This is a genomic window from Nocardioides sp. JQ2195, assembly GCF_012272695.1.
In the GTDB taxonomy this organism is placed as follows: Bacteria; Actinomycetota; Actinomycetes; order Propionibacteriales; family Nocardioidaceae; genus Nocardioides.
This window is the reverse complement of the sequence record NZ_CP050902.1, coordinates 1,080,866-1,308,271: the sequence shown is the minus strand read 5'-3', so window position 1 is coordinate 1,308,271 and position 227,406 is coordinate 1,080,866. Positions and strand designations below refer to the sequence as shown.

The window sequence follows — 227,406 nt, the reverse complement described above, 5'->3', positions numbered from 1 at the left end:
GCCCTTGACCAGGGCGGGGTGCTTGGCCATCTCGGCCTCGTCCATGGGCTCGACCTCGATCGGCTCGAGCTGTCCCTCCAGGCGCTTCTGGTCGACCTCACGGTCACCGGGGAGGCCGATGGCCAGGGGCTCCCGGGAGCCGTCGGGGTGCTTCAGCATGACCATGACGTTCTTGAGGGTGTCCCCGGCCCGCCAGGCTCGGTCGTCACGGGGGAACTTGTCGTTGAGCACGTCGACCAGGGTCTGGATCGTGGGCGTGTCAGGGGTCTGCTCAGCGTGGGCAGCGGGCACGTCGTCATACGACTGGGCGGCGGGAGGCCGCACTGCCACCGCCTCCACGTTGGCGGCGTAGTCGCAGGCGCTGCACCTGACGTAGGTGTCCTCGCCGACCTCGGCACTGGCCAGGAACTCCTCGGACCTGGACCCGCCCATGGCACCCGAGGTGGCCTTGACGATGACGTAGTCGAAGCCCAGGCGGTCGAAGGTCTTGATGTAGGCCGCACGGTGGGCGGCGTACGAGGCGTCGAGGCCCTCGTCGGTGGTGTCGAAGGAGTAGGAGTCCTTCATCACGAACTCACGCCCGCGCAGGATCCCCGCGCGGGGACGCGCCTCGTCGCGGTACTTGTTCTGGATCTGGTAGAGCCAGACCGGGAGGTCCTTGTAGGAGGAGTACATGTCCTTGACGGCGAGGGTGAACATCTCCTCGTGGGTGGGGCCGAGCAGGTAGTCACCGCCCTTGCGGTCCTTCAGCCGGAAGATGCCGTCGCCGTAGTCGGTCCAGCGGTTGGTGGCCTCGTAGGGCTCACGGGGCAGCAGTGCGGGGAACTGGAGCTCCTGGGCACCGATCGCGTCCATCTCCTCGCGGATGATCGCCTCCACGTTGCGCAGCACCCGAAGGCCCAGCGGCAACCAGGTGTAGATGCCCGGGGCGGCGCGCCGCACGTAGCCGGCCCGCACCAGCAGCCGGTGGCTGGGGACCTCCGCATCGGCGGGGTCGTCACGGAGGGTGCGAACGAAGAGCTTGGACATCCGAAGGATCATGCGGGCAAGGTTATCCGCGGCCCGGCAGGCACCGCACACCGGTTTCGTCGCCCCGAGACCGTTCCGCAGACAGGCGCCCGGGTGAGAGGATGGCCGGCATGTCCACCACCGTGGAGTCGGATGACCGGCCGGAGTTCCGGGTGCGACTCGCCGCCGACACCGCGAGCGTGCCCGGGGCACGTCGGTTCGTGCGCGACGGACTGACCACCTGGCGTCACACCGACCTGATCGACGACGCCGCCCTGTGCGTCACCGAGATGGCGGCCAACACGGCCCTCCACAGCGGCAGCGCGTTCATGAACGTCGTCCTACGCAACCTCGAGCAGGCGGTGAGGGTCTCGGTGGAGGACGCCGGCCGACTCGTGCCCGTGCAGGCAGTCGTGCCGCAGACAGGCGGGCACCCTCGGACCGAACATGACCGACCCGTCGAGGAGCTGCCGATCACGGGACGCGGGTTGTCGATCGTGTCCATGCTCTCGCGCGACTGGGGTATCGACGAGACCGACCTCGGTCGACGGATCTGGGCCGAGATCGACGCGACCGACACCGAGCACCCGATCCGGCCCCCGAGCCTGGGCTCCACCCCGGTTGCCGAGCTGGACATGGGCGCGCTCCCGGCAGGGTGGAAGTTGCTGCGGATGCCCGAGTGCCCGGTCGACCTCGGACTCCAGGTCGACCAGCACCTCGACGACCTGATCCGTGAGCTCCAGCTGATCGATGCCGGCAGCGACGACGCCGGCCACACCCGCGAGCTGGGTGAGCTGATCCAGCGTCTGGTGTCGCGCCCCGCCTTCGCCCGACACATGGGGCGTCGGACGGCCCAGGACGCAGCGGCAGCCGGTCTTGAGTTCGTCGACATCCTGATGCCCGCCCCCAGGGACCTCGGCGGCATGGTCCGGGAGCTCGACGAGACGGTGGCGCTGGCGGACCGCATGTGCGCCGAGCAGCACCTGCTCACCCTGCCGTCCACCCCTGAGATGAACGACCTGCGGGCTTGGTTCACCGAGAGCATGATCGGCCAGCTCGAGGACGACTCCGAGCCCGAGCCGTATGCCGACTGGCTGGCCCGTCAGGCTGGACGACAGGGCTGAGCGTCAGGGCAGAGCGACTCCGGACCGTCACCCGGGGCCGTCACCCGTGACGCCGTACGCTTCGCGACATGAGCGACGAAGCGATCGAGAACTTCTGGGCCAACGCCAAGGTGCGTGCCAACCTCAACCGGTTGCGTGCCTACACCGGATCCAACGCGCAGGAGTCGCTGCGTCCTCCGGCATGGGCCTTCGGTGCCAACGCCGACCAGGCCGACCGGCTGCTCGCGCTCGTACTGGACGGCACCAAGACCGCCACCTCGAGCGCGCTGCGCGACTACGACTCCGGCCAGGAACCCGTCCCGACGGTCGGCACCCTGTCGATCATCACTGACGGCGCCGGCACGCCGAGGGCCCTGATCACCACCACCGACGTACGCATCGTGCCGTTCGGCGACGTCGACGTCGAGCACGCCCGGCTCGAGGGTGAGGGCGACCTGTCACTCGAGTACTGGCGCGACGTGCACCGCGAGTTCTTCACCGAGACCGGTGGTGAGGTCACCGACGACACGGAGATCGTGATGGAGCGGTTCAAGATCCTCTGGAAGCCCTGAACGTCACGCCGTTCAGCCGCGGGCGGCCCTCAACGCGGTCCGGATCATCGGGATCTGCAACGGCAGCCGGGCGAGGGTGCCGACCTTGAGGCCGGTGTTCTTCCGCTTCTGGGCATCGGCAGCCATCTTGAAGTTCGCCGGATAGACCGCGACCAGCAGTCCGGCGCTGGCCCAGCCGGCCAGACTGCGGGTCCGCGGGTGGAGCAGCCCGGCCGCGCAGACCAGCTCGGCGACGCCCGATCCGAGCACGACCTCGCGGCGCGCCGGAATGACCTTCGGCATGATCGGTTCATAGACCTCGGGCTTGACGAGGTGGATGGTGCCGGAGACGGCGAAGATGCCGGCCAGGCCGAGGACGTCCTTGGGAATGTTCACGCTGGCAAGCGTAGGGCCAGTCCGGTCAGAACATGATGGTGGTGAACCGTGCAGTCTCCACGAATCCCGTGCGCTCATAGGCGATCCGGGCTCCGACGTTGTGCTCGTTGACATAGAGCGAGACCGCCGGCGCGATCTCTGCGCGCACCAGCTCGGCCACCGCCGCCATACCTCTGGTGGCCAGGCCCTCACCCCTGCGGTCCGGGACGACGTAGACGCCCTGGATCTGGGCGGCGTACGGCGAGCAGCACGCGACCTCGGCCTTGAACACGACGCGACCGTCCTCGATGCGGGAGAACTGCCAGCCCTTCGCGATCAGCTGGCGCACCCGCGTCCGGTAGAGGTCGCCACCGCCGCCCCACTCCGGGGACAGGCCGACCTCCTCGGTGTACATCGCCACGCAGGCCGGATAGACGAGGTCGATCTCGTGGGCTTGCGTACGACGCACCAGCGGGTCGGGCTCGACCAGTGGCGTGCCGGCGTACTCCAGGTGCGGCTGACGTGGACGGTGCTCGCGCATCCTTCCCCACCTCGACCCGATGGCAGCCCAGAGTCCGTCGACCGCCTGCTCCGGCCCCACGATGGTCGAGACAGTACGGCGACCGCGCAAGGCCGGATCGGCGAGGTCGTCGATGTCGTCGGGGCCGACCTGCACCGGCACCAGGTTCGCGCCGATGTGGATCGCTGCGACCAGCTGGTTGTCGACGAACCGGCCCACCACTTCCCCACCGAGCCAGCGACGGTCGAGCTTCGTCGTACGGGCTCGGTAGTCGGCGAACACGTTGACCACCGGATCCTGCGCGACCAGCCCGAGGAAATCCGGAACGTCGTCCGGTCCCAGGGCACGCACGCGGGAGTTGGCAGGAGGCACGTTCCGGAGCCTACTGAAGATGTGCTGGGTCAGCTGACGGTGACCGCAGCGGCGGAACCCTCGACGGGCTCCATGCCCTCGGCGATGCGCATGGCCTCTTCGATGAGGGTCTCCACGATCTGCGACTCGGGAACGGTCTTGATGACTTCTCCCTTGACGAAGATCTGGCCCTTGCCGTTGCCTGAGGCCACACCGAGGTCGGCCTCACGGGCCTCACCGGGACCGTTCACGACGCAGCCCATGACGGCCACCCGCAGCGGCACCTCCATGCCCTCGAGCCCGGCGGTGACCTCCTCCGCGAGCTTGTAGACGTCGACCTGGGCGCGGCCACAGCTCGGGCACGAGACGATCTCGAGCTTGCGGGGACGCAGGTTCAGCGACTGCAGGATCTGGATGCCGACCTTGACCTCTTCGACCGGCGGCGCGGAGAGGCTCACCCGGATGGTGTCGCCGATGCCCCGGCTGAGCAGCGCACCGAACGCGGTGGCCGACTTGATCGTGCCCTGGAAGGCGGGGCCGGCCTCGGTGACGCCGAGGTGCAGCGGCCAGTCGCCCTTCTCGGCGAGGAGCTCGTAGGCGCGCACCATCACGACCGGGTCGTTGTGCTTGACCGAGATCTTGAAGTCGTGGAAGCCGTGCTCCTCGAAGAGGCTGGCCTCCCAGACCGCGCTCTCGACCAGGGCCTCGGGAGTGGCCCTGCCATACTTCTCGAGCAGTCGCTTGTCGAGCGACCCCGCGTTGACGCCGATGCGGATCGAGGTGCCGTGGTCCTTGGCGGCGGCCGCGATCTCCTTCACCTGGTCGTCGAACTGGCGGATGTTGCCGGGGTTGACCCGCACCCCGGCACAACCGGCCTCGATCGCCGCGTAGACGTATTTCGGCTGGAAGTGGATGTCGGCGATCACCGGGATCTGCGAGTGCTGGGCGATCGCGGGGAGCGCGTCGGCGTCGTCCTGGCTGGGGCAGGCGATGCGCACGATGTCGCAGCCGGCCGCGGTCAGCTCGGCAATCTGCTGGAGGGTGCTGTTGACGTCGGAGGTGAGCGTGGTGGTCATCGACTGCACCGAGATCGGCGCGTCTCCCCCGACCTCGACCTTGCCGACCTTGATCTTGCGGGTCTTGCGGCGAGGACTGAGCACCGGAGGCGGCGCTTCGGGCATGCCCAAACTGATCGACGTCATGGCGCCAGTCTACGTACGACGCGAGGATGACCACACTCCACGGTGGTTGGGGAGGCGAGGAACGAGCGTCTCAAAACCACACCCCACCCCGACGGTGGTTGAGGAGCGAGGAACGAGCGTCTCGAAACCACACCCGACCTCAAGCCGGAGGCCTTCGCGGAACGGCACGACTCGCGAGCCGACGTACGACGCCCCAATCACCCGCGATCAACGCCTCCCGCTTGGCGCGGCTCCAGCCCTAGCCCGCTTCTCGAAGGCGAACGCCTCGGCGGTCGACTCGAACTCCGCCGACCAGACGAGTTCCACGGGGCGACGTCTTCGGGTGTACGCCGCTCCGTCAGGACCGTTGTTGTGCTGCCACAGCCGGATCGGAAGGTTCGTCGTGCTCCCGACGTAGTACGTGCCGTCGGCGCACCGCAGGATGTAGACGAAAGCCATGTGTCGATCGTTTCCCGGGCATCGGTCGCGGGCAAGCGCCTGACGTTGGCCTGTGGACAAGATGGTTTCGAGACGGCTCGTGCCTCGCCTCCTCAACCACCGTCGAACGCGGGCGACATCAGCTCAGGTCAGGTGGATCGGGACCACGAGGTCGCCGACGATCAGGACCAGGCTCATCACCAGGAAGGCACTGGCCACGACATAGGCGATCGGCAGCAGCTTGGCCACGTCGACGTATCCGGGATCGGGACGGCGTCGGAGCCTGGCCCACCCGCGACGCAGGCCTTCGTAGGTCGCTCCGGCGATGTGGCCGCCGTCGAGCGGCAGCAGGGGCACGAAGTTGAACATGCCGATGAAGAAGTTGAAGCCCGCGATCAGCATCAGCAGCATGACCAGCTTCTCCTTGACCGGGAACGCCTCGTGCGCCGCGGTCTCACCGGCGATCCGGCCTCCGCCGACCAAGCTCATCGGGCCCTCGGGGTCACGCTTCTCGAGGCCGACGATGGCCTTGCCCACGCCCCACACCTTGCTCGGCAGGTGGACCAGCGCCTCGACGGTCTGGACGGTCATCGTGCCCATCGTGTCGACGGTGTAGAGCAGCCCGCCCGTGGTCGGCTCCGCGGTCGGAACGAAGCCAAGGAAGCCCACGGCCTCCAAGGTCTCGTCGGTGGTCGAGGTGGGCCGGTCACTGACCACGGTGTGGGTGGTCAAGGTCTTGCTCTCGCCCCCGCGGTCGACCACGATGACGGCCTTGCCCTCACCGTTGTCACGAATCAGGTCCGACAGCTTGTCCCAGTCGTCACCGATCGTGGTGCCGTTGAAGCTCAGGATCCGATCGCCCGTGCGCAGGCCGGCCTTCTGTGCCGGGCTCTCCGGGTCGTCGGCGGTGCAGGCACGCCCCGCTTCCTCGTACTTGACGACGCACGGCTGGACGCCGGAGACCTCCGGCGTGGTCCGCGGCTCCCCGATGTTGCCGTAGGTGGCGAAGAGCGCACCGAAGATCACGAAGGCGATGGCGATGTTCACTGCCGGCCCGGCGCCCATCACGATGACCTTCTTCCACCAGGGCATCTTGTAGAACAACCGGTTGGAGTCCTCGGCCTTGACCGTCTCCCACTCCGCTGCGCGCGCGTCGGAGATCAGCTGCGTGAACATGCCGGTGTTGGACTGCCGCAGGCGCTCGACCTCGTTGCCGTCCTCGTCGACGTAGGTCTCGCGGGAGTCCTTCTCGGGAGGCAGCATGCCGACGATCTTCACGAAGCCACCGAGTGGGATCGCCTTGAAGCCGTACTCGGTCTCGCCGACCTTCTTCGACCAGATCGTGTTGCCGAAGCCGACGAAGTACTGGGTGACCTTGCCACCGAACTTCTTGGCCCAGAACATGTGGCCGAGCTCGTGGAGCGCGATCGAGACCAGGATGGCGACCACGAAGATCACCACGCCGAGCGTGTAGTAGAGCACGGTCATGCTGTTCAGGGTCCCTTCAGCGTCACCCGGTTACGCGTCAACGGTACGTCCTCAGGCCTGAGCACGGCGACTTTCGGCCGTGTTGCGCAGCACAGTGGATCGATCAGGCCTGCGCCAGCGTCGTCCGCGCCTGTTGCCGGGCCCAGGCGTCGGCAGCGAGCACGTCGTCCACGTCGAGCTCGGCCCCGATGGGCAACGGCGCGTGGTCAGCGAGAACAGCACCGACCGTGTCCACGATCGAGGTGAAGGCGATGTCCCCGGCGAGGAAGGCCTCGACGCAGACCTCGTTTGCGGCGTTGTAGACCGCCGGCGCCGTGCCGCCGCGCTGGCCGGCCTCGCGGGCCAGGCCGACCGCGGGGAACGCCGCATCGTCGAGGGGGAAGAACTCCCACGTCTCCTGCTTGGTCCAGTCCACCGGGGGCGCGGCGTCGGGCACCCGGTCGGGCCAGCTCAGGCCGAGCGCGATCGGGATCATCATCGTCGGGGGGCTGGCCTGCACCAGGGTCGAGCCGTCGTGGAACTCGACCATCGAGTGCACGACGGACGTCGGGTGCACGACGACCTCGATGTTGTCGAAGTCGATCCCGAACAGCAGGTGTGCCTCGATCACCTCGAGTCCCTTGTTGACCAGGGTCGCCGAGTTCACCGTGATCACCGGGCCCATCGACCAGGTGGGGTGGTTCAGCGCGTCCTCGGGGCGGACATCGGCCAGCTGCTCGCGGGTGCGGCCACGGAAGGGGCCTCCGCTCGCGGTCAGCACCAGGCGGCGTACCTCCTGCGGGCTGCCGCCGCGCAGGCACTGGGCGACCGCAGCGTGCTCACTGTCCACGGGCACGATCTGCCCCGGTCGGGCCCGCGTGGTCACCACGGGGCCGCCGATGATCAAGGACTCCTTGTTGGCCAGGGCCAAGGTGTTCCCGGCGTCGAGGGCAGCCAGCGTGGGCCGCAGGCCGACAGCGCCGGTGATGCCGTTGAGCACGACGTCGCACGCCATCCCTGCCGCCTCGGTGGAGGCGTCCTCCCCCAGCCCGGAGTACGCCGGGGCGAACTCGCGCACCTGGGCGTCGAAGAGCTCTTGGTTGGATCCACCGGCGGTCAGGCCGACCACCCGGAAGCGATCAGGGTTGGCCCGGACCAGATCGAGCGCCTGGGTGCCGATCGAGCCGGTGGAGCCGAGGACGACGACGTCGCGTGGAGAAGTCACGTGGGCAGTCTCTCAGGTCGACTCTCCGGCCAACCCTCAGGACAGGCCGTTCGCCACGGTCCTGGCCGGTCGCGTCGAGGAGAACAACCAGGCGTCGAAGAACCCCTCGAGGTCCTCGCCGCTGGTCTCCTCGGCGAGCGCGATGAAGTCCTCGACCGAGCCGTGCTCACGATCAGTGACCCACGCACGCAGCAGGGCCTTGAAGTCGGTGTCGCCGATGCGCTGCCGCAACGCCTGCACGGCCATGCCGCCACGTTGGTAGACCGGGTAGTCGAACATCCGGTTGCCCCCGGGGTCACCGATCTTCAGCTTCCAGAAGGTCCGGGGGTAGGACCCCCACTCACTGAGCAGCCACTTCTGCGGCGTCGACCATCCGTAGTTGTCGGCCCACAACGTCTCGAAGTAGGTCGCCAGTCCCTCGTTGAGCCAGATGTCGCGCCAGTTCTGCACGGCCACCTTGTCGCCGAACCACTGGTGGGCCAGCTCGTGGGCCACCAGCCAGCTCGATCCGGCGCCGCCCGTGTAGGGATAGGTCGGGCGGGTCTGGTTCTCCAGCGCGAAGTTGACGTCGAGCCCCGTCACCAGTCCACCTGTGGTGGAGAACGGGTAGTCGCCGAGCCACTCCTCGAGGAAGGCGAGCACCTTCGGCGTGGTCTGGAGGAACCGGAAGGCCTTGGTGCGCTGCTTCTTCCGCAGCTGCCGCGAGACGGCGTACGCGTAGGGCAGGCCGGTGGCCGTGCGACCGCGGTCGAGGGCGAAGCTGCCGGCACCGAAGAAGGCGAGGTACGGCGCCATCGGCTCCGCGGCACGCCAGTGCCAGGTGTTGCGCTCCTTGCCCTTCCTGACCTCCTGCAGCTCGCCGTTGGCGATGACCTTCTTCTTCTTGGCGACGTTGATGGAGATGTCGAAGGTCGCCTTGTCGCTCGGGTGGTCATTCGCCGCGAACCACCAGGCCGCGATCTGGGGCTCCCCCATCGCCACGACCTCGCGGCGGTTGCCGAGCCAGACGTCCTCGCCGTTCCACTCCCGGTTCTTGGGGGTGCCGGCGTACTTCACCCGGACCTCGAAGACCTCCCCCTCGGCGATCGGGTCGGCCGGGGTGACCTGGAGCTCGTGCCGGTTGGGCTTGCGGAAGGTCGCCTGCTCACCGTCCACGGTCACCGACCGGACCTTGAGCATCATGTCGAGGTTGAAGCGGCTCAGCGCCTGGGTGGCGGTGGCACGCACGGTCGTCCGCCCGGTGAGCCGACCGCGGTTGAAACCGATCCGGTCGTGCACGCGGTAGTGGATGACGTCGTAGCCGCCGTTGCCGTAGTCGGGGAAGTAGGGGTCGCCCGCCCCGGCCGATCCGGGAGACGCGGGGTCGACCTGGGCCGAAGCGGTTCCCACCCCGGCGACGAGGCAGGTGGTCGCGAGGAGCGAGGCGAGGACTCGCCGGGAACGGTTCATGAGGCTTCTCCGCGGGTGTCGAGGTGGACGGGACCGCCGGCCAGCAGCGTGGCCAGCACGACACCGAGCCGGCTGGGGTCGGCGGCGACATCGATGGTGCGGACCGACGCCCCGAGGACGTACGCCGTGGTGCCCGGCGCCACCGGCTCGCAGCCGGCCGGATCGGTCGCGCCGGCCTTGTGCGCGACCTCCCAGGCGACGTCACGGGTCGGGTCCCCGGGCTCGATGCCGGACACGACCACGACCGGTGGCACGTGGTCACCGAACGGCATCGCCGTGTCGGTGACCAACAGGCCGGGGGTGGTGTCCCCGAGATCGGCACTCGCGTCGATCTCGACGAACGTGGCACCGAGTCGGAGCGTGGCCAGCAGCGCCACCAGCTCACGAACCGGGTCGTCCAGGCGCACCCCCACCTGGCTCCCGGGGGTGACGCCGAGACTGCGGAAGGCACCGGCCACGGCCCCGACCTGTTCCAGCAGGCCGGCGAAGTCGAGGTCGACGGCCCCCGTGACGGCCGGATCGGTCGCCCTGCCACGGATCACCGGCAGGTCGAGGATGTTGTAGGCGAGGTTCAGGGTGCCCTCGTCATCGGCGCCGGGCTTGCGGAACCACGCCAACTCCACGTCGTACTCCTTGCGGAAATTCGGTTGCGCCCGGTGGATGCCGTGCGGGAACGTTGTCCCCGGAAGAGTACGGCGTCCGGCCGTGCCCGTTGTGAGAGGAGTCGTGACATGTCGATCACTGTCATTGGTCTGTCCTCAGACCGATCCCCTCACACCTGGAGCACGACTGATGATGCACGACCGTCCCCTCGAGGACATTGACCCGACCTTCGTCTTCGACTTCGAGGCCCTCGACGAGCCCGACGACGACAACCAACGCTGGTCCACCTGGCTCTCCGTGGAGCCCTTGTGCCGGGGACCGGAGCCTCGTCCCGACTGGGTGGTGACCTCCCAGGCAGCCATCGACACCGAGCTGGGCATCCTCAAGACCGGCAAGGAGGCCGAGGTCTTCCTGCTCGAGCGCGCAGTTCCCGGCTCGACCCTGCGCGGCGAGTCCGTGGTGATGGCCGCCAAGCGCTACAAGTCCCGTGAGCACACGGCCTTCCACCGCAGCGGCGCCTACACCGAGGGATGGTCCACCAAGCGCTCGCGCGACGCCCGCGCGGTCAAGGCCAAGTCGACCTTCGGTCGCGAGGTGGCGGCCGGGCAGTGGGCAAGCTCGGAGTGGACCGCCCTCACGAGATTCTGGGCAGCCGGTGTCCCGGTCCCCTACCCCGTCCAGATCGACGGCACGGAGATCCTGATGGAGTTCATCTCGGTCGACGGGGAGCCGGCCCCGCGCCTGGCTCAGACGCGACCGGACGGCGACCTGCTCGGCCACCTCTTCGAACAGCTGCGTTCCGCGATGGGTGCTTTGGCCCGGGACGGGGTCGCCCACGGCGACCTCTCGCCGTACAACATCCTGCTCGCGGACGAGCGCTTGGTGATCATCGACCTGCCCCAGGCCGTGGACCTGGCCGGCAACGCCCAGGGGATGGACTTCCTGCTGAGGGACTGCACCAACGTGTGCGCGTGGTTCCGGCGACGTGGACTCGAGGTCGACGAGCACGAGCTGTTCGGGGAGCTGATGGCACAGGCCTTCTGACCGTCCCCCCGGACACCCCGTGTGGGACCAACGGTTCGGTTGCCTTCTCGGCCGGAGGTGAACCAAGAGGTTGGTCCCACGCGGGTGGCTCGCCCCGGGGGCGCTAGCGTTCGCGCCGTGGACCTCTATGACGCGATCAACCGCCGCCGCGACACCCGGGCCGAGTTCACCGGCGCGCCGGTCGCTGAGGACGTGCTCACCCGCGTCCTCAGCGCAGCGCACAGCGCGCCGAGTGTCGGCATGAGCCAGCCGTGGGACTTCGTGCTGGTGCGCGACCCCGGCAAGCTGGAGGCCTTCCACGAGCACGTGGCCACCCAGCGCGCGGTCTTCGCGGACGCCCTCGACGGAGAGCGGGCGGAGACCTTCTCCCGCATCAAGATCGAGGGGATTCGCGAGTCAGGGTTGGGGATCGTCGTGGGCCACGACCCGACCCGCGGCGGCCAGCACGTGCTCGGTCGGCATGCGATCGCGGACGCCGGGCTCTACTCGACCTGCCTGGCGATCCAGAACCTCTGGCTGGCGGCGACCGCCGAGGGGCTGGGCGTGGGGTGGGTGAGCTTCTACCGGGAGGAGTTCCTGTCCGGGCTGGTCGGCTTCCCCGACCGGATCAGACCGGTCGCCTGGCTGTGCGTGGGCAACGTCGCCGACCTCCCCGACACGCCTGACCTCGAGAGGTTCGGCTGGCGGCACCGCTCCCCCCTCCACTCGGTGCTGCACAAGGAGACCTGGCGGGAGCGCTGAATGCCCTAGCCTCGACGCCATGCAGAAGAGACGCGGACGCGTGGTCGAGGTCGACACCCTGGCGGAGTTCGACGCCCGGTTGGCGCGCGGCAGCACCTCGCTGACCGGGTGGCACCTGCACTCGCTGGACCTGTCCGCTCGTGGCGACGACCTCGGTCGAGTGCGCGTGGCCGGCGCCCTGTTCCTCGGCTGCACCTTCGCGCCGGGCGGCGAGGACGACGTAGGCGCTCGAGGAGCACTCGTCTTCCCCTCGGTGCCGGACGTCCCGGTGGACAGCTATCGGGCGGAGCTCTACACGCCTGCGGAGCTCTTCGACACCACTCCCTACGAGGAGTGCCTGGACGCGCGCGTCTACGGCTGGTCGAAGCAGCCGTCCGACTCCGACACCGCGCTGGCCCAGGCCCTCCACGACCACGCAGTCGACGAGGCCCTCGCCGGCTTCCGCAGGGGGCGTCGGTTCGTCGGCGTGATGGGCGGGCACGCCCTCGAGCGCGGCGAGCAGGCGTACGCCGACGCGGCGCGCCTCGGCCACCTCCTGGCCGGCGGCGGCAAGCTGACCGTGGCCACCGGGGGCGGCCCGGGGGCGATGGAGGCCGCCAACCTGGGCGCGTGGATGGCCAACCACGGCGCCGCAGACCTCCGGTCAGCGTTGGCCGGGCTCGGCAAGGTGCCCAGCTTCAGGCCGGACATCGGCGCCTGGGCGAAGGTCGCCTTCGAGGTGCTCGCCGCGTTCCCTGACGGCACCGACTCGCTCGGCATCCCGACCTGGCACTACGGCCACGAACCGCCGAACGCGTTCGCCAGCAGCATCGCCAAGTACTTCCGGAACGCGACCCGCGAGGCGATCCTGCTCGAGGTCTGTGACCAGGGCATCGTGTTCCTGCCCGGCGCCGGCGGCACCGTGCAGGAGATCTTCCAGGACGCCTGCGAGAACTACTACGCCGACGAGTCGTCGGTCGCGCCGATGGTGCTGGTCGACGTCGAGCACTGGACCCGCACCGTGCCAGCGTGGCCACTGCTCAAGTCACTCGCGGCCGGTCGGGCGATGGAGCCACACGTGCACCTGGTCGACACCGTCGAGGAGGCCGTCACGCTGATCCGGTGACGTTCGTCCCCACGTGCCACCGCACAGTCGCCCCAGCGCACGTCACCCGGGCGCACAGTCACCCGGGCGACGACGCAGTCACCACTGGGGCCCGTTGTCCGAGCCTGAGTAGGGGTAGTCCTCGTACTGCTTGGACTCGGCTCGCTTCTCGCGTCCCTCGGCGTTGCGCTGCTCGATCTTCTGCTTCTTCTTCTCGAGCTTCTCCTGCTCCTGCTGCTGCTTCTCCCGGTCCTGCTCCTGGTCCTTCTCCTGCTTCTTCTCGGGAGCGTGCTGCTCCTCGAGCTTCTGGCGCAGCCGGGCATCCACCGCCGCCGCCTTCTCGGTCTGCTCGTCTCCGCCGGCGGCATCGGTCGGGCAGTCTGCCTCGGCCATCACCGCGATCCCGTCCTGCCAGGCCGCGACCGCATCCGGCTTCTGCTCCTCCTCGAGGGCCCGGTCTCCGATGGCCTCGTGGGCCAGCGCCATGTTGGTGCGGACCACGCACTCCCGGTCGTCGGGCACGTCGGCCAGGGCGGCGTCGTACCTGTCGAGGGCGTCATCGTACTTCTCGTCCTGGTGGTCGGCCGTGCCCTCGTTGAACGAGGCGATCCACGGCTCGATGACGTTGAGTCGCTGGTTGCGGGCGAACTCGTCGGCGGCCCTGCCGAAGCTGTCGGAGCCGTAGGCATCCTCACCCGATGCGTGGGCGTCGAGCATCAGCGCCACCTTGCCGAAGAACAGCAGGGACAGCAGCAACGGGAGCAGCCCGACCAGGAAGAGCCGGTTGCGCCACCGACGGCGGTCGGGATTGGTGGTCAGGGTCATCGCAGTCCCTTCATCTCGCGTCGGGCCTGGTGGAATCCCCGCCAGCCGATGGCCAGCTCGACCAGGGCAAGGCCGAAGAGTCCGAGGGCGAACATCCAGTAGACCTCGTGCTGAGCCACGACGTCGTCGTCATCCGGTGTGAAGTCGTGGTCGATGCCGTCGGCCCACGTGTCGAGCCCGCCCGGTTCCTCCCGGTGCTGGTAGTCCACGCCCATCTCGGAGGCGACCTTCTCGAGGTTCTCCTGATCGAGCCTCGAGAGGGCATCGTCGTAGTTCTCGTCGTGCACGTAGGAGTCGCTGGCGTAGTCAGGGTCCTCGTAGCGCAGCATCTTGCCGCCCGCCTCAGTGCCGTAGCCGAGCACGATGCCGGCGTCGACCACCTCGTCGAGGGGCTCGAACGAGTCCTGGGTCTCTCCCTCAGCGGTGTTCTCCCCGTCGCTGACGAAGACCACGATGCGCTTGCGGTCCGGGTTCCGCTCGGCGGCCTTCGTGAGCACCGTCTCCATGTCCTTGAGCGGGGCGTCGACCACCGAGCCGGTGCCGTCGTAGATGTCCTCGCGCTGGATGGTGTCGACAGCCGCGAGGAACGCCCCGGAGTCGCTGGAGAACGGCAGCTCGGTGCGCACGAACCGTCCGAAGGTCATCAGTGAGAACCGGGCTCCCGGAAACGCACGGGTCAGCTCCTTCATGTCCGTCCTGACCCCGTCGAGCCGGCGTTGGTCACCGTTCCAGTCGAGGGCCGACATGCTGGTGGTCCTGTCGACGACGACCAGGATCTCCAGGTCGGCGGTCTTCGCCGACGACTTCACCTCGCCGTAGCCGGGGCGGACCAGGATGCCGACCAGTGCCAGCAGCATCAGCGCACGCACGGTCCAGCCCCAGCGCTCCCCCGGACGCCTGACCAGGAAGAAGATCACCAGCACCAGGAGCACCGCCGCTCCGGCACCGACCAACCAGCCCGGTGCCATCGGCCGGAAGCTGATCTCCAGGACACTCATGAGCGCCTCCTGATCCCGGTCAGGACGACGAGGACGACTCCGGCAGTGACCAGCGCGGCCCCCGTGCCGGGCTCGTCGAGCACGCTCACCCGAGCGGGTTCCTTGCTCCGGGCGGCCTCGAGGTCGTTGATGCCTTGCGCGATCTCGGCGGCGGACCCGTCCTCGCCCATGATCTTCAGGCTTCCCCCGGTCTTGTCGACCACGTCCTGGAAGCCTGCCGTGGCACCGGGGTCGTACGTCATCCCCGGAGTTCCGAGCCCGTAGACGACGACGTCCTTCTCGGCGGCGTAGTCAGCCGCCTCGGGGAGCTTGAAGATCGGCTTGCCCTGCGGGTCGTTGTCGGAGGCGAGCACGATGGCACGGCCGCGCTCCTCGTCGGGCCGGTCGAAGCGGTCCACGCACGACACGAGGCCGTCGCTGATGAGGGACCCGCGGTCGTCACCGAGATACGTGCCCGCGGTGAAGTTGTAGTCGTAGGCAGCCAGCTTCTCCGCGGACTGGTCGAGCTGCTCGATCACGAACTCGTAGTCGTCGGTCAGCGGGAACACGGTCACCGCGACACCGCTCCAGATGGTCAGGCCGATCCGTTCCCCGTCGAGGCCCTCGGCGATCTCGCGGAACTCGCGGACCAGCTGCTCGTCGTACGACGTCATCGACCCGGAGACGTCGAGGCACAGCATGATGTCGCGGTTGCTCACCTCGGGCTGGTGGGTCTTCGTCGAGGTCAGTCGCGAGCTCAGGAAGATGCTGCCCCCGATCAGGAAGAGCACGGCAACCACGCGGAGCAACATCTCGAGCTCACGCCGTCGTGCCAGTGCCCGGAAGCGAGGGATGCGGCGCAGGCGTTGGGCGTGGGCGACCAGCACGGCGTCGCGTGGGGTGCTGCGGAACGGGGTCGGGAAGAACCAGATCACCAACCACACCAGGACGATCGCGCCCAGGACCAGTGGCAGCCAGGACCACTTCAGCTCCATGACGACACCACGTCCCTGGCCCGGTCCAGCGTCGACTGCAGGGACGCGTCGCCAGTGCCCGACGGGGAGAACTCGGGCGGATACATCAGGGCGATGGTCTCGGCCAGGTGGGGGATGCCGGCGGCACGCAGGTCGGCCAACGCCATCGTCAGTGCCGGCAGGCCACTGGCGTCCGAGACGAATCCGCGAACCACGACGCTCATCTGCTGATGGCCCAGGCGCTCGGGCATCTCACCGGCGTGCACCTGGTGCCCGATCCGGTCGAGCTCGGCGAGTGCCCGTGCGCGCGCGCTGGGAAGGTCGACCGGACGCCCGGGCCTCGAGCCACCGAGCAGCGACCAGACGAGGACCACGAGGTAGAAGACAACCACCAGCGCGAACGCACCCAGTGCCCACCACAGCCACTGCGAGGCGTAGTCGACCGGCCCGGAGAACTCATCGGCGCCCGGCATGACGGTGCCTCTCGAGGAGCTTGAGCACGGCACGGATCGCGCTCGCGTCGTCGTGCACGGTCTGGTGGATGATGCCCAGCCCGTCGAGCTCGCGGCGCATGCCGTCGGCCTGGCCGGCGAGCATGGAGGCATACTCCTGGCGCAGCCGCGTGTCGCGACGCGCCCACTCGGGGATCACCTGGCCGGAGTCGATGTCGACCAGCCGCTGGTTCACTTCCATGCTGGTCGGGTCGAGGTCTCCGATCGAGACGAAGAGCACCTCGTGCTGCACCGCGAGCCGCCGCAGCATCGCGGACAGCTCCCGGTCGATCGTGTACTCGTCGGAGATCACCACCAGGATCGTGCGTCGACGCACGGTGCGCGCGACGTGGTCGAGGAGGCCCAACAGGTCGGAGGGCGCGGAGGTGGGCAGCGTGTTGTCGTGGATCGAGGCCAGGCGGTTCTCCAGGTTCAGCTCACCACTCGCCGCCGGCAGCTGGTGCTGGACCGCCGCGTCACCCCACGCCAACCCCACCCGGTCGCCGTGGCGGACAGCGAGGTAGCCCACGACCCCGGCCACCATCACCGAGAGATCCCGCTTGGGGACGTCGAGGTCGTTCATCGCGGCCATGCTCCGGCCGGTCGAGGCGACCAGCAGGATGGTGTGCTTGCGTGCCGCGGCGTACCGCTTGACGAGCAGGGCCCGGCTGCGCGCCGAGGCCTTCCAGTCGATGTCCTTCACGTCGTCGCCGCGCACGTACTCGCGCAGGTCGTTGAAGTCCAGGCTGCGACCCGTGTGCATCGAGGCGTACTCGCCCTCGAGCAGCCCGCGCACCTTGCGGTGTGCGTGGATCGACATGCGGGCCTTGACCCGCGTCAGGTGGGTGGTCATCGGGGTGCCCGATCAGGGAGACGGGACAGCGGCGAAGACGGCGTCGATGACCATCTCCGGCCTGACCCGCTCGGCGAGCGCCTCGAAGTTGAGGTGGATGCGGTGGCGCAGGATCGCGTGGCGCAGGTGGCGCACGTCCTCGGGGATCACGTGGTTGCGCCCGGCGAGCAGGGCCAGGGCCCTCGACACCTGGTAGAACGCGATCGTGCCTCGCGGGCTCGCGCCGATCTCGACATAGCGCCCGTTCTCCGGGCCGAGCACCTTCTCGGTCTCACGGGTGGCCTGCACCAGGGCCACGATGTAGCGCTTGATCACCGGGTCGACGTAGACCCGCTCGACGAGGCGCTGCAGGTAGCCCACCTGTTCCGGCGTGACCACCGAGGCGACGGTGCTGCCGGTGCCGAGCGCACCACTGTCGTAGCGGTCGAGCACCTCCAGCTCCTCGTGGTCGGTCGGGTAGTCGACGACCTCCTTGAGGAGGAAGCGGTCCATCTGGGCCTGCGGGAGGACGTAGGTGCCCTCCTCCTCGATGGGGTTCTGGGTGGCCAGCACCATGAAGGGCGAGGGCAGCGGGTGGATCTCGCCCGCGATCGAGGTCTGCCGCTCCTGCATCGCCTCCAGCATCGCCGACTGGGTCTTCGCGCTGGCCCGGTTGATCTCGTCGAGCAGCACGAAGTTGGCGTGCACCGGCCCGAGCTGGGTCTCGAACACGTGGTTGCGCGGGTCGTAGACCTGGGTGCCGATGATGTCGCTGGGCAGCAGGTCAGGAGTGCACTGGATGCGGGCGAAGTCGGCGCGCACCGCCTTGGCCAGTGTCGAGGCAGCCAGGGTCTTGGCCAGTCCGGGCACGCTCTCGAGCAGGATGTGCCCCTCGGCCATCATCGCCACCATCAGCGAGGTGCGCAGCTGCTCCTGGCCGACGACCTTCTTGGAGAAGGCGGTGGAGACCTCGTCGAGGATCCCCTTGGCCTTGGTCAGCTCGACAGGCTCGATGGTGCGGGGGGTGATCGACATGTGCAGGTCCTCTTCGTGCGGTGGCGTGACCGGCAACTCATCGGCTGCCGCGAGCAGCATGCCACTGCAGGAAGAGGATCAAACCCGCCCACCCACCAAAGATGGCTGGGTTCCTGCCTTCGGCTCCTGCGTGACCAGCGTCCCCAGCGTGCGCACGTCCCATCCTGCGGCGAGCCACGACGAGGGGTCCAGGGAGTTGCGCCCGTCGATGAGGACCCGGCCCCGTGCGGCGTCGCGCAGCCGTCGTGGGTCGAGGTCGCGGAACTCTGCCCATTCCGTCAGGTGCAGCACGACGTCGGCCTTGCGACAGGCGGCGACCGCGTTGGCGGCGTACCGCAGCTCCGGGGCGGCCGAGCGGGCCGGCACCGCGGCCTGGGGGTCGTAGACCGTCACCCAGGCACCTGCGCGGCTGAGTCGGCGGGCCACGTCGAGTGCCGGAGAGTCGCGCACGTCGTCCGAGAGCGGCTTGAACGACGCCCCGAGGACGGCGACCCGTCCGAAGGCCCGGCCGTTGACGGTGCGCAGCACCGACAACGCCTCCTCGACCACCCGGTCGCGACGCCGGGCGTTGATCGCGTCGACTCCGTGGAGGAACTCCACGGACCGACCCGATCCCAGCTCCTCGGCGCGGGCGATCAACGCTCGCACGTCCTTGGGCAGGCAACCACCGCCGTACCCGAGTCCGGCTCCGAGGAACTTGCGACCGATGCGGTCGTCGTGGCCGAGCGCATCGGCCAGTGATGCGACGTCCGCACCGGTCAGCTCACACAGCTCCGCCATCGCGTTGATGAAGGAGATCTTCGTGGCGAGGAACGCGTTGGCCGAGACCTTGACCAGCTCGGCCGTCGGCAGGTTGCTCACCACCACGGGCGACCCCTCGGCGATCGGGGTCGCATAGACGTTGCGCAGCGCCCACTCGGCCCCGGGCGAGCTCACGCCGAGGACCAGCCGGTTGGGGTGCAGCGTGTCGTGCACGGCGTGTCCCTCGCGCAGGAACTCCGGATTCCAGGCCACCTCCACGTCCACCCCACTGGGGGCCAGTGCCGCGATGCGTGGCAACAGCGACTGCGCTGTTCCCACCGGCACTGTCGACTTGCCGACGACCAGCGTGTTGCGTCCCAGCGCTGGGACCAACCCGTCGATCACGGCGTGGAGATGACTCAGGTCTGCGGCGCCGCTCTCGCCCTGAGGAGTTCCGACGCACACGAAGTGGATGTCCGCGAAGTCGGCTGCCTCGGCCAGGGAGGTGGTGAACCGGAGCTTGCCCGGGGCCACGTGCTTGGCGATCAGCTCGGGAAGCCCGGGCTCGAAGAAGGGCAACTGCCCCGAGGCCAGCGCCCGGACCTTGGCCTCGTCGGTGTCGACGCCGATCACGTCGTGACCGAGCTCGGCCATCCCGGCCGCGTGGGTGGCACCCAGGTAGCCGGTGCCGATGACGGAGATGCGCACGCTCACGATGTCCTCCTCAAGTTGGCCCACCAGGGCGGGTCAGCTGGCGACGCCGAGTCGACGTACGCCCTGGGTGCTGTTCCGGTCGTGGCCTGCTCGGGTCTCGATGACGTCGCGGTAGTGCTGCACGAGTCGCTCGTTGACGGCCCGCCACGAGCGGTTCTCGACGCTGCGTCGCGCAGCCAGCTGCATGCGCCGGCGCAGGACCGGGTCATTGACCAGGCGGGCGACGTCGGCCCGCAGCTCCAGCCCGTTGCCGGGTTCGTAGAGGAAGCCCGCGGAATCGTGGACCACGTCGATCGGGCCACCCGAGCGCGGCGCCACGACGGGGACTCCGGAGGCCAACGCCTCCTGGGCCGATTGGCAGTAGGTCTCGTGACGACCGGTGTGCACGAAGACGTCGAGGGAGGCGTACGCCGCCCCGAGCTCCTCGCCGTGGAGGACGCCGAGGAACGCCGCACCGGGCAGCAGTCGCCGCAGGTTCTGCTCCTCCGGTCCCCCACCGACGATCACCACCCGGATGCCGTCGATGTGGTCGAGGTGGGTGAGCAGGTCGAGCTCCTTCTCGGCAGCCAGGCGTCCGACGTAGCCGACCAGCAGCTCACCATCGGGCGCGAGCTCCTCGCGCAGCTGCGGCGACCTGTGCCGCGGGTCGAACTGCTCGAGGTCGACGCCGCGCGGCCACAGGCCCAGCCCGGGCACTCGCAGCTCCTCGAGCTGGCGCAGGCTGGCGCTCGACGGCGCCAACGTGCGGTCCACGCCCAGGTGGATCCTGCGGGTCAGCGTCGCCATCGCCCGCGCACCACCGGGTACGTCGTACTGCGCGGCGAAGCCGACCAGGTCGGTCTGGTAGATCGCAACGGTCGGGATGCCGAGTTCCTTCGCGGCCTTGGCTGCCTGGTGGCCCAGGGTCGCGGGCGAGGCGATGTGCACGACATCAGGGCGGAACCTCTCCATCTCGAGACGCAGTCGGCGCCGCGATTCCAGGCCGATCCGGAACTCCTTGTAGAACGGCAACCGGGCCCCGCGGACGGTGACCACCGGGAAGCCGGCGTACGACGTCGGGCCGGTCGGCGCGATCAGTCGCGCGTCATGTCCCTGCGTGGCCAGGTGCTCGAGCACCCGGCGCACGGAGTTGGTGACGCCGTTGATCTGCGGCAGGAACGACTCCGCCACGACGAGAACCCGAAGGTGTCCGGTCGTGGCGGTGGGTGCTGGGTGGGCGCTGTCGGCTCGGTGACGCGCGGTGGTGGTCGCGGACGCACGAGGTGCGGCGTCGCGCCGGTCAGCGCGGGCCAGGGTGACCAGGTTGTCGTTGGAGCTGCGGCGAGTGCGCATCGTGTCCCCTTCGAATCGGGTGCTTCTGATTCGGAAGGTAGGGATCAGGACGCAACGGACTCGGATCTTCGGGTGGACGACACGTGAACCCCTCCCCAACGTCGGGGCCTGGTCATTCCGGTGGTCGAGCAGGGCGAGGAACGAGCCCGCCCGTCGAGACCACACACCGGTCCGCTCGACATGCAGGTGCACCGCCCGAACGCCCACTCCACGCTCAGCTCAGCGTCGTGGAGCGACAACTGCATGTCGAGCGGTCCACGGATGAGGCTCAGGAACCGGCTGGGACTACTCCGTGGCGGCGAGCTGCCCGCAGGCGGCGTCGATCTCGTTGCCCCGCGTGTCACGAACCGTGGTCGGAATGCCCTTCGCCTCGAGCCGCCGGACGAACTCGTCCATGTCCTCGTCACGCGACCGCGTGAACTGCGACCCGGGCACCTCGTTCAGCGGGATCAGGTTGACGTGCACCCAGGCCCAGTCGCCGTACGAGTTGAGCACGTCGCCGAGCAGGTCGGCACGCCACGCCTGGTCGTTGATGTCGCGCATCATCGCGTACTCGATCGAGACCCGGCGCTTCGTCGTGCGCGCGTAGTTCCACGCGGCGTCGACGGTCTCGGCGACCGAGAAGCGGGTGTTGATCGGGACCAGCTCGTTGCGCAGCTCGTCGTCAGGGGCGTGCAGCGACAGCGCCAGCGTGACCGGGATGCCCTCATCAGCCAGCTGCAGCATGCGCGGCACCAGGCCGACGGTGGAGACGGTGATGCCTCGCGCACTCATGCCCAGGCCCGCGGGCGCCGGGTCGGTCAGTCGGCGTACGGCGCCGATCATCGCCTTGTAGTTGGCCATCGGCTCACCCATGCCCATGAAGACCACGTTGTTGACACGACCTTCGCCGCCGGCGACCTCACCGCGGGCAAGGGAGCGCGAGGCTGCGACGACCTGCTCGACGATCTCGGCGGTGGACATGTTGCGCTGCAGCCCACCGGCGCCGGTGGCGCAGAACGGGCAGGCCATGCCGCAACCGGCCTGGGAGGAGACGCAGACGGTCGAGCGGCCCGGGTAGCGCATCAGCACGGACTCGACCAGCGCGCCGTCGAACAGCTTCCACAGCGTCTTCACGGTGGTGCCCTTGTCGGCCTCGAGCTTGCGCAGCGGCGTCATCAGGCTCGGCAGCAGCGTGGAGACCAGCTCGTCGCGCTGGGCGGCGGGCAGGTCGGTCATTGCGGCGGGGTCGTCGACCAGGCGCGCGAAGTAGTGCGTGGAGAGCTGCTTGGCGCGGAATCCGGGCAGGCCGGCGTCGGTGAGCAGCTTCTTGCGCCCGGTCTCGTCGTAGTCGGCGAGGTGTGGCGGCGGCTTCTTGCGCCCGCGCGGCTCGTCGAAGACAAGGGGAAGGGTCTTGATCGGTTCAGTCATGACCGCTCCAGTCTCCCATCCCGGTCAACGGGCCCACGAATCCCAGACCCGGGTCGCCCCTGGCTCACCCCGGCGTACGCCGGCTCGACCTGCTGCGAGCGCCCTGTCCGGGCCACTCCCGGGTTTTCCGACTCGGCGCCTCGGGTAAGGATGGAACGTCCCGGCGACTCGGCCGGTGCTCCCTCCCACCCAGGAGTTCGCCATGTCGGCCATCACCCTACGGCGGCTGCTCGCTGCTGTCGGCCTGCTCATCGGCCTGCTCGCGCTCACCGCCTGCGGCGAGGACGAGTCGGGCGACAGCAAGTCGAGCAAGGATCCGGCCACGCCGGCATCGCAGGCGCCGGGGACTGACTCGACCGACGGCCCGGCTGGAGCACCGTCCACCGACACGGTGGACTCGTCATTGCCCCTGAACGAGAACGCTCCTGCCGCGATGGCTCCCCCACTATGGGCCTTTCCGATCGCTCTCGACGGGTGGGAGTGGTCCACCAGGGACCAGAACGGGCTGAACCAGCTCGAGCGGAGCGGCGGTGAGGTCCTCTTCACGTCGTACCAGCTGACGGAGCGCGACACCGACGGCCACGCTGACGCGTCGGACTCGAAGGCCTGGCTCGAGAAGTACGTCAACGAGATGCGGGACAACCCCCGGGTGGTCGACGTCGGTGTCCCGGCCTACAGCACCGCGGAGGTCGACTCCGACCGGGGCACGGTCGAGTTCGTGCGCCAGGACGTGACCTACGAGACCTCCGAGGGGACGACGTACAAGTCCCGTTTCCTGGCCCGCTCGCTCGGTCCGAACCTGCTCGCCGTGCAGTACGCCGCCCCGGTCGCTGAGTGGAGCGAGGAGGAGTGGGAGGAGCTGACCGGCACCGGCCTGATGGTCACTCTCGGTGCGTGACCGTCACCCCGGGTTTCCTGTCGGGACCAACGCTGGCTGGTGCGCGTGGATCAGAAGACCAGGTAGTGGAGCAGCAGCCAGATCGGGGCGATGGTGGCGAGAAGCGAGTCCAGCCGGTCCATGAGTCCGCCGTGGCCCGGGATGATCTGGCTCATGTCCTTGATGCCGAGGTCGCGCTTCATCACGGACTCGCACAGGTCGCCGAGGGTGGCCATGACGACTGCGATTGCGCCCAGCGCAATGCCGACCCACCACTCCCCCTCGAGCAGGTGGACCACCAGGACGACGCCCGCAGCGACACAGGCGACGAACGATCCGGCGAAGCCCTCCCATGACTTCTTCGGGGAGATCACCGGCGCCATCGGATGCTTGCCGAACAGCACTCCTGCGACATAGCCGCCGATGTCGGAGGCGATGGTGACACCGATGAAGGTGATGATGCCCTTGACGCCCTCGTCCCACCGGTCGAAGTCGGTGGAGCCACCCTCGGCGAGCATCAGCGCCACGAACGATCCCAGGAACGGCACATAGATCAGCGTGAACACCGAGGCGGTGGCGTTCTTGACGAAGCCGTCCACCCCGCGCCGCAACAGCCAGAGCATGGTCACCAGTGCAGCGACGGCGGTCGCGGTGACCAGCGCGTCGGCGCCCCACAGGTAGGCCACGACCACCATGACCACGCCACCGGTCATCAACGGCTGCTCGGGAAGGTCGATGTCGCGTGCCAACAGGCCCTGGCGCAGCTCCCAGACCGCAACCACCACGGCGATCGCGACGATCACCATGAAGGCTGGCTTCCAGAACGCCAGCGACAGCGCTATGGCTGCGAGCAGCACGACGGCTGAGGCGATGGCGGCAGGAAGGTTCCGTCCGGCGCGACCGTGGTCCTTCTTGGGTGCGTCGGGTGTCGTGGCAGGCGTCATTGTGGGGTTGCTCAGACCTCGAGCAGCTCGGCTTCCTTGTTCTTCAGCATCTCGTCGATCGCGTCGGTGTGCTTCTTCGTCGTGGCATCGAGCTTCTTCTCGGCCCCGGTGACGTCGTCCTTGCCGACCTCGCCGTCCTTCTCGAGCTTCTCGAGGGACTGCTTGGCGGTGCGGCGAACGTTGCGGACCGAGACCCGGCCGTCCTCGCCCTTGCCCTTGGCGATCTTGATGTACTCCTTGCGGCGCTCCTCGGTCAGCTCCGGGAAGACGCAGCGCAGGACCTTGCCGTCGTTGGCCGGGTTGACGCCCAGGTCCGAGTCACGGATCGACCTCTCGATGGCGCCGATGGCGCTCATGTCGAACGGTGCGATCAGGATGGTGCGCGCGTCCTGGGACGTGAACGACGCGAGCTGCTGGATCGGCGTGGGGGTGCCGTAGTACTCCGCGGTGAGCTTGCTGAACATGCTCGGGTTCGCCCGACCCGCACGGATCGCCGCGAGCTCCTCGCGGGTCGCCTCCACCGACTTCGCCATCTTCTGGTCGGCTTCTGACAAGACCTGGTTGATCACGGTTTCTCCTTGTTGGCTACGGATGTCGCTGCTGGGTCGGCGTACGGCTCGCTGCAGGGTCAGGCGGTCGACGCGCTCACGAGCGTGCCAATCTTCTCACCCTGCACCGCGCGGGCGATGTTGCCCGGGGTGGAGAGGTTGAAGAAGACCATGCCCATGTTGTTGTCGCGGGCGAGGCTGATCGCGGTGGCGTCGGCGACCTTCAGGTCGCGAGAGAGGAATTCGTCGTAGGTCAGCTCGTCGAACTGGACGGCGTCGGGGTTGGTCTTGGGGTCCGAGTCGAAGACGCCGTCAACGCCCTGCTTGCCCATCAGGATCATCTCGCACCGCACCTCGAGGGCTCGCTGCGCAGCCACGGTGTCGGTCGAGAAGAACGGCATGCCGGCGCCGGCACCGAAGATCACGACGCGCCCCTTCTCCATGTGGCGGATCGCCTTGCGTGGGATGTAGGGCTCCGCGACCTGTCCCATCGTGATGGCGGTCTGCACCCGGGTCTCGACGCCCTGCTGCTCGACCATGTCCTGCAGCGCGAGGCAGTTCATCACGGTGCCGAGCATGCCCATGTAGTCGGCACGGGCGCGCTCCATGCCGCGCTGCTGCAGCTCGGCACCACGGAAGAAGTTGCCGCCACCGACCACGATTGCCACCTGCGTGCCGTCACGCGCCACGTCGGCGATCTCCTTGGCGATGCCACCGATCACGTCGAGGTCGAGACCGACCTGGCCTCCACCGAAGACCTCACCTGAGAGCTTGAGCAGGACACGCTTGTAAGGCACGGGCCAATTCCCTTCGTGGAGGTCGTTCGTCGTGGCAAACCTACTGGAGGGTTCCGCCCCCGGTCGAACTTGACGCCCGCACAGACACAGGGGCGGCACGACGTGTTCGTCGTACCGCCCCTGTGTGGAGCCTGCTCCAGGTCTCCTGGCCTGCCGGGGTGCGTGCGTGCCCGGTTGGGTCAGGCGCCGACCTCGAAGCGGGCGAAGCGCTTGATGGAGGTGTTCGAGGCGTCGAGGACGGCCTTCACCGTCTTCTTGCTCTCGGTGACCGACTCCTGCTCGAGCAGGACGATCTCCTTGAAGAAGCCACCGAGGCGGCCTTCGACGATCTTGGCGACGGCAGCCTCGGGCTTGCCCTCCTCGAGCGTCTTCTTCTCGAGCACGTCGCGCTCGGCGGCGACGACGTCGGCCGGGACGTCGTCGCGGGTGAGGTACTGCGCCTTGAGGGCAGCGACCTGCATCGCGGCGGCGCGGGCAGCGGTCTCGTCGCCGTCGTACTCGACCATGACACCGACGGCGGGCGGCAGGTCAGCGGCACGCTTGTGGAGGTAGACCGCGACGGGACCGTCGAAGTAGGCGACCTCGCCCAGCTCGATCTTCTCGCCGATGGTGATGGCGAGGTCCTCGACGACGGCACCGACGGTCTTGCCGTCGAGCTCGACGGCCTTCAGTGCCTCGGTGTCGGCGGCCTTGGCACCCTCGGCTGCCTCGGCGATGCGCTGCGCGGTCGCGACGAAGTCGTCGTTCTTGGCGACGAAGTCGGTCTCGCTCTTGATCTCGACCAGGGCGCCACCGGAGTTGACGACCAGGCCGGCCGAGGTCTCACGCTCGGCGCCGCGGGCGGCGGCCTTGGCCGCGCCCTTGACGCGGAGCAGCTCGACGGCCTTGTCGAAGTCGCCGTCGGCCTCGTCGAGCGCCTTCTTGCAGTCCATCATGCCGGCACTGGTGAGCTCACGGAGCTTCTTGACGTCGGCTGCGGAGAAGTTAGCCATGATCCTTCTTCCTCGAAGTTCAGATGTGTGGAATGTGAACGGCGGCCGCGCCCGCTCGGGACGCGGCCGCCGGTGAAGCGTCGTGCCTACGGCTCGGGCCGGATGGCCCGGGTCGTGGGTCAGGCCTTGTCGTCGGCCTTGGTCTCGGCGTTCACGAAACCGGCGGCCTCGGCGGCCTCGGCCGACTTGAACCAGACCTCGGCCTTGGTGCGGCCGTACCAGGGGCTGCTCGGAGCGTGGAACTTCTTCGAGTCCTTGTTGCCCTTGATCTCGAAGCCCTCGGGGCCCGAACCGTCCTCGTTGGCGGGAGCGGAGTCGGCACCGAACTCACCGGCGGGAACGTCGGCGAGCGGCTTGACCTCGGCTGGCGCCTCGGTGACGGCCTCGGCGGCAGCAGCAGCCTCGGGCGCCTCGACAGCGGCACCGGTGCCCTCGGAGGCCGGGGTCTCGGTCTTGGCGGCGTCGCCACCGGTCGCCTCGACGGCAGCCTTGTCGGCGTCACCGGCCAGGAGCTCGCGCTCCCACTCGGCCAGGGGCTCCTCGGCGGTCGCGCCCTCGGACTTGCCACCGGAGCGGGCGATGAGGCCCTCGGCGACGGCGTCGGCGACGACCCGGGTCAGCAGGCCGACCGCGCGGATCGCGTCATCGTTGCCCGGGATCGGGAAGTCGACCAGGTCGGGGTCGCAGTTGGAGTCGAGGATGCCGATGATCGGGATCCGGAGCTTGCGCGCCTCTTCGACGGCGAGGTGCTCCTTGTTGGTGTCGACGATCCACACGGCGGACGGCGTACGCGTCATCTCGCGGATGCCGCCGAGGGTCTTGTCGAGCTTGTCGCGCTCCCGCTTCATGTGAAGCAGTTCCTTCTTGGTGCGACCCGAGCCGGCGACGTTGTCGAAGTCGACCTCGTCGAGCTCCTTGAGGCGGTTGATGCGCTGGTGCACGGTCTGGAAGTTGGTGAGCATGCCGCCGAGCCAACGCTGGTTGACGTAGGGCATGCCGACGCGGGTCGCCTGCTCGGCGATCGCTTCCTGGGCCTGCTTCTTGGTGCCGACGAACATGATGACGCCGCCCTTGGCCACGGTCTCCTTGACGAAGGCGTAGCTGCGGTCGATGTAGGCCAGCGACTGCTGCAGGTCGATGATGTAGATGCCGTTGCGCTCGGTCATGATGAAGCGCTTCATCTTCGGGTTCCAGCGACGGGTCTGGTGTCCGAAGTGGACGCCGCTCTCGAGGAGCTGGCGCATGGTCACGACTGCCATGTTTCTTCTTTCCTGTTGGTGTGGCCGAGGCACCGCTGCGTGCTCGCCTTGTGCTCCGATCCGCATCGGAGAGGCAAGCCGGTGGATCGACCAGCATTGTTTTCAGTTCGTTGCTCCCGACGGGTGTCGGGTGCCCTGACGCCGCGTGGCCATCCGATCCGGCCCGCTGGAGCGGGGCCGGAACTGAGGATCGTCACCCACGGGTGGTCGCACTCCGCGAGGAGTACGTCGTGGTCTGCGAGCGTGCGAAGTCAATCCGCGGACGGATTGCGGAGTCCAGCCTAGTTGATCCGGGCGTGTGCGACCAATCGGGACCGAGGCCGTTTTGCGCGCACAGGCGACGGCCGGCCGCCCCCTCTCCACAGCCTGCCGCGCGCGCCTCCCACGCCCCCGCCATCCGGGACACGATCACTCCATGTGGAACCGACGCGACTCCCTCTCGATCCTGCTGGTCCTGGGCCTGTGGCTCCTGGTCAGCGGGAGTTGCGCCGGGTCCGCAGCCGCGAGTGACCGACCCGCCCCCGAGGGTGCCTGGCCACTCGTCCCGACCCCCACCGTCGTGACCGGATTCGACCCCCCGGCCACGCGGTGGGGTTCCGGGCATCGCGGGGTCGATCTCGTCGGATCCCCGGGCCAGGTGGTGCGCTCCGCCCTCCCGGGCACGGTCACGTTCGCCTCGGCGCTGGCGGGCCGTTCGGTCGTGGTGGTCGACCACGGCGCCACGCGTACGACGTACGAACCGGTGATCGCCTCGGTCGCGGTCGGTGACGTCGTCGGCGAGGGGCAGCCGATCGGCCGACTCGAGCTGCGCCAGTCGCACTGCCTCCCGGCAGCCTGTCTGCACTGGGGGTTGATCCGCAACGCGGACGACGTCTATCTCGATCCCCTGACCCTCGTCGGAGCCCAACCCGTGAGGTTGCTCCCCTTCGCGGGCCTCTCCATGTCCATGGCCCTGCCGTCCATGCCACCGAGCAACGCCACCACACCGCACCAGTCCGACGGGCGCGCGTGGCGAGCGTTGATCGAGAGTGGCCTCAACCGCGACTGAGGCGCCCGCGCAGTCCGGCCAGGCGCCCGCGCAGTCCGGCCAGGCGGCCGGGTCGCTTCCACTGCGGGTCGTTGACCGTCGCCTTGCCGGTTTTCTCAGCGTGCGGCTTGACCACGCTGCCCCGCTCGAACACGACGATGCTGTCGTAGAAGTGCATCGACTTGGTGGTGCGGGTGAAGTCGTCCACCTGGAGCCTGCGTGGCTGCTTGGAGTGCCAGGCGTTCAACTTGTCGGTCAAGCCCTTGGCGTACTGCATGAACGTGCCCGGCTTCCGGTAGCCGCCGCCCCACTTCGGCCAGTAGCTGGTGTGCAGGTCCTCGATCAGGAACACACCGTCCTCACTCATGGTCGGATAGATCTCCTCGTAGGTGGCGATCTGCTGGGGACCCAGATGGCCACCGTCCTCGATCAGCACGTCGACCGGCCCGATCTCCTCGACGATGGACCTCAGGAACTCGCGGTCCTCCTGGTCCCCGATGAAGATCTTCGTGTTGCGCTGCTCCAGCTCCTTGCACTTGGGGTTGATGTCGACGCCGTGGATCTTGGCACCCCGCCCGAAGTAGTCGCGCCACATCTGGAGCGAGCCGCCTTGGGAGACACCGAACTCCAGCACCACGGGCTTCTTGCCGCGGAAGCGCTCGAAGTGGCGGTGATAGATATCGAAGTAGTGGATCCACTTGTGGATGAGGCGGTCGTCGTTGTTGCGGAAATAGGCTTCCAACGGATTCTCGAGTGAGGACACCGAGTCAACCTAGTGGAGGCTTCCGAACCTCCCAAGGGTCACGCGCGTGGGTGCGCCTGCTGATAGGCCGCCCGGAGCCGTTCGCTGCTGACGTGCGTGTAGACCTGTGTGGTCGACATCGACGAGTGGCCGAGCAACTCCTGCACGGTACGCAGGTCTGCACCACCCTCGAGCAGGTGGGTGGCCGCGGTGTGCCGCAGGCCGTGGGGACCGATGTCGGGGGCGCCGGGGACGTCACGGATGCGCTTGTGGACCAAGGTGCGCACCGCGCGCTGGTCGATCCGCTTGCCGCGCGCACCCAGGAACAGTGCCGGGCCCGCACCTTCGCCCCGCAGCTTGGGGCGGGCATGGTCGAGCCACCGCTTCAGCGCCAGGGCTGCAGGCTGGCCGAACGGGACGGTGCGCTCCTTGCGCCCCTTGCCCAACACACGCGCCACCTGACGGTCGAAGTCGAGGTCGTCGACGTCGAGGCCACACAGCTCCCCCACACGCATGCCCGTGGCATAGAGCAGCTCGAGCATCGCCACGTCGCGGATTCCCACCGGGCTGCCGTCGTCCGCGAGCTCAGCAGCCTGCTCGACGAGCTCTCGGGCCTCGTCCGCCCGGAGCACGTCGGGCAGCGGCCGGTGCGCCTTCGGCGACGCCAGCAGGATTCCGGCATCGGTCTCGGATCGCCCCGTCCTGACCAACCATCCGGTGAAGACACGCGCTGCGGTCGCACGACGTGCGATCGTCGTCCGCGACCTGCCCTGGGTCTGCAGCCGGGCCAACCAGCTCCGGAGGGTGCGCAGGTCGAGGTCCTTCAGCTCGTCGATTCCCAGCCGATGAGCGTGGTCGAGCATGGACGAGACGTCGCCGAGATAGGCGCGCACCGTGTGCGGGGTGAGGTCGCGCTCGCTGACGAGGTGGCGCTCATAGTCGGCGAGGACCGCGGCCATCGCTTCGGGGAGCAGCTCTTCCTCGTCCATTGCGGCGAGTCTAGGCCCGCCTCGGACCGCTCGACCGCAACGACACTGCCTGTGCATGAAAACCGGGCCAAAAGGGCCTCTGACCTGCGGAAATACTTCTCCACAGATCGCCGAAACCTCTTGTCATCGAACATCCATTCGAAGCAAAATATGGACCATGTCCAGCACCTTCGCGCCCACCTCCTCGACCGTCGCCGAGGTGCTCGAAGATGCCCGGGCGATGCGACTCGCCTCCGACGATGCAGAGCGCCTCATCCTGCTGCGGGCCACCGAATGGGCGGCCGCGCACCCCGTCGACGGTCCCCACGACACCGGCGCCTTCGAGATCGTCGAGGCCGATGAGTTCCGGGTGCAGACCCTGCCTCAGATGGCCTACGACGCCGGCGCCGAGTTCGCGCTGGCGATCGGGATGTCCCACGAGGCCGGCGACCGGCTGATCCACGAGTCCATGGAGCTGCGTCACCGGCTTCCCCTCGTGTGGGAGCGCCTCGCCCGGGGCGAGCTCACCGCCTGGCGTGCTCGCCGCATCGCGCAGATGACCATCGGTCACCCCGACGACGTCGCCGCACACGTCGATGCGGCCGTGGTGCAGGTCGCCCACAAGGTCGGGTTGATCACCCTCGAACGCCTCATCGACGAGGCGATGCTGGTCCTCTACCCCGAGCAGCGCGAGCAGCAGCAGCTCGAAGAGCTCGACAAGCGACACGTCACCCTCGATTCCAACTTCTCCCACACGGGCCTCGCCCGGATGCAGATCAGCGGTGAGATGAAGGACGTCCTCGACTTCAACGACAAGATCAACCAGATCTCCCAGATCCTGCACAGCCTCGGTGTCCCCGAGAGCCATGAGGTGCGTCGTGCAATGGCCATCGGCATCCTCGCGGACCCGGCAGCCGCCCTCGACCTGATCAACGGCACCACGATCTCGCGCAAGCCGAGCAAGAAGATGACCCTCGTGGTCCACCTCTCCCGTGACGCCATCGAAGGAACCTACATCGTCGGACGGTTGGAGAAGGGCCGCGTTCCCCTGCTGGTCCCGCAGATCCGTGAGTGGGCGGGCCGTGGTGACACGCACCTGACCGTCACGCCGGTGATCGACCTCTCCGAGCACGAGAACGTCGAGCAGTACGAGCTTCCCGACCGGCTCAAGCTCCGCATCGACGCCCGCGACCACGTCTGCGTCTTTCCCTTCTGCAACCGCGTCGCCACGCGTTGCGATCACGACCACACCATCCCGTTCCACGAGGGAGGCGCTTCGTGCGAATGCAACGTCGCTGCCCTGTGTCGTCGCCACCACCGCATGAAGACCCACCGTGGTTGGAGCTACTCGGTTCTCGAACTGGGCACCTACCTGTGGTTGTCCCCGGCTGGCCGCAGCTACTTCCGCGACAACACCGGCAGCACGGACGTCACTGGCGATCATCCGCCAGACCCCGGCGACGGATGTTTCCGGCGGCCATCGTCTGGTTCACCACCAAGCGACGGATCCGTCAAGCATCGAAAGAACCCGGATTCCTGATCAGCTCCTGCCCCCGGGCAATCGTCACGAGCCACGACTCCACGACGCCTTCTCGAACTGTCGTCAGACCTGCGCTTCGTCACCCCGGGTGGTGAAGTGACGACCGGTCAGCGAGACGGTGGCCAGGATGACGAGCGCGGCGCCGAGCCATTGCCGCTCCAGCAGTCGTTCTCCCACGAAGGAGGCAGCGGCGAGACCGAACACCGGAGTCAACGGCAAGAACGCCCCCGCCGTCGATGCAGGAACCCCGCTCAGACCAGCCACGAAGAACCAGAACGCGAATCCGTAGTAGATCGAACCCGACAGAACGGCCAACGCCCACGAGCTGGCATCGGCGGGTGGTCGCAGGTCAGCGACGCCAGTCAATGCAGACAACCCAGCAACGACCACCGCGCACGTGAGCGCGGCTCCCTGTTGGACGAGTGCCACGAGCAGAGACCCATCGTCGAGCAACAACCTACGGGTGAGCACTGTGTAGCAGGCGCAGGCGGTGACAGCAGACACGGTCAGAGCAATGCCAGCCAGATCGCCGGCTGCTCCTGGTCGATGGACCACCAGGAGCACTCCGACCAGCGCCACGATGACTGCCACAAGTGTCGCTGCCGCGACCCGCTCTCGAAGCACGAGAATCGCAATCAACAAGATCAACACCGGTTCACTGCCCCAGAGCAACACCGACATGCTGGCGCTGATCGTGGTCAGCCCGAGCAGCCCCAAGGCGTAGGCCGCGCCGGGATTGAGCACCCCAAGCAGGGCCAGCTTGCCCAAGGCACGACTTCCGACCCACGCCACACGCAGGAGGAACATCAGGCCCACCAGGAGCAGGCAACTTGCGGCGAGCTCGATGACCAGCAGCGTCAACGGCGCAACGCCACGATCAAGGACTTGCTTGCTCAAGACTGTGCCCCCGCCCCAGCAGGCGGTGGCAGCCACCAAGAAGAAGAAATGACGACATGAGCTGGGTGCAGACATGACTGCGACTCCGGTCGCGCGGCAGGACGGACAGAACGGCTGATGCTGGCGGCGCAGAGATGCCGCCAGGAGTCAGCCGATGTGCTCCTCGTCATCACAGCGGTCATAGGCAGGGAGCCGCATCGTGCCCACGGACATGCGGTTCCTACCCACCTCACCACGGTAACGCGTCCGCCGCCATTGCGTCGCTGTCGCGCCAAGACTTTGTTCAGTAGCCGCCGAGCAGAACAGACCGCGCCTCGACGACCTCGAGGTTGGCCGCGGTCCCACTTGTGGTGACGGTTCCCGGCACCGGCAGCCACCGACCATCACCCACCCGATAGGTCGCAGACCAGGTCACGTCCACCCGCGGATGAAGAGCCTCGGACGGGTGTTCATAGCTGTGGGAGACATAGGCGGTCATCGGCAGGGCCGAGTCGTAGGCGACCCCGGGACTGCTGGTGGTGAACTGTTCACCATCGCCGGAGACCCATGTGTAGGACGTGGGTCGGATCCGCAGCTGCACCCGCTGCCCGAGCAACCGGAACGACCTCGTGAAGGCGTCCACCTCGGTGCGATACAGCGTTTCGAAGTTGATCAATGTCTTGCCGCCCGGTGGCTGGATCACGATGTCACCCGGCGGAATCACGGTGGCACGAAAGGCGCGCAAGACAACCACGCCCCAATTCACCTTGGCGGGCTTGGCTATGGAGCCGGGCCCGCCGCACACCTTCAGCTCAATTCGGCGCCCGTTCAATCCCTTCCGAATGGACATCGTGAGTTCATCGCACGTGTCGATAGGATTGGACGCTGAGGTGGGCAAGTACGTGTCCCGGTCGTCATCCGAGGACTCACGACAAACCAGTCTCGAACCGACAAACGCCTTCCCAGCTACGTTTCCGGAAGTGGAGGTCATCTTGCATCCATTGATCTGCGTCGCACTGGCCATCACAGGAGCACTCACACAGACGCACAGCACAAGCGTCACGAAAGTCAGAAAGCTCTTCATTGCACGAAGCCCACGTTCTTGACCTTCCATCGGCCGTGCACTGGCTTCAACTCGAAGAACCATTCAAAGTTCTCCGCCTTGAACGGTGCGGGCCGGCCTCCTGCTTCCGGGATTCGAGTGCCTTCCGAGGCAGACACGAACAGCTGGAGGCTGACGAGCGGTGCCGAAGTCGTGTCAACGTCGGTCAACTCGCCCGCGACGAATGATGAATGCTTGAAGCGAACCCTTCCACCCGCTTGGTGAAGGGACACAAGGTCGTCGATGAACTGCTGACAGAGATCACACGCTCCTGTGGAGATGTGCCGAAGCCGGCTCGCATCGCCCGTCCGTAGCGCTCGTGCATAGGTCTCCACCCAGATCCGGGCGACCTGCTCGGCGCTGATCTCGGTCGCGGGCTTGTCCTCGGGCCAGCCACCCTTGGGTGGCTTCGCGGGCTCCGGAGGCGTGTAGGTCGATGTCGGCTCCGAGGGACTCGAGGACTCCGACGGGGTGAACGTCTCCATCGGCTCATCGCTGGCGTCGGAGTCACCGTTGCAACCACCGAGCACCAGGAGGGTGGACAGACCAAGAGCGACGAGTGCCCGACGAGATGGTTGCATGTGTTCCGTCCTGTTCCCGAGGGCGCCGGAACGGTGGCGCCGGTCCCCACCGTATGACGAATCGGACATGTCGCGGAAGGTCCAGTGGCATGACTGTGGAGAACTCACGTTCGTGCCTCGCGCGTCAATCTCCAGCCGTGCTTGCTCTGCTCGACCAACCCTTCGGCGGAAAGCTTCTGCAGCGCTCGGCCCGCCTCGACCAACCCGACTCCGGCCGTGCGCGAGATGGAGTCGACGGCGACCGGGTTGGCCACCGGCACCGCCTCGAGGACCTGGGCGTCGCGGGAGGAGAGCCTGTCGCGTCGTCGCTCACGACCACGCGGCATCTCGAAGAGGTACTCCCCCGAGGGCTTGATGAGCTCGAGCACCTCAGCACTCCGGGTGACCAGAGTCGCCTCGCCGTTGCGGATGAGTTGGTGTGCACCCTCAGACGGTTCACTGGTCACCGGCCCGGGGACTGCCATCAACGGCCGGTTGAGCTGGGTCGTCCAATTGGCAGTGCTCAGCGCACCCGACCTCGCGGCCGCCTCCACCACCACGGTCCCGCGAGCCAGACCCGCGATGAGCCGGTTGCGGGCAAGGAAGCGAGAGCGCATCGGCGACCAACCCATGGGCACCTCCGACACCACGGCGCCGTGCTCGGCGAGGTAGTTGAGCAGGTTGGCGTGGGCCTCGGGATAGCACCGGTCCACCCCACAGGCGAGCACCGCGACAGTCTTCCCCGATGCCGACAACGCGCCCCGGTGTGCCGCCTGGTCGATGCCGAAGGCGGCACCGGAGATGACGCAGGTGCCGGTCTTGGCGACTTCGGCCGAGATCTGGCCCGCAACGTCGATGCCGTACGTCGTGCACGAGCGCGAGCCGACCACGGCCAGCGAGTCCTGCAGCTCGTTGAGCCGCAGCGGACCCTTGACCCACAAGCCCAGGGGAAGCCCACCCCGGTCCCTGACCCCACGGACGGGCTCGAGACCATCGATCTGGCTCGGCCACTCGTCATCACCGGGAATGATGAATCGGATCCCCAGCCGAGCGGCTCGATCGAGCTCACGCTCCGGGTCGTTGTCGGCCAGGCGGAGGGCCACGTCCGTGAGCACTCCGTGCGGATCGCGGTCCTGGAGGAGGAGCTCGTGCAGCGTCACCGCTCCCAGATCGGCGACCAGGTCGCGGATCCGAGCCTCGCCGGGCTCCGCGAGCTGGCAGAGCGCTGTGCGTGCCAGGCGTTCCTCATGAGTGGCACTCATCCGACGGCACTCATCGTCGACAGGACTCGAGCCGGCAAGGCCTCCCCCGTCCGCAACCGGAGCGCGACGTCGAGCTCCGCCGCCCCAGGCTGCTCGACTCCGGCCAGGTCGGCCACCGTCCAGGCGAGGCGGTGCACCCTGGTCGCACCGCGTCGGGTGAGCCGTCCGTCATAGATCGTGGTGTCCAGCTCGGCGGCGGCCTCGTCCGTCAGCGGCCAGAGGTCTCGCAGCATCGGGCCGGGGGCCTGTCCGTTCACCCTCCACGACAGTCCGTCGTATCGGTGGGACTGGATCCTGCGCGCTTCAACCACCCTCTCCCGGACGCTGGCCGAGCTCTCGGGGCGGCTGAGTGGATCACCGGCCTCGTGCGCACGGACGGGCATCACGTGGCGAGTGATGTCGATGCGGTCGATCACTGGTCCTTCGAGCTTGCGCCGATATTCGCGACGCTTCAGCTCACCGCAGGTGCACCTGTCATCGGCCGGGTTGGGCGCGTAGTCACCGCATCGGCACGGGTTGCAGGCCAGCACGAACATGCCCCTCGCCGGGTAGGTCGCGGTCTCCTCTCCACGCGCGATGGTGACCTCGCCGGACTCGAGTGGTTGACGCAGCGCCTCGATGATGTCGCTGTTGATGAGCGGGAACTCGTCCAGGAACAGGACCCCGTTGTGGGCGCGGCTGAGCTCCCCCGGCCTGACCCGTCCGGTGCCTCCGCCGAGCAGGCTGGCCCGCGACGCCGAGTGGTGGGGAGCGAAGAACGGGCGTCGCCTGATCAACCCTTGGTCGGGATCGAGCGCCCCGGAGAGCGACAGGATCGCGGTCAGCTCCAGTGCCTCGTCGACGGAGAGATCCGGGAGGATCCCGGGAATCCGCTCGGCGAGGGACGTCTTGCCGGCGCCCTTGGGCCCGGTGAGCAGGATGTGGTGCCCTCCGGCGGCGGCGACCTCCATCCCGTAGCGCGCGTCCCCCATCCCGAGCAGGTCCGCCATGTCGACCTCGTCGAGCCGGTTGTCCCCCTGCCACCTGAGCAGCGCACCGGACGTGTTCGAGTCGACAGGCGGGGCTTCCGGCACCTCGATCCCCTGCAGCTCGGCGATCACCTGGGCCAACGAGCGGAAGCCGAAGACCGACATCCCGGGGACCAGTGCGGCCTCTGCCGCCTGTGGCTCCGGCACGAAGACCCGTCGGAATCCTCGCGCCGAGGCAGCCATGGTCATCGCGAGCACTCCGGGAACGGTGCGCAACCGGCCGTCGAGCGTCAGCTCGCCCAGCATCACGGTGCCCTCGAGCGCCTCGCGCAACGTGTTCTTGTCATCGGCCGCAGCCAGGACGCCGACCGCGATCGCGAGGTCGAAGTGGGTTCCCCGCTTGGGCAGGTCAGCAGGCGAGAGCAGGATCGTCACTCGTCTGGTTGCCGGCCACGTGAACCGGCTGTTCGTGATCGCCGTGCGACAGCGGTCCTTGGCCTCGTTGATCGATGCATCGGGGCGGCCGACCAGACTGGTGGCCACCATCCCCTGGGAGACGTCGACCTGCACGTCGATGAGGTGGCCGACCGCACCCTCGAGAGCGACGCAGTGGGCCGTTGCGACCGCCATCAGCCGATCCCCCGGAGGTGCTCGATGGTCGGTGTGCCGCCCTTCGGGCAGACGATCGCCACGACATCGAGGCGTACGTCGGCTTCGCGGGCACCACTGGCCGCCATCCACTGGCTCGCCAACCGGCGCATCCGGGCGAACTTGGTCACGGTCACGGCCTCGTGGGGCGTGCCGTACGACGACGACCTGCGGGTCTTGACCTCGCAGAAGACCAGTGTCCTGCCGTCGCGCAGGACCAGGTCGATCTCGCCGTCATCACATCGCCAGTTGTGGTCGAGCAGGACCATGCCCCGCTCGATCAGGTGGCGAGCCGCGATCGCCTCGCCGTAGGCACCGAGTGCCTGTCTCTGCTGTGCCATCGAACCCATGTCCTGACCTCCTGGGCCAAGAGTGGTCGGGCACGGGGACGGGCGAGATCAGGAAATGGGCAGGCGGTGGAGAAGTCGGGGTGAGTGGGCTGCTGTGGAGAGTTGGCGGCTCGAACGCGTCACGGCGGGGTCGATCAGGGCTTGGGCGGCTCGAAGTCGGAGGCCGCGAGCTCCTCGACGTTGACGTCCTTGAAGGTGAGCACCTTGACGTTCTTCGCGAACCGCGCGGGGCGGTACATGTCCCAGACCCATGCGTCACTCATCGACACCTCGAAGAAGACGTCGCCGGACTCGGTGCGTGCCTTCACGTCGACCGCGTTGCACAGGTAGAAGCGGCGGTCCGTCTCGACGACGTACTTGAAGATCGACACCACGTCGCGGTACTCGCGATAGAGGTTGAGCTCCATCTCGGTCTCGTACTTCTCGAGATCCTCGGCACTCATGAGCACTCCTCCTGTCGCGGGTGGGGCGAGTCTATGGGGTCGGCGCGGACCACACCGGGCAGGTTCCACGAACGCCGGTGGTGCACGGTCGGGCCCAGCTCTGCGAGCGCGGCGAGGTGCTCCGGCGCCGAGTAGCCCTTGTTCTCCAGCCAGCCGTACGCCGGGTGGGCGCCCGCCAGCTCGACCATCATCGCGTCACGCGTGGTCTTGGCCAGGACGCTCGCAGCAGCGACCGCGGAGCACCGCATGTCCGCCTTGATCGCGGTCACCACCGGGGGTACGACGACGGGCGCCGCGGGCTCGTCACCGAACAGCCCCGGCTGCTCCCGCGGGGTGAGGTAGTCGTGGTTGCCGTCCAGCAGGACCAGGTCGGGAGTCACCGACAACCCGGCGAGTGCACGGTGGCCGGCCATCCGCAACGCCGCCATGATGCCGAACTCGTCGATCTCGGCCGGGGTGGCATGACCGACGGAGTGCGAGAGCGCCCAGCGTCGGATCCGTGGCGCAAGGCGCTCACGTGCAGCCGGTGTCAGCAGCTTGCTGTCGCGGACCCCTTGGGGCGCCGTACGCGTGGTCTCGGCGATCACCACCATGCCGATGGTGACGGGCCCGCAGAGCGCACCGCGGCCCACCTCGTCCGCGGCGGCCAGGTAGGTGTGACCGTCGCGCAGGAGGCTGCGTTCGAAGCGCAGGGTCGGCGCGTTCACTCGGAGTCCGGGACGTCCTCGAAGACAGCAGGACGCTTGATCCGATGGAAGCGGTCCTTGGGCCAGACCAGGGCGAACACCTTGCCCACCACGTCCTCGACCGGCACCAGGCCACGACTGGGCGGGCACTGCTCACGCTTCGGGTTGGCGCACATGTGGGCGGTCGAGTCTCGCGAGTTGCCCCGGTTGTCCCCCATCACCAAGAGGTAGCCGGAAGGAATCGTGACGTCGAGGTTGCAGTTGATCGGGCTCTGCGGCGCTGCACACTCGGCGTCGCCCTTGATGTAGTCGCCCTCGTCCATCACGTGGCCGTTGATCGAGAGGCGGCCCTGCTCGTCACAACAGGTGACGTGGTCGCCGGAGACGCCGATCACCCGTTTCACCAGGTGACCACCGGTCGGGTAGAGGCCGATCCTGGCCATGCCCTCGGCGAGCAGGTTGGACGGGCCCTCGTCCTCACCGGGCCCGAGCCAGCCGCCCGGGTCCTTGAACACCACCACGTCGCCACGCTCGGGCTCACCGGAACCCCAGTAGGACACCTTCTGCACCAGGATCCGGTCGTTCTTGATCAGGCCCGGCTCCATCGACTCCGACGGGATGTAGAACGCCTGGACGAAGAAGGCCTTGATCACGATCGCGAGGACCAGCGCGATGCCGATCAGCAGGATCGTCTCCTGCCAGATCGGCAGCTGCTTGCGCTTGCGCTTCACCTTGCCGCCGCCCGTCGTGCCCGCGTCGGCGTCGTCACCGGTGCTCCGGGAACGCGAAGACCGCGACGCCTCCTCGTCGTTCCCGGAACCTGTGGTGCCGGCCTCGTCGTGGAGGTCGTCGCGGTCTTCTGAAGTCACGCGGCAGAGCCTAGACCTTGTGGGGTCGAGTCTCGCGCTCAGGCCTCGCGGCGCTCCTTGATCTTGGCAGCCTTGCCGCGCAGGTTGCGCAGGTAGTAGAGCTTCGAGCGGCGGACGTCACCGCGGGTGACGACCTCGATCGACTCGAAGATCGGGGAGTGCAGCGGGAAGGTCCGCTCGACACCGACGCCGAAGGAGACCTTGCGAACCGTGAAGGTGCGGCCGACGCCGGAGCCCTGCACGCGGATGACGACGCCCTGGAACACCTGGACACGCGAGCGCGAGCCTTCGATGACCTTCACGTCGACCTTGACGGTGTCGCCGGCGCGGAACTCGGGCAGGTCGCTGCGAAGCTTCTCGCTGGCCAGCTGGTCGATGAGGTTTGCCATGTCAATCTCCTCGCGAGTGCCACAGGTCAGCCGCGGACAGTGTTGTGTGATCGGGTGTCGATCGGCGGTGGTCCAATGGTGCTGGCCGGCGGCGCCCGCTCCCCCTGTGGCAGGAGGCGAGACACAGATCCTCCACATCAAGGGACGTGGAGCGATCCTTCGGCCGAGTGGACCAAGGACGAAGTTTGCCACATCGGGCAGCGAGTCAGAAAATCCTGCGCTTGGTCAGCAGCACCGCACCCGGGACTCCGTCGACGGCGCCCGTGTTGCGGTAGCCGGCCTTCTTGTACATCCGCAGGTTCTCGGTGCTCCTGGCGCCGGTGAAGAGCGAGTACGACGTGGCCTGCCCGGGTGCCAGCGACTCGGCGTGCTGGAGGATCCATCGGCCCAAGCCGCGCCCCTGCAGGTCGGGAGCCACCATCAACCGGCCGATGTCCCAGGTGGTGCCATCGAGGCGTCCCCGGCACGACGCGAGCAGCCGCCCGTGATGGCGTACGACGTGGGTCGTCCAGGTCTCGAGCGACGCGACCACGTCGGCCAGCGACTCGTGCAACGGAGGGATCTCGATGCCCGGGTTGGCCTGCGCCTCCTGCATCCAGCAGGCGCGTTGCAACGTCAGGATCTCGCCGGCGTCAGCCCGGCTCGCGGGGCGCACCTCCAGGTCGCGCAGGTCACCGACGGTGAGCGCCTGCGAGGCGTGCAGCAGGTCGGGGCGGCGCTCGGCCGTGCGGTGCTTCGCCTGCTCGTGGCGCCACGTCGCGATCGCCGCGTGGTTGCCCGACAACAGCACCGGCGGGACGTCGAGCTCGCGCCAGGAAGCCGGCTTCGTGAACACCGGGTACTCCAGCAGACCGTCCTCGTGCGACTCCTCGGCCAGCGACTCCGGGTTGCCCATGAAGCCCGGAACGAGGCGAACGACCGCCTCGGTGATCGCCAGGGCGGCCACCTCTCCCCCGTTGAGCACGTAGTCGCCGATCGACACCTCGCGGACGTCAGCGCGCGTGCGTGCGTGGTCGATGACCCGCTGGTCGATGCCTTCATAGCGGCCGCACGCGAAGACGAGTCGCTCGTGGGTGGCCAGCTCACGGGCCATCTGTTGGCTGAACGGCGCACCGCTCGGCGTGGTGAAGATGATCGTCGCGCCCTCGACGTCGAGGTCGTCGAACGCGGCGCCCCACGGCTCCGGCTTCATCACCATGCCGGCTCCACCGCCGTAGGGGGTGTCGTCGGTCGTGTGGTGCTTGTCGGTGGTCCACTGCCGCAGGTCGTGGACGTGCAGGTCGAGCAGGCCTTTGGCCCGCGCCTTCCCCGGCAGCGAGAGCTCCAGGGGCGCGAAGTAGTCGGGGAAGATCGAGACCAGGTCGATGCGCATCGGTGGCCGCTCAGTCGTCCTCGAGAGGAGTGACCAGGCCCGGACGGTCCGCGACCACGACCCGGTTGCCGGGCAGGTCGACCTCGGGCACCAGTGCCTTCACGAACGGCACCAGGGTGTCCCGGCGATCCGGGGTGCGGATCTGGAGCAGGTCCTGGGCGCCACCGTGCACGACACGCGTCACCTCACCGAGGTGCGTGCCGTCGACGTCGTGGGCAGCGAGCCCGATCAGCTGGTGGTCGTAGTACTCGTCGGGGTCCTCGGGGGTGGCCGAGGCGTCGATCGACGCGTGCAGCACGAGACCGCGCACGGTCTCGGCGTCGTTGCGGGAGCCGACCTCCTCGAGGCCGAGCAGCAGCACCCCTTGGTGCCACCGGCTCGACTTCACCGTGACCGAGCGCAGCGTGCTCTGCGCCGCCTTGCCGGCGCTTCCCCCGGGCCGCTCCGCGCGCAACGTCGTACCGACGGCGAAGCGGCGCTCGGGCTCGTCGGTGCGGACGTCGACGGTCACCTCGCCGCGGATGCCATGGGGCTTGCCGATGCGGCCGACGACAAGTTCGATCTGTTCCACGGAGGAATCCTAGTGGTGTGGCTGGTGGCGCGACGGGGGCGCACCTGGTGTGCGCACGGGGTCAGGAAACGACAAGCGCGCGATCCGCTGTCACCGGGTGACAGTGGATCGCGCGCTGGTGTGGCGTGTCGCTCAGCGGCGACGGTCGACGTCGACGAAGTCCACGCGGGCACCGCCACGGCCGGCGAGGGCCGAGACGACGGTGCGGAACGCGGACGCCGTGCGACCGCCGCGGCCGATCACCTTGCCCAGGTCATCGGGGTGCACGCGCACCTCGAGGACCGAGCCGTGGCGCAGCTGCTTGTCGCGGACCGTGACGTCGTCGGGGTTGTCGACGACACCGCGGACCAGGTGCTCGAGCGCGTCGGCCAGCATCGGGCTCAGGCCTCGGTGGTCTCGGCCGACTCGGCCTCGTCGGCAGCAACCTCAGGGGTCTCCGACGCGGGGACCTCGGCGGGAGCTTCCTCAGCCTTGGGCTCCTCGACCTTCTCGGCCTTCTTGTCGGCCTTCTTGGTCACTGCGTCGCCCTTGGCGTCGCTGCCGGCCTCCTTGAGCGCCTCGTTGAAGATCTCGAGCTTGTCGCGCTTGGGCTCGGCGACCTTGAGGGTGCCCTCGGTGCCGGGGAGGCCCTTGAAGGTCTGCCAGTCACCGGTGATCTTGAGGATCGCGGCGACAGCCTCGGACGGCTGCGCGCCGACGCCGAGCCAGTACTGCGCCCGGTCGGAGGTCACCTCGATGAACGACGGCTCCTCCTTGGGACGGTAGAGACCGATCTCTTCGATGACCTTGCCGTCGCGCTTCTTGCGCGAGTCGACGACGACGATGCGGTATTGCGGCACACGGATCTTGCCCATGCGCTTCAGACGAATCTTGACGGACACGTTGTGGGTGTCTCCTCGGAAATTGTGGTGTGGGTGAATCGCCCTCAACCGGGTGGGGACCAGGTCGGACGAATTCGGCGGATCCTGCGCCTCCGGATGAGAGGGGCCATCAGTGCAGGACTCAGCGGTAGATTCTGCCAGACACCACCCGTGGGGGCGAAATCTGGTCACCCCATCCGGGCAACGCACCGCAGGAACAGGATCCCAGAGAAGTGGCGGCAACCAAATCGTCGAGCCCGACGTCACACCAGACGTGAACACCATGACGAAGATGACCCTGGCCGAGGCGGCCGAACGCGGTTTCGAGATCCCCGCCCAGGTGGTCGCACCTCCCCGGCTCACCCAGCGGGTTCCGGCGCTCCATCCCCTGGCCGTCCGGGTCCACCGGGCACGCAGGCGGGTCCGGTGGTGGCGATCCGGCACCGCGTGGGCGACCCAGCGTCGTCCGACGTCGCTGCCGGTGCGCGTGAAGAAGCACGCCTCACTGCTGATGCGCGAGCTGGCCGAGGACGAGATGGTGCTCCAGCGCAACAAGGTGGTGAACCTGCGACTCGCCTCCGCCCGCGTCGACGGCATCGTGCTCCGACCCGGTGAGTCGTTCTCGTTCAACAAGGCAGTCGGCAACTGCACCCGCCGCAAGGGGTACGTCGAGGGCATGCGCCTGTCCAACGGTGCAGCCCGACCCGGTGTCGGCGGCGGCATCTGTCAGCTCGCCAACCTCCTGCACTGGATGTGCCTGCACTCCCCGCTCACCATCGTGGAGCGCTCCGAGCACAGCTTCGACCCCTTCCCGGACAAGGGTCGGGTGCTGCCGTGGGGCGTGGGTTGCTCGATCGTCTACAACTACGTCGACCTGGTGGTGCGCAACGACACCGAGCACACCTTCCAGCTGCGGGCACATGTCGATGAGCGCCACCTGCGCGGCGAGCTCCTGGCCGACGAGCTGCCGGAGACGACCTACAAGGTGGAGGCGCGCGACGAGATGTTCCTGCGCCACGACGGCAAGGTCTTCCGCAAGAACGAGATCTGGCGGACCGTTGTCTCCCGGCGCACGGGCAACGTCCTCGGCGAGGAACTGGTCAAGAAGAACTGTGCGCTGGTGAAGTACGAACCAGCCGACGGCAACGTGATCAACATCGTGTGAGCGCACTCGGAGGTTGAGGAGGCGACGAAGGAGCCGTCTCGAAACCACCGCTCAGCCGGCGAGCGCCTTCTCGATGTCACCGGCGATCTTCTCCGGCTTGGTGGCGGGGGCATAGCGCTCGATCACCCGGCCGTCGCGACCGACCAGGAACTTCGTGAAGTTCCACTTGATCCGGCTGCCGAGCAGCCCGCCCTTCTCCTCGCGCAGCCACTTGTAGAGCGGGTGCGCGTCGGAGCCGTTGACGTCGACCTTCTCGAACATCGGGAACGAGACGCCGTAGTTGCGCTGGCAGAACTCCCCGATCTCCTCCGAGGTGCCCGGGTCCTGGCTGGCGAACTGGTTGCAGGGGAAGCCGAGCACGGCGAGCCCGTAGGCGGCGTACTGCTCGTGCAGCTTCTCGAGCCCCTCGAACTGCGGGGTGAGACCACACTTGGAGGCGGTGTTGACCACCAGCACCACCTGGCCCCGGTAGGCGTCGAGCGGTTGCGCGTCGCCGGTGAGCTTGGTGGCGGTGAAGTCGTGGAGTGTGGGCACGGTGCGAGTTTACGCAGTGCCGGAAGGCGTTCACGGAGGACCGGACCTCTCGCTGGGTCGAGCCGAGTGTCGGCGAGGTCCACTCGCCGGCCGGAGCACCCACTCGCCGGCCGGACCAACCGGTGGTCAGCCTGGGCAACCGGTGGCCAACTCAGGCAACGATCTTGCCACGCAGCACGACGGCGCTCGGGGTGCGCAGCACCGAGAGGTCGTCGAGCGGGTTGCTCGGGTAGACCACGAAGTCGGCGGGAGCGCCCTCGTCGAGTCCGCTGTTCCATCCGAGCCACTCCCGGGCCCGCCACGACGCCGCACCCAGGGCCGCCTCCTTGCTGAAGCCGAGCTCATGCATCGCCACGATCTCGCCGGGCAGGTTGCCGTGCCGGCTGACTCCCCCACCGTCGGTGCCCGCATACATCGCCACCCCGGCCTCGTGGGCGGTCATCAGCGTCTCGCGGCGCCTCGCATGCAGGTCGTCCATCGTGGCGGCGTACCGCGGGAACTTGGCCCGGCCCGCCTCGGCGTGCTCCGGGAACTTGTCCAGCTGCATGACCGTCGGCACGAGCGCGGTGCCGCGCGACACCATCTTCTCGACCAGGTCGACGGTGAGGCCGGTGCCGTGCTCGATGCAGTCGATGCCGGCTTCGATCAGGCCGGGCAGGACGTCGTGGCCGAAGCAGTGCGCGGTCACCTTGGCGCCGTTCTCGTGGGCGACCCGGATGGCCTCGGCGAACTCCTCGGGCGAGAAGCTCGGCATCAGGTCTCCGTCGTCGCGTGAGATCCAGTCACCGACCAGCTTCACCCAGCCGTCCCCGCGCCGAGCCTGGGTGGCCACCTCCGCGGCCAGCCCCTCAGGCTCGACCTCCTCGGCGTAGTTGCGGATGTAGCGCCGGGTGCGGGCCACGTGGCGGCCGGCGCGGATCAGGCGCGGGAGGTCGTCGCGGTCGTGGATCCACGCCGTGTCGACCGGTGAGCCGCAGTCACGGATCAGCAGCGCCCCCGTGTCACGGTCGTCGATGGCCTGTTGCTCGGTCTCCTCGTCGCTCACCCCGCCGGCGTCGTCGAGGCCGAGGTGGCAGTGCGCGTCGACCAGGCCCGGCACGATCCACCCGTGGGCGACCGTGTCGGCGCCGGCCTGCTTCTCGTGGGTGACGACACCGTCGACGACGTACAGCTCACGTGTCTCGCCGGCGGGCAGCACGGGGCCGGAGAACTTCAGGGCGGTCATGGATCCGACCGTAGCGGAACGTCATACGAACCGGTTGCCCCAGCGACCCCCGCGTATGACGTCAGGCCAGGCTCAGAGCTGGTCGAGCAACCACGACGGAGACATCGCCATCGCGCCGGCACCCTGCACGAGTGCCTGCAGCATCCGGTCGGCGGTGATCACGGTGACCCGGTGACCGGCCGCGACCGCATCACGGGTCTCACTGACGATGCGGTCGTCGCCGGCGCCCTTGGCGTGCACGGTGCGCACGTGGGCGTCGCGTCCCGCTCGGACGCCGCCCTTGGCCTTGCCCTCGAGCACCAGCACGATCTCGTCGTACGCCGTGTCGGCGACCATCAGCTGGTCGTGCAGCCGACGTGCAGCACCCGCCCTGTCGTTCCACCACCCGTCGGGACGGGTGCCGACGACATTGGCGGCGTCGACCACCAGCACGTTCACGGAGCGGTCGTCCTCACGCGGTCGTCCTCACTTGAGGAACTTGGAGAAGTCCCTCGGGAGGTCGAGGTTCTCGGCAGCTGTCTCGTAGTCGATGCCGCCGGGCGTGCCGAACGGGTTGCCGCCGGACTTCGCCTTCTCCTCCAGCTCCTTCTTCTGCTGGGCAGCCTTGGCCGGGTTGCCGGAGACGCGCTTCTTCTTGCCCTTCTGGGGCTTCTGCTTGCCCTTGCCATGGCCACCGCCCATGCCGGGGGCGCCCGGCATGCCGGGCATGCCGCCACCCTTGGCCATCTGCTGCATCATCTTGCGGGCCTCGAAGAAGCGGTCGACCAGCGTGTTCACGTCGGAGACCTGGGTGCCGGAACCCTTCGAGATGCGCAGACGACGCGAGCCGTCGATCATCTTCGGGTTGTCCCGCTCGGCCGGCGTCATCGAGTAGATGATCGCCTGGATCCGGTCGATCTCACGCTCGTCGAAGTTGTCGAGCTGCTCGCGGAACTGGCCCATCCCGGGGAGCATCCCCATGATCTTGGTCAGCGAGCCCATCTTGCGGATCTGCTGCATCTGGGCGAGGAAGTCGGTGAGCGTGAACTCGCCGCCCTTGCCCGTCAGCTTGTCGGCGGCCTTGAGCGCCTCTGCCTGGTCGAAGGTCTTCTCGGCCTGCTCGATCAGGGTGAGCATGTCGCCCATGTCGAGGATGCGCGAGGCCATCCGGTCGGGGTGGAAGAGGTCGAAGTCGGTCATCTTCTCGCCGGCGGAGGCGAACATGACCGGCTTGCCGGTGATCGAGGCGATCGAGAGGGCGGCACCACCGCGGGCGTCACCGTCGAGCTTGGTGAGGACGACGCCGTCGTAGCCGACGCCCTCCTGGAAGGCGAGCGCGGTGTTGACCGCGTCCTGACCGATCATGGCGTCGACGACGAACATGACCTCGTCGGGCTGGATCGCGTCACGGATGTCAGCGGCCTGCTGCATCAGCTCGGCGTCGACGCCGAGGCGACCGGCGGTGTCGACGATCACCACGTCGTGGAGCTTGCGCTTGGCCTCCTCGATCGACTGGCGGGCCACGTCGACCGGGTTGCCACCGTGCTCGATTCCTTGGGCATTGCCGGGCTCGGGTGCGAAGACGGGGACGCCGACCCGCTCGCCGTTGACCTGCAGCTGGTTGACGGCGTTGGGGCGCTGGAGGTCACAGGCGACCAGCATCGGCGTCCTGCCCTGCTCCTTGAGCCACAGCGCGAGCTTCGCGGCCAACGTGGTCTTCCCGGCACCCTGGAGGCCGGCGAGGAGGATCACGGTGGGGCCGGACTTGGCGTAACGCAGCCGACGAGTCTCGCCACCGAGGATGCTGACCAGCTCGTCGTTGACGATCTTGATGATCTGCTGGGCGGGGTTCAGGGCACCGCTGACCTCTTCGCCACGGGCCCGTTCCTTGACCGCGCCGACGAACTCCTTGACCACGGGCAGCGCGACGTCAGCCTCTAGCAGCGCGATGCGGATCTCGCGCGCGGTGGCGTCGATGTCGGCTTCGGAGAGCCGACCCTTGCCCCGGAGGTTCTTGAAGGTGTCGGCAAGCCGGTCGGAAAGTGTTGCGAACAAGTCGGGCATCCCCTGGGTAGCGGCAGGCATGGATCAGTGGTCAAGAGTAACCGGCTCGCACCCGTCCCCCCGAAAGGGCAGCGGCGCGCCCCCGGGCCACCACAAGGATCACTGCCCCAGTGCAGCGCGTACGGCGTGGGCGGCCGAAGCGGCGCGCTCGTCGCCCAGAGCCCCCGCGCCCACCTCCTGCAGGTAGAACACGTCGATCGCCTGGGGACCCAACGTGTCCACGTGGGCCGAGCGTACGGAGATGTCGAGCTCGGCCAGGGCTGCGCAGACCAGGTGGACGACGCCGGGCCGGTCGTCGGTGCGGACCTCCAGGACGGTGGCCCGGTGGCTGGCCTCGGGTCGCACCTGCACGCTCGGCGCGAGTCGCGCACCCTCCGACTCGGCCGAGCCCCCGGAGCGCCGCCCGGCCAGCCGGTCGGTCACGTCGATCCGTCCTGCGGCGATCGCGTTGATGCGCTGGCGCAGCACGGTGGCGTCCAGGTCCGGGTCCGCGACCTGCCACTCCGAGACGCCGTAGCGGCCGTGGGTCCAGGCCCGCGCCGCGAGCACCGACGTACGTTGCAGGGCCAGCATCGCCGAGGCGTCGGCCAGCAGCCCGATCCGGTCACCGGAGACGACCGTCACCCGGGAGCCGTAGGGCTTGGCCGCGACCGTCACCACGATGGCCGTCCCGTCGACACGGACCTCGGCGGGCACCGGCGCCATCCCTGCGCCGGTCGCCCCGACACTCGCGGCCGGGGCCGGTCGTCCCGGCACCCCCGTGGGTCCGGAGGCGGCGAGGGCAGCCCCGCAACGTTGCGCCAGCTGGCGGACCAGCCCGGCCCGCCACGACGACCACGCCTTGGCCGACGCGGCCCTCGCGTCGGCCTCGGTCAACGCCAGCAGCAGGTCGAGCGCTTCGGCTGACTGCACCCGCGACACCACCGCCTCGATGGTCGCGGGGTCGTCGGGGTCACGGGTGGTGGCGGTCCCGGAGAGCAGCAGGTGCCAGCGCACCAGGGTCGCGACCAGGTCGACCTCGTCGTCGGAGAACCCCATCCGGGCGGCCACCGCACGAGCAATCGGCTCCCCCACTGTCGAGTGGTCACCGAGCTGCCCCTTGCCGATGTCGTGCAGCAGCGCGGCCACGAGCAGGACGTCGGGGCGCGCGACACCGCGGATCAGCGCCGCGGCCTCGACACAGGTCTCCACGACGTGCCGGTCGACGGTGAACCGGTGGATGGCCGAGGCGTGGGGCAGCGAGCGGATCTGTTCCCACTCGGGCAGGATCCGCCGCAGCGCTCCGGTCTGGTCCAACGTCGCCCACACACCGAGCAACCCACGCCCGGACGCCAACATCCTGACCAGCAGCTGGCGAGCCTCGACCGGCCACGGATCGGGCAGGGCAGGGACCTCGCGGACCAGGCGGGCTGCCGTCGGTGGGGCCAGGACGAGGTCGCGCTCGGCCGCCTCGGCGGCGGCCCGCAGCAGGAGCAACGGATCGTCGGCGGGGCGCGCTCCCCGGTCCAGGACCACCTCGCCCTTCGAGATCGCGATCCCCGGGGCGATGCGTCGCAGGTCGGGCCTGCGTGCACCGACCGCGCGTGGGCGGGCGAGCACGTCGTCGACCCGGCGCCAGGCCAGTCCGGAGATGTGGGTGATCCGGCGACCGACGTCGCGCACCTTCGCCTGGGCCGCGAGGATGCCGTCTCCCCCCTCCTCCGCCACTCCCGACCATCCGGGCAGCTGACCCCAGACCTCCGGCGGCATCCGGTCGTTGCGGCGACCGACGATGTCGTGCACCACGTCGCGGACGTCGAGCAGCTCCTGTCGACAGCGTTCGAGCTCGACGTGGGGTGCATCGATCAGCCAGGTGGCGACGAGCGCCTTGACCACGGTTGCGTCCCGGAGTCCCCCCTGTGACTCCTTGAGGTCCGGGACCGAGGCGTGGGCCAGCTCGCCCATCAGTGCATGACGCTGCTCGACCAGGGCACGAAGCTCGGGGAGCCGGCCCTTGGCCTCCCGACGCCACTGGGCGAGCATCGTCGTGCGCAGCCGGAGGGCCAAGTTGCCGTCGCCGGCCAGGAAGCGGACGTCCTGCATCCCGAGGGCCACCCGCAGGTCGTCGCTGGCGGCCTGCACCGTCTCCGACAGGGATCGCACGGAGTGGTCGAGATCGACCCCCGAGTCCCACAGCGGGTACCAGACCTGCTGGGCGAGCGAGCCTGGCTCGACCCGGTCGTCGTGCACCAGCACCAGGTCGAGATCCGAGTACGGCGCCAGCTCGCGACGTCCGTAGCCACCGACCGCCACCAGCGCGATCCCGGTGTCGGGACCGGCGAGGTCGTCGTACGCCGTGTGACACAGCGCATCCGCGGCATCGCTCCTGGCCCGACGCTCTGCGGCCGTCATGGTGAGCCCTGCAAGACTGTCGGCATGGACGTACGCATCTGCACCAACGGCCACCAGGTGCCGCAAGAAGACCTCAAGGCCTGCCCTGCCTGCGGTGCCTCGCTCCTCGACGCGGAGGTCCGTGAGGTCGACACGGTCCCGGAGCCGACCCCCACGGCGTCGCCCCGGCCCGCCGATGACCCGCTCCCTGCCGTGCCGCCCGGCCTGGCCATGGTGCCCGCGGGGCTGATCATCCTGGTGCCGGGCATCGTGCTCGGGCTCCTCGGATGGCTGATCGTGGCCGGCGCCGACGGCCGGGGCATCGCCGCGGGCGGGGGCATCCTGGTCCTGTGGCTGGCCGGCATCCTGTCCTCCATCGGTGTGATCGCGATCGGCGTCCGCATCGGCATCAACGACACCCGCTCCTGAACGACCGGCCCCGGCTCCCACGTCCTGGGACGCAGGAGCCGGGGCCGTCACTCAGATGGCGGCCTCGTCGCGGTCCCCGGTCCGGACCCGGACCACGGTCTCGATGCCACTGACCCAGACCTTCCCGTCACCGATCCGCCCCGTCGCCGCGGTCTTCACGACGATCCCGACGACGTCGTCGGCGTCCGCGTCGTCCACGACGATCTCGATGCGGATCTTGGGCACCAGGGCGATGTCGTACTCAGCGCCCCGATAGACCTCGGTGTGTCCCTTCTGACGGCCGTAGCCGCTGACCTCGCTGACGGTCATCCCCGTCACGCCGAAGGTCTCGAGGGCCTCACGCACGTCCTCCCACTTGTGCGGCTTGATGACCGCGGTGACCAGCTTCATGCCTTCGCTCCTTCTGTGAGGGTGGCCCTGGTGGCCACGGTGGGTCCACCGACCGGGCTGCGACGACCGGAGGTCCCCGCGAAGTCGTAGCCGGACTCACCGTGCTCGGCGAAGTCGATGCCCTCGACCTCGTCGTCCTCGGTGATCCTCCAACCCGTCGTGTACTTGATGGGCAGCGCGATGACCAGGGTGGCCACGGCCGACCAGACCATCGCGTAGGCCGCGACCGCGACCTGGACGACGAGCTGCTCGAGGCCGTCGCCGTAGAACAGGCCACCGGTCGTCGCCAGGAAGCCGATGCCGATCGTGCCGACGATTCCACCGACCAGGTGCACGCCGACCACGTCGAGCGAGTCGTCGTACCCGAGACGGTGCTTGAGACCGACGGCCAGGGCACACAGACCACCGGCCACCGCACCCAGGACCAGCGAGCCCACGGGTGACAGGGCACCGCACGCGGGGGTGATCGCGACCAGTCCGGCCACGACGCCGGAGGCGGCCCCGAGCGACGTGCCCTTCCCGTCGCGGAACTTCTCCACGACGAGCCAGCCGACCATCGCGGCGGCGGTGGCAGCGGTGGTGTTCACCCAGACCAGGCCCGCCTCACCGACGAAGTTCGCGGCGAACGCTGCGGAGTTCGCGAAGTAGTCCCCCTCGTCGCCCGCCACACCGGCCGTCGCGCTCGGCACGAACGAGCCGACGTTGAAGCCGAACCAGCCGAACCAGAGCAGGCCGGCACCGAGCATCGTGAGCGGGAGGTTGTGCGGCTTCATCGGCTCCTTGCCGAAGCCCTTGCGATGTCCGATGACCAGGGCCAGCACCAGTCCGGCGACACCAGCGTTGATGTGCACGACGGTGCCCCCGGCGTAGTCGAGCGGGACGACCTCGGCGACCTGCGCCGCCCCGTCACCGACCGTGCCGAAGATCCTGGCCGCCAGGCCGTCCGGGTTGCCGGACAGGAAGCCACCGCCCCACACCTGGTGGGCCAGGGGGAAGTAGGCGAGCGTCACCCAGATCGGGATGAAGACCATCCACGCGGAGAACTTGACCCGGTCGGCGATGGCACCGCTGATCAGGGCCGCCGTGATCACCGCGAAGGTGAGCTGGAAGGCCACCGTCAGGTAGGCAGCGGGATCGATGCGGGTCAGGCCGAACAGCGCGAACGGGCTGGAGAACAGGTCGCCGACCGATCCCCCGGCCACCTCGCCGTCGACCGTCGAGGTGATGGAGCTGTAGGACATCGAGTAGCCCCACAGGATGTAGACGATGCTGATCATGCCCATCGCACCGAAGGACATCATCATCATGTTGAGAATGGACTTCGACCGCGTCATCCCGCCGTAGAACAACGCCAGTCCGGGCGTCATCAACAGGACCAGGGACGCGGAAGTGAGAACCCAGGCTGCGTGGCCGGTGTCCATGGAACCTCCAGGGGAGTGCGTCACGAGTGAGCCCCGGATCCGGTCCGCCGACGACGGTGTCGGTGCGGATCCTGCTCGATTGGGAAAACCTTCACCCGCGGAGATTTCGGCCTGCGTGCTCCTTTGTTGCGCCGAGGAAACGAGATCCTTCCTCCCGTTACGTCCGTGTGAACGACGTCTCACGACACCGTGCTGCTCGGCCTGCTGCGGGTGCAGGCGGGCTGGGCGGTAGCCTTCCCAGCACCGGGTCGACAGCTCGCTGGCCCCGTGACTCCCTGCGCCGACCGAAGACCACACCCCAGGAGGCCGCCCCATGTCGTCCAGTTCCCCTGCCGGCCCCGTCTTCGTCGGTGGGACAGGTCGCAGCGGCACCACCGTCGTGGCGCAGCTGCTCGGAGCCCACCCGGACGCTGCACTGGTCCCGATCGAGCTGCGCTTCCACGTCGACCCCGGCGGCCTGGGTGACCTCGCCGAGGGCAAGGTGAGCGTCGAGGAGTTCCAGCGCAGGATGCGTCGCACCTGGTTCGAGCGACCCCCCAACAGCTCGGGCCCCCGCGGGCTGCACGTCATCGCCGAGCGCCCGGTGATGCGGCGCGCGCTGCGCCGACTGCGCGAGACCTACGACGCGGATCCCCACGGCGCCAGCGCCACCTTCCTGTCGGACGTCGTGCGCCCCTTCCGGGAGGAGCAGGGCGGACGCACGTTCATCGAGATGACTCCCGCGAACACCTTTGCCGCAGACCAGCTCTGTCGGATGTTCCCCGAGGGCAGGATCGTGCACATGATCCGGGACGGCCGCGACGTCGCGGCCTCCGTGGCCGGGAAGAGATGGGGACCCTCGACCATCGAGGAGTGCCTGGTGTGGTGGGCCGACAAGCTGATCGACATGGCCGGGGCCGCCGACCGCGCCGACGCCGACCGGTTGTTGACCCTGCGCCTCGAGTCGCTGCTGGGTCCGAGGAGGGAGGAGCACCTCGCACGGCTCCTCGAGTTCACCGGGCTGGACGAGCATGCCGAGGTCCGCACGTTCTTCGACGCGGACTTCTCCCCGGACAACGCCCACGTCGGCAGGTGGCGCACCGGGCTGGCTCCGGAGGACCAGGACCGCATCGACCGGCTCCACACCGAGCAGCTCGACCGCTTGGCCGAGCACGGGGTGTCGATCCCCGGGCCGGAGTGACACGGGCAGCACGGCCTTGACCACCAGCGACGACGCCGGGGAGATCCAGCAGATGACATCGGGACATGAGCAGGACAGCACTCCAACCAATCCGGCCGATCCGTTGCCGCCCAATCCGGTGCGGGCATGGATCGGTCGACGCGCGAGGTCGATGCCTCCGATCGAGCGCAGGGACCGTGAGCTCGCCGACCTGCGCACGCAGGTGGATCGTCTCCGCGACGCCGCCGAGCGTCGCGGGGCCGGGCCCGAGCCCTACCAACCGCCCAAGCGTCCCCTGGCCCGACGCCTGGTGAAGGAGAGTGGCCTGTTCGACGCCGCTTGGTACGCCGCCCAGGTCGACGACCCGCCTGCCGACCACGACGAGCTGCTCGAGCACTTCCTCTCGACCGGCGCGGCGCAGGGCCGGTCCCCCCACCCGGCCTTCCAGCCGGACTGGTACGCCTCCCAGATCAACCGGGAGAACGGGTACGCCAACCGTCCCAAGGTGCTGAAGAACCCCCTCCTGCACTACCTCGTCCGTGGAGCGCGTCGTCACCTGTCCCCGCACCCGGCGTTCGATGCCGCGCGTTACGTCGAGGAGAACCCCGGGTCCGCCGACGAGCGGTTCGGCCCCCTCATCCACTTCCTGCGCGGGAGCGGGGAGAGCGCCGTCGACGCCCCGGTCGTCGTCCCGGCGGCCGTCGCGCAGTGGCTGGCAGCCCCCGTCCGCCGAGACCTCGACACGTTCATCGCCTCTGCGCGGGCAGCAGGCGAGCTGCTCCGGGCCACGCGTGGTCACCTCCACCTCGAGCGGGACCACGAGACGTTCGACCTCGAGGTCGAGGCGCAGACCAAGAAATCAGTCCTCGCAGCCGCGGATCCCTCGGTCCGGCCCCTCATGAGCGTGATCATCCCGACCAAGGACCGAGCCAGCGTCGTCGGCGCGGCCATCGCCTCCGTGGTGGCCCAGAGCTACGACAACTGGGAGCTGCTCATCGTCGACGACGGCAGCGACGACGAGTCCGACACGGTGTTCGCTGCCTTCACCGACGACCCCAGGGTCCGGGTCATCCGTCACGAGACTGCACGTGGTGTGGCTGCTGCCCGCAACACGGGGCTGGCCCACGCAACCGGCGACTACATCGCCTACCTCGACTCCGACAACACGTGGCGCCCGGACTTCCTCGAGCTGATGGCGGCGTTCATGACCACGGGTGGCCACCGGGTCGGCTATGCCATGTCCGCCCTCACCGAGGCCGGTGGGGAGGAACGCGCCAGCTACCGCGGGATGCCCTTCCACCGTGAGGCGTTGAAGGAGCGCAACTACATCGACTGCATCGTGCTGGTCCACGAGCGCTCGCTGCTCGACGAGGTCGGCACCTTCGACGAGACCCTGCGACGCAATGTCGACTGGGAGCTCTTCATCCGCCTGGCCGACGCCGCCGACTTCGCGTTCCTGCCCGTCATCGCGACGGAGTACGACGTGTGGGAGACGCGCACCGACCGGATCACCACCGATGAGCCCTCCGGGTTCCGGTTCCTGGTGCGTGAGCGCTCCCTGGTCGACTGGGCGCGGGTCGCCCGTGAGGTCCCGCCCCGGGAGCCGGGCTCGGTGTCCCTCGTGGTGGTGGCCACCGGATCGGCCGACCTCACCGCTTCCGCCGTACGCCGAGCGCTCGCGACCGCCGACTCCGACGTCGAGGTGGTGGTCGTCGACGCCCGGCTCGACGATGCGGAGGCGGTGCGCCTGTTCCTGCACCTGCAACCCCTGGCCCGCACCCGCCTCGTCCGGTTGACCCAGGAGCTGCCCCTGGAGGTGGCCCGCAACGTGGGCGCCGCACACGCGACCGGGGAGACCTTGGTCTTCCTCACCGAGTCCACGTGGTGCGAGCCGGGCTGGGACACACCCCTCGTCACGGCCCTCGACCACCACGCGGCCGTGCAACCGGTGATCCTGGGCAGCCGTGGTTCCGTCTGGTCGGCCGGCCTGCACTTCCTGCCCGGCGGCCACCCCGTGCTGATGGGCCGGGACCTTGCCGGTGACGCACCCGAGGTCCGTGGGCTGCGCCCGGTCGACGCGGCCACGCAGGCGTGCATCGCCGTACGCGCGACCCAGTTCGTGGCCCAGAAGGGCTTCGACGCGCGGCACGTGGACCACTACACAGGTGGTGAGCTCTCCCTGCGCCTGGCCGACGCGACCGGGTTGCCACCGGCCTGCACCGGGGCCAGTGTCGTGGCGTTGCGCACCGTGGACGACGACGTGCTCGGCACGCTGTCGCCCGATCGGTTCAAGTCCCAGGAGCGCGACAACGACCGTTTCCAGCGCGTGGCCTGGGGCGGACGCGAGTCGCTCCTCACCGCGCGACTGGCCGAGGACCACCTCGTCCTGGCCGGCATCCACGGCGACCAGTCCGCCGCCCCGACGACTCCGCTGCTGGTCCGCGACGGCTCACCCCGCCCCCTGAGGTGGGCGATCAAGATAGGGGCGCCCGACGTGCACCGCCGCGAGGGCTGGGGAGACTGGCACTTCGCCCATGCCCTGCGCGACTCACTGGAGCGGCTCGGCCACGAGGTGACCATCGACTGCCAGGCGGACTGGTACCGCCCGACCGTCCACCTCGACGACGTGACCCTGGTGCTGCGTGGGCTGGGCCGCTACCGGCCGAACCCGCTGCACACGAACGCGATCTGGGTGATCAGCCACCCGGAGCAGGTGTCCGTGCGCGAGGTCGGCGACTACGACCTCGTGTTCGGCGCATCGTCGCGGTGGTGCGATCGGATCGACCGACGCATCGACACGGACGTCCAGCTCCTCCTCCAGTGCACCGACCACCGCAGGTTCCACCCGGTCGACCCGGATCCGGTCCGCCAGCACGAGCTGCTCGCGGTCGCGAACGCCCGCGGTGGACGCCATCACGGGGTCAGGCCCGCTGTGGCGGCTGCCCTGGCAGCCGGCGTGGTCCCGGCTGTCTACGGCGAGCGCTGGGACGGCCTGCTGCCCGAAGGTGCCTGGAAGGGCGTCTACGTGGCCAACGAGGAGCTCCCCGCCGTCTACGCCGCAGCCGGCGCGGTGCTCAGCGACCACTGGGAGGACATGCGCGACGAGGGACTGGTGTCGAACCGGCTCTTCGACCTCGCGGCCTGTGATGCGCGGGTGATCAGCGACCACCTGCCCGAGATCGAGCAGGTCTTCGGCGACCCGGTGCTGACCTACACCACCCCGGAGGACATCCCGCGCCTGCTCGCGTTGCACCGCGACGAGAGCGACGAGCGCAGGGCGGCGCGGCAGGCGTTGGGCGAACGAGTCCGCCGTGAGCACACCTTCGACGCGCGGGCCCATCTGCTCAGCGAACAGGTGACGGCGCTGCGCGCCCGCCGCTGACGACCCCCTCGTCGCCATGGGCGAGGAGGGGCGAGGGAGGGGGCGACGAGGAGCCGGTGGACCTGCGCCGGTGTCATTCGGGCAGGCAGAGGAAGAACGTCCGGTCCCGGACCACCCAGGGCACGCCCGCGAACACCGCCGGGTAGCCGTGGTCGGCGAGCATCCGGTAGAGCTCGCGCCCGGTGGGCCAGAAGGACTCCTCGTTCTCCCACGAAGCGGTGGGCCTGCGCTCCCAGCCCTTCTCGTCGTAGAGCCGACCCTTGTAGCCGCCTGCCGTGACGATCTCGGAGAGCTCGTGGGTCGGATTCCTGGTGGCCACGTGGGTGTCGAGGATCAGGGGGCGGCCGGCAGCCCGGTCCAGCAGGGCGACCTGGTCATCGACCGTCAGGTGGTAGAAGAGCCCCAGGCACAGCACCAGGTCGAAGTCCGTGAGGTCGACCTCGCGGATGTCCTTCTCGAGCCAGGTGACCCGTGGATCGTCGGGGAACCTCGTCGACCGCGCGTCGACGGCCGTGACGTCCCACCCCGCGTCCGCGGCCCTGACCGAGAAGGCGCCGTGTCCGGCGCCGAGGTCCACCACCCGTCCGGTCGGCACCTGGCGGAGGAGGGCGTCGAAGAGCTGAAAGCGTCGCGTGGAGTTCCGGTTGGGAGGCACAGGCGACAGCGTAGCCGTTGCCCAGAGGCACGCCGGGCCGGCATCGCCGGTATGTCGCACGTGCCCGTGGGCCGGGTGCTCAGCCGAGCAGTGCGTCGACGAACGCCTCCGGCTCGAAGGGCGCCAGGTCGTCTGCACCCTCCCCCAGGCCGACGAGCTTGACGGGGACCCCGAGCTCGCGCTGCACGGCGACGACGATGCCGCCCTTGGCAGAGCCGTCGAGCTTGGTCAGCACGATGCCGGTGACGTCGACGATCTCGGAGAACACCCGGGCCTGGATCATGCCGTTCTGTCCCGTGGTGGCGTCGAGCACGAGCAACACCTCGGTGACCGGGGCCTGCTTCTCGATCACACGCTTGACCTTGCCGAGCTCGTCCATCAGTCCGGCCTTGTTCTGGAGGCGACCGGCCGTGTCGACCAGCACCACGTCGTACTGCTCGTCGACGCCCTGCTTGACGGCCTCGAAGGCGACACTCGCCGGGTCGGAGCCCTCCGGGCCCTTGACGACGGGTACGCCGACCCGCTCGGCCCAGGTGCCCAGCTGCTCGACGGCGGCAGCGCGGAACGTGTCGGCGGCGCCGAGCACCACCTTGCGCTCGTCGGCAACCAGGATGCGGGAGATCTTGCCGACCGTGGTGGTCTTGCCAGCGCCGTTGACGCCCACGACCAGGACGACGCCGGGCCTTCCGTCCTCGCCACGAATCGCCAGTCGACGGTCCATCGACGGGTCGACCAGGTTGATGAGCTCCTCGCGGAGCACCTCGCGCGGCGTTCCCGCGTCGTTGCCCTCGACCCGCAGGCGGGTGCGCAGCTTCTCGACCAGCTCCTGGGTGGGCGCGACACCGATGTCGGCAGTCAGGAGGGTGTCCTCGATGTCCTCCCAGGTGTCCTCGTCGAGGCGGTCCCGTGAGAGCAGGGCGAGCAGTCCCTTGCCCAGGCTGCTCTGCGACCGAGCCAGCCGCTGGCGCAGGCGGACCATCCGGCCCGCGGTGCCCTCCGGCTTCTCGAGGGGCGGTGCCTCCTCGACGGTCGGGCCCGCCGACGGCTCCTCGGTGGCGACCTCGGGCGGCGCCTCGACCGGTTCCTCGCGAGGCCGGGCGATGACGTCGGTGCCACCGGAGGGCGGGCCCTTCGGCTTGTTGCGCCCGCCGGCGATGAAACCAGCGACCGCAAGCACGCCGACGACGGCGATGCCGATGATCAGGAGGAGCCAGTCAGACAGGAAATCCATGGGGCAATCCAACCAGAACGGTGGTCGGGGTGAAGAAGTCGTCCCCCCGCGTCACCACCGTGTGGGCCCGGTCACGGGGCTCAGCGACGGCTGGGTTCGTCGTCCTTGATGGTCGGCATGGCGTCGACGCCCTTGCGCAGGGCGGCGCCCAGCCATGGGAAGCGTGGCACGTCCTCGCCGCGGTGCGGGTAGGCGACGTAGACCACGACCACTCCGGCGAGCAGCAGGATCACGAGCATCATCAACACGATGGGAAGCAAGCGGAGTCACCCCGGGAGCTGGAAAGTGGACGTTGCCAGCATCGTCACACGACGGTGCCCCGATCCGCGCTTCTGCGAGCGAGTGGAACGCGTCACACGTGCCGCTGCTCGCGGTGTGGGTCAACCTCCGGAGAGCGAGCGCAGCACCTGGGATGCCTTCTGCTTGGGGCCGGTGCTGGTCAGCTCGAGCGTGACGGTCGGGCCGGGAACCTGCTCCGCACGCGACGCCACCAGGCCCTCCCGCCACGTGAGCGGCACGAGCTCGCCCTCTGCCCGGATCGTCACCGGTCGATGGGCCGGTGGCCTGCCGACCTGCAGTCGCAGCTGCCAAGTGCCTTCCGAGAGCCCGGTCATCGACACCCGGCCCTCGAGGTGGGCGCCGTCCCGCACTGCCGGGACCCGACGCACCTCACCGCCCGGTCCGCGCAGCACGAACCGCACGGGAGCAGCGCTGCGCGGAGCGGACAGGGCTCCCCGGACGACCAGATCGGTGTCGTCCCACGCCAGCTGCCAGTCGGTGAACTGCTTGCCCGCGGCTCCACGGCGCCACTTCGCGTCGATCCTGAGCCAACCACCCTTCGTGAGGTAGGCCGCCGCCGTCCAACCCTCCCCCTGCTCCGTCGCCGCCCAGGCGAAGGAGTCCAGCAGCTGCTCGTCGTGCACCGTGGGGTCCCCGCCCAGTCGCCACGACTCGGAGATCCCGTCTCGCGACACCCGGACGTGCACTCCCCAGGTGCCCTCGGGAAGCGGGTCACCGTCGGCAACCGTGAGCAGGTCTGCGTCTGCTGAGAACGCGTTGCCCCGACCACGGGTCGCGGCGACGACGTGCTCCACCGTCGGCTCCTCGCGCGAACGGATCACCAGCGCCACCTCGGTGGGCTCGAGGACATCGGTGAACCCGGCGGTCCCGACCACCGTCAGGTGGCCCCCCTCGTGGCACTCGAAGGACTCCAGGCCGGACTCCTTCCTGAGCCGGTTGGTCACCTCGTAGAGCGCGTCGGGCACGCCCACGGATCGATCCCTGAAGAAGGGAAGCTGCGCGTGGGCGTGCCCGCCGTCGATGACCACCCGGGGGCGGTTGTCGCCGGCTTCCAGCAACACACCGAGGAGCTCGAGCACCTCGTCACGGCGACCCCGGTCTGCCAAGTGGTAGACCACGCGGAGATCAGGGGTCAGGCGCTCCCGGACGTCGGCAGTCAGGTGTCGTCGTACCAGCGCGACCACGCGCTCCAGCAGTGCGTCCTGCTCGGCACGGGGCACCCCCACGAGGCGGCGCATCACGAGCGCCACGTCGATCTGGAAGTGCCGGGTCAGCAACGGGGCCCGCTTGTCGACGTCGAGGACCTCCGACTCGACCAGCTCGCACATCGTCTCCGCCACGTCGAGCTCGTTCGAGACCGGCCCGGACATGGTGACGTGCTGCCCGTCGTCGCGCAGCACGACGTGGTAGAAGTCGTAGTCGCTCAGCACGCTGATCTTGCGCGCCCGCAGATAGGCCACGGCAGTGAACGGCTGGTCCGACGCGTTGGGGAAGTTCGTCGGGAAGCGCAGGTCGTTGTCCTCGATGAGGCTGCGCCGGAAGAGCTTCAGCGCGGCCAAGGTCCACCAGACCCGTGACGTGAACAGGTCGACGTCGAGGTCGTTGTGGCGATACATCGATGACGGCACGGCGCGCTCGCTGGTCGCCACCATCTTGCCGAGGACGATGTCGGAGCCCTCGTCGTCGGCCGTGGCGACGAGACGCTCCAGGGCCTCCTCGCCCAGGTAGTCGTCCGCGTCGAGGAAGTACACATGACGTCCGCGCGCCAGGTCGAGGCCCTTGTTGCGCGGGGCGGCCGGTCCTCCGGACGCCGCGGCGTGCACGATGCGGAACAGGTCGGGATAACGCTCGGCCCACTCGTCCAGTGCCTCGCCGGTGCCGTCGGTCGAGCCGTCATCGACGACGAGGACCTCCATCCGATCCGTGCCCAGGGTCTGGGCCACCAAGGACTCGAGGCCACGGTGCAGGTAGGGCAACGCGTTGTAGGCGGGAATGATCACGCTGACGTCCGGGACGTTGCGCTCTGCCATGGTCGGTTCCTTCGGTGACGGGCTTCAGAGAAGCTCGACAGTCGACCCCACGCAGCGGTTGCGGGTGTCGAAGACATAGGTGGAGTGCTCGGCCACCAGCTCGTAGTCGAACACGTCGTGGTCGGTGAGGACCACCACGGCATCGGCCCAGACCAGCGCGTCCTTGCCGAACTCGACGAGGTCGATCTCAGACGGCAGGAACTCCGGGTCGGTGTGCGGCTCGGCCGCGTGCACCTCGGCGCCGAGCTCATGCAGCTGGCGGGCCACCGACAGTGACGGCGACTCCCTGATGTCCCCGACGTTCTTCTTGTAGGCCATCCCCAGCAGGAGCACCTTGGCGCCGTTGACCGCGAGCCGCTGACGATTCAGCGCCGCCTGCACCCGGCTGACGACGTGATCGGGCATGTGATCGTTGATCTCGTTGGCCGCGGAGACCATCCGCAGGTCGCTGCGAGAGGTCTGGCGCACCTGCCAGAGCAGGTAGGACGGATCGATCGGCAGGCAGTGTCCACCGACCCCCGGCCCGGGCGTGAAGCGCATGAACCCGAACGGCTTGCTGTCGGCGGCATCGATGGCTTCCCAGATGTCGACGCCGAGCTCGGGGGCCACGGCAGCAATCTCGTTGACCAAGGCGATGTTGACGTGACGGAAGGTGTTCTCCAGCAGCTTGGTGAGCTCGGCGGTGCGGGTGCTGGAGACCGGCACGACCTCGTCGACGAACGATGCGTAGAAGGCTCGGATCTCCTCCAGCGACTCGTCGTCGATGCCCGAGACGACCTTCGGGGTGTTGCGCATGCCCCACGTCTTGTTGCTGGGGTCGATCCGTTCCGGGCTGTAGCCGAGGCGGAAGTCGATGCCGGCCTTCAGGCCGCTCCCCTGCTCCAGGATCGGAGCCAGCAGCTGGTCGGTGGTCCCGGGGTAGGTGGTGGACTCCAGGACCACGGTGGCACCCACGACGAGGCGCTCGGAGATCTCCCGGCCGGCGGACTCGACGTAGCTGAGGTCGGGGATGCCCTCTCGCAGCGGGGTGGGCACCGTGACCACGAAGATGTCGGAACCGGCCGTGGCCTCCCAGGTGGCCGTGGGGAGGTACCTGCCGGTCTCGATGGCCGACCGCAGCTGCTGCTCCGAGATGTCCTCGACGAACGAGTCACCAGCGGCCAGTCGAGCGACCCGTCGCTCGTCGACGTCGACACCGACCACGCGATGCCCGACCTCCACCGCCGCCATGGCGAGGGGCAGGCCCACGTAGCCCTGGCCGACCACCGTCACCGTCTTCGTCATCGGCTCGTCTCCTCCATGCCTCGGTGTCGCACTTCCGCGACGCGCGCGGGACACTCTTCCACACGGCGAAAGTGCCCGGAATCAGACACGCAGCAGCGGCGTCACCGCATCACGGATCACATCGGGCATGGGGACCACGGGGCGATTTCCGGCGCCGTGCTCGTTGTCGACGTAGACGTGCACGAAGCGTCCCTCCGCAGCCGCCTTGTCGGACTCGCCCTGGAAGAGCCCGATCCGGTAGACGATCGAGGAGCTGCCGACCTTGTCGACGACCAGGCCCGTCTCGATCGGTTCGGGGAAGCCGATCTCGCGGAAGTAGCGGCACGACGTCTCCGCGACCACACCGATCCGTGGCAGCAGGCGCACGTTGGTGCCGGTCGCCTCGAACAGGTGCGCGTTGACCGCGGTGTCGAAGAGCTCGTAGTAGGTCGCGTTGTTCAGGTGGCCGTAGGCATCGTCGTCGCGCCAACGGGTGGTCACGGTGCGCCAGGCGACGTAGTCGGCGCGGGTGGGCAGCGGGGCTCGATCACTCACGCGGGAGAGCCTAGCGGGGTGGGTGCCGCCCCTGACCGGCGTACTCCTTGGGCGGTGGGAGGCCGATCCCAGGACTCAGGCGGACTCGGACTCGCGCAACCGCTGGCTGATCACGGCCGAGACACCGTCACCGCGCATGGTCACGCCGTAGAGCGCATCACCGACCTCCATGGTGCGCTTCTGGTGGGTGATCACCAGCAGCTGGGAGTTCTCCCGCAGCTCCTCGTAGATCTCGAGGAGACGGCCCAGGTTGGTGTCGTCGAGGGCGGCCTCGACCTCGTCGAGGATGTAGAACGGCGAGGGGCGGGCCTTGAACAACGAGACCAGGAACGCCACCGCCACCAGCGACCGCTCTCCACCCGAGAGGAGCGAGAGCCGCTTGACCTTCTTGCCGGCCGGTCGTGCCTCGACCTCGATGCCGGTGTTGAGCATGTCGTTGGGCTCGGTGAGGACCAGCTTGCCCTCGCCGCCGGGGAAGAGTCTCCTGAAGACGTGGTCGAAGGCGACACGCACGTCTTCCCACGCCTCGGTGAAGACCTGCTCGACCCGCTGGTCGACCTCACGCACGATGTCGAGGAGGTCCTTGCGCGTCTTCTTGAGGTCCTCGAGCTGCTCGGTGAGGAACTTGTGCCGCTCCTCCATGGCCGAGAACTCCTCGAGGGCCAACGGGTTGACCTTGCCGAGCATGGAGAGGGCACGCTCTGCGGTGCGCAGCCGCTTCTTCTGCTCGTCGCGGTCGAACGGCACCGGCTCGGGCGCCTCCTCCCCCTCGGGCACCTCACCGGTGAAGGGGATCAGGTTCTCGGGGCCGTACTCGCGCGCCAGCGCCTCCGGGTCGAGGCCGAGCTCCTCGAGGGCGCGCTCTTCGAGCTGCTCGATGCGCATCCGCTGCTGGGTGCGCGCCATCTCGTCACGGTGCACCGTGTTGACCAGCTCGTCGTGCTCGCGGTCGAGGTCGCGCAGCCGGGACCGGGTGGCCATCAGCTCCTGCTCACGACCCGCGCGTGACTGCTCGACCCGCGTTCGTGCCTCGGCCGCTTCCGAGACCGAGGTCTCGAGCCGGTCGAGGACGATGCCCACGCCGACGCTGACGGCCCGGGCGGCCTTGCCCTCCCGGATCAGGCGTTCCCTGCGCTCGGCTGCGCGAGCACGTGCTTCGCGTTCTTGGCGAGCGGCCCGGAGCAGGCCGTCGGCCCTGCCGTGCAGGGCGCGTGCTCGCTCCTCGGAGGTGCGCAGGGCCAGCCGCGAGTCCATCTCGCCCTGTCGCGCGGCCCGGGCTGCTTCGGCGAGCTGTTCGCGTGAGGTGGTGTCGGGCTCCTCGTCGGGCGCGTCCTGCGCCGACGCGAGCCGCTGCTCGAGGTCGGCGAGCCCGGCCTGGTCCTTCTCCCGGGCTTCTTCGGCCTTGGTGATGGAGGCGGCCAGGCGTTCGGCCTCACCACGCGCAGATCGCGCCCGCGAACCGTGCTGGCCCAGCTCCTCGGCGACCGCCGCCAACGTGGCGTCGGACTCGTGCAGCTTGGCCAGTGCCACGTCGACCCGCTTCTGGGCCTCGAGCCGCTCGCTCTCCATCCTGGAGGTCTCGAAGAGCAGGCGTTCGGCCGAGGCCGCGGCCTCCTCGAGTGCTTGGGCGGCCTCGTCGACGGCCGCCTGGATCTCGATCAGCGACTCCTGCTGGGCCGAGCCACCCGCCGCGAAGTGTGCGCCGAACTGGTCGCCCTCACGGGTGACCGCGGTGACGTCGGGAAGCTCGGCCACGAGCGACCGAGCCGTGTCGAGGTCGTCGACCACGGCCACCTTGAAGAGCAGTCGGGCCAGCGCCCCGCTCAGGTCGTCGGGGCACTCCACCACGTCCACGGCGTACGTCGTCCCGGCCGGCAGCCCGGGCCAGTCGTCGTCGGCGGCCGGTCCGCCACCGAGCAGCATCCCGGCGCGACCGAGGTCGTCGCCCTTGAGGTGGGTGATCGCCCCGATGGCGGCGTCCGGTCCGGTGACTGCCACCGCGTCTGCGGCGGAGCCGAGCGCCGCGGCGATGGCGGTTTCGTAGCCGGAGCGCACGGAGAGCAGGGCGGCCACCGAGCCGAGCAGCCCGGAGACCGAGTCGGAGGCGGCCAGCAGGGCCCCGGCACCGTCCTTGCGGGTGAGACCCATCTCGAGGGCCTCCTTGCGAGCGATCAGGGCGGAGCGTTCACGGTCGGCCGTGGTGGCCTCCTCGCGCGCCTTGGCCAACCGCTCCTCGAGGTCGTCGAGGGTCGCCACTGCGGCCTCGTGCTCGGCGTCGAGCCCTTCCTCGCCGGCGTCGAGGCCGGCCACCTTGGTCTCGAGGGCGGTGAAGTCGCGCTGGGCCCGGTCGGCGCGGGCCATCGCCTCCTCACGGGCCTGGACGAGTCGGCCGATCTCGTCGTCAGCAGCCGCGGCCCGCGACTTGATCGCGTTGACCTGGCCGTGCAGGCGGGCCAGTCCTTCACGCCGGTCGGCGGCGGCCCGCTGCAGTCCCGCGATGCGACGCTCCTCCTCGGCGGCGGCGTCCTCGGCGGCCTTGCGTGCGGTCACCGCGTCGCTCATCGCCTGGCGCTGCCGCTCGAGCTCGGCATTGATCTCCTGCTCCTGCTCGGCCACCCGGGCAGCCTCGGCCTCGAGCTGCTCGGGGTCACGACCACCCTGCTGGGTGGGTTCTTCGGAGGTGCCAGCACTGTTGCGCACCCGCTCGGCGGCCAGGGACTGGGTGCCGCGCAACCGCTCCCGCAGGCCGGAGAGCGCGAACCAGGTCTCCTGGGCCTTGGCCAGGGCCGGCAGGTCCTCGCGCAGGGCTGCCTCGAGTGCGGCCTCCTGCTCGCGAATCGTCGCGATCTCGCCCTCCACCGCGGTCCGTCGCTGGACCAGCACGGTCTCGTCGGCCATCTCCTGCTCGAGCGTCGTGCGTGCGGTCACCATCTCGTCGGCGAGCAGCCGGGCCCGGGCATCGCGGACGTCGGCCTGCACGGTCGCGGCCTTGCGGGCCACCTCGGCCTGCCGGCCCAGCGGCTTCAGCTGGCGCCGGATCTCGGAGAGCAGGTCACCGAGGCGGTTCAGGTTGCCGTCGGTCGAGTCGAGCTTGCGCAGCGCCTTCTCCTTGCGCTTGCGGTGCTTGAGCACACCCGCGGCCTCCTCGATGAAGCCGCGCCGTTCCTCCGGCGTCGCGTGCAGGATCTGGTCGAGCTGGCCCTGGCCCACGATGACGTGCATCTCACGACCGATGCCGGAGTCACTGAGCAGCTCCTGGACGTCGAGCAAGCGGCAGGAGTTGCCGTTGATCGCGTAGTCGGAGCCGCCGTTGCGGAACATCGTGCGGCTGATGGTGACCTCGGCGTACTCGATCGGGAGGGCACCGTCGGAGTTGTCGATGGTCAGCTGCACCTCGGCGCGACCCAGGGGCGGGCGCCCGGACGTGCCGGCGAAGATGACGTCCTCCATCTTGCCGCCGCGCAGCGACTTCGCACCCTGCTCACCCATCACCCAGGCCAGTGCGTCGACGACGTTGGACTTGCCCGAGCCGTTGGGGCCGACGATGCAGGTGATGCCTGGTTCGAGCTGGAGCGTCGTGGAGGACGCGAAGGACTTGAAGCCCTTGAGCGTCAGGCTCTTCAGGTACAACGGGTGCTCCCTACGGGCGGCAGTCAATTCCAAGCTGAACGACGATCATTGCAGGGGCGCCGTGGGGAAGGTCAGCACGCCTGAGATTACACGGCGTACGCCGTCGTGCCGGGAATCCCGGCGAGGCCGCGTCGCCGGGCCGCTCAGTTCGCGTCGTCGCTGTCGGCGTGGGCGATGTGGGGCATCTGCTTCCAGATCAGGACCACCAGCAACCCCGACCCGACGAAGGCGAACCAGAAGGGCGCCACGATGCCCCAGGCACCCGCGATGAGTCCGCCGATCCCGGTGCCGATCACCATGCTGCCGAAGACACCGACGAGGTAGACGCTGCCGACGCGGCCCTGGAACTCGGTCGGCACGGCACGCATCCGCACCGTGCGCGACGTGGTTCCCCAGACGAAGGCGTGGGCGCCGAAGATGAACAGGATGACCATGGCGCCGATGCCGCTGCGGTTCAGCGCCAGCGCGAGATGGGTGAAGGTCTCGATCACCAGCCCGACCCGCATGATGTTGCCGAGGGAGAAGCGGGACTCGAGCCAGTCGTAGCAGGCAATGCCGACCAGACCCCCGACGGCGCCCGCCGTGGCGAGCAGCCCGTAGCCGACCTCACCCATGTCGAGCGTCTTGAGCGAGTAGAGCACCAGCACGGACCAGGCAGCGCCGAAGGTGATGTTGAAGGTGACGATGGTCAGCGTCAACGTGCGCACGGCAGCGTGCTGCCAGGTCCAGCGCAGGCCTTCGAGGATGTCCTGGCGGACCTGCTTGTGCTCCTTGGTTGCGGGCACGACCGGCAGGCGCATCTTCGCGACCAGGGCAGCACCCAGCAGCACGACGACACCTTGGGTGACGAAAGGCCACACCATGCCGGCGGCGAAGAGTGCGGCACCCAGCGGCGGCCCGAGCATCTGGTTGACCGTCACGAACCCGGCCATCAGACGGGCATTGGCGACCCCGAGGTCGGCCTTGTCGACCACCATCGGCAGCAAGGTCGACGAGGTGGTGTCGGCAAAGACCTCGGCGGTGCCGAGGAGGAACAGCGCGACCAGCACGACACCGATGCTCACCACGCCGGTGGCGATGGTGGCGACCAGCACCGCCAGCACGCCGGCCCGCATCAGGTCGACGAGCACCACCACCACCCTGCGGTCCAGCCGGTCGGCGAGCACCCCGGCGTACAGACCGAAGAGCAGCCATGGCAGCCGCTGGAGGAGGACTCCCATCGCGACCAGGAACGGGTCGTGCGTCTGGGAGGCGATCAGGAGCGGGCCGGCGGACAGCGCGATGCCGTCGCCGACCTGGCTCACCCAGGAGGAACCGAGCAGCCACCGGAAGTTGGTGCCGAGCCGCCGGGGGACGGCTGCTTCGAGAATTCGGCTCACAAGGACAGGACGCTAGCGGCACAGCGCCACAGCGTCACATCCATTTGTCGCTCAGACCGGCTGCATGTTTTCGATGGGTTCGACCAGATCACTGGGACGTGCGGACTCGAGGGCCTCGTTCTCCTCGCTCAACCGCACGATCAGTGCCTCCAGATCGGCGACGCGCTCACGCAGCGCCCGGTTCTCAGCGGCAAGGCGAGCCGCGATCTGCCGAGCGGGGTGGAGCTGGTCGCTGCTCATGTAGCCGAGAAGCGCCTTGGCCATGCAAAGCCTCCGAAAGAGTGGTCAGCGGGTCGAATGACCCGCCTTCAAGAATCCCACCGTGGGAGGCAATGGTCAAACCCGGGCCGAGCCCCCGCCGTGCCCGGGCTGGGCTTCGGGCTGGGCCTCGGGCTGGGCCTCGGGCTGGGCCTCCCGCTCGGGTACGCGCTCGGGGCGCACCAGGGCAGCCCTCACGCCGAGGATGTGCGCCGTCAGGAGCGCGAGGCGCGGGTCGGTGATCAGCACGAACCTCACCGACCACGACAGCCACCACTCCCCGTGGGAGAAGTCCGGATCCAGCACGTCACCGTCCCTGCTGCGACAGGAACCGATGCACGTGGAGTCGCTCCACCGGGCGTTACGGGCGCCGGAGGAGAGGAGCAGGACCGCACCGACGTGGACGGCCAACACCCAGCCCAGGTGCACGCCGCTGCGCCAGCTCAGCCTGTGCCACGCCGATTCGTCGAACCAAACGACGAGGATCGTGCGCCCGCATCTTCAGCCCCGGGGCCGGCGCTGGCACGTCGGACAGAAGTAGGACGACCGGTTCATGAAGGCGACCCGGCGAATCGGGGTGCCGCACACGTGGCAGGCCTCCCCCTCGCGCCCGTAGGCGTGGAGCGAGCGGTCGAAGTAGCCGCTCTCGCCGTTGACGTTGACGTAGAGTGCGTCGAAGGACGTGCCGCCCTCGTCGAGTGCCTGCACCATCACGTCGGTGGCGTGGCCGGCCAGCTCGCGGACCTTGGTCGCGGTCAGCCGGTCTCCGCGCCGCTCGCCGTGCAGCCGGGCCCGCCACAGCGCCTCGTCGGCATAGATGTTGCCGACGCCGCTGACCAGCGTCTGGTCGAGCAGCAACCGCTTGATCGCGGACGTACGCCGGCGCACGCGACGCACGAAGTCGTCGACGTCGAACGCGTCGTCGAGCAGGTCACGGGCGATGTGGGCGATCTCGGGCGGGAGCTCCGCGCCACCGGGTGAGGTGGCCAGGCCACCGAACATGCGCTGGTCGACGAAGCGGAGCTCCCGCCCGTCGGAGAGGGTGAGACGCACGCGGAGGTGCTTCTCGTCGGCGGCGTCGGGCGGCTGGACCAGCATCTGGCCGCTCATCCCGAGGTGGCCCAGGATCGCGTCGCCCGAGTCGAGGGGCAGCCAGAGGTACTTGCCGCGACGGCGAGCCGCGGTGATCTCGCGACCGGTCAGCGAGGCGACGAACCCGGTGGGGCCGCCCGGATCACGACGGATCGGGCGGGTGTGGAGCACCTCGACGGAGGTGATGGTGCGTCCGACCGCGTGGGTGTCGAGTCCGCGGCGGACCACCTCGACCTCGGGCAGCTCAGGCATGGCTCAGGAGGCGTCGGAGTCGGGAGCCGACTCCTCGACGACCGGCGTCGCCGAGATCTCGCCGTACGCCGTCTCGGCGGCCTGCTGCTCGGCCTCCTTCTTGGAGCGGCCGACGCCGTGGCCGTACAGCTGCTCACCGACGCGGACCTGGGCGGTGAAGGTCTTCAGGTGGTCGGGGCCGGAGTCCTCGATGACGTATTCGGGAACGCCCAGCGCACGATCGGCCGACAGCTCCTGCAGGGAGGTCTTCCAGTCCAGGCCGGCACCCAGGCCGGCGGCTGCTTCGAGCAGCGGGTCGAACAGGAGGTGCACGACGGCGACCGCGTTCTCGAACCCACCGGAGATGTAGATCGCACCGATCACCGCCTCGACGGTGTCGGAGAGGATCGAGGCCTTCTCGCGGCCACCGGTCGACTGCTCACCGCGGCCCAGCTTGATGTGCTCGCCGAGACCGACGGTGCGCGCCACCTCTGCCAAGGCACGCGCGTTGACCACCGCAGCCCGCAACTTGGCCAGCCTGCCCTCGGACAGGTCGGGGTGGGTGCGGTACAGCGTCTCGGTGACGACCACACCGAGCACCGAGTCACCCAGGAACTCCAGGCGCTCGTTGGTCGGCAGACCACCGTTCTCGTACGCGAAGGAACGGTGGGTGAGGGCAAGGTCGAGCAGCTCGGTGTCCAGGACTGGATCACCGAGTGCCGACCTCAGCTCCTCATAGTCGAGTTCCGGCTCCGTGGACGGGTCAGTCGGATCGGAGTGCTCGGAAACCTCGGTCAAGGGTTCAGAGAACCTGACGACGCTCGGCCTTGGCGCCGTACTGGCCGCACTCGCCGCACGCACGGTGCGGAAGGTGCTTGGCACCGCACGCCGGGTTGGCACACGTCACGAGGGACGGCGCAACGGCCTTCCACTGCGAGCGACGGTGACGCGTGTTGCTGCGCGACATCTTCCGCTTCGGGACTGCCACTGTGATCTCCTCTTGATTTGCTCGGGCTGGTCAGCCCGGGCTCAGTCTGTCGTCTTGCTGTCGTCTTGCTTGAGTGTTGCGAGGCCGGCCCACCGAGGGTCGATCGGCGCCTCATGGCTGTGACCAGGATCGTCGGCCAGGTGGGCACCACATTCGGTGCACAGCCCGGGACAGTCTTCATCACACAGAGGCTGGAACGGTAGTGCAAGCACCACCGCATCCCGCAGCACGGGCTCGAGATCAAGCAGGTCTTTCTCGAGCCTTCTGACTTCATTCTCCTCGTCCTCGTCGACGTCGTGGTGACCGTCGTCGTAGACGAAGAGCTCCTGGAACCGCGCTTCGAGCTCGTCGGAGATCGGGTCCAGGCAGCGCACGCACTCGCCGGTGAGCTCGGCATGTGCCGAGCCCGTGACGAGGACACCCTCCATGACCGCTTCCAGACGCAGGTCGAGCTCGACCGGCGTACCTTCGGCGACACCGAGGACTTCGATGCCCAGTTCTGCTGGTGCCGGGACAGTTCGAGTGAACTCACGTTGGGACCCCGGGCGGCGGCCGAGCTCGCGTGTATCGAGCACGAGCGGCGCTCTCGGGTCCAAATGCGCGGTGTTCACAACTCCCTGTCCAGACACAACAAACCGGGTCAAGGCTACCCGGCGTCGGGGCCAGTCAGCAAAACGTCATCGGATGGCGGCAGGGCCTTCTCCGTGGGGTCGGCGAAGGAGCTGCTGCCGGCCAGGTTCTCGATGCCACGGCGCACCTCGGCCAGGGTCCGTTCGAGGGCATGCTCGAAGTTGGCGAACCGCTGCTCGATGTAGGCGTCCGTGTCCTTCTTCATCTGGGCGGCGTCCGCGGCGGCCTCGGTCCGGATCTGGTCGGCCTCGCGGGTGGCGAGCCGGAAGACCTCCGTGTCGGAGACCAGCTCGTCACGCTTGAGCTCGGCCTGGCGGACCACCTCGATGGCGATCTGCTCGCCCTCGGCCACGACCGCGTCGCGATCGGCGAGCACGGCCCGTGACTCCGAGGAGGACTTCTCCAGGGCGGCTTCGAGCCGCGCAGCTGCGTCGAGGAACTCCTGTCGGTTGATCACCGCCGAGGCTGACATCGGCATCGAGCGGGCGCTCTGGATCAGGTCGCGGAGCGCAGCGATCTCGTGGTGGACGTCATTCACCGGAGAGCCTGCGGTTCTCGTCGATGCGGTGGGCAAGGCGTTCGCGCACGAACTCGGGCACCAGCCCGGAGACGTCACCCCCGAAGGTGGCCACCTCCTTGACCAGGCTCGAGGCGAGGAAGGAGTACTCGGGGCTGGTCGGCACGAAGACGGTCTCGATGTCGGCGAGGCTGGAGTTCATCTGCGCCATCTGCAGCTCGTAGTCGAAGTCGCTCACCGCACGCAGGCCCTTGACGATGGCCTGCACGTCGCGCTCCTGGCAGTAGGACGTGAGGAGACCGGAGAACCCGTCGACCTTGACGTTGTGGAACTCCCGGCACGCCTCGGTGAGCATGTCCATCCGCTCATCGGCACTGAAGAGCCGGTTCTTGGACTTGTTGACACCGACCGCCACCACGACCTCATCGAAGAGGAACGACGCCCTCGAGATGATGTCGAGGTGACCGTTCGTCACCGGATCGAATGATCCTGGACAGACCGCTCTGCGCACGGGACTCCTACTCCTCGGTCGCCACGCCGGTTGACGTGGACTCGTGTTGTTCGTGGTCGTGCTGCGCCGCGTGACCATATCTCAGCACGGTCTCTCCGTAACGCTTGTCGCGCCACGGATCCATTCCCTCGGGCCAGCGATGTGACGAAGCCCTCGTTCCGCGCTCCACCACGACCAGCGCGTCGGAGGCCAACCAGTTGTTGGCCACGAGCAGCTCGAGGGCGTGCTCGACGTCGCTGTCCGGCAGGGGGTAGGGCGGGTCGAGGAACACCACGTCGTAGGGCGACTGCGGTGACCTCTGCAGGGTCGTGTCGACCGATTGGGCCAGCACCTCGACACCGGCGAAACCCAGCGAGCGCGCGTTGGCGGAGATCAACGCGGCAGTACGCCGGTCGCGCTCGACGAGGGTGACGGACCCGGCGCCACGCGACCTGGCCTCGAGCCCGATGGCTCCGGAGCCGGCGTAGAGGTCGAGGAAGCGGAGGTCGGCCCAGGTGCCGGCCCAGGACTCGAGCGCGGAGAACAGTGCTTCCCGCACCCGGTCGCTGGTGGGCCGGGTCTGCTCGCCGTCGGGGGTCTCGATGCGCCGCCCACCGGCGGTGCCGCCGATGATGCGCGTCACGCGGACCTCCCCGGGCAGCTGGCGTGGGCGTCTCGTCGCGTCGAGCGTCGTGGGGTGCTCATGATCGCTCCATGAAAGCACTCTGGCTGGAGTGCTCGAGCTCGTCCACCCGCTCGGCGAGCAACGGCGCCGCACGGAGGTCGGGGTCGGCAACGAGCAGCGCCTCCGCCGCGGCACGTGCGGTGACGATGGTCTTCTCGTCACGCACCACCTTGAGGTGCGTGAGGCTGGACTTGAACCCGGACTGTCCGGCACCGAGGACGTCGCCCTCGTGGCGCTGCTCCAGGTCGATGCGGGACAGCTCGAAGCCGTCGGTCGAGGCAGCCACCGCGTCGAGTCGTTCGCGCGCCGGTGACTCCGCCTCACTGTGGGTGACCAACAGGCACAGGCCCGGCAGCCCACCGCGTCCGACGCGACCCCGCAGCTGGTGGAGCTGCGAGACGCCGAACCTGTCGGCGTCGAGGAGCACCATGGTGGTGGCGTTCGCCACGTCGACACCGACCTCGATCACCGTGGTGGAGACCAGCACGTCGATCTCACCTCCTGCGAAGGCCCGCATGACGCGATCCTTGTCGTCCGGCGGCATCTTGCCGTGCAGCTTCTCGACCCTCAGCCCCGACAGAGCACCCTCGGCCAGCTCGGGAGCGAGCTCCTCGACGGCCGCCAGGTTGCCCTCGCGGATGGAGGGGATGAGGGCACCTTCCTCGTCGGTGTCACGCTGGTCGACCTGGCCCTCCTCGGCCTCGTCACCACCGATGCGCGGGCACACGACATAGACCTGGTGTCCCTTCTCGACCTCCTCGCGGACCCGGGCCCAGACCCGCTCGATCCAAGTCGGCTGGTCCTTGAGGGGGACGACGTTCGACTGGATCGGGGCCCGGCCGGCCGGCAGCTCACGGAGCGTGGAGACCTCGAGGTCTCCGAAGACCGTCATCGCGACGGTGCGTGGGATCGGCGTCGCGGTCATCACCAGCAGGTGCGGTGGAGCTCCGGCCTTGTCGGTCAGCGCGGCACGCTGCTCGACGCCGAACCGGTGCTGCTCGTCGACCACGACGAGGCCGAGGTCGGCGAACTGGACGTTGTCCTCGAGCAGGGCGTGGGTGCCGATCACCAGGCCCGCTTCCCCACTGGCCATCCGCAGCATCGCCTCCTGGCGGGCCGCCTTGTTCATCGAACCGGTCAGCAGGGCCACCGTGGTGGCGTCGGCCGCGCCACCCAGCATGCCGCCGGCCGCGAGGTCGCCGAGCATGGCGGTGATCGACCGGTGGTGCTGCTGGGCGAGCACCTCGGTCGGCGCGAGGAGAGCCGCCTGTCCGCCCGAGTCGACTACGCGCAGCATGGCGCGCAGGGCCACCAGTGTCTTGCCGGAGCCGACCTCTCCCTGGAGCAGGCGGTTCATCGGGTGCGACTGGGCCAGGTCGGCCTCGACCTGTGCACCGATCTGCTGCTGCCCCTCGGTCAGGGTGAACGGCAGGCGGGCGTCGAACTCCGCGAGCAGTCCCCCGCCCCCCTCCCGTGGCTCGGCGCCGAGGGCTCGGACCGCGGCCCGGCGACGAGCGAGCACGATCTGGGTGACCAACGCCTCCTCGAAGCGGAAGCGTTTGCGGGCCGCACCGAGCTGGCCGTGGTCGTCGGGCGAGTGCATCCACCGGAGGGCGGTGTGGACGTCGACCAGGCCGTGGTCGTGGCGCACCGACTCGGGCAGGACCTCGGGCAGGTCGTCGACCACCGTGAGCGCGAAGCTGACCACCCGCTGGATGTCCCAGGTCTCGACGGAGCCCGTGGTCCGATAGATCGGGAAGAGTGCCTTCAGACCCTCCGCCATCGCCAGTGCCGACTCGGCCTGGGCGTCATCGGGGTCGTCGGTGAGCATCACCATCTGCGGGTGGGCCAGCTGCCACTGGCTGTTGAACTGGCTCACCTTGCCGGTGAAGACGCCCTTGGCTCCGGGACGGAGGCGGCGCTCGTGCCAGTCGGCAATGCCCTTGCTGCGCGCGAAGAGGGTCAGCTTCAACGCTGGCCCGTCGGTCTTGATGACCGCCTCGACCCGGAACGCCGTACGCCCGGTCCGGCGGTCGCGATAGGAGGCCTGTCGGCTGCTGAGCACGTCCGCCACCACGGTCAGGGGTTGGCCCTCGACCAGGTTGCCGACCTCGCTGGCCTCTCCAGTCCTGAGGTAGGTGCGGGGGAAGTGCCAGAGGAGGTCGCCGACGGTGCGCATGCCGAGGTTCTCCTGCAGCGCCTTCGCCTTGGTGGCGTCCTTCTTGCCGCCACCGAGGACGGTCGCGATCGGGGACTCGAGGGTGATTCCGGTCATGGGTGTCGAAGAACTCCGTCAGTCAGGTCGCCGCTCATTCGACGGCGAGGAGCAGCGGGTAGCGCTCCTGACCACCGTCGTACACCACGACATCCACAATCGGGTACGCCGACTCGACGTACTGCTCGCACCGGGCGGCCAGGTCCGTCCCGTCGACGCCGGCCACCAGCGTGATCAGCTCACCACCACCGCCGATCAGCTTGTCGATGATGCCGGCGGCCACCTCGAAGAGGTCTTGGCCGACCAGCGCGAAGTCGCCCTCGATCACGCCGAGGACGTCACCGGGCTCGCACGGACCCGCCATCGTGATCGCCTGCTTGGCCGCGACGGTGACGCCACCGTGGCGCGCGTGCCGCGCGGTCGCCGTCATGTGGAGGAGGTCCTGGTCGAACGACCGGCCGGGTTCGTGGACCGCGATCGCGGCGAGTCCTTGGACCTGGGCCTGGGTGGGGATCACCGCCACTCGGACGTCACCGGACTCCTCGGCGGTGCGTGCGGCAATCTCGGCGACGCGCACGGAGTCGGAGTCGTTGGGCAGGACGACGACCTCGGCGGCCGCGCAGTCCTCGATCGCCTCGAGCAGCATTCCGGTGCTGGGCCGTTGCCCGGGCCCTCCGGTGACCACCACGGCGCCCGCCTCCTCGAAGAGCTCGCGCAGTCCCGCTCCGGCAGCCACGGCGACGATGCGACGACCCGTGCGCGACGAGGCATTCTGCTGCGCCTCCTCGACCTGTTCGGCGAAGTGCGTGACCCGGACCCGGTGCGGGCGACCGGCGACGATGCCGGCCTCGATGGCGGCACCGACGTCGTCGACGTGGACGTGGACGTTCCACAGGCCCTCTCCCCCGACGACGACCAGCGAGTCACCGAGACCCGCGAGTGTCTCCTTGAGGCCGCTGATGCCTTCGTCGTCGGCGTCGAGGAGATACATCACTTCGTAGGACGGGCCTCCGGGCTGCAGGTCGTTGGTCGGCATCGGGACGGGGATCTGCCGGCTCGTGCGCGGCCGATCGATCGGACGCCGCCCCGTCAACGCGGTCTCCGCTGCGTCGAGGATCACGCAGAGGCCACGGCCACCGGCGTCGACGACGCCCGCATCGGCCAACGCCTTCAGCTGGGTGGGGGTCTTCTCCAGCGCCTCCCGGGCAGCCTGCGCAGCGGCACCGAGCACGGCTGTGGTGCGATTCCCGGACTGGGCCGCCGCCTCGATCGCAGCGTCGGCGGCAGCGCGGGACACGGTGAGCATGGTGCCCTCGACCGGTGTCCCGACGGCTGCGTAGCTCGCCACCGTCGCCTCGTGCAGTGCCTGCCCGAAGATCTGCGCATGACGGGCAGCGGGGTCGGGGTCGGCGATCCGCGACGCCACTGCTCCGAGCATCTGCGACAGGATCACGCCAGAGTTGCCGCGAGCGCCCAGGAGCGCGCCGCGGGAGAACGTGGCCATCGCGACGGCCAGGTCGGCCGTGGGGTCTCCTCCGGTCGCCTCCATCAGCGCTTCACGGGCCGCGGACACGGTGAGGAACATGTTGGTGCCGGTGTCGCCGTCCGGGACGGGGTAGACGTTGAGCGCGTCGATCTCCTCCCGCGCCTCGCCCAGCGCGGAGGTGGCGATGTCGACGAACTTGAGGATGGCGGCCAGGTCGAAGCGCTGGTCCCGCTTGTCGCCCATCCGTCCTCCCCTCGTCGTGGTGCGCGATCGCCGCGCGCACGCTCGTCGTACGTGCGTGGAGGTCAGGTTAGTGGAACCGCCGTCGGGCTCGCGGGCTCGTGCCCACGTTGCGGATCCGGAGTCCGCTCGCGATCGATTTCCGTGTTCGGCCACCGATCAGATACTCTTGTTCGGTTGCCCGCGAGCCGACCTGCTCCGGGCCCTCTCGTTCCAACCTCGATCTTTCCAGGAGTTCACGGTGGCTGCCGTCTGTGACATCTGCGCCAAGAAGCCAGGCTTCGGTAACAACCGTCCTTGGTCGCGCAAGATTACGAAGCGTCGCTTCAACCCGAACATTCAGCGTGTCCGCGCCACCGTCAACGGTGCCCCGAAGCGCATGAACGTCTGCACCGGCTGCCTCAAGGCCGGCAAGGTCTCCCGCTGACCTGAGCCGAGGAGCCCCCGGACCTGTGGGTCCGGGGGCTCTTTCGCGTCCCCGCGAGCGACCGCCGCGTCGCGTCCCCCGGACAGCACAAGACCCCCGCCATCGTGACGGGGGTCCTGACGTTGCTGGTCGTGGAGCTCTCAGTCGAGCACCTCGGGGCTGAGCTCGTCGTCGCCGAGCCACTCCTGGCCGTCGTCCCAGAGGAGGTCGACGGAGTCACCCTGGCGATCACGGTCCTTGCCGGTGCCTCGTCCCCCTGTGCCGGGGGCCATCGCGCCGCGGCCCGATCCGCGCGAGCCGCGCGAGCCGGCTGTTCCGCTGGTGCCCCTCGTGCCGGACTGGCCGGGCACCATGCCGCGCGACCCGGGGCGTCCGGCCGTCGCGCTCGAACGGCCTGCCGCCGACTGGCCGGGCATCATCGTGTTGCGCCCGAGCACTCCGCGTGCCGGCGTCGATGAGCTGGACCGGCCGAGCGCCGCACTGCGCGCCGGGGTCGACCCGGGGATCGCCGTGCCAGCAGTGCGACTGACCGCGGCGCTCGACAGGGTCGGCGCGACCACCGGGCTCGCGCTGGTGGGTGTGGGGCTCGTCGTCGGGCCGATCGACGTCGTCGGCGAGGGACCTGTCGACGGGGGTGCCGTGGGTGCCGACTGGAGCAACCCGTTGTGGTCGGGATTGTTGACGGGTGTGGTGTTCGGGGTGTGGTGGACGGTCGGCGGCTCGGTGGTCAGGTGCGGCGGTTCCTGGGTCGGTGTCTGCGTGCCCGTGTTGACCGTGTGCGTCGTCGGAGTGGCCGTCGAGGTGCTCTCGATCTGCGGCTGCCGGATCACACCCGGGTTGCTGCTGGTCGGCCGACCGGAGGAGGGGCTGATGTCGGCGTTGGTGGTGGAGTTGGTCACGCTGCCCGGCTGCTCCATGCCGGCCACCTTGCGCATCTTCGACGTGGCCTGCTCCATCTCGGAGTCGTAGGTGGCTAGGACCTGACGCGCCTTGGCCTCCGCAGCATTCACGGAGTTGGCGTGGGTGGTGTTGACCCTCTCGGCGTCGTTCAGCGCCTCCGTGCGCTTCCTGATGGCTTCCTTCGAGTGGCCGGTGATGCCCGCCGTCGGATTGTCGGCAGCCGGTTCGGTGACCACGGGAAGCGTGTTGTACTCGGTCCACGCGGTGGACGAGGCCTCCCGCGCCTTCTTGACGGCGTCGGCCACGTCGGTCATCTCGGTGTGGCGCTTGTTCACCATGTCGATGAGCTTCTGGTAGGTGTTCACCGCAGCACGCCCCGGGTCGTGCTCGCCCGAGGAGACGTACTCGTCCTCCATCCGGTCCCTCTGCTTGGTGAGTGTCACGACCAGGCTGGCCAGGTCTGCTGCACCGTCGGCCCAGGACTTCTCCGCGTCGCTGAGGTTGCCGAAGTTGGTCTTCAGGATCTGCTTGAGCTTCAGCTCATGGGGACCCGCGTAGGGGTTGTTGCGCGGAGTGAATCCACTCCCGTCCCCACCGCCCTTGGGAATCATGCGGTGTCACCTCCGTCCGCACCTTCCGCGAGGGCAGCCTCGCGTCGGTCCTCTGCCGCGTTGACGTCGATGTCGCCGATGTCGTTGAGAGAGTTCTCGTCGAGGGTGGTCGTCGGGTCCACCGACATCCCCGGCATGTAGCCACCGAAGAGCTCGAACGCGCGCACGGTGTCGTCCTCGGCCTCGAGCAGGGTGGCCACGGCCTTCCTCAGCCCGCCACCGAAGGTGACCAGGTCGTCGTGCACACCCTCGAGCGTGGTCTTCACGACGTTCTCCGCGGTGCCGTGGACCAGGACGAACTGTGCAGCCGTGTCGAAGTCACCGAAGGTGGCCTCGTTGACGGAGACGCTGGAGAGCGGCTCCGACTCCTTCAGGTACTTGTTCGCGAACTTGATCGTGTCCTGTCCCAGTGCATCGACCTCGTCCGGGTCTATCTTGACCACAGAACATCTCCTCCCGAGCTCCACGTTTCCTCTGACGATCCGCCTTCTGCCCAGTGGGACGAGAATACAAACCAACCATGACGTGGGAAGTTCATCTTCACCTTGGATGCACTGTGTGACTAGGGTGTTCGCATCGCCTGTTCCGACCTCGGGAGTCACATGCGCATCACCATCACCACAGTCAGCCTGCTGCTGGCCGTGAGCCTGCTCGCTGGTTGCGGCGACAACGACGACGCGAACGGCAACGGGCCTTCGCAGGAGTCCTCAGGAGCCACCAGTGCCTCCGCCTCGCCGTCGGCCTCGCCATCGGTCTCGCCATCGGTCTCTGCCGAGGCAGACCGAGGGGTCGAGGTCGCGCGTTCTGACTACACCTTCAACCTGCCGAAGGACTGGATCGACTCCACCGACGACCAGGCCCTGGCCGGCCCCGAGGACGCCTACGGCAGCGTCGCCGTCGGCGCCGATCACCGGGTGACCGTCGATGCCGAGCCCGATGTCTCCCAGGAGCTCTTCGACCACGGCCTCAAGGAGATGGTCGGGAACATGAAGCGCCTCTACGCCAGCAACGGGAAGCAGCTGGCCGACACGACCTGGGCCGGCGAGGCCGCCACCCATGTGCAAGGGAGCGGGCAGGCGAGCGGGACCCGCGCCCAGGTCTTCTACTTCCGCCATGAGAACACCGCCTACATCATCTGTGTGCAGACCCCCGGCAGCCAGGCGCAGAACGAGGCCGCCGTCGATGCGCTCCGCTCCAGCTGGACCTGGAAGTAGCGGGCCCGAGCCGGGTCAGAAGTGGGTCCAGCCGGTCTCGCCCTCGTAGGGTGCGCCGTCGACGGTGACCGTGGCCCCGTCGTGGTCGGGCTCGTTGACCGAGCCGATCACCTGCCAGCCCTCTGGGACGGCCTCGACGTCACTGAAGGTCGCCAGCAACGGGTGGTCGTCTCCCCCACCGAGGATGAACTGCATGGGATCGGCCCCGAGGGCGGCAGCGATGGCGTGCAACGGCTCCGCGATCTCGAAGCTCTCGGTGGTGATGTCGATCGCGACCTGGGAGTCCTCCGCGATGTGCGCGGCGTCGGCGAGGAGGCCGTCTGACACGTCGATCATCGACGTCGCGCCGGCATCCGCCGCGACCTGGCCCGCGTCGTACGGCGGTGCGGGTCGCCGGTAGGCCTCGACCAGCACCCGCGGCGAGCGGAACCCGCGCCCCAGGACGGCCAGGCCTCCCGCGGCCCAGCCCTGGCGACCGCACAGCGCGACCACGTCCCCGACAGTGGCACCGGAGCGGACGACGGGGGCGACGGTGCAGGCACCGATGACGGTGACCGAGATGACCAGGCTCTCGGAGCGCGTCACATCGCCACCGACCACGCTGGCGCCGACCTTCGCGCACTCGTCGGCGAACCCGCGGGCGAAGTCGAGCGCCCAGGCCACCGGGAGGTCTGCGGGTGCGGCCAGCCCGATGGTCAGTGACGAAGCGCGACCGCCCATCGCATTGATGTCGGAGAGGTTCTGGGCCGCGGCTCGGGCACCCACGTCGGCGGCCGAGGCCCAGTCCCGGCGGAAGTGACGGCCCTCGACCATCATGTCCGTGGACACCACGACGTGCCCGGACCTGACGCGCAGCACGGCGGCATCGTCGCCCGGGCCGATGAGGACGTGTTCCCCTTGGTCGAAGATCTCCCTGAGCGCTGAGATGAGTCCGAACTCGCCGGCATCGGCCAAGGTGCTGTCAGGTGGGAACGGGGCGGCAGGCATGGCCACATCCCATCAGGACTGCAATGGCCACCACCTTTCGACACGCGGGCCCGAGGCGGTAGGTTGGCGTGGCAATGTCCACACACGCAGACCGAGGAGCACCCATGGTCGTCCAGGCCTACATCCTGATCCAGACCGATGTCGGCAAGGCCGCTGAGGTTGCCGCTTCCATCGCCCAGATCTCCGGCGTCAACGTCGCCGAGGACGTCACCGGCCCCTACGACGTGATCGTTCGTGCCGAGGCACGCAACGTCGACGAGCTCGGCAAGCTGGTCGTCTCGAAGGTGCAGAACCTCGAGGGCATCACCCGCACGCTCACCTGCCCGGTCGTCCACATCTGAGCAGCGCGCCCTTGCACCCTGCTCCACGCCCTGGTCGTCGGCGCCCCGTGTCCCTCCGGACCCGGGGCGCCGTCGCGTGCACCCTCCTGTCGACCGTCCTCGCCGGATGCTCGGGGGCCGTGGAGATCGACTCCCCCGACGTCGACGACAGCACCGAGGCCACCTGCCGCTCCTTCCTCGACGCCCTGCCCTCGGAGCTCGCCGACCAGGAGTCCGTCGAGGTCTCTCCCGACGGAGCCCTCGGCCGGGCCTGGGGCGATCCGGCCATCGTGGTCACCTGCGGTGTGCCGATGCCCGAGGAGTTCGACAAGTTCTCGGCCTGCTGGGAGACGGACGGTGTGGGTTGGTTCGTTCCCGACGGCCAGGTCGAGGACCCCGCCGCCGACGTCACGCTGACCACGATCGGCTACGCCCCCAACGTGCAGATCCACCTCCCCGGCGAGCTCCGACCACCGGACGCTGTCACCGTCGAGGTGGGCGCCGTCGTGAAGGAGACTCTCCAGCGATCAGGCAGGGGCTGCGTCTGACCGCACCTCGCGGGGGGTCAGCGAAGTCCGAGGGGGCGGTCGAGGGCCAGTCGGATCAGGCGGTCCACGAGCTCGGGGTAGTCCACCCCACTGGCTGCCCACATCCGCGGGAACATCGACAGGTTCGTGAACCCGGGCATGGTCTCGACCTCGTTGAGCACGATCCGGCCGTCGTCGAAGACGAAGAAGTCGACCCGGGCCAGACCCTCCACACCGAGGGCCTCGAAGGCACGAACGGCATACGACTTGATGCGGTCGGCGAGCTCGGGCTCCATCTCGGCAGGCACGTCGAGGGCGGTGTTCTCCTCGGGGAGGTACTTGGCCTCGAGGTCGTAGAACTGGTGGTGGGCATCGATGCGGATCTCACCGAGCTCACTGGTCAGGTGCGGCTCGTTGCCCTCGCCCTGCAGGACCCCGCACTCGACCTCGCGGGCCCCGATCGCGGCAGCCTCGACGATCACCTTCGGGTCGAAGCGGCGCGCTTCCTCGAGCGCCGCGTCGAGGTCGTCGGCCGAGTTGACCCGGCTGATCCCGAAGCTGGATCCGGCTCGCGCCGGCTTCACGAAGACCGGGAAACCGAGCTCGGCGATCCGGTCACGCGCTCCGGTCTCGTCGCGCGCCCACTCCCGCGGCGTCACCACGACGTACGGCAGCACGGGAAGGTCCTGCGCCTCGAAGAGCAGCTTCATGAATGCCTTGTCGGTGCCCACCGCACTCGACAGCACCCCGGCGCCGACGTAGCGCACGCCCACCATCTCGAGCAGCCCCTGCAGGGTGCCGTCCTGCCCGAAGGGACCGTGCATCACCGGGAACACCACGTCGATGTCACCCAGTCCCTCGCCCGGGGCGGCCCCACCCCCGTCGCGGAGCTCGAGGCTGGTGCGCTCGCCGTGCGTGAGGGTGACCTCGCGGTCACCGACCACGTTCGGCATCTCGCCGGCGGGGCCGAGCGCGAGCTGGTTGGTCTCGGGGTTCTCCAGCACCCACTCACCGGTGGTGCTGATGCCGATCGGGACCACGTCGTACTTCTCGGGGTCGATCGCCTTCAGCACGCTGCCGGCAGAGATGCAGGAGATGGAGTGCTCGCTGGAGACGCCGCCGAACACGACGGCGACACGGGGCTTGCGGTTCGAGGAGGTCATTGGCGAGAACCCTAGGGCATGGGTCAGGCGTGGACGGCGTCCAACTCGGCCTTGGTGAGAACTGGGCGGACCTCGAGCTCGACGTCGGCCAGCGGGTTCTCTCCCTCAGGACTGCGGTCGATCGCGCAGACGACCACCTCCACGATCGCCCCGGCCGCACGCAACGCGTTCGTGGCATCACGGACCGCGCCACCCGTGGTGATCACGTCCTCGACCAAGGTGATGCGACGGCCTTCGATGCCGGGCCCCTCGGCCAGCTTGCAGGTGCCGTACTCCTTGGCCTTCTTGCGCACGAACAGCGCCGGCAGGTCCACCCGCATGCTCAGCGCGGTGACGATGGGGATGCCACCCAGCTCGAGCCCGCCCAGCAGCTCGGTTCCTTCGGGGACCAGGTCGACCATCTGGTCGGCGACCCGGGCCAGCAGCGCCGGGTCGGACTCGAAGAGGTACTTGTCGAAGTACTCGTTCGACACCTGACCGGAGCGGAGGGTGAACTCTCCGCTGAGGCGGCAGCAGGCGTCGATGTCGCGGGCCAAGGTGGTCTTCGTCTCGTCAGTCACGGGCTCCATCATGTCGTACCCGCGGAAGTCCTAGTGTGGGTGCCATGCCTGAGAAGTCGTTGCGCCCCGCCACCCTTGCCGTCACCGTCGGCCGCCCCGACGCCGAGCCGGACGCCCCGCTGAACGTGCCGATCACGATGGCCTCGACCTACGTCGCCGGAGGCGACACCGAGTACGGTCGCTACGGCAACCCCACGTGGCAGGCCTTCGAGGACGCACTCGGTTCGCTCGAGGGTGGTCGGTGCATCTCGTTCGCCTCCGGGCTTGCCGCGGTCGCCACCATCCTCGACCTCGTCGGGCAGGGCCAGAAGGTGGTCGCTCCGCGGCACTCCTACAACGGCACGGTCATGCAGCTGGCCGACCTGGAGTCGCGCGGTCGCATCGTCGCGCACCTGGTCGACATCACGAACACCGATGAGGTCGTCGCGGCCTGTGCCGACGCCTCCCTCGTGTGGCTCGAGTCCCCGACCAACCCGGCGCTGGAGATCGCCGACATCCCGGCCGTCCGGGCTGCCGCCCACGAGGCCGGCGCCTACGTGGTGGTCGACAACACCTTCGCCACTCCCCTTCGCCAGCAGCCGCTCGACATGGACGTCGACATCGTCGTGCACTCGGCCACCAAGTACATCGCCGGCCACAGCGACGCACTGATGGGTGCCGTCATCACGCGCGACGCCGAGCTGTTCGACGTGCTCAAGAAGCGTCGCGACCTGATCGGCGCCGTGCCCGGCACCCTCGAGGCCTACCTGGCGCTGCGCGGCATCCGCACCCTGCACCTGCGCGTGGAGCGTGCGGAGGAGAACGCCAAGGAGCTGGTCCGCCGGCTCGAGGAGCACCCGGCGGTCGACGAGGTCCGCTACCCGGGCTTCGGCGGCATCATCTCGGTCGTGCTCGGGCAGGGCGCGATGGCGGCGGACCTGTTGACCCGCAAGACGTCGCTGTGGATCCACGCCACCAGCCTGGGTGGCGTCGAGTCGACCTTCGAACGCCGCCGGCGGTGGAGCAGCGAACCGGCAACCATCCCTGACGCCCTCGTGCGGATGTCGGTCGGCGTCGAGGACGTCGATGACCTGTGGGACGACCTGCGCAGGGCGCTCGACGACCTGGTCTGAGCCTCAGTTGCCACTCGTCTCCCGGGTCACCCGGTCTCGACACGCTCCGTCGCGACCTCGCTCCACGGCCCACCCTGCCTGTCGCGTCAGTAGCGCTCGGGCTTGATGTCGCGGGCGATGAAGCCGTCCATCATCCCGCCGACGGTGAGGCGCCCGGCGACGACCTCGGTGACGGCCTCGGCCAAGGGCGCATCGACCCCGTTGCGCCGGGCCAGGTCGAGGATCGAGGCGCACGACTTCGCGCCCTCGGCGACCTGGTTGGTGCTGGCGTAGATCTCCTCGGTGGTCATGCCCTGCCCGAGCTTCTCACCGAACGTGCGGTTGCGCGACAGCGGGGAGGAGCAGGTGGCGACGAGGTCGCCCAGGCCGGCCAGGCCCATCATCGTGAGCGGGTTCGCCCCGAGCTTCTCTCCGAGGCGAGCCGTCTCCGCCAGGCCACGAGTGATCACGGAGGCGGTGGTGTTGTCACCGAAGCCGAGGCCGATCGCCATCCCGACACCGAGACCGACCACGTTCTTGTAGGCCCCACCGAGCTCGCAGCCGACGACGTCGACAGAGGTGTAGGGCCGGAACGCCTTGGAGTGGCACAGCGACTGCAACCGCTTGGCGACCTCCTCGTCCTCACAGGCCACCACGGAGGCGGCCGGTTCACGCCGGGCGATCTCACGCGCGAGGTTGGGGCCGCTGACCACCCCGATCCGCTCGGAACCGGCGCCGGTCACCTCGGCGATCACTTCGCTCATCCGCTTGACCGTGCCGAGCTCGACGCCCTTCATCAGGGAGACCATCACGGCCTCGCGCGGGATGAACGGCGCCCAGGTGGTCAGGTTCTCGCGGAGCGACTGCGACGGCACCGTGAGCACGACGATCTCGGCGCCGGCCAGCGCCCGCTCGGGATCCGTGGTGGCGGAGATGCTGTGCGGCAGCTCGATGCCGGGCATGTAGTCGGAGTTCTCGTGCTTGCCGTTGATCGACTCACACACCTCCTCTCGCCGAGCCCACACCGTGACGTCGTTGCCGGCGTCGGCCAGGATCATCGAGAACGCAGTCCCCCATGAGCCCGCGCTGAAGACTGCCACCTTGCTCATCGCTTGTCCTTGCCCTTCTTGCGGGGATTGCCAGTCATGCTGACTCCGGCCTTGCGTGGATCGAACCGCTCCGCCGGCGCCTTCTCCCCGCGGATGTCCTCCAGGAGGCCGGTGATCGCATCCATGATGCGAGCCATCGCCACCTTCGTGGTGGCGGCGGAGGCGCGTTCGTGATCGGGGAGAGCACGGAGGTCGTCGAGCCGCACCGGATCACCGACCTTGATCGTGACCGTCTTGCGAGGCAGCAGGCGTGGCTTCGTCGTGTAGGGCGCGAGGATGTCCTGCACACCCCAGTTGGCGACCGGGATCACCGGGGCACCGGTCTCGAGGGCAATCCGCGCCGCACCGGACTTGCCGGTCATCGGCCAGAGCCCGGGGTCACGCGTGATCGTGCCCTCCGGGTAGACGACCACGCACTCTCCCCTGCGCACCGCCTGGACGGCCGCATCGAAGGCGCCCGCGGCATCGGTGCTCTGCCGCTTGACGGGGATCTGGCCAGCCGCGGTCAGGAAGAAGCCGAGGAACTTGTTCCGGAACAGCCCGTCCTTGGCCAGGTAGCGCGCCAGTCGTCCGTGGTCGTGCAGGACGTGCGCGGCCATCAGCGGATCAAGGTGGGACACGTGGTTGAGCGCGATGACGCAGCCGCCGGTGGCCGGGATCTTCTCGCCGTCGATCCAGACCCGCTTCGACACGGCCAGGAGGATCGGCTTCAGGATGGCGACCGCCACGGTCCATGCCCAGCCACGGGGTTGGTCGAGTTCTCGAACGCTCAAGGTGCTCTTCTCATCCTTCCGGTGCGGTCCCTCTGCCCGGACCACGCTGCGACGTGTCAGCAGGCTACTCGGTGAGGGCGCTGGTGACCCTCGGGCACGCGGTCGGGTGCGCGGGTGGGAGGATCGTGGCGATGTCCTCTCCGTCTTCCTTCGTCGCCCTGGTCCCGGTGAAACCGCCGGCCGTGGGCAAGTCGCGGCTCGGCACGATGCCGGATCCGGATCGGATCCGACTCGCCACGGCCTTTGCCCTCGACACCATCGCGGCTGCCCTCGCCGCGGAGCGCGTGGCGGACGTGATGGTGGTGACGGACGACTTCCGCTTCGCCTCGATGGCACGGGAGGCCGGGTGCTCGGTGCTGCCCGACGGGGTGAACGGCGACCTGAACGCCACCCTCGAGCAGGCCGCCCATGAGTGCACGCGACGGTGGCCGGCCCATGGACTGGTCGCCCTCTGCGCCGACCTCCCGGCGTTGCACCCGACCGAGCTGAGCGCCGCCCTCGCCGACGTGCCGCTCGAGGGCGCGGCATTCGTCGCCGACGCCGCCGGCACCGGGACGACGATGTATGCCGCCCGGTCCCTGCGCGACTTCAAACCGGGCTTCGGACTCGCCTCCGCGCAACGACACCGGTCTGACGGAGCACGGCTGATCGGTGAGGACCTCGCCAGCCTCCGGCACGACGTCGACGAGGCAGGCGACCTCGGTCGGGCCATGGTGCTGGGTGTGGGAGTGCACACAGCAGCGGCGATCCATGTGTGGCGCCCAGAGGTCGGGTGACCCGAGACGTCGCCGCACGCACCGACGCCGCCTCCCGTGGTGACGGGAGACGGCGCCGGGTCTAGCCGTTGGGTCAGGCCTTCTTGGCGGGCGTCTTCTTGGCCGCCGACTTGGTGGCGGCGCTCTTGGTGGCCGTCTTCTTCGCCGGAGCAGCAGCCTTCGTCGTCGACTTCTTCGCCGCTGCCTTGGCAGGAGCCTTCTTCGCCGCCGCCTTCGCGGGCGCCTTCTTGGCGGCCGACTTGGTGGCGGTCTTCTTCGCCGGAGCAGCAGCCTTCGTCGTCGACTTCTTCGCCGCTGCCTTGGCAGGAGCCTTCTTCGCCGCCGCCTTCGCGGGCGCCTTCCTGGCGGCCGACTTGGTGGCGGCGGCGCTCTTGGTGGCCGTCTTCTTCGCCGGAGCAGCAGCCTTTGCCGTCGACTTCTTCGCCGCTGCCTTGGCAGGAGCCTTCCTCGCCGCCGCCTTCGCAGGCGCCTTCTTGGCCGCCGACTTCGTGGCGGTCTTCTTGGCGGCGCCGGCGGCCTTCGACGTGGCCGAGGCTGCCGCCTTCGCGGGAGCCGTGGCCTTGGCCAAGGTCAGCTTGGGCAGCTTCTTGGCGCCCGAGATGACGGCCTTCAGGTCGGCACCCGGGGTGAACTTGGGGATCGCCTTCTTCTTGGCGCGCATGGTCTCGCCGGTGCGCGGGTTGCGAACGGTGCGAGCCTCGCGGATCTTCTTCTCGAACGAGCCGAATCCCGTGATGGCGACCTTCTCCCCCTTCGCCACCTCTCGGGTGATCGTGTCCAGGACGGACTCGAGGGCGTGGGCGGCAGCCTTCTTGTTGCCTTCGTATCGCGTTGCCAGAGCTTCGATGAGCTGAGTCTTGTTCACTAGCTTCCCTTCCAATGAACCCAATGCGGCCGAGCCCATGCTCGACATCTCCCATGCACGCTAGGTATTCGTGGCCCTTGTCACAATGACCAAGCCGTCATTTCGAGCGACTATTTTTGAATTCCGCGCGTCGGCACAAGCGCCGTATTCCCTTGCACAACAACGGATTGGCCAATTGATGGTCAATCAAAAAACGCGAATCCCCAACCAGACAAGGGAATTCGCGCTTCTCGAAGGGCTGCGACCAGTTCAGAGAGTGGCCGGCTTCCAGCTCGGTCGTGCGGATTCGTAGGCAGCAATGTCAGCCTCGTTGGCCAGCGTGATGCCGATGTCGTCGAGGCCGTTGAGCAGGCGGTATCGCGTGTAGTCGTCGATGTCGAAGGAGTCCTCGATCGCGTCGGGACCTTCACCGGCCCGGACCGTGCGGCTCTCGAGGTCGACCGTGACCGTCGCTCCCGGGTGGTCGTCGAGGTGGTCCCAGATCTTCTGCACGACCTTCTCGTCGACCTGTGCTGCCAGCAGCCCGGCCTTGCCCGAGTTGCCGCGGAAGATGTCGGCGAAGCGCGACGAGATCACGACCTTGAACCCGTAGTTCTGCAGGGCCCACACCGCGTGCTCGCGCGACGATCCCGTGCCGAAGTCGGGGCCCGCGACCAGCACGGAGGCTTCGGCGTACTCGGGCTTGTTCAGCACGAAGCTCTCGTCATTGCGCCACGCTGCGAAGAGACCGTCCTCGAAGCCGGTGCGCGTGACCCTCTTGAGGTAGACGGCGGGAATGATCTGGTCGGTGTCGACATTGCTGCGCTTGAGCGGAGCTGCCACGCCGGTGTGGGTGGTGAACTTGTCCATGGGAAACCTTTCGGTGGGCGGGTGACGCCGAGGTGCGAGGCGGTGTGTCGAGGCTCAGGCGTCCGCGCCGGCGAGCTCGGACAGGTCAGCAGGCGAGGAGAGCGTGCCGCGCACGGCGGTTGCGGCCGCAACCGGGACCGAGACGAGGTGCGTGCGGCCGCCCTTGCCCTGTCGTCCCTCGAAGTTGCGGTTGGACGTCGACGCGCTGCGCTCACCCGGGGTCAGCTGGTCGGGGTTCATGCCCAGGCACATCGAGCAGCCGGCGCCACGCCATTCGGCGCCCGCCTCGATGAAGACCTGGTCGAGGCCCTCCTCCTGCGCCTGCAGACGGACCCGGACCGAACCGGGCACGACGAGCAGACGGGTGCCGTCGGCGACCTTGTGGCCCTTGATGATGTCGGCAGCCAGGCGCAGGTCCTCGATGCGTCCGTTGGTGCACGAACCGACGAAGACCGTGTCGACCTTGACGTCACGCATCGGCGTGCCGGCTTCGAGGCCCATGTACTTCAGGGCGTTCTCGGCGCCGATGCGGTCCTGCTCATCCTCGAACGAGGCCGGGTCGGGCACGTTGCCGCCGAGCGGCACGCCCTGGCCGGGGTTGGTGCCCCAGGTCACGAACGGCGTCATCTCGGAGGCGTCGAGGACGATCTCCTTGTCGAAGACGGCGTCGTCGTCGGTGACGAGGGTCCTCCAGTGCTCGACCGCGGCGTCCCAGTCGGCGCCCTTGGGCGCCTCGGGCTTGCCCTCGATGTAGTCGAAGGTGGTCTGGTCGGGGGCGATCAGACCGGCCTTGGCACCCCACTCGATCGACATGTTGCAGACCGTCATCCGCCCCTCCATGGAGAGCTCCTCGATGGCCTGGCCGCGGTACTCGACGATGTAGCCCTGGCCGCCACCGGTGCCGGTGTGGGTGATCAGGGTCAGCACCATGTCCTTGGCGGTGACGCCTTCGGGCAACGAGCCGTTGATGGTGACGGCCATCGTCTTCGGCTTGGCCTGCATCAGGGTCTGGGTGGCCAGCACGTGCTCGACCTCGGAGGTGCCGATGCCGAAGGCGATCGCACCGAAGGCACCGTGGGTGCTGGTGTGGGAGTCGCCGCAGACGATCGTCATGCCGGGCTGGGTGAGCCCGAGCTGCGGGCCGACCACGTGCACGATGCCCTGCTCGACGTCGCCGAGCGGGTGCAGGCGTACGCCGAACTCCTCGGCGTTCTTGCGCAGGGTGTCGACCTGGGTCTTCGAGACCGGGTCAGCGATCGGCTTGTCCCAGTCGAGGGTCGGGACGTTGTGGTCCTCGGTGGCCAGCGTCAGGTCAGGGCGGCGCACCTTGCGACCGGCCAGGCGCAGTCCGTCGAAGGCCTGCGGCGACGTGACTTCGTGGATGAGATGGAGATCGATGAAGAGGAGGTCGGGCTCTCCCTCAGCACTGCGCACGACGTGCTCGTCCCACACCTTCTCCGACAGGGTCTTGCCCATGACTTCCTCCACGACTTTCTCGAACGACGTTCTTCAGATCACAGAGCGTAGCGCTTGCATCCCACGATCCGAGACGGCAGTATTGCCATATGGACAACTCTAGCGGAGTCGGCGTTCTCGACAAAGCCGCCCTGGTGCTCGCCGCACTCGAGGCTGGACCGGCAACCCTCGCCGGGCTCGTGGCAGGCACCGGCCTGGCCCGACCCACGGCTCACCGACTGGCCGTGGCCCTCGAGCACCATCGCCTGGTGGCTCGCGACATGCAGGGACGCTTCGTCCTCGGCCCCCGCCTGTCAGAGCTCTCGGCAGCAGCCGGCGAGGACCGCCTGCTGGCCGCGGCCGGCCCGGTGCTGGCCCGGCTGCGCGACATCACCGGCGAGTCCGCCCAGCTGTGGCGCCGTCAGGGGGAGCACCGCGTCTGTGTCGCCGCCGCAGAGCGCCCGAGCGGCCTGCGGGACACCATCCCGGTCGGCTCCCAGCTGACCATGCGGGCCGGCTCCGCGGCCCAGGTCCTGCTGGCCTGGGAGGACCCCGAGCGGATGCACCGCGGCCTGCAGAACGCGGCGTACTCAGCCACCGCGCTCTCCGGCATCCGGCGTCGTGGCTGGGCCCAGTCGGTCGGCGAGCGCGAGCAGGGAGTCGCCTCGGTCTCTGCTCCGGTGCGCTCCCCCAGCGGAAAGATCATCGCCGCGGTCTCGGTCTCGGGGCCCCTCGAGCGACTCTCACGCCAGCCCGGGCGTATGCACGCACCGGCCGTCATCGCTGCGGCAGAGCGACTCTCGGAGTCACTGCGGCGCGCCGCCGCCGAGTAGCCCGAGGACGCACGTGCACGCGTGGCGCCGTCGCTGTTGCGGCGGCGCCACGCGCGTTCACCTCACTTGCAGAAGACCTCCACCCGGTAGGTGGTGTTGTCACCGGGACGTGAGTCAGCGACGTCGACCCTGATGTTGTACCTGCCGCTGCCGGAGCGGTAGTTCTCACCCCGCGGGCCGGTCACGTGGTCGATCGTGCAGCCCGGTTGGTCCTCCACCGTGATGCGGTGGGAGCCGGCCTCGGCTGCTTCGACGTGTGCCTCCCAGTAGGCCAGGAGGCTGGGGTCGTACTCGGAGAACTTCACGTTGGAGGCGCCGTTGGTGTCGGTCCAGCCAGCCTCCATGCCGAGGAGCGGTGTGCTCGAGCCGTCCTTCCAGAAACGCGTGTCGATCTCCACGATCGCGTTGGCCCGCACCTTGAAGTTGTCCGTCTTGCTGTAGCGCGGCACGAAGCAGTGGCGGTTGCCACCGGAGCTGCAGTTCAGGCTGGAGGTGGGCGTGAGCCACACCTTGTACTCCCCTCCGTTGTTGGGAGTGTCGGCGAAGGGGAAGAGCTGGACCGTGATGCCACCGTCCTCACCGTCCGCGCCGAGGGCGTGGGCACCTGTCGTGCACTCCGGTCCGGCCAGGACCGCCGTGAAGACACCCGAGGCGTCCACGACCACCTGCCGACAGGACACGTTGTCCTCGGAGAGCAGGGTCTTGCCATTGGGGTCGGTGACCTGGAAGGAGTAGGTGCCTGCCGGCAGCCCGGCCGCCGAGTCGGGCGCGTTGAGTCCGGGGCCGCCGTTGAGGTGGACGTCCGTCTTGGCCGCGTAGTGGTTGAGGTTGACGGGGACTCCGGTGCCGTCCGAGGTGAAGATGGCGCCGGAGAGGTTGCCACCCGGCGCGGCCGTCGACGGCGGAAGGCCGACGAGGAACGCCAGGGGCAGGAGCAAGGCAGGCAGGATGCGCAGCTTTCTGGTCATGGGAGTGCCCTTCGGGGGAGGTCAGGCGGGGCGTCGGGGGGCGCCCCGCCTGTCCACGCCAGGAATCGCTCCCCACGAACGCATCACCAGATTTGGGGCACCGGCACGCCAGCGACCAGAGCGTGGACGTCGCGGGCGATCGCGGCGTGGAGTGTCGCCGAGGGACGGAACCCGTCGTCCGCGAAGAGGTCGGCCGCCCCACCCGCCATGCCGGGGTCCAGGGCGAGATGGTCCACCTGCGGGTACGTCGCGACCAGGGCGCGACCGACACGGTCCAGGGACCGGGAGCGCAGCCCGAGGACGGAGCGCAGCGGCCGGGGAAGCCGCACGAACGCACCCATGTCCGGCACACCCAGCAGCACGACTCGGGCGCTCGGTGCAGATGTCGTCACCGAGGCCAGCAACACGTCGAGCTCGCGGCGCCAGCGTCGGAGGGAGTGCATTCCCTTGGCGTCGTTGACCCCCACCGACAGGACGACCACGTCGGCGTCCGCCAGGTCGGCGGCACGCGACTCCACCAGGTGGAGGACGCCAGCAGCGGTCAGGCCCGAGCGTGCGACCACCGTCCGGCGGACCGCACGGTCCCCCGAGAGCAGCACCGCGAGCCTGCCGGCGAGGGTCTCGTCGTGGTGGGCAATGCCCACCCCGGCAGCCACCGAGTCACCCAGGACCACGAGGTGGAGCGCCTCGCCGGACCCGGCGTGCTCACCGAGCAGCCCGTCGGCCTCCGGCAGGCGCTCGATCGTTCGCCGCGCCGTGATGCCCTGCCAGGCGAGGACGCCCACGGCACCGAGGGCCAGCACGGGAGCCCCGAGCAGGAGGCGCTCGGCGCGCATCAGAAGAGCGAGTCCTGCTCGAGGTCGAGCAGCGTCTGCTTGCGCTGCATCCCGCCGGCGTAGCCGGTGAGGGTCCCGTTGGCGCCGATCACCCGGTGGCACGGGATCACGATCGGGATCGGGTTCCGGCCGTTGGCGGTGCCGACGGCACGCGACGCGGCACTGGTGTGTCCGAGACGGTGGGCGATCTCGCCGTAGGATGCGGTCCAGCCGTGCGGGATCTCGAGGAGCTCCTTCCAGACCCGTTGCTGGAACTCGGTGCCGACCGGCGCCAGTGGCAGGTCGAACTCGGTCAGCTGCCCGTGGAAGTAGGCCGCCAGCTGGCGCACCGTCTCGACCAGCAGGGGATGGTCGTCCCGGCGCTCCCCCATCGGACGCCCGACCATCGGCGCCCGGAACGGGCTGAACTCGATCGCAGCGATCGAGCCCTCACGCTCGACGATCCGCAGCTCGTCCACCGGCGAATCCATCACGGTCCACATGTCAGCTCATCTCCTCGGGGTGGGCAAGTGATCGCCACAGGTACATCAGTGCATACGAGCGCCACGGGCGCCAGGCCTCGGAGATCTCCTCGGCCCCCTTGGGATCCGCGCCGAGCCCGGCCAGCGCGTGGCGCACGGCGACGTCGGTCGGGAGGAACACGTCGGGGTCACCCAGCGCACGCATCGCCAGGTAGTCAGCGGTCCACGGCCCGATGCCGGGCAGTGCCACCAGGGACTGTCGTACGTCGACCCGGTCGGCGCCCCGGTCGAGGTTGACGTCGCCGTCGGCCAACCTGGCACAGAGCCCCGTCAGGGCTCGCCCGCGAGCCCGCGGCATCGGCAGCTCCTCGGGGTCGAGTTCCGCGATGGCCGACACCGTGGGGAACAACGTGGTCAGGCCCTCGCCGACCAGCTCGTCAGGCAGCTCGACACCGTGGGCAGCCGCCAGGCGTCCAGCAACGGTGCGCGCCCCCGCGACACTCACCTGTTGGCCGAGGACGGCACGCACGGCGATCTCGTTGCCGTCGACGTGGCCCGGGACGCGGAGCCCCGGCAGGGCACGCGCCTGCGCACCGACCAGCGGATCGTCGGCCAGCTGGTCGGTGACCGCGACCGGGTCGCAGTCGGCGTCGAGGAGTCGGCGTACGCGCTCGACAGCGGCCGCCGTGTCGCGCAGGTCCGTGAGCCGGAATGTGGCCGCCGCCAGGGCGATGCCGCCGACCTCGAGCGCGTCGTCCAGCTCGATCCGGACTGTTCCGGGTCCGTGCGGCAGGGCCAGTGATCGGGCGTACCACCCGTCGCCGGCAGCCTCGACCCCCGGCACCGCGCGCAGGGCCAGGAAGTCCAGCAGCGCGCGGCCGGCGAACGGCGTGCGCACGGCCAACCGCATGGTCAGCGCTCCGGGTGTGGAGGGCGCGCTCCTCCTGCGTCCGCGCAGCTCGGTCGGCGACGACGCATAGACCTCGCGGATCGTGTCGTTGAACTGGCGGATGCTGGAGAACCCTGCGGCGAAGGCGACATCGGCGAAGGACATCGTGGTGGTCTCGATCAGGATCCGTGCGGTCTGTGCGCGACGGGCCCTGGCCAACGCCAGTGGGCCGGCGCCGAGCTCGGAACCGAGCAGCCGGGTCAGGTGCCGTGAGGTGTAGCCCAGCCGGGTGGCCAGGCCCTCGACCCCGTCGCGGTCGACGACACCGTCGGCGATCAGGCGCATCGCCCGGCCCGCCACGTCGGCGGCCACGTCCCAGTCGGGGCTGCCGGGAGTGGCGTCGGGAAGGCACCGCTTGCAGGCCCGGAAGCCGGCGGTCTGTGCGGCCGCAGCCGTCGGGAAGAAGCTGACGTTGCGGAAGGCGGGAGTGCGTGCCGGGCAGGACGGCCGGCAGTAGATCCCGGTGGTGCGCACCGCTGTGTAGAACACCCCGTCGAAGCGACGGTCCTTGCTCTTCACGGCCCGGTAGCAGGCCTCCGTGTCGGTGAACATGTCTCCATCCTGCCCCATGGGCGACTGCCCATCTGGCGGAAATCAGACCCCACCGTCACTGGTCGAGTGACCGGCTGAGCTCGTCGCGCGAGTGGACTCCCAGCTTCGTGTAGATGTGACGGAGGTGGTACTCCACCGTCTTCGGGCTGAGGAACAGCGCCGCCGCAGCCTCCCGAGTGGTCCGGCCACTGCCCAGCATCGCCGCGATGCGGACTTCTTGTGGTGTCAGCAGGTCGATGCTCCGATCGCCGCGTCGGTGCGGGTGCTCACCAGTGGCCTCCAGCTCGAGGGCGGCCTGCTGGACCCAGGGCTCGGCACCCAACCGGTCGAACGTGGCGAGTGCCTCCCGCAGGAGCGTCCGAGCCGCGACGCGTCGTCGTGACCGTCGCAACCAGGCCCCGTAGGCCAGCCGGCTCCGGGCGTCCTCGAAGGCGTCGGGGCTGTCGCGGTGCAGGACCAGGGCACGCTCGAAGTGGACGGCCGCTGCTTCCCCCGGTGTCACGGCGGCCAGGGCTCGCTCCGCGCGCGCGATCGCCCAGGGCTGACCCTTGGCGATGGCCCTCCGGTGGTAGTCGTCGGCGCGAGCCACGGCCTCGGGCCGACGTCCGCACCGGACCAGCGCCTCGACCATCTCCGGCCCGGGAGACAGGTCGACATCGAGCAGCCCGATGCGCTCCAGGTAGGAGTCGAGCCCGGCGTGGTGGGCCAGGGCCTGCTCGGGGAGGCCACGTCCCAGGTCGAGGTCACCCAGGGCGAACAGCGACCAGGCCCGCGCCAGGTGCACCCGGTTCTCCGCGGCGAGCGCGGAGGCTTCCGCTGCGTCAGCCCGGGCACCGTCCGAGTCGCCCGTGCGGGCCCGCAACCAGGCCCGCCCGGCGAGCAGCATCGCCCGGTCCGTGGAGAGCCCGCACTCGCGCGCGAGGTCGATGCCCTCGTCGTAGCCGGCCCTGGCCGCCGCCCACCGATCCGTGGTCGCGTCATCGCGCGCGGTGTGGAACAGCAGGTCCGGCAGCATCCCCAGCGCACATCGGTCGCGGATCTCCTGCACGACGGTCTCGAGGAACTCGTGTGCCGTGGACGACTCGCGCAGGAACAGCACCCCAGCCACGATCCAGGACGGATGCCGCAGGTCGTCGCGCCACCACGTCCCCGCGGCCAGCTCCTCCAGTGCCGAGCGGATCAGCTCGATCCCCGGCTGACCGGCCAGCACACGGGCCACACCGATCCAGACCCGTCCCCGCACGTCGGCGTACGGCGTCGTCGTGCCGGGCAGCAGCTCCTCCAGCAGCGTCGCGGCTTCCGACGCATCGGTCGTCGCACCGAGCAGGAAACAGGTCTGCACGAGGTCTGCGGCGAAGATGGCCGCGGTGTCGGGATCGGCCGACGCCAGCCCGGCCACCGCCCGCCGCAGCAGCACCCGGGCCTTCCTCAGGGACCCCGTTCGCATCTCGAGCTGGCCGCGCGTGCCCTCGACCTCGGCGCGCAGACGGAGGTCGGGCGCCGACGTGGCGGCGCGGTCGAGGAGGCCGAGCGCCCGCACGACCTGTCCGGCCAACGAAGCGGCCTCACCGGCGCCGCGCAGCAGGACGGCACGCCTCGCCTCCTGGGAGGACAACGACGCGGCGCGCTCGAATGCGGTCGCCGCGACCGAGTGCGCTCCCCGGTTCTCCGCCCGCTCCGCGACCTCGGTCATCGCGACGGCGAGGTCGTCGTCAGGACCGATCGTCGCCTCGCTCAGGTGCCACGCCCGCCGATCCGGTGCGGACGCCGGCTGGACCAGGGCCACGGCCCGGTGCGCCCGCCGACGTTCGTCCGCAGGTGCGCAGGCATAGGCACTGGCCCGGGCCAACGGGTGACGGAACTCGAGGTGGCCGGCACTGAGCCGGACCAGGCCGACGCGTTCCGCCTCGTCGAGGACGCCGACGTGGATGCCCATGCCGGCGAGTGCCCGATCGGCGACCGTCACGTCTCCCTCGGAGATCGAGGCCACGAGCAGCGCGGTCCGGGCGTCGGCTGCCAGGCCGGACACACGTCGGGCGAACTCCCCCAGGACCCGGTCGGACACCTGCACGGGACTGGGCGGGGCCAGGGACGCGACACTGTCGAGGCTTGCGGCCAGCTCGGCCACCGCCAGCGGGTTTCCTCCGGTGGCCCGCCGGATCCGGTCGGCGAGGTCACCGGGCACCGAGGCGCCCGTCCGGGCGCGCAGCAGCTGTGCGACGTGCTCGACGGTGAGTCCCCGGAGCGGCAGCTGCGGGAGTGGTGCGTCGTGAAGAGGGCTGCCGGGCGCCGGCCGTGTCGCCACCAGCACGGCAACCGGGTCGGCCATCAGGCGCCTGCACGCGAAGACGAGGGCCTCCGCGGACGGCCGGTCCAACCACTGGGCGTCGTCGACGACGAGCAGCAGGGGTTGGTCCTCGGCGCACCTGCTCAGCAGGCTGAGCGTCGCGGCCGACACGGCGAAGCGATCCGCGGCGGTGCCCTCACGCAGGGCCAGGGCGACTCCCAGGGCGTCGGCCTGGGGTGCGGGAATGGCCTCGACGAGGCCGAGGACCGGCCGCAGCAGGGCGTGCAGCCCGGAGAACGGCAGGTCCTGCTCGGACTCACTGCCCCGGGAACGCAGCACCCGCACGGACTCCGCCGTGCCGGCGACGTGGTCGAGCAGGGAGGTCTTGCCGATGCCGGCCTCACCCGTGACGACCAGGACACCGCTCCGGGCAATCCGGGCGCCGCCGACGAGCCGTTCCATCGCCAGGATCTCGGCATCGCGGCCGATGATCATGAGTCGATGGTAGGCGAAGGACCAGGTGGGGCACCTGATTCGGAGGACCGCACGGCGATGTCACGGTGGCACGACCCACCACCACCCGAGGAGCTGCCATGACCACCATCGACCATCCCGCACCAGCAACCACCGAGATCGACCACGACAAGCTGATGGCCTTCGTCTTCCGCGCCGTGGACGAGGTGGGCGCCAGCCTGAATGCGGCGCTCGTCGTCCTGGGCGACGAGCTGGGCTACTACCGCTCGCTCGTTGAGCAGGGTCCCAGCACGTCAGCGGAGCTGGCCCAGCACACCGGGACCGAGCCGCACTACGCACGCGAGTGGCTCAATGCCCAGGCGGCCGGCGGCTACGTCTCCTACGACCCCGAGACAGGTCGTTACACCCTTCCTCCCGAGCACGCACTGGCCCTCACCGAACCCGACTGCCCGGCCTACCTGCCCGGGCTGTTCCAGACCGCGGTGGGTTCGATCACCGACACCCACGAGATCATCGAGGCCGCCCGTCGCGGTGACGGATTCGGCTGGGGTGAGCACAACGCGGACGTCCACGTCGGCTGCGAACGCTTCTTCCGTCCGGGGTACGTGGCCAACCTGGTCGATGCGTGGTTGCCGGCGCTCGACGGTGTCGTGGCGAAGCTCGAGGCCGGCGGCACGATCGCCGACGTCGGCTGCGGGCACGGCGCCTCGGCCATCCTGATGGCCACCGCCTTCCCGCAGTCCCGGATCATCGGCTCGGACTACCACCAGGCCTCGATCGAGACCGCTCGGACACGGGCCGAGGAAGCCGGTGTGGCGGACCGCATCACCTTCGTCACCGACTATGCACAGAGCGTGGCCGGGACCGACTTCGACCTGGTCACCACCTTCGACTGCCTGCACGACATGGGAGACCCGGTCGGCGCCGCCCGCAACATCCGGGACTCGATCGCCGACGACGGCACGTGGATGATCGTCGAGCCGACCGCCGGCGACCGTCCCGAGGACAACTTCAATCCCGTGGGCAGGGCCTACTACGGCTTCTCCACCCTGCTGTGCACTCCTGCCTCGCTGTCCCAGGACGTCGGCCTCGGCCTCGGCGCGCAGGCCGGTCCCGCCCGGATCCGTGACGTCGTCACCGCCGCAGGGTTCAGCCGGTTCCGGGTTGCCGCGGAGACCCCGTTCAACAAGGTCTACGAGGTGCGGCCCTGACGCCGTGGGTGCACCATGGAGAAGTGACCACGCAGCAGCGGCGCGTCCGACGACCTGACCAGAGCGGGACGGCGGAGCGCGCCGGCGTGAGGATCGCCTACGACGTGTACGGCGAGGGCGGGACCACCGTGGTGCTGGTCCCACCCTGGGCCATCGTCGACTCCCGCTCGTGGAAGCTCCAGGTGCCGTTCCTGGCCCGACACTTCCGGGTGGTCACCTTCGACGGACGCGGCTCCGGACGGTCGAGCAGGCCGGTGGGGGCCTCGGCGTACTCCGACGCGGAGCACGCCGAGGACCTCATCGCCGTCCTGGACGCGAGCGGCACCCGCACGGCCGTCCTGGTCGGCCTTTCATGTGGTGCGACGTGGGCCGTGAGGGTCGCTGCCACCCACCCGGAACGCGTCCGCGGGGTCGTCGCGATAGCCCCCGCCTGTCGCCTGGACGTGGGGGCTGCCCCTCGCGACCAGTTCCGCTGGGACGACCACCTCACCACGACCGACGGATGGGCGAAGCACAACAAGCACTACTGGCTCGAGGGAGGCTACGACGACTTCCGGGGCTTCTTCTTCGACCAGATGTTCAACGACCCGCACTCCACCCGGCAGATCGAGGACGCCCTGGCCTGGTCGGCCGACGTCGAGCCGGGAACCCTGGCCGACACCGAGGCAGGGAGGTTGGGGCTCGAGGGGGCCCGGACGGACCCGATGGAGCCGTTCTGCACGCGGGTCCGCTGCCCGGTCCTGGTCATGCACGGCACGGAGGACCGGATCCGGACGCACCGCATCGGCGAACGCCTCGCCGAGCTGACCCACGGTTCGCTGGTCCTCCTCGAGGGTGCCGGCCACGGCCTGCCGACACGACACCCCGTGCGGGTGAACGCTGCGATCCGGGAGTTCACCGAGGGGACTGCCCGGAAGCCGAACCACCGGCCGCCCGGTCCTCGCACCCGGGCCAAGCGGGTGCTGTTCGCCTCGTCGCCGATCGGGCTCGGTCACGCCCTGCGCGACCTGGCCATCGCCGACCAGATGCGCCTGCTGCATCCCGGTCTGCAGGTCGACTGGCTGACCCAGTCCCCGGTTGCAGCGGTCCTCGACGAGGCCGGTGAGCGGGTCCACCCCGCGTCGCACTGGTTGGCCAACGAGTCCGCGCACATCGAGGCGGAGTCGGGCGAGCACGACCTGCACGTCTTCGACGCGATCCGGCGGATGGACGAGATCATGGTCAACAACTTCATGGTCTTCGACGAGCTGGTCGCCGAGGGCGACCACGACCTGGTGGTCGCCGACGAGGCGTGGGACATCGACCACTTCCTGCACGAGTGCCCGGAGCGCAAGCGTTGTGCCTTCGCCTGGCTGACCGACTTCGTCGGCTGGCTCCCGATGCCCGACGGCGGCGACAACGAGGCACGACTGACCGCCGACTACAACGCAGAGATGATCGAGCACCGGTCCCGACACCCCGGGCTTCGTGACAGATCGGTCTTCGTGGGCCACCCGGACGACGTGGTCGCGGACTCCTTCGGGCCGGGGCTCCCCTCCATCCGTGAGTGGACCGAGCAGAACTTCGAGTTCTCCGGCTACGTGACGGGTTCGGCCACACCCGGACCGCGGGCGACCCGACGGCTCCGTCACCAGCTGGGACTCCGACCGGAGGAGCTCCTGTGCGTGGTCAGCGTCGGCGGCTCCGGCGTCGGGTCCACGTTGCTGCGTGCGGTCCTCGACGCGGTTCCCGAGGTGCGGCGCCTGGTCCCGGAGCTGCGCTTCCTGGTCGTCTGCGGGCCACGGATAGACCCCGCGTCCCTCCCCCACCGCCGCGGTGCCGAGATCCGCGGCTACCTGCCCGGCCTGCACCGCTACCTCGCGGCTGCCGACGTCGCCGTGGTCCAGGGTGGCCTCACCACCTGCATGGAGCTGGCGGCCACCCGCACGCCGTTCCTCTACGTGCCCCTGGAGCATCACTTCGAGCAGAACTTCCACGTCCGGCACCGGCTCGAGAGATACGGAGTGGGCCGGCACCTGGCGTGGGCGGACGCGGCACAGCCCGAGGTCCTCGCCGAGAACGTCGTCGCCGAGCTGCACGTCGAGCCCGGCGGACTCCCCGTCGAGTCCGACGGCGCGGCCCACGCCGCCGCCCTGATCGCCGCGCTGCTCTAGGAGACGCCCGCGCGGCGACGGTAGCGACGCTCCGGGCGACCTGCGCCGCCGTACTTGAGTCTCACGTCGAGCACGCCGGTCTCCACGAAGTGCTCGAGGTACCGACGAGCCGACACCCGGGAGACGCCGACCGCTTCGGAGCACTCCCCGGCCGACATCTCGTCGTGCTCCTCGAGAGCGAGGCGGACGCTCTCGGCGGTCTCCGGGCTGAGTCCCTTGGGCAGGGCCACGGGGCGCCCACCCACCACCGGCGCGAAGACCGCGTCGATGTCTTCCTGCCCGGCCGCCCCCTCCGTGGCCAGCGCCCGGTGCGTCGCCCGGAACGCCTCCAGCCGGACCCGCAGGTCGTCGTACTCGAAGGGCTTCACCAGGTAGTGCGCGGCACCGTTCGCCGCCGCAGCACGGACGGTGTCCGACTCACGGGCGGCCGTCACCATCACCACCCCGACGTCGTTGCCACCCCCACGCAGCGTGCGGAGCACGTCGATGCCGGTGCGGTCGGGCAGGTGCACGTCGAGCAGCACGAGATCGGGGTGCAACCGGTCGATCTCGTCCAGCGCAGCGGCCGCGGTCGCGGCCACGCCGACCACACGGAAGCCCTCGGTCCGCTCCACGAAGCGGGTGTGGATGGAGGCCACCATGAAGTCGTCGTCGACGACCAGCACGCTCAGCTCCGTGTCGATGTCGTGCCTCCCTTCAGGGGCAACCGCGCGGTGAACACCGCGCCCGCGTCATTGTGCACCGAGACCACACCGCTGCGCCGCTCGCACACCACCTGCACCAGCGCCAGTCCCACGCCGCGGCCGCTCGCGTCGCTCGGCTTCGTCGAGTAGCCACGCCGGAAGATCTCCTCCGTGTCGGCCACCCCCGGGCCGGTGTCGACCACCTGGACCACCACCTCGGTGTCGTCACGCAGGAGACGTACGTCGATGCGGGGGCCGCCGGCCGCGACAGTGGCGTCGACCGCGTTGTCGACGAGGTTGCCGAGCACCGTGCCGACGTCGGCGGACAGGTCCGGGTCCAGGCGCGGCAGGTCGGAGTCGTCGGTCAGGACGATGGAGACCCCACGCTCAGCGGCCAGGCTGACCTTGGCGATCAGCAGGGCCGCGACGGCTGGGTCGTCGACGTGCACCAGCACGTGCTGACTGATCTCGGCTCGCTGGCGAGCCAGCGAACCGATCAGCATCGACACCTCGTCGTACTCCTCCAGCTGGAGCAGCCCGGAGATGGTGTGCAACTGGTTGTTGAACTCGTGGGTCTGGGCACGCAGCGTCTCGGTGATCGACTCGCGGGCACTGAGCTCGCTCTGCATGGCCAACAGCTCGGTGCGGTCGCGCAACGTGGTGACGGTGCCGACCTGGCGCCCTCGGTCGAGCACCCGGTTGCGGTTCAGCACCATCACCCGGCCCGCCACGACCAGCACCTGGTCGTGCACGTCCTCGGTGGCGAGCAGGGCCTCACGCACCGGCTCCTCGAGGTCGAGCTCACGGACGGACGCTCCCTCGCGCACCTGCGCGAGCTCGAGGAGCTCCAGTGCGCTGTCACTGATCACCGTGACGCGCCCGTCGTCGGACACGGCGACCACGCCCTCACGGATGGAGTGCAGGACGGCCTCGCGCTGGTCGGCCAGGGCCGCGATCTCGGCCGGCTCCAGCCCCCTCGTCCGGCGCTTGATCAGCCGGGAGAGCAACCACGAGCCGACCAGGCCGACGGCCAGGCCGATGCCCAGGAAGCGGGCGAGGTCGGGCAGCCAACGGTCGATCCGGTCACCAAGGGTCGGGTAGGGCTCGGAGACCATCACGATGCCGACCAGGCGTGGTGGCTGCGGATCCCCCTTCGACTGAGGGATCACCACGACCGGCACCTGGGCGGCGATGGAACGCTTCCCGTCGACGGTCACGTCGCCGGTCCACATCCGCATCTGCTGGACGTCGGAGCCACCGAGGTCCAGCCGTCCTCCGACGTCGTCGGGATCGAGCGAGAGCACGATGTCTCCCTCGGCATCCGCCAACGCGACGTACGTCGACGCGCTGCGCGACTGCGTCGTGGCGAGGTAGCCGTTGAGGGAGTCGAAGATGTCACCGCTGGCCAGACTGCTGCGGATCGGTTCCAGGTTGGCCAGCTGCTGGGCGGCTGCGCGCAGCGTCGTGCCGCGGTCGTCGCGGAACTCGGCGGAGCTCTGGCGCACCGAGATCACGGCAGCGAACGCCAGCACGACGAGCAGGACGATCAGCTGGAGGGCCAGGAACTGACCGGCCAGGCTCAGCCGGAACCGGCCACTTCGCACCGATGACCACAAGTTCCACAACCTCCTTTGGTTCCGCAAGGGTGACGCCCGCCACATCATTCCCCACGATCGGTGTGAACGTTCCATCCCCCGATTCGAAGGAGCCGTGATGCCCCGCACCACGAGACCCCGCGGCAGGGCCCGCTGGGCGCCCCTGCTCGTGCTGGCACTGGTCGCCCTGGCCGGCGCCGGGTGCGGCGTCACCCGAGGTGACCCGTCCAAGGACATGACCATGTTGATCCCCAACAGCCCGGGCGGTGGGTACGACCAGACCGGCCGCGCCGCCGTCGCCGCGATGGAGGCAGGCGACATCACCGGTGGCACGTTCGAGGTGCACAACATCACCGGCGCAGGTGGGACCATCGCCTTCTCCGAGCTGATGCGCTCCGACGACGAGCACACCATGCTCACCGTCGGTCTCGGCGTCGTCGGGTCGGCGTACTCCTTCGGGCTGGACGACAAGCTCCAGGACGCCACGCCCCTGGCCCAGCTGATCGAGGACCAGGAGGGGATCCTGGTGCCGGCCGACTCGCCGTACAAGACGGTCGACGACTTCCTCGAGGACTGGAAGAAGCGCCCGGACCAGATCGCCGTCGGTGGCGGCTCGTCCCCCGGCGGACCCGACCACCTCTTCCCGATGCAGCTGGCCAGGACCGTCGGCATCGCACCACGCGAGGTCCGCTACGTCCCCTACGACGGTGGCGGCCCGCTCACGAGCGCCCTGCTCGGCGAGAAGATCAAGGTCGGCTTCTCCGGGCTCGGCGAGTTCGAGGGCCAGATCAAGGAGGGTGAGCTGCGGGTGCTGGCCGTCTCCGGTGAGAAGCGCCTCGAGGGCGAGATGTTCAGCAAGTTCCCCACGCTGAAGGAGTCCGGCGTCGACCTGGTCTTCACGAACTGGCGTGGCGTGCTCGCCCCGCCCGGAATCTCCGAGGAGCGTCGCGACGCGATGATCGACTACCTCAAGGAGATGCACGCGTCGCCCGAGTGGCAGAAGGCGCTCAAGGACAACAAGTGGATCGACGAGTTCAAGACCGGTGACGACTTCAAGAGCTTCCTCGAGGAGCAGAACGCCCGGGTCGAGGACACCATGAAGGAGTTGGGACTGTGAGCTCACACGCAACCACCCCGGGCACGTCGCCGGGCACGTCGCCGGCCACGTCGCCGGACGCGTCACCGACCACGTCGCCGGCCAGGAGACAGGATCGGGCACAGCTCGGCGTCGCCGCGCTGCTCGCCGCGATCGGGGCCTACACGCTCTACGACGCCACCACGCTGACCGTCGGCTTCGCCGACCCGGTCGGGCCGAAGATGTTCCTCTACGTGATCGGCTCGGTGATGCTCGTGCTCGCCGCGCTGCTCGTGCTGGCCACGTTGCGTGGTGACACTCCCCAGGCCGAGGCGGGCGAGGACGTCGACCTCACCGTGCCGGCCGACTGGGTCACCGTGGCCAAGCTGGTCGCCGTCCTGCTGATCACCGTCGCCACCGTCAACTGGCTCGGCTGGGCGATCGTGGGCGCGTTCCTCTTCGCCGGAGCGGCCTGGTCGCTCGGCAGCCGCACCCTGATCCGCGACGTGATCGTCGGCGCGGTGATGTCGGTCGGCAGCTGGTACGGCTTCTACGTCGGCCTGGGCATCCCGCTCACGCCCGGCATCCTGGACGGGATCCTCTGATGGACAACCTCGGACTCCTCGCAGACGGCCTCGGCGCCGCGCTGACCCCTGAGAACCTCATGTACGCCGCGATCGGCGTCCTGCTGGGCACCTTCGTCGGTGTCCTACCCGGCATCGGCCCCGCGATGGCCGTGGCGCTGCTCCTGCCGGTCACGTTCGGCCTCGAGCCGACGCAGGCCTTCATCATGTTCGCCGGGATCTACTACGGCGGGATGTACGGCGGGTCGACGACCTCGATCCTGCTGAACACACCCGGCGAGTCGGCGTCGGTGATGACCGCGATCGAGGGCAACAAGATGGCCAAGAAGGGCCGGGCCGCGCAGGCCCTGGCCACTGCCGCGATCGGCTCCTTCATCGCCGGCACCATCGGCACCCTGCTGGTGGTCTTCTTCGCCCCGGTCCTGGCCGACTTCGCGGTCACCATCGGCGCTCCGTCGTTCTTCGCGATCATCGTGCTGGCCATGGTCCTGGTGACCAGCCTGCTCGGTGAATCCAAGCTGCGCGGGTGGATCTCCCTGTTCCTCGGCCTCACCTTCGGCCTGATCGGGATGGACCTCAACACCGGCCAGCCGCGACTCGACTTCGGTCGGCCCGAGCTCGGTGGACGTCTCGACATCGTGATCGTCGCGGTCGGCATCTTCGCCCTCGGCGAGGCACTCTGGGTGGCGGCGCACCTGCGCCGCAAGCCCTTGGAGATCATCCCCGTCGGGCAGCCGTGGATGGGCAAGGACGACTGGGGCCGCTCCTGGAAGCCGTGGCTTCGTGGGACCGCGCTCGGGTTCCCCTTCGGTGCCGTCCCCGCCGGTGGCGCGGAGACCCCGACGTTCCTCTCCTACCTGCTGGAGCGAAAGCTGGCGCGAAACAAGGACGAGTTCGGCAACGGCGCCATCGAGGGGGTCGCCGGCCCCGAGGCAGCCAACAACGCGTCGGCCGCCGGCACCTTCGTGCCCCTGCTGGCGATGGGCATCCCGGTCACCGCCACGTCAGCGGTGATGCTGGCCGCTCTCACCTCCTACGGCATCCAGCCCGGTCCCCAGCTGATGACGGACCACTCGGACCTGGTGTGGACCCTGCTGGCCAGCCTGCTGATCGGGAACGCCCTGCTGCTGGTGCTGAACCTGCCGTTGGCGCCGCTGTGGGCCAAGCTGCTCTCGATCCCTCGGCCCTACCTCTACTCGGGGATCCTGTTCTTCGCCTCACTCGGCGCCTATGCCGCGAGCCAGCGTGCGTTCGACATCTTCCTGCTGCTGGTCTTCGGACTCGTCGGCTTCATGATGCGACGCTTCGCACTGCCGGTGCTGCCGCTGATCATCGGGGTGATCCTCGGGCCGCTGATGGAGACCCGGTTCCGTGAGGCCCTGGCGATCTCCGGTGGCGACCTGTCGGCCCTGTGGAGCGAGAAGCTGGGGATCGCGCTCTACGTGATCGCTGCGCTGGTGATCGTCGTACCCCTGGTGCTCAAGGCGCGGGGGCGCAACAATCCGAGTGACCCCGACGACATCGACGGTCCCGCCGGACCCCGGGGCTCGGACGGGTTCGACAACGAGAAGGAGCTGGTGCACTGATGAAGCCAACGATCGTGGTCGGCTACAGCCCTGACGAGTACGGCGCCACAGGTGTCGAACGTGCCCTCGAGGAGGCCCGCCTGCGTGGGGCCCGGGTGCTGGTCGCCAACGCCAGCCGGGGCGATGCCTACGTGGACGAGCACTTCGCCTCGACTGCCCAGCTGGCCTCCCTGGAGGAGCAGCTGAGCTCTTCGGGGGTCGACTGTGAGGTGCGGCAGAGCTTCGGCCACGACGTCGCCGAGCAGCTGCTGCAGACGATCGAGGAGACCGAGGCGATCCTGGTCGTCCTCGGCATCCGGCGGCGTTCCCCGGTCGGAAAGCTGCTGATGGGCAGCGTCGCACAGAGGGTGTTGCTGGGCGCCGAGTGTGCGGTGCTGCTGGTGAAGCCCCCGCGCTGACGGCACCCGCCCCGGGCAACGTCATACGCTCCGCGCAACGTCATACGCCCCGCGCAACGTCATACGCTCCGGTTGTCATCGCGACCGGGGCGTATGACGTTGATGCAGAAGGTTGATGCAGGGACGCGCACAAAGCAGCAGGGCCCGGTCGTGATGACCGGGCCCTGCTGGGGTTTTGTACCCCCGACCGGATTTGAACCGGCGTTACCGCCGTGAGAGGGCGACGTCCTAGGCCGCTAGACGACGGGGGCAACTGCTTCTCTCGAAGCCGAGCGAAACCTTAGCCGAAGCCTTGTTCTCGCTCCAAATCGCAGCCGGGGCTGCGACTTCGCTGGGATACTAGGACTCGAACCTAGAATAACTGGACCAGAACCAGTCGTGTTGCCAATTACACCATATCCCAATGGTTTCGGCTCCCGAGGAACCGAAAGGAAACCTTACACGCGACCCCGCGACGCCGCCAAAACGGACCGCTGGGTCGACCTCGACAACCCCATCTGCTTGGCCGCCCACAGGGCCAGCGCGAGGTAGACCAGCGACTGGGTGAGCGTCACCGGCAGGCTCCACCAGGTGCCGCCCGACGGGCTCAACGTGTCGCTCATGTCGCCGAAGACGATCGCCAGCCCGAAGGCCAGCCAGTTGTTGAGCACGTGCATCGCGATCGACGCCTCGAGCCCACCGGTGCGCACCACCAGGATCCCGGCGACCAGTCCGAAGGCGAGCCGGTCGACGAAGATCGGCGGGTCCTGCACCCCGTGCGCCAACGCGAAGAGCACGGCCGGCCCGATGATCGCGACGTACGTCGGGAAGTGCCCGCCGAACATCTGGGTGAGGTAGCCGCGGAACGCGAACTCCTCCCCCGCCGCCTGCAAGGGCGTCAACAGGATCACGACGAGGAGGAACTGCATGGCCTTGCTGTCGAAGGGGTTCGGCGTCGCGGAGATGTCACCGCCCGAGGCGCTCGACGGCACCACCGACCCCACCAACAGGGTGGCCACCAGGGCGAGCACGGAGAGTCCGAGGCAGGCCACGAAGAACTTCCACCGCATCCTCCCGACGACCGAGGTCACCCACCCGGGGCGCAGTCGGTGCAGCCACCAGGTGACCAGCAGCACCGTGGGGATCAGCCCGGCCAGGGTGAGGTTCAGGTAGGCCAGGCCGTAGGGCGTGACGTCACCGAGGTCGAGCAGCCGGGTGTAGTCAGCGGTCATGTCGGAACTGCCGTTCGCCGCCAGCCACACCAGGGTGATCACCTGGAGGGTGCCGGGCACCACCAGCAGGGCGATCACCACGAGCAGCAGGACGCCCAGCACCGACCGCCACCAGCTGCTCGCCCCAGCACGGTGGAGCTGGTGGTACCCGAGCGCGCCGGCCGGCACCGTCCCGGGTTGGCTCGGCGGGGCGGGTTGGCCGGGCGGGCTCGGCTGACTGAACTGGCTCGGCGGGCCGGGTTGGCTCGGCGGGGTGGGTTGGCCGGGCCGGCTCGGCGGGCCGGGCTGCTGCGCAGGTACGTCGTCGGTCACGGGTGCGCGTCAGGCCAGGGCGCTCTGCAGCCGACCGAGACCGCGCTCACGACCGAGCAGCTCGAGCGACTCGAACAGCGGCGGCGAGATGCGACGGCCGGTGGCGGCGACTCGCACGGGGCCGAACGCGTTGCGCGGCTTGAGGCCGAGCTCGTCGATCAGCTTGGCACGCAGGGCCTCCTCGATCGCTGCCGTGCTCCACTCGGACAGCCCGGACAACGCGTCGTACGACGCCCGGACGACTGCCTTGCCGTCGTCGTTGAGCAGCTTGGCGACGTCGGCCTCGTCCCGGCTGAAGTCAGCCTCGTCGGCGAAGAGGAAGCCCAGCATGTCGGGGACCTCGGCCAGCTTGTTGATGCGCTCGGCCACCAGCGGCATGGCCAGCTCGAGCAGCTGCGCGTCGGCGTCGTTGACCGGGTCGCTGATGACGCCTTGCTCCTGCAGGAACGGGATCGAGCGGTGGGTGATGTCCTCCACGGTGAGCAGGCGCATGTGGGAGCCGTTGATCGCCTCGCACTTCTTCAGGTCGAAGCGTGCCGGGTTCGGGTTGACGTCGCCGATGTCGAACGCCTCGACCATCTCGTCGAGGGTGAAGATGTCGCGGTCTGCGGCGATCGCCCAACCGAGCAGGGCCAGGTAGTTGAGCAGGCCCTCGGGCAGGAAGCCCTGGTCGCGGTAGAGCTCCATGTGCGCCTCGGGATCACGCTTGGAGAGCTTCTTGTTGCCCTGGCCCATGACGTAGGGCAGGTGGCCGAAGCGCGGCGTCCTCTCGGCGACACCGATCTCCTTCAGCGCGTCGTAGAGCGCGATCTGGCGTGGCGTGCTCGAGAGCAGGTCCTCACCACGGAGCACGTGGGTGATCTGCATCAACGCGTCGTCCACCGGCGCCACCAGCGTGTAGAGCGGGTCGCCGTTGGCACGGGCCAGCGCGTAGTCGGAGACGAACTGGGTGTCGAAGGTGATCTCACCCCGGACCAGGTCGTCGAAGGTGATCTCGCCCTTGGGCATCCGGAACCGGACCACGGACCTGCGGTCCTCCTCACGGAAGACGGCGACCTCCTGGTCGGTCAGCTCGCGGCAGAACCCGTCGTACCCCATGACCTTGGAGCCGCTCGCCTTGCGCCGCGCCTCGACCTCGTCGTTGGTGCAGTAGCAGTCGTACGTCGACCCGTGCTCGCGCAGCTTGGCGAGGACGTCGGTGTAGATGTCGCTGCGCTCGGACTGGCGGTAGGGGCCGAAGTCGCCACCCTTGAGCGGGCCCTCGTCCCAGTCGAGGCCGAGCCACTGCATCAGGTCGAGCAGCGACTCGTAGGACTCGACGGTGTTGCGGGCCTTGTCGGTGTCCTCGATGCGGAAGACGAACGTGCCGCCGAAGTGGCGGGCAAAGGCCCAGTTGTAGAGCGCCGTTCGAGCCAGGCCGACGTGGGGGCTGCCGGTGGGCGACGGCGCCATCCGGACCCGGACCTGCTGGGGCTCGAGGTCACCCAGGACGTTCGCGTCGTTCAAGCCAGTCTTCGGGTTCAACGCTGTGCCACCTTGTTCGTGAGAGTGCCGATGCCGGCGACCGAGACCTCGACCTCGTCGCCGACGTTCATGGGACCGACACCTTCGGGGGTGCCGGTGAGGACGACGTCGCCGGGCAGCAGCGTCATGACGCTGGTGATGTGCGCGATCAGCGTCGGGATGTCGAAGATCATGTCCTTGGTCGAGCCGTCCTGCACCAGGTCGCCGTTGAGGTGGGTCTGGATGGTGACGCCGTCGATGAAGGTCTGCGGGTCGAGGTCGGTCTCGATCCACGGGCCGAGCGGGCAGAACGAGTCGAAGCCCTTGCCGCGGGTGAACTGCACGTCCTTCTTCTGCAGGTCACGGGCGGTGACGTCGTTGGCGATCGTGTAGCCGTGGATGACGTCGGTGGCCTTCTCGACCGGGACGTCGCGACAGATCCTGCCGATCACGACGGCGAGCTCGCCCTCGTAGTGGACGTTCTCGCTCTGGCGGGGGTAGAAGATCGGGTCGCCGGGCCCGGTGACACTGGTGTTCGGCTTGAGGAACATCAGCGGCTCGTCGGGGACCTGGCTGTCCATCTCGGCGGCGTGGGCGGCGTAGTTCCTGCCGATCGCGACCACCTTGCTGCGCGGGAGGACCGGCGCGAGCAGGCGGACGTCCTCGAGCTTGTACTCCTGTTGGAGCAGCTTGACTCCGACGTAGAGCGGGTCGCCGGCCAGGCCGACGATGACCGCGTCGTCCTCAGGCTGGCCGAACTCGTCGAGCTCTCCGGTCAGCACGCCGTAGAGCGGGTCTTCTCCGGTGGTGAATCTGCAGATGCGCACGGACCCGAGCCTATCTGGCGCCCGTCAAGGCAGCTGAATCAGGAACGCGGCGCCGGTGGTTGAGGAGCGAGGCACGAGCGTCGCGCCGGTGGTTGAGGAGCGAGGCACGAGCGTCTCGAAACCACTCAGGAACGCGGCGCCGGTGGTTGAGGAGCGAGGCACGAGCGTCTCGAAACCACTCAGGAACGCGGCGCCGGTGGTTGAGGAGCGAGGCACGAGCGTCTCGAAACCACTCAGGAACGCATGAGGCGACTCCGCAGCACCCGCGAACCGGCGCTGCTCTCGGCTCGCCTGCGCCGACGGGCGGCCTCGAGCTGCAGGGTCAGCCGGCGTGCAGCCTCTTCAGGGCTGATGCGTCGTGCGGGTGCCATGCGCTTCTCCGATCCTCGTCTCACCCCTACAGACTCCCCGGGAACCGATTTGGTTGCATCCACCCAGGGGATTGTTCGACTACGACTTTGGTCGGGGTCACTCCTAGGCTTCCTCCCATGACCGAGGTCCTGGACGAGGCGACGTGGCGCGCGCGGGCCGCCGCACACGCCGAACGCGTCGACCGGTTCATCGATCCGCACTTGGCCCGACGCGAGTCGAGCGTCAAGCACCCGGTCCACGACTTCCTGTTCACCTACTACTCCCAGCGCCCGGCCCAGCTCCGGCGCTGGCACCCCGGCTTCGGGCTGGCGCTCGGCGGCGAGGCCTCGGCGTACGACGGGTTGAAGGGATACGCCGACGGCACGGTGTCGGTTGAGCACGTGGTCTCGCAGCGGCCGCTGATCACCTCGATCCACCGGCTCCTCGAGGCCACCGCCTCGCGGCCGGCCCACGTCGGATGCTTCGGGCTGCACGAGTGGGCGATGGTCTACCAGCTCGACGACGACGAGACGCGGCACGCCGACTGGCCGCTGCGGCTCGGCGGGCCGGGCACGGACACCGTGGTGGAGTCTCACCGGATCGCCTGCTCCCACTTCGATGCGTTCCGCTTCTTCACTCCCGCGGCCAGGCCGCTCAACACACTGCAGCCCGGGCGCGACGACCGGTCGGCGTTCGAGCAGCCGGGATGCCTGCACGCCGGCATGGATCTCTACAAGCACGCGTTCCGGCTCACCCCGATGATCTGCTCCGACCTCGTTGCCGACTGCTTCGAGCTGGCGCGTGACATCCGGGTCCTCGACATGAAGGCCGCGCCCTACGACCTCGCCAACCTCGGCTTCGAGCCGGTGCGCATCGAGACCCCCGAGGGCAAGAAGGAGTACGCCGCAGCGCAGCGCGGGTTCGCCGAGCGCGGAGCACCCTTGCGGCAGCGCCTGATCGAGGAGTGTGCCCGCCTGCTGGAGGTGTCCGGGTGAGCGACGGTGGAGGATCTCGCGCAGATGGTGCGTGAGATCCTCCACTGTCGAGCCGTCGGCGCCCTTCGACGCTCCGGTCAGCGGTTCGCGCTCGTCTCCGACGCGGGCGCACTCCGCCCTGCCGCTCGTGGCCCTCGGCGCCACCGTTTCGCGGAATCGCTCGCGCGCGCTCGGACCGGTAGAATCGGCGCTGCACAGGGCTCTGGCGTACCTGTTGGGCGGGAAGGTACGCACCCGTTCCACGCACCCTGGAGTAGCCCTTGTCAGCCCTCACCGGTTATCGACATCTCTTCGGCCTGACCGGCCCCGTCTATGTCCTGGTCGGCTTCCTGGCCCGCATCCCGCTGGCGATGAGCCAGCTCGGCGTCCTGCTGCTGATCGCCGGCACCACCGGTTCGTACGGCGCCGGTGGCGCTTGTGCCGGAGCCCTCGCCATCGCCAACGCGGTCGGCGCGCCCCTGTGGGGCACCTGGGCCGACCGGATCGGGCAACGCCCGATCGTGCTGGTGCAGTCGTTGGCCGGCGCCACCGGCTTGGTCGCCCTCCTCGTCGTCTCCCACACCGACCTGCACTGGGGCTGGGCCGCTGTCGCCAGTGGCCTGACCGGGCTGCTGCTGCCCCAGGTGGGCCCGATGTCCCGGGTCCGTTGGCGACCCATCACCTCCGGCAGCGAGCACCAGGACGAGCTCGTCGACGTCGCGTTCTCCTACGAGGGCGCGGCCGACGAGGCCTCGTTCGTGCTCGGCCCGGCCCTGGTCGGCCTCGGTGTCTCGCTGGCCAGCCCGACCTTCGCCCTGGCCTCGGCTGCCGTCGTCCTCGCCGTCTTCGGCGCCCGGTTCGCCCTGCACCCCACCGCCGGGCAGGCCCACGTCGCGCACCAGAGCACCACCGAGGACGTGGTGCGCCTGCTCACCCCGGCGCTGCTCCTGCTGTGCGTCTCCCAGCTGCTGATCGGAACCGTCTTCGGCTCGGTCCAGACCGGCACGTCGGTGCTGGCGACCGACGTCGGCCAGCCGGGACTGACCGGCTACTTCCACGCCCTGCTGGGTGTCGGCAGCGTCATCGCCGGGCTCGCGATCGCTGCGCTGCCGGCCTCCTTCGGGTTGCCGGCGCGCCTGCGCTGGTTCGCGATCGGCCTGTTCCTGCTGGCCACTCCGCTGCTCCTGGTGGACTCGTTGCTCGCCCTGTCACCGGTGCTGCTGGTGCTGGGCCTGTGCATCGCGCCCTACATGATCACCACGTTCACGATCGGTGAGCGGATCACGCACCGCTCCCGGATCGGTGCCGCGATGACGTTGCTGGCCGCGGCGACCGGGCTCGGCTACGCGATCGGTGCTGCCATTGCCGGACAGCTCGCCGACTGGGGTGGCCAGACACCGGCGTTCGCGGTGACCGTGGCGGCCGGTGTCGTCGCCGTGCTCGTGTCCTGGGGTGGCGGACCGTTGCTCAGGGGCGCCGCAGACACTCGCGCATCGCAGCCGGCGTACGCCTCCGAGCCGGCCTGACCGGAGACCCGTGTGGTCCGCGCGGTGCCTGTGGCAGTGGGCAGGCGCGGTCAGCCGGCTTCGACGACCGCGCCGTGCAGCTCGGCGAGCAGGATCGCTCCGGCCAGGTCCAGCTTGGTACGCCGCAGCTGAGCGGCAGCGAGGTCGACCTGCTCGAGCACGGCGCCCCGCAGGTCGGCGCCGGACAGCTTCGTCTCGCGCAGGTTCGCGCCGTCGAGCCGGGTGCCGCGCAGCAACGACCCGGAGAGGTCACTCTGGGAGAGGTCTGCCTCGCGCAGGTCGAGGCCGGAGAGGTCGAGCTTGCTCAGGTTGATCCCCCGCATGGTCACGCCGCGCCACTGGCCACCGGTCACCTTGATCGGGCGCATCGTGCACTCCGCGAAGACGGAGCCGATCATCTTGCAGCCCTCGAGCTCGGCGTCGAAGAAGCTGGTGCGTTGGAAGTCGCAGGCGACGAACGCCGTGTGCCGATGAGTGCTGGCGTTGAATCGGGAGTTCACGAACGTGCACTGGTCGAAGGTCGCCCCCGAGGTCTTCACCTCGCTGAGGTCCATGTCGGTGAACGTGCACTGCACGAAGCGTGCGGCTTCGAGGTCCTCGGCATACCAGTCCTCGTCGCGGTAGTGGACGCTGGTGTTCTCGATGGTCTCGCTCACGGGGGCCACCGTAACGCCCGAGGGGCGCTCACCAGGACGACGGGCGACGACGACCACCACCACCGGGACCGGGACGAGCTCAGTCGCCGACGGCCGCCACGGCCTCGATCTCGACGAGCTGGTCGGCGTAGCCCAGCACGGTCACTCCCAGCAGCGTGCTCGGCACGTCGTGGTCACCGAAGGCCGCTGCGACGACCTCCCACGCGGCGACCAGGTCGTCCCGACTCGTCGTGGCGACCAGGACACGGGTGCTGATCACGTCGTCGAGCCCGGCACCGGCGACCGAGAGCGCAGTGACCAGGTTGTCCACGCAGCGCGTGGCCTGGGCGGCCACGTCACCGACGCCGACCGTGGCCCCCTCCTCGTCGATCGGGCAGCTGCCGGCCAGGAAGACCAACCGCGCACCGGCAGGAGCCGTGGCCGCGTAGGCATAGGGCGTGTCGGCCAGCCCCGGCGCCCGGATCAGGCGAACCGCGCTCATCGCACGGTCTCCCCTGCCTGCACCCGGATGCCGTCGAGGATCAACGCCAGCCCGAGCTCGAAGTCGGAGCCCTCCCTGGGCTGGTCCGCGATCGCTCCGACGCTGCTGGCCTGGAGGTGGGTCTGCTCCTGGATGGCGTCGCCGAACACGAAGTGCAGGACCGTGCTGACCGCGACCGGGACCAGCTCCGCGGGCAGCCCCGCGTCGTCGTACGCCGCAGCGAGGTCGACGGCCGGTGCCGCCGCGCCGAGGCCGAAGGCGTGCACCGTGGCGACCAGCTCGGCCCCGTCGCGATAGGCGAGCATGGCGTCGCGCAGCTCGCGTGCGATCGCGGCGACCTGATCGGCCCAAGGACCTTCGGGGCGCGGACGGGCCCCGCGCCGCAGGATCTCGTCGGCGACCAGGGCCAGCAGGGCCTGCTTGTTGGCGACGTGGTGGTAGAGCGCGCTGGGCTGCAGCCCGAGCTCACCGGCCAGGCGCCGCATCGAGAGGTCGGCCAGTCCGTAGGCGTCGAGCACGACGAGCGCGTGCTCGACGATGTCGTTGCGGCGATAGCGCATGTGATGCAGGTCCCTCCGCGTTGACGATGCTCAGGAGCGACCCTAACCTGAACACTGTTCACCCGGCCACACCATCGGAATTCCACCAGCAGGAAAGACCATAGCCTTGACCACGCAGTCCCTGCCCCGTGAGGGCCGCGCGCGCACCACCGCGCCCACCACCGACATCGCCCTGATCGCCGCATTCGCCGCGCTGATCTCCGCGTGCGCCTACATCGGCGCGATCCCCGTCGGCGCGGCCGGCGTGCCGATCACCCTCCAGACGTTCGCGGTGATGCTGACCGGCTGCCTGCTCGGACCGGTCCGAGGCTTCCTGTCGGTGGCGCTCTACCTCGGCCTCGGCGCCATCGGCCTGCCGGTCTTCGCCGAGCACTCCGGCGGCCTGGGCTCCTTCACCGGCGCCAGTGCGGGCTACCTGTGGTCCTTCCCGATCGCCGCCCTGGTCGGCGGCTTCCTGGTGAAGTACGTCGCCCGACAGCGACGCACCCGCGCCCTGCTGGTGTTCCTGTGCTCGGCCGCGGCCAGCGTCCTGGTGATCCACCCGATGGGCATCGCCGGCATGAAGCTCTACTTCGACATCACGTGGCACGAAGCGATGACCTACGACCTGCCGTTCTGGCTCGGCGACTTCGTGAAGACGACGCTGGTGGCACTGATCGCGGCCGAGGTGCACCGCGCCTTCCCGCGCCTGCTCGAACGCGGTTGAGGAAGTGCCACGGATCCAGCTCGACGAGGCCGGGGTGGTCGTCAGGCTGCCCGGTGACGGCGGTGACCGCACGGTCCTGGCGCCCACCACGCTGACCCTGACAGAGCACCGGATCGGGGTGATCGGCGCGAACGGCTCGGGCAAGTCGACGCTCGCCCGCATGCTGAACGGCTTGGTCCACGCCACCTCCGGAACCGTGCGCATCGACGATCTCGACGTACGCCGTGACGCCGCGGCAGTGCGGCGTACGGTCGGGTTCTGCTTCACCGACCCGGCAGCGCAGCTGGTCATGCCGACCTGCGTGGAAGACGTGGAGCTGTCGCTGCGCCGCCGGGAACGGTCGTCCTCACGTCGTCGCGAGCTGGCCATGGGCGTGCTGCGGGAGCACGGGCTCCTCGACCACGCCAACGACTCGGTGCACTCCCTCTCGGGCGGGCAGAAGCAGATGCTGGCTCTGGCCGGCGTGCTCGCGGTGCAGCCCACGATCGTCGTGGCCGACGAGCCCACGACTCTGCTCGACCTCGCCAACACCCGGCGCATCGGCGACCTCCTCCTGTCGATCCCCCAGCAGCTGGTGCTGGTCACCCACGACCTCGACCTGGCCGCGCGCTGCGACCGGGTCCTGGTGGTCGATGACGCTGCGGTTGTCTTCGACGGCGACCCTGCTGCTGCCGTGGACCACTACGTCGCCTCGGTGACGACGTGAGCCAGTTCCTCGTCGGGATCTACCAGCCCGGCACCACGTTCCTGCACCGGTTGCCGGTGGGTTCAAAGGTGCTCGCGCTGGGTGGGTTCAGCCTCGCCATCGTGCTGACTCGCAGCATGCCCGCGGCCTTCGCGTTCCTGGGCGTGGCGCTGGCACTCGTCCTGGTGGCGCGGGTTCGGGTGGGCACCCTGCTGCGCGCGTCACGGAGCATCCTGGTCCTGGCCGCCTTCGTGTCGCTCCTCCAGTGGTGGTGGTACGGCGGGGCCAAGGCGGTCGAGACGTTCGTCGACCTGGTCACGCTGGCGCTGGCGGCCGTCGTGGTCACCTCGACGACCTCGGTGAACGCGATGCTGGACGCGATCGTGCGCTGGCTCGGCCCGTTCCGCCGGATCGGCGTGAACCCGGATCGCGTGGCACTGGCGTTCGCCCTCGCGATCGGAGCGCTCCCCGGCACCGTCACCCTGGCGCTCGAGACCCGCGACGCAGCTCGAGCCCGGGGGCTCGGCCACCACCCGCGCGCCTACCTGTCGCCGTTCGTGATCCGGGTGGTCGCTCGGGCGATGGAGACCGGCGATGCCCTGGCCGCGCGCGGCATCGGTGACGACGACTGACCGCTCGCGCGTCAGGGACCCGCGGTTCGTGGGGTAACCTGAACACCGTTCAGGTTTGACCCTTCGACCAGCACCGTGAGCCGGGCACCACCCGCCCCCTCGCGACCACCCAGGAGATCCGCAGATGTCGTTCCCGTTCGACCAACTCGCCCAGCGCATCCTCGACGGGGACGACGCGACCGAGGCCGACGCCCTGGCCGTGCTGCGCACGACCGATGCGGAGCTGCTGCCTGCGGTCGCCGCGGCCGGCCGGCTGCGCCGCGAGCACTTCGCCAACACGGTCAAGGTCAACTACCTGGTGAACCTGAAGTCCGGCCTGTGTCCGGAGAACTGCAACTACTGCTCGCAGGCACTCGGGTCGCGGGCCCCCATCCTGAAGTACTCCTGGCTGACCACCGAGGAGACCCTCGAGCAGGCGTCGGCCGGACTGCGTGGCGGAGCCACCCGGGTCTGCATGGTGTCGTCGGGACGCGGACCCTCAGACCGTGACGTCGACCGGGTCGTGGAGATGACCGAGGCCATCAAGGGCGAGTACGACGGGGTCGAGGTGTGTGCCTGTCTCGGGCTGCTCAAGGACGGGCAGGCCGACCGGCTCAAGGCCGCTGGTGTCGATGCCTACAACCACAACATCAACACCGCGGAGAGCAACCACGACAACATCGTCTCGACCCACACCTACGACGACCGGATCGACACGATCGGCAAGGCGAAGTCGGCTGGTCTCTCCCCCTGCTCCGGGCTGATCGCCGGGCTCGGCGAGAGCGACGAGCAACTGGTCGAAGCACTCTTCGCGCTCAAGGCGCTCGATGCCGACTCCATCCCCGTGAACTTCCTGATGCCCTTCGACGGCACGCCCTACGAGAACACGTGGGAGCTCTCGCCGATGCGGTGCCTACGGATCCTGACCATGGCGCGTTTCGTGTGCCCCGACAAGGAGATCCGGATCGCAGCCGGCCGCGAGATGCACCTCCGCTCGCTGCAGGCGGTGGCGCTGCAGGTGGCCAACTCGATCTTCCTCGGCGACTACCTCACCTCCGAGGGCCAGAACGCCGAGGCCGACCTCGAGATGCTCCGCGACGGCGGCTTCGTGATCCTCGGCGCCGAGGCCACGACCGCAGGCGGTGGACAGAACCCGGAGATCCGCCGACGCGGAGCGGGCACCCGAGCACCGGCGAACGCGTGAGCCTCGCCACCGACGAGCTGCTCGCCCTCGACCGCGAGCACCTCTGGCATCCCTACACGTCGATGACGGAGCCCACCCGGGCCCGAGTGGTGACGGGCGCGAGCGGCGTTCGTCTCACGGTCGACGGCGCCGACGTCGTCGACGCGATGAGCTCCTGGTGGTCAGCGATCCACGGCTACCGCCACCCGGTCCTCGATGAGGCAATCGTCAACCAGACAAGGGAATTCGCACACGTCATGTTCGGTGGCCTGACCCACCGCCCGGCCGTGGAGCTGGCTCGCCGCCTCGTCGACGTCACTCCGGATGCCTTGCACCACGTGTTCCTGGCCGACTCCGGATCGGTCAGCGTGGAGGTGGCGCTGAAGATGGCGTTGCAGCACCAGCGTGGCATCGGTCGGCCCGAGCGCACGCGGTTCCTGACCGTGCGTGGCGGCTACCACGGCGACACCTCCGGCTGCATGGGCGTGTGCGACCCGGTCGGCGGCATGCACTCCATGTTCACCGGCCTCCTGCCCCAGCACGTCTTCGGCGACACGCCGCCCCCGCCGGGCGGCGACGTCGCGACCTGGGCCGCCGGCTTCTCCGCGCTGGCCGACGCCCACGCACCCGACCTGGCCGGGATCATCGTCGAGCCCGTGCTGCAGGGTGCCGGTGGGATGCATGCCTACGACACGGCCTGTCTGCAGGTGATGCGCGAGGTCGCCGACGAGCACGGACTGGTGCTCGTCTTCGACGAGATCGCCACCGGCTTCGGCCGCACCGGCCCGCTGTTCGTCAGCGAGCTGGTCACCCCCGACATCCTGTGCGTGGGCAAGGCACTCACCGGCGGCTACCTCACGCTGGCCGCCACACTGTGCACGTCGGAGATCGCCGCCGGCATCTCGACGAGCGAGTCCGGCGTGCTCATGCACGGTCCCACCTTCATGGGCAACCCGTTGGCCTGCGCGGTTGCGTCCGCCTCGATCGACCTGCTCCTCGCCGGCGACTGGTCGGCGAACACCGCCCGCATCAACACTGCGCTGGAACGCGGACTGTCACCCCTGCGGGACACCAGCGGCGTGCACGACGTACGCACGATCGGTGCGATCGGGGTGGTCCAGCTGGACCACGACGTCGACGTGGAGGCGGCCACGGCGACCGCTCTCGCGAACGGCGTGTGGGTGCGCCCGTTCCGCGACCTGATCTACACGATGCCGCCCTACGTCGCGACCGACGACGACCTGGCCAGCATCTGCAGGGCGATCGGTGCGGCGGTGCGTGCCGGATGAGCCGCTGGAGTGCGTGGTTGGGGACACAGGCCAGCGACCGCGACGCCCTGGGCCTCACCAGGACCCTCAACCCACGCAGGGTGGACGACGACACGCTCGACCTGGCCGGCAACGACTACCTCGGTCTCTCGCGGGACCCGGTCGTCACGCGAGCCGCGGCCCACGCGACGCTCACCTGGGGCGCCGGGTCGGGCGCCTCGCGGCTCGTCACCGGCACCCTGTCGCTGCACGACGAGCTCGAGCGCGAGCTGGCCGCCTTCACCGGACACGAGTCCGCCCTGGTGTTCTCCACCGGCTACCACGCGAACCTCTCGGTGGTCACCGCGTTGGCCGACCGTGAGGCCCTCGTGGTCTCGGATGCCCACGTCCACGCATCCCTCATCGACGCCACCCGCCTCTCGCGCGCGGCCTTCCGGGTGACGGCGCACAACGACGTGGCCACCGTGCAGCAAGCGTTGGCCGGGGCCGGCGACCGACGCTGCCTCGTGCTTGCCGAGTCGGTCTACTCCGTGCTCGGTGACGCGGCCCCTCTGGCCGAGCTCGCGGCCACGTGTGCCGACCACGATGCACTGCTCGTGGTCGACGAGGCCCACGGGCTGGGCGTCGTCGGCTCCGGCGGCCGCGGACTGGTGCACGAGCTCGGGCTTGCGGGGCATCCGAACGTCGTCGTCACTGCCACCTTGTCCAAGGCTCTCGCCGCCCAGGGTGGTGTGGTGCTCGGCCCCGCGGAGCTGCGCGACCACCTGGTCAACCGGGCTCGTCCGTTCATCTTCGACACCGCACTGGCCCCCGCTCCCGCTGCAGGCGCCCTGGCCGCCCTCGGGCTGCTGCGCTCGGGGCCCGGTCTGCCCGAGGTGATCCGACGAAGGGTCGCCGCACTCGGCAGCTCGCTGGGTGTGACGCTGCCCGTCGGCGCCGTGCTGTCCGTCCCGATGACCTCTCCCACGACCGGCCTCTCCCACCAGGCAGCGCTCCTGGCCGAGGGCATCCGCGTCGGCTGCTTCCGTCCGCCGTCGGTCCCCGACGGGGTCTCCCGGCTGCGCATCACCTGCAACGCAGGTCTGGCCGAGGCCGACTGGGAGCGCGCCGTCGAAGCCATCGTGAAGGTGGTGCGTGGATGAGTCGCGTCATCGTGGTGACCGGCACCGACACCGGTGTCGGCAAGACGATCGCCACTGCGGCCCTCGCGGTCCGGGCCACCGATCGGGGCACCGTGACCGTCGTGAAGCCGACGCAGACCGGCGTCGGTGACACCACCGCGTCGCGCGACACGGGCCCACCGCCCGAGGCGTGGTCTCCGGCGGAGCCGAGCGATGCCGACGAGATCCACCGGCTGTCCGGCTGTGCGGTGCGGGAGTTCACCCGGCTGCCCGATCCACTGGCGCCGGACAGCGCGGCCCGGTTGCGCGACGTACGCATCCCCACCGTGGGCGAGCACGCCGAGCGGGTGCGCACGATCACCGCTGACACCGTCCTCGTCGAGGGCGCCGGTGGGCTGCTGGTCCGGCTCGACACCGAGGGCGGCACGATCCTCGACCTGGCCGTCGAGCTGGGCGCCGAGGTGTACGTCGTGTGCCGGGCCGGGCTCGGCACGCTCAACCACACCGAGCTCACCGTCGGCGCACTGCGCGGGCGGGGCATCGAGCCGGCCGGGTTGATCATCGGCGCCTGGCCCGCGACCCCCGGGCTGGCAGAGACCTGCAACCGTGCCGACCTGCCCCGGGTGACCGGCGTACGCATGGACTCGGTGATCCCCAGCGGGGCCGGGATGCTCGACGGCAATGCGTTCCAGCGGGCCGCCAGGTCCTGGGCACTGCACGACGAACGGCAGGCGAACCGATCGGTTCTACCTGCCGTTCGTTAGGGGCTGCGGACGGATCAGGCGTCGACGAGGGCCTGCACGGCGTCGACCAGCGTCGCGACGATCGCCTCGTCGGCGAGGATGTCACCCTCCATCGCCGACTGGGAGACGACGATGTCCTCGACCACCCTCGCCCCGGCGATGGTCGCCGACTTGCGGGTGTGCTCGTGCGCCCACTGACCGCCGTACGGCGTGGGGGTGGCGCCGATGACCGCGAACGGCTTGCCGACCAGCGCACCCTGGCCGTAGGGCCGGGAGAGCCAGTCGATGGCGTTGTTGAGGACGGCCGGCATCGTGCCGTTGTACTCGGGGGTGACGACCAGGACCCGGTCGGCCTCGGCCACGGTCTTGCGCAGCAGCGACGCGGGCTCGGGAACGGTGTCGCCGTCGAGGTCCTCGTTGTAGAAGGGCAGCTCGCCCAGGCCCTCCGCGATCTCGATGTCGATGCCCTCGGGCGCGCGGTCGCGCAGGGTCTCGGCGATGCGACGGTTCAGGGAGTCGGCGCGAAGGCTGCCGACGAGGACGAGGACACGGGTGTCGGACATGGAGGAGCTCCTGGGTCATGGGGACTTCAGCTGTCTTCCCCAACCCGTGTTGCCTGAGCGGAATTCCGGTGCCAGCCGTGAGCCAGCCCACGTGCGTCGCCGACGGTCAGACGTGGTGACGCCGCAGGCCGAACGTCAGGCCGTCGACCAGCGCACCCCACGACGCCTCGATCACGTTGTGGCCGACGCCGACCGTCACCCACGAGGACTCACCGTCACTCGTCTCGATCAGCACACGCGTGGTCGCGTCGGTGCCGTGCCCCTGGTCGAAGATCCGCACCTTGTAGTCGATCAGCTCGAACTTCGCGACCTCCGGATACGCCTGGCCGATGGCCTGCCGCAACGCGTGGTCGAGCGCGTTCACCGGGCCGTTGCCCTCTCCGGTCACCACGAACCGCTCTCCCCCGGCCCGCAGCTTCACCGTCGCCTCGGAGGCTGCCTCGTCGTCGGGCGTCGTCTCGGTGATGACCCGCCACGACTCGACGTCGAAGTACGACGGCCGCGCGCCCTCGGCCTCCTCCACCAGCAACAGCTCGAAGGACGCATCGGCGGCCTCGAAGGTGAAGCCGCGCGACTCCAGGTCCTTGACCTTGTTGGTCAGGCGGGTGACGAGGTCCTTGTCACCGGACAGGTCGTAGCCGAGCTGCTTGCCCTTCAGCTCGATCGAGGCCCGCCCGGCCATGTCGGAGACCAGCAGCCGCATGTCGTTGCCGACCTCGACCGGGTCGAGGTGCTGGTAGAGGTTCGGGTCCACCTTGATCGCGGAGGCGTGCAGGCCGGCCTTGTGCGCGAACGCGGAGGTGCCGACGTACGGCTGGCGGGAGGCGGGCGGGAAGTTGGTGATGTCGGCGACCGCGTGGGCGATCCGGGTGGACTCGGCCAGCGCACCCTCCGGGAGCACCCGCCGGCCCAGCTTGAGCTCGAGGTTCGCGACCACGGTGACCAGGTCGGCGTTGCCGGTGCGCTCGCCGTACCCGTTCATGCAGCCCTGCACGTGGGTGGCCCCGGCCTGCACGGCCGCGACCGAGTTCGCGACCGCGCAACCCGTGTCGTTGTGGGCGTGGATGCCGACCCGTCCGCCGGTCTCGGCGATCACGTCGGCGACGATCTCACCGACCCAGTGGGGCAGCATCCCGCCGTTGGTGTCGCACAGCGCGACCACCTCGGCACCGGCGTCGTACGCCGTGCGCAGCACCTCCAGCGCGTAGGACCGGTCGAGGCGGAAGCCGTCGAAGAAGTGCTCGGCATCGAGGAACACCGTCTGACCCTCGGAGCGCAGGTGGGCCACCGTGTCGCGCACCATGGCCAGGTTCTCCGCGAGGGTGGTGCGCAGCGCCAGCTCGACGTGGCGCGTGTGCGACTTGGCGACCAGGGTGACGTAGGGCGCGCGGCTCTCCCGCAGTGCGGCGACCTGGGGGTCGTCAGCCGCAGCCGCCCCCGCCTTGCGCGTCGCGCCGAAGGCGACCAGCTCGGCGTTCTGCAGGCTGAGCTCATCGGCGGCACGGCGGAAGAACTCGGTGTCCTTCGGGTTCGCGCCCGGCCAGCCGCCCTCGATGAAGCCGACACCGAGCTCGTCGAGCAGGCCGGCAATGGTGAGCTTGTCGGCGACGGAGAGGTTCAGCCCCTCCTGCTGCGCGCCGTCGCGCATCGTGGTGTCGTAGACGTGGAACGGCCCCTGGAGGTCCATCTCAGCTCACTTCGTCGGTCGGCTCGGGCAACAAAAAAACCTCTCGAGGAACGAGAGGTTGCGCGTCAGGAAACCCTGACGCGCTAGGCAATGATGATCGTGCTGTGGCTCACCGCGCCAGTGTGACACGGACTCCTCGACCTGTGGCCGGTGTCTCGCGATGCGACCCTGCCCATTTGCCTGCGGAACCCGGGTTCTGCGACCTAGGCTTGATCAGTCGATCGACAGCAACATCGTGAAGGAAGTCCACCATGCGCATCAGCAAGCTCAGTGAGCGCGCCGGGTTGCCCGTCGGTACCGTGAAGTTCTATCTCCGCTCCGGCCTGCTGCACCCCGGGTTCGCCACCAGCGCCACCCAGGCGTTGTACGACGAGACCCACCTGGCCCGGCTCCGCCTGATTCGCGCGATGCTCGGTGCCGGGCGCCTGTCGCTGGCCGAGATCCAACGGATCCTGGACGCCATCGACCTGCCGGTCGGAGACCCTGACGTGAGGGTGTCGCTGGTCCAGGCCGCCATTGCCGGTCCGGCCGACACCCGGTTCGACGACCGGACCGCCGATGCCGACGTGCTGCGTGAGATGGGCTGGCACATCGCCCCCGACTCCCCGCACCTCCCCGCGCTCCGGAACGCCCTCGAGGCGGCCCGTTCCGTGGGCCTGGACGTCGACCAGGACCGGCTCCGGGTCTGCGCCGAGGCCGCCGCCCACGTCGCACGCAGCGACCAGGCCGAGCTCGACTCCCTGCCCGACGCCGAGCGTCCCCAGGCCCTGGCGGCCTCGCTGGTGCTGCTCGATCCGATCTTCTCGGCTCTGCGCCGACTGGCCGGCGAGCACATGGCCGCCGTCAACCGGGGCAGGGTTCCCGGCCCTCGGGTCTCCAACGCCTGATCGCTGCCCCCGGCCAGCCGCGGGCCACAGCTTCGCGACGCTCGGATCAGACGTGGCGTCCCAGCCACGTGCCCGCGCCCCAGGGGGAGGCGTCGAGGGGGAACCACGACGTGCCCCCTCCCTCGGCCACCCAGAGCATGGCTGCCGCCGACGCGAGCAGGAGGAGCGTGCTGAGCGCCCACGGCATAGTGGCCCGGGCCAGCGCCCTGCCGACCCCAGAGGTCGGCGAACGCAGCCGTGAGCTGCCGGGGCCGGTCCAGTGGAAGACCCCGAGGGCCAACCCGCTCACGCCGAGGACGACGAGGTCATCGAGCCGGAGCGCGACCAGGACCAGCCCCACGCACGCGACGATGAGCGCGGTCCACACCAGGAGCATGAGGGTTCCCGGCAGCGAGACGAGGAAGTGCCAGGGAGCCGAGCCGACGGCGAGCACTCCGTCGTACCACTTGGCACCTCGTGCCTCACGGCGTGCCCGCGCGGCGCTGCTCGAGAGGGACAGGCTGCGCAGGACAACGGTCGCGGCGGCGACGACCGCGCACGTCACGGCGGGCGCCAGCACGACCCCGGCGGCGACTGCTGCGAGGAGAGCCGCGCCCAGGACCCACCGGCGCAGGCGCTCGGTCCACCCGGTCCGCACGGGCGGGGCCAGGGGTGGGGGCTGCTGGTAGGGCTCACGCATCGGCACCGGGCGGTCCGTGTGCGGCGAACGACCCCGGGGCGTCTCGTCGTCGAACCGGAGGGTGCGCGGGGCGTCCCCGTCGAGTCGGCTCTGGGCATCAAGGCCGGCGAGCGGCAAGGTCGCCGGTTCCTGCACCGCGCCCCGCGGTCTCTCCCGGGTCGCCGATCCGTCGAGGGCGTCGAGGAGCTCCTCGAGCCGTGGGCGCTCGGACGGCTCGGGCGCGAGTGCTGCCGCGATCAGCCGCACCAGCTCCGGGTCGAGGCCACTGAGGTCGTGCTCGCCGCGCCTGACCCGGTCCATGACCGCGACCGAGGGGCCGCTGCCGAACGGCGGCCGCCCGGTGCCGGCGAAGGCCACGGTCGCGGCCCACGAGTGGAGGTCGGCGGCTTCTGTCGGTGTGTGGCCGTAGAGGATCTCGGGTGCCAGGTAGCCGGGCGTGCCCAGCAACCAGCCGGTGCGCGTGATGCTCGCGTCCTCGGCGGACCGGGCCAGGCCGAAGTCGATCAGGACGGGGTTGCGTCCTTCCATCAACACGTTGGACGGCTTGACGTCGCGATGGAGCACGCCGACCCGGTGCACCGCCCGCAGCGCCTCGAGGAGACCCTTCGCGAACCAGACCAGGTCGTCCCCACGCAACGCGCCCTCCTCGCGGACGTGGGCGTTGAGGGCGAGGCCGGGGACGTAGCGTGTGGCCACGAACGGGATCGGGCCCCAGGGGTCGGCGTCGACGATCTCCCCGACCCGGGCGCTGCGCACCCGGGACAGCGAGCTGACCTCGCGCGCCAGCCGGGCACGCGCCTCGTCGTCGCTGACCACGTGGGGGCGCAGGACCTTGAGCGCCACCCGCTCGCCACCAGGCTTCTGGGCGAGGTGGACCACGCCCATCCCACCTTCGCCGATGCGCGCCAGCAGGGTGTAGTCACCCACACGCATCCCGGGTGGAGCCTGCTGCCCGGGGGTGTCGCCAGCGGTCGTCGTCACATCGCGAGATTACCCGCAACTGGGCCGACCAACCCTGCCAACCCGCGCGCCGCACCGGTCCCGGCGTACGGCGACACCGTGCGCACGACGACCGGGCGCGACCGGCGGTCTGTCAGCCGATGCGGTGCATCCAGCCGTGAGTGTCCTCCGCGCGGCCGTACTGGATGTCGACCAGTGCCTGGCGGATCCTCATCGTCAGCTCTCCGCCCTCGTCGCCGGTCACGGAGTCCGCCTCGCCGCCGTCCCACTTGAGACTGCCGACCGGGGTGATCACCGCGGCGGTGCCACACGCGAAGATCTCGGTGATCGCACCGCTGGCCACGCCCTCGCGCCACTCGTCGATGGAGATCTTGCGCTCCTCGACCTTGTGGCCCAGTCCCTCGGCCAGCTCGATGACGCTGGAGCGGGTGATGCCCTCGAGGATGGTGCCGGTCTCGGGGGTGACGATGCGACCGTCCTCGTAGACGAAGTACATGTTCATGCCGCCGAGCTCTTCGATGTAGGTGCCCTCCTGGCCGTCGAGGAAGACCACCTGGTCGCAGCCGTGGGCGGTGGCCTCCTGCTGGGCCACGAGGGAGCTGGCGTAGTTGCCGCCGGTCTTGGCCGCACCCATGCCGCCGCGACCGGCGCGGGTGTACTCCTCGGTGAGCCAGAGGCTGACCGGCTTGATGCCGCCCTTGAAGTAGGCGCCGGCCGGCGAGGCGATGACCATGAAGGTGACGTGCTGGCTGGGGCGCACACCGAGGAACACCTCGGTGGCGATCATGAACGGGCGCAGGTAGAGGCTCTTCTCCCCCGCTGCTTCGGGCACCCAGCGCTGGTCGACCTCCACCAGGGCGTCGACCGCCTGCACGAAGTCCTCGACCGGCAGCTCCGGGAACGCGAGTCGCTGCGAGGAGAGCACCATCCGCTGGGCGTTCGCCTCGGGGCGGAACGTGGCCACGGAGCCGTCCGGCTGGCGGTAGGCTTTCATGCCCTCGAAGGTCTCCTGCGCGTAGTGCAGGACGGCGGTCGCCGGATCCATGCTCAACGGGCCGTACGGCGTGATGCGGGCGTCGTGCCATCCCTTCTCCGGGGTCCACTCGACGGTGAACATGTGGTCGGTGAAGTGCGTGCCGAAGCCGGGGTTGGCCAAGATCTCTGCCAGCCGGGCATCGTCGACGGGCTGCTCGCTCAGGGTGGTGCTGATCTCCATGGACATCAAACTATCTGACCTTCTGTGAAATGAGTGATGCCGGGCACGTCGAAGAACGTGCCCGGCACCAGTGCTGGTGGAGTCGAGCGGTCAGCCGGCTACTCGCGCGGCGATCGCGTCGCCGACTTCCGACGTACGACGCGAGGTGCCCGGGGCGCGCTCGGACAGGTCGGCGAGCACCGCGGTCTCGATCGCAGCGGCGGCGTCGGCGAGGCCGAGGTGGTCGAGCAGGAGGGACGCCGACAGGATCGCTGCGGTCGGGTCGGCCACCTGCTGGCCGGCGATGTCGGGCGCGGAGCCGTGGACGGGCTCGAACATGGAGGGCGCGGTGCGGTCCGGGTTGATGTTTCCGGACGCCGCGAGCCCGATGCCGCCGGTGATGGCAGCGGCCAGGTCGGTGATGATGTCGCCGAAGAGGTTGTCGGTGACGATCACGTCGAAGCGGGTGGGATCCGTGGTCATGTGGATCATCGCCGCGTCGATGTGCATGTAGTCGGTGGTGACGTCGGGGAACTCGGCGCCCACGGTCTCGAACAGGCGCCACCACACGGAGCCGGCGTTGACCAGCACGTTGGTCTTGTGGACCAGGGTCAGCTTCCGGCGCGGGCGGCGCTGGGCCCGGGCGAACGCGTCACGGATGACGCGCTCCACACCGAAGGCAGTGTTCACGCTGACCTCGGTGGCCACCTCTGCCGGCGTACCGACGCGCAGGGCGCCGCCGTTGCCGGTGTAGGGGCCTTCAGTGCCTTCGCGGACGACGACGAAGTCGACCTCACCGCCCCCGATGACCGCTTCCGACAACGGCGAGGTGACGCCGGGGAAGATCCGGGACGGGCGGAGGTTGACGTAGTGGTCGAGCTCGAAGCGGAGCTTGAGCAGGAGCCCACGCTCGAGGATGCCGGGCGGCAGGTTCGGGTCGTTCGGCTTGCCACCCACGGCCCCGAGCAGGATCGCGTCGTGGTCGCGGATCTCCTCCAGCACACCGTCGGGAAGGACCTCACCGGTGGTGAGGTAGCGCTCGGCGCCCAGGTCGTACCGGGTCTGCTCGAACTTCACGCTGGCGGGCGCCGCCACCTCGAGGACCTTGAGGGCTTCGGCGGTGACTTCGGGTCCGATGCCGTCGCCAGGGATGACGGCGAGCTTGCAACCGGAGAGGGAGGAGGTGTTGGTCATGAGTGAAATCTAGTTGTCGTCGGGGCGGGGTCCGCCGTTGTCTCGCAGGTCAAGAGCGGCTTGGACCGCTTCCGGGCTGCGCGGGTTCTCGGGGTTGTGGCTGGCCGGTCCCCACTCGGGGTACATGTCATACATCGGTTTCTCCGTTCGGTCTGGTGCGGGTGCGTTGGTGAATGGGCAGACAACGCCCCGCGACGGGGAGACGGAGACCGGGACACACGGATCACGGGGCCACGGGAAGGTCCGTCAGGACCAGAGATTGCGGATCGCGCTGAGCTGCAGTCGATTCCGCCGCGGGACGTCTTCAGATGGAAGAAGGCCCGTACAACCACCACTCGCCACGGCGAGGTGGCCTTCTGTCAGGCCTCGCCGCGGCAGTGAATGAGTACGAGCACGTTCCGCATGATGGAAGGAATGTACGCCGCCTCCGGGCGCCGCGCAGCCGCGTTTCACAAACTGTTCACGATGCGAGACACCTTTCCCATGATGAGAGACTCGGCCCATGAGTGCCCCGCCCGAGCTCCCCTCCATCGTCTCCCGCGCCTTCGACGTCTCACGCAAGTCCGGCTACGTGTCGTTCTGCCGCAACGAGACCGGCCGCCTGCTGGCCACCCTGGCCGCCACCCGCACGGGCACGCTGGCCGAGTTCGGCACCGGCTGCGGCGTCGGCACGGCGTGGCTGCGCTCCGGCGTACAGCCCGGGGCTCGGATCATCTCCGCCGAGCTCGACGCCAAGCTGGCTGGCGCGGCTGCGGAGATCTTCGAGGACGACGACTCGGTCGAGGTGCTGGCCGCGGACTGGTCGACGCTGCGCGACAAGGGCCCCTTCTCCCTGCTGTTCCTCGACTCCGGCACGCCCTCCGCGGTCGGCGTCGACTCCATCGTGGAGCTCGTCGAGCAGGGCGGGATCGTCGTGCTCGACGACTTCGTGCCGTGCGAGATGTGGCCGCCGATCACCGGCGGCCGGGTCGACACCCTGCGCGAGCAGTGGCTGACGGACGAGCGGTTCACCGCCGTCGAGGTGATGATCGCCCCCGACGCGTCCGCGATCATCGCCACCCGTCGCTGATCCCCTCCCCCCTCCTCATCCTCCCCTCGATAGTCCCCAACGTCTCGCAGGTCAGAAGCCACGGTTCACCTGCGTGACGTTGGGGACTATCGAGGGGGTTGCGTCAGTTCGAGTTCGACGGTGCACCAAGGCAGCATCAGCTGCGCCAGCGGACCGATGGCCAGCGCGTAGAGCACGGTCCCAGCGCCCAGCGCACCTCCGAGCAACAGGCCGAGCACGACGACCGCGACCTCCAGCCCGGTGCGCACGAGCCGCAACGAGAGCCCGGTCCGTCGAGCCAGCCCGGTCATCAGCCCGTCGCGCGGTCCCCGGCCGAACTGGGCACCGATGTAGAGCGCGGTCGCCAGCCCGTTGGCCACGACCCCGACCACCAGCAGTGCGATGCGCGCGGTCCAGCCGTCGGGCTGGTCGAGCAGCGCCAGCGTGGCGTCGGCGGAGATGCCGACCACGAGTGCGTTCGCGACCGTGCCGATCCCGGGCACCTCACGCAGCGGAATCCACAGCAGCAGCACGACGAAGCTGAACAGCACCACCGCCTGGCCCAGGGTGATCGGGACGTGGCGGATGAAGCCCGAGTGCAGCACGTCCCACGGCGCGAGCCCCAGCGCACCACGCACCATCATCGCCAGGGAGACGCCGTAGAGGACCAGCCCGACCGCGAGCTGCGGGAGCCGGCGGGCGAGGCGGCCGGCTCGCAGCTGGGCGACCGGCCCGAGGTCCGAGAGCTGACGGCGTGCGGAGGCGGAAGCAACGGACATGACTCCATGATCATCCCGATTGGCCCTTGAACAAATAGCCAATCATGACAGAGTGGACTGCATGACCCGGTTCATCTCCGCCACCGCAGTGGCCACCTTGGTCGGCGGCTTCGACCGCGCCCCTGCCTATGCCGGCCTCGCGGAGGCGCTGCGCGCCCTGATCGCCGACGGCCGGATCGGTCACGGGGCCCGCCTGCCGAGTGAGCGCGAGCTCACCGAGTCCCTGGGGGTCAGCCGCACCACCGTCACCCGGGCCTATGCCGCCCTACGCGATCGTGGGTACGCCGAGGCGCGTCGCGGCGCCGGCACCTTCACCCGGGTCCCCGGCGGTCCGGGCCGGGCCCCGGACCGAGTGCTGACCCCGCGCACCGACGCCACCGACCTGATCGACCTCAACTGTGCCGCGGCCCCGGCGCCACCCGGGGTCGGGGCGGCCTACGAGGCTGCGATGGCCGAGCTGCCGGGCTACCTCGTGGACCATGGCTACTACCCCGTCGGCCTTCCGGAGCTGCAACGCACGATCGCCGCGTCGTACGACGCCCGAGGGCTGCCGACCGATCCCGACCAGATCATGGTGACGCCCGGCGCGCTGGCCGCCACCGCCGTCGTGGCCAGCGCCCTGACCGGCCCCGGTGACCGCATCGTCGCCGAGGTGCCGGGGTACCCGAACGCCGCTGGCGCCCTGGGCGTCCGGCCGACGCGGCTGGTCGGCGCCAGTCTCGATGTCGAGGGATGGGACCTGGCCGGCATCGCGGCCACCATCCGCCAGACCGCCCCACGCCTGGTGCACACCATTCCGGACTTCCAGAACCCGACCGGCAACCTGATGCCGGACGCACAGCGTGAGGAGTACGCCGCGGTGCTGGCCTCGGCGCGGACCGTGGCGCTGGTCGACGAGGCGCATCAGGCCCTGGCCCTGGACGGCCAGCAGATGCCGCTGCCGATGGCCGCCTACGTCGAGGCGGCCGGTGGCGAGGCGATCACCGTGGGGAGCACCAGCAAGATGCTGTGGGGCGGCCTGCGCGTGGGGTGGGTCCGCACCCCTCGGGCACGGATGGATGCGCTCACCCAGGCCAGGCTGACCCTCGACCTCGGAGTGCCTGTCTTCGAGCAGCTCGTCGCCGCCCACCTGCTCCGCGCGCCGCAGGAGATCCTCGAGGCCCACCGCGAGCGCCTGCGGGAGCAGCGCGACGCACTCGTCGCCTCCGTCGCACGTGAGCTGCCCGACTGGCGGTTCCGGACGCCCACCGGCGGCCTGGCCCTGTGGTGCGAGCTGCCCCGCGCCGAGGCATCGTCCCTGGCGCTCGAGGCCGAGGGACGCGGCGTGGTCTTCGCACCCGGGCCGGTCTTCTCCGCCGAGGGCGGCTACGAGCGCTTCGTCCGCATCCCGTGGACCCGTCCCGTCGACGAGCTCGAGCAGGCGGTCACCAGGATTGCCGAGGCCTGGCGCGTCGACCAGGCGCCGAACACCCGGCGTACGCCCGAGCGGGTGATGGTCGCCTAGCCCGAGCGCGAGCAGCAGCCTGCGTCAGCGCCAGACCCGCACGTAGTCGACCTCCATGCACGCAGGTCGTGGCGTGTCCGCCGTGAACGGATCGTTCTCCCGTCCCATCGCCTGGGTCAGCGACACGATGTACCGCTCACGGAAGGCCGGGTCACCCGAGGTGTTGGTCAGGCACAGCCTGCCGTTCACTCGGATCTCGATGCGCGACGCGGTCCAGTCCAGCCGGTAGGTGTTGAACTCGCCCCGCGACGCGGTGCACCCGTACGCCGTGTTGGTGTGTTCGCCGGCGGTGATCGGTCCGTACTCCCGCTCCGTCGGGTAGTGCAGGTAGGGAATGCTCCAGTCGGGGTGGACCGAGTAGGTCTCGGAGATGTCGATCTCGCCGTACTCCATGGTGCTGGGATCGACGTGGCGGACGTCCGGCCACAGGTAGAACGCCTCGTGAAGGCCGCTGACGTCTGCCTCGGTGCTGCGGATGCGGGCCTTGAACCGACCGTACTGCTGGGAGAAGCGGTGGTACGTCGACACCATCCCGGCCGTGTAGGGCGTCGTGCTCTCCTCGTGCTCCGCCATGGCCGGGCAGTCGTGGGGCTCGCCCTCCGTCAGCAGCAACCGCAGGGAGCCATCACTGACCCTGACGTTGTCTGCGCTGTAGCAGGCGAAGGCCCCGGGCGTCCCCGTCGCGTAGGTGCTGGTCTGCGGCCGCCACAGGGTGGGGTCCAGCGTGGCGGCGTCGAAGTCGTCGTGGAAGGAGCACCGCAACGGCTCGCCGCTCGCCTTCAGCGGTCGCACGCCGCAGGCGTCACGGGTGACGCGCAGCCTCGGGACCCTCCTGACCTCGGACCTGCGACGACTCGACCGGTCGACGACCCGGTACGGCGTGCGCCGCCGCAGCTTCCGCACGACGATGCGGAACCTGTGCCTGTGCGACGTCAACCGCTTGACGCGGACCCACCGCCTCGTCGCGGTACGCCGCTGCAGCACCATGCGATCCTTGCGCTTGGCCGTGCGCCCGTGGAGGAGAACCGTGCCGAGGTTGCGGGCCTTCTTCTCCAGAGTCGGCCGCGTCCGCTCACCGGCGACGGCGGGCGTGGCGGGCACCGGGACTGCGGTGACCAGCAGGGCTGCCAGCGCGACCACCACCACCGGGATACTGGACCGGAAGCCGGCGGCGTGCAGCATGGACTTCCTTCGACGGCCCTGTCAGGCGCGACAGCCCGAGCTGGCCGTCAGGTCGAGGACAGGTCCCGGATGCCCCGGTCGACCACCCGACGACCGGCCCACGAACCGGGCCGCTCACCGCCAGACGCGGGCGTAGTCGACCTTCATCGTGGCCGGGATCGGCGGCGGCAGCAGGAGGTTGTAGGCGTTGGTGCCGGATCCGAGCGCCTGGGTGAACATCATGATGTAGCGCTTGCGGAAGGCCGGGCTGCCCGACGTGTTGCTGAGGCACAGGTCACCGTTGACCCAGATACGGATCCGACTGGCCGACCACTGCATGCGATAGGTGTTCCACTCGCCGCGGTGCGCCATGCAGTCGTAGGCCGTGTTCTGCTCGGGCCCACTCAGCACGGCACCGTCGTCGGCGCCGTAGTGCAGGTAGGGCACGGAGAGCGTCGGGTAGACCGAGTAGGTCTCGGAGATGTCGATCTCGTCACCGTTGACGGCGCCGTAGCGCTCGTCGGGCCACAACCAGTAGGCCTCGTGCAGGCCACGTCGAGTGGTCGCGGTGTTGTGGATCCGGGCCTCGAAGCGGCCATAGCGCTGGGACCAGGTGTCATGGGTGGAGACCATCCCCGAGGTGAAGATCTTCGTGATGCCGGCCAGTCCGGGGCACTCGAGCAAGCTGGCACGACGCGCGACCAACCTCAGGGAACCGTCGGCCACCGAGACGTTCTTCCCGCTGTAGCAGGCGGCAGCCCCGGGCGGGTCGCCGGTGATGAAGCCGTCCTTCTGGATCGTCCACCTGGACAGGTCGAGGGTCGTCCCCTCGAAGTCGTCGTGGAAGGAGCACCGCCACGGCTCACCGCTCGCCTTCAGCGGTCGCACGCCGCAGGCGTCACGGGTGACCCGGAGCCTCGGGACCCTCCTGACCTCGGACCTGCGACGACTCGACCGGTCGACGACCCGGTACGGCGTGCGCCGCCGCTTCTTCCACACGACGATGCGGAACCTGTGCCTGCGCGAGGTGAAGCGTTCGGCGCGGACCCACCGCTTCTTCGCCGTACGACGCTGCAGCACCATGCGATCCTTGCGCTTGGCCGTGCGCCCGGAGAGGAGAACCGTGCCGAGGTTGCGGGCCTTCTTCTCCAAGGTGGGTGCCGCGACAGCGCTGGACCGCGCCGTCGGGGCGTCGACCGTCGCGGCCACCGCCTGTGGAGCGGCCACCAGCAGGCCGGCCACGAGCAGCACCGACGTTCCCATGCGTGCCACCGAGAAACGCACGTGAGGACTCCTCGAAGTTGTGTCGACCGCTTGCCCGGAGGCAAGCCTCCGGTGCAGGACGTGTTGATGGTTCAACGATGCGACGGCGCTGCGGTTATGACCGTCCGGGTGTCAATCGTCGCAGCACGCAAGATCCTCGCAGCACGCAAGATCTTCGCAGCACGCAAGGTCCCGCAGCACGCATGGTCCCGCAGCCACCAACGCGAGCGGGGCCCGACCGGACAACCGGTCGGGCCCCGCAACGAGCGTCGGATCAGCCGAGGTCGACCGAGCGCACGGTCTGGGCGGCGATGGCCTGCTGGATCTCCGCGAGCGTGTCGGCAGCGATGTCGGAGTCCACCGACAGGGCCACCAGTGCCTGACCACCCTTGCCGGCGCGGGCAACCTGCATCCCGGCGATGTTGATCTGCGCGTCACCCAGGATCCCGCCGACCGTGCCGACCATGCCCGGGCGGTCCTCGTAGACGAAGAAGGCCAGGTGGTCGGTGGGCTCGATGTCGAGGTCGAACCCGTTGACCTCGACCAGGCGCTCCTTCTGCGCGAGGCCGACCAACGTGCCCGACACGGAGACCTGCGAGCCGTCGGACAGGGTGCCCCGGACGGTGATCAGGTTGCGGTGGTCGGGGCTCTCGGCCTCCGTCACCAAGCGCACGGCGGTGCCGCGCTCGGCGGCCAGCAGCGGCGCGTTCACGTAGGAGACCTGCTCCTCGACGATGTCGGCGAAGACACCCTTGAGGGCGGCCAGCTCGAGCACCTTGACGTCGTACTCAGTGATCTCGCCGCGGACCTCGACGTCGATCGACTGGGCAACCTCGCCGGCCAGCGCGGTGAAGACCCGGCCGAGCTTCTCGGTGAGCGGGATCCCGGGACGGACGTCCTCGGCGATCACGCCGCCCTGCACGTTGACCGCGTCGGGGACGAGCTCACCGGAGAGAGCGAGCCGCACGGACTTGGCCACGGCGATGCCGGCCTTCTCCTGGGCCTCGTCGGTGGAGGCTCCGAGGTGCGGGGTGGCCACGACGTTCTCGAGCTCGAAGAGCGGGCTGTCGGTGCACGGCTCCTTGGCGAACACGTCGAGGCCGGCGGCAGCGATGCGGCCGGTCTTCAGGGCGTCGTACAACGCGGTCTCGTCGACGATCCCACCCCGGGCAGCGTTGACCAGGACCAGGTTGGACTTGGCCTTGGCGAGCTCGTCGGCGCCGATCAGGCCGATCGTCTCGGGGGTCTTGGGGAGGTGGACGCTCATGAAGTCGGCCTCGGTGAGGAGCGTGTCGAGGTCGACCAGGCGCACGCCCATCTGGGCGGCACGGCCCGGCTGCACGTAGGGGTCGTAGGCGACGACGTTCATGCCGAAGGCACTCAGGCGCTGGGCGACCAGCACGCCGATCCGGCCCAGGCCGACGATGCCGACGGTCTTCTCGTAGAGCTCGATGCCGGTGTACTTCGACCGCTTCCACTCACCGTTGCGCAGGCCCTCGTGACCCGGGCTGATGTTGCGCGCGGCGGCGAGCATGAGGCCGACGGCCAGCTCCGCGGCGGACACGATGTTGGAGGTCGGCGCGTTGACGACCATGACGCCGGCCTGGGTCGCGGCCTTGACGTCGACGTTGTCGAGACCGACCCCGGCACGGGCGACGATCTTGAGCTTCGCGGCAGCCGCCAGCGCCTCGGCGTCGACCTTGGTCGCGGAACGGACCAGGATCGCGTCGACATCGGCGATGGCGGGCAGCAGCTCGGCACGGTCGGCACCGTTGCAGTGGCGGATCTCGAAGTCGGGACCGAGCGCGTCGACGGTTGCGGGGCTCAGTTCTTCGGCGATGAGTACGACGGGCTTGCTCACAGCGGATTCCTCGATGGTTGTCTCGTGGATTGGCGGACTCCTCCACGGCCAGTTCTCGGCCTGGTGGAGGGTCGTGCACGACGCTGTGCCCGGAACGGCCCATGCTACCCGACCCTCCGTGGTCGGCGAAGCGAGTCCACGAACGTCAGGGTCAGTCGATCGTCCCCCGGCCGCGGTGCTGGCGCGTGACACTCCCCGCCCGGAAAACCACTTGCACGGTGGCACCCTCGGTCGGCATCCTTGTCGGCGTGAAGTCCTGAGAGCGCCCGTGAAGCCCGTCGTCGACGGGTGGTTCCCCCTCGCATCCCAGAGGAACGCTCTTGTCTTCTCCCCTGCGCTTCACCCACCTCACCTTCGCCTGGCCGGACGGCTCGGTGGTCATCGACGACCTGGACCTGCTGGTTCCGCCCGGACGCTCCGGGCTGGTCGGTGACAACGGCACCGGGAAGTCCACCGTCCTACGGCTCGCCGCCGGCGACCTCTCCCCCACCTCAGGCAGCGTCCGGGCCGAGGGACGCGTGGGCTGGCTGCGCCAGGACCTGACCCTTCGGGCCGAGGAACGGGTCGACGACCACCTCGGCGTACGCCGGATCCGGGCTGCCATCCGGGCCATCGAGTCGGGATCGGTCGACGAGACCGACTATGCGACCGTCGGCGACGACTGGGACATCGAGGAACGCGTGGCCGCCGAGCTCGACCGGCTCGGGCTCCCGAACGACATCCTCGACAGGCGCCTCGGCGAGCTGTCCGGCGGCGAGGCCGTGCAGCTCGGCCTGGCCCGCGTTCTCCTGCAGCGTCCCGACGTGCTGCTCCTCGACGAGCCGACCAACAACCTCGACACCTCGGCGCGCGAGCACCTGTACGGCGTGGTCGAGACGTGGCGACGCACCCTGCTGGTGGTCACCCACGACCGCGACCTCCTCGAGAGAGTGGACCGGATCGGTGACCTCCGCGAGGGTTCCGTGCAGTGGTACGGCGGCGGCTACACGGCGTACGCCGCCCAGGTCGAGGCCGAGCAGGAGGCTGCCGTCCAGGCCGCCACCACCGCGCGACAGGACATGCGCAAGCAGAAGAACGACCTGATCGAGTCGCAGCGGATCCTGTCGGGACGCAAGCGCTATGCGGACAAGATGTATGCGACCAAGCGCGAGCCGCGCGCCGTCATGAAGCTCCGGAAGCGTGCTGCCCAGGTCTCGGCCGGGAAGTACCGCCAGCTCCACGAGGATCGACTGGAGTCGGCCAAGGAACGGCTGGACGAGGCCGAGGCCAAGGTGCGCGACGACCGCGAGATCCGGGTCGACCTGCCGGCGACGGAGGTGCCACGCGGGCGTGAGGTGCTCCGGGCTGACCTGGCCCTGCGTACTGGCGCCCGCGTCGAGCTGGACCTGCGCGGCCCCGAACGGATCGCCGTCGTCGGCGCGAACGGGAGCGGCAAGACCACGCTCCTGAACACGATCACCGGCGCCGTCGAAGCCGAGGGACTGCTCGAGGTGAAGGTCCCGATCGGCATGCTGGACCAGCGCCTCGACACGCTCGACGACTCGTTGACGGTCTTCGAGAACGTGAAGCAACGGGCTCCGCACGCCGACGACAACGAGGTCCGGGCCCGGTTGGCGCGCTTCCTGTTCCGCGGGGCGAAGGGCGACCAGCTCGTCGGCACCCTGTCAGGCGGGGAACGGTTCCGGGCCACCCTGGCTGCCGTGCTGCTCGCCGAACCAGCCCCGCAGCTGCTGCTGCTCGACGAGCCGACCAACAACCTCGACTTCAGCTCGTACGACGCCTTGGTGTCCGCGCTGGCCTCCTACCGGGGCGCGCTGATGGTGGTCTCCCACGACCAGGGCTTCCTCGAGGACATCGGCGCGACCGGCACCCGCCGCCCCCTCCGCCTCTGACACGAACAGTGGATTGTTGCTGCGCGAACGGGCAGTTCTTGCGCGGCGAACAGGCAATTCTTGAGGTCACACCTCGAGAATTGCCCGTTCGGACGTCAAGAATCCACCGTTCGCGCAGCAAGAGTTGCCCGTTCGCGCAGGAGGAGGTCAGTCGGTGCCGAACTCCATCGCGGCGCGGTCGAGGGCCTCGTCCTCGTCACTGACCGGCTCGCCCCGGTCAGTGATGCGGTCGGCGCCACCGGCGGGGAGCTCGCCGAAGAGCGTGCCGTTCTCGACCAGCACCTGGCCCTGGTCGAGCGGCTGGCCGGCGTACATCTCGAGCTTGGAGCGCGAGTCGGCGATGTCGAGGTTGCGCATGGTGAGCTGGCCGATGCGGTCCAGCGGACCGAACGCGGCGTTCTCGGTGCGCTCCATCGACAGCTTGTCGGGGTGGTAGCTGAAGTTCTGCCCAGAGGTGGCCAGGACGGTGTAGTCCTCACCGCGACGCAGCCGGACGGTCACCTCCCCGGTGACGAGCGAGGCGATCCAACGCTGGATCGACTCCCGGATCATCATCGCCTGCGGGTCGAGCCAGCGGCCCTCGTAGAGCAGGCGACCGAGCTTGCGGCCCTCGTTGTGGTACTGCGCGATGGTGTCCTCGTTGTGGACCGCGTTGACCAACCGCTCGTAGGCGATGAACAGCAGCGCCATGGCGGGCGCCTCGTAGATGCCGCGCGACTTGGCCTCGATGATGCGGTTCTCGATCTGGTCGGACATCCCCAGCCCGTGGCGACCGCCGAGGGCGTTGGCCTCGTGCACCAGGGCCACCGAGTCGTCGTAGCGCTTGCCGTTGATGCTGACCGGGCGGCCCTGCTCGAACCCGATCGTCACGTCCTCGGTCTCGATGACGACCGAAGGGTCCCAGAACTTCACGCCCATGATCGGCTCGACCGTCTCGAGCGAGACGTCGAGGTGCTCGAGGGTCTTGGCCTCGTGGGTGGCGCCCCAGATGTTGGCATCCGTCGAGTAGGCCTTCTCCTGCGAGTCGCGGTAGGGCAGGTTCCGCTCCGTCAGCCACGCGCTCATCTCGTGGCGCCCACCGAGCTCGTTCACGAAGTCGGGGTCGAGCCACGGCTTGTAGATGCGCAGGTCGGGGTTGGCCAGCAGGCCGTAGCGGTAGAACCGCTCGATGTCGTTGCCCTTGAAGGTCGAGCCGTCGCCCCAGATGTCGACGTTGTCCTCGTGCATCGCCCGCACCAGCATCGTGCCCGTGACGGCGCGCCCGATCGGCGTGGTGTTGAAGTAGACGCGACCACCCGAGCGGATGTGGAAGGCACCGCAGGCCAGGGCGGCGAGGCCCTCGTCGACGAGCTGCTGCTTGCAGTCGACGTGGCGGGCCAGCTCGGCGCCGTACTGCAGCGCACGACCGGGTACGCCGGCAATGTCGGGCTCGTCGTACTGGCCGATGTCGGCGGTGTACGTGCAGGGGATGGCGCCCTTGTCACGCATCCAGGCGACGGCCACGGACGTGTCGAGGCCACCGGAGAAGGCAATGCCGACGCGCTCGCCGACCGGAAGTGAAGTCAGTACCTTGGACATGACTCAAGTGTATACAGACCTCTGCATAATCATGCAATCGGCCCGCTGTTTGGTTTGAAGGTCGGCCCCGGTGGGAGACTGCGCTGCATGAGCCAAGCCTTCTGCCAGCAGTGCGGCACTCGCCGCGACGACGACTCCGCCGCGGTCTGCGCCAGCTGTGGCGCACCGTTCACCGGTGGTCGGTCGACGCCGATCGTCCCCAGCGACGAGGCGCCGACGCGCATCGGCTCCCGCCCGCCGAGCTCACCGCAGGCCGGGCCGCACTCGGGCCCCCAGGCGGCTCCCCCGTCGAACCCGGGCTCCGGCCAGAGCGCCTCCGGACAGCAACCATGGACTCCGGCCGCCGCCCAGCAGTCCTCGCCGCAGGGTGCAGACTCCCCGCAGCAGCCGTACGGCGGCGGCCAGCCAGGTGCCCGACAAGGGGCCCAACAGGGTGCCCAAGAAGGGGCACGGCCCGGCGCCGCACCCGGCCAGGGTTGGCAGCAGCCCCCGCCTGCCTACGGACAGCAGGGCCCCGGTGGTCCGCAGGGTCCTGGGCAGCAGTGGGGTCCCCCCGGCCAGCAGCCCACCAAGGGCGGCAACGCCAAGATGTGGATCATCCTCGGAGTTGCCGTTCTCCTCATCGGCGCCATCGTGGCCACCATCCTGTTCCTCACCCTCGGTGGCGACGACAGCGACGACAAGGACTCGATGAGCGACGAGGAACAGATCGAGAAGGCCATCACCGACTACAACGACAGCTACCAGCGCCTGCTCGACGGTGACAGCAGCGCGTGTGACGAGCTCGTCGAGCTCATCGCGGGCACCGAGGACGAGGACCTGGACAGCTGTCACACCGAGGCCGAGGCCAACGCCTCCTCCGACAACACGGCCACGGTCAAGTTCATCAGTGCCGAGGTGGACGGAGACACCGCCGAGGCCACTGTCGAGGTGAGCAGCTCCTACGGCGGCTCCGAGCCGACCACCCAGGAGACCGAGCTCCCGATGGTCAAGGAGGACGGCGACTGGAAGCTGGACTTCGAGGCCGAGTCCCCGTCCGCTGAGCCCAGCACCGAGTACGAGCCGTCGGAGTCGCCCTCCTACTGAGCGATCGTCGATCCCGCGCCGGTTCGCTCAGATCGCGCAGCCGTCGGGCCCGCAGGCCTCCGCGCTCCCCGATCCGTCGACCATGGTCACGGCCGGGTGGGACTCGGTCCAGGCCTGCTCGAGCGCGCGGGTGAAGACCTCGACCGGCTGGGCACCGGAGACGCCGTACTTCTCGGCCACCACGAAGAACGGGACGCCGGTCGCTCCGTAGGCGCCCGCCTGCGCCACGTCGACGTACACCTCGTCACGGAATTCATCACTGGCCAGCACCTCGGCCACCCGCGGGGCGTCGAGGCCGACACCGGTCGCGATCTCGGCAAGGGTCTCGTGGTCGGCCACGTTGCGCACCTCGACGAAGTACGCCGCGAGCAGGGCTTCCTTCAACTGGCCCTGCAGCAGGGGACCACCGTCGTGCCGTGCCAGATGGAGCAGCCGGTGGGCGTCGACCGTGTTGACCCGCTGGGTCTGCGAGAGCCGGTAGAGCAGGCCCTCCTCCGCGGCGACGGCCTCGACCTGGTCCATCATCTTCTGCGCGTTCTCCACGCCGCCGCCGTACTTGCGGGCCAGCACCTCGACAGTGCGCTCAGTGGGCACGTCGGGCGCGGCCGGATCCAGCTCGTAGGAGTGCCACACGACCTCGACGTCGTCGGCGTGCTCGAAGCCGGAGAGGGCCTTCTCCAGACGGCGCTTGCCGATGTAGCACCACGGGCAGACGACGTCGGACCACACATCAATTCGCATGTCCGCACAACGCTGTCGCACACCCGAAGAATTCCCGGACCCTGAGCGCTGCCGACCGAAGGCTCAGGGTCGGCTCAGGGTTGCTCGGGGGTCATCGGGGTTGGTCTCCCCGATGTGCGCACCGGCGCGCGGAGGCGAGGCTTCCACCATGATCACAGTCGACCACCTCACGAAGACCTACCGCGGCTTCACCGCCGTGGACGACGTCTCGTTCATCGCCCAGCCGGGCCGGGTCACCGGGTTCCTCGGACCCAACGGCGCCGGAAAGTCCACCACCATGCGGGTCATGGTCGGTCTCACCGAGTCCTCCTCGGGCTCCGCCACGATCCTCGGTCGTCCGTTCGCCGACCTGCCCAACCCGGGCCGCGAGGTCGGCGTGCTCCTCGACGCCTCGGCCCAGCACGCCGGCCGCACCGGACGCGAGATCCTCGCCATCGCGCAGCGCACCATGGGACTCCCCAAGGCCCGGGTGGACGAGATGCTGCAGCTGGTCAGCCTCACCGAGCGTGAGTCGGAGCGTCGGGTGAAGAACTACTCGCTCGGCATGCGCCAACGCCTGGGCATCGCCACCGCACTGATCGGTGACCCGGAGGTGCTGATCCTGGACGAGCCGGCCAACGGTCTCGACCCGGCCGGCATCCGCTGGATGCGCGACCTGCTCCGCGGCTACGCCAACCGTGGGGGCACGGTGCTGCTGTCCAGCCATCTCCTGCACGAGATCGAGGTGATCGCCGACGACCTGGTGATGATCGGCAACGGCCGGATCGTCGCCGAGGGCACCAAGGCCGAGCTCCTGCACGCCGCCGGAACCGTGGTCCGCTCCACCGCGACGGCCGACCTCTCGCAGGCACTGCGCAACGCAGGGCTGGTCGTCACCTCCGGTGACGACGGCGCGCTCCGCACGGAGGCGCCGGCCGAGCAGGTCGGCCGGATCGCCCTGAACTCCGGGATCGCACTCACCGAGCTGCGATCCTCCGACAACGCGGGCCTCGAGGAGATGTTCCTCGAGCTCACTGCCGAGACCCAACGAGAAGGTGCAGCAGCATGACCACGTTGACAGAGGTCGCCCCCGCCGCCGAGGCCACCGGGACGACGACCCACGCCCCGATCCCGATGAGTCGCATCGTCCGGGTCGAGCTGATCAAGATGTTCGACACCCGCTCCGGGTTCTGGCTGATCGCCAGCATCGGGATCGCAGCCGTCCTGGCCACCGGGGCCACCATCATGTTCGCCCCGGACTCGGAGCTGACCTACGAGGCGTTCGCGACCGCCATCGGCTTCCCGATCGCACTGATCCTGCCGATCGTGGGACTGCTCTCCATCTCCAGCGAGTGGAGTCAGCGGTCCGGGCTGACCACCTTCACCCTCATCCCGCACCGCAGCCGGGTGATCCACGCCAAGTTGATCTGCTCGGTCGGCGTCGGCGTGGCGTCGATGCTGGTGGCCATGGCCATCGGCGCCCTCGGCAACATCGTGGGTACGGCGATCGCGGGCGTCGACACGACGTGGAACGTGAGCGTCAAGGAGCTCTCGCTGATCGTGCTGGCCAACATCCTCGGGATGCTGATCGGCTCCATGCTCGGCCTGCTGATCCGCAACTCTGCCGGCGCCATCGTGGGCTACTTCGTCTTCAACGCCCTGTTGCCCACGCTGTTCATGACCTTGGGCAACCTCCAGGAGTGGTTCCGCGACATCTGGCCGTGGGTCGACTTCGCCTACGCCCAGGGAGCACTGTTCGAGGGTTCCCCCACGGGCGAGGACTGGGCGCACCTGGCCGTCACCGGAACCATCTGGCTGCTCATCCCGTTGCTCGTCGGCCTGGCCCTGGTCCGCCGCTCAGAGGTCAAGTGACCTCGACCGACAGGCGGCCACCCCGGTGCCGGGGTGGCCGCCGTCCGCATGATTGACGCAGGCAGAATGTGGGCATCGTGAACCCCATGGACGCCCCGCTGTGCCCCTCCTGTGGCCGACCACTGACTCCCGCCGACGCCTTCTGCACGTCGTGCGGGCGTCCGGTTCCCGGTCCGCCCCCGGCTCCGGCGCGGCAGCCGCTCCCCTATGGCGCAGTCCCGCAGGGCGACCCCTTCGCGTCGCTCGGAGGACCTCATCGGTCCCCCCGCGGCAGCGGCTCTCGTGGCGGCGCAGCTGCCCTCGGTGGGCGCGGTGCCGGCGACCAGCACGGACGTTCCGGGCCGGGTGGCGGGAGGAAGGCCGCGATGATCGCGGGCGTCGTGTGCGGTGTTCTCCTGGTCGCCGGGGTGGGGACCACGGCCATCGTGCTGGCCACTGCTGACGACCACGACGAAGTGGCCGGAGACGGTCCCAGCACCACCACCTCGCAGAGCGGCACCAGCGACCCGAGCCAGCTGAACCTCCCCGCGCCGTCGAGCTCCACCCCACCGTCCAGGACGTTCGTGCGGACCCCCGGCTCCGGTGACGCCAGGAACCAGGTCAAGCAGCTCGCCGACGACTACGCCGAGTGGACCAAGGCCATCTACGACGGCGACGTGGGCGCCTGCGACTACATGGACCTGTACGTCGACAAGGTCCCGAAGAAGTCCTTGGTCTCGTGCCGGAAGGCGGCCGCAACTCCGCTGCCCGCGGGCGACAAGATCGCCGTCAGGCCCGGCGCGATCGAGGTCCACGGCACGAAGGGGACGATCACCTTCCGCTACAACTACACCTTCGACGGCAAGTCAAACCACACCACCTCGGAGCAGCCGGTCGTCAAGACCGGCGGAACCTGGTTCCTGACCGAGCCGTGATCAGGCGAACAGCGACTGGCCGACGTACTCCCCCGGGCTGGTGCCGGGCGGCACGGCGAACAGCGCGGACCCGGTGAACTTCAGGTATTCCATCATCGCGTCGGACCTGGCCATCCGCGTCTGCATCGGGACGAACTGCTCCTGCGGGTCCCGGACGTAGGCGATGAAGAACAGCCCGGCGTCGAGGCCACCCAGGTCATCACTTCCGTCCACGAAGTTGTAGCCCCGGCGCAGGATCCGCGAGCCGCCGTTCGTGCTCGGATGGACCAGGCGCACATGGGCATCGACCGGGATGATCGGCCCGCCACGCCCCGGCATGGTGAAGTCGGGCTCACTGAACTCCTCACCACCCGAGAGGGGCGCCCCTGTCTGCTTGGTGCGACCGATGATGTCCTGCTGGTCCTGCAGGGACTGTCGGTCCCAGGTCTCGATGCGCATGTTGATGCGGCGCGCCGCCAAGTAGGAGCCTCCCGCCAACCAGTCAGCCCTCGGGTCGTCGCCGCGCGCCACCCACAGGTGCTCGGCCAGTGCATCGGACTCCTCGGCCTTCAGGTTGGCGGTGCCGTCCTTGAAGCCGAAGAGGTTGCGCGGTGTCTCCTGCGAGGTCGAGGTGCTCGACGTGCGCCCGAAACCGAGCTGCGACCAGCGCACGGCGACCGTGCCGAACCCGATGCGGGCCAGGTTGCGGATCGCGTGCACGGCTACCTGGGGGTCGTCGGCGCACGCCTGGATGCACAGGTCCCCTCCCGACCGCTCCGGGTCGAGCGCGTCCGCCGGGAAGTGTGGCAGCGGCTGGAGCACCGTCGGCTGCCGGTCGGCGATGCCGAACCGGTCCTCGCCCTCGGCCGTGCGGAAGAGTGTCGGTCCGAAGCCGAAGGTGAGCGTCAGGCGCGAGGCGGGCAGGCCGATCGCCTCACCCGTGTCGTCGGGCGGCAGGTCGGCGTCGCCCTCGGTGGGACCGATCGGTCCCGCCGAGCCGCCAGCGGTCATCCGCTCGGCGGCCTCGGTCCACTCCACCAGCAGCGCGATCAGTGCTTCGCGGGAGTCGGTGATCACGTCGAAGGCGGCGAAGTGCAGGCGGTCCTGGGCCGGGGTGACGATGCCGGCCTGGTGGTCACCGTGGAACGCGTACGCCGCGGGGCCGGACGCCACCGGCGTGTCAGCGGAGCCCGCAGCCTGGGCCGCAGCGAGTCCCCCGACCACGCCCACGGCTGCCGCGCTCCCGGTCAGGAGCGCGCGACGGGAGAGGGCCGGCTGCTTCATGCGCGGTCCAGCAGGGCACCCGTCAGCCTGGAGAGCGGCTCGGCCAGCGCGTTCACCGCGTTGGAGAGCTGCTTCACCTCCGCCGGGGTGAGCTCGTCGTAGTAGGTGAAGCCGTCATCGGTCTTCTGCGCGTCCAGCAGCTCCTGCAGGTCGGCGAAGCGGGCGGTCAGGGTCTCGGCGAGCTCGGGATCCTTGGTCTCGAGCAGCGCCTTGACGCCCTCGAAGGCAACGCGGGCGCCGTCGACGTTGGCCTGGAAGTCCCACAGGTCGGTGTGCGACCAGATCTCCTCCTCACCGGTGACCTTGCCGCTCGCCACTTCCTCGAGCAGTCCCGTGGCGCCGTTGGCGATGCCGTCGACGGTGAAGCTCAGGTCGCCGTCGACCTGCTGGTCGAGCTTCTTGGTGTTCTTCAGCAGGTCGTCGGCGAAGAACATGCGCTGCTTCGGGGTGAGCGCCTTGTAGCCCTTGGCCTCCTCGGGCCACAGGTCCTTCTCGATGCGGTGCCACCCTGTCCAGTCGTCGCCCTCGGCGACGTCGGCCTCACGCAGGTCCATCAGGGGGTCGAGGTTGCCGAACGACTCGGCGACCGGCTCGATGCGCTCCCAGTGGACCCGCGCGTCGGCGTACAGCGCCCTGGCCTCGTCGTCCTTGCCGGTCTTGTAGAGGTTGACGAACTCGGTGGTCTTGGTGAGCAGCTGGTCGCTCTGGTCCTGCACGTAGGCCAGGTAGTTGGCGTTGGCCCGGTCGATCATGGCCTGCTCGTCCTCGGAGACCTCGACCTCCTCGTCGGAGCTGGTGACGGAGAAGTCGGCGCGGATGCCGTCGCCCTTCATGCCGGGCTTGCAGGCAGTGACGTAGTCGCCCTCCGGGACGGCAACGGTCAGGCGACTGTTGAGGTTGGCGCCGATGTTCTCGACCTCACCGATGATGCGCAGCCCGTCCTCGGCCAGCAGGTAGAACTCGGTGACCTTCTGCCCGGAGTTGGTGACGTCGAAGGTCAGCGTGCCGGCCGGGGCCTCCACCTTGGAGACGTCGCATCCGTCATCACTCGAGACGACCGTGATGGAACGGGGGTCGGAGTCGTCGGACTTCGCGTTCTCGGTGCAGGAGGCGAGCAGCGGTGCTGCCACGAGGATCGGGACCAGCACGGCCAGCTTGCGGTTCGGCATTGTCGTCCTTCGGGAGGAGTGGTTCGAGCGGACTGGGTCGAGCGGTGAGGGGTCGAGCGGTAGCGGTCAGGCGGTGTGGATCGGGCGGGATCAGGCGACCGACGCGCGGTCGACGTCCTTGGTGGGAGCCGAGCGACGGCGGGCACCCCGCAGGAAGAGCGTCATCGTCGGCACGAGGTAGAGCAGCCACACCACGCCCTCGAGCTTGGTGGTGGCCATCGAGATGTTGAAGACGCCCTTGATCAGCGTGCCCAGCCACCCGGCGGGGTCGATGCTGTCGCTGATGTCGAAGAGCAGGTCGTGCAGCCCCGGCAGGAAGCGCGCCTCCTGGAGGTCGTGCACGCCGTAGGCCAGGACGCCGGCGGCGACCACGATCAGGAATCCACCCGTCCAGGTGAAGAACGTGCCCAGGTTGATCGAGATGGCGCCCCGATAGATCAGGTAGCCGAGGACGACAGCGGTGAGGATGCCCAGGGCCGCGCCCAGGAGGGGTTCCCAGGTCGGCGTGACGGTGCCGACCTCATCCCGCGTGCCTGCCTGGGTTGCTGCCCAGATGAACAGCGCCGTCTCCAGGCCCTCGCGGCCGACCGCGAACATGGCCACGACCACCAGGCCCCAACGACCGCCCTCGGCGGCCACGTCGATCTGTCCGCGCAGCTCGCCACCCAGGCCCCTGGCCGCACGCGCCATCCAGAACACCATCCAGGTCACGAAGCCGACCGCGACGATCGAGAGCGTGCCGCCGATGAACTCCTGGGCCTCGAAGGTCAGTCCGCGAGGGCCGTAGGTCAGTGCCGCGCCGAAGCCCAGCGAGACCAGAACGGCGATGCCGACACCGGCCCAGATGCGGGGCAGCAGCTCGGTGCGGCCTGACTTCACGAGGTAGGCAACCAGGATGCTCACGACCAGCGCGGCTTCGAGGCCCTCACGCAGGCCGATCAGGTAGTTGGACAGCACAACCGCAGGATACGCCCCTGGCTTAGGCGTGCCTAACCTTGTCGTCGGTCGAGATCCATGGGGGCTGCCACCCATCTTCGGGACCGCCCCGTCTGAGCAGGAGCAACCGGCACACGAACAAAGAGCCGTGGGCCCGGTCGTGACGACCGGGCCCACGGCTCTCGTGGTGAAGGCGGTCAATGAGGAGCCGCCCTCCCTGTGTTCCTCAGCGAGCAGCGGAACCCTCGGTGTAGTCGTCGTCCGCCTGCTTCCAGGCGAACTGCGAGCGCAGGGTCTTGCCGGTGGCCTCGATCGGGTGGCCGGCCTCCTTGTCGCGCAGCTCGTTGAACTCCTTGGCGCCGTTGTCCTGGTCGGCGATGAAGCGCTCCGCGAAGGCACCGCTCTGGATGTCGGCGAGGACACCCTGCATGCGCTCCTTGACGCCGGCGTCGATGACGCGCGGGCCCGAGACGTAGTCGCCGTACTCAGCGGTGTCGGAGATCGACCACCGCTGCTTGGCGATGCCGCCCTCCCACATGAGGTCGACGATGAGCTTGAGCTCGTGGAGCACCTCGAAGTAGGCGATCTCCGGCTGGTAGCCCGCCTCGGTCAGGGTCTCGAAGCCGGCCTGCACCAAGTGCGACATGCCGCCGCAGAGCACGGCCTGCTCACCGAACAGGTCGGTCTCGGTCTCCTCGGTGAAGGTGGTCTTGATGACTCCGGCGCGGGTGCCACCGATGCCCTTCGCGTAGGACTTGGCGAGCTCCCAGGCCTGGCCGGACGCGTCCTGCTCGACCGCGATGATGTCGGGGATGCCGCGACCGGCGACGTACTCGCGACGCACGGTGTGACCGGGCGCCTTCGGGGCCACCATGATCACGTCGACGCCCTCGGGCGCCTTGATGTAGCCGAAGCGGATGTTGAAGCCGTGGCCGAACACCAGGGTGTCGCCCTCGGCGAGGTGGGGCTCGATCTCCTCGGCGTACAGCTTGCGCTGGTGCTGGTCGGGCGCGAGGATCACGACCACGTCGGCCTCCTCGACGGCCTCCGCGGGGGTCAGGACGCGCAGGCCCTCCTCCTCGGCCTTCGCGCGGCTCTTCGAGCCGGGCTGCAGGCCGACGCGCACGTCGACACCCGAGTCACGCAGGTTGAGCGCGTGGGCGTGACCCTGGCTGCCGTAGCCGATGACCGCGACATTCTTGCCCTGGATCAGGGACAGGTCGGCGTCGTCGTCGTAGTACATCTCAGCCACTGGGGCTCTCCTTCAGTTGGTGTTGTTGCTGCTTGTCATGTTGGGTGTTCGTGATCGCTTGGTGGCTGGCTTCCCGGCCGAGTCATGCGCTTCCCGGCTGGACTTCGGCCGAGGAGTTCCCGCTTCCCCGGGCCCCGGTGAAGCGGGACAGGGGTCAGACCGCCGCAGGCGGAGCCGGTACGGCGACCGGGCGCTGGCCGCGCTCGGAGATCGAGCGGGCCCCCCGACCGATCGCCACCACGCCGGACTGGACCAGCTCACGGACCCCGAAGGGCTCGAGGACCCTGAGGAAGTCGGCGAGCTTGTCGGCATTGCCGGTGACCTGGATGGTCAACGCATCAGGTGCCACGTCGACCACCTTGGCCTTGAACAGCTGGACCGCGTCCAGCACGTGGCCCCGGGAGTCGGCATCGGCGCGGACCTTGACGAGCAGGAGCTCCCGGCTGACCGAGGACGCGTCGTCGAGCTCGACGATCTTGATCACCTCGACCAGCTTGTTGAGCTGCTTGGTCACCTGCTCCAGGGGGCTCTCGTCGACCGAGACCACGATCGTCATTCGCGAGACATCCGGGCTCTCGGTCGGACCCACGGCCAGGCTGTCGATGTTGTAGCCGCGACGGCTGAAGAGCCCGGCGATGCGGGCCAGGACGCCCGGCTTGTTCTCCACCAGGACGGACAGGGTGTGCTTGGTCATTCGTGCTCCTGGGTCTCGAGGGGCTCGCTGCGCTCGATGCTCGACCAACGACTGGTCACAGGTCGTCCTCGTCGAACTTGGGGGCGAGGTCGCGGGCGTACTTGATCTCGTCGTTGCTGGTGCCGGCGGCAACCATCGGCCACACCATGGCGTCACGGTGCACCCGGAAGTCGACGACGACGGGCTGGTCGTTGATCGACATCGCCTGCTCGATCGTCGCGTCGACGTCACCGGGCGAGTCGCACGCCAGGCCGACACAGCCGTAAGCATCGGCCAGCTTCACGAAGTCAGGGATGCGCTTGCTGTGCAGGTCGGTGTTGGAGTAGCGCTCGTTGTAGAACAACGTCTGCCACTGCCGCACCATCCCGAGCGACTCGTTGTTGATCACTGCCACCTTGATCGGGATGTTGTTGATCGCGCAGGTGGCAAGCTCCTGGTTGGTCATCTGGAAGCACCCGTCACCGTCGATCGACCACACCGTGCTGTCCGGCTTGCCCACCTTGGCGCCCATGGCTGCCGGCACCGAGAAGCCCATCGTGCCCAGGCCACCGGAGTTGATCCAGGTGTTGGGGTTCTCGTAGCCGACGAAGTGTGCCGACCACATCTGGTGCTGTCCGACCCCCGAGCAGTAGATCGCCTCGGGCCCGGCGATCTTGCCCAGGCGCTCGAGGACGTACTGCGGAGCCAGGCTGCCGTCGGCCGGGGCCTCGTAGGCCACCGGGTACTGCTTCTTGATGCCGGCCAGGAAGGCGACCCACGCCTCGTAGTCACCGCGGTTGCCCTGCTCGGCCTCGGCATTGAGCGCGATGACCAGGTCAGCGATCACCTCGCGGGCGTCGCCCACGATCGGGACGTCGGCATGGCGGTTCTTCCCGATCTCGGCCGGGTCGATGTCGGCGTGGATGACCTGGGCACCGGGTGCGAACGAGTCGAGGTTTCCGGTCACACGGTCGTCGAAGCGCGCACCGAGGCTGATGATCAGGTCGCTCTTCTGCAGGCCGGCCACTGCCGCCACGGTGCCGTGCATGCCGGGCATGCCGAGGTGCTGCGGGTGGCTGTCGGGGAAGGCACCGCGGGCCATCAGCGTGGTCACGACCGGCATCCCGGTGGCCTCGGCCAGCACGCGCAGCTCCTTGGCGGCACCGGAGCGGATCACACCGCCTCCGACGTAGAGCACGGGTCGCCGCGCCTCGAGGATCAGCTTGGAGGCCTCACGGATCTGCTTGCTGTGGGGTCGCGTCACCGGCCGGTAGCCGGGAAGGTGCAGCTCGGTCGGCCACTCGAAGGTGGTCATTGCCTGCAGCGCTGACTTGGCGACGTCGACCAGCACCGGGCCGGGCCGGCCGGTCGAGGCGATGTGGAACGCCTCGGCGATCCGCTGCGGGATCTCAGCGGGATCGGTGATCAGGAAGTTGTGCTTGGTGATCGGCATCGTGATGCCGCGGATGTCGGCCTCCTGGAACGCGTCCGTGCCGATCATCGAGGCGCCGACCTGGCCGGTGACCGCCACCATCGGCAGCGAGTCCATGTGCGCATCGGCGATCGGGGTCACCAGGTTGGTCGCCCCGGGGCCCGAGGTCGCCATGCACACGCCCACCTTGCCGGTGGCCGCGGCGTACCCCTGGGCGGCGTGGCCGGCCCCCTGCTCGTGACGCACGAGGATGTGGCGGATCTTGGAGTCGAAGAGCGGGTCGTACGCCGGGAGGATGGCGCCTCCGGGGATGCCGAAGATGTCCTCGACACCGGCGCTCTCCAGCGACTTGACCAGGCTCTGCGCACCCGTGACCTGGGTTCCGGAGCCCGATCCACTGTCCTGCTCAGCCATTGTCTTTCCTGTCTTCGTGTGACCAACAAAAAACCCCTCGGCCAGAAGTGGCAACGAGGGGACGACGCGTGTGCGGTGAGGCGGTGGGGCCTCAGCTCACGCGTCTGGTGCATACAAGAAGCTGCTTGTGCATGCGCCAACGTTCGCTGCCAACTCCCGACGGAGTCAACCCAGTGAATCAGGTATCCCACATCGTGAAACGTCGATCCCACTATATGGCGTCCGCTCGGACCTCCCCGGACGACCCCGTCGTCACCCGTCGTCACCCGTACTCGTCAGCCGTCCTCGTCACCCCGCCGCCGTCACCCGGACTCGTCACCCGGCCGTCGTCTTCACGCCGGCCCCGGCAGCGAGCTCGCTGATCCGCCGAGCCAGAGCCACGTCGCGTTCGCTGACTCCCCCGACGTCGTGACTCGAGAGCCGGATCGTCACCTCGCCGTAGCGCAGGTCGATGTCGGGGTGGTGGTTGGCGTCCTCGGCCGCAGCGCCGACCTCGTTGACCAGGGCCAGGCCGGTGGCGAAGTCGCCCGTCGCGCAGTGCAGGTGGAGTGCGTCGTCACGCAGCGCCCAGCCGGACAGTCCCGCGTCGTGCACCTGCTGGTCGCTCAGTGTCTCGCCCATGCCTCCAGCATGCCACCCGCGACAACCGAGGTCATCCGCCGGCGCGGATCTCCTCCAACGATCGGACCTGCCTGCCCTCGACCTGGTTGTCCGGCGCCAACCACGCGTCGTACGCCGCCGCGAGCGCCGGCCACTCCGAGTCGACGATGGAGAACCAGTCGGTGTCGCGGTTGCGGCCCTTGTGGACCACTGCCTGCCGGAACCGGCCCTCGTAGGTGAAACCCAGGCGCTGGGCCGCCCGACGCGACGGCTCGTTGAGCGCGTCGCACTTCCACTCGTAGCGGCGATAGCCGAGCGAGAAGACGTGGCGAGCCAGCAGGAACTGGGCCTCGGTCGCGGCCGTGGTGCGCTGCAGCCGTCGGCCCAGCGCGATCCAGCCGATCTCGACCGAGCCGTTGCCCTGGTCGATGCGCAGGTAGCTGGCCATCCCCGCCGCCACCCCGCCGGCGTCCCGGACGACCACGGTCACCGAGTCGGTGGCCAAGGAGCGCTCCTCGACGTGCTCGGCGAGCTCGGCACGATCGACCGGCATCTCGCGTGGCAGATAGGTCCACAGGTCGTCGTTGCCCGGCCCGCACAGCTCCTCGTAGAGCTCGTCCGCGTGCTCGGTGATGATCGGCTCGATCCGGCACCACTGCCCCGTCATCGGCGTCACGTCGGGGAACGGGCAGGGCACCCAGTCGTCGACCGCAGGGCCGATCGGCTGGCCGTGCTCGTTGGTCCGGGAGGTCACCTCCACGAGGCTAGGCGATCAACCGAGGTGCTGGGTGACCTCGCCGCGACCGTCCCGCAGAGTGATCCGGGCGCTGGCCCCGTTGACCAGCGGCAGGAACGGCGCCACGTGTCCGCAGTCGACGTCGAGCACCACCGGGACACCGAGGTCGCCCAGCGCATCGGCTGCGGCGTCCTGCTGGGTGAACCCGTCTGAGTCCGGGGCCAGCGGGCGGCCGACCAGGATCGCGTTGGCGTGCTCGAACCAGCCGGCCAGCCGGAAGCCGTGCAGGATGCGGGCCACGTCGAACGCACCGAAGTCGCACGCCTCCACGTAGACGATGATCCCTTCGTCGGCGTGCTCGCGGCCGAAGGCCGCCACGTCGGCGTACGGCGTCCCGGAGATCGCACCGAGCGTCTCGGTGCAGCCTCCGATCAGCCGACCGCTCACCTCGAGGTCTCCCCCGCCGAGCACGCTCCACCCACCCTCGGCGTCGAGGTCGAGCTCCCTCACTCCCGGGTCGTCGACGTAGTCGTCACGTCGACCGGGAGTCCGGAAGCGCCCGGGACTGTTCTGCACGACGTCAGCGGTCGCGGCCGCGACGTCGGTCCAGTGCAGCAGGCCCTCGGGCGGATCGTAGGGCGAGTCCATCAGGTTGGCCCCGTGCAAGGTGGCCCACCCGGAGCGCAGGGTCAGCGGCACCATGACCGTGCTCATGTCGGAGTAGCCCACCAACCAGGTCGGCTCGGCAGAAGCGAGCACTTCCCAGTCGAGGAGGTCGAGCAGGTCGACCGCGAGCTCCCCTCCCCACGGCGGCACCACCGCGCGGATCGCGGGGTCGAGCAACATCTCCATGAGCTCGTCGGCGCGTTCCTGCTTCGGCGCGGAGACATGCTGGTCGGCACTCATGCACTGACCCACGCGTACGTCGTAGCCGCGCCCGCGCAGCGAGTCGAGCGCTACCTGGAGACGGCCCTGCATCCGGTCCTCGACCCCGGCGGAGGGCGAGGTGATGCCGATCAGATCTCCGCGGGCGAGTGGACGTGGGAAGCGGATCGACATGTGATGCACTCTAGGAGTTGCCCGCGGGGCGTGCCACAGGATTTCTCCTGCCACGGCACCCGATCGGTTCATCCTGACGCCACCTGTGGAGAACCATCCCCGATTGTCGGTGGCCAGCCCTGGACTGGTCACATGCCTCGTCTCATCGATTCCATCAACCGCACCGACACCCTGACCCTCGCCATCAACCACGTCATCGCCACTGACGGTGTGCCCGGCCTGACGCTGCGGCGGATCAGCCAGGTCAGCGGGGTCAGAGCACCGACGGTCGTCAACCACTTCGGTTCGCGAGCCCGACTGCTCCACGTGGCGGCCGTGCGCAACGCCAAGGATCGACTGGACGAATTCGTCGTCGGTCAGCCCTACCGTGGTCTGCGCGCGCTGCTGCCAAAACCCAGCGACCGGTCGTGGTGCACCGACGCGACCGTGCACGCGCGAGTCTGGCTCGGCTGGCTCGAGCTTTGGCGCAGCGATCCCGACCTCGAACGGTGCCTGAACGATCACCACGCGGTGCTGCGGCAATATCTGCACGCGCTCACAGAAGGACGGATCCAGCCGCGGATGCTCACGGGCCTCCTGGCACTCAGTGAAGGCCTGCAGTCCCAGATGGCCGCCCCTGTCAGACCGCTGTCACCCGCTGACGCCGAGGAGTTGTTCCTCCGCACCCTGTCGGCGCTCGACATCTGCCCTGCACCCGTGAGGCAACCCGATCCAGTGCCGGCGCACCTCGACGCGGCGCTGAGCTGGATGCGGCACGCAGGTCGCGGTGGCGACTGGCGAGCCGACCCTGACCTCGCAGCGGCCTTCCGCACGGATGCGGTCCGGGGTGACGACGGTCCGGGGTCACGCTGATCCGGGGCGATGCCGGTCGGCATGGATCCGTGGGCCGGGTCCACCCGCCGCCGGGGGCCGGCCGTGACACGGATCCGCCCGGCGAGCCCGCATCGATCCGCGCCCCGGATGCCCTGCTCCGGTTGAACAAACGTTCATTCAAGACGGGTTTTGAATGAACGTTTGTTCAACCGGTCGAGGCCCTCCTGGCGGTGCGACAGCGGTGCGATGGCGCTGAAATTGCGGTGCGATGGCGGTGCGACGGCGGGTCCGGCGCATCCGTCACTGGAAGCTGACGAACTCGACCTCCGGTCGGATTCGCTTCACCTTGGCGGGGGACATGCGTCGGACGTCCTCGTCGTAGAAGAGCTTGAAGCCCATGTGGAACTTCCTGGGTGCCGCGACGTGACGGTAGGTGTCCAGCTTCTGGCCGGGGGTGCCGAAGCCGTCGACATGTTGGACCAGCGCCAAGTTCCTGCGCCGGTTCACCTTCGCCAGGTTGGGGATCATCTCGCGCCGGAACTGGTGCAGCATGAAGATCTTCTGCGGCAGGTGCTCGCGGCGAACGAGCCGCGAGAGCCACCGCGAGGTGCGGTTCACCTCGGCCGCGGAGACCGAGCCGATGCGCTGCCCCGGGACCCCGTGTCGTCCCATCCGCCACTCGGGGTCGAGGGCCAGCCCGACGTGCGGGTGCCTCAGGGCCCACGTCCAGCGCTTGGCGACATCGAGGAAGTCACTGCGGCCGGTCTGGAGGTCGAGCACCAGCATCACCTCGTGTCGGTGGGCGGCGCGGATGTAGCGGCGCACCTGCTCCCGTGCGATGTCATGGCTGAAGTCGCGGTCCTTGCCGGGGGTCCCGTCGGCCACGGTGACGATCAGCTCGAACACGGGGACCGCCGGTCGGCCCGGACGGCCGAACGGCTTCGCTGCCCGGCGAAGACGACGGACGGCCCGGTCCGGGGTGGTCTCGCCCAGCACACCGAGCGCGCCGGTGCCACCGGTGCCGTAGTAGGCGACCAGGATCCGACCGTCGAAGACCTCCGTGCCGCCGTGCGGAAGCTCAGCAACGGGCGCACGTCGAGCAAGGACCGGCGCCTCCTCGACGCCTGATCCCTCGACGCCTGATCTCTCGACGCCTGATCCCTCGACGCCTGACCCCTCGACGTCGTCGCCCGAGCTCAGCACCGCGGGTGACCCGGCCACGGCCCCGGACTCCCTGGTGGGTTCGACGTCGAGGCCGGCGACCGTGGCCACCAGGACCAGGACGACGAAGGCTGCCAGGGCACCGAGCAGGGCCTGGCGGGGCGCGATGATCTCCTTCACGGCAGGACGACCCGGCCGATCGCACCCGGGTTCCAGGCGACCTCCCAGCGGAAGCCGTCGGGGTCGGCGAAGTAGCCGGTGCAGCCGCCCCAGTCACGGTCCAGGGCGTCGCTGACCGGGTCGGCACCCGCTGCCCGAGCCGTTGCCAGCACGGCGTCGACCTCTTCGCGGGAGGCCACGTTGTGGGCCAGTGTCATCGGTACGATGCCGGGACCGCGCCGGATCGGGCCGACCTCGGCCTCGAACTCGGAGTCGACCCACAGTGAGAGCACCAGGTGCTCCCCCGCCTTGATCATCAGCACCTCGCCGGGCACGTCGAGCTCCGCCTGCCAGCCGAGGCCGTCGAGGTAGAACGCGCGAGTGGCGTCGAGGTCGCTGACCGCGAGCGTGACAAAACTGATCCGCTGGTCCATGTCCCTGAATTCCCTGGGGTCGAAAGGGCTGCCGCCACGCCGGTGCGGCGAATTTGCCGGGCAAGTGTGTCACGCCCCGGGCACGCCCCGGGTTGTCCCCCGCCGGCAACTCCACGACCGGCCCGACCGGCCCGGTCCAGGACCGGGAATCCTGGGTCAGACCAGGCCCAGGAACCGCTTCGCGTTGCCCTGCAGGATCGCTGCACGGTCGGGCTCGGCCAGGAAGTTCGCCCGTTCCACCACTGCGCCGACGGGCCGCTCGCCGAGAGGGTAGGGGTAGTCGCTGCCGAGCATGACCTGCGATGCCCCGAGGGTGTCCACGAGCAGCCGCAGTGCCGCCGGCTCGAAGACCACGGAGTCGACGCTGAACCGGCCGACGTACGCCGACGGTGGCAGCTGCGACTTGGCGACGAGGTCGCCGCGCCGGTGCCACGCGTTCTCGAACCGGCCGAGCCAGAACGCGAACGACCCGCCTCCGTGGGCGAAGCAGATCCGCAGGGTCTCGGGCAGGCGGTCGAAGGCACCGCCGAGCACCATCGCGATCACTGACAGGTGGGTCTCGGCTGGCATCCCGGTCAGCCAGCGCGCCATCCACCGGTCCAGGCGGGGCGAGGTCGCCATGTCCCACGGGTGCACGAAGACCGGCATCCCGAGGGCGGCAGCGTGCTGCAGGAAGGTGACGATGCCCTCGTCGTCGAGGTCGCGGTCGCCGACGTGGTTGCCGATCTCGACTCCGAGGTGCCCCGACTCCTGGCACCGTTCCAGCTCCCGACAGGCGGCGTCCGTGTCCTGGAGGGGAACCTGCGCGAAGGGCAGCAGCCTTCCTGCGGAGGGCGCACAGATCTCGAGGGCGAGGTCGTTGAAGATGCGGGCCACCTTCGCCGCCTCCGCGCCCGGCAGGTCGTAGCCGAAGAACAGCGGGGTCGGGGAGACCACCTGCTGGGCCACCCCGTCTGCGTCCATGTCGGACAAGCGGACCGAGCTGTCCCAGCAGTTCGAGCGCACCGGCCGGAACTCGGTGTCGCCGACCATGATCATCGCCTCCCGCTCGGAGGTGATCCGCAACCACGGGCGTCCCTCGCCCAGGTCGGGCCAACCCGCAGGCACGTAGTGGGTGTGGACGTCGATCGAGTCCAACTCAGCCCTTGTCGAGTCCAACTCAGCCCTTCCCGGGGTGCAGCGCACCGCACTCGCCGCAGGTGCGCGCCTCCTCGGAGGAGTAGAAGGCCTCGAAGACCGGGGGCAGGTCCTGCACGATGTCGCGGACCTGCAGCTCGGCCTCGTGCACCTTGGCGTTGCACTCCTGACAGAACCAGGCGAACTTCTCCAAGGTGCCCTCGGGACGGATCTTCTCGATGACAAGGCCGATGGAGCCGGCCTCGGGACGTTGCGGGGAGTGGTAGGTGTTGCCCGGCAGCTTCCACATCGAGCCCTCGGTGATGTCGACGCGCTGCGGCCCCTCCGCTGTCATCAGGTCGACGTGCATGTTGCCGCGGTACTGGTAGAACCACTCCTCGTAGGGCTCGAAGTGGAAGTCGGTCCGGCTGTTCGGCCCGCCGACCACCATCACGATGAAGTCGCCGGTGGGGTCCCACATCTGCTTGTTGTTGACCGGCGGCTTGAGCAGGTGCTCGTTCTCCGCGATCCAGGACTCGAAGTTGAAGACGGGTGGGATGTCGGTCATGAGCTCTCCTCCATGGTTCGGTCGGTGCGGCCACTGCCGGACAGGCTGGCGACCGCCTGGATCTCGATGAGCAGGTGGGGGTGCGGGAGCTGGTGCACGGCGACCGTCGTGCGCGTCGGACCGGTGCGGTCGAAGAACTCGGCCCACACCTCGTTGTAGCCACCGAAGTCGTTCATGCTGACGAGGTACGTCGTCACCTGGACGAGGTCGTCGAGCGCGGCGCCGACGGAGGCCAGCAGGTCGCGAACGTTCTCGATCACCGCTCGGGTCTGTTCCCGGATGTCGAGGTCGACCACGCCGAGCTCGTCGACCTGCACACCGGCGAACGTGTTGTCGCTGCGGCGGCTGCTGGTGCCGGAGACGAAGACCAGGTCGCCGGCGACCTTGACGTGGGGGAAGGCACCACGCGGTGTGGCCTTGCCCTCCACGACGACGCTCTCGGCGCGGCTCCTCTCAGCCATGGTCGTCACCGTCGGGCGTCGACGCGGGCGCGGTGCGCACGGACACCGACCCCAGTCCGGCGACCGTCGCCTCCACGAGCACGCCGGGCTCCAGAGCCACCGCGGCCGTGGCCGCACCGGCAAGGATGATCGAGCCGGCCGGCAGCGCGAGTCCGTGGCGACCGGCCATCCGTTGCGCCGCAGCCACCGCCCGCCGTGGGTCGCCCAGGATGTCGGCCGTGCTGCCCTGCTCCCGGACCTGGCCGTCGAAGGAGAGGCTCACCTCGGCGTCGTCCACCGAGGCCGAGCGATCGGCGAACGGCAGCCACTCACCGATCACGAACCCAGCCGCCGAGGTGTTGTCGGCGACGACGTCCTCGAGGCTGAACCTGAAGTCGCGGTAGCGGCTGTCGATGACCTCGAGCGCCGGTGCCACCTCGGCGACCGCCGACAGCGGGTCGTCGGAGTCGGGCGACAGCTCCTCACCGAGGCGGAAGGCGACCTCCGGCTCCACCCGCGGGTGCACCATCGTCGCGAGGTCGACCGTGCCGCCGTCGGGCACCTCGGTGCTGGCGGTGAGCTGGCCGATGATCACGTCGGAGACGCCCATCTGGCGCGCCTTGGCCTCACTGGTGAAGCCGAGCTTCACGCCGATCACGGGGTCACCTCGGCCGACGCGCAGCGCAATGCCGGCCCGCTGCACGGCGTACGCCTCATCGAGCGTGAGGGGGTGCTCGTCGGAGAGCTGGGTGATCGCGGTGGCGTTGCGCACCGCATCGTCTAACCGTCCGGCAAGTTCATCGAGATTCGTTTCGTTCACAGTTGCACGCACACATTCGTGGGTTCGGTGTAGAAGTGCAGGGAGTGCAGGCCGCCCTCGCGGCCGATACCGGAGAGCCCGACACCGCCGAACGGCGAGCGCAGGTCGCGCAGGTACCACGTGTTCACCCAGGACATGCCGACCCGCATCCGCTGGGCGACGCGGTGACCACGCGAGAGGTCGCTGGTCCAGGTGACGGCGGCCAGGCCGTAGTCGGTGTCGTTGGCCAACCGGATCGCCTCGTCCTCGGTGTCGAACGGGACCACCGCGGCCACCGGCCCGAACACCTCCTCGCGCACCACCCGGTGGCTGTTGTCGAGTCCGGTCCACACGGTCGGCTGGATCCAGGCACCGCCGGCGAGGTCGGCGCCGAGGTCGGGCACACCGCCACCGACCACCACGTCGGCCCCCTCGGTGACCGCGAGGTCGAGGTAGCCCTGCACCTTCTCGCGGTGTGCACGTGAGATCAGCGGGCCGGTCGTGGTCGCCGGGTCGTCGGGACGGCCCAACCGCAGGGCTGCGGCCTCCTTGGCGAGGCCGGAGACGACCTCGTCGAAGATCGGTCGCTCGACATAGATCCGTTCGGTGCACAGGCAGACCTGCCCGGTGTTGAGGAACGTGGAACGCGCCAGGCCGGGGATCGCCTTGTCGAGGTCGGCGTCGGCGAACACCACGGCGGGGTTCTTGCCGCCCAGCTCGAACGACACCGGGCGTACGGCGGGAGCCACCGACCGCATGATCGCCGAACCGGTGCTCGACTCCCCGGTGAACGTGACCCCGTCGATGCCCGGATGGCTGGTGAGGAACTCCCCCGCCGAGCCCGGGCCGAAGCCGTGCACCACGTTGTAGGCACCGTCGGGCACTCCGGCCTCGGCAATCACCTCGGCCAGCAGCGTCGCGGTGGCCGGAGTCTCCTCGGAGGGCTTGACCACCACCGCGTTGCCGCAGGCCAGCGCCGGCGCCACCTTCCAGGTCAGCAGGAGCAGTGGCAGGTTCCACGGGACGATCACGGCGACCACGCCCAGCGGCTTGTGCACCGCGTAGTTGAGCGCCTGGCGACCGTCCGGGAGCTCGGTCAGGAAGGAGTCCTGGCCGGCTGCGGCGACGGTGTCGGCGAACGAGCGGAAGTTCATCGCGGCTCGGGCCACGTCGAGCTCACGGACCAGTGCCAGCGGCTTGCCGGTGTCGCGCACCTCGGCTGCCACGAAGTCCTCGAACCGCTCGTCGATGCGGTCGGCGACCCGGCGCATCAGCGCCACCCGATCGGCCACCCGGGTGCGCCCCCAGGCGCCGTCGACCGCGGACCGGGCAGCGCGGACTGCCGCATCCACCGTCTCCATACCGGCTTCCTCGACCCGGCCGACCAAGGAGCCGTCCACCGGGTCCACCTTGTCGAACTGCGCCACCCCGTCGACGTACACACCACCGACGAAGTTGCGGAAGCTTCTGCTCATGCTTCGACCCTAGACCCGCGCGAATCCCGGTGGTTGAGGAGCGAGGAACGAGCATCTCGAAACCTCCGGACCAGGGCCAGGACCATTGCGCCCGCACCAGCCGCCGCACCGAACAATCCGAGGTGCTGGCGCCGCATCCGCTCGTCGATCTCGACGTAGGGAACCGTGGAGAAGGAGACCAGCTCGTAGCGGGTCGGAAAACGTCCGGGGAAGGTGCGCTCCAGCGCGTGCAGGGCCTTCGAGCGCACCCGGAAGACCGGTGAGCTCACCCGGTCCCGCATCTCGACGAAGTTGTCGAGCGCCATCTCCGCGATCGCGTCACAGTTCGCCTTGCGGGCCTCCTGGTAGGCCTCGAGAGCGGCCACCGGATCACCGGACCCGGCCAGCTGGCGGTCGAGCTCGATGCAGTCCTCGAAGGCGCAGTTGGCGCCCTGGCCGAAGAACGGCACGATCGCGTGCGCGGCATCACCGAGCAAAGCGAGTGAGGCTCCCTCACCGTGGTGCACCCAGGGGCTGCAACGGATGGTGACCAGGCTGCCCACCGGGTTGGCCCTGAAGTCAGTGACGAGATCGGGGATCAGACCCGCCACGTCCGGGTAGTGCCGGGCGAAGTGATCGCGGATCTCGTCGTCGGTGCGCAGCGCGGCGAACTCCTCGGCGGTCCAGAACAACGTGCAGGTGAAGGACTTGTCGAGGTTCGGCAGCGCGATCATCATCGACGATCCCTGGGGCCAGATGTGGAGGGCACCGGGGTCGATGGCGAAGTCGCCCCCGACGGCCGGGATGGTCAGCTCCTTGTAGCCGTGGCTCAGGTAGTCCTGGCTGAAGTCGAAGCCCGGACGGAAGGTGACCGCACGGCGCGACGCGGCGTACGACCCGTCGGCGCCCAGGACCAGCCCGGCCACCTTCTCGACCGGGCCGTCGTCGGTGCGGAAGGTGAGCCGACCTCGGTCGAGGTCGACGGAGTCCAGCTGGTGGCCGAACACGATGTCCACGCCGGGCACCGCCTCGGCGGTGTCGAGCAGGATCGCGTTGAGCCGGCTGCGGCTCACCGAGTGGATCGCGCGGTCCTGGTCCGCGCTGTAGGGCTGGAGCTGTGGCGGTCCGTCCGGCGCGTGCACCATGCGCCCGTGCATGGGCAGCCCCTGGGCCAGCACCTCCTGCTCCAGGCCCACCTCGGCGAGGGCACCGAAGCCACGGGCGGACAGGGCGAGGTTGATCGAGCGACCGCGCTCCGCGCCGGCAGCCCGGGGGTCGGCGCGGCGTTCGTAGAGCGTGACGGCGTGCCCGCGCCGGCCGAGCAGCGCGGCAGCCAGGCAGCCGGCCAGGCCCGCTCCGATGATCGCCACGTCGCGCTTCTCGCCGTGCGTACCGTCCGGTGCGTCGGCCAGCGGCCGGGGCTGCGGCCGTGACTGCGGCCGTGACTGCGCCAAGGACTGCTCAGCCACGGGCACGCACCACCTCGGCCAGGGCCCGGGCGGCGCGCCAGCAGTCGTGGTAGCCGCAGTACATCGGCACCGGTGCGAGGCGTATGACGTCGGGCTGCCGGGCATCGGCGATCACGCCCCGCTCGCGCAGGGCCCGGGCCACGTCTCCCGCGTCGTCGGCGAGCAGCCGGACCGACAGCTGGGAGCCACGTCGAGCGGGATCACGCGGCGTGATGATCTCCAGCGCGCGATCACCGCAGAGGTCGTCGAGTGCCTGCTCGAGGTACGCCGTGAGCCGCTCGCTGCGAGCCCGCAGCGTCTCGATCCCGACCTCGTCGAACATCTCGAGTGATGCGAGCACCGGGGCCATCGCCAGGATCGGGGGGTTCGAGAGCTGCCAGGCGTCGGCCGAGGCGACCGGCGTGACCTCGGGACCCATCGCGAATCGGGTGGCCGGGTCCGTGCTCCACCATCCCTCCAACCGGGGCAGGGACCGGTCCGCGAGGTGACGCTCGTGGACGAAGGCTCCAGCGATCGCGCCGGGACCGCTGTTGAGGTACTTGTAGGTGCACCAGGCCGCCCAGTCGACGTCCCAGTCGTGGAGCTGCAGGGGCACGTTGCCGGCGGCGTGGGCGAGGTCCCAGCCGACCACTGCGCCCGCGTCGTGGCCGGCACGGGTGATCGCGGGGATGTCGAGGAACTCGCCGCTGTAGTAGTTGACGCCCCCGAGCAGCACCAGCGCGACGGTGTCGCCCTTCTCGCGCAGGAACGTGACGACGTCCTCGCTGCGCAGTCCCGCCTCGCCCTCCCGGGCGCGGAGCCGGATCACCGCCTCGTCCGGGTCGAAGCCGTGGAGGGCTGCCTGGCTGCGGACGGCATAGCTGTCGGAGGGGAACGCGGTGTCCTCGATGACGATCGCGTGCCGCTCGGGTGTCGGCCGGTAGAAGCTCAGCATCATCAGGTGCAGGTTGACGGTGAGCGAGTTCATCGCGACGACTTCGACCGGCCGTGCGCCGACCAGTCGGGCGGCCGGCTCACGGAGCAGCTCGTGGTAGGGCAACCACGGCCGCTCGGCCTCCAGGTGACCCTCGACCCCGAGCCGGGCCCAGTCGTCCAGCTCGGCGGTGAGTCGCTGCGCGGTGACCCGTGGCTGCAACCCGAGCGAGTTGCCGGCGAGGTACGCAAGCTCCTCGCCCGGACGGTCGGGCACCGGTGGGACCAGGAACTGGTCACGTTGCGACGGATCGCCGGCATCGAGTGCCCGAGCGCCCTCTTCGTCGAATGTCACCCTGTCGTCCTCCCCACGCGCTGTGTCAGCGGTCACACCCATCCGCTCTCCGGACACTCTGTCGGGCCGGTGTCGTCCGCGTCCAGTCCGCGCCGCTCACGCCCCGTGCACCGGCCCATCGCCCTGCGCCTCCACCAGCTCCTCCGGGCGTACGACGACCGCCTGCGCCAGCCACGCGGCGAGGTCGTGATCGGGGATCGCGGGGACGAAGGTGCGCAGGTCCGTGCCGAGGGGAACCGGGAAGGGCGCGGTCAGGGCATGGATGACGGCCCGGTTCCGCAGCCCGGCGCGCTGCAGCAGCTCCACCTCACGTCGGTTCACACCGACGGGGAGGTCGCCGTTGCCGAGGTCGGTGCCGTAGAGCACCTCTCCCCCGGCCCGGTGGAAGCGGCGCAGGTTGTCCACCGCCACCTCCTGCGCCGACGTTCCGTCATGGATGGCCAAGGTGCTGATCCAGCGCTGGCTCGCGGCCGCACGGTCGATCAAATCGTCGTCGAGCCGCTCGGTCCACGGCGTGTGGGCGAGGACGCCGACTCCGGCAGCCAGGGCACGACCGGTCATGCCGGGGCCCTCGACGTGCGCGACGACCGGCACCTCGGCCGCTGCCACGATCGCCGTGAGCGTGGTCTTGTCGAGGACCGGCCCGGCGTCGCAGTGCAGGGTCACCTTGACCACCGAGGCGCCCCGCCCGACCTGCTCGGCGACCGCCACTGCCGCATCGGCAGGTCCGGAGACGGGACGCACGCAGTCCTCCGGCGCCCAGGAACGGTCACTGGGATAGCCCCCGGGAGCGGTCAGGAAGCACCCGGCGTACGCAACGTGGACGGGTGCCCCGGCCGCGAGGTCGGCGATGTCCGGCGACCAACCGAGGTCGACGACGCCGCCGAGCCCGCCGGCCGCCAGGTCGTCGTACGCGACGAGGCCGAGGTGCACGTGCGCGTCGCGGAACGCCGGGAAGGCCGTCCCGCACTCGCCCGTGCCCCGGTGGCGCACCAGCTTGCCCACGTCGTCAGCCATGCCACCAGTTCTACCCGACGAACGGTCGATTCTTGATGCGCGAACGGTCAATTCTTGACGGCCGAACCGTCGATTCTTGACGCCCGGGAGGGCACGCGAGCCCGGTCAGGAGGTGACGGCTCCGTGGGCTGCCGACTGGACGGTCTTGGCGTACTTGCCCAGGACACCGCGCGTGTACTTCGGCGGGTGCGGCGCCCAGCCCTCCTTGCGGGCCTCGAGCTCCTCCTCGGCGACCCCGAGCTCGAGCAGGCGGTTGGCCACGTCGAGCGTGATCGGGTCGCCGTCACGCACGAAGGCGATCGGTCCGGCGTCGACCGCCTCGGGGGCGATGTGGCCGACACACAGGCCGGTGGTGCCGCCGGAGAAGCGTCCGTCAGTGATGAGCAGGACGTCCTTGCCGAGGCCGGCGCCCTTGATGGCGCCGGTGATGGCGAGCATCTCACGCATGCCCGGACCGCCCTTGGGACCCTCGTAGCGGATCACCACGACGTCGTTGGCGACGATCTGCCCGGCGGCCAGTGCGTCCAGCGCAGCCCGCTCGCCGTCGAAGACCCGCGCGGTTCCGGAGAACACGTCGTTGTCGAAGCCGGCGCTCTTGACCACCGCACCCTCAGGGGCCAGCGAGCCCTTGAGGATGGTGAGTCCGCCCGACTTGTGGATCGCGTCGTCCATCGTGTGGATCACGTCGCCGTCGAGCTCCGGGGGCGCGATCTCGGCCAGGTTCTCGGCCATCGTCCGCCCGGTCACGGTCATCACGTCACCGTGCATCAGACCGGCCTCGAGCAGCGCCTTCATCACCATCGGGATGCCGCCGACACGGTCGACGTCGGTCATCACGTACTTGCCGAAGGGCTTCAGGTCGGCCAGGTGCGGGACCTTGTCGCCGATGCGGTTGAAGTCATCGATGGTCAGGGGCACCTCGGCCTCTCGGGCAATGGCCAGCAGGTGCAGCACGGCGTTGGTGGAGCCGCCGAGTGCCATCACCACGGCGATCGCGTTCTCGAACGCCTCCATGGTCATGATCTGACGAGCGGTCAGGCCCTTGCGCAGCATCTCGACGACGGCCTCCCCCGACTTGATCGCGAAGCTGTCACGGCGACGGTCGGGGGCCGGCGGCGCAGCCGAGCCCGGCAGCGACATGCCCAACGCCTCCCCGACGGAGGCCATCGTGTTGGCGGTGTACATGCCGCCGCAGGCACCTTCACCGGGGCAGATCGCCTTCTCGACGCGGGTCACCTCTTCGCGGGAGATCTTGCCGGCCAGGCAGGCACCGACGGCTTCGAAGGCGTCGATGATCGTGACGTCCTCGCCGTCGAGCTGGCCGGGCAGAGTGGATCCGGCGTAGAGGAAGACGGAGGCCAGGTCGAGGCGCGCCGCGGCCATCAGCATGCCGGGCAGCGACTTGTCGCAACCCGCGAGCAGCACGGACCCGTCGAGTCGCTCGGCCATCATCACGGTCTCGACCGAGTCGGCGATCACCTCACGGGAGACCAGGGAGAAGTGCATGCCCTCGTGCCCCATCGAGATGCCGTCGGAGACGGAGATGGTGCCGAACTCGAGAGGGAAGCCACCGGCGTTGTGCACGCCCTCCTTGGCGGCCTTGGCAAGCCGGTCGAGGGAGAGGTTGCAGGGCGTGATCTCGTTCCACGAGCTCGCGACGCCGATCTGCGGCTTGACCCAGTCATCGTCACCCATGCCGACGGCACGGAGCATGCCGCGCGCAGCGGCCTTCTCCAGTCCGTCGGTGACATCGCGGCTTCGGGGCTTCAGGTCAGGTGCGTCGGTCATGGACCGAGCCTAATCCCGCTGCCACGACGGCGTACGCCGTGTCTCACCTGCCCAGCACTCAGGCCGGGCGCTCGACAGACTCCTTGAGCTGGGCCAGGCCCTTCTCGAAGTCCTTGCCGATCAGCTTGTCCATGGGGATCAGCCGGCCGACCAGCCCCATCAGTCCCTTCTGCTGGCCGGTCATCCGCCAGGTCACCTCCGTGCCCTCGGTGACCGGGACGAAGGTGAAGGTGACCGCGTTGCTCGCCTTCCAGGGCTTGTGGAAGTTGACCCGCACCCCGATCTCGTCGGGCGTCGAACGGGTGATCTCCATGTCGCCGGTGCCGGCCTTCTTGTTGCCCGACCAGCGGTAGTGGGAGCCGACTCCGGCATCCGGTCCGGAAAAGGTGCGGTCGAGGCGGGGGTCGAGCCCCTCCCAGGGGGACCACTTCTGCCACTCCCTGAAGTCGTTGACCAGGTCGTGCACCTGGTGTGGGTCAGCCACCACGACAATCGAGCGAACAGCCTCGAACTCCGACATCCCCTGAAACCCCTCCACATGAATGCTTGGCAAGGATCGTGCCACACCTGCAGGCTGTCACGGTGCCCCGCGTGTCGCGCAGGTCACAGCTGGGCGGCGCGGACCACCATCACATCGGGCAGGTTGTCGATCACCTGACGCCACGACTGCCCCTCGTCCGACGACGCGAAGACGGTCCCGTTGCGGCCGCCCAGATAGAGGCCGGCCGGATCCGCGCCGTCGGTGCACATGGCGTCACGCATCACCGCCACGAAGAACCTCTCGGGCAGACCTTGGCTGAGTCGCTGCCAGTGCGCGCCGGCGTCGGTGGAACGCCACACCTGCGCCTGGCCGTCGACCGGGAACCGTCCGTCTCCGCCCTGGATCGGGAAGACGAAGACGGTGTCGGGCTCGTTGGGGTGCACCACGATCGGGAACCCGAAGTCGGCCGGCAACCCGTCGGCGATGTAGTCCCACTGCCCACCACCGTCGTCGGATCGGTAGACGCCGCCGTGGTTCTGCAGGAACAGCCGATCGGGCACGTCGGGATGCCTGGCGACCTTGTGCACGCACTGGCCGAACTCCGGGAACTGCTGGCCCTCGGGCATGAACTCAGCCCGGATGCCCTGGTTGCGCGGTTGCCAGCTGGCACCGGCATCGGTCGTCTCGTAGACCCCACCGGTCGAGATCGCCACGGTCAGGCGAGCCGGGTCGGTGGGGTGGGGCAGGATCGTGTGGAAGGCCTGCCCACCGAAGCCGGCGTTCCACTGCTCCCGGTGCGGATGGTCCCAGAGCCCGCGCACCAGGCTGAAGGTCTCGCCCCGGTCGTCCGAACGGAACACGGCTCCCGGCTCGGTGCCCGCCCAGACGACGCCGGGCTCGATGCCCGGCACCAGCTGCCAGACCCGCTCGACACTCGCGTCGACGTCGTCGGGCATGCGTACGGCGCCACCGGGGGTCTCCTGCCAGGTGTCGCCGAGGTCGTCGGAGCGCCAGACCTGTGCACCGGTCCACGGCGACGACGTGCCCACGAGGATGCGCGGGCTGGCCCCGCTCGTGTCGACCGCGCAGGAGTAGACCTCCTCCATGTCGAAGTGTGGCCCGGACCAGGCCCAATCGACGCGTGCGGCGTCGGACCTGCCGAGCCACAGGCCCTTCCTCGTGCCAGCCATGAGCAGCGTTGATGACATGCTGCGAGCCTACGACCAGTTCGACGATGTGGGGAGGGTCATGCGACGGGCAATCTGGCTGGTCCTCGGCGGCATCCTCTCCGTCCAGTTCGGGGCCGCCGTCGCCAAGGACCTCTTCGACCGCATCGGCCCGACCGAGATGGTGTTCCTGCGCCTGGTCACCAGCACCTTGGTGTTCCTGGCCATCGCCCGCCCGTCGCTGCGGGGGCGCAGTCGTGACGACTGGTTGGTCGTGGTCGGCTTCGGACTGAGCCTGGGCGTGATGAACTGGTCGATCTACGAGGCCTTCTCCCGGATCCCCCTCGGTCTGGCCGTCACCATCGAGTTCGTCGGCCCGCTCGCCATCGCCGTCGTCGGGTTCCGCCGGGCGCGCGACCTGGTCTGGGTCGGCTTCGCCGCGGCGGGCGTCGTCCTGCTCGGCTTCCAACCTGCCGGTGTCACCGTCGCAGGTGTCCTCTTCGCCCTACTGGCCGGTGCCGGCTGGGGCTCCTACATCCTGATGAGCGCGAGCACCGGGGCCCGTTGGCCGGGCATCGACGGACTGGCCGTGGCCAGCGCCGTCGCCACGTTCCTGCTCCTGCCGGCCGTGCTCGCCGGCCAGCGCGACCTGTTGCTGGATCCCGAGATCCTGGCGTACGGCGCCGCCGTCGGCCTGCTCAGCTCGGTGATCCCCTACAGCCTGGAGCTCATGGCGCTACGGTCCCTGAAGCCCTCGGTCTTCGGGATCCTGATGAGCCTCGAGCCGGCCGCAGCCGCCCTGGCCGCCATCATCGTCCTCGGCGAGTTCCTCGAGCCGCTGCAGTGGTTGGCGATGGGACTGGTCATCATCGCCAGTGTCGGCGCCACGCGCAGTGGTTCGACCATCCACGAACCCGTCCCGGACTGAGTTCACCCAGATGTCACCCGGTGTCGACCCGGAGGTCCCGCGGCCGCCCTAGCGTGGGAGCACCCATCCACCGATCCACCTGGACCACCATGTCTCCCTTGCGAGTTCCGCAGAAGCTGCTGGAGCACTGGGCTGTCTCGTCCCAGTCGAAGGCCTGCCGCAACGCCATGCTGGCCGCCACGATCCTGGCCCAGCACCGCGCGGAGATCCTCGACGTCGACGAGTTCTTCTCCACCCGATTCCCGGCCGTGACTCAGCAGCGCCTCACCGGACACGGCTGACGACCCGCTCACATTGTCGACACCGGGGGTCGGCGGTGGTGGAGAATTCCCGCCATGGATGCCCTTGCCCCACCCGAAAGCATCGTCAACGACACCGACGCGTCGGTCTTCTTCTTCGACGTCGAGTCGTCCGACGGCACGATGCTCCGCGCCTGGACCAACGACCCGGACTGCCTGATCGACGGGCCGACCGTCGTGCTGTGCAACGGCCTGGGCACCAATCCGTGGACCACCCCCTCACTGGTGCGGCCGGGCTCCGGCGTACGCGTCGTGTCGTGGAACCACCGCGGGACCGGAGGTTCGGCTCGACCTGCCGACCGCAAGCACGTGCGCATCGAGGACTTCGTCGAGGATGCGCTGGCCGTGATGGACCACGTCGGCCTGGACAAGGCGGTGTTGCTGGGCTGGTCGATGGGCGTGAACACCATGTTCGAGCTCGCCGTTCGCCACCCCGAGCGGGTCTCCGGCCTCTTCGCCTACGCCGGGGTCCCCGGCGAGACCTTCTCCACGATGCTGGCGCCGTTCCGCCTGCCCAAGCCGGTGGCTCGCGCCCTGACCGTGAACCTGACCCGTGCCGTGGCGATGACCGGCAGGGCGATCACCCCCATCACCAGCCGGTTGCCGATCGGACCGCGCGCGATCAACCTGATCAGCCACAGCGGCTTCATGTTCCCCGTCGCCGACCCTGACCTGGCCATCCGGGCGATCCGTGAATACCTGACCACCCCCGTCGACTGGTACTTCCACCTCGCCCTGACCACGTCGGCCCACGGCCGCGTCTCCCTGAGCCGGATCACCGTGCCGACCGCGTTCGTCGGCGCGAAGTGGGACCTGCTCGCCGGGCCGAAGGACATGGCGACCGCTGCCGAGCGCATCGAGGGGGCGACGTACGTCGAGCTGGACGGCAGCCACTTCATCGCCATGGAGCAACCGGAGCGCTTCCACGAACTGCTGTTGGAGTTCCTCGCTAAGGTCTCCTGACATGAGGCTCGTCGCGTCCCTCCTGTTGGTCTCGGTGGCGTTGACGGCCTGCACCAGCGAGGACGCCTCCCCGCCCGAGCCGTCCGCGCAGACTCCGGTGGCACCGCCCAGCAACGAGGACAACCCGACCGACCCCGCGATCACCGCGAAGCCCTCTCCTCCTGACCCGGATCCACGGGTCAAGGTCGTGCGCACCCTCGCGACCGGGCTCCAGGCACCGTGGGGGCTCGACTTCCTGCCCGACGGCAGCGCCGTGTTCACCGAGCGCGACACGAAGCGTGTGCTCGTCCTGGAGGAAGGCTCGGAACCCCGGCAGATCGGCACCATCGACGAGGCCGATCCGCGCGTGGAGTCCGGGCTGCTGGGCGTCGCGGTCTCCCCCGACTTCGCCACCGACTCAGCGCTCTACTTCTACCTCACCACGACCTCCGACAACCGCGTCGTCAGGGCGACGTACGACGGACGCAGGCTGGGTCCGGTCGAGCCCATCCTCACCGGCATCCCGAAGGGATTCACCCACGACGGCGGGCGGCTCGAGTTCGGTCCCGACGGCAACCTCTTCGTCTCCACCGGCGAGACCGGCGACGGGCAGATGGCCCAGGATCCCGACGCCCTCGGCGGGAAGATCCTGCACATCACGACCGATGGCGACCCGGCCCCGGGCAACCCCGACCCCGACTCACCGATCTGGACGAGCGGGCACCGCAACGTGCAGGGCCTGGCCTTCGACTCCGACGAACAGCTGTGGGCCAGCGAGTTCGGGTCGCAGACCTTCGACGAGCTGAACCGGATCCGGAAGGGCGCCAACTACGGCTGGCCGCTCTTCGAGGGTGCCGGCGGCGCCCCGGACTACGCGGACCCGCAGGTGGTCTGGCGCACCGAGAACGCATCCCCCTCCGGCCTCGCCTTCGCCGAAGGACACCTCTGGATGGCCTCGCTGCGTGGCGAGCGGCTCTGGCGGGTCTCGGTCAAGGACGGCACGGCCAGCGATCCCACCGACTTCTTTGTCGGGAAGTACGGCCGGCTGCGCACCGTCGCGCTGGCGCCCGACGGGAAGCTCTGGCTGACCACCTCGAACCGCGACGGCCGGGGCGATCCGGAGTCCGAGGACGACCGCATCCTCGAGATCACCCTCCACTGACGAACACGCAACTCTTGCTGCGCGAACACGCAACTCTTGCTGCGCGAACACGCAACTCTTGCTGCGCCAACACGCAACTCTTGCGCTCCGAACAGGCAACTGTTGCGCTCCGAACAGGCAGTTGTTGACGTACGCCGACAATAGGGCCGGCTCGACCGTCAATAACTGCCCGTTCGCGCAGCAATAACTGCCCGTTCGCGCAGCAAGAACTGCCCGTTCGCTCAGGTGAGCTTCTCGAGGATCAGCTCGCGGACCCGAGCGGCGTCGGCCTGGCCACGCATCTCCTTCATCACCGCGCCGATCAGGGCACCAGCCGCAGCCACCTTGCCGTCGCGGATCTTGTCGGCCACCCCGGGGTTCTCCGCGATCGCCTTGTCGACGGCCGCGCTCAGGGCGCCGTCGTCGGAGACGATCGCGAGTCCGCGGGAGGCCACGATCTCGTCGGGGGTTCCCTCCCCGGCGATCAGGCCGTCGAAGACCTGACGGGCCAGCTTGTCGTTGAGCGAACCGGCATCGACCAGTGCCTGCACGGCGGCCACGTCGGCCGGGGTGACACCCAGCTCGGAGATCTCCTGGCCCGAGTCGTTGGCACGACGCGCCATCTCGGAGAGCCACCACTTGCGTGCGGACTGGGGCGCGGCGCCGGCCGCGATGGTCTCCTCGACCAGGCCGAGCGCACCGGCGCCGATCGTGTCGCGCATCTCGAGGTCGGAGAAGCCCCAGTCCTTCTGCAGGCGGGCCCGCTTCTCGCGCGGCAGCTCGGGCAGGGTGCCGCGCAGCTCCTCCACCCATTCGCGCGACGGCGCCACCGGCACCAGGTCGGGCTCGGGGAAGTAGCGGTAGTCGTCGGCGTCGGACTTCGGGCGGCCACTGGTGGTGATGCCGGTGTCCTCGTGCCAGTGGCGGGTCTCCTGCAGGATCGAGCCACCACCATCGAGGATCGCGGCGTGGCGCTGCATCTCGTAGCGCACCGCCCGCTCGACCGACCGCAGTGAGTTCACGTTCTTGGTCTCCGTGCGGGTGCCGAGGACTGGTTTCGAGACAGGCGCTGGCGCGCCTTCCTCAACCACCGCGCGAGGTGACAGCGACAGGTTCACGTCGGCGCGGATCGAGCCCTGGTCCATCCGGGCGTCGGAGACACCGAGGGCGACGATCAGCTCGCGCAGCTGGGCGACGTATGCCTTGGCGACCTCGGGGGCCTTCTCCCGCGAACCCAGGATCGGCTTGGTGACGATCTCGATCAGGGGGATGCCGGCGCGGTTGTAGTCGACCAGCGAGTGGTCGGCGCCGTGGATGCGACCGGTGGCACCACCGACGTGCAGCGACTTGCCGGTGTCCTCCTCCATGTGCGCGCGCTCGATGTCGACGCGCCATATCTCAGGGCCGTTCTCGCCGTCAATCTCAACGTCGAGGTAGCCCTCGAACGCGATCGGCTCGTCGTACTGCGAGGTCTGGAAGTTCTTCGGCATGTCCGGGTAGAAGTAGTTCTTGCGAGCGAAACGGCACCACTCGGCGATCTCGCAGTTCAGCGCGAGACCGATGCGCATCGCCGACTCGACAGCCTTGGCGTTGACGACCGGCATGGCGCCGGGCAGGCCGAGGCAGGTCGGGCAGACCTGGGTGTTCGGCTCGCCACCGAAGACCGCGGGACAGCCGCAGAACATCTTGGTGTTGGTGTTCAGCTCGACGTGGACCTCGAGGCCCATCGCGGGGTCGAACTTCTCGAGGGACTCCTCGAAGGTCAGCAGGGTGTCGGTGCTCATGCGGTTGCTCCGTCCAGCGCGGGGGCCTGCGCCAGCAACGGGCCGCCCCACTTCTTCTCCAGCAAGGTCTCCAGTGCCGCACCGACGCGGTAGAGCCGGTCGTCGGCCAGGGCCGGCGCGAGCACCTGGAAGCCGGCCGGCAGGCCGTCCTCCTCGGCCAGGCCGCTCGGCAGCGAGATGCCGGGCACCCCAGCCAGGTTGGCCGGGATGGTGGCGAGGTCGTTGAGGTACATCGCGACCGGGTCGTCGAGCTTCTCCCCCAGCTTGAACGCCGTGGTCGGCGCCGTCGGCGAGACCAGGACGTCGGCCTGCCCGAACGCCGCCTCGAAGTCGCGACTGATCAGGGTGCGCACCTTCTGGGCCTGGCCGTAGTAGGCGTCGTAGTAGCCGCTCGAGAGCGCGTAGGTGCCGAGGACGATGCGGCGCTTGACCTCGTCACCGAAGCCGGCATCGCGCGAGGCCCGCATGACGTCCTCGGCGCTGGGGTCGCCCTCGGGGACCACGCGCAGGCCGTAGCGCATGGCGTCGAACTTGGCGAGGTTGGAGGAGGCCTCCGACGGCATGATCAGGTAGTACGCCGCCAGTGCGTGCACGAAGCTCGGGCAGGAGACCTCGACGACCTCGGCGCCGGCCGAGACCAGCAGGTCGAGTGACTCCTGGAAGCGTGCGAGCACACCCGCCTGGTAGCCCTCGCCACCCAGCTCCTTGATCACACCGATGCGTACGCCGGACAGGTCACCACCCGCGCCCTGACGAGCCGCGTCGGCGAGCGCAGCGAGGGGCTGGTCGACCGACGTGGAGTCGAGCGGGTCGTGGCCGCCGATCACCTCGTGCAGCAGTGCCGAGTCCAGCACCGTGCGCGAGACCGGGCCGGCCTGGTCCAGGGAGTTCGCCATCGCCACGAGGCCGTAGCGCGACACCCCGCCGTAGGTGGGCTTCACACCGACGGTGCCGGTGACCGCACCGGGCTGGCGGATGGAACCGCCGGTGTCGGTGCCGATCGCGAGCGGCGCCTCGAAGGCGGCCACGGCTGCTGCCGAGCCACCACCGGAGCCACCGGGGATCCGATCGAGGTCCCACGGGTTGCGGGTCGGGCCGTAGGCCGAGTGCTCGGTGGAGGAGCCCATCGCGAACTCGTCCATGTTGGTCTTGCCGAGGATCGGCAGGCCGGCAGCCTTCAGGCGGGCCACCACCGTGGCGTCGTACGGCGGGATCCAGCCCTCGAGCATCTTCGAGCCGCAGGTGGTGGGCAGGCCCTCGGTGGCCAGGACGTCCTTGACCGCGATCGGGACGCCGTCGAGCGCGGAGGCCGGGGAGCCGGCAGCGCGACGCTCGTCGGACGCAGCGGCCTGGGCCAGCGCGCCCTCACGGTCGACGTGGAGAAAGGCGTGAACGGCGCCGTCGACGGCCTCGATGCGGTCGAGGAACAGGGTGGTCAGCTCGACCGACGTGGTCTCGCCGGCCTCGAGGGCGGCGACCAGCTCGGTCGCGGACGCGTTCAGGTAGTTGCTCATGCCTCCTCCCCCAGGATGCGCGGCACGGAGAAGCGCTGCTCCTCCGAGGCCGGGGCCATCGCCAGCGCCTGCTCCGCGGTCAGTCCGGGGGTCACCACGTCGTCGCGGAACACGTTGGTCAGCGGCAGGGCGTGGGAGGTCGGCGGGATCTCGTCGGCGGCCACCTCTCTGATGGAGGCGACGGACTCGAGGATCACCGACAGCTGCGGCGCAAGTTGCTCGAGCTCGGCGTCGGACAGGTCGATCCGGGCGAGGTCGGCCAAGTGCGCCACCTCGTCACGTGAAATCTCGATACTTCCGCTCGACCCGCGCGGACTGCTCGATCCAAGAATCTCAGGCATGGGTCGAATCCTATGCTGGGCCCATGACCCGCTACGACATCGCCGTCATCGGTGCAGGCTCCGGCAACTTCCTGATCAACCGCTCCGTGCGGGACAAGCGTGTGGCGATCATCGAGGAGAACCGCTTCGGCGGCACCTGCCTCAACGTGGGCTGCATCCCGACCAAGATGTTCGTGCACACCGCCGACATCGCGACGTGGATCCGGGACTCCGCGCGCTTCGGTCTCGACGCGCGCCTCGACGACGTGCGGTGGGCCGACATCCGCGACCGGATCTTCGGTCGCATCGACCCCAATGCCGTCGAGGCACGGCAGGGACGCGTCACCGGCGCGAACACGACGGTCCTCGACGGCCACGCGATCTTCACCGACGACCACACCCTGGCGGTCGATCTGGCTGACCGCACCGAGGAGGTCACCGCCGACACGGTCGTGATCGCGGCCGGCGGTCGCCCGGTCGTCCCCGCGGAGATCGCTGACGGCGGGGTGCCGTTCGAGACCAGCGACACGGTGATGCGGATCGATGCGCTGCCGCGCTCGATGACCATCCTCGGCGGCGGCTTCATCGGCTCGGAGTTCGCCCACATCTTCTCCGCCCTCGGGGTCGAGGTCACCATCGTGGTGCGCGGCGACGCCCTGGTCCGCCGCACGGACGAGGAGATCAGCAAGCGGTTCACCGAGCTGGCCGGCAAGCAGTGGAACCTGTGCCTTGGCCACGCGGTGACGGCTGCCCGCACGACTGGTGCCGGGGTGGCCCTCGAGCTCGACGACGGGTCCACCGTGGAGAGTGAGATGCTGCTGCTGGCCACCGGCCGCGCCCCCAACACCGACCGGCTCGGGCTGGACTCCACCGGCGTGGAGCTGCGCGACGACGGCCGCATCGTGGTCGACGAGTTCGGCCGAACGACGGCTCCGGGGGTGTGGGCCCTCGGGGACATCTCGTCGGAGTTCGCGCTCAAGCACGTCGCGAACCACGAGGCCCGCACCATTGCGCACAACCTCGCCCACCCGGACGACCTGCGAGCCTTCGACCACCGCTACGTCCCGTCGGCCGTGTTCAGCCACCCCCAGCTGGCCGGCGTCGGACTCACCGAGCGACAGGCGGAGGAGGCCGGTCACCGCATCGCGGTCAGCACGCGCGCGTACGCCGACACGGCGTACGGCTGGGCGATGGAGGACACCACCGGCATCTGCAAGGTGATCGCCGACAAGGACACCGGGCTGCTGCTCGGCGCGCACATCATGGGGCCGGACGCCTCGACACTGATCCAGCCCGCGATCCAGGCCCTGCACTTCGCCACGCCCGCGCGCGCGATGGCCCGGGGGCAGTACTGGATCCACCCGGCCATGTCCGAGGTCCTCGAGAACGCCCTGCTCGGGCTCGACCTGAGGTGACCCCCGTCGTGAGACGGCTCATCGTCGTGGGCCTGCTGCTCGGCCTGCTCGCTGCCTGTGGCGACGACGACACCACCGACAAGGAGGACCTCGCCGCCCCGGCGACGAAGTACGTCGCCCTCGGCGACTCCTACTCGGCGGCGCCGGGAGTCCTGTCCCCCACCGGCCCCGAGGCCTGCTCGCGCTCGGACCGGAACTATCCGTCGTTGGTGGCCGAGGAGCTGCGACCCGACACGTTCGTCGACGTGACCTGCTCCGGCGCCGACACCGCCGACATGGGGCGGCCGCAGTTCGTGGACGTCCCGCCCCAGCTCGATGCCGTCACCGCCGACACCGACATCGTGACCCTGGGCATCGGTGGCAACGACTTCAGCCTGTTCGCCAAGCTGGTGGGCCAGTGCGCGTTCGTGCGTGGACAGGACCCGACCGGCGCGCCCTGCCGGGCAGCCATGAACACCACCGGCAAGGACAAGCTCCTGACGATCATTGCGGCGACCCGGCGCCGCGTCGCGGACGTCGTTCGCCGGGTGCGCCAGCACGCACCGGACGCGACCGTGCTCCTAGTGGGCTACCCCCAGATCCTCCCCGCCGAGGGGACCTGTCCCGGCCGGTTGCCGTTGGCCGACGGTGACGTCGCCTACGCCCGCAGGATCAACAAGGCGCTGACCGACATGCTCGAGGACGTGGCCCGCGGCACCCGGGCGACGTACGTCGACCTGTGGCGCGCGACTGCCGGTCACGACGTGTGCGCGGACGAGCCCTGGATCAACGGACGGTACGAGAAGCCCGGGTCCGCGGCAGCATTCCACCCGTTCGCAGCCGAGCAGGAGGCTGCGGCCGAGCGCGTGCTCGACGCCCTCGAGGACTGACCGAGCCGGCGAGCCGCCGAGCCGCCGAGCCGGCGCACCGACGCAGCTGCGGTCAGCCCTGGTCGGCAACCTTCTTGGCCGCCTCGGGGCCCTGCTCCAGCAGCACCTCGAAGCCGGCTTCGTCGAGGATCGGGATGCCGAGGTCAGCGGCCTTGTCGGCCTTGGACCCGGCGGCCTCACCGATCACCGCAAAGGCGGTCTTCTTCGACACGGACGAGGCGGCCTTGCCGCCGCGCGCCAGGATCGCCTCCTTGGCCTGGTCGCGACTGAACTTCTCCAGCGACCCGGTGACCACGATGGAGAGACCCTCCAGGGTGCGCTCGACGGAGTCGTCACGCTCGTCCTCCATGGTCACGCCCGCAGCGGCCCACTTGTCGACGATGGCGTTGTGCCACTCCGACCCCTCGTCGTCGAACCATCGGCGCACGGAGGCAGCGATGGTGCCGCCCACCCCCTCCACGTCGGCAAGTCGCGCCTCGTCCGCGCCGCGGATCGCCTCGACCGAGCCGAACTCGGTGGCCAGCGCGCGGGCCGCCGTCGGGCCGACGTGACGGATGGACAACGCCACCAGCACGCGCCACAGGGGCACCTGCTTGGCCTGGTCGAGATTGGCCAGGAAGCGCGCCCCGTTGGCGGACAGCTCCCTGTCTCTCGGCTCCTCAGGAGGTGCGCCAGCGCCGTCTCGATGGGCGTCCTTCTTGGACGCCCGGGTGAACAACGTCGTCTTCAGCAGGTCGGCCTCGGTGAGCGTGAAGAGGTCGCCCTCGTCGGTGACCACGCCCGCGTCGAGCAGGGCGGCGGCGGCCTCCGAGCCGAGGCCCTCGATGTCGAAGGCTCCCCGGCCGGCGACGTGGAAGACCCGGTCGAGCAGCTGCGCGGGACACTTCTGATGGTTGGGGCAACGACGGTCCTTGTCGCCCTCCTTCTGCTCGACCAGCTCGGTGCCGCAGGCCGGGCACGTCGTCGGCATCACCCACTCGGCCAGCCCTTCGGGCCGCAACGCGAGCACCGGGCCGACGATCTCGGGAATCACGTCACCGGCCTTGCGCAGGATCACGGTGTCACCCGGGCGGACGTCCTTGCGCGCCACCTCGTAGCCGTTGTGCAGGGTGGCCCGCTCGACGGTGGAGCCGGCCACCTTGGTCGGCTCCATGACCGCGAACGGCGTCACGCGGCCGGTGCGGCCGGTGTTGACCTCGATCGAGATCAGCTTCGCGTTGACCTCCTCGGGTGGGTACTTGTAGGCGATCGCCCACCTCGGAGCCCGGCTGGTGGAGCCGAGGCGACGTTGCAGGGTGACGTCGTCGACCTTGATCACCACGCCATCGATCTCGTGCTCGACCTCGTGGCGGTGCTCACCGCTGAGCTCGATGAACTCCTCGACCGACGCCAGGTCGGGCAGCACCTTGACGCGGTGGGAGGTGGGCAGGCCCCACGCGGCCAGGGCGTCGTACGCCTGGGACTGGGCCGTCGGCGTGAAGCCCTGACGCGCTCCGATGCCGTGGCAGACCATGCCCAGGGCACGGGTGGCGGTCACCTTGGGGTTCTTCTGGCGCAGGGAGCCGGCGGCCGCGTTGCGCGGGTTCGCAAAGGGTGGCTTGCCCCGATCGAGCATGGTCTCGTTGAGCTGCTCGAACGCCTCGACGGGCAGGAAGACCTCGCCACGCACCTCGACCAGGTCGGGCACCGGGAACTCGTCGGTGCCGGTGAGTCGGTGCGGGATGGTGGAGATGGTCTTCACGTTGGGCGTGACGTCCTCACCGGTGCGCCCGTCACCTCGGGTGAGCGCACGGACCAGCCGCCCCTTCTCGTAGAGGAGGTTGATGGCCAGGCCGTCGACCTTGAGCTCGCACAGCAGCGCGGGATTCTCGACGCCGTCGCGGGCCAGCCGTGAGTGCCAGGTGGACAGCTCCTCGAAGGAGAACGCGTTGTCCAGGGACTCCATCCGCTCGAGGTGGTCGACCGCGGTGAACTCCGTGGAGACCGCCCCGCCGACCTTCTGGGTCGGCGAGTCGGGAGTGCGCAGCTCGGGGAACTCGTCCTCCAGCGCCTCCAGCTCCCGCAGCCTGACGTCGAAGTCGGCGTCGGAGAGCGTGGGGTCGTCGAGCACGTAGTAACGCCAGCGGGCGTCCTCGATCTGCTCGGACAGCTCGCGATGCCGCTCGCGAGCCTCGGGGGTCGCGGCGGTGACCTCGGAAGAACTCATGGCCCCATCTTGCCGTGTGCCACCGACACTCGCGTACGCGAACCCGCTCCAATCCCGGGCTGCCGGGGCTACGAACCACTTGGCCCCGATGAGAGGATCCACCCTGTGAGCCGACCAGTCCTGACCACGTACGACGCCCCGGCGCCGCGCGCGGTGATCCTGATGCTGCACGGCGGCAAGCAGCACTCGTCCATGTCCGTCGACTGGCGCAGCACCTCCTGGCACCGGTCGCACGCGATGCAGAAGGCGATCACCCCTCGCGCCCACGAGCACCGGATCAGCACGACGCTCCTGCGCTACCGTCACCGCGGCTGGAACGACGTGGACTCCCCCTCCCCGATCCCCGACGCCAGGTGGGCCCTCGACGAGATCCGCGACCGGCACGGCGACGTACCCGTCGTGCTCCTGGGTCACTCGATGGGCGCGCGGACAGCGGTCCACGTCGCGGACGACCCCTCCGTGGTGGGGGTGGTGGCACTGGCCCCGTGGTTCGAGAAGCACGACTCGCCGCACCGCCTGACCGGCAAGCACCTGGCCGCCGCCCACGGTTCCCACGACCGGATCACCAGCCCGAGGGCCACCGCCCACTTCGTACGCCGGGCAACCGGCGTCGCGGCCAGCACGGAGCTGCGCGACATGGGGCCGGTCGGGCACTACATGTTCAAGGACATCCCGGCGTGGAACGACTTCGCGATCACCCGCGCGCTGGCCATGGTGGAGAAATTGTCCCGGAACCGGGAATTGAACTGACCCGAAAAACATTTTGCATGAAACGAAACCGTTCCGTACAGTTGGTGGAACGAAACCGTTTCGTTCTATCGAAGGATGCTCATCACCATGACCCCAGCCGAGACCGACGAGGCCTCCTCCAGTCGCCCCCGAGTCGAGGGTGACCGGGAGCAGGAGATCCTCCAGGCGACCTTGGCTGTGCTCTGCGACGTCGGCTACGACCGGCTGACCATGGATGCCGTGGCGACCAAGGCCAAGGCGTCCAAGGCCACCCTCTACCGCCGTTGGTCCTCCAAGTCCGCTCTCGTGATCGACGCCCTGATCGCCGAGAAGGCACACCCCGACATCCCCGACACCGGCAATCTCCGTGACGACCTCGTCGCCATGAGCTGCGCGATGGGCGGGCTCGCCGACCAGAAGCCGATCGGCATCCTGGCCAGCGTGCTCACCGCCACCCAGCGCGACCCCGACTTCGCGGCGGAGTTCCGCGAACGCTTCCTGGGCCCGAAGGCGGCCGCCAACCAGGTGGTCTACGACCGGGCCCGGCAGCGCGGCGAGATCCGCGATGACCTCGACATCGACCTCATCGCCCACGCCTTGCCGGGCATCGTGCTGCAACGCATCTTCCTGCTGGGCGACCAGCCGTCGGAAGAGCTGATCACCTCGGTGATCGACCAGATCATCATGCCGGCGTGTCGGGCCTGACCCACACGGGTTGCAGCACCCGGTTCAACCGATCCGGCTGAACCGATCCGGAAGTACAACGCCCCCTGAACCACACCGTCCACGCGGTCGCCCTGCGCGACCGCGAGCCCACCCTGCTCTCGATTGGATCGCGCATGTCCGAAAGCACCGTCTCCGACGTCATCCCCGAGGTCCCACCGCCGGTCTCCTCGGCCGAGAAGAAGCGCCTGGCCTGGGCGCTCGTCCTGATCTCCATGGCACAGCTGATGGTGGTGCTCGACAGCACCATCGCCAACATCGCCCTGCCGTTCATCGGCCACGACCTCGACATCAACGAGGCCAACCTGACCTGGATCGTCACCGGCTACGCCCTGGCCTTCGGCGGCCTGTTGCTGCTGGGCGGTCGCCTCGGTGACCTCTACGGCCGTCGTCGCATCTTCATGGTGGGCGTCGTGGTCTTCGCGGTCGCCTCCCTGCTCGGCGGCATTGCCTGGACCGAGCCACTGCTGCTCTCCTCCCGCGCCCTGCAGGGCGTGGGAGCCGCGATGGCCTCCCCCGCCGCGCTCGCGCTGATCACCACCACGTTCCCCGCCGGCCCGCAGCGCAACCGTGCCTTCGCCGTGTACGCCGCGATGTCCGGCATCGGTGCCGCCGTCGGCCTGATCCTCGGTGGCTGGCTGACCGGCCTGGACCAGCCCCTGGGCGTCGACGGCTGGCGGCTCACCTTCCTGATCAACGTGCCGATCGGCCTGCTCGCAGCTGCCATGGCTCCTCGTTTCTTCGACGAGTCGGAGAAGCACGAGGGCTGGCTCGACATCCCCGGCGCCATCACCGGCACCCTCGGCCTGCTCGGGCTGGTCTACGGCTTCAGCCGGGCCGGCGACGAGCGCTACGGCTGGGGCAACGAGTGGACGCTCGGCAGTCTGGCTGCCGGTGTCGCCCTGCTGGTGTTCTTCGCGATGATCGAGTCGCGGGTCAAGCACCCACTGCTCCCGGTCCGCGTCTTCGCCCACCGCACCCGCGCGGTCAGCTTCATCGCGATGATGATCCTGCCGGCCGCGATGTTCGCGATGTTCTTCTTCCTCAGCCTGTTCGTCCAGAACGTCGTGGGATACAGCCCGCTGCACGCCGGCTTCGCGTTCCTCCCGTTCTCGGTCGGCATGATCATCTCCGCCACCCTCGCCTCCAACCTGATCAACCGGGTGGACCCGCGCTACCTGGCCGGCACCGGTTCCCTGGTCGCGGCTGCGGCACTGTTCGGCTTCTCCCGGCTCTCGGTCGACGAGTCGCCGGGCAACCTGCTCGGCGTGCTCCAGGGCGACGCCCTCGGCGCGGACGTGAGCTACTGGACCCAGATCCTGCCGTTCGTCTTCATGATGGCCCTCGGCATGGGCCTGGTCTTCGTGCCACTCACCCTGACCGCCGTCCACCACCTGCGCGCGGAGGACTCCGGCGTGGGCTCCGGAGTGCTGAACACGATGCAGCAGGTCGGCGGCGCCTTGGGCCTGGCGATCCTCTCCACGGTGTCCTTGCACTTCGCGACCAACCGAGGGGACGAGATCGCGCCGGGCCTGCTGCAGGCCGCCCGTGGAGCGGGTCTCGACCAGCAGATGGCGCCGGACAAGTTCCACGAGGCGATGGGCCAGCTGACCTACCTGGGCTCCTTCACCGAAGGTGCGACCACCGCCTTCCTCGTCGGCGCCGCGATGATGCTCACCGCCTCGGTGATCATCTGGCTCTTTCTCGGCGTCAAGCACGAGGAGCTGGCCACCGACGGCCCGGAGGCACCGGTCCACGTCGGCTGACGCCGTACGACGGCCAACGGGCCGGTCGGGAGTAGGTCTCCCGGTCGGCCCATCGTCGTATGCCGTCCACTCATCGGTGATCGAGGAACGAGCCCCAGCCACCCCGCTCGTCGAGGAACGAGCCCCAGCCACCCCGCTCGTCGAGGAACGAGCCCCAACCACCCCGGTGGTTGAGGAGCGAGCCCAGCCGCCCCGGTGGTTGAGGAGCGAGCGCCAGCCACCCCGGTGGTTGAGGAGCGAGCGCCAGCGAGCGTCTCGAAACCACCACCCCTCACTTCAACGCGGCCAGCCTGAGCTTCTCAGCAGCCGCAGGGTACGCGATCCGGTCAACACCGCCAGTGACGGCATCAGCTCGGGGTGGAGCTCATCTCGAACGACGATCACAGATCGGGATGTTGCCTGCGCAGGGTTGTCGTGGCGCGCGCCCACCACGACTCCACCAGCACCTCGCGCAGTCCATCGGCGTCGAGACGGTCGAGCCACGCCTCGACCGAGGGCGTGGCGAAGCGGTGGTGCACCCAGAACGTGTCCGGCTCGTTCTGCAACAGGCCCTCCTGCACCCCGACGTCCCTCACCCAGAACTGGAGGATCGCCCGGCCCTGGTCCTCGCGCCGGCGGGCGAGCTGGCGGCCGTGCACCTCGAGCGCGGGTGATCCCTCGTGGGCGCGAGCCCGCGCCACGTCGGGCAGGGCCAGCCCGACACGCTCGGCATCGGCCCAGGTCGCCATCTCCCGAGCATCGCACAGGACAGGCTCGGTTCGAGACGGCATGGCTGCGATCTGCCCGAGGGCCACAACGGTGCAGCCGCCCCGTTGTGAGCTGCTTCTCGTCCGCGCGCCGTCACACAGGTGGAGGTGGACGATTGCGGCCCCCGGGCGGCACAGAGCAGGGCAGGCGCCCTACGCCCTCAGCCGTGCAACGCCCGGGCAGCCCCGGCAGCGAGCGCCAGCGCCTCGCGCGCCCAGTGCCGCGCGCCGGCCAGACCGCAGGCGGGCGTGATGACCACGTTGTCGGTCGGCTCGAGACCGAGCATGTCGAGCAGCCGCAGCACCTTCTCGACCACGTGCTTGTCCGACAGCGGGGATGAGGGCCTCAGCGACGGCACCGCTCCGAGCAGCACCCGCTCCCCCGACTCGATCGCGTCGGCCAGGGCGTCGTACGACGACGCGTCGAGCATGTCGAGGTCGACGCTGACGCCACGCGCGCCCGCACCACGCACGAGTGCGATCGGGAAGCCAGGGGCACACGAGTGCACGATCGGGGTGGCCCCCGCACCAGCGATCGCGGCCAGGACGACCTCGAGCGCAGCCGAGGCCTCGGGCGGGTGGACGGCGCGGTGCTTGCCCCAGCCGGAGGCGGTCGGGACCTGTGCGGCAAGGACCGCGGGCAGGGCCGGTTCGTCGACCTGAACGACGATCCCGGACGCGCCGGGAACCCGTCGGCGCAGGTCGGCGACGTGGTCGACCAGGCCCTCGGCCAACGCCTGGGACAGCTCACGACGTGCGCCGTGGTCGGCGAGCACCTTGTCACCGCGCGGCTTCTCCACGGTCGCGGCCAAGGTCCAGGGGCCAGCGACCTGCGACTTGAGGACGCCGGTGAAGCCCTGGGCCTGCTCCTCGAACGCGTCGAGGTCCTGGGCGAGCAAGGACCGGGCGCGGCGGTGGTCGACGCCCGAGTGGTCGGTCAACCTCCAGCCGGCGGGCTGCAGGTCGGCCCCCAGACCGCTCATCACGGCGAGCCCACGGCCCGTCATCGTGGCTCCCGCACCGCGGCCGGGGAGCTCGGGCACGTGTGCGAAGTCGGGCACCTCACCCAAGACCACGCGCACTGCCTCGGCGTAGGACCGCGCGTTGTCGGCCTCGTTGGCCAGCACGTCTCCACCGGGCATCGATCCGATGCCGGTCGCGAGGACGCTCACGTGGTGACCACGGCCCGGGCGGTCGCCGAGATGGTGGCCGAGCCGACCACGCGACTGCCGTCGTAGACCACAGCAGCCTGGCCCGGGGCGATGCCCTCGGCCGGGTCGATCAGCTCGATCTCGACGTCGTCGCCGTCGGTGGTCACGGTCGCGCGGTGCTCGGCGCCGTGCGCGCGCAGCTGCACGGTGCCCTCGAGGCGACTCGGCACGGTGCCGCACCAGCGTGCCCTGATCCCGCTGATCCGGTCGATGCGCAGTGCCTCGCGGGGACCGACCGTCACGGTGCCGGAGACCGGCTCGATGTCGAGGACGAAGCGTGGCTTGCCGTCGGGGGCGGGCCGCCCGATGCGCAGGCCACGACGCTGTCCGATGGTGTAGGCCGTGGTGCCCTCGTGCGTTCCGAGCACCTCGCCGGTGGCCTGGTCGACGATGTCGCCGCCGTCGTTGGGCGCGCGGTCACCGAGCTTCTCCTTCAACCAACCGGCGTTGTCACCGTCGGCGATGAAGCAGATGTCGTGGGAGTCGGGCTTGTTGGCCACCATCAGGTCGCGGCGCTCCGCCTCGCGGCGTACGTCGTCCTTGACGGAGTCACCGAGCGGGAACAACGAGTGGGCCAGCTGGTCCTGGGTGAGCACCCCGAGGACGTAGGACTGGTCCTTGCCCATGTCGACGGCGCGGTGCATCTCGATCAGCCCGTCGTCCCCGGTGCGGAGCTGTGCGTAGTGGCCGGTCACCACCGCGTCGAAGCCGAGCGCCAGCGCTCGGTCGAGGACCGCGGCGAACTTGATCTTCTCGTTGCAGCGCAGGCACGGGTTGGGAGTGCGGCCGGCGGCGTACTCGGCCATGAAGTCCTCGACCACGTTGTCGTGGAACTCGTCCGACATGTCCCAGACGTAGAACGGGATGCCGATGACATCGGCCGCACGGCGGGCGTCGTTGCTGTCCTCGATCGTGCAGCAGCCACGAGCGCCGGAGCGATAGGACTTCGGGTTGCGCGAGAGCGCGAGGTGGATCCCGGTGACGTCGTGTCCGGCCTCGGCGGCGCGCGCTGCAGCGACGGCGGAGTCGACGCCGCCCGACATGGCGGCGAGAACGCGCATCAGGCCCCCTTGCGAGCGCCGGCGGCACGGGCGCGCTCGACGACCGGACCGATCGCGGCCAGCAGCGCGTCGACGTCGGCCCGGGTGCTGGTGTGGCCCAGGGAGAAGCGCAGCGAGCCGCGTGCCTCGGCATCGCTGCATCCCATCGCCAGCAGCACGTGGGATGCCTGCGGGATGCCGGCGTTGCAGGCGGAGCCGGTGGAGCACTCGATGCCACGGGCGTCGAGCAGCATCAGCAGCGAGTCACCCTCGCAGCCGGGGAAGCGGAAGTGGGCGTGGCCGGGCAACATGTTGGCCGGGTCGCCGTTGAGGATCGCGTCGGGCACGGCGGAGCGGACGCCGGCGACCAGCTCGTCGCGCAGGGCGCTGATCCGCACGTGGTGATCGGCCTGGCCCTTGACGGTCGCCTCGACCGCTGCCGCGAACCCGGCGATCGCCGGTGTGTCGATGGTGCCGCTGCGGATGTCGCGCTCCTGCCCCCCGCCGTGCACCAGCGGGGTGACCTCGAGCTCACGGCGTACGACGAGGGCACCGACGCCGAACGGCCCGCCGACCTTGTGGCCGGTCAGGGTGAGCGCATCGACGCCGGAGGCCGCGAAGTCCACCGGCACCGCCCCGATTGCCTGGACGGCGTCGGTGTGCACCGGGATGCCGTGGGCAGCGGCCAGCTCCACCACGTCGGTGATGGGCTGGATCGTGCCGACCTCGTTGTTGGCCCACATCACCGAGACCAGGGCGATGTCGTCGGGGCCGTCCTCGATCTCCGCACGCAGCGCATCGAGGTCGAGCCGGGCTGACCTGTCCACGGGGAGCAGGGTGACCGCGGCGGCCTCGTCGTGCTCCAGCCAGTGCAGGGGGTCGAGGACCGCGTGGTGCTCGATGGCCGTGCTGAGGATGCGCGTCGCCCGCTTCTCCGAGCGCAGTCGCGACCAGTAGATGCCCTTGAGGGCCAGGTTGTCGGCCTCGGTGCCCCCGGAGGTGAACACCACCTCACCGGGGCGACAGTTGAGCGCTTGGGCGATCTTCTCGCGCGACTCCTCCACCACACGCCGGGCATGGCGCCCCGAGGCGTGCAACGACGAAGGGTTGCCGGTGTTGGTGAGTTGTTCGGTCAACGCTTCGACCGCCGCCGGGAGCATCGGCGTCGTGGCTGCGTGGTCGAGATAGACAGTGTTCATCGCGTCCTCAAGGGTACGACGTCCGGGCCCAGAAACCTCACTCGCAGGCGTCGGTGCTCAGCCGGGCGTGCAGGTGCTCGTCGTGACGGAGACCGTCCCCGTACCGGAACGACTGCCGCAACCTGCCCTCCAGGGCGAACCCGGCCGCGCCGGCAACGCCGCACGAGGACTCGTTCTCCACCGCGTGGTAGAGGTTGATCCGGTGCAGCCCGACTTGGTCGAACGCGAATGCGCTGGCTGCCCGCACCGCACGTCCGGCGTACCCCTGGCCCCGGCCCCACGGGGCGACCCAGTAGCCGATCTCGGCATCGGCCTGGTCCGGATCGACCTTGAACAACGACACCGAGCCGACCAGTCGTTGCGACGGATCAGCGATCGCCCACGAGAGGTGCGTGCCCTCGCTCCAGTCGTTGCGACCGGCGATGAACTCCGCGGGATCACCGTGCGCGATCGGGTTCCACGTGGCGATGGCGACATCGGCGAGCACGACCTCGAGGTCCACGGCATCCCCCGGCCGGAACTCACGAAGGATGAGTTCGTCGCAGCTGATCGCGACCGGGTCGGCGGGCACGACGACGCTCATTGCGCCATCCTGTCACGCCCGGCTCAGAGGAGGGTGAGGTCGTCGCGGTGCACGATCTCGCGCTCGTAGGCCGCACCGAGCTCCTTCTTCAGGGCGTGCGACGACTTGCCGGCCAGGGCGGGGATCTCGTCGCTGTCGAAGTTCACCAGTCCGCGCGCGACGACCGCACCGTCGGGGCCGACCAGGTCGACCGGGTCGCCTCCGACGAAGCTGCCGGTGGCGCCCAGGACCCCGGCGGCCAGCAGGGAGGCCCGTCGTTCCACGACCGCGGTGACCGCTCCGGCGTCGAGCAGCAGCTGGCCCTTGGGCTCCGTCGCGTGCGCCAGCCACAACAGCCGCGTCGGGCGGCGTCGGCCGGTGGCGTGGAAGAGCGTGCCGACCGGCTTGCCGGCCAGCGCCTCCCCCGCCTGAGGGGCCGAGGTGAGCACGACGGGGATGCCGGCACCGGTCGCGATGGCAGCTGCCTCGACCTTGGTGTGCATGCCCCCCGTGCCGAGACCTGCGGCCCCGGTGGATCCGATCGAGATGCCGGCGAGGTCGTCGGCGGAACGCACGTCCGGGACCAGCGACGTGCCCGGGTGGCTCGGGTTGCCGTCGTAGAGCCCGTCCACGTCGGAGAGCAGCACCAGCAGGTCGGCATGGACCAGGTGCGCCACGAGAGCGGCCAGTCGGTCGTTGTCGCCGAAGCGGATCTCGGAGGTCGCCACGGTGTCGTTCTCGTTGACGATCGGCACCACCCCCAGCTCGAGCAGCTTGGCCATCGTCTGGTGCGCGTTGCGGTAGTGCGAACGGCGGGTCACGTCGTCGACCGTCAGGAGCACCTGCCCGGCGGTCAGTCCGTGCCGGGCCAGCTCCTCGGTGTAGCGGTGCACCAGCAGTCCTTGGCCCACGGATGCGGCCGCCTGCTGGGCTGCCAGTCCGCGCGGCCGCCGGGCGAGGCCCAACGGCGCGAGCCCGGCCGCGATGGCACCGGACGAGACCAGCACGACCTCGGTGCCCCGGGCCCGGACCGCGGCCAAGGTGTCCACCAGGTCCTGGACCCGCCCCGGGTCGATGCCGCCCGCGGCGGTCGTCAGGGACGACGAACCGACCTTGACCACGATGCGCTGGGCCGCGGTCACCTCGCCGCGGGTCATCATGACTCGTCGGCCTCCGTGGACCGTCCCTCGGTGTCGTCGCCGGCAGGCCGGGCGTCGTCGTCCGCGTGGTCCCCCGCGACACCGGCGTCGGGGTCGAACTCGTTCCAGTCGGGGTCGTCCGCCGAGCCCACGACGTACGACGTCGGGCCGGGCTCGTCGCCACGGTCGAGACGCCGGGCGACATCCGCACGGGTCTCGGTCTCGCCGCGCGACGGCATCTGCTCCGCGATGTCACGGCGGCGGGTGGCGGCCGGACGCTCCTCACGCAGTCGCTCGTCCTCGCCACGACGACCCAGCATCTCCGCGCCGGCCTCGATGCCGGGCTTGAAGTCGAAGACCACTGCGTTCTCGACGGCACCGATCAGCACGGCGTCGCCCTCCACGGCTCCGAGCTCGACCAGCTTCTTCTCGATCCCGATCGCGTTGAGACGGTCCGCGAGGAAGCCCACGGCCTCCTCGTTGTTGAAGTCGGTCTGGCGCACCCAACGCTCCGGCTTCTCGCCGCGCACCCGCCACCCCTCACCGGTCTCCTTGATGGTGAAGTCACCCGAGCCGTCTGCCGACTTGGGCCGAATCACCATCCGAGGCGTCTCGACGACGGGCTTGTCGGCGCGCGCCTGCGCCACCAGCTCAGCCATCGCGAAGGTCAGCTCGCGCATGCCCTCGCCCGAGGCGGCACTCACCTCGAACACGCGGAGCCCGCGCCCACGCAGCTCCTCCACGACGAAGGAGGCGATGTCGCGTCCGTCGGGGACGTCGATCTTGTTGAGCGCGACCAGACGCGGCCGATCCTCGAGTCCGCCGTAGCGGCTGAGCTCGTTCTCCATGATGTCGAGGTCCTCGACCGGGTTGCGGCCGGGCTCGATGGTGGCGGTGTCGATGACGTGCAGCAGGGCGGCACAGCGCTCGATGTGGCGCAGGAAGTCGTGCCCCAGGCCGCGGCCGTCGGCGGCGCCCTCGATCAGTCCCGGGACGTCGGCCACGGTGAAGGTGGTGTCACCGGCACGCACCACGCCGAGGTTCGGCACCAAGGTGGTGAAGGGATAGTCGGCGATCTTGGGACGAGCCCGCGAGATCGCCGCGATCAACGACGACTTGCCCGCACTCGGGAAGCCGACCAGGCCGATGTCGGCGACCACCTTGAGCTCGAGCACGATGTCGAGCTCGTCACCGGGCTCCCCCAGGAGTGCGAACCCGGGGGCCTTGCGCTTCGAGGAGGCCAGCGCGGCGTTGCCGAGGCCACCGTTGCCGCCCTTGGCGATGACCAGCTCGGTGCCGGCACCGATCATGTCGGCGATGAACTCACCCTGGTCATCAGTGACCACGGTTCCGTCGGGGACGGGCAGCACGATGTCGGAGCCGTGGGCACCGTTCTTGTGGGCCCCGGCTCCCTGCTTGCCGTTCTCGCCGCGGCGTACGGGGCTGTGGTGGTAGTCGATCAGCGTGGTGACGTCGGGGTCGACGCGCAGGATCACGGACCCTCCGGGGCCGCCGTTCCCGCCGTCGGGGCCACCGAGGGGCTTGAACTTCTCCCGGTGCACCGACGCGACGCCGTTGCCACCCCTGCCAGCCGCGACGTGCAGCTTGACCTGGTCGACGAATGTCGGAACTGCCATGGAGATCTCCTGGTGGGATAAATGCCGAAGGCGCCCCTAGATCCTAGGGACGCCAACGGGTGAAGCGTGCAGCCGAGGTCGACTCAGGCGACCTGCGACGGTGCGGGGAGCGTCAGTTCACTCGCCCGGAAGGATGTTCACGACGCGACGGCCGCGACGGGTGCCGAACTCGACAGCGCCACCGACGAGGGCGAACAGGGTGTCGTCGCCACCACGGCCCACACCGGTGCCCGGGTGGAAGTGGGTGCCACGCTGGCGGACGATGATCTCGCCGGCGTTGACGGTCTGACCGCCGTAGCGCTTCACGCCGAGACGCTGGGAGTTCGAGTCGCGGCCGTTCTTGGTGGACGCGGCGCCCTTCTTGTGTGCCATGTTGAGATCCTTTGGATGTCGAGTCGAGGAGTGACCGGTGCGACAGCGTGGCGGCGAGGCCGACGCGCTGTCCTGACGTCACAGGGAGATGTCGGTGACCTTGACCTGGGTGTACTTCTGGCGGTGACCCTGGCGCTTCTTGTAACCGGTCTTGTTCTTGTACTTCTGGATGATGACCTTCGGGCCCTTGGTGGCGCCGAGGACCTCGACGGTCACGGATGCCTTGTCCAGGGCGCTGGCGTCGGACGTCACGGCCTCGCCGTCGACGACGAGCAGCACGGGAAGGGACACCGACTCACCGACACCGGTCTCCACCTTGTCGATCTCGATGACGTCGCCCACGGCAACCTTCTGCTGAGTGGCGCCTGCGCGCACGATCGCGTACACCGCGGTCTCCTTCGTCGATTCCAACTGCTTGAAAAAACTGGGTTCCGGGGCCCATCACACGCAGACGATGCTCGCGATGAGTACGTCGAGTGGTGGGCCACACAGAAAGGGCACACGGATGCATGCCGAGGAGCAATACTACGGTTCCGGAGGCATCACCGCAAAACGGCGGCCCCCGGATCCGTCAGCGCTTGCGTGAGCCCTTCTTCTTCACAGGCACGTGGAGCTCGGCCGGTGCGGGCTCGGCAGCCTGCTCCGCCGCCCCTTCTGCGCCGGCCGGCCCTCCGGAGCCGGCCTGCGCCTGCGCGCCCGTGGCGGCTCGACGCGTGCCGCCACGACGCGAGCGCGTGGTGGTCACCACCTTCGGCGCCGCCGGCTCCTCGGCCTGCTCCTGGGCCGGCGCGGCCGCCGGCGTGCTGACGGTGATCGCGACGGCCGGTGCGGGCGTGGAGACGCCGGTACGGCGACTCGCGCCGCGCCGGGTGCGGGTCACGACCTGCGTCGTGGCCCCTGTCGACGCAGGAGGCGCCTCAACAGCGACCTCGGCTCCTTTGTCGGTGGCCTCCGGGCTCCGTTCGTGGGTGGCTCCGGCCTCGGAGACATCCCGAGCCCCGGCCGGGTCGGCGTCCCGGGACGCCGACCCGGTCACGGGAGCGACCGGAGCTGCGGCACTCGTGCCGGACGACTCGGCGGACTGGGCCGCGCCGCCGGAACCGCGCCGGCTGGAGCGTCGGCGTGTGGTCCTCACCACGGCCGGCGCCTCGTCGGCGCCGCTCGGTGCGACCTCGGCCGCAGGCGCGGCGGTCTCGGACGAGGAGGCCGCGGGCGCGGTCTCGGACGGGGTGGCCGCGGGCGCGGCGGTCTCGGGCGAGCCCTGGTCCTTCGTGACCTGGTGGGCAGGCACCTCGTCGACCGGCGGCTTGTCGGCGTTCTCGGCCTTGGCCATCGCCGCGACGTCCTTCGGCGACGGGGCCGCCGGGGACGACTGCTGGCCACTGTTCCGGCCACCGCTGTTGTTGCCCGACTGGTTGCTGCCCGACTGGTTGCTGCCGTCGCTGCCGTCGCCCTTGCCGCGACCCCGACCACGTCGGCCACCGGTGGCGCGGCCGCCGCCGTCGTCGGACTTCCTCGGTTCGATCGGCATGTCGTGCACCACGACGCCGCGTCCCTGGCAGTGCTCGCAGTCCTCGCTGAACGCCTCGAGCAGGCCCGTGCCGATGCGCTTGCGCGTCATCTGGACCAGGCCCAGCGAGGTCACCTCGGCCACCTGGTGGCGGGTGCGGTCACGGCCGAGGCACTCGACGAGACGGCGCAGCACCAGGTCGCGGTTGCTCTCGAGCACCATGTCGATGAAGTCGACGACGATGATGCCCCCGATGTCGCGCAACCGCAGCTGGCGCACGATCTCCTCGGCCGCCTCGAGGTTGTTCTTGGTGACCGTCTCCTCGAGGTTTCCGCCGGAACCGGTGAACTTGCCGGTGTTGACGTCGACCACCGTCATCGCCTCGGTGCGGTCGATGATCAGCGATCCACCTGAGGGGAGCCAGACCTTTCGGTCGACGCCCTTGGCGATCTGCTCGTCGATCCGGTGGGCCGCGAACGAGTCCGTGCCGTTGTCGGACTCGAACTTCTCCATCCGCTCCTCGAGGTCGGGAGCCATGTGGGAGACGTAGTCGCGAACCGTCTCCCAGGCCTCGTCGCCCTCGATGACGAGCTGGGAGAAGTCTTCGGTGAACAGGTCGCGCACGACCTTGAGCGTGAGGTCGGGCTCTCCGTAGAGGAGCTTCGGGGAACCGCCGGACTTCGACTTGGCCTCGATGTCCTCCCAGCGGGCCTTGAGCCGCTCGACGTCGCGGGTCAGCTCGTCCTCGGAGGCGCCCTCGGCCGCCGTACGCACGATGACGCCGGCCGAGTCGGGGACGATCTCCTTGAGCGCGGCCTTGAGGCGACTGCGCTCGGTGTCGGGGAGCTTGCGCGAGATGCCGCTGGTCGTGCCGTCGGGGACGTAGACCAGGAACCGGCCGGCCAGGCTGACCTGCCCAGTCAGGCGAGCACCCTTGTGACCGATCGGGTCCTTGGTGACCTGCACCAGGATCGACTGACCGCTGGAGAGCACCGACTCGATCTTGCGCGGCTGGCCGTCCTTGTGGCCCAGTCCCGCCCAGTTGATCTCACCGGCGTAGATGACCGCGTTGCGGCCCTTGCCGATGTCGACGAAGGCCGCCTCCATGGACGGCAGGACGTTCTGCACCCGACCGACGTAGACGTTGCCGATCAGGGAGTTCTGCGACTCCCGGGCCACGTAGTGCTCGACGAGGACCTTGTCCTCGAGCACGGCGATCTGGGTGAGCTCCTTCTTCTGGCGGATGACCATCTTGCGGTCGACCGACTCACGCCGGGCCAGGAACTCGGCCTCGCTGACGATGGGCGCCCGACGTCGACCGGCCTCGCGCCCCTCACGGCGGCGCTGCTTCTTGGCCTCGAGGCGGGTGGAGCCGGTGACCGCGGTGATCTGGTCCTCCACGCTGCGGCCCTGACGGACCCGCGTGACGGTGTTCTCCGGGTCGTCGCCCGAGCCACCGTTGTTGTCACCGGCACGGCGACGACGGCGGCGGCGACGGCTGCCTGATCCGTCTCCCCCCTCCGCGTCAGCCGCGTCATCCGAGTCCTTGCCCTCGCGGTCGTCGGCGTCCTGGTCGCTGTCGCTGTCGTGCTCGTTGCCGTCGGAGTCGCTGGACTTGCGGCGACGGCGTCCGCCACGGCGACGGCGACGGCGGGGACCACCCGAGCCCTCACCGTCGGAGGCATCGGCGTCGGCATCGCCGGATTCGTCCGACTCGTCGGCCGCCTCGGAGTCCGCGGCGTCCGCCTTCAGCTCCTGGGTCTCTCCCGCGGCGGGGGACGTCTGGTCCTTCTTGGACTTCTTCTGGCCCTTCACGGGCTTCTCGGGGGCCTCGGGGGCCTCGGTCCCGGCGTCGGACTCTTCCTCACCGGCGTCCTCGGCACCGCCCTCGGCGGACTCGTCGGAGCCGGCGGCCTTCTTCGTGGACTTCTTCGGTCCGGCCTTCTTCTGCTCGGACTTCTTCGGGGTGGACCTGGCGGCCTTCGGCTTCTTCTCCGAGGCCTCCTCCGGGCTGGCGGAAGCCTCGGCCGCACCCTCAGCCGCACCCTCGGCCGGGACATCGCCTGCAGTCGTGTCGGCAGGGGTCGTCGACGCCGCGGGCTCGACGGTCTCCGAGGCCGCGTCGGGCGCCGGGACCTGCTTCACCTGGGTGGTCTTGCGCGTGCGACGGACGGGGGCCTTGGTGGCCTCCGGCGCCTGGAAGAGCACGGCCGGAGCCGATGCTGCCTCAGCGCTCGATGAATCGACGGGTTCCGCCTCGGGAGCCGCCACCTGCTTCACCGCAGTCTTGCGGGGAGTGGACTTCTTGGCTGCGGTCTTCTTGGCCGCCGTCTTCTTCGCGGCGGTCTTCTTGGCAGCGGTCTTCTTCGCCGGGGCCTCGACCACCTCGCCGCCCTCGGCCGCCGGGTCTGCCGGCTCGGTGGTCGGGGTGGCCGCGGTCTTCTTGGCCGCGCTCTTGCGGGTGGCGGCCTTCTTGGCCGTGGTCTTCTTGGCGGCACTCTTGCGCGGTGCGGCCTTCTTCGCCGGAGCCTCGGTCGGGACCGAGGACTCGGAACCCGCTTCGTCAGGACTTCCGGCAGTGGTGCTGTTGTCGTCGTCGAGCATGGTGCTCTCCTCGGCGACCGCGGCCGTCTTCACGGGCCCGGTGCCAGTCGGACGCTGGCACGCCGTTCGGCGCACCAGCGCAAAGCCTTCGGGTGGCGACGAGATCTCCGTCGTGCGTCATCAAGCCTCAGCTGCCACCTGCCGCGGTCGCCGGGCAATCGTGTTGCTCTCACCAACACGGAGCCGCGTCGCGGTCTGGTGACGACCTCCACTTCATGTGCCGAGACCTTGTCTGGCCTCGGCGAGAACGTCGTCGGGTCGGTGTCGGCGGCAAGCCGCCCACGGTGACCTGTGGCGAGTATCGCACACAGATCCGCAAACCCGGCCACTGGCGATCAGGCCAGCGGGTCGCCGATCGTGTCGTCCTTGAGCAGCCGGCCCTGGGCGGCACGCGTCAACAGGGTGCCGCCGGCAGCTGCTTCCAACCCCGCTGCGACGCGGAGTCCGGTGAGGACGTCGTCGGGACGGACGCTGGGCACTCCGTGCACGAGCAGGACGTCGAGTCGCACACCACGCTGGGTGGGCGACGAGGTCATGGAGCGCACCGCGGCACGGCAGTCGAAGGTGCGCAGCCCCTTCTTCGTCATCCGCTCGACGGAGACCTCGTCAGCAGCCAGGAACTTCTCGACGGCCGCCGCCGCAACGTCGGGGTCCACCGCCAGGTCCAGCTGCCAGTGGCTGGCCTGGAGCAGCTCAGCGAGCGAGCCCCCGCGGGACTCGGCGACCTCGAGGATGTCCAACCCCGGGGGCAGGGCCTCCACGAGTTGTTCCCTGACGCCGGCAGGGTCGACCACCTGCGCCAGCGCGATCTCGAGGTATTCCGCCTCGCTGGCCGAGCCGGTCGGCGCCGCGCCGGCGTAAGAGATGCGCGGGTGGGGGTTGAAGCCCGATGAGTAGGCCATCGGCACCTGGGCGCGGAAGACGGCACGTTCGAAGGCCCGGCTGAAGTCACGGTGGCTGGTGAAGCGCATCCGACCACGCTTGGCATAGCGGATCCGCAGTCGCTGGACCGGAGGGGCTTGCTGTTCTGGCTGTTCGCGCACGCACGCACGATATCCGCTCAGGGCAGCCGAGCCGATTTCATCTGCCGTGAGGAGTAGACGCTGGAGATGCGCACGCCGCCGAGCCAGGCCGTCAGCCGGTCGGCCTCGGTGGCCAACGCGCTCGTGGCGGCCCGCGACAGGGGCTCCCGCGGCACCACCGAGACCACACCCTGGTCGTCCTGCACCCAGCAGCCGACGATCCGACCGTTCCACCACGCGGTCGTCCCCGCGTTGCCGTTGCTGTCGAAGAGGAAGGGCGTGTCCTGGGGGCGGAGGTAGAAGTCTCGTTGCTTCCACCCCATGGTGGTCGGGTCGAGCACCGGGAGCAGGGCCGCCCAGTCACCGACCGGGTCCACCGGCTCAAGGTCATCGGGCAGCACCCAACCCGTGGCTCCACCGTCGAGGGACACCTCGACGGCCGCCACGTCCACCAGCGCCCGGCGGGCAGCGGTCGCCGTCGAACCGAGCCACCACTGGATGTCCTTGGTGGTTCCCGGGCCGAACGTCGCCAGCCAACGGCGCACGAGCTCGGCGTACCCCGCCTCGGGTGTCAGCGGGCGGGGCTCCTCCCCGAGCCAGTCGTCGACCGTGGTCCATCGGGCGCGGGCCAGGCGCCAGTGACCTGAGTTGACGCCCCGGACCAGCAGCCCGCGAGCTCCGAGCCAAGTGAGCACACGCGGCGCCACGGGAACCTCGCCGCCCCACTTGGACGTGGCCGACCCGACGGTGACCGTGCCGCTGATCTCGGGCACCGCCTCGCGGATCTCGGCCGTGGAGCGGTCACCGTCCCGGACGAAGTCGAGCACCGCTGCCCCCGCGCGCGCCAGCCAGCGGTCACCGTCGTCGGCGATACCCGATCGGACCACGTCCCTGCTGATCCTGCCGTGCTCCTGCTGGGCGACGCGTGACGAGGCGCTCCCCCAGGCTGCCGGCAGCAGGTCGCGGGGGAAGACGAAGAGGGTGCGCCGCATCGCCAGCTGCTTGACGAGGCTGCGGTCGTCGTACAACGCGGCGTCGACGTCGGCGACGCAGCACCCCGACCGGGCGGCCACGGCCAGGTGGACGCTGGCTGCCTCGGTCGCGTGCAGCACGGTCATGGCCCGGACCACCTCCACCGGATCGTGGAACCTGTGGGACGGGGCGATGCCGTGGCGCCCGGCCAGGCGAGCCCGACGCTGGTCGTCGTCGATGTGCTGCATGCATGCAGCATGCTCCCTGCCGCTGACAAAGGGGCGGGGTTGGCAGGTTTGGACGCTCGCTGGTTCGGATAGTCTGCAGCCGATCGCAGTCGTTCGAAGAGCAACCTCTTGGGGCCACCAGCAGCCGACCCGGAAGGTCAGAAGATGTCCAACCAGCCGCCGTACCCCGGCTCGCCTGAGGAACCCACCCGTCACCAGCCGCAGCAGGGCAACCCCTACGGCCAGCCCCAGCAACCGCAGCAGGGCAACCCCTACGGTCCACCGCAGCAGCACAACCCCTACGGCCAGCCCCAGCAACCGCAGCAGGGCAACCCCTACGGTCCGCCGCAGCAGCACAACCCCTACGGCCAGCCCCAGCAGCCCCAGCAGCACAACCCCTACGGGCAGCCCCAGCAACAGGGCTACGGCCAGTACGGCGGCCCGCCGCAGCAGCAGTTCCAGCAGCAGCCCTACGCCGGTCCGCAGGGTGCCAGCTCGGGCAGTGGCTCGGGCGGTGGCTCGGGCAGCGGCGGCACGAAGAAGATCCTGATCCCGGTCCTCCTCCTGGTGCTGATCCTCCTGATCGCCGGCGCGATCTGGGCCGTCATCGCGTTCACGGGCGACGACGACACGGCCGACGGGGTGTCGGTCGATGACCTCGAGGCAGGCCAGTGCCTGACGAGCAGCGACATCGCCGACGGCGAGGGCACGATCGGATCCATCGAGGAGACCGACTGCGACGAGGAGCACGACGCCGAGGTGTTCGCCACCTACGCGCTCGACGGCGACCAGGCCGACGACTTCGACATCGACGCCGTCGGCAGCACCTGCGTCGAGGAGCTCGAGAGCGCGGGCGTTGCCTTCGACGACCTGACCGGTGAGGGCAACGAGGTCCGCCCCCTGGTGGCCAGCGACGACCCCTCCGAGGGCGACGACGTCATCTGCTTCATCCGCAACAGCGACGGCGAGAAGCTCGACTCACAGATCGTCCAGTAAAGGAACCCCATGAACCAGCCTCCCAACCCTCCCGGATCCGGTTCGGGCGACCACAGCCACTCCGGTGACGAGAACCTGCCCCCGACGCACTCGTCGTACGGCGACCAGCCGTCGTACGGCGGCCAACCGTCGTACGGCGACCAGCCGTCGTACGGCGACCAACCGTCGTACGGCGACCAACCGGCGTACGGCCAGCAGCCCTACGGGCAGCAGCAGCCGTACGGTCAGCCCTACGGGCAGCAGCAGCCGTACGGTCAGCCCTACGGGCAACCTGCCTACGACCCCAACAACCCGTACGGCGCCTGGCAGGGCGGCAACGACGCGGGGAAGGGCACCGACGGTCTGTCCATCGCGGCGTTCGTGATCAGCCTCGTCTGCTGCCCCCTCGGCATCATCGCGGTCATCCTCGGGTTCATCGGCCTGGGCCGGACCAAGAACGGCCAGCGCAAGGGCCGTTGGGCCGCCGTCGCCGCGATCATCATCGGCATCATCGGCACCCTGCTCAGCATCGGCATCGGCGTCGCGGTCTTCGTCCTCGAGTCGAAGACCATCGACCTCGACAACGCCGAGGTCGGCCAGTGCGCCAACATCGACGTCAACGATGACTCGGTGATGATGACGAAGAAGGACTGCAGCGACGAGCACGACGGAGAGATCGTCTACGTCGGCACCTTCGACGAGGTCACCAGCTCGGGGTTCATGCCGACCAACCCTGACGACGTCACTGACGCGGGCGTTGCCTACGGTGTCTGCTCCACGCTCCTCGGCGAGAGCAAGGCCGGCGAGATCGACACCGCCCTCGACGGCAAGGTCGAGTACGGCATCGCCAACGAGGACAACAACCCCTCCGACGACGAGAAGTTCCTCTGCTACGTCAAGCGCAGCGACGACGAGAAGGTCGACAAGAAGATCTCCTGACTGGTCACTCCGCACGCCGCAACGACCGCCGGGAGGCCCCCGGCGGTCGTTCTGGTTCGCTCTTGATCCTGGCTGCCATCGTCCTGCTGTCGGTCAACCTCCGCCCCGCGGCGGTCAGCGTCGGGCCGGTGCTCGCCGAGGTCACCGACGGCCTGCGTATGTCGCACACCGTGGCCGGGGTGCTCACCTCGCTCCCGGTGATCGCGTTCGCCGGCTTCGGGGCCGTCGCTCCGTGGCTGGCGGGTCGGCTCGGGGTGCACCGGGTCACCCTCGCGGCCCTCGTCACCGTGGCCGTCGGCCTCGGGCTGCGGGCCGTGGTCGACTCCCCCGCCGTGTTCCTGCTGCTGTCCCTCGTGGCGCTGGCTGGCATGGCCGCGGCCAACGTCTTGCTGCCCTCGCTGGTCAAGCTGCACTTCCCCGACCGGGTCGGACCGGTCACCGCGCTCTACACGACCTCCCTGGCCGTCGGCCTGACCTGCGCCCTCACGCTGACGGTGCCGGTCGCCGATGCCTTCGGCGGCTGGCGGGCCGGTCTGGGCGTGTGGGCGATCGTGGCCGTGGTGGCCGCGTTGCCGTGGGTGCGGATGATCGGCCACGACCAGCACCTCGACGCGGCGCCGCACACGATCACCCTGGTCCAGGTCGCGCGCACCCGCCTGGGGCTGGCGATGGCGCTGTTCTTCGGCCTCCAGTCACTGCAGGCCTACGCCGTCTTCGGCTGGTTCGCCCAGCTCTGGCGCGACAACGGCTACTCCGCGACCCATGCCGGACTCCTGGTCGGCCTGCTGGCCGCAGTCAGCATCCCGCTCTCGCTGTGGATCCCGGCCGCGGCCGCACGTCGTACCTCCCAGCGCGGCGTGCTCCTCTCGGTGATGGCCTGCTACCCGATCGGGTACGTCGGCCTGATGCTCGCGCCGCACTCGCTGGCGGTGCTCTGGGCGGCGCTGGTCGGCATCGGCGCCTGCACGTTCCCGCTGATCCTGACCATGATCGGGCTCCGCTCGCGCACCCCCGCCGGCACCGCGGCGCTGTCGGGCTTCACCCAGTCAGCCGGCTACCTGCTGGCCGCGGTCGGCCCGTTCACCGTCGGCGCGATCTATGACGGCACCGGCGGCTGGACCTGGCCGCTCGGCTTCCTGCTCGCGCTGACCGTCCCCCAGCTGCTCATCGGCTGGTACGCCGCCGCCCCCCGCTTCGTCGAGGACGAACTGCGTGTTGTTGATGCGCGAACTGCGCCTTCTTGATGCGCGAACGGCGTGTTCTTGATGCGCGAACGGTGTGTTGTTGATGCGCGAACTGCGGGTTGTTGATGTCGGTCAGTCGCGCTCGAAGAGACCAACCGGACGCTCCGGCGGCTCATCGGGCTCGGGCCAGAAGTCGGTCACCGCGTGATCAGGTCCTCGTCGTCGAAGTCGAGGAAGACCTGGACGTCGCCGGCCTCCAAGTCGTCGAGCGACCAGCGGAACCACACGACCGCGGTGTCGTCGTTGCCGATCACCAGGTGCAGCTCGAGGCGCCTCTCCCCCGGAGAGGTGCGGGTGAACTCGAGATGACGGTCAGGGGCTGGGGTGTCTGTCAACCGGTGACCCTACTCGGCGCGCTGCAGGAGCTCGCGGAGCGCACTGCAGGTCGCGTCGAGGTCACGACTCGCGTCGAGCACTGCGTCGGACCCCGAGCTGGCCAGGTGTCGGTCGAGAACGTCGATGACCCGGTCGCCGCCCTGTTGCTCCACTGACCGTCGGATCGCGACGAAGAGTGCATCGTCAGGTGCGCGACCATGGAAGCGCGCCCGCGCCTGTCCCGGCCCTGCCTGCAGGAGCACGTGAACGAACTCGTGCCCGTTGTCGATCGCCACCGCAGCGAAGCGCGCACGCTCCGAATCTCGCGCGAGCATCTGTGGGAGCACGACGTCGCGCCCGCCGGCCAGGTGCGCACCGATCATGGCCAGCGCCAACGGGCGTACGACGTCCCCGGCGCCGTCGAAGTCGTCCTCCCAGCCGCCGATCAGGCACCGCAACCGATCGATGTCGCAGTTGAGCACGCCCGGGTGCGCGGCGGCGTACCGCTCGGCGAGAGTGCTCTTGCCCACCCCAGGAGCCCCGTTGAGATGGATCAGTCTGGCCATGGTCGCGGCAGGTCCCTCAGACCACCGAAAGCGGCAGCAGCTTCTGGCCCGTGGGGCCGATCTGGATCTCGGTGTTCATCTCAGGACAGACGCCGCAGTCGTAGCAGGGCGTCCATCGGCAGTCCTCGACGTCGATCGAGTCGGGGTCGAGAGCGTCCTCCCAGTCGGCCCAGAGCCAGTCCTTGTCGAGACCGGAGTCGAGGTGGTCCCACGGAAGGGTCTCCTCGAGCTCGCGCTCACGGGTGGTGAACCACTCGAGGTCGACGCCGGTGCCGTCAAGGGCTCGCTCGGCCGCGGCCTCCCAGCGCTCGAAGGAGAAGTGCTCGCTCCAACCGTCGAAGCGGCCCCCGTCTCGCCAGACCTCCTCGATGATGCGACCGACGCGGCGGTCACCGCGGGAGAGCAGTCCTTCGATGATGCCGGGTCGGCCGTCGTGGTAACGGAAGCCGATGGCGCGGGCGAACTTCTTGTCGGCACGGATCACGTCGCGCAGCTTCTGCAGGCGCGAGTCGGTGGTCTCGTGGTCGAGTTGCGCGGCCCACTGGAACGGGGTGTGCGCCTTCGGCACGAAGCCACCGATCGAGACCGTGCAGCGGATGTCGTTGCGACCCGAGACCGCGCGTCCCTCGGCGATGACCTTCTTGGCCAGGTCGGCGATCTCCAGGACGTCTTCATCGGTCTCGGTGGGCAGCCCGCACATGAAGTAGAGCTTCACCTGACGCCAGCCGTGCGAGTAGGCAGCCGAGACCGTGCGGATCAGATCTTCCTCGCTGACCATCTTGTTGATGACCTTGCGCATCCGCTCACTGCCACCCTCGGGAGCGAAGGTGAGACCGGAGCGGCGCCCGTTGCGGGAGAACTCGTTGGCCAGCGAGATGTTGAACGCATCCACGCGCGTCGAGGGCAGCGACAACGAGACGTTGGAATCCTCGTAGCGGTCGGCCAAGCCCTTGGCCACGTCACCGATCTCGGTGTGGTCGGCACTCGAGAGCGACAGCAGGCCGACCTCTTCGAAGCCAGACTTGCGGATGCCGTTCTCGACCATTGCACCGATGGTCTCGATGGAGCGCTCGCGCACCGGTCGGGTGATCATGCCGGCCTGGCAGAAACGGCAGCCGCGGGTGCAGCCGCGGAAGATCTCGACCGAGAAGCGTTCGTGGACCGTCTCCGCGAGCGGCACCAGCGGCTTGGCGGGGTAGGGCCACGCGTCGAGGTCCATGAGCGTGTGCTTGCGCACCCGGTCGGGAACGCCGGGGACGTTCGGCACGACCGCGGCGATCTGGCCGGTCGCGTCGTCGTACGACACGTCGTAGAACTTCGGCACGTAGACGTTGTTGCTCATCGCCAGGCGACGCAGCAGCTCGTCCCTGTCAATGTGTTCGCCGCCGGGCCTGCTGCGTTCTTCCTTCCACTCACGGATCACCTCGGAGACCGCGAGCACGATCTCCTCACCATCACCGAGCACGACGGCGTCGACGAAGTCGGCGATGGGCTCGGGATTGAAGGACGCGTGGCCACCGGAGAGGACGATCGGGTCGTCGTCGGTGCGTTCCACCGCATGGAGCGGGATCTGCGCCAGCGAGAGCGCATTGAGCATGTTGGTGTAGCCGAGCTCGGTGGAGAAGCTCAGGCCGAAGACGTCGAAGGCTCGTACCGGTCGGTGGTTGTCGACAGTGAACTGTGGGATCGGACCGTGCTCGTCGCCCTCGCGCATGACCTTCTCCATGTCGGGCCACACGGAGTAGGTGCGCTCGGCAAGGATCCAGTCGCGCTCGTTGAGCACTTCATAGAGGATCGCGACGCCCTGGTTGGGCAGGCCCACCTCGTAGGCGTCGGGGTACATCAGCGCCCAGCGGACGGTCGGGCCGTCGGGCGCGCAGTCCCAGTCCTTGAGGGTCGAGTTGAGCTCGCCGCCGACGTACTGGATCGGCTTCTGCACCGTTGGCAGGCGCGGCTCGAGGCGCTCGAAGACGCTGGCGTGGCCGGTTCGGCCATCGCTGTCGAGCAAGTCGGAACCCACGGGACACACCTCAGTAAGATCAGGGGGCAGTACGACGCACAAGGGTACGCCGATCTCGGCCGTCACTCGAACCCGCGACGCAACAGGAACGGTGGGTTCGGACCGCAAGGACTGCCTGTTCGTGCCGCAAGAACTGCCCGTTCGCGCAGCAAGAACTGCCTGTTCGCGCAGCAAGAACTGCCCGTTCGCGTCAGGAGGAGACGGCGCGGGCCCGCGCGGGGGCGGTGAAGCGGGTCGGGAGCGACGACGTGGAGCGCAGGTGGACGTTCTGGAGCAGTCCGATCGCCAGCATGCCGGCGAACATCGAGGAGCCACCGTAGGACACGAAGGGCAACGGGACCCCGGTGACCGGCATGATGCCCAAGCACATGCCGATGTTCTGGAAGGCCTGGAAGCCCACCCAGCACGCGATCCCGGCGGCGGCGACCCGGCCGAACATGTCCTCGGAGTGCGTGGCGATCGACAGCGCCCGCCAGACCACGATGGCCAGCAGCGCGATGAGGACGCCGGCACCGATCAGGCCCAGCTCCTCTCCCGCGACGGTGAAGATGAAGTCGGTGTGCTGCTCGGGCACGAAGCCGGAGCGGGTCTGGGACCCGTCGAAGAGGCCCTGCCCGAAGACGCCTCCGTTGCCGATGGCGATGCGCGCCTGCTCCACGTTGTAGCCGGCACCGCGTGGGTCCAGCTCGGGGTTGGTGAAGGCCATGAAGCGATCGACCTGGTAGTCCTTGAGGAAGCCGGCGGCCACGGCCACCCAGGCCACCATGACGCCGGCACAGACGAGGCCGCCGAGCCAGATCCGCGGGGCGCCGGAGATCGCCAGCACGCCGAAGACGCACGCCGTCAGCACGAGCATGGTGCCGAGGTCGGGCTGCACCAGGATCAGGGCGGCCGGAAGGGCGGCGATGGCCAGCATGGCGACCACGTCACCCGTGCCGACGCGCTTGCGCCAGGACCCCTCGGCGCGCTCGGCCACCAGCAGGGCCATGCCGATCACCACCGCCAGCTTGGCGAACTCCGACGGCTGGATCGAGAGGCCGCCCAGCATCAACCAGGAGCGGGAACCGTTCACGGTGGTGCCCATGACCAGCACGAGCACCAACCCGATCACCGACGCGAAGTAGACCAGCGGCGCGACGATCCGGACCCAACGGTGGTCGGTGGCCATCACGATCACCATCAGCACCACGCCGATGGCGACGTTGACCAGCTGCTTCTTCAGGTACGTCGAGGAGTCGCCGCCGGTCAGGTCGTCACGGTGGGAGGTGGCCGACCAGACCAGGACCGACCCGAGGACGACGAGCGCCAGGGACGCGAACATCAGGATCCAGTCGAGCCCGGGTGCGCGGCGGGCCATCAGTGCCTCGCCTGCTTCGGGGGGAGGATCGAGCCGTCCTCGGCGAAGACGGGCAGCTTCGTCCCGGCCAGGACGTCGGGGATCGCGGACCGGGCAGGCATGACCTGCTCACCCTCGATGCCGTAGAGCGTCTCCCAGATCTTGCGCACCGCCGGACCCGAGGTGCCCGACCCGGTTCCACCCTGGGACACCATCATGATCACCACGTAGTCGTCGGAGTAGGAGGCCACCCACGAGGTGGACTGCTTGCCGTAGACCTCGGCGGATCCCGTCTTGGAGCGGATCTGCACCTGGTCCAGCGGGAAGCCGCCCATCCGCCAGGACATGGTGCCCTGGCGGGTCACGCCCTTGAGAGCGGTGTCGACGTACCCCTGGACCGAGTCGGGGAGGTCGACGGTGCCCTGCTTCTCGGGCTCGATGCGCTTGACCAGCTTGCCGTCGGCGTCGACCACGGCCTTGCCGATGCGCGGCTTCCACAGGGTGCCGCCGTTGCCGATCGCCGCGTAGGCGCGAGCCAGCTGCAGCGGGGTGACGATCGTGTCGCCCTGCCCGATCGCGAAGTTCACCGCGTCACCGGCTCGGTAGGCGTAGCCCTCGACGCAGAACTCGTGCGCGAAGCGACGCAGGAAGTCGCTGGCGTCCTTCGGGGGGTTCTTCGCCAGCTTGCAGTAGTAGTCCTTCTGCGCGTCGTAGTAGCCGCGCTTCCAGGCCCGGTCGGCGATCCGTCCGGAGGCCTCGGCCGGCAGGTCGATGCCCGTGGTCTCACCGAAGCCGAACTCCTCGGCCTCCTCGACCAGGGGGTCCTTGGCATTCACGTCGGCCACGTCGGAGCCGTAGCGGCGCCAGAAGTCATAGCCGACGCGGTAGAAGAAGGTGTTGCAGGAGACCTCGAGGGCCTTGTCGAAGCCGATGAACCCGTAGGCGCCGGACTCGTAGTTCTTGAACGCCCGGTTGCCGACCTGGAAGGCCGAGGAGCAGTTGAGCCGGGTTTCGGTGGTGTAGCCGTTGGTCAGTGCCCCGATGGTCATCATCGGCTTCCAGGTCGATCCGGGTGCGAACTGCCCCTGGGTGGCTCGCGACAGCAGCGGCGTGCCGGCCTGCTCGGAGTAGAGCCGGGAGAGCTGGGCCTGGGTGATCCCGTTGACCCAGACCGACGGGTCGTACGTCGGCTGGCTGGCCATCGCGACGATGCGTCCGGAGTTCACCTCCATGACCACCGCCGCCCCTGAGTCGGCGACGTAGTTCTTGTGGGTGACCGTGTCGTAGGTCTTGCGCGCGGTGGCGATCGTCTCGGCGAGCTGCTTCTCGACCGTCGCCTGCACCTTCGCGTCGATGCTGGTGACCAGGGTGTCCCCCGGCGTGCCCGCATCGAGGCTGTGCTCCTTCATCACCTGGCCCATCGAGTTCACCTCGACGCGCTGGTAGCCGGGCATCCCGCGCAGGTAGCGGTCGTACTCCTTCTCGACCCCGGCCCGGCCGACCTGGGAGGCGCCGTTCACGGAGACGTCGTCGGCGGACTCCGCCTCGGCCAGCTCTCCCTCGGTGATCGGACTGAGGTAGCCGAGCAGGTGCGCGGCGTTCACGCCGTACGGCTGGGGGTAGGCGCGCACGGACTCCTGCTGGGCCAGCACCCCGGGGTAGTCCTCGGCCTGTTCCTTGATCAGCAGCGCGACCTTGGTCCTGACGTCGGTGGCGATCGGCACCGGTTGGTACGGCGAGCCGTTCCAGCACTTGCGGGCGACTGCGTCGGCGTCACCGCAGTTGAGCAATCGGGCGCGGATGGCCCTCGGCTCCATGTCGACGGCCCGGGCGACCCGGTGCAGCAGCTTGCGTTGCTTGCCGTCGGAGAGCTTGCCCAGGGTGGTGCGGTCGACCGAGATCACCCAGGAGCTGCGGTTCGCGACCAGCGGGCGCCCTTGGGCGTCCACGATCAGGCCTCGGTCGGGCTGCAGCACGATCTCGCGGATCGACTGGGAGGCTGCCTTGGCCTGGTAGATCTCGCCGGCGGCGACCTGGAGGTACCAGAGCCGCGCGAACAGGGTCGCGAAGAGACTGAGCACCAGGGCCTGGACGACGACCAGCCGCAGTCGGCTGCGCTGCTGGGTGGACAGCGCCATCACCACGCCACCTCGGCAGGCTCGAGTCGCCGGAACAAGGTCATCACCGGCGGCAGCACGAACGGCGTCAGCAGCACGTCCCAGACCACGGCCACGAGGATCACCTCGAGCATGTCGGGGACGCTGACGGCGGGGTCGTTCAGGATCAGCCCGGAGAGCGCGAAGAGGGACGTGCCGATGAAGGAGGCTGCCGCCACGGTGCCGACGGCGGCCAGGACATGGGGCCTGGCATCCTGGCGGACCCGCCCGGCCAGGTAGCCCACGACCACGAGGGCCAGGGCCCAGCGCCCGGCGACGTGGTCGGCCGGCGGGGCCAGGTCGATCACCACACCGGCGACGAAGCCGAGGGTGGCCGCGAACTGGGGTCCACGGACCAGCGCCGCGCCGACCACGACCAGCAGGGCCAGGTTGGGCACCACGCCGTCCCACGCGAAGTGAGGGAACAGGCTGACCTGCAGCACGACGGCCAGCGCCACGACGGCGAACGCGACCAGACCACGCATGACGGTCATCTCACTCATCCCCGTCCTCGGCCCTGATCACGGACCGGTCGGAGGTCGAGTCCTTCGGCACCACCACCCCCACGAGGTCGAGCGAGGTGAAGTCGACCAGGGGCTTGATCACGGCACGCCGCGACGTCTCCCGAGGGCTGTTGATCACGGAGACGACCTTGCCGATCGGGATGCCCGCGACGTAGGGGGTCCCGGCCTCGCTGCCCCAGGTGGTGACCACGTCACCGGCGTTGGCCGTCACGGAGTCATCCATCAGGTCGAGGTCGAGCCGCCCGGTGCCGTCGATGATCCCGCGGCCGCTGAGGAAGCCGATCTCCATGCTCGAGGCCAACCGGCCACCGACCACGGACTCCTTGTCGACGACGAGGACCACCGTCGCCGTCGTGCGGGTGACCCGGACGACGCGACCGATCAGGCCGTCGTTGTTGAGCACGGTCATGTCGGCGTGGAGGCCGGCGTTGGAGCCGGCGTCGATGGTGACGGTGTTGGAGAAGGACTGACCGGATCCGACCGCGATCACGTGGGCGGGGACCAGGTCGTAGCCGGTGTCGTCAGCGGTGCGGGTGAGCTCGTCGTACTCGACAAGGCGGTTGCGGTCGAGGTCGGCGGTCTCGACAGTGTGGCGCAGCTGGGAGTTCTCGGCCTCGAGCTCGGCCACCTGCTCGCGCAGGTCCTTGCGACTGCCGAACCAGTCGGGGATGGCGGCAAAGGGGCGCACCACGTCGGCGGTGACCACCTCGATCGGGCCGAACGCCTCGCCCGCCACCCGACGAGCGGGCTCGATCGGCGAGTCGTCGCCCCCGTGGGCGTCGAGGGTGATCATCGTGGCGCAGGCCAGCAGCAACGCCACCAGGACGGACCCGGAGGGACGCTCCTTCTTGTCCAGGTCGTCTCGACCCTTCCAACGCTTCTCCATGCCTACCGCCGACGATCCGTCACGAGCACCTGCTGCAGGGCCTCGAACTCCTCGACGCACTTGCCGGCCCCGAGGGCCACCGAGCTGAGCGGGTCCTCGGCGACGTGGACCGGCATCCCGGTCTCGTGCCGGATGCGCTCGTCGAGGCCGCGGAGCAGGGCGCCACCGCCGGTGAGCACGATGCCACGGTCCATGATGTCGCCGGCGAGCTCCGGTGGGGTCTGGTCGAGGGTGGTGCGCACGGCGTCGACGATGTTGTGCAGTGGCTCCTCGAGGGCCTGGCGGACCTCGGCGCTGGAGACCACGACGGTGCGCGGCAGGCCACTGATCATGTCGCGCCCGCGCACCTCTGCCTCGGGTTCCTTCGGCAGCGGGAAGGCGGAGCCGAGGGTCATCTTGATCTCCTCGGCGGTGCGCTCCCCGAGCATGAGGGAGTACTCCTTCTTCATCCAGGCGATGATCGCCTGGTCGAGGTCGTCACCGGCGGTGCGGATCGACAGGGAGTTGACGATCCCCCCGAGCGAGATCACCGCGACCTCGGTGGTGCCTCCACCCACGTCGACGACCATGTTGCCGGTGGCCTCGTGCACCGGGAGACCGGCACCGATCGCGGCCGCCATCGGCTCCTCGACGATGTAGACCCGGCGGGCGCCGGCCTGGTAGCCGGCCTCCTTGACGGCGCGCTGCTCGACCGCAGTGATGCCGCTGGGCACACAGATGACCAGCCGTGGCTTGGCGAAGTAGCGACGCCGGTGGACCTGCTGGATGAAGAACCGCAGCATCTGCTCGGTGGCGTCGAAGTCGGCGATCACGCCGTCCTTGAGCGGGCGGATGGCGGTGATGTTGTCGGGGGTGCGACCGATCATCCGCTTGGCCTCGTGACCCACCGCAAGGATCTCGTCGGTCGTCTCGTTGAGGGCCACGACCGAGGGTTCGTCGAGCAGCACACCCTTGCCGCGGACGTAGACCAGCGTGTTGGCGGTCCCGAGGTCCACGGCCATGTCCCGGCCGATGAGGCTGTTGGCCATCGATCCAACCCTTGTTCGTTGCAGTGATGGGGGAAGTGGCTCGCATCCACTCCAGAAGCGTGCCCGCAACGAGCGTAGGTTCAGGCGTGCTTCTTCCTCGGCAGGACACGCGGTGACAGGTCTCCGGCAAGCGGTTCGGGGCGGTCCCCGCGGTCGTCGCGGCGCGGCCCCGGACTGCATCGCCGCGGGTGGGGTACCACGGGTGGTGACCGGCATCGAGGTGCTGGCTCACCACGGAGGGAGCAGGACCATGGCCGACCGTCGTCTCCGCATCGCTGCCGCCGCGCTCCCCGCGTACGTCGTCCTGTCCGTGATCGCTCGTCGCTCCCCTCCGCGGGGTGAGCGCATGGCGGTGCGCAGGGCCAACCACGACGGGATGTCCCACGGGTGGCTCTGGCCCGCCCAGCAGGTCGGCACTCCGTGGGTGCTGCCGGGAACGGCCGTGGTCGGAGGGGTGGTCATGGGCGTCGGCCTGGGCTCCGGGCTGTCGGGCCTAATCATCCCCGCGGACGGCGTCCGTGACCGGCTCAGCCCATGAGCCGGTCTCGACGACGAAGGATCAGAGCTCGGGGAACCAGATGCTGATCTCGCGCGCCGACGACTCGGGCGAGTCGGAGCCGTGCACGATGTTCTGCTGCACCTTCAGTCCCCAGTCGCGACCGAGGTCGCCGCGGATCGTGCCAGGCAGGGCGCCGGTCGGCTCGGTGGCACCGGCGAGAGACCGGAACCCCTCGATGCAGCGGTGGCCCTCGATGACCATCGCGGTCACCGGTCCGGAGGACATGAACTCCACCAGGGGCTCGTAGAACGGCTTGCCCTCGTGCTCGGCGTAGTGCGCGGCCAGCTGCTCGCGCGTGGGGGTGACCACGGCAAGGGCGACGGGCGTGTAGCCCTTCGCCTCGACACGGCGCAGCACCTCACCGCTGAGCCCGCGACGGTAGCCGTCGGGCTTGACCAGGACCAGGGATCGTTCGATCTGTTCGCTCACGCGACACAGCCTAGCGAGGGGGTTCGACGAGTCCAGCGACGGCACGACGATGGAGGATTTCACGCACCATCTGGAGGAAATCCTCCGCTGTCAGATGTGTCGTGGGCGGCGTACGCCGCGGCGCGCTCGCGCTCGATCTTGCGCCCGAGGAAGTGGGCCGAGCCCCAGAGCAACGCGAAGAGCCCACCCAGGAAGAACATCACCGGCACCAGGAATCCCAGAGCGACGGCGGCGACCTGGATCGCCCAGCCGAGCCCGTAGGCCCATTCGGCGCGCAGCATCCCGGCGGTGACGATGCACAGGACGGCCAGCCCGAGACCGATCCACAGTGCCGTGCCGACGCTGACGTCGGCGATCGTGATCAGGACCGGAGTCGTCAGACCGAGGGCGACCGCCTCGAGCGTCAGGATGCCGGCGCACATGCCGCGTCGCGGGGAACGCTTCGGGTCGCCCGTCGGGCGCTCCTGCTCGGACTGTCCGGCCCCGGCGTGACCGATCTCGTTCTCGTCGGTCACTGGTCGCGCCCCTTCAACATCGCACGTGCCTCTCCGACGGTGACCACCGATCCGGTCACCAGCACGCCACCGGAGCCGAACGAGTCGCTGATGGCCTCCCCGGCCTCGGCCAACGTGGCGGCCTGGTCGATCGCGTCCGCCAGTCGCGGGGCGACCGAGACGCGGTCCTCACCGAACACCTCACGGGCGGCCTCGGCCAGGGCCTCGGCCGACATGGCCCGGTCCGTGGAGTTCTGGGTGCACACGATGTGGGCCAGGTGCGGCTCGAAGGCGACCAGCACTCCTTCGTGGTCCTTGTCGGCCATCACCCCCATCACACCGATCAGCGGCGCGAACGCGAAGGAGTCCTCGAGCGCGGCGGCGGTCGCCTCGGCGCCTGCCGGGTTGTGCGCCGCATCCAGCACCACCGTGGGACTGCGACGGATGATCTCCAGCCGGCCGGGCGAGGTGACCGAGGCGAATGCCTCGCGGACGAGGTCCTCGGCCAGGGGTTCGTCACCGGCGAACGCCTCGACCGCAGCCAGCGCGACCGCGGCGTTCTGGGCCTGGTGCGCACCGTAGAGCGGGAGGAACACGTCGTCGTACTGGCCACGCAGGCCCTGCAGGCTGATCGTCTGCCCACCCACGGCAGGCACCCGAGTGATCACGCCGAACTCCAGCCCCTCGCGGGCGATGGTGGCCCCGACCTCGACGGCGCGGGCGAGCAGCACCTCGGCGACCTCGGGAGACTGCTGGGCCAGGATCACCTGCGCCCCTTCCTTGATGATGCCGGACTTCTCCTGGGCGATGCCGGTGACGCTCTCGCCGAGGTACTTCGCGTGGTCGACAGCGATGGGCAGCACGACCGCCACCTTGCCGTCGGCGACGTTCGTCGCGTCCCACGATCCGCCCATGCCGACCTCGATCACCGCTGCATCGACGGGAGCGTCGGCGAAGGCGCTGAACGCCATGCCGACCACGGTCTCGAAGAAGGAGAGCGGGTGCGGCTGGTCGGCGTCGACGAGGTGGGTGAACGGTGCGACGTCGTTGAAGGCCCGGACGAACGTCTCGTCGTCGAGGGGCTCCCCGTCGACGGAGATGCGCTCACTCATCTTCTCCACGTGCGGGCTGGTGAAGCGTCCGGTGCGCAGGTTCATCGCCCGCAGGAGCGAGTCGATCATCCGTGACGTCGACGTCTTGCCGTTCGTGCCGGTCAGGTGGATCACCGGGTACGCCCGCTGCGGGTCCCCGAGCAGCTCGGTGAATGCAGCGATCCGATCGAGGCTCGGCTCGAGCCTGGACTCGGGCCAGCGGGACAGCAGCGCGTCCTCGACCTCCGCGTAGGTCTCGGCGGGACGGGGCTGCGGGGAAGGTTCAGTCATGACGGCCCGAGTCTAGTTGCCCCGGTCCGCACCGTCCGAGCCGACTGCGCCCCCGAGACCTCACCGGGCGTGGCCCTCGGCCCACGACGTCACGCCGACGGTCGCGGCCCCACCACGATGTTGGCCATGTCGACCACCGGCCGATAGCCGAGGCGCTGGTAGATCGCGTTGGACACCGGATTGGCCTGGTCGGTGAACAGGCAGGCGCGGGTGCCGTCGGCGGTGATCAGCCGGGAGACCTCGGCAACGGCCGCACTGGCGTACCCCTGGCCCCGGTGCGCCCTGGGCGTGAACACAGGGCCGATCCTGTTGACGCCGTACTCCGGCTGGTTCATCCCGGTCAGGTGGAGCGGGCGATCGTCACCGTCGACCCAGGCGAAGATCCGGCCGTCGTCGATCCGTTCGAGCACGTCGTCGAGCCCGACGTGCTCACCCTGGGTCGGGTCCGGCTCGCGGCCGGCCTGCTCGTCGGCCTCCACGTGGAACGCCCGGAACCAGGCCAGTGCCAGCTCGCACTCCTCGGTCCGCATCAGCCGCAGCCGGCCCGCAGGCGGACGGGCCGGCGGGACCAGCTCCCCGAGCTCGAAGAGCCGGGTGCGTTCGACGACGTCGACGCAGTGGCCGGCGAGCCCGGCCGTCTCCTCGGCGACGTGCTGCACGGCAGGGAGCGCACCGTTGGCTCCACCGACGGACTCCCCGCGTGCGTGCAGTGCCCGGGCCAGCGCGCGGGCGCCGGCCTCGGGCATCGGCAGCACGAACAGCGGGTACGGCGGGAACGGAGCAGTGCGCATGGCCGAGCCCGTCACGGTGCCCGCGGCGTCCCGGACCACGGCCCACCACAGCGGATGGCCCGGGTCGGCCGGCTCTCCACCGGCGTCCAGGCTGCGCGCCCGGCGTCCGGCGACGGTCGCCACCACCGTGCTCACCACCGGGTCCGCCGCCAGCCGCTCCCCCGCCACGGCGAGGAAGGGACGGGGGTCGGTGAAGAACTCCACGGTGGCTGCTGCACGGTCCATGGCCCCACGCTAGACATCGCCGGTCGGCGCGTCACCGGGTTTTGCGCGCGGCACCGTACGGCCACAGTGGGAACTGGTTCGCGGCGGGCCTGTTCACACACGTAACATTCCGCCCATGACTGAGACTCCGAAGAACGCCGACCTGTCCGAGACGACGCCCGCTGACGCGCGCGCCGTCGTCGTACCGGACAAGCCCGCGCTCGAGGGTCTCGAGGAGAAGTGGTCGGCACAGTGGAAGGAGGACGACACCTACGCCTTCGACCGCACCCAGCCCCGGGAGAACGTCTACTCCATCGACACTCCCCCGCCGACCGTCTCCGGCTCGCTGCACGTGGGCCACGTCTTCTCCTACACCCACCCCGACCTGATCGCCCGCTACCAGCGGATGACCGGCAAGACCGTGTTCTACCCGATGGGTTGGGACGACAACGGTTTGCCGACCGAGCGCCGCGTGCAGAACTACTACGGCGTGCGCTGCGACCCGTCGCTGCCCTACGACGCCGACTTCACCCCGCCGGCCAAGCCCGACCCCAAGAAGCAGGTGCCGATCAGCCGGCCGAACTTCGTCGAGCTCTGCGAGAAGCTCGTGGTCGAGGACGAGAAGGCCTTCGAGGACCTGTGGCGCCGCGTGGGCGTCTCGGTCGACTGGTCGCAGGACTACACCACCATCGGCCCGAAGGCCCAGGAGGTCAGCCAGACCGCGTTCCTGCGCAACCTGGCCCGTGGTGAGGCCTACCTCCAGGAAGCCCCCACCCTGTGGGACGTCACCTTCCAGACCGCGGTCGCCCAGGCCGAGCTGGAGGCCCGCGAGTACGCCGGCGCCTACCACCGCGTCGCGTTCCACAAGCCCGATGGCTCCACCATCCACATCGAGACCACCCGTCCCGAGCTGATCCCCTCCGTGGTCGCGCTGATCGCCCACCCCGACGACGAGCGCTACGCCGACCTGTTCGGCAGCACGGTGACCTCCCCCGTCTTCGGCGTGGAGATCCCGGTGCTCGCGCACGCGGCTGCCGAGCCCGACAAGGGCGCCGGCATCGCGATGTGCTGCACCTTCGGTGACCTCACCGACGTGCAGTGGTGGCGCGAGCTGCAGCTGCCGGTGCGCACCCTGATCGGTCGCGACGGTCGCTTCCTGCGCGAGACCCCGGAGTGGCTCTCGGCCGAGCCGGCCGCCACGGCCTACGAGGACCTCAAGGGCAAGACCGCCTTCAGTGCCCGCGAGGCCGTGGTCGCCAAGCTCAAGGAGTCCGGCGACCTGGAGGGTGACCCGAAGCCCACGCAGCGGATGACGAACTTCTACGAGAAGGGCGACAAGCCGCTCGAGATCGTGGCCACCCGCCAGTGGTACCTGCGCAACGGAGGTCGCGACGCCGACCTGCGCAACGAGCTGGTCGACGAGGGAAACGCGATCACCTGGATCCCCGCCCACATGAAGCACCGCTACGACAACTGGGTCGGTGGCCTCAACGGTGACTGGCTGATCTCGCGGCAGCGGTTCTTCGGCATCCCGTTCCCGGTCTGGTACGCCCTCGACGCCGACGGCGAGCCCGACTACGACCACCCGTTGCTGCCCACCGAGGAGCAGCTCCCGGTCGATCCGTCGACCGACGCCCCCCAGGGGTACGACGAAGCGCAGCGCGGGCAGGCCGGTGGCTTCATCGGCGACCCCGACGTGATGGACACCTGGGCCACCTCGTCGCTGACCCCGCAGATCGCCGGGGGCTGGGAGACCGACAACGACCTGTTCGAGCGCGTCTTCCCGATGGACCTGTGCACCCAGGCACACGACATCATCCGCACCTGGCTCTTCTCCCGCGTGGTGCGTTCGCACCACGAGAACGGCGTCGTGCCGTGGTCGCACGCCATGATCTCGGGCTTCATCATGGACCCCGACCGCAAGAAGATGTCGAAGTCCAAGGGCAACGTCGTCGTCCCGACCCAGATCCTCGACAAGTTCGGTGCCGACGCGGTCCGGTGGCGGGCCGCCATGGCCCGCCCCGGCCTGGACTCCCCCTTCGACGAGACCCAGATGAAGGTCGGTCGCCGACTGGCGATGAAGGTGCTCAACGCATCGAAGTTCGTGCTCGGCAGCGTCGGGGCCACCGAGCTGAACCCGCCGGCCATCTCGGCGCCGATCGACTGCGCGCTGATGGGGCGACTGGCCCGAGTCGTCACCGAGGCGACCGAGGCGTTCGACGCCTACGACTACACGAGCGCCCTCGAGACCGTTGAGAAGTTCTTCTGGGAGTTCTGCGACGACTACCTCGAGCTGGTCAAGGAGCGTGCCTACGACGAGGACGGCGGGTCGGCCACGGAGTCGGCCAAGGCGACCCTGGCCGGCGCCCTGCACGTCCAGCTGCGTCTCCTGGCTCCGTTCCTGCCCTACGTCACCGAAGAGGTGTGGTCGTGGTGGCAGGACGGTTCGGTGCACACCTCGGCCTGGCCCTCGGCCACGGAGCTGGGATCGGCCGCTGCCGCCCACGGCGGCATGCTCACCCACGTCGCCGCGGCCCTCGGCGGGATCCGCGGCGCCAAGTCCACCGCCAAGGTCAGCCAGCGCACCGAGGTCTCCCGCGTGGAGATCACCGGTCCGCCCGAGGCCCTCGACGCGATCAGCAAGGCCCAGGCCGACCTGTCGGCCGTCGGCAAGGTGACGGGCGAGTTCGTGCTGGTTCCCGAGGACGACGCCACGGAGGTCAGCGTGAAGGCTGAGCTCGTGGCGGCTGAGTGATCCTCAGCCCCGGCCGAGGACGCTCCCGCAACGGCGCCGCCGAGCTCGGCCCCGGGTCGGGACGTGCCGCGGTGGCGCGTGCGAGCGCCTGACGCGGTGGGACCGGCGCGTCGAGCTCCACATCCGCCGCGGGCATGAGCCCGGGCGGGACCTGGCCTGCCAGCGGTGGGCGTGCCGCGAGCAGCTCAGCGACGACCGTGGTGGCCGCGCTGGTGTCCCCGGTGGTGGCCGCGCTGGTGCCCCTTGTGGTGACCGCGCTGGTGCCCCTTGTGGTGACCGCGCTGGTGTCCCCTGTGGTGACCGCGGTCCGCGTGCGCCGGGCGGTGCGCGCGGTGTGCCTCGATCCGACGCTGCTGCCCCGGGGCGTGTTCGCGGCCGTGGGTCCGCCCACGGTCGTGGGAGTGCGAGTCGCGGTGAGCACCTGAGCGGTCGTGGTCAACGCGGTACGCCGTGGCATCGCGCATGGCCCGCACCGCGTCGGCCTTGATCTCCGCACTGTGCCGACGAGCCTGCGCCACGCGAGCCTCGTCCTCGGTCACCTTCTTCTCGCCGAAGCCCGGGCGCGCCACGGGGTGCGCGGTCGGACTCTCGGACGGCACGGCCGGCGCCTCGGACGTCGTTGGCGCAGTGCTGTCCGGCAGACGTCCCGCGGCGGCGCGCGACTCGGTGGGCGCCACCTCGTCACCCAGTCGCAGCATCTCGGCGACGAGCGAGCCGGGGGTGCGGTCGCCACGGATCAGGTCGCCGAGCGCCTGGGCTCGCACCGTGTAGCCCATGAAGACGCAGCAGGCAATGGTGATCACCACGAAGGCGAACAGGGGCTTCTTGTGTTCGGAGCTCATCGACTTTCCGGACCGCGGGTATGGACCCCACCATTGTCACTGCCGAGAGCGAAGAACACCGCATCGTACAAGGCAAATGATCCGAATGGACTAGGAACCACCTGGCCCAGACGGACGTCACTCCCTGCTGGGAGTCACTCCGCTGGCTCCACCGAGCCCGGCGAACCCGTCGAACCCGTGCGTCCGGGCCGCGGGATCAGGCCGACTTCTTCTTCTTCGGCTCGGCCTCGCGTGGGATGAGCGTCGGGTTCACGTTGTCCTCGACGACCTCACGGTTCACCACCACCTTGGCGATGTCACCACGCGAGGGGACGTCGTACATCACGTGGAGGAGCACCTCCTCGATGATGGCGCGCAGACCACGGGCACCCGTGCCACGCTCCAGCGCTCGATCGGCGATGGCGGCGACGGCATCCTCGGTGAACTCCAGCTCCACGCCGTCGATGGCGAAGAGCTTCTGGTACTGCTTGACCAGGGCGTTGCGCGGCTCGGTGAGGATCTGCACCAGAGCGTCCTGGTCGAGCTTCGAGACACTGGTGATCAGCGGCAGGCGACCGATGAACTCGGGGATCAGGCCGAACTTGGTGAGGTCCTCGGGACGCACCTGCGCCATCAGGTCCTCGGCCTCACGCTCGGCCTGGCCACGCACGTCGGCGGTGAAGCCGAGCGTCTTCTTGCCGACCCGCTGCTCGACGATGTGGTCGAGACCGGCGAAGGCACCGCCGACGATGAAGAGGATGTTGGTGGTGTCGATCTGGATGAACTCCTGGTGCGGGTGCTTGCGCCCGCCCTGCGGAGGCACCGAGGCCTGCGTGCCCTCGATGATCTTCAGCAACGCCTGCTGCACGCCCTCACCGGAGACATCACGGGTGATCGACGGGTTCTCCGACTTGCGGGCCACCTTGTCGATCTCGTCGATGTAGATGATGCCGGTCTCGGCCTTCTTGACGTCGTAGTCGGCAGCCTGGATCAGCTTGAGGAGGATGTTCTCCACGTCTTCACCGACGTAGCCCGCCTCGGTGAGCGCGGTGGCGTCCGCAATCGCGAAGGGCACGTTGAGCATCCTGGCCAGGGTCTGGGCCAGATAGGTCTTGCCGCACCCGGTGGGGCCCATCACCAAGATGTTGGACTTGGCGACCTCGACGGTCTCGTCCTTGGCGTGCTTGCCGCTGGTGGGCTCGTTGGCGCCCGCCTGCACGCGCTTGTAGTGGTTGTAGACCGCCACGGCCAGCGACTTCTTGGCGTGCTCCTGGCCGATCACGTAGGAGTTGAGGAAGTCGAAGATCTCCTTCGGCTTCGGCAGCTCCTCGAGGCCGACGTCGGAGCGCTCGCTGAGCTCCTCCTCGATGATCTCGTTGCAGAGATCGATGCACTCATCACAGATGTAGACGCCCGGACCGGCGATCAACTTCTTGACCTGCTTCTGGCTCTTTCCGCAGAAAGAGCACTTCAGCAGGTCGCCTCCGTCACCAATACGTGCCACGGGCGGACTTCCTTCCTCTGCAGATCAACTTCTCGACGGTACCCCGTGCCCGCCGGTTCGCGCGGTCAGACACGGGGTCCGCGCGGGATCAAGCGAGCGCCGGGAGCGCCTTGCGGGACTCGAGGATCGCGTCGACGAGGCCGTACTCGACGGCTGCATCGGCGGTGAGGATCTTGTCGCGCTCGATGTCACGGCTGACGTCGTCGACGTCCTTGCCGGTGTGCTCGGCGATCATCGTCTCCAGCATCTTGCGCATCCGGATGATCTCGTTGGCCTGGATCTCCAGGTCGGAGATCTGGCCACCCTGACCCTCGGTGTAGGGCTGGTGGATCAGGATCCGGCTGTTCGGGAGGGCGAGTCGCTTCCCGGGAGCGCCGGCGGCGAGCAGCACGGCGGCAGCCGAGGCGGCCTGGCCCAGGCACACGGTCTGCACCTCGGGCTTGATGAAGCGCATCGTGTCGTAGATCGCGGTCAACGCGGTGAACGAACCACCGGGGCTGTTGATGTAGATCGAGATGTCGCGGTCGGGGTCCATCGACTCCAGGCAGAGCAGCTGCGCCATCACTGCGTTGGCGATGTCGTCGCTGATCGGCGTGCCGAGGAAGATGATGCGGTCCTCGAACAGCTTGGCGTAGGGGTCGATCCGGCGGACCCCGTAGGAGGTGCGCTCTTCCCACTGCGGGATGTAGTAGTTCATGTCAGTCCTTACCGTGGGCCGGGCGGCCGGAGTCTGCGGTCTCGCGGGCGTTGGTGATCACCTGGTCGATCAGGCCGTACTCGAGGGCCTGCTCGGGGGTGAACCAGCGGTCGCGGTCGGAGTCGCGCTCGATCTCCTCGACCGTCCGGCCGGTGTGCAGCGCGATGAGCTCTCCGAGCTGCTTCTTCAGGAGAAGACTCTGCTGGGCCTGGATCTTGATGTCGGAGGCGGAGCCGCCGATGCCGCCGGAGGGCTGGTGCATCATGATCCGTGCGTGCGGGAGCGCGTAGCGCTTGCCCTTGGCGCCGGCACAGAGCAGGAACTGGCCCATCGACGCAGCCAGGCCCATGCCCACGGTCGCCACGTCGTTGGGGATGTAGTTCATCGTGTCGTAGATCGCCATGCCGGCGTCGACGGAGCCGCCGGGGCTGTTGATGTGCAGGAAGATGTCGGCCTCGGGGTCTTCGGCCGACAGCAGCAACAGCTGGGCGCAGATCGCGTTGGCGTTCTGGTCGCGGACCTCGGACCCGAGGAACACGATGCGCTCGCGCAGCAACCGCTGGTAGATGTGGTCGTCCAGCCCGTAGGACGCGCCGCCGCCGTTGGCTTCGACACCCACGGCGCTCCGGGGCTCATTGGTCTGGCTCTGATTCTGGTTCACGAGAGCGACACTAGCCGCCCTGACCGACACATCCACGCGTCTGACACCCCTGTTCGCCCACAGCAGATTCCGCAGGCGCCGCCGGACCCGGCCCGTCTCCAGCTCCCGGGGCGTCCGAGCACCCGGACCTCAGCCCTCGACGGCTGCCTTGAGCCGCCCCAGGGTCCGGGCCATGCCCGCCTCGAGCTCGTCGGCGTGCTCATCGGTGCCACCCAGGGCCAGGGGTGCGAACAGCCTGCTCACACCGGTCAGGCGTCCCAGCACGGGACGGCGGTGCACCACCCGGGTGCGCCCACCGTCCGCCTCGAGCTCATAGATCCAGCGAGCACCGCTGGAGGTGGTGTCCCAGCTGAGCAGCCGCCGGGGCTCGAGCGCGGCGACGACGTTGCGTGTCGGCCACACCACGAGCTTGCGTCGATTGATGCCGAGGTACCACTGCCCGACCCGCAGCCCGCCGCCCTTCAGCGGCAGCATGCGCACCGTCTCGTCGCTGAGCTCTGGCATCCGCGACAGGTCGGACAGCACCGCCCACACCCGCTCCACGGGCGCCTCGATGATCGTCTCGGCCCGCAGCTCACGGTCCGCACTCATCGCAGCCAACACCTCATCGCAGCCAACTCCTCAGGGCAGTGTGGACATCGGGGTGGTTGAGCAGCCCGAAGTGATCGGATCGTGGCACGTGCAGCACGTCGGCGTCGGGGAACAGGTCAGGTTGTCGGCGTGAACGACCGTGTGCCGAGGGCACCCGCACGAGGAGATCACCCATCAGGTGCCCGAGCGGGTGGCGCGCCGACTCGGTCAGGGTGGCCGCGACAAGGCGATAACGGGCCGTCGGCAGCGGCGTGACGTCGTGGCCGAGCCCGTCGACCAGGTCCTCGATGCCGACCGAACGGTGATCGAGGATCCGACCGAAGGCCGAGGTCTCCGGCAGGTGGGCCAGCAGCCGGCTCCCGTGGCCGACCGCGATCGCCAGTGGGGCGCCGGCGTGGGGACTGCCGAGCGTGACCACGTCACTGACCAGCCGGGTCCACGGGTCCTCGTCGCCGAGGTCGACGGCGCAGGCCGCTCGGGCGACCAGGCCGCCCATGGAGTGCCCGATCAGTGCCACGCGGGAGGGTTCGACCGGCCAGCCGGCCACCAGGTCGCGCATCAGCGCGGCCACGTCGACGCCGTTCTCCCGGACCGAGCGACCCGTGTTGAGACGCAGCAGCACCGGAGTCCAGCCCAGCTCGACGAGTGTCGCGGCGTACGTCGTCCCGACGGCGTCGCCGTGCAGGTCCCAGAACGACTCGTTCTCCGACAGCCCGTGCAGCAGGACGGCCACCTTCTCCCCCGCCGCCGGGAAGACGGCGGCGAGTCGATCTGGCTCGAGCGGGACGTCTCGACCGTGGTCGCGCACGGTCGTGGTGATCGCCAGTCGCGACCCCTCGTGTGCGAATCGATCCCCGACGAGGCCGTTGAGCGCAGACCGGACGAAGCGGCCGCGCGCGCTGTGCTCGAGGCGCGGCCCCACGCCGGCAGCGCCAGCAGCACGCAGGGCGTGCGAGGTGAGCGTGAGCCCGGCGCCGATGGAGCCGTAGACGGCACTGGAGATGCCGTCGTGCAGCAGCTGGGGCCCCCGGGCGCGGTTGCCGGTGACCCGGTTGAGCACGCCGTACGTGCGCCCGGCCCAGGCCCGGTGGGTGTCGCGCACGGTGCGCAGGAGGATCTCGTCACCGTAGACGGGCAGGAGCCCGAGCGCGTCGACGACGCCGGGTCCAGAGATCGTGTTCATCGCGTGATCCTCCCAGGATATTCAGTGCACACATGTTCACTCAACAACCCCGCTCGGTGCAACCCCATGAGTGCCGGATCACGCCAGCCAGGTCACCAGCGCTTGGTGCACGTCGGGGTGGTTGGCCAGCCCGACCTCGTGCGTGGGCACGTGGTGCAGCGTCGCGGTGGGGAACAGTGAGCGCGCGCGACGAGCACGCAGCGGCAGGCGGTGACGCCACCAGAACAGCTCGCCGACGACTCCCCCGACGCGACTCTGCTGGAGTCGGGTCCGTGCGGTGACCACCACGTAACGGGCACCGGGCAGCGGGTCCAGCCCGGCGTCGACCCGGTCCTCGGTGACGATCCCGGCGAGCTCCTCGTCGACCAGGCGCCCGCCGGGCACCAGGCTGCGACCCGACGGGACCACCAGGTGCGGTGTCCCGAGCAGGACCACGTCGGAGACCCGGTCCCGCCACGGCCCAGCGGCCAGGTCCTGCAGGGCGCAGGCGGTCCTGAGCACCAGCCCGCCCGTGCCGTGGCCGACCAGGGCGATCCGTCGTACGTCGACCGGCCAGGCATCGACGAGCAGCTGCAGGGCGGCCGCGACCGCGACTCCCTGGGATCGCGAGTCCTCGCCCTCCACAGTCGCCACCAGCAGGTGCACCGGGGTCCAACCGAGCAGCGACGACAGCCTGCTCGCATACGTCCCGCCGACCTGGTCGAGGTGCTGGTGCCAGACGGTCTCGTCCTCGTCCACGCCGGGGACGAAGACCACGAGGCAATCGGACGCGTGCGCGAACGCCTCCGCGACGGCACCCGCCTCGAGGGGTACGTCGATCCCGGCACACCGCACCCGGATCGGCGCGATCCCGTCAGCGGGGCGGTGCCGGACCAGCGGCCGGACCAGCGGCGCGGCCAGTGACAACGGCGACCTGCCCAGACCGAGCAACCGCAGCAGTCGCCACGGAGCGACGGCATGGCTCGGAGTGCTCACGGCTGCAGTCTGCGCGGCGGGGGGACGTCGGACAACCAACCACGCCGCGGCGAGACGTCGGGCACTCCACACCGGCGTACGGCCAGGACGACGACGCGCCCCCGACGCTGGAGCTGTCGGGGGCGCGCTGTGCGTGCTTCGGGCCAGATCGAGTCGGCCAGATCGGTTCGACCTGATCGATTCGGCCAGATCGGGCTCAGGCCTCGTCGGCGGCGTCCTCGGCCGGAGCAGCCTCGGCCTCGACGGGGGCCTCGGGCTCGGGCTCACCGATGGTGCCGTCGGGACGCAGGTTCTTCAGGTCGACGACGTCGCCGGACTTGTCCTTGACGGTCGCCGACTCGACGATCGTGGCCAGCGCCTTGCCGCGCAGGATCTCCTGCACGAGGTCGGGGATGTGGTTGTGCTCGAACATGTGGTTCGCGAATTCCTGCGGGTCCTGGCCGGACTGCTGCGCACGACGGACCAGGTGCTCGGAGAGCTCCTGCTGGTCGACGCCGAGTTCCTCCTTCTTCGCGATGTCGTCGAGGATGAACTGCGCGGTGATCGCGTCGCGGACCCGGCGATCGAGGTCTGACTCGAACTCCTCGACGGTCTGGTTCTCGTCCTCGAGGTACTTCTCCATGGTCTGACCGATCTGCATGAGCTGCTGCTCGACGCTCTGGCGGCGCGCGTTCAGCTCCTCGGTGACCAAGGTGTCGGGAAGCGGGATCGAGACCTGCTCGAGCAGCTTCTCCAGCACCGCGTCGCGGGCCTCGGCGGCCTGCTCGAGACGCTTGCCACGGGTCAGCCGCTCGCGGACGTCGCCGTTGAACTCGTCGACGGTGTCGAACTCGGAGGCCAGCTGGGCGAACTCGTCGTCGACCTCGGGGAGCTCCTGCTCCTGGACCTGACCGACGCTGACCTCGACCTCGACGGCCTGGCCGACCAGGTCGCCACCGACCAGCTCGGAGTCGAAGGTCTTGGTGTCGCCGGCGGCCATGCCGACCAGAGCCTCGTCGAGGCCGTCGAGCATGCCGCCCCGACCGACCTGGTAGCTCATGCCGGCCACCTCGGCGCCCTCGAGCACCTGGCCGTCCTGGCTGGCCTTGAGGTCGAGCGTGACGAAGTCGCCGTCAGCGGCCGCGCGCTCGACGGTCTTGAGGGTGCCGAAGCGCTCGCGCAGCGCCTGCACCTGCTCCTCGACGTCAGCATCGGTGACCTCGATGTCGTCGACCTCCGCCTCGACACCGTCGTAGGCCGGAACCTCGAAGTCGGGCTTGATGTCGACCTCGGCGGTGAACTCGAGCGTGTCGTTGTCCTCGAGCTTGGTCACCTCGATCTCCGGCTGGGCCAACGGCTCCAGCTCGTTCTCCTGGAGCGCCTGCATGTACTTCTGCGGCAGCACTTCGTTGATCGCCTGGTCGAGGACCGCTCCGCGGCCGACCTGGCGGTCGATCACGGCCGGCGGGACCTTGCCGCGACGGAACCCCGGCACGTTGATCTGCTGGGCGATGTTCTTGTACGCCGCGTCGAGGCTCGGCTTGAGCTCCTCGAAGGGCACCTCGACGGTCAGCTTGGCCCGGGTGGGGCTCAAGGTCTCGACGGCGCTCTTCACAGGTTTTCTCCTCAGGTCAGGGGATGATGCGTTGGGACGGACGGAGCATGGTGCAGGTGTTCGGACTGTCGGGGCGACAGGACTCGAACCTGCGGTCTCCTGCTCCCAAAGCAGGCGCGCTAGCCACTACGCTACGCCCCGCCAAGCTGCCCTCAGGACGAATCTTTCGGGCACTTGGAGCGGATGACGGGAATCGAACCCGCGTAATCAGTTTGGAAGACTGAGGCTCTACCATTGAGCTACATCCGCGTGCACTTTTTGTGCGGTGTCATGGTGCCACATCGCGCCAGAGCGCACCCAATCAGCCCACGCCTCGATGGGCTGTCCGATCCAGTCAGAACCCCGGACGCGGTCGGTGCGCCGGCCCCCAGCGGCGGTGCAGGAGCAGCAGCGCGCGGTCGTCCTGGTGTGAGCCGAGTGACTCGATCAGGCGACGGGCCGCATTGTCGAAGCCCATGCGCAGGAGGCGCTCGCCCTGGCCCTGGAGCTTGTCGATGCCCATGCTGATGTCTCGCGTGGGCGTCTCGACGAGTCCGTCGGTGTAGAGCAGGACGGCGTCCCCGGGACGCATCCGCCCGTGGACCTCGAAGAACTCCGCACCCTCGATGAGCCCGAGCACCGGCCCCTCGGACTGATGCACGATCCACTTGCCGGATCCGGCCAGGAGCTGCACCGCCGGCGGGTGCCCGGCCGTGCGCACCGTGAAGTCGCCGGTGGACAGGTCGACGTTGAGGTGCACTGCCGTGGCGAAGCCCTCCTCCCAGTTCTGCCGGAGGAGGTAGTCGTTGGCCGCCGGGAGGAACTCCGCCGGGCTGAGCGCACCCAGCAGGCCACCGAAGGCCCCGGACAGCAGCAGGGCACGGGTCCCGGCGTCCTCGCCCTTGCCGGAGACATCGACCACCACGAAGTCCAGCCGGTCCTCCCCCGGCCGCCGGGAGGCGACGACGAAGTCACCGGCGAACGGCGAGCCGCCCGCCGAGCGCAGGGCTGACTCGGCGTACCAGTTGGCCGGCAGCTTCGGCAGCTTGCCCTGACTGAGGATGCGGTCCCGGAGGTCGACCAGCATGGACTCGCCCTGGGCGCCGGCGACGCCCAGGCGCGAGCGGCGGAAGGAGGAGAGCAGCGTGATGAACCCGAGCAGGAACAGCACCACCACACCGATCACGATGCGCGGTTGCAGGTCCTCCTGCTGGGTCACCGCGAAGGAGAGCACGCCCAGGACGAATACCAGGAACCACGGGAGGTGCCGGGGTCCCAGGAAGATTCCCCCGAGGAACATCGGCAGGACGACCAACGTCAGCGGCCACATCTGGGGGGCGGCCGCGTAGAGGGCGGCACAGACCAGGGTCAGCCCGACCAGGCTCGCCAGCACGAGGTTCTCGGTGGACAGGCCGGCGCGACGCCATCGTGCCCACGTACGCCGGACTCTCCGGCGCGGGGAGAGCGGGCGTGAGGTGGTCACCGGGTCCCCCTGTCTGGAGAGTGCACTGGAAGTTGCCTCACTGTAGAGCCGCCCGCGACCGAAATCGTGGTTGGCAGCGGGGACACCAGAACGAGTTCCTCCCGACGAGAGGTTCGGTCCTGATGCTGGTCCCGCACACATGGCATGGCTGCTGGGTACGACGGTAGACGTACACCTCGCCGCCGTGGTCGTCTTTGCGAGGTTCGCGACCCATTTGTTCCGGCGTGTGCTCGGGGCGCACGGTGTCGATGCGTCCGGTGCGCACGCCGTACTCCATCAGCTGGACCAGGTCGTCCCAGATGGCCCGGAACTGCCCTCGGCGCAGGGTCCGTCCCGGGCGCAACGGGTGCATTCGGTGGCGGAAGAGCACCTCGGCGCGGTAGACGTTGCCCACTCCGGCGATCACGGACTGGTCCATCAGCAGGTCGCCGATCGGCCGCTGGCTGCCGGAGATGCGTCGCCACGCCCGGTCAGGATCGCCGTCCGCGCGCAACGGATCGGGGCCGAGCTCGGCGACGACCTCGTCCCGGCGACCGGCGCCGACCAGGTCGCAGCGCGTCGCGCCGCGCAGGTCGGCGTACGCCGGGTGCTCGCCGCCGGTGAACAGGCGCAGGCGCACCTGGCCGAGCGGCGCCGGCAGCTCGTGCGCGCCGGTGGTCACGTCGAGCTTGCCGATCAGGCCGAGGTGGATGTGGATGAAGCGCTCGCCCGCGAACTCCACGAAGAGGTGCTTGCCGGCAGAGTCCGCGCCGACCAGGAGGCTGCCGTCCAGGTGGGCGGCGTCGGCCGCGAAGCGCCCGGTGGGGCTCTGCACCCGCACCGTCCGCCCCGCGAAGGCGTCGCCGAGCTCGTTGGCCAGCCGACGAAGGGTGTGTCCCTCAGGCATCCGCAGGTCCGCGCAGGGCGGACTCGGGCAGCGGCGGCAGCTCGCCGGTGGTCTCGTAGGTCGCCAGCTGGGCGATCCGGCGGGAGTGGCGCTCCTCGCCCGAGAACGGCGTCGCCAGGAAGACCTTGACGAAGCGGGTCATCTCCTCGAGCGAGTGCATCCGGCCACCGACGGAGATGACGTTGGCGTCGTTGTGCTCGCGTGCGAGCACGGCGGTCTCCTCCGACCAGACCAGTGCAGAGCGGACGCCCTTCACCTTGTTCGCCGCGATCTGCTCGCCGTTGCCGGAGCCACCGATCACGACGCCGAGGCTGCCCTGGCCCTCGGCCTGCTCGGCGGCGACACCTTCTGCGGCGCGCAGGCAGAACACCGGGTAGTCGTCGAGGGCGTCGTGGACGAAGGGTCCGTGGTCGACGACCTCGTGGTCGTGCTCGACCAGCCAGTTGAGCAGGTGGTCCTTGAGTTCGAGGCCGGCATGGTCGGAGCCGAGGTGTACGCGCATGGTGCAGATTCTAGTCAGACCAGCATGCGCAGGAACCCGGCGACCTGACGCGTCAACGGCTCCGCCGCGTCGAACGCGTCGGGGTGGCGCCAGAAGCCGTGCAGCATGCCCAGCTGCCGCGAGGCGACCACCCGCACCCCGGCCTCGGCCAACAGGTGGGCCAGGTGCTCGCCTTCGTCCCGCAGGGGGTCGTGCTCGGCGGTGACGACCAGTGTCGGCGGCAGGGTGTCGAGGTTGGTGGCCAGGAGGGGCGCCAGGTCCGGGTTCGTCAGGTCGGCCTCGGTGGCGGCGTACTGCTCCCAGTACCACTGGGCCTCGGCCCGGTCGAAGCCCTCGGCCGCCGTCCCGTAGGAGTCGAAGCCGGCCGTCGGGTCGAGGAACGGGTAGATCAGCGCCACCCCGGCGAACCGTCCCGGATGGCGCAGCGCCGCCACCAG

General features: G+C 69.4%; 220 protein-coding genes, 4 tRNA genes and 1 pseudogene (2 of these 225 only partly in view). 57 read left to right on the top strand and 168 right to left on the bottom strand.

Annotation, left to right across the window (positions count from 1 at the left end):
• Positions 1-1,041: the 5' portion of a proline--tRNA ligase gene (locus tag ncot_RS06285; protein ID WP_168616837.1), read on the bottom strand. Its footprint begins 732 nt before the window's first position; 1,041 of the gene's 1,773 nt are visible here — the first part of the coding sequence; it begins with the start codon at positions 1,039-1,041; its stop codon lies off the left edge, out of view.
• 98 nt (positions 1,042-1,139) lie between these two features.
• Here ncot_RS06285 and ncot_RS06280 point away from each other — a divergent pair, with 98 nt between their 5' ends.
• Both ncot_RS06280 and ncot_RS06275 read left to right on the top strand, forming a co-directional pair.
• Positions 1,140-2,132, top strand: a complete 993-nt coding sequence (locus ncot_RS06280; protein WP_168616836.1) for an ATP-binding protein — start codon at positions 1,140-1,142, stop codon at positions 2,130-2,132.
• Between the two features lie 68 nt (positions 2,133-2,200).
• A complete protein-coding gene (locus tag ncot_RS06275) occupies positions 2,201-2,683 on the top strand; it encodes an ASCH domain-containing protein (RefSeq protein WP_168616835.1) in 483 nt (160 codons plus the stop codon).
• A 12-nt stretch (positions 2,684-2,695) separates the two neighbouring features.
• On the opposite strand, the gene ncot_RS06270 is transcribed toward ncot_RS06275, so the two are convergent.
• The 8 genes from ncot_RS06270 to ncot_RS06235 all read right to left on the bottom strand — a co-directional run bounded on the left by ncot_RS06270 (position 2,696) and on the right by ncot_RS06235 (position 10,291).
• Complete coding sequence (locus ncot_RS06270) at positions 2,696-3,058, bottom strand: DoxX family protein (RefSeq protein ID WP_240938097.1); 363 nt, start codon at positions 3,056-3,058, stop codon at positions 2,696-2,698.
• A 25-nt stretch (positions 3,059-3,083) separates the two neighbouring features.
• Entirely contained in the window at positions 3,084-3,929 is an 846-nt protein-coding gene (locus tag ncot_RS06265) for a GNAT family N-acetyltransferase (protein ID WP_206065175.1), read from the bottom strand.
• Between the two features lie 29 nt (positions 3,930-3,958).
• On the bottom strand, positions 3,959-5,110 hold the full coding sequence (ispG, locus tag ncot_RS06260) for a flavodoxin-dependent (E)-4-hydroxy-3-methylbut-2-enyl-diphosphate synthase (RefSeq protein WP_168616833.1): 1,152 nt from the start codon (positions 5,108-5,110) through the stop codon (positions 3,959-3,961).
• A 207-nt stretch (positions 5,111-5,317) separates the two neighbouring features.
• Positions 5,318-5,548 carry a GIY-YIG nuclease family protein gene (locus ncot_RS06255; protein ID WP_240938096.1) on the bottom strand — a complete coding sequence of 77 codons (231 nt, stop codon included), beginning with the start codon at positions 5,546-5,548 and terminating at the stop codon, positions 5,318-5,320.
• Between the two features lie 123 nt (positions 5,549-5,671).
• Positions 5,672-7,015, bottom strand: a complete 1,344-nt coding sequence (locus ncot_RS06250) for a site-2 protease family protein (protein ID WP_168616832.1) — start codon at positions 7,013-7,015, stop codon at positions 5,672-5,674.
• A 103-nt stretch (positions 7,016-7,118) separates the two neighbouring features.
• Complete coding sequence (dxr, locus tag ncot_RS06245) at positions 7,119-8,219, bottom strand: 1-deoxy-D-xylulose-5-phosphate reductoisomerase (protein WP_168616831.1); 1,101 nt, start codon at positions 8,217-8,219, stop codon at positions 7,119-7,121.
• Between the two features lie 36 nt (positions 8,220-8,255).
• Positions 8,256-9,668: a M1 family metallopeptidase gene (locus ncot_RS06240; protein WP_168616830.1), complete on the bottom strand. Its 1,413-nt coding sequence runs from the start codon at positions 9,666-9,668 to the stop codon at positions 8,256-8,258.
• Positions 9,665-10,291: a propionyl-CoA synthetase gene (locus tag ncot_RS06235; RefSeq protein ID WP_168616829.1), complete on the bottom strand. Its 627-nt coding sequence runs from the start codon at positions 10,289-10,291 to the stop codon at positions 9,665-9,667. Before ncot_RS06235 ends, ncot_RS06240 begins: the two co-directional genes overlap by 4 nt.
• A gap of 169 nt (positions 10,292-10,460) precedes the next feature.
• Between ncot_RS06235 and ncot_RS06230 the strand changes: the two genes are divergently transcribed.
• The 3 genes from ncot_RS06230 (at position 10,461) to ncot_RS06220 (ending at position 13,161) form a co-directional block, all read left to right on the top strand.
• On the top strand, positions 10,461-11,315 hold the full coding sequence (locus ncot_RS06230) for an RIO1 family regulatory kinase/ATPase (protein ID WP_168616828.1): 855 nt from the start codon (positions 10,461-10,463) through the stop codon (positions 11,313-11,315).
• A gap of 117 nt (positions 11,316-11,432) precedes the next feature.
• Entirely contained in the window at positions 11,433-12,056 is a 624-nt protein-coding gene (gene bluB / locus ncot_RS06225) for a 5,6-dimethylbenzimidazole synthase (RefSeq protein ID WP_168616827.1), read from the top strand.
• A 19-nt stretch (positions 12,057-12,075) separates the two neighbouring features.
• On the top strand, positions 12,076-13,161 hold the full coding sequence (locus ncot_RS06220; RefSeq protein WP_168616826.1) for a Rossmann fold nucleotide-binding protein: 1,086 nt from the start codon (positions 12,076-12,078) through the stop codon (positions 13,159-13,161).
• Between the two features lie 78 nt (positions 13,162-13,239).
• On the opposite strand, the gene ncot_RS06215 is transcribed toward ncot_RS06220, so the two are convergent.
• The 9 genes from ncot_RS06215 to rlmN all read right to left on the bottom strand — a co-directional run bounded on the left by ncot_RS06215 (position 13,240) and on the right by rlmN (position 22,471).
• Positions 13,240-13,965 (bottom strand): hypothetical protein, encoded by a 726-nt coding sequence (locus ncot_RS06215; protein ID WP_168616825.1) that lies wholly within the window; start codon positions 13,963-13,965, stop codon positions 13,240-13,242.
• Positions 13,962-14,963, bottom strand: a complete 1,002-nt coding sequence (locus tag ncot_RS06210) for a vWA domain-containing protein (protein WP_168616824.1) — start codon at positions 14,961-14,963, stop codon at positions 13,962-13,964. Before ncot_RS06210 ends, ncot_RS06215 begins: the two co-directional genes overlap by 4 nt.
• Complete coding sequence (locus ncot_RS06205; protein ID WP_168616823.1) at positions 14,960-15,937, bottom strand: VWA domain-containing protein; 978 nt, start codon at positions 15,935-15,937, stop codon at positions 14,960-14,962. Before ncot_RS06205 ends, ncot_RS06210 begins: the two co-directional genes overlap by 4 nt.
• A complete protein-coding gene (locus ncot_RS06200; protein ID WP_168616822.1) occupies positions 15,928-16,389 on the bottom strand; it encodes a hypothetical protein in 462 nt (153 codons plus the stop codon). The genes ncot_RS06205 and ncot_RS06200 overlap by 10 nt, the downstream gene beginning before the upstream one ends.
• Complete coding sequence (locus tag ncot_RS06195; RefSeq protein ID WP_168616821.1) at positions 16,373-17,260, bottom strand: DUF58 domain-containing protein; 888 nt, start codon at positions 17,258-17,260, stop codon at positions 16,373-16,375. The genes ncot_RS06200 and ncot_RS06195 overlap by 17 nt, the downstream gene beginning before the upstream one ends.
• A 12-nt stretch (positions 17,261-17,272) precedes the next feature.
• Positions 17,273-18,274, bottom strand: coding sequence for a MoxR family ATPase (locus ncot_RS06190; RefSeq protein WP_168616820.1), 1,002 nt, complete (start codon positions 18,272-18,274; stop codon positions 17,273-17,275).
• A gap of 78 nt (positions 18,275-18,352) precedes the next feature.
• Positions 18,353-19,729 carry a UDP-glucose/GDP-mannose dehydrogenase family protein gene (locus ncot_RS06185; RefSeq protein WP_206065171.1) on the bottom strand — a complete coding sequence of 459 codons (1,377 nt, stop codon included), beginning with the start codon at positions 19,727-19,729 and terminating at the stop codon, positions 18,353-18,355.
• Positions 19,730-19,762: 33 nt separating this feature from the next.
• Positions 19,763-21,061, bottom strand: coding sequence for a glycosyltransferase family 1 protein (locus ncot_RS06180; protein ID WP_168616819.1), 1,299 nt, complete (start codon positions 21,059-21,061; stop codon positions 19,763-19,765).
• A gap of 285 nt (positions 21,062-21,346) precedes the next feature.
• Entirely contained in the window at positions 21,347-22,471 is a 1,125-nt protein-coding gene (gene rlmN, locus ncot_RS06175; RefSeq protein WP_168616818.1) for a 23S rRNA (adenine(2503)-C(2))-methyltransferase RlmN, read from the bottom strand.
• 202 nt (positions 22,472-22,673) lie between these two features.
• Between rlmN and ncot_RS06170 the strand changes: the two genes are divergently transcribed.
• Positions 22,674-23,369, top strand: coding sequence for a hypothetical protein (locus tag ncot_RS06170; RefSeq protein ID WP_168616817.1), 696 nt, complete (start codon positions 22,674-22,676; stop codon positions 23,367-23,369).
• A gap of 50 nt (positions 23,370-23,419) precedes the next feature.
• Here ncot_RS06170 and ncot_RS06165 read toward each other — a convergent pair whose 3' ends face one another.
• From ncot_RS06165 to rpsB, 5 genes are all read right to left on the bottom strand, one after another.
• Positions 23,420-24,292, bottom strand: a complete 873-nt coding sequence (locus tag ncot_RS06165) for a phosphatidate cytidylyltransferase (RefSeq protein ID WP_168616816.1) — start codon at positions 24,290-24,292, stop codon at positions 23,420-23,422.
• An 11-nt stretch (positions 24,293-24,303) separates the two neighbouring features.
• Positions 24,304-24,858, bottom strand: a complete 555-nt coding sequence (gene frr / locus ncot_RS06160) for a ribosome recycling factor (RefSeq protein ID WP_206065328.1) — start codon at positions 24,856-24,858, stop codon at positions 24,304-24,306.
• 62 nt (positions 24,859-24,920) lie between these two features.
• On the bottom strand, positions 24,921-25,637 hold the full coding sequence (pyrH, locus tag ncot_RS06155) for a UMP kinase (protein ID WP_168616814.1): 717 nt from the start codon (positions 25,635-25,637) through the stop codon (positions 24,921-24,923).
• 179 nt (positions 25,638-25,816) lie between these two features.
• On the bottom strand, positions 25,817-26,629 hold the full coding sequence (gene tsf / locus ncot_RS06150; protein WP_168616813.1) for a translation elongation factor Ts: 813 nt from the start codon (positions 26,627-26,629) through the stop codon (positions 25,817-25,819).
• A 119-nt stretch (positions 26,630-26,748) separates the two neighbouring features.
• Entirely contained in the window at positions 26,749-27,888 is a 1,140-nt protein-coding gene (gene rpsB / locus ncot_RS06145) for a 30S ribosomal protein S2 (protein WP_168616812.1), read from the bottom strand.
• 415 nt (positions 27,889-28,303) lie between these two features.
• Here rpsB and ncot_RS06140 point away from each other — a divergent pair, with 415 nt between their 5' ends.
• Positions 28,304-28,936, top strand: coding sequence for a peptidoglycan DD-metalloendopeptidase family protein (locus ncot_RS06140; protein ID WP_168616811.1), 633 nt, complete (start codon positions 28,304-28,306; stop codon positions 28,934-28,936).
• On the opposite strand, the gene ncot_RS06135 is transcribed toward ncot_RS06140, so the two are convergent.
• Positions 28,923-29,678 carry a class I SAM-dependent methyltransferase gene (locus ncot_RS06135; protein WP_168616810.1) on the bottom strand — a complete coding sequence of 252 codons (756 nt, stop codon included), beginning with the start codon at positions 29,676-29,678 and terminating at the stop codon, positions 28,923-28,925. The two genes, ncot_RS06140 and ncot_RS06135, sit on opposite strands and share 14 nt — an antisense overlap.
• 38 nt (positions 29,679-29,716) lie before the next feature.
• Entirely contained in the window at positions 29,717-30,646 is a 930-nt protein-coding gene (locus tag ncot_RS06130) for a tyrosine recombinase XerC (protein ID WP_168616809.1), read from the bottom strand.
• A gap of 157 nt (positions 30,647-30,803) precedes the next feature.
• Here ncot_RS06130 and ncot_RS06125 point away from each other — a divergent pair, with 157 nt between their 5' ends.
• Complete coding sequence (locus tag ncot_RS06125) at positions 30,804-32,165, top strand: HNH endonuclease signature motif containing protein (protein ID WP_168616808.1); 1,362 nt, start codon at positions 30,804-30,806, stop codon at positions 32,163-32,165.
• 63 nt (positions 32,166-32,228) lie between these two features.
• Here the strand turns inward: ncot_RS06125 and ncot_RS06120 are convergent, their stop codons facing one another.
• The 15 genes and pseudogenes from ncot_RS06120 to rpsP form a co-directional block, all read right to left on the bottom strand.
• Complete coding sequence (locus tag ncot_RS06120; RefSeq protein ID WP_168616807.1) at positions 32,229-33,137, bottom strand: DMT family transporter; 909 nt, start codon at positions 33,135-33,137, stop codon at positions 32,229-32,231.
• A 208-nt stretch (positions 33,138-33,345) separates the two neighbouring features.
• Entirely contained in the window at positions 33,346-33,891 is a 546-nt protein-coding gene (locus ncot_RS06115; RefSeq protein WP_168616806.1) for a hypothetical protein, read from the bottom strand.
• Positions 33,892-34,121: 230 nt separating this feature from the next.
• Positions 34,122-34,724, bottom strand: coding sequence for a hypothetical protein (locus ncot_RS06110; protein ID WP_168616805.1), 603 nt, complete (start codon positions 34,722-34,724; stop codon positions 34,122-34,124).
• A gap of 104 nt (positions 34,725-34,828) precedes the next feature.
• Positions 34,829-35,965, bottom strand: a complete 1,137-nt coding sequence (gene dprA, locus ncot_RS06105; protein ID WP_168616804.1) for a DNA-processing protein DprA — start codon at positions 35,963-35,965, stop codon at positions 34,829-34,831.
• Positions 35,962-37,563: a YifB family Mg chelatase-like AAA ATPase gene (locus tag ncot_RS06100; protein ID WP_168616803.1), complete on the bottom strand. Its 1,602-nt coding sequence runs from the start codon at positions 37,561-37,563 to the stop codon at positions 35,962-35,964. Before ncot_RS06100 ends, dprA begins: the two co-directional genes overlap by 4 nt.
• Positions 37,563-37,931, bottom strand: a complete 369-nt coding sequence (locus ncot_RS06095) for a YraN family protein (protein ID WP_240938094.1) — start codon at positions 37,929-37,931, stop codon at positions 37,563-37,565. Before ncot_RS06095 ends, ncot_RS06100 begins: the two co-directional genes overlap by 1 nt.
• 134 nt (positions 37,932-38,065) lie before the next feature.
• Entirely contained in the window at positions 38,066-38,374 is a 309-nt protein-coding gene (locus ncot_RS06090) for a DUF2469 domain-containing protein (RefSeq protein ID WP_056676328.1), read from the bottom strand.
• Positions 38,371-39,081, bottom strand: a complete 711-nt coding sequence (locus ncot_RS06085; RefSeq protein ID WP_168616802.1) for a ribonuclease HII — start codon at positions 39,079-39,081, stop codon at positions 38,371-38,373. The genes ncot_RS06090 and ncot_RS06085 overlap by 4 nt, the downstream gene beginning before the upstream one ends.
• On the bottom strand, positions 39,078-39,929 hold the full coding sequence (gene lepB, locus ncot_RS06080) for a signal peptidase I (RefSeq protein WP_168616801.1): 852 nt from the start codon (positions 39,927-39,929) through the stop codon (positions 39,078-39,080). The genes ncot_RS06085 and lepB overlap by 4 nt, the downstream gene beginning before the upstream one ends.
• 38 nt (positions 39,930-39,967) lie before the next feature.
• Positions 39,968-40,318 carry a 50S ribosomal protein L19 gene (rplS, locus tag ncot_RS06075; RefSeq protein ID WP_168616800.1) on the bottom strand — a complete coding sequence of 117 codons (351 nt, stop codon included), beginning with the start codon at positions 40,316-40,318 and terminating at the stop codon, positions 39,968-39,970.
• 205 nt (positions 40,319-40,523) lie between these two features.
• Positions 40,524-40,913 (bottom strand): GNAT family N-acetyltransferase, encoded by a 390-nt coding sequence (locus tag ncot_RS19615; RefSeq protein ID WP_240938165.1) that lies wholly within the window; start codon positions 40,911-40,913, stop codon positions 40,524-40,526.
• Between the two features lie 93 nt (positions 40,914-41,006).
• Positions 41,007-41,690, bottom strand: a pseudogene (trmD, locus tag ncot_RS19610) (tRNA (guanosine(37)-N1)-methyltransferase TrmD); the annotation flags it as partial.
• Between the two features lie 10 nt (positions 41,691-41,700).
• Positions 41,701-42,261: a ribosome maturation factor RimM gene (gene rimM / locus ncot_RS06065; protein ID WP_206065169.1), complete on the bottom strand. Its 561-nt coding sequence runs from the start codon at positions 42,259-42,261 to the stop codon at positions 41,701-41,703.
• A gap of 132 nt (positions 42,262-42,393) precedes the next feature.
• Positions 42,394-42,636, bottom strand: coding sequence for an RNA-binding protein (locus tag ncot_RS06060; RefSeq protein ID WP_057323464.1), 243 nt, complete (start codon positions 42,634-42,636; stop codon positions 42,394-42,396).
• A 5-nt stretch (positions 42,637-42,641) separates the two neighbouring features.
• Entirely contained in the window at positions 42,642-43,142 is a 501-nt protein-coding gene (gene rpsP, locus ncot_RS06055) for a 30S ribosomal protein S16 (RefSeq protein ID WP_168616798.1), read from the bottom strand.
• Positions 43,143-43,404: 262 nt separating this feature from the next.
• On the opposite strand from rpsP, the gene ncot_RS06050 reads away from it, so the two are divergent.
• Positions 43,405-44,286, top strand: a complete 882-nt coding sequence (locus tag ncot_RS06050) for a VanW family protein (RefSeq protein WP_240938093.1) — start codon at positions 43,405-43,407, stop codon at positions 44,284-44,286.
• A 51-nt stretch (positions 44,287-44,337) separates the two neighbouring features.
• Here ncot_RS06050 and ncot_RS06045 read toward each other — a convergent pair whose 3' ends face one another.
• From ncot_RS06045 to ncot_RS06025, 5 genes are all read right to left on the bottom strand, one after another.
• Positions 44,338-44,820, bottom strand: a complete 483-nt coding sequence (locus tag ncot_RS06045) for a glutathione peroxidase (protein WP_168616797.1) — start codon at positions 44,818-44,820, stop codon at positions 44,338-44,340.
• 151 nt (positions 44,821-44,971) lie between these two features.
• Positions 44,972-46,045: an amidohydrolase family protein gene (locus ncot_RS06040; protein WP_168616796.1), complete on the bottom strand. Its 1,074-nt coding sequence runs from the start codon at positions 46,043-46,045 to the stop codon at positions 44,972-44,974.
• A gap of 72 nt (positions 46,046-46,117) precedes the next feature.
• A complete protein-coding gene (locus ncot_RS06035) occupies positions 46,118-46,483 on the bottom strand; it encodes an NYN domain-containing protein (protein WP_168616795.1) in 366 nt (121 codons plus the stop codon).
• Positions 46,484-46,510: 27 nt separating this feature from the next.
• Positions 46,511-48,079 (bottom strand): signal recognition particle protein, encoded by a 1,569-nt coding sequence (ffh, locus tag ncot_RS06030; protein ID WP_168616794.1) that lies wholly within the window; start codon positions 48,077-48,079, stop codon positions 46,511-46,513.
• A gap of 108 nt (positions 48,080-48,187) precedes the next feature.
• Positions 48,188-50,479: a [protein-PII] uridylyltransferase gene (locus ncot_RS06025; RefSeq protein WP_168616793.1), complete on the bottom strand. Its 2,292-nt coding sequence runs from the start codon at positions 50,477-50,479 to the stop codon at positions 48,188-48,190.
• Positions 50,480-50,503: 24 nt separating this feature from the next.
• Between ncot_RS06025 and ncot_RS06020 the strand changes: the two genes are divergently transcribed.
• Positions 50,504-50,887: a hypothetical protein gene (locus ncot_RS06020; protein ID WP_168616792.1), complete on the top strand. Its 384-nt coding sequence runs from the start codon at positions 50,504-50,506 to the stop codon at positions 50,885-50,887.
• A gap of 51 nt (positions 50,888-50,938) precedes the next feature.
• Here the strand turns inward: ncot_RS06020 and ncot_RS06015 are convergent, their stop codons facing one another.
• Positions 50,939-51,277: a P-II family nitrogen regulator gene (locus tag ncot_RS06015; RefSeq protein WP_168616791.1), complete on the bottom strand. Its 339-nt coding sequence runs from the start codon at positions 51,275-51,277 to the stop codon at positions 50,939-50,941.
• On the bottom strand, positions 51,274-52,698 hold the full coding sequence (locus ncot_RS06010; protein WP_168616790.1) for an ammonium transporter: 1,425 nt from the start codon (positions 52,696-52,698) through the stop codon (positions 51,274-51,276). Before ncot_RS06010 ends, ncot_RS06015 begins: the two co-directional genes overlap by 4 nt.
• A gap of 313 nt (positions 52,699-53,011) precedes the next feature.
• Between ncot_RS06010 and ncot_RS06005 the strand changes: the two genes are divergently transcribed.
• Both ncot_RS06005 and ncot_RS06000 read left to right on the top strand, forming a co-directional pair.
• A complete protein-coding gene (locus ncot_RS06005; protein ID WP_168616789.1) occupies positions 53,012-53,878 on the top strand; it encodes a sulfotransferase in 867 nt (288 codons plus the stop codon).
• 16 nt (positions 53,879-53,894) lie between these two features.
• Entirely contained in the window at positions 53,895-57,239 is a 3,345-nt protein-coding gene (locus tag ncot_RS06000; RefSeq protein WP_168616788.1) for a glycosyltransferase, read from the top strand.
• A 73-nt stretch (positions 57,240-57,312) separates the two neighbouring features.
• Here the strand turns inward: ncot_RS06000 and ncot_RS05995 are convergent, their stop codons facing one another.
• The 19 genes from ncot_RS05995 to ncot_RS05905 all read right to left on the bottom strand — a co-directional run bounded on the left by ncot_RS05995 (position 57,313) and on the right by ncot_RS05905 (position 77,117).
• Positions 57,313-57,894, bottom strand: a complete 582-nt coding sequence (locus tag ncot_RS05995) for a class I SAM-dependent methyltransferase (RefSeq protein WP_168616787.1) — start codon at positions 57,892-57,894, stop codon at positions 57,313-57,315.
• A 79-nt stretch (positions 57,895-57,973) separates the two neighbouring features.
• A complete protein-coding gene (gene ftsY, locus ncot_RS05990) occupies positions 57,974-59,125 on the bottom strand; it encodes a signal recognition particle-docking protein FtsY (protein WP_168616786.1) in 1,152 nt (383 codons plus the stop codon).
• 80 nt (positions 59,126-59,205) lie between these two features.
• Positions 59,206-59,367, bottom strand: coding sequence for a hypothetical protein (locus ncot_RS05985; protein ID WP_168616785.1), 162 nt, complete (start codon positions 59,365-59,367; stop codon positions 59,206-59,208).
• Positions 59,368-59,505: 138 nt separating this feature from the next.
• On the bottom strand, positions 59,506-61,455 hold the full coding sequence (locus tag ncot_RS05980) for a glycosyltransferase family 2 protein (protein WP_168616784.1): 1,950 nt from the start codon (positions 61,453-61,455) through the stop codon (positions 59,506-59,508).
• A gap of 24 nt (positions 61,456-61,479) precedes the next feature.
• Positions 61,480-62,739, bottom strand: coding sequence for a nucleotide sugar dehydrogenase (locus ncot_RS05975; RefSeq protein ID WP_168616783.1), 1,260 nt, complete (start codon positions 62,737-62,739; stop codon positions 61,480-61,482).
• An 81-nt stretch (positions 62,740-62,820) separates the two neighbouring features.
• Positions 62,821-63,273 carry a thioesterase family protein gene (locus ncot_RS05970; protein WP_168616782.1) on the bottom strand — a complete coding sequence of 151 codons (453 nt, stop codon included), beginning with the start codon at positions 63,271-63,273 and terminating at the stop codon, positions 62,821-62,823.
• A 75-nt stretch (positions 63,274-63,348) separates the two neighbouring features.
• Complete coding sequence (gene smc, locus ncot_RS05965; protein ID WP_168616781.1) at positions 63,349-66,903, bottom strand: chromosome segregation protein SMC; 3,555 nt, start codon at positions 66,901-66,903, stop codon at positions 63,349-63,351.
• A 143-nt stretch (positions 66,904-67,046) separates the two neighbouring features.
• The gene (locus ncot_RS05960; RefSeq protein ID WP_168616780.1) at positions 67,047-68,282 is read right to left on the bottom strand and encodes an MFS transporter; all 1,236 of its coding nucleotides are present in this window, start codon (positions 68,280-68,282) and stop codon (positions 67,047-67,049) included.
• A 51-nt stretch (positions 68,283-68,333) separates the two neighbouring features.
• Complete coding sequence (locus ncot_RS05955) at positions 68,334-68,546, bottom strand: hypothetical protein (RefSeq protein ID WP_240938092.1); 213 nt, start codon at positions 68,544-68,546, stop codon at positions 68,334-68,336.
• Positions 68,547-68,618: 72 nt separating this feature from the next.
• Positions 68,619-68,969 carry a hypothetical protein gene (locus ncot_RS05950; RefSeq protein WP_168616779.1) on the bottom strand — a complete coding sequence of 117 codons (351 nt, stop codon included), beginning with the start codon at positions 68,967-68,969 and terminating at the stop codon, positions 68,619-68,621.
• A gap of 72 nt (positions 68,970-69,041) precedes the next feature.
• Positions 69,042-69,884, bottom strand: coding sequence for a bifunctional DNA-formamidopyrimidine glycosylase/DNA-(apurinic or apyrimidinic site) lyase (gene mutM, locus ncot_RS05945; protein ID WP_168616778.1), 843 nt, complete (start codon positions 69,882-69,884; stop codon positions 69,042-69,044).
• A gap of 3 nt (positions 69,885-69,887) precedes the next feature.
• Complete coding sequence (rnc, locus tag ncot_RS05940; protein WP_240938164.1) at positions 69,888-70,592, bottom strand: ribonuclease III; 705 nt, start codon at positions 70,590-70,592, stop codon at positions 69,888-69,890.
• Positions 70,593-70,665: 73 nt separating this feature from the next.
• Positions 70,666-70,851, bottom strand: coding sequence for a 50S ribosomal protein L32 (rpmF, locus tag ncot_RS05935; protein ID WP_057323446.1), 186 nt, complete (start codon positions 70,849-70,851; stop codon positions 70,666-70,668).
• A gap of 41 nt (positions 70,852-70,892) precedes the next feature.
• Positions 70,893-71,462, bottom strand: a complete 570-nt coding sequence (locus ncot_RS05930; RefSeq protein WP_240938091.1) for a YceD family protein — start codon at positions 71,460-71,462, stop codon at positions 70,893-70,895.
• Positions 71,463-71,497: 35 nt separating this feature from the next.
• Positions 71,498-72,019, bottom strand: a complete 522-nt coding sequence (locus tag ncot_RS05925; RefSeq protein ID WP_168616776.1) for a hypothetical protein — start codon at positions 72,017-72,019, stop codon at positions 71,498-71,500.
• Positions 72,012-72,509: a pantetheine-phosphate adenylyltransferase gene (coaD, locus tag ncot_RS05920; RefSeq protein WP_168616775.1), complete on the bottom strand. Its 498-nt coding sequence runs from the start codon at positions 72,507-72,509 to the stop codon at positions 72,012-72,014. The genes ncot_RS05925 and coaD overlap by 8 nt, the downstream gene beginning before the upstream one ends.
• A 7-nt stretch (positions 72,510-72,516) precedes the next feature.
• A complete protein-coding gene (gene rsmD / locus ncot_RS05915; protein WP_168616774.1) occupies positions 72,517-73,131 on the bottom strand; it encodes a 16S rRNA (guanine(966)-N(2))-methyltransferase RsmD in 615 nt (204 codons plus the stop codon).
• A 58-nt stretch (positions 73,132-73,189) separates the two neighbouring features.
• On the bottom strand, positions 73,190-75,448 hold the full coding sequence (locus ncot_RS05910; protein WP_168616773.1) for an ATP-dependent DNA helicase RecG: 2,259 nt from the start codon (positions 75,446-75,448) through the stop codon (positions 73,190-73,192).
• A 34-nt stretch (positions 75,449-75,482) separates the two neighbouring features.
• Positions 75,483-77,117 (bottom strand): DAK2 domain-containing protein, encoded by a 1,635-nt coding sequence (locus tag ncot_RS05905; protein WP_168616772.1) that lies wholly within the window; start codon positions 77,115-77,117, stop codon positions 75,483-75,485.
• Positions 77,118-77,355: 238 nt separating this feature from the next.
• On the opposite strand from ncot_RS05905, the gene rpmB reads away from it, so the two are divergent.
• On the top strand, positions 77,356-77,541 hold the full coding sequence (gene rpmB, locus ncot_RS05900) for a 50S ribosomal protein L28 (protein ID WP_057323439.1): 186 nt from the start codon (positions 77,356-77,358) through the stop codon (positions 77,539-77,541).
• A gap of 140 nt (positions 77,542-77,681) precedes the next feature.
• On the opposite strand, the gene ncot_RS05895 is transcribed toward rpmB, so the two are convergent.
• Positions 77,682-79,052, bottom strand: coding sequence for a hypothetical protein (locus ncot_RS05895; RefSeq protein WP_168616771.1), 1,371 nt, complete (start codon positions 79,050-79,052; stop codon positions 77,682-77,684).
• A complete protein-coding gene (locus tag ncot_RS05890) occupies positions 79,049-79,495 on the bottom strand; it encodes a hypothetical protein (protein ID WP_168616770.1) in 447 nt (148 codons plus the stop codon). The genes ncot_RS05895 and ncot_RS05890 overlap by 4 nt, the downstream gene beginning before the upstream one ends.
• A 159-nt stretch (positions 79,496-79,654) precedes the next feature.
• Between ncot_RS05890 and ncot_RS05885 the strand changes: the two genes are divergently transcribed.
• Positions 79,655-80,266: a hypothetical protein gene (locus ncot_RS05885; RefSeq protein WP_168616769.1), complete on the top strand. Its 612-nt coding sequence runs from the start codon at positions 79,655-79,657 to the stop codon at positions 80,264-80,266.
• 15 nt (positions 80,267-80,281) lie between these two features.
• Here the strand turns inward: ncot_RS05885 and ncot_RS05880 are convergent, their stop codons facing one another.
• Positions 80,282-81,253, bottom strand: coding sequence for a thiamine-phosphate kinase (locus tag ncot_RS05880; RefSeq protein WP_168616768.1), 972 nt, complete (start codon positions 81,251-81,253; stop codon positions 80,282-80,284).
• Positions 81,254-81,357: 104 nt separating this feature from the next.
• Here ncot_RS05880 and ncot_RS05875 point away from each other — a divergent pair, with 104 nt between their 5' ends.
• Together ncot_RS05875 and ncot_RS05870 are read left to right on the top strand one after the other, a co-directional pair.
• Entirely contained in the window at positions 81,358-81,594 is a 237-nt protein-coding gene (locus ncot_RS05875) for an Lrp/AsnC ligand binding domain-containing protein (protein ID WP_168616767.1), read from the top strand.
• 119 nt (positions 81,595-81,713) lie between these two features.
• Positions 81,714-82,121, top strand: coding sequence for a DUF3515 domain-containing protein (locus ncot_RS05870; protein ID WP_168616766.1), 408 nt, complete (start codon positions 81,714-81,716; stop codon positions 82,119-82,121).
• A gap of 17 nt (positions 82,122-82,138) precedes the next feature.
• On the opposite strand, the gene ncot_RS05865 is transcribed toward ncot_RS05870, so the two are convergent.
• The gene (locus ncot_RS05865) at positions 82,139-83,263 is read right to left on the bottom strand and encodes a D-alanine--D-alanine ligase family protein (RefSeq protein ID WP_168616765.1); all 1,125 of its coding nucleotides are present in this window, start codon (positions 83,261-83,263) and stop codon (positions 82,139-82,141) included.
• 23 nt (positions 83,264-83,286) lie between these two features.
• Complete coding sequence (gene pyrE, locus ncot_RS05860) at positions 83,287-83,823, bottom strand: orotate phosphoribosyltransferase (RefSeq protein WP_240938090.1); 537 nt, start codon at positions 83,821-83,823, stop codon at positions 83,287-83,289.
• A 44-nt stretch (positions 83,824-83,867) separates the two neighbouring features.
• Between pyrE and ncot_RS05855 the strand changes: the two genes are divergently transcribed.
• Complete coding sequence (locus ncot_RS05855) at positions 83,868-84,935, top strand: aminotransferase class I/II-fold pyridoxal phosphate-dependent enzyme (protein ID WP_168616764.1); 1,068 nt, start codon at positions 83,868-83,870, stop codon at positions 84,933-84,935.
• Between the two features lie 86 nt (positions 84,936-85,021).
• Here the strand turns inward: ncot_RS05855 and ncot_RS05850 are convergent, their stop codons facing one another.
• Positions 85,022-86,023 carry an NAD(P)H-dependent glycerol-3-phosphate dehydrogenase gene (locus ncot_RS05850; RefSeq protein ID WP_168616763.1) on the bottom strand — a complete coding sequence of 334 codons (1,002 nt, stop codon included), beginning with the start codon at positions 86,021-86,023 and terminating at the stop codon, positions 85,022-85,024.
• Complete coding sequence (locus ncot_RS05845) at positions 86,020-86,796, bottom strand: lysophospholipid acyltransferase family protein (RefSeq protein ID WP_168616762.1); 777 nt, start codon at positions 86,794-86,796, stop codon at positions 86,020-86,022. The genes ncot_RS05850 and ncot_RS05845 overlap by 4 nt, the downstream gene beginning before the upstream one ends.
• A 131-nt stretch (positions 86,797-86,927) precedes the next feature.
• On the opposite strand from ncot_RS05845, the gene cofC reads away from it, so the two are divergent.
• Positions 86,928-87,572 (top strand): 2-phospho-L-lactate guanylyltransferase, encoded by a 645-nt coding sequence (gene cofC / locus ncot_RS05840; RefSeq protein ID WP_168616761.1) that lies wholly within the window; start codon positions 86,928-86,930, stop codon positions 87,570-87,572.
• A 73-nt stretch (positions 87,573-87,645) separates the two neighbouring features.
• On the opposite strand, the gene ncot_RS05835 is transcribed toward cofC, so the two are convergent.
• The 3 genes from ncot_RS05835 to leuC form a co-directional block, all read right to left on the bottom strand.
• The gene (locus ncot_RS05835) at positions 87,646-88,437 is read right to left on the bottom strand and encodes an HU family DNA-binding protein (protein WP_206065162.1); all 792 of its coding nucleotides are present in this window, start codon (positions 88,435-88,437) and stop codon (positions 87,646-87,648) included.
• 249 nt (positions 88,438-88,686) lie between these two features.
• Positions 88,687-89,286, bottom strand: a complete 600-nt coding sequence (gene leuD, locus ncot_RS05830) for a 3-isopropylmalate dehydratase small subunit (RefSeq protein WP_168616759.1) — start codon at positions 89,284-89,286, stop codon at positions 88,687-88,689.
• A 54-nt stretch (positions 89,287-89,340) separates the two neighbouring features.
• Entirely contained in the window at positions 89,341-90,762 is a 1,422-nt protein-coding gene (leuC, locus tag ncot_RS05825) for a 3-isopropylmalate dehydratase large subunit (protein WP_168616758.1), read from the bottom strand.
• A gap of 89 nt (positions 90,763-90,851) precedes the next feature.
• On the opposite strand from leuC, the gene ncot_RS05820 reads away from it, so the two are divergent.
• Positions 90,852-91,574 carry an IclR family transcriptional regulator gene (locus tag ncot_RS05820; RefSeq protein ID WP_057323427.1) on the top strand — a complete coding sequence of 241 codons (723 nt, stop codon included), beginning with the start codon at positions 90,852-90,854 and terminating at the stop codon, positions 91,572-91,574.
• Between the two features lie 62 nt (positions 91,575-91,636).
• Here the strand turns inward: ncot_RS05820 and ncot_RS05815 are convergent, their stop codons facing one another.
• From ncot_RS05815 to ncot_RS05795, 5 genes are all read right to left on the bottom strand, one after another.
• Complete coding sequence (locus ncot_RS05815) at positions 91,637-92,542, bottom strand: hypothetical protein (protein ID WP_168616757.1); 906 nt, start codon at positions 92,540-92,542, stop codon at positions 91,637-91,639.
• Positions 92,543-92,625: 83 nt separating this feature from the next.
• Positions 92,626-93,378: an SGNH/GDSL hydrolase family protein gene (locus ncot_RS05810; RefSeq protein WP_168616756.1), complete on the bottom strand. Its 753-nt coding sequence runs from the start codon at positions 93,376-93,378 to the stop codon at positions 92,626-92,628.
• A complete protein-coding gene (locus tag ncot_RS05805) occupies positions 93,378-93,848 on the bottom strand; it encodes a methylated-DNA--[protein]-cysteine S-methyltransferase (RefSeq protein WP_346766633.1) in 471 nt (156 codons plus the stop codon). Before ncot_RS05805 ends, ncot_RS05810 begins: the two co-directional genes overlap by 1 nt.
• A gap of 13 nt (positions 93,849-93,861) precedes the next feature.
• The gene (locus ncot_RS05800) at positions 93,862-95,340 is read right to left on the bottom strand and encodes a DNA-3-methyladenine glycosylase 2 (RefSeq protein WP_168616754.1); all 1,479 of its coding nucleotides are present in this window, start codon (positions 95,338-95,340) and stop codon (positions 93,862-93,864) included.
• A 55-nt stretch (positions 95,341-95,395) separates the two neighbouring features.
• Positions 95,396-98,122: a LuxR family transcriptional regulator gene (locus tag ncot_RS05795; RefSeq protein WP_168616753.1), complete on the bottom strand. Its 2,727-nt coding sequence runs from the start codon at positions 98,120-98,122 to the stop codon at positions 95,396-95,398.
• A gap of 98 nt (positions 98,123-98,220) precedes the next feature.
• Here ncot_RS05795 and ncot_RS05790 point away from each other — a divergent pair, with 98 nt between their 5' ends.
• Positions 98,221-99,312 (top strand): class I SAM-dependent methyltransferase, encoded by a 1,092-nt coding sequence (locus ncot_RS05790; protein WP_168616752.1) that lies wholly within the window; start codon positions 98,221-98,223, stop codon positions 99,310-99,312.
• Positions 99,313-99,335: 23 nt separating this feature from the next.
• Positions 99,336-101,465 carry an alpha/beta fold hydrolase gene (locus ncot_RS05785; protein ID WP_168616751.1) on the top strand — a complete coding sequence of 710 codons (2,130 nt, stop codon included), beginning with the start codon at positions 99,336-99,338 and terminating at the stop codon, positions 101,463-101,465.
• On the opposite strand, the gene ncot_RS05780 is transcribed toward ncot_RS05785, so the two are convergent.
• Positions 101,462-102,130 carry a response regulator gene (locus tag ncot_RS05780; RefSeq protein ID WP_240938089.1) on the bottom strand — a complete coding sequence of 223 codons (669 nt, stop codon included), beginning with the start codon at positions 102,128-102,130 and terminating at the stop codon, positions 101,462-101,464. The genes ncot_RS05785 and ncot_RS05780 overlap by 4 nt on opposite strands.
• 2 nt (positions 102,131-102,132) lie before the next feature.
• On the bottom strand, positions 102,133-103,764 hold the full coding sequence (locus ncot_RS05775; RefSeq protein ID WP_168616750.1) for an ATP-binding protein: 1,632 nt from the start codon (positions 103,762-103,764) through the stop codon (positions 102,133-102,135).
• Positions 103,765-103,861: 97 nt separating this feature from the next.
• Here ncot_RS05775 and ncot_RS05770 point away from each other — a divergent pair, with 97 nt between their 5' ends.
• Genes ncot_RS05770 through ncot_RS05755 form a run of 4 tightly spaced genes read left to right on the top strand, consistent with a single transcriptional unit; the run spans position 103,862 to position 107,386 of the window.
• Positions 103,862-104,860 carry a tripartite tricarboxylate transporter substrate-binding protein gene (locus ncot_RS05770; RefSeq protein ID WP_168616749.1) on the top strand — a complete coding sequence of 333 codons (999 nt, stop codon included), beginning with the start codon at positions 103,862-103,864 and terminating at the stop codon, positions 104,858-104,860.
• The gene (locus ncot_RS05765) at positions 104,857-105,423 is read left to right on the top strand and encodes a tripartite tricarboxylate transporter TctB family protein (protein WP_168616748.1); all 567 of its coding nucleotides are present in this window, start codon (positions 104,857-104,859) and stop codon (positions 105,421-105,423) included. Before ncot_RS05770 ends, ncot_RS05765 begins: the two co-directional genes overlap by 4 nt.
• Entirely contained in the window at positions 105,423-106,988 is a 1,566-nt protein-coding gene (locus tag ncot_RS05760; protein WP_168616747.1) for a tripartite tricarboxylate transporter permease, read from the top strand. The genes ncot_RS05765 and ncot_RS05760 overlap by 1 nt, the downstream gene beginning before the upstream one ends.
• The gene (locus tag ncot_RS05755) at positions 106,988-107,386 is read left to right on the top strand and encodes a universal stress protein (protein ID WP_168616746.1); all 399 of its coding nucleotides are present in this window, start codon (positions 106,988-106,990) and stop codon (positions 107,384-107,386) included. Before ncot_RS05760 ends, ncot_RS05755 begins: the two co-directional genes overlap by 1 nt.
• 178 nt (positions 107,387-107,564) lie before the next feature.
• On the opposite strand, the gene ncot_RS05750 is transcribed toward ncot_RS05755, so the two are convergent.
• From ncot_RS05750 to ncot_RS05725, 6 genes are all read right to left on the bottom strand, one after another.
• A tRNA-Glu gene (locus ncot_RS05750) sits at positions 107,565-107,637 on the bottom strand.
• Between the two features lie 80 nt (positions 107,638-107,717).
• Positions 107,718-107,789: transfer RNA gene (locus tag ncot_RS05745), tRNA-Gln, on the bottom strand.
• 34 nt (positions 107,790-107,823) lie between these two features.
• Positions 107,824-108,909, bottom strand: coding sequence for a type II CAAX endopeptidase family protein (locus ncot_RS05740; protein WP_277345790.1), 1,086 nt, complete (start codon positions 108,907-108,909; stop codon positions 107,824-107,826).
• A gap of 9 nt (positions 108,910-108,918) precedes the next feature.
• A complete protein-coding gene (gltX, locus tag ncot_RS05735; RefSeq protein ID WP_277345789.1) occupies positions 108,919-110,415 on the bottom strand; it encodes a glutamate--tRNA ligase in 1,497 nt (498 codons plus the stop codon).
• A 14-nt stretch (positions 110,416-110,429) separates the two neighbouring features.
• Entirely contained in the window at positions 110,430-111,239 is an 810-nt protein-coding gene (locus ncot_RS05730) for a fumarylacetoacetate hydrolase family protein (RefSeq protein WP_168616745.1), read from the bottom strand.
• Between the two features lie 233 nt (positions 111,240-111,472).
• Positions 111,473-111,610, bottom strand: coding sequence for a hypothetical protein (locus ncot_RS05725; protein WP_168616744.1), 138 nt, complete (start codon positions 111,608-111,610; stop codon positions 111,473-111,475).
• 117 nt (positions 111,611-111,727) lie between these two features.
• On the opposite strand from ncot_RS05725, the gene ncot_RS05720 reads away from it, so the two are divergent.
• Positions 111,728-112,585 (top strand): 3-methyladenine DNA glycosylase, encoded by an 858-nt coding sequence (locus ncot_RS05720; RefSeq protein ID WP_168616743.1) that lies wholly within the window; start codon positions 111,728-111,730, stop codon positions 112,583-112,585.
• Positions 112,586-112,845: 260 nt separating this feature from the next.
• A complete protein-coding gene (locus ncot_RS05715; protein WP_240938088.1) occupies positions 112,846-114,090 on the top strand; it encodes an MFS transporter in 1,245 nt (414 codons plus the stop codon).
• 50 nt (positions 114,091-114,140) lie between these two features.
• On the opposite strand, the gene ncot_RS05710 is transcribed toward ncot_RS05715, so the two are convergent.
• The 3 genes from ncot_RS05710 to ncot_RS05700 form a co-directional block, all read right to left on the bottom strand.
• Positions 114,141-114,746 carry a pentapeptide repeat-containing protein gene (locus tag ncot_RS05710; RefSeq protein ID WP_240938087.1) on the bottom strand — a complete coding sequence of 202 codons (606 nt, stop codon included), beginning with the start codon at positions 114,744-114,746 and terminating at the stop codon, positions 114,141-114,143.
• Between the two features lie 79 nt (positions 114,747-114,825).
• Positions 114,826-115,227, bottom strand: a complete 402-nt coding sequence (locus tag ncot_RS05705) for a Rid family hydrolase (protein WP_168616742.1) — start codon at positions 115,225-115,227, stop codon at positions 114,826-114,828.
• Positions 115,224-115,787: a TetR/AcrR family transcriptional regulator C-terminal domain-containing protein gene (locus tag ncot_RS05700; RefSeq protein WP_168616741.1), complete on the bottom strand. Its 564-nt coding sequence runs from the start codon at positions 115,785-115,787 to the stop codon at positions 115,224-115,226. Before ncot_RS05700 ends, ncot_RS05705 begins: the two co-directional genes overlap by 4 nt.
• A gap of 106 nt (positions 115,788-115,893) precedes the next feature.
• Between ncot_RS05700 and ncot_RS05695 the strand changes: the two genes are divergently transcribed.
• The 7 genes from ncot_RS05695 to bioD all read left to right on the top strand — a co-directional run bounded on the left by ncot_RS05695 (position 115,894) and on the right by bioD (position 122,125).
• Positions 115,894-116,493 (top strand): biotin transporter BioY, encoded by a 600-nt coding sequence (locus ncot_RS05695; RefSeq protein WP_168616740.1) that lies wholly within the window; start codon positions 115,894-115,896, stop codon positions 116,491-116,493.
• Between the two features lie 4 nt (positions 116,494-116,497).
• Positions 116,498-117,199: an ABC transporter ATP-binding protein gene (locus ncot_RS05690; RefSeq protein WP_168616739.1), complete on the top strand. Its 702-nt coding sequence runs from the start codon at positions 116,498-116,500 to the stop codon at positions 117,197-117,199.
• A complete protein-coding gene (locus ncot_RS05685) occupies positions 117,196-117,810 on the top strand; it encodes an energy-coupling factor transporter transmembrane protein EcfT (protein ID WP_168616738.1) in 615 nt (204 codons plus the stop codon). The genes ncot_RS05690 and ncot_RS05685 overlap by 4 nt, the downstream gene beginning before the upstream one ends.
• Positions 117,811-117,934: 124 nt before the next feature.
• Positions 117,935-118,993: a biotin synthase BioB gene (bioB, locus tag ncot_RS05680; RefSeq protein WP_168616737.1), complete on the top strand. Its 1,059-nt coding sequence runs from the start codon at positions 117,935-117,937 to the stop codon at positions 118,991-118,993.
• Positions 118,990-120,261: an adenosylmethionine--8-amino-7-oxononanoate transaminase gene (locus ncot_RS05675; RefSeq protein ID WP_168616736.1), complete on the top strand. Its 1,272-nt coding sequence runs from the start codon at positions 118,990-118,992 to the stop codon at positions 120,259-120,261. The genes bioB and ncot_RS05675 overlap by 4 nt, the downstream gene beginning before the upstream one ends.
• Complete coding sequence (locus tag ncot_RS05670; RefSeq protein WP_168616735.1) at positions 120,258-121,382, top strand: 8-amino-7-oxononanoate synthase; 1,125 nt, start codon at positions 120,258-120,260, stop codon at positions 121,380-121,382. Before ncot_RS05675 ends, ncot_RS05670 begins: the two co-directional genes overlap by 4 nt.
• Entirely contained in the window at positions 121,379-122,125 is a 747-nt protein-coding gene (gene bioD / locus ncot_RS05665; RefSeq protein WP_168616734.1) for a dethiobiotin synthase, read from the top strand. Before ncot_RS05670 ends, bioD begins: the two co-directional genes overlap by 4 nt.
• A 14-nt stretch (positions 122,126-122,139) precedes the next feature.
• On the opposite strand, the gene ncot_RS05660 is transcribed toward bioD, so the two are convergent.
• Together ncot_RS05660 and cimA are read right to left on the bottom strand one after the other, a co-directional pair.
• Positions 122,140-122,667, bottom strand: a complete 528-nt coding sequence (locus ncot_RS05660; RefSeq protein ID WP_168616733.1) for an NAD(P)H-dependent oxidoreductase — start codon at positions 122,665-122,667, stop codon at positions 122,140-122,142.
• 106 nt (positions 122,668-122,773) lie between these two features.
• The gene (cimA, locus tag ncot_RS05655) at positions 122,774-124,354 is read right to left on the bottom strand and encodes a citramalate synthase (protein ID WP_168616732.1); all 1,581 of its coding nucleotides are present in this window, start codon (positions 124,352-124,354) and stop codon (positions 122,774-122,776) included.
• Positions 124,355-124,605: 251 nt separating this feature from the next.
• On the opposite strand from cimA, the gene ncot_RS05650 reads away from it, so the two are divergent.
• Positions 124,606-125,241 (top strand): MerR family transcriptional regulator, encoded by a 636-nt coding sequence (locus tag ncot_RS05650; protein ID WP_168616731.1) that lies wholly within the window; start codon positions 124,606-124,608, stop codon positions 125,239-125,241.
• 46 nt (positions 125,242-125,287) lie between these two features.
• On the opposite strand, the gene ncot_RS05645 is transcribed toward ncot_RS05650, so the two are convergent.
• The 3 genes from ncot_RS05645 to ncot_RS05635 form a co-directional block, all read right to left on the bottom strand.
• Positions 125,288-126,901 carry a serine/threonine-protein kinase gene (locus ncot_RS05645; RefSeq protein WP_168616730.1) on the bottom strand — a complete coding sequence of 538 codons (1,614 nt, stop codon included), beginning with the start codon at positions 126,899-126,901 and terminating at the stop codon, positions 125,288-125,290.
• Between the two features lie 112 nt (positions 126,902-127,013).
• Positions 127,014-128,096, bottom strand: a complete 1,083-nt coding sequence (locus ncot_RS05640; RefSeq protein WP_168616729.1) for a branched-chain amino acid aminotransferase — start codon at positions 128,094-128,096, stop codon at positions 127,014-127,016.
• Between the two features lie 90 nt (positions 128,097-128,186).
• On the bottom strand, positions 128,187-129,269 hold the full coding sequence (locus ncot_RS05635; protein ID WP_168616728.1) for a 3-isopropylmalate dehydrogenase: 1,083 nt from the start codon (positions 129,267-129,269) through the stop codon (positions 128,187-128,189).
• Between the two features lie 502 nt (positions 129,270-129,771).
• Between ncot_RS05635 and ncot_RS05630 the strand changes: the two genes are divergently transcribed.
• Complete coding sequence (locus tag ncot_RS05630; protein ID WP_168616727.1) at positions 129,772-130,338, top strand: class I SAM-dependent methyltransferase; 567 nt, start codon at positions 129,772-129,774, stop codon at positions 130,336-130,338.
• An 86-nt stretch (positions 130,339-130,424) separates the two neighbouring features.
• On the opposite strand, the gene ncot_RS05625 is transcribed toward ncot_RS05630, so the two are convergent.
• A complete protein-coding gene (locus tag ncot_RS05625; protein WP_168616726.1) occupies positions 130,425-131,096 on the bottom strand; it encodes a hypothetical protein in 672 nt (223 codons plus the stop codon).
• Positions 131,097-131,157: 61 nt separating this feature from the next.
• On the opposite strand from ncot_RS05625, the gene ncot_RS05620 reads away from it, so the two are divergent.
• Positions 131,158-132,600, top strand: a complete 1,443-nt coding sequence (locus ncot_RS05620; protein WP_168616725.1) for a PLP-dependent aminotransferase family protein — start codon at positions 131,158-131,160, stop codon at positions 132,598-132,600.
• A gap of 24 nt (positions 132,601-132,624) precedes the next feature.
• On the opposite strand, the gene ncot_RS05615 is transcribed toward ncot_RS05620, so the two are convergent.
• From ncot_RS05615 to serA, 3 genes are all read right to left on the bottom strand, one after another.
• The gene (locus ncot_RS05615; RefSeq protein WP_168616724.1) at positions 132,625-133,782 is read right to left on the bottom strand and encodes a glycoside hydrolase family 16 protein; all 1,158 of its coding nucleotides are present in this window, start codon (positions 133,780-133,782) and stop codon (positions 132,625-132,627) included.
• A 114-nt stretch (positions 133,783-133,896) separates the two neighbouring features.
• Complete coding sequence (locus tag ncot_RS05610; RefSeq protein WP_168616723.1) at positions 133,897-135,045, bottom strand: glycoside hydrolase family 16 protein; 1,149 nt, start codon at positions 135,043-135,045, stop codon at positions 133,897-133,899.
• A 253-nt stretch (positions 135,046-135,298) separates the two neighbouring features.
• Positions 135,299-136,885, bottom strand: coding sequence for a phosphoglycerate dehydrogenase (gene serA / locus ncot_RS05605; protein WP_168616722.1), 1,587 nt, complete (start codon positions 136,883-136,885; stop codon positions 135,299-135,301).
• Between the two features lie 320 nt (positions 136,886-137,205).
• Between serA and ncot_RS05600 the strand changes: the two genes are divergently transcribed.
• Positions 137,206-138,777 carry an ABC-F family ATP-binding cassette domain-containing protein gene (locus ncot_RS05600; RefSeq protein WP_168616721.1) on the top strand — a complete coding sequence of 524 codons (1,572 nt, stop codon included), beginning with the start codon at positions 137,206-137,208 and terminating at the stop codon, positions 138,775-138,777.
• A gap of 147 nt (positions 138,778-138,924) precedes the next feature.
• On the opposite strand, the gene argG is transcribed toward ncot_RS05600, so the two are convergent.
• Positions 138,925-140,355, bottom strand: a complete 1,431-nt coding sequence (argG, locus tag ncot_RS05595; protein WP_168616720.1) for an argininosuccinate synthase — start codon at positions 140,353-140,355, stop codon at positions 138,925-138,927.
• Positions 140,356-140,442: 87 nt separating this feature from the next.
• On the opposite strand from argG, the gene ncot_RS05590 reads away from it, so the two are divergent.
• Positions 140,443-141,441, top strand: a complete 999-nt coding sequence (locus ncot_RS05590) for a hypothetical protein (RefSeq protein ID WP_168615747.1) — start codon at positions 140,443-140,445, stop codon at positions 141,439-141,441.
• Between the two features lie 27 nt (positions 141,442-141,468).
• Here ncot_RS05590 and ncot_RS05585 read toward each other — a convergent pair whose 3' ends face one another.
• A complete protein-coding gene (locus tag ncot_RS05585; RefSeq protein WP_168616719.1) occupies positions 141,469-142,182 on the bottom strand; it encodes a DsbA family oxidoreductase in 714 nt (237 codons plus the stop codon).
• A gap of 148 nt (positions 142,183-142,330) precedes the next feature.
• Between ncot_RS05585 and ncot_RS05580 the strand changes: the two genes are divergently transcribed.
• From ncot_RS05580 to ncot_RS05570, 3 genes are all read left to right on the top strand, one after another.
• Entirely contained in the window at positions 142,331-143,230 is a 900-nt protein-coding gene (locus tag ncot_RS05580) for an ATP-binding cassette domain-containing protein (protein ID WP_168616718.1), read from the top strand.
• On the top strand, positions 143,227-144,033 hold the full coding sequence (locus tag ncot_RS05575; RefSeq protein ID WP_168616717.1) for an ABC transporter permease subunit: 807 nt from the start codon (positions 143,227-143,229) through the stop codon (positions 144,031-144,033). Before ncot_RS05580 ends, ncot_RS05575 begins: the two co-directional genes overlap by 4 nt.
• Before the next feature lie 365 nt (positions 144,034-144,398).
• A complete protein-coding gene (locus ncot_RS05570) occupies positions 144,399-144,947 on the top strand; it encodes a hypothetical protein (protein ID WP_168616716.1) in 549 nt (182 codons plus the stop codon).
• Here ncot_RS05570 and efeB read toward each other — a convergent pair whose 3' ends face one another.
• From efeB to ncot_RS05525, 9 genes are all read right to left on the bottom strand, one after another.
• Positions 144,948-146,210 (bottom strand): iron uptake transporter deferrochelatase/peroxidase subunit, encoded by a 1,263-nt coding sequence (efeB, locus tag ncot_RS05565; protein WP_168616715.1) that lies wholly within the window; start codon positions 146,208-146,210, stop codon positions 144,948-144,950. It lies immediately after the preceding gene.
• Positions 146,207-147,379, bottom strand: coding sequence for an iron uptake system protein EfeO (efeO, locus tag ncot_RS05560; protein ID WP_168616714.1), 1,173 nt, complete (start codon positions 147,377-147,379; stop codon positions 146,207-146,209). Before efeO ends, efeB begins: the two co-directional genes overlap by 4 nt.
• 90 nt (positions 147,380-147,469) lie before the next feature.
• Positions 147,470-148,336, bottom strand: coding sequence for an iron uptake transporter permease EfeU (gene efeU / locus ncot_RS05555; RefSeq protein WP_168616713.1), 867 nt, complete (start codon positions 148,334-148,336; stop codon positions 147,470-147,472).
• 205 nt (positions 148,337-148,541) lie between these two features.
• Positions 148,542-149,567, bottom strand: coding sequence for a ketol-acid reductoisomerase (gene ilvC / locus ncot_RS05550; RefSeq protein ID WP_168616712.1), 1,026 nt, complete (start codon positions 149,565-149,567; stop codon positions 148,542-148,544).
• A gap of 154 nt (positions 149,568-149,721) precedes the next feature.
• Positions 149,722-150,261, bottom strand: a complete 540-nt coding sequence (gene ilvN / locus ncot_RS05545) for an acetolactate synthase small subunit (protein ID WP_168616711.1) — start codon at positions 150,259-150,261, stop codon at positions 149,722-149,724.
• A 55-nt stretch (positions 150,262-150,316) separates the two neighbouring features.
• The gene (locus tag ncot_RS05540; RefSeq protein WP_168616710.1) at positions 150,317-152,086 is read right to left on the bottom strand and encodes an acetolactate synthase large subunit; all 1,770 of its coding nucleotides are present in this window, start codon (positions 152,084-152,086) and stop codon (positions 150,317-150,319) included.
• A 315-nt stretch (positions 152,087-152,401) separates the two neighbouring features.
• Positions 152,402-152,707 (bottom strand): 4a-hydroxytetrahydrobiopterin dehydratase, encoded by a 306-nt coding sequence (locus tag ncot_RS05535; protein WP_168616709.1) that lies wholly within the window; start codon positions 152,705-152,707, stop codon positions 152,402-152,404.
• 31 nt (positions 152,708-152,738) lie between these two features.
• Positions 152,739-153,440, bottom strand: coding sequence for a GNAT family protein (locus ncot_RS05530; RefSeq protein ID WP_168616708.1), 702 nt, complete (start codon positions 153,438-153,440; stop codon positions 152,739-152,741).
• A gap of 18 nt (positions 153,441-153,458) precedes the next feature.
• Complete coding sequence (locus ncot_RS05525; protein WP_168616707.1) at positions 153,459-154,481, bottom strand: S66 peptidase family protein; 1,023 nt, start codon at positions 154,479-154,481, stop codon at positions 153,459-153,461.
• 132 nt (positions 154,482-154,613) lie between these two features.
• Between ncot_RS05525 and ncot_RS05520 the strand changes: the two genes are divergently transcribed.
• Positions 154,614-155,333 (top strand): TetR/AcrR family transcriptional regulator, encoded by a 720-nt coding sequence (locus ncot_RS05520; protein ID WP_168616706.1) that lies wholly within the window; start codon positions 154,614-154,616, stop codon positions 155,331-155,333.
• A 261-nt stretch (positions 155,334-155,594) separates the two neighbouring features.
• Here ncot_RS05520 and ncot_RS05515 read toward each other — a convergent pair whose 3' ends face one another.
• From ncot_RS05515 to ncot_RS05455, 13 genes are all read right to left on the bottom strand, one after another.
• Positions 155,595-156,635, bottom strand: a complete 1,041-nt coding sequence (locus ncot_RS05515) for a hypothetical protein (protein WP_168616705.1) — start codon at positions 156,633-156,635, stop codon at positions 155,595-155,597.
• Positions 156,632-157,048, bottom strand: coding sequence for a VOC family protein (locus ncot_RS05510; protein WP_168616704.1), 417 nt, complete (start codon positions 157,046-157,048; stop codon positions 156,632-156,634). Before ncot_RS05510 ends, ncot_RS05515 begins: the two co-directional genes overlap by 4 nt.
• Before the next feature lie 156 nt (positions 157,049-157,204).
• On the bottom strand, positions 157,205-158,185 hold the full coding sequence (locus ncot_RS05505; RefSeq protein ID WP_168616703.1) for an amidohydrolase family protein: 981 nt from the start codon (positions 158,183-158,185) through the stop codon (positions 157,205-157,207).
• 22 nt (positions 158,186-158,207) lie between these two features.
• Positions 158,208-158,732 (bottom strand): 3-hydroxyanthranilate 3,4-dioxygenase, encoded by a 525-nt coding sequence (locus ncot_RS05500; protein ID WP_168616702.1) that lies wholly within the window; start codon positions 158,730-158,732, stop codon positions 158,208-158,210.
• Positions 158,729-159,193: a RidA family protein gene (locus tag ncot_RS05495; protein ID WP_168616701.1), complete on the bottom strand. Its 465-nt coding sequence runs from the start codon at positions 159,191-159,193 to the stop codon at positions 158,729-158,731. Before ncot_RS05495 ends, ncot_RS05500 begins: the two co-directional genes overlap by 4 nt.
• Positions 159,186-159,944 (bottom strand): fumarylacetoacetate hydrolase family protein, encoded by a 759-nt coding sequence (locus ncot_RS05490; RefSeq protein WP_206065160.1) that lies wholly within the window; start codon positions 159,942-159,944, stop codon positions 159,186-159,188. The genes ncot_RS05495 and ncot_RS05490 overlap by 8 nt, the downstream gene beginning before the upstream one ends.
• Positions 159,945-159,988: 44 nt before the next feature.
• Complete coding sequence (locus tag ncot_RS05485; protein ID WP_168616699.1) at positions 159,989-161,446, bottom strand: 2-hydroxymuconic semialdehyde dehydrogenase; 1,458 nt, start codon at positions 161,444-161,446, stop codon at positions 159,989-159,991.
• Positions 161,443-162,894: an NAD(P)/FAD-dependent oxidoreductase gene (locus ncot_RS05480; RefSeq protein ID WP_240938086.1), complete on the bottom strand. Its 1,452-nt coding sequence runs from the start codon at positions 162,892-162,894 to the stop codon at positions 161,443-161,445. Before ncot_RS05480 ends, ncot_RS05485 begins: the two co-directional genes overlap by 4 nt.
• Positions 162,887-164,161, bottom strand: coding sequence for a kynureninase (gene kynU / locus ncot_RS05475; RefSeq protein ID WP_240938085.1), 1,275 nt, complete (start codon positions 164,159-164,161; stop codon positions 162,887-162,889). Before kynU ends, ncot_RS05480 begins: the two co-directional genes overlap by 8 nt.
• A 96-nt stretch (positions 164,162-164,257) precedes the next feature.
• Entirely contained in the window at positions 164,258-165,178 is a 921-nt protein-coding gene (locus ncot_RS05470) for a hypothetical protein (protein WP_168616696.1), read from the bottom strand.
• Positions 165,179-165,283: 105 nt separating this feature from the next.
• Positions 165,284-166,966, bottom strand: coding sequence for a dihydroxy-acid dehydratase (gene ilvD, locus ncot_RS05465; RefSeq protein ID WP_168616695.1), 1,683 nt, complete (start codon positions 166,964-166,966; stop codon positions 165,284-165,286).
• A 58-nt stretch (positions 166,967-167,024) separates the two neighbouring features.
• The gene (locus ncot_RS05460) at positions 167,025-167,486 is read right to left on the bottom strand and encodes an SRPBCC family protein (protein ID WP_168616694.1); all 462 of its coding nucleotides are present in this window, start codon (positions 167,484-167,486) and stop codon (positions 167,025-167,027) included.
• Positions 167,487-167,569: 83 nt separating this feature from the next.
• Positions 167,570-168,655 carry an exo-alpha-sialidase gene (locus ncot_RS05455; RefSeq protein WP_168616693.1) on the bottom strand — a complete coding sequence of 362 codons (1,086 nt, stop codon included), beginning with the start codon at positions 168,653-168,655 and terminating at the stop codon, positions 167,570-167,572.
• Here ncot_RS05455 and ncot_RS05450 point away from each other — a divergent pair.
• The 4 genes from ncot_RS05450 (at position 168,636) to ncot_RS05435 (ending at position 171,944) form a co-directional block, all read left to right on the top strand.
• Entirely contained in the window at positions 168,636-169,541 is a 906-nt protein-coding gene (locus ncot_RS05450; protein WP_168616692.1) for an EamA family transporter, read from the top strand. The two genes, ncot_RS05455 and ncot_RS05450, sit on opposite strands and share 20 nt — an antisense overlap.
• A gap of 98 nt (positions 169,542-169,639) precedes the next feature.
• Positions 169,640-169,822, top strand: a complete 183-nt coding sequence (locus tag ncot_RS05445) for a hypothetical protein (RefSeq protein WP_168616691.1) — start codon at positions 169,640-169,642, stop codon at positions 169,820-169,822.
• 54 nt (positions 169,823-169,876) lie between these two features.
• Positions 169,877-170,803 (top strand): alpha/beta hydrolase, encoded by a 927-nt coding sequence (locus ncot_RS05440; RefSeq protein WP_168616690.1) that lies wholly within the window; start codon positions 169,877-169,879, stop codon positions 170,801-170,803.
• A gap of 1 nt (position 170,804) precedes the next feature.
• On the top strand, positions 170,805-171,944 hold the full coding sequence (locus tag ncot_RS05435) for a PQQ-dependent sugar dehydrogenase (protein ID WP_168616689.1): 1,140 nt from the start codon (positions 170,805-170,807) through the stop codon (positions 171,942-171,944).
• Between the two features lie 221 nt (positions 171,945-172,165).
• On the opposite strand, the gene gatB is transcribed toward ncot_RS05435, so the two are convergent.
• Genes gatB through gatC form a run of 3 tightly spaced genes read right to left on the bottom strand, consistent with a single transcriptional unit; the run spans position 172,166 to position 175,562 of the window.
• Positions 172,166-173,707: an Asp-tRNA(Asn)/Glu-tRNA(Gln) amidotransferase subunit GatB gene (gatB, locus tag ncot_RS05430; RefSeq protein WP_168616688.1), complete on the bottom strand. Its 1,542-nt coding sequence runs from the start codon at positions 173,705-173,707 to the stop codon at positions 172,166-172,168.
• The gene (gene gatA, locus ncot_RS05425; protein WP_168616687.1) at positions 173,704-175,221 is read right to left on the bottom strand and encodes an Asp-tRNA(Asn)/Glu-tRNA(Gln) amidotransferase subunit GatA; all 1,518 of its coding nucleotides are present in this window, start codon (positions 175,219-175,221) and stop codon (positions 173,704-173,706) included. The genes gatB and gatA overlap by 4 nt, the downstream gene beginning before the upstream one ends.
• Positions 175,218-175,562 carry an Asp-tRNA(Asn)/Glu-tRNA(Gln) amidotransferase subunit GatC gene (gene gatC, locus ncot_RS05420; protein WP_168616686.1) on the bottom strand — a complete coding sequence of 115 codons (345 nt, stop codon included), beginning with the start codon at positions 175,560-175,562 and terminating at the stop codon, positions 175,218-175,220. Before gatC ends, gatA begins: the two co-directional genes overlap by 4 nt.
• 23 nt (positions 175,563-175,585) lie before the next feature.
• Here gatC and ncot_RS05415 point away from each other — a divergent pair, with 23 nt between their 5' ends.
• Positions 175,586-176,956 carry a mycothione reductase gene (locus tag ncot_RS05415; RefSeq protein WP_168616685.1) on the top strand — a complete coding sequence of 457 codons (1,371 nt, stop codon included), beginning with the start codon at positions 175,586-175,588 and terminating at the stop codon, positions 176,954-176,956.
• Between the two features lie 8 nt (positions 176,957-176,964).
• Positions 176,965-177,825: an SGNH/GDSL hydrolase family protein gene (locus ncot_RS05410; protein ID WP_168616684.1), complete on the top strand. Its 861-nt coding sequence runs from the start codon at positions 176,965-176,967 to the stop codon at positions 177,823-177,825.
• A gap of 52 nt (positions 177,826-177,877) precedes the next feature.
• Here ncot_RS05410 and ligA read toward each other — a convergent pair whose 3' ends face one another.
• Complete coding sequence (gene ligA, locus ncot_RS05405; protein ID WP_168616683.1) at positions 177,878-180,031, bottom strand: NAD-dependent DNA ligase LigA; 2,154 nt, start codon at positions 180,029-180,031, stop codon at positions 177,878-177,880.
• A gap of 105 nt (positions 180,032-180,136) precedes the next feature.
• Here ligA and ncot_RS05400 point away from each other — a divergent pair, with 105 nt between their 5' ends.
• The 3 genes from ncot_RS05400 (at position 180,137) to ncot_RS05390 (ending at position 183,249) form a co-directional block, all read left to right on the top strand.
• Positions 180,137-180,781 (top strand): alpha/beta fold hydrolase, encoded by a 645-nt coding sequence (locus ncot_RS05400; protein WP_240938083.1) that lies wholly within the window; start codon positions 180,137-180,139, stop codon positions 180,779-180,781.
• A gap of 87 nt (positions 180,782-180,868) precedes the next feature.
• Positions 180,869-181,465: a TetR/AcrR family transcriptional regulator gene (locus ncot_RS05395; RefSeq protein ID WP_168616682.1), complete on the top strand. Its 597-nt coding sequence runs from the start codon at positions 180,869-180,871 to the stop codon at positions 181,463-181,465.
• A gap of 134 nt (positions 181,466-181,599) precedes the next feature.
• Positions 181,600-183,249 (top strand): MFS transporter, encoded by a 1,650-nt coding sequence (locus ncot_RS05390; protein WP_168616681.1) that lies wholly within the window; start codon positions 181,600-181,602, stop codon positions 183,247-183,249.
• Positions 183,250-183,319: 70 nt separating this feature from the next.
• On the opposite strand, the gene ncot_RS05385 is transcribed toward ncot_RS05390, so the two are convergent.
• From ncot_RS05385 to ncot_RS05325, 13 genes are all read right to left on the bottom strand, one after another.
• Entirely contained in the window at positions 183,320-183,514 is a 195-nt protein-coding gene (locus ncot_RS05385; RefSeq protein WP_168616680.1) for a hypothetical protein, read from the bottom strand.
• Between the two features lie 115 nt (positions 183,515-183,629).
• The gene (locus ncot_RS05380) at positions 183,630-183,977 is read right to left on the bottom strand and encodes a hypothetical protein (protein WP_168616679.1); all 348 of its coding nucleotides are present in this window, start codon (positions 183,975-183,977) and stop codon (positions 183,630-183,632) included.
• Between the two features lie 179 nt (positions 183,978-184,156).
• Positions 184,157-185,167 (bottom strand): methionine synthase, encoded by a 1,011-nt coding sequence (locus tag ncot_RS05375; RefSeq protein ID WP_240938082.1) that lies wholly within the window; start codon positions 185,165-185,167, stop codon positions 184,157-184,159.
• The gene (gene mnmA / locus ncot_RS05370; protein ID WP_168616678.1) at positions 185,164-186,267 is read right to left on the bottom strand and encodes a tRNA 2-thiouridine(34) synthase MnmA; all 1,104 of its coding nucleotides are present in this window, start codon (positions 186,265-186,267) and stop codon (positions 185,164-185,166) included. Before mnmA ends, ncot_RS05375 begins: the two co-directional genes overlap by 4 nt.
• Positions 186,267-187,445: a cysteine desulfurase family protein gene (locus ncot_RS05365; protein WP_168616677.1), complete on the bottom strand. Its 1,179-nt coding sequence runs from the start codon at positions 187,443-187,445 to the stop codon at positions 186,267-186,269. Before ncot_RS05365 ends, mnmA begins: the two co-directional genes overlap by 1 nt.
• 37 nt (positions 187,446-187,482) lie before the next feature.
• Entirely contained in the window at positions 187,483-188,028 is a 546-nt protein-coding gene (locus tag ncot_RS05360; protein WP_168616676.1) for a GNAT family protein, read from the bottom strand.
• A 23-nt stretch (positions 188,029-188,051) separates the two neighbouring features.
• Positions 188,052-189,167, bottom strand: a complete 1,116-nt coding sequence (proB, locus tag ncot_RS05355; RefSeq protein ID WP_168616675.1) for a glutamate 5-kinase — start codon at positions 189,165-189,167, stop codon at positions 188,052-188,054.
• Positions 189,164-190,783, bottom strand: a complete 1,620-nt coding sequence (gene obgE / locus ncot_RS05350) for a GTPase ObgE (protein ID WP_168616674.1) — start codon at positions 190,781-190,783, stop codon at positions 189,164-189,166. The genes proB and obgE overlap by 4 nt, the downstream gene beginning before the upstream one ends.
• A gap of 117 nt (positions 190,784-190,900) precedes the next feature.
• The gene (gene rpmA, locus ncot_RS05345) at positions 190,901-191,155 is read right to left on the bottom strand and encodes a 50S ribosomal protein L27 (protein WP_168616673.1); all 255 of its coding nucleotides are present in this window, start codon (positions 191,153-191,155) and stop codon (positions 190,901-190,903) included.
• A 78-nt stretch (positions 191,156-191,233) separates the two neighbouring features.
• On the bottom strand, positions 191,234-191,542 hold the full coding sequence (gene rplU, locus ncot_RS05340; protein ID WP_168616672.1) for a 50S ribosomal protein L21: 309 nt from the start codon (positions 191,540-191,542) through the stop codon (positions 191,234-191,236).
• A 184-nt stretch (positions 191,543-191,726) separates the two neighbouring features.
• Positions 191,727-195,269, bottom strand: coding sequence for an Rne/Rng family ribonuclease (locus tag ncot_RS05335; RefSeq protein WP_168616671.1), 3,543 nt, complete (start codon positions 195,267-195,269; stop codon positions 191,727-191,729).
• Positions 195,270-195,604: 335 nt separating this feature from the next.
• Positions 195,605-196,312: a TIGR03936 family radical SAM-associated protein gene (locus tag ncot_RS05330; RefSeq protein WP_168616670.1), complete on the bottom strand. Its 708-nt coding sequence runs from the start codon at positions 196,310-196,312 to the stop codon at positions 195,605-195,607.
• 17 nt (positions 196,313-196,329) lie between these two features.
• On the bottom strand, positions 196,330-197,511 hold the full coding sequence (locus ncot_RS05325) for a winged helix DNA-binding domain-containing protein (RefSeq protein WP_168616669.1): 1,182 nt from the start codon (positions 197,509-197,511) through the stop codon (positions 196,330-196,332).
• A gap of 144 nt (positions 197,512-197,655) precedes the next feature.
• On the opposite strand from ncot_RS05325, the gene ncot_RS05320 reads away from it, so the two are divergent.
• The 3 genes from ncot_RS05320 to ncot_RS05310 all read left to right on the top strand — a co-directional run bounded on the left by ncot_RS05320 (position 197,656) and on the right by ncot_RS05310 (position 200,648).
• Entirely contained in the window at positions 197,656-198,486 is an 831-nt protein-coding gene (locus ncot_RS05320; protein WP_168615746.1) for a hypothetical protein, read from the top strand.
• A gap of 9 nt (positions 198,487-198,495) precedes the next feature.
• Complete coding sequence (locus ncot_RS19430) at positions 198,496-199,404, top strand: DUF4190 domain-containing protein (RefSeq protein ID WP_206065158.1); 909 nt, start codon at positions 198,496-198,498, stop codon at positions 199,402-199,404.
• Between the two features lie 62 nt (positions 199,405-199,466).
• The gene (locus ncot_RS05310; protein WP_240938081.1) at positions 199,467-200,648 is read left to right on the top strand and encodes an MFS transporter; all 1,182 of its coding nucleotides are present in this window, start codon (positions 199,467-199,469) and stop codon (positions 200,646-200,648) included.
• A gap of 137 nt (positions 200,649-200,785) precedes the next feature.
• On the opposite strand, the gene ncot_RS05305 is transcribed toward ncot_RS05310, so the two are convergent.
• The 8 genes from ncot_RS05305 to ncot_RS05270 form a co-directional block, all read right to left on the bottom strand.
• The gene (locus ncot_RS05305) at positions 200,786-200,983 is read right to left on the bottom strand and encodes a hypothetical protein (RefSeq protein WP_168616668.1); all 198 of its coding nucleotides are present in this window, start codon (positions 200,981-200,983) and stop codon (positions 200,786-200,788) included.
• Between the two features lie 9 nt (positions 200,984-200,992).
• Positions 200,993-201,529 carry an ATP-binding protein gene (locus ncot_RS05300; protein ID WP_277345788.1) on the bottom strand — a complete coding sequence of 179 codons (537 nt, stop codon included), beginning with the start codon at positions 201,527-201,529 and terminating at the stop codon, positions 200,993-200,995.
• Positions 201,530-201,545: 16 nt separating this feature from the next.
• A complete protein-coding gene (locus ncot_RS05295; RefSeq protein ID WP_240938080.1) occupies positions 201,546-203,549 on the bottom strand; it encodes a TIGR03960 family B12-binding radical SAM protein in 2,004 nt (667 codons plus the stop codon).
• 190 nt (positions 203,550-203,739) lie between these two features.
• Positions 203,740-204,906, bottom strand: coding sequence for a rod shape-determining protein RodA (rodA, locus tag ncot_RS05290; protein WP_168616666.1), 1,167 nt, complete (start codon positions 204,904-204,906; stop codon positions 203,740-203,742).
• Positions 204,906-207,023, bottom strand: a complete 2,118-nt coding sequence (gene mrdA / locus ncot_RS05285) for a penicillin-binding protein 2 (RefSeq protein WP_168616665.1) — start codon at positions 207,021-207,023, stop codon at positions 204,906-204,908. The genes rodA and mrdA overlap by 1 nt, the downstream gene beginning before the upstream one ends.
• Positions 207,023-207,544: a rod shape-determining protein MreD gene (gene mreD / locus ncot_RS05280; protein ID WP_240938079.1), complete on the bottom strand. Its 522-nt coding sequence runs from the start codon at positions 207,542-207,544 to the stop codon at positions 207,023-207,025. The genes mrdA and mreD overlap by 1 nt, the downstream gene beginning before the upstream one ends.
• Complete coding sequence (gene mreC / locus ncot_RS05275) at positions 207,537-208,451, bottom strand: rod shape-determining protein MreC (RefSeq protein ID WP_168616664.1); 915 nt, start codon at positions 208,449-208,451, stop codon at positions 207,537-207,539. The genes mreD and mreC overlap by 8 nt, the downstream gene beginning before the upstream one ends.
• 2 nt (positions 208,452-208,453) lie before the next feature.
• A complete protein-coding gene (locus ncot_RS05270) occupies positions 208,454-209,479 on the bottom strand; it encodes a rod shape-determining protein (RefSeq protein WP_168616663.1) in 1,026 nt (341 codons plus the stop codon).
• 250 nt (positions 209,480-209,729) lie between these two features.
• Here ncot_RS05270 and ncot_RS05265 point away from each other — a divergent pair, with 250 nt between their 5' ends.
• Positions 209,730-210,017, top strand: coding sequence for a hypothetical protein (locus tag ncot_RS05265; RefSeq protein ID WP_168616662.1), 288 nt, complete (start codon positions 209,730-209,732; stop codon positions 210,015-210,017).
• A gap of 21 nt (positions 210,018-210,038) precedes the next feature.
• Here the strand turns inward: ncot_RS05265 and ndk are convergent, their stop codons facing one another.
• The 4 genes from ndk to ncot_RS05245 all read right to left on the bottom strand — a co-directional run bounded on the left by ndk (position 210,039) and on the right by ncot_RS05245 (position 213,359).
• Positions 210,039-210,467, bottom strand: a complete 429-nt coding sequence (gene ndk, locus ncot_RS05260) for a nucleoside-diphosphate kinase (RefSeq protein WP_168616661.1) — start codon at positions 210,465-210,467, stop codon at positions 210,039-210,041.
• A 59-nt stretch (positions 210,468-210,526) separates the two neighbouring features.
• The gene (locus ncot_RS05255; RefSeq protein WP_240938078.1) at positions 210,527-210,982 is read right to left on the bottom strand and encodes a DUF4233 domain-containing protein; all 456 of its coding nucleotides are present in this window, start codon (positions 210,980-210,982) and stop codon (positions 210,527-210,529) included.
• A complete protein-coding gene (locus ncot_RS05250; protein ID WP_168616660.1) occupies positions 210,979-212,343 on the bottom strand; it encodes a folylpolyglutamate synthase/dihydrofolate synthase family protein in 1,365 nt (454 codons plus the stop codon). Before ncot_RS05250 ends, ncot_RS05255 begins: the two co-directional genes overlap by 4 nt.
• 89 nt (positions 212,344-212,432) lie before the next feature.
• Positions 212,433-213,359, bottom strand: coding sequence for a GNAT family N-acetyltransferase (locus tag ncot_RS05245; RefSeq protein WP_168616659.1), 927 nt, complete (start codon positions 213,357-213,359; stop codon positions 212,433-212,435).
• 115 nt (positions 213,360-213,474) lie between these two features.
• On the opposite strand from ncot_RS05245, the gene valS reads away from it, so the two are divergent.
• Positions 213,475-216,093 (top strand): valine--tRNA ligase, encoded by a 2,619-nt coding sequence (valS, locus tag ncot_RS05240; RefSeq protein ID WP_168616658.1) that lies wholly within the window; start codon positions 213,475-213,477, stop codon positions 216,091-216,093.
• A 185-nt stretch (positions 216,094-216,278) separates the two neighbouring features.
• On the opposite strand, the gene ncot_RS05235 is transcribed toward valS, so the two are convergent.
• From ncot_RS05235 to ncot_RS05170, 14 genes are all read right to left on the bottom strand, one after another.
• The gene (locus tag ncot_RS05235; RefSeq protein WP_168616657.1) at positions 216,279-216,935 is read right to left on the bottom strand and encodes a hypothetical protein; all 657 of its coding nucleotides are present in this window, start codon (positions 216,933-216,935) and stop codon (positions 216,279-216,281) included.
• A gap of 196 nt (positions 216,936-217,131) precedes the next feature.
• A complete protein-coding gene (gene clpX / locus ncot_RS05230) occupies positions 217,132-218,418 on the bottom strand; it encodes an ATP-dependent Clp protease ATP-binding subunit ClpX (RefSeq protein ID WP_168616656.1) in 1,287 nt (428 codons plus the stop codon).
• An 88-nt stretch (positions 218,419-218,506) separates the two neighbouring features.
• Complete coding sequence (locus ncot_RS05225) at positions 218,507-219,115, bottom strand: ATP-dependent Clp protease proteolytic subunit (protein WP_057323325.1); 609 nt, start codon at positions 219,113-219,115, stop codon at positions 218,507-218,509.
• A 1-nt stretch (position 219,116) separates the two neighbouring features.
• A complete protein-coding gene (locus tag ncot_RS05220; protein WP_168619175.1) occupies positions 219,117-219,734 on the bottom strand; it encodes an ATP-dependent Clp protease proteolytic subunit in 618 nt (205 codons plus the stop codon).
• A gap of 171 nt (positions 219,735-219,905) precedes the next feature.
• The gene (locus ncot_RS05215) at positions 219,906-220,367 is read right to left on the bottom strand and encodes an SRPBCC family protein (RefSeq protein ID WP_168616655.1); all 462 of its coding nucleotides are present in this window, start codon (positions 220,365-220,367) and stop codon (positions 219,906-219,908) included.
• A 13-nt stretch (positions 220,368-220,380) separates the two neighbouring features.
• Positions 220,381-221,550 carry an alpha/beta hydrolase gene (locus ncot_RS05210; RefSeq protein ID WP_168616654.1) on the bottom strand — a complete coding sequence of 390 codons (1,170 nt, stop codon included), beginning with the start codon at positions 221,548-221,550 and terminating at the stop codon, positions 220,381-220,383.
• A gap of 78 nt (positions 221,551-221,628) precedes the next feature.
• The gene (locus ncot_RS05205) at positions 221,629-222,525 is read right to left on the bottom strand and encodes a hypothetical protein (RefSeq protein WP_168616653.1); all 897 of its coding nucleotides are present in this window, start codon (positions 222,523-222,525) and stop codon (positions 221,629-221,631) included.
• A gap of 196 nt (positions 222,526-222,721) precedes the next feature.
• The gene (gene tig / locus ncot_RS05200; RefSeq protein WP_168616652.1) at positions 222,722-224,119 is read right to left on the bottom strand and encodes a trigger factor; all 1,398 of its coding nucleotides are present in this window, start codon (positions 224,117-224,119) and stop codon (positions 222,722-222,724) included.
• A 68-nt stretch (positions 224,120-224,187) separates the two neighbouring features.
• A tRNA-Pro gene (locus ncot_RS05195) sits at positions 224,188-224,260 on the bottom strand.
• 34 nt (positions 224,261-224,294) lie between these two features.
• A tRNA-Gly gene (locus ncot_RS05190) sits at positions 224,295-224,368 on the bottom strand.
• An 85-nt stretch (positions 224,369-224,453) separates the two neighbouring features.
• Complete coding sequence (locus ncot_RS05185; RefSeq protein ID WP_240938077.1) at positions 224,454-225,581, bottom strand: PP2C family protein-serine/threonine phosphatase; 1,128 nt, start codon at positions 225,579-225,581, stop codon at positions 224,454-224,456.
• A gap of 37 nt (positions 225,582-225,618) precedes the next feature.
• Positions 225,619-226,467 carry an Fpg/Nei family DNA glycosylase gene (locus ncot_RS05180; protein ID WP_168616650.1) on the bottom strand — a complete coding sequence of 283 codons (849 nt, stop codon included), beginning with the start codon at positions 226,465-226,467 and terminating at the stop codon, positions 225,619-225,621.
• Entirely contained in the window at positions 226,460-226,969 is a 510-nt protein-coding gene (locus ncot_RS05175) for a ribose-5-phosphate isomerase (RefSeq protein WP_168616649.1), read from the bottom strand. The genes ncot_RS05180 and ncot_RS05175 overlap by 8 nt, the downstream gene beginning before the upstream one ends.
• A 14-nt stretch (positions 226,970-226,983) precedes the next feature.
• On the bottom strand, positions 226,984-227,406 hold the 3' end of the coding sequence (locus ncot_RS05170; protein WP_168616648.1) for an alpha/beta hydrolase. The gene runs 516 nt beyond the window's last position; 423 of the gene's 939 nt are visible here — the last part of the coding sequence; its start codon lies off the right edge, out of view — the gene reads right to left on this strand; it ends in the stop codon at positions 226,984-226,986.

What these genes read in the sequence shown, in the direction of transcription:
- ncot_RS05380 (WP_168616679.1), bottom strand. Translation starts at nt 183,977, where the DNA reads ATGGCGACCTGGGCCGATGCCGAGCGTGTCGGGCTGGCCCTGCCCGAC.
- ncot_RS05770 (WP_168616749.1), top strand. Translation starts at nt 103,862, where the DNA reads ATGCCCCGCACCACGAGACCCCGCGGCAGGGCCCGCTGGGCGCCCCTG.
- gatC (WP_168616686.1), bottom strand. Translation starts at nt 175,562, where the DNA reads ATGCCTGAGATTCTTGGATCGAGCAGTCCGCGCGGGTCGAGCGGAAGT.
- ncot_RS06250 (WP_168616832.1), bottom strand. Translation starts at nt 7,015, where the DNA reads ATGACCGTGCTCTACTACACGCTCGGCGTGGTGATCTTCGTGGTCGCC.
- ftsY (WP_168616786.1), bottom strand. Translation starts at nt 59,125, where the DNA reads ATGGATTTCCTGTCTGACTGGCTCCTCCTGATCATCGGCATCGCCGTC.
- ncot_RS06275 (WP_168616835.1), top strand. Translation starts at nt 2,201, where the DNA reads ATGAGCGACGAAGCGATCGAGAACTTCTGGGCCAACGCCAAGGTGCGT.
- ncot_RS06255 (WP_240938096.1), bottom strand. Translation starts at nt 5,548, where the DNA reads ATGGCTTTCGTCTACATCCTGCGGTGCGCCGACGGCACGTACTACGTC.
- ncot_RS06010 (WP_168616790.1), bottom strand. Translation starts at nt 52,698, where the DNA reads ATGGACACCGGCCACGCAGCCTGGGTTCTCACTTCCGCGTCCCTGGTC.
- mutM (WP_168616778.1), bottom strand. Translation starts at nt 69,884, where the DNA reads ATGCCTGAGCTGCCCGAGGTCGAGGTGGTCCGCCGCGGACTCGACACC.
- ncot_RS06120 (WP_168616807.1), bottom strand. Translation starts at nt 33,137, where the DNA reads ATGTCTGCACCCAGCTCATGTCGTCATTTCTTCTTCTTGGTGGCTGCC.
- obgE (WP_168616674.1), bottom strand. Translation starts at nt 190,783, where the DNA reads ATGGCAGTTCCGACATTCGTCGACCAGGTCAAGCTGCACGTCGCGGCT.
- ncot_RS05855 (WP_168616764.1), top strand. Translation starts at nt 83,868, where the DNA reads ATGCCTGAGAAGTCGTTGCGCCCCGCCACCCTTGCCGTCACCGTCGGC.
- ncot_RS06050 (WP_240938093.1), top strand. Translation starts at nt 43,405, where the DNA reads ATGACGAAGATGACCCTGGCCGAGGCGGCCGAACGCGGTTTCGAGATC.
- ncot_RS05450 (WP_168616692.1), top strand. Translation starts at nt 168,636, where the DNA reads ATGAGCAGCGTTGATGACATGCTGCGAGCCTACGACCAGTTCGACGAT.
- mreC (WP_168616664.1), bottom strand. Translation starts at nt 208,451, where the DNA reads ATGGAGAAGCGTTGGAAGGGTCGAGACGACCTGGACAAGAAGGAGCGT.
- ncot_RS05640 (WP_168616729.1), bottom strand. Translation starts at nt 128,096, where the DNA reads ATGGAGATCAGCACCACCCTGAGCGAGCAGCCCGTCGACGATGCCCGG.
- ncot_RS05575 (WP_168616717.1), top strand. Translation starts at nt 143,227, where the DNA reads ATGACCACGTTGACAGAGGTCGCCCCCGCCGCCGAGGCCACCGGGACG.
- rpmA (WP_168616673.1), bottom strand. Translation starts at nt 191,155, where the DNA reads ATGGCACACAAGAAGGGCGCCGCGTCCACCAAGAACGGCCGCGACTCG.
- ncot_RS05795 (WP_168616753.1), bottom strand. Translation starts at nt 98,122, where the DNA reads ATGATCATCGGCCGCGATGCCGAGATCCTGGCGATGGAACGGCTCGTC.
- ncot_RS05875 (WP_168616767.1), top strand. Translation starts at nt 81,358, where the DNA reads ATGGTCGTCCAGGCCTACATCCTGATCCAGACCGATGTCGGCAAGGCC.
- bioD (WP_168616734.1), top strand. Translation starts at nt 121,379, where the DNA reads ATGAGTCGCGTCATCGTGGTGACCGGCACCGACACCGGTGTCGGCAAG.
- ilvD (WP_168616695.1), bottom strand. Translation starts at nt 166,966, where the DNA reads ATGACCGACGCACCTGACCTGAAGCCCCGAAGCCGCGATGTCACCGAC.
- leuC (WP_168616758.1), bottom strand. Translation starts at nt 90,762, where the DNA reads ATGGGCAAGACCCTGTCGGAGAAGGTGTGGGACGAGCACGTCGTGCGC.
- ncot_RS05470 (WP_168616696.1), bottom strand. Translation starts at nt 165,178, where the DNA reads ATGGCTGACGACGTGGGCAAGCTGGTGCGCCACCGGGGCACGGGCGAG.
- ncot_RS06165 (WP_168616816.1), bottom strand. Translation starts at nt 24,292, where the DNA reads ATGACGCCTGCCACGACACCCGACGCACCCAAGAAGGACCACGGTCGC.
- cofC (WP_168616761.1), top strand. Translation starts at nt 86,928, where the DNA reads ATGTCCTCTCCGTCTTCCTTCGTCGCCCTGGTCCCGGTGAAACCGCCG.
- ncot_RS05580 (WP_168616718.1), top strand. Translation starts at nt 142,331, where the DNA reads ATGATCACAGTCGACCACCTCACGAAGACCTACCGCGGCTTCACCGCC.
- efeB (WP_168616715.1), bottom strand. Translation starts at nt 146,210, where the DNA reads ATGAAGCAGCCGGCCCTCTCCCGTCGCGCGCTCCTGACCGGGAGCGCG.
- mnmA (WP_168616678.1), bottom strand. Translation starts at nt 186,267, where the DNA reads ATGCGCGTTCTCGCCGCCATGTCGGGCGGCGTCGACTCCGCCGTCGCT.
- ncot_RS05215 (WP_168616655.1), bottom strand. Translation starts at nt 220,367, where the DNA reads ATGAGTGCGGACCGTGAGCTGCGGGCCGAGACGATCATCGAGGCGCCC.
- ligA (WP_168616683.1), bottom strand. Translation starts at nt 180,031, where the DNA reads ATGAGTTCTTCCGAGGTCACCGCCGCGACCCCCGAGGCTCGCGAGCGG.
- ncot_RS06125 (WP_168616808.1), top strand. Translation starts at nt 30,804, where the DNA reads ATGTCCAGCACCTTCGCGCCCACCTCCTCGACCGTCGCCGAGGTGCTC.
- bioB (WP_168616737.1), top strand. Translation starts at nt 117,935, where the DNA reads ATGTCGTTCCCGTTCGACCAACTCGCCCAGCGCATCCTCGACGGGGAC.
- ncot_RS05235 (WP_168616657.1), bottom strand. Translation starts at nt 216,935, where the DNA reads ATGAGCTCCGAACACAAGAAGCCCCTGTTCGCCTTCGTGGTGATCACC.
- ncot_RS05245 (WP_168616659.1), bottom strand. Translation starts at nt 213,359, where the DNA reads ATGGACCGTGCAGCAGCCACCGTGGAGTTCTTCACCGACCCCCGTCCC.
- proB (WP_168616675.1), bottom strand. Translation starts at nt 189,167, where the DNA reads ATGATGACCCGCGGCGAGGTGACCGCGGCCCAGCGCATCGTGGTCAAG.
- ncot_RS05650 (WP_168616731.1), top strand. Translation starts at nt 124,606, where the DNA reads ATGCGCATCAGCAAGCTCAGTGAGCGCGCCGGGTTGCCCGTCGGTACC.
- ncot_RS05525 (WP_168616707.1), bottom strand. Translation starts at nt 154,481, where the DNA reads ATGTCGATCCGCTTCCCACGTCCACTCGCCCGCGGAGATCTGATCGGC.
- ncot_RS19430 (WP_206065158.1), top strand. Translation starts at nt 198,496, where the DNA reads ATGAACCAGCCTCCCAACCCTCCCGGATCCGGTTCGGGCGACCACAGC.
- ncot_RS05455 (WP_168616693.1), bottom strand. Translation starts at nt 168,655, where the DNA reads ATGTCATCAACGCTGCTCATGGCTGGCACGAGGAAGGGCCTGTGGCTC.
- ncot_RS05625 (WP_168616726.1), bottom strand. Translation starts at nt 131,096, where the DNA reads ATGTCCGTTGCTTCCGCCTCCGCACGCCGTCAGCTCTCGGACCTCGGG.
- ncot_RS05570 (WP_168616716.1), top strand. Translation starts at nt 144,399, where the DNA reads ATGATCGCGGGCGTCGTGTGCGGTGTTCTCCTGGTCGCCGGGGTGGGG.
- ncot_RS05815 (WP_168616757.1), bottom strand. Translation starts at nt 92,542, where the DNA reads ATGACCAGAAAGCTGCGCATCCTGCCTGCCTTGCTCCTGCCCCTGGCG.
- ncot_RS05800 (WP_168616754.1), bottom strand. Translation starts at nt 95,340, where the DNA reads ATGTTCACCGACACGGAGGCCTGCTACCGGGCCGTGAAGAGCAAGGAC.
- ncot_RS05805 (WP_346766633.1), bottom strand. Translation starts at nt 93,848, where the DNA reads ATGGATTCGCCGGTGGACGAGCTGCGGATCGTCGAGCGTGAGGGCTCG.
- ncot_RS05865 (WP_168616765.1), bottom strand. Translation starts at nt 83,263, where the DNA reads ATGACCTCCTCGAACCGCAAGCCCCGTGTCGCCGTCGTGTTCGGCGGC.
- ncot_RS06090 (WP_056676328.1), bottom strand. Translation starts at nt 38,374, where the DNA reads ATGAGTGCCGAGGATCTCGAGAAGTACGAGACCGAGATGGAGCTCAAC.
- ncot_RS06110 (WP_168616805.1), bottom strand. Translation starts at nt 34,724, where the DNA reads ATGCAACCATCTCGTCGGGCACTCGTCGCTCTTGGTCTGTCCACCCTC.
- ncot_RS05905 (WP_168616772.1), bottom strand. Translation starts at nt 77,117, where the DNA reads ATGGGCGACAAGCGGGACCAGCGCTTCGACCTGGCCGCCATCCTCAAG.
- rplS (WP_168616800.1), bottom strand. Translation starts at nt 40,318, where the DNA reads ATGGCAAACCTCATCGACCAGCTGGCCAGCGAGAAGCTTCGCAGCGAC.
- ncot_RS05790 (WP_168616752.1), top strand. Translation starts at nt 98,221, where the DNA reads ATGACCACCATCGACCATCCCGCACCAGCAACCACCGAGATCGACCAC.
- ncot_RS05670 (WP_168616735.1), top strand. Translation starts at nt 120,258, where the DNA reads ATGAGCCGCTGGAGTGCGTGGTTGGGGACACAGGCCAGCGACCGCGAC.
- dprA (WP_168616804.1), bottom strand. Translation starts at nt 35,965, where the DNA reads ATGAGTGCCACTCATGAGGAACGCCTGGCACGCACAGCGCTCTGCCAG.
- ncot_RS05760 (WP_168616747.1), top strand. Translation starts at nt 105,423, where the DNA reads ATGGACAACCTCGGACTCCTCGCAGACGGCCTCGGCGCCGCGCTGACC.
- ncot_RS05820 (WP_057323427.1), top strand. Translation starts at nt 90,852, where the DNA reads ATGGACAACTCTAGCGGAGTCGGCGTTCTCGACAAAGCCGCCCTGGTG.
- ncot_RS05895 (WP_168616771.1), bottom strand. Translation starts at nt 79,052, where the DNA reads ATGATTCCCAAGGGCGGTGGGGACGGGAGTGGATTCACTCCGCGCAAC.
- ncot_RS05225 (WP_057323325.1), bottom strand. Translation starts at nt 219,115, where the DNA reads ATGAACTACTACATCCCGCAGTGGGAAGAGCGCACCTCCTACGGGGTC.
- ncot_RS06140 (WP_168616811.1), top strand. Translation starts at nt 28,304, where the DNA reads ATGTGGAACCGACGCGACTCCCTCTCGATCCTGCTGGTCCTGGGCCTG.
- ncot_RS06115 (WP_168616806.1), bottom strand. Translation starts at nt 33,891, where the DNA reads ATGTCCATTCGGAAGGGATTGAACGGGCGCCGAATTGAGCTGAAGGTG.
- ncot_RS05955 (WP_240938092.1), bottom strand. Translation starts at nt 68,546, where the DNA reads ATGGCCAAGGCGCTTCTCGGCTACATGAGCAGCGACCAGCTCCACCCC.
- gatB (WP_168616688.1), bottom strand. Translation starts at nt 173,707, where the DNA reads ATGAGCACCGACACCCTGCTGACCTTCGAGGAGTCCCTCGAGAAGTTC.
- ncot_RS06215 (WP_168616825.1), bottom strand. Translation starts at nt 13,965, where the DNA reads ATGACCCTGACCACCAATCCCGACCGCCGTCGGTGGCGCAACCGGCTC.
- ncot_RS05540 (WP_168616710.1), bottom strand. Translation starts at nt 152,086, where the DNA reads ATGGCTGAGCAGGACAGTGGATCGGGCTCCGGAACCCAGGTCACGGGT.
- ncot_RS05485 (WP_168616699.1), bottom strand. Translation starts at nt 161,446, where the DNA reads ATGAGCAGAAGCTTCCGCAACTTCGTCGGTGGTGTGTACGTCGACGGG.
- ncot_RS05365 (WP_168616677.1), bottom strand. Translation starts at nt 187,445, where the DNA reads ATGAACACTGTCTATCTCGACCACGCAGCCACGACGCCGATGCTCCCG.
- ncot_RS05495 (WP_168616701.1), bottom strand. Translation starts at nt 159,193, where the DNA reads ATGGCTGAGAGGAGCCGCGCCGAGAGCGTCGTCGTGGAGGGCAAGGCC.
- ncot_RS05325 (WP_168616669.1), bottom strand. Translation starts at nt 197,511, where the DNA reads ATGCAGCACATCGACGACGACCAGCGTCGGGCTCGCCTGGCCGGGCGC.
- ncot_RS06095 (WP_240938094.1), bottom strand. Translation starts at nt 37,931, where the DNA reads ATGGGTTCGATGGCACAGCAGAGACAGGCACTCGGTGCCTACGGCGAG.
- ncot_RS05725 (WP_168616744.1), bottom strand. Translation starts at nt 111,610, where the DNA reads ATGGCACCCGCACGACGCATCAGCCCTGAAGAGGCTGCACGCCGGCTG.
- ncot_RS05700 (WP_168616741.1), bottom strand. Translation starts at nt 115,787, where the DNA reads ATGCGCTATCGCCGCAACGACATCGTCGAGCACGCGCTCGTCGTGCTC.
- valS (WP_168616658.1), top strand. Translation starts at nt 213,475, where the DNA reads ATGACTGAGACTCCGAAGAACGCCGACCTGTCCGAGACGACGCCCGCT.
- rpsB (WP_168616812.1), bottom strand. Translation starts at nt 27,888, where the DNA reads ATGGCAGTCGTGACCATGCGCCAGCTCCTCGAGAGCGGCGTCCACTTC.
- ncot_RS06020 (WP_168616792.1), top strand. Translation starts at nt 50,504, where the DNA reads ATGGACGTACGCATCTGCACCAACGGCCACCAGGTGCCGCAAGAAGAC.
- efeO (WP_168616714.1), bottom strand. Translation starts at nt 147,379, where the DNA reads ATGCCGAACCGCAAGCTGGCCGTGCTGGTCCCGATCCTCGTGGCAGCA.
- ncot_RS05535 (WP_168616709.1), bottom strand. Translation starts at nt 152,707, where the DNA reads ATGGGCGAGACACTGAGCGACCAGCAGGTGCACGACGCGGGACTGTCC.
- ncot_RS05585 (WP_168616719.1), bottom strand. Translation starts at nt 142,182, where the DNA reads ATGCGAATTGATGTGTGGTCCGACGTCGTCTGCCCGTGGTGCTACATC.
- ncot_RS05175 (WP_168616649.1), bottom strand. Translation starts at nt 226,969, where the DNA reads ATGCGCGTACACCTCGGCTCCGACCATGCCGGCCTCGAACTCAAGGAC.
- ncot_RS05590 (WP_168615747.1), top strand. Translation starts at nt 140,443, where the DNA reads ATGAGCCAAGCCTTCTGCCAGCAGTGCGGCACTCGCCGCGACGACGAC.
- ncot_RS05885 (WP_168616769.1), top strand. Translation starts at nt 79,655, where the DNA reads ATGCGCATCACCATCACCACAGTCAGCCTGCTGCTGGCCGTGAGCCTG.
- ncot_RS05910 (WP_168616773.1), bottom strand. Translation starts at nt 75,448, where the DNA reads ATGACCGGAATCACCCTCGAGTCCCCGATCGCGACCGTCCTCGGTGGC.
- ncot_RS06220 (WP_168616826.1), top strand. Translation starts at nt 12,076, where the DNA reads ATGCAGAAGAGACGCGGACGCGTGGTCGAGGTCGACACCCTGGCGGAG.
- ncot_RS05660 (WP_168616733.1), bottom strand. Translation starts at nt 122,667, where the DNA reads ATGTCCGACACCCGTGTCCTCGTCCTCGTCGGCAGCCTTCGCGCCGAC.
- ncot_RS05850 (WP_168616763.1), bottom strand. Translation starts at nt 86,023, where the DNA reads ATGAGCAAGGTGGCAGTCTTCAGCGCGGGCTCATGGGGGACTGCGTTC.
- ncot_RS05635 (WP_168616728.1), bottom strand. Translation starts at nt 129,269, where the DNA reads ATGACCAACACCTCCTCCCTCTCCGGTTGCAAGCTCGCCGTCATCCCT.
- ilvN (WP_168616711.1), bottom strand. Translation starts at nt 150,261, where the DNA reads ATGACCAAGCACACCCTGTCCGTCCTGGTGGAGAACAAGCCGGGCGTC.
- ncot_RS05630 (WP_168616727.1), top strand. Translation starts at nt 129,772, where the DNA reads ATGAGTGCCCCGCCCGAGCTCCCCTCCATCGTCTCCCGCGCCTTCGAC.
- ncot_RS05210 (WP_168616654.1), bottom strand. Translation starts at nt 221,550, where the DNA reads ATGAACACGATCTCTGGACCCGGCGTCGTCGACGCGCTCGGGCTCCTG.
- cimA (WP_168616732.1), bottom strand. Translation starts at nt 124,354, where the DNA reads ATGGACCTCCAGGGGCCGTTCCACGTCTACGACACCACGATGCGCGAC.
- ncot_RS06240 (WP_168616830.1), bottom strand. Translation starts at nt 9,668, where the DNA reads ATGAACCGTTCCCGGCGAGTCCTCGCCTCGCTCCTCGCGACCACCTGC.
- ncot_RS06015 (WP_168616791.1), bottom strand. Translation starts at nt 51,277, where the DNA reads ATGAAGCTGGTCACCGCGGTCATCAAGCCGCACAAGTGGGAGGACGTG.
- ncot_RS05975 (WP_168616783.1), bottom strand. Translation starts at nt 62,739, where the DNA reads ATGACGAAGACGGTGACGGTGGTCGGCCAGGGCTACGTGGGCCTGCCC.
- ncot_RS05985 (WP_168616785.1), bottom strand. Translation starts at nt 59,367, where the DNA reads ATGATGCTCGTGATCCTGCTGCTCGCCGGAGTGGTCGTGGTCTACGTC.
- ncot_RS05320 (WP_168615746.1), top strand. Translation starts at nt 197,656, where the DNA reads ATGTCCAACCAGCCGCCGTACCCCGGCTCGCCTGAGGAACCCACCCGT.
- ncot_RS05415 (WP_168616685.1), top strand. Translation starts at nt 175,586, where the DNA reads ATGACCCGCTACGACATCGCCGTCATCGGTGCAGGCTCCGGCAACTTC.
- ncot_RS05390 (WP_168616681.1), top strand. Translation starts at nt 181,600, where the DNA reads ATGTCCGAAAGCACCGTCTCCGACGTCATCCCCGAGGTCCCACCGCCG.
- mreD (WP_240938079.1), bottom strand. Translation starts at nt 207,544, where the DNA reads ATGAGTGAGATGACCGTCATGCGTGGTCTGGTCGCGTTCGCCGTCGTG.
- leuD (WP_168616759.1), bottom strand. Translation starts at nt 89,286, where the DNA reads ATGGACAAGTTCACCACCCACACCGGCGTGGCAGCTCCGCTCAAGCGC.
- ncot_RS05300 (WP_277345788.1), bottom strand. Translation starts at nt 201,529, where the DNA reads ATGGCCAGACTGATCCATCTCAACGGGGCTCCTGGGGTGGGCAAGAGC.
- rodA (WP_168616666.1), bottom strand. Translation starts at nt 204,906, where the DNA reads ATGGCCCGCCGCGCACCCGGGCTCGACTGGATCCTGATGTTCGCGTCC.
- ncot_RS05440 (WP_168616690.1), top strand. Translation starts at nt 169,877, where the DNA reads ATGGATGCCCTTGCCCCACCCGAAAGCATCGTCAACGACACCGACGCG.
- ncot_RS05500 (WP_168616702.1), bottom strand. Translation starts at nt 158,732, where the DNA reads ATGACCGACATCCCACCCGTCTTCAACTTCGAGTCCTGGATCGCGGAG.
- ncot_RS06205 (WP_168616823.1), bottom strand. Translation starts at nt 15,937, where the DNA reads ATGGAGCTGAAGTGGTCCTGGCTGCCACTGGTCCTGGGCGCGATCGTC.
- ncot_RS05360 (WP_168616676.1), bottom strand. Translation starts at nt 188,028, where the DNA reads ATGAGCGTCGTCGTGCCCGCCGACCCGGTCGCGATCAGCTGCGACGAA.
- ncot_RS05335 (WP_168616671.1), bottom strand. Translation starts at nt 195,269, where the DNA reads ATGCTCGACGACGACAACAGCACCACTGCCGGAAGTCCTGACGAAGCG.
- ncot_RS06005 (WP_168616789.1), top strand. Translation starts at nt 53,012, where the DNA reads ATGTCGTCCAGTTCCCCTGCCGGCCCCGTCTTCGTCGGTGGGACAGGT.
- ncot_RS05270 (WP_168616663.1), bottom strand. Translation starts at nt 209,479, where the DNA reads ATGGCCAACAGCCTCATCGGCCGGGACATGGCCGTGGACCTCGGGACC.
- ncot_RS05615 (WP_168616724.1), bottom strand. Translation starts at nt 133,782, where the DNA reads ATGCTGCACGCCGCCGGCTTCCGGTCCAGTATCCCGGTGGTGGTGGTC.
- ncot_RS06195 (WP_168616821.1), bottom strand. Translation starts at nt 17,260, where the DNA reads ATGACCACCCACCTGACGCGGGTCAAGGCCCGCATGTCGATCCACGCA.
- ncot_RS05880 (WP_168616768.1), bottom strand. Translation starts at nt 81,253, where the DNA reads ATGCCTGCCGCCCCGTTCCCACCTGACAGCACCTTGGCCGATGCCGGC.
- argG (WP_168616720.1), bottom strand. Translation starts at nt 140,355, where the DNA reads ATGTCCAAGGTACTGACTTCACTTCCGGTCGGCGAGCGCGTCGGCATT.
- ncot_RS05810 (WP_168616756.1), bottom strand. Translation starts at nt 93,378, where the DNA reads ATGCGCGCCGAGCGCCTCCTGCTCGGGGCTCCCGTGCTGGCCCTCGGT.
- ncot_RS06190 (WP_168616820.1), bottom strand. Translation starts at nt 18,274, where the DNA reads ATGTCGATCACCCCCCGCACCATCGAGCCTGTCGAGCTGACCAAGGCC.
- gatA (WP_168616687.1), bottom strand. Translation starts at nt 175,221, where the DNA reads ATGAGCAACTACCTGAACGCGTCCGCGACCGAGCTGGTCGCCGCCCTC.
- ncot_RS05705 (WP_168616742.1), bottom strand. Translation starts at nt 115,227, where the DNA reads ATGAGCGCGGTTCGCCTGATCCGGGCGCCGGGGCTGGCCGACACGCCC.
- ncot_RS05395 (WP_168616682.1), top strand. Translation starts at nt 180,869, where the DNA reads ATGACCCCAGCCGAGACCGACGAGGCCTCCTCCAGTCGCCCCCGAGTC.
- ncot_RS05620 (WP_168616725.1), top strand. Translation starts at nt 131,158, where the DNA reads ATGACCCGGTTCATCTCCGCCACCGCAGTGGCCACCTTGGTCGGCGGC.
- ncot_RS06040 (WP_168616796.1), bottom strand. Translation starts at nt 46,045, where the DNA reads ATGACCGCCCTGAAGTTCTCCGGCCCCGTGCTGCCCGCCGGCGAGACA.
- ncot_RS05520 (WP_168616706.1), top strand. Translation starts at nt 154,614, where the DNA reads ATGCCTCGTCTCATCGATTCCATCAACCGCACCGACACCCTGACCCTC.
- ncot_RS19615 (WP_240938165.1), bottom strand. Translation starts at nt 40,913, where the DNA reads ATGCAGGAGGCGCAGGCCAACCCGGGCATCGAGATCCCTCCGTTGCAC.
- ispG (WP_168616833.1), bottom strand. Translation starts at nt 5,110, where the DNA reads ATGACGTCGATCAGTTTGGGCATGCCCGAAGCGCCGCCTCCGGTGCTC.
- ncot_RS06100 (WP_168616803.1), bottom strand. Translation starts at nt 37,563, where the DNA reads ATGGCGGTCGCAACGGCCCACTGCGTCGCTCTCGAGGGTGCGGTCGGC.
- ncot_RS05180 (WP_168616650.1), bottom strand. Translation starts at nt 226,467, where the DNA reads ATGCCTGAGGGACACACCCTTCGTCGGCTGGCCAACGAGCTCGGCGAC.
- ncot_RS06170 (WP_168616817.1), top strand. Translation starts at nt 22,674, where the DNA reads ATGTCGGCCATCACCCTACGGCGGCTGCTCGCTGCTGTCGGCCTGCTC.
- ncot_RS05755 (WP_168616746.1), top strand. Translation starts at nt 106,988, where the DNA reads ATGAAGCCAACGATCGTGGTCGGCTACAGCCCTGACGAGTACGGCGCC.
- ncot_RS06200 (WP_168616822.1), bottom strand. Translation starts at nt 16,389, where the DNA reads ATGCCGGGCGCCGATGAGTTCTCCGGGCCGGTCGACTACGCCTCGCAG.
- ncot_RS06210 (WP_168616824.1), bottom strand. Translation starts at nt 14,963, where the DNA reads ATGAGTGTCCTGGAGATCAGCTTCCGGCCGATGGCACCGGGCTGGTTG.
- ncot_RS05265 (WP_168616662.1), top strand. Translation starts at nt 209,730, where the DNA reads ATGGCCGACCGTCGTCTCCGCATCGCTGCCGCCGCGCTCCCCGCGTAC.
- rlmN (WP_168616818.1), bottom strand. Translation starts at nt 22,471, where the DNA reads ATGACTGAACCGATCAAGACCCTTCCCCTTGTCTTCGACGAGCCGCGC.
- tsf (WP_168616813.1), bottom strand. Translation starts at nt 26,629, where the DNA reads ATGGCTAACTTCTCCGCAGCCGACGTCAAGAAGCTCCGTGAGCTCACC.
- ncot_RS05980 (WP_168616784.1), bottom strand. Translation starts at nt 61,455, where the DNA reads ATGGCAGAGCGCAACGTCCCGGACGTCAGCGTGATCATTCCCGCCTAC.
- ncot_RS06180 (WP_168616819.1), bottom strand. Translation starts at nt 21,061, where the DNA reads ATGCGCACTCGCCGCAGCTCCAACGACAACCTGGTCACCCTGGCCCGC.
- mrdA (WP_168616665.1), bottom strand. Translation starts at nt 207,023, where the DNA reads ATGGCGCTGTCCACCCAGCAGCGCAGCCGACTGCGGCTGGTCGTCGTC.
- ncot_RS06025 (WP_168616793.1), bottom strand. Translation starts at nt 50,479, where the DNA reads ATGACGGCCGCAGAGCGTCGGGCCAGGAGCGATGCCGCGGATGCGCTG.
- ncot_RS06280 (WP_168616836.1), top strand. Translation starts at nt 1,140, where the DNA reads ATGTCCACCACCGTGGAGTCGGATGACCGGCCGGAGTTCCGGGTGCGA.
- ncot_RS05250 (WP_168616660.1), bottom strand. Translation starts at nt 212,343, where the DNA reads ATGACTGAACCTTCCCCGCAGCCCCGTCCCGCCGAGACCTACGCGGAG.
- ncot_RS06060 (WP_057323464.1), bottom strand. Translation starts at nt 42,636, where the DNA reads ATGCTGGCCGACGCGCTCGAGCACCTGGTCCGCGGTGTCGTCGACAAC.
- ncot_RS06230 (WP_168616828.1), top strand. Translation starts at nt 10,461, where the DNA reads ATGATGCACGACCGTCCCCTCGAGGACATTGACCCGACCTTCGTCTTC.
- ncot_RS06130 (WP_168616809.1), bottom strand. Translation starts at nt 30,646, where the DNA reads ATGGACGAGGAAGAGCTGCTCCCCGAAGCGATGGCCGCGGTCCTCGCC.
- ncot_RS05460 (WP_168616694.1), bottom strand. Translation starts at nt 167,486, where the DNA reads ATGTCGGAGTTCGAGGCTGTTCGCTCGATTGTCGTGGTGGCTGACCCA.
- ncot_RS05435 (WP_168616689.1), top strand. Translation starts at nt 170,805, where the DNA reads ATGAGGCTCGTCGCGTCCCTCCTGTTGGTCTCGGTGGCGTTGACGGCC.
- ncot_RS05510 (WP_168616704.1), bottom strand. Translation starts at nt 157,048, where the DNA reads ATGGACCAGCGGATCAGTTTTGTCACGCTCGCGGTCAGCGACCTCGAC.
- ncot_RS05720 (WP_168616743.1), top strand. Translation starts at nt 111,728, where the DNA reads ATGACCGAGGTCCTGGACGAGGCGACGTGGCGCGCGCGGGCCGCCGCA.